217 protein-coding genes, 11 tRNA genes, 2 pseudogenes and 2 riboswitches (2 of these 232 cut by a window edge) are annotated in these 230,686 nt (G+C 54.5%); of the genes and pseudogenes, 109 read left to right on the top strand and 121 right to left on the bottom strand.

Going from position 1 to position 230,686, the window contains the following annotated elements; all coding sequences use genetic code 11:
* The 5 genes from AC6HVW_RS08015 to AC6HVW_RS07995 form a co-directional block, all read left to right on the top strand.
* A protein-coding gene (locus tag AC6HVW_RS08015; protein WP_021180425.1) for a MetQ/NlpA family lipoprotein crosses the window boundary here: on the top strand, positions 1-585 show its 3' portion. Its footprint begins 228 nt before the window's first position; only the last 585 of its 813 coding nucleotides appear in the window; its start codon lies off the left edge, out of view; it ends in the stop codon at positions 583-585.
* 287 nt (positions 586-872) lie between these two features.
* Positions 873-1,421: a GNAT family N-acetyltransferase gene (locus AC6HVW_RS08010; RefSeq protein ID WP_071683206.1), complete on the top strand. Its 549-nt coding sequence runs from the start codon at positions 873-875 to the stop codon at positions 1,419-1,421.
* 109 nt (positions 1,422-1,530) lie between these two features.
* Complete coding sequence (locus tag AC6HVW_RS08005; RefSeq protein ID WP_023654377.1) at positions 1,531-1,614, top strand: small membrane protein YohP; 84 nt, start codon at positions 1,531-1,533, stop codon at positions 1,612-1,614.
* Positions 1,615-1,774: 160 nt separating this feature from the next.
* On the top strand, positions 1,775-2,314 hold the full coding sequence (locus tag AC6HVW_RS08000; RefSeq protein ID WP_037375109.1) for a hypothetical protein: 540 nt from the start codon (positions 1,775-1,777) through the stop codon (positions 2,312-2,314).
* Positions 2,298-2,489: a hypothetical protein gene (locus tag AC6HVW_RS07995; RefSeq protein ID WP_021805206.1), complete on the top strand. Its 192-nt coding sequence runs from the start codon at positions 2,298-2,300 to the stop codon at positions 2,487-2,489. Before AC6HVW_RS08000 ends, AC6HVW_RS07995 begins: the two co-directional genes overlap by 17 nt.
* Positions 2,490-2,610: 121 nt before the next feature.
* On the opposite strand, the gene AC6HVW_RS07990 is transcribed toward AC6HVW_RS07995, so the two are convergent.
* The 6 genes from AC6HVW_RS07990 to AC6HVW_RS07965 form a co-directional block, all read right to left on the bottom strand.
* Positions 2,611-3,531 (bottom strand): DUF808 domain-containing protein, encoded by a 921-nt coding sequence (locus AC6HVW_RS07990; protein ID WP_071683205.1) that lies wholly within the window; start codon positions 3,529-3,531, stop codon positions 2,611-2,613.
* Between the two features lie 176 nt (positions 3,532-3,707).
* Positions 3,708-4,637 (bottom strand): D-alanyl-D-alanine endopeptidase, encoded by a 930-nt coding sequence (pbpG, locus tag AC6HVW_RS07985; protein WP_024485772.1) that lies wholly within the window; start codon positions 4,635-4,637, stop codon positions 3,708-3,710.
* A gap of 156 nt (positions 4,638-4,793) precedes the next feature.
* Positions 4,794-5,897, bottom strand: coding sequence for an adenosylhomocysteinase (locus AC6HVW_RS07980; protein WP_071683204.1), 1,104 nt, complete (start codon positions 5,895-5,897; stop codon positions 4,794-4,796).
* Between the two features lie 226 nt (positions 5,898-6,123).
* On the bottom strand, positions 6,124-6,807 hold the full coding sequence (locus tag AC6HVW_RS07975) for an outer membrane protein (protein WP_186486083.1): 684 nt from the start codon (positions 6,805-6,807) through the stop codon (positions 6,124-6,126).
* Between the two features lie 109 nt (positions 6,808-6,916).
* Positions 6,917-7,540 (bottom strand): response regulator transcription factor, encoded by a 624-nt coding sequence (locus AC6HVW_RS07970; RefSeq protein ID WP_071683201.1) that lies wholly within the window; start codon positions 7,538-7,540, stop codon positions 6,917-6,919.
* Positions 7,540-8,808 (bottom strand): sensor histidine kinase, encoded by a 1,269-nt coding sequence (locus AC6HVW_RS07965; RefSeq protein ID WP_254698893.1) that lies wholly within the window; start codon positions 8,806-8,808, stop codon positions 7,540-7,542. Before AC6HVW_RS07965 ends, AC6HVW_RS07970 begins: the two co-directional genes overlap by 1 nt.
* A 206-nt stretch (positions 8,809-9,014) precedes the next feature.
* Here AC6HVW_RS07965 and AC6HVW_RS07960 point away from each other — a divergent pair, with 206 nt between their 5' ends.
* Positions 9,015-9,578: a DedA family protein gene (locus AC6HVW_RS07960; protein ID WP_071683197.1), complete on the top strand. Its 564-nt coding sequence runs from the start codon at positions 9,015-9,017 to the stop codon at positions 9,576-9,578.
* A 2-nt stretch (positions 9,579-9,580) separates the two neighbouring features.
* Here the strand turns inward: AC6HVW_RS07960 and AC6HVW_RS07955 are convergent, their stop codons facing one another.
* Complete coding sequence (locus tag AC6HVW_RS07955; protein ID WP_029710842.1) at positions 9,581-10,207, bottom strand: LysE family translocator; 627 nt, start codon at positions 10,205-10,207, stop codon at positions 9,581-9,583.
* 107 nt (positions 10,208-10,314) lie between these two features.
* Positions 10,315-11,202 (bottom strand): LysR family transcriptional regulator, encoded by an 888-nt coding sequence (locus tag AC6HVW_RS07950; protein WP_059200198.1) that lies wholly within the window; start codon positions 11,200-11,202, stop codon positions 10,315-10,317.
* 119 nt (positions 11,203-11,321) lie between these two features.
* Here AC6HVW_RS07950 and AC6HVW_RS07945 point away from each other — a divergent pair, with 119 nt between their 5' ends.
* Together AC6HVW_RS07945 and ansP are read left to right on the top strand one after the other, a co-directional pair.
* Complete coding sequence (locus AC6HVW_RS07945) at positions 11,322-11,759, top strand: PACE efflux transporter (protein ID WP_071683194.1); 438 nt, start codon at positions 11,322-11,324, stop codon at positions 11,757-11,759.
* Positions 11,760-11,919: 160 nt separating this feature from the next.
* The gene (gene ansP / locus AC6HVW_RS07940) at positions 11,920-13,386 is read left to right on the top strand and encodes an L-asparagine permease (protein ID WP_071683193.1); all 1,467 of its coding nucleotides are present in this window, start codon (positions 11,920-11,922) and stop codon (positions 13,384-13,386) included.
* 57 nt (positions 13,387-13,443) lie between these two features.
* Here the strand turns inward: ansP and AC6HVW_RS07935 are convergent, their stop codons facing one another.
* The 3 genes from AC6HVW_RS07935 to AC6HVW_RS07925 all read right to left on the bottom strand — a co-directional run bounded on the left by AC6HVW_RS07935 (position 13,444) and on the right by AC6HVW_RS07925 (position 18,556).
* On the bottom strand, positions 13,444-16,545 hold the full coding sequence (locus AC6HVW_RS07935; RefSeq protein ID WP_186486082.1) for an efflux RND transporter permease subunit: 3,102 nt from the start codon (positions 16,543-16,545) through the stop codon (positions 13,444-13,446).
* A gap of 10 nt (positions 16,546-16,555) precedes the next feature.
* Positions 16,556-17,671, bottom strand: coding sequence for an efflux RND transporter periplasmic adaptor subunit (locus AC6HVW_RS07930; protein WP_071683288.1), 1,116 nt, complete (start codon positions 17,669-17,671; stop codon positions 16,556-16,558).
* A gap of 132 nt (positions 17,672-17,803) precedes the next feature.
* On the bottom strand, positions 17,804-18,556 hold the full coding sequence (locus AC6HVW_RS07925; protein ID WP_071683190.1) for an SDR family NAD(P)-dependent oxidoreductase: 753 nt from the start codon (positions 18,554-18,556) through the stop codon (positions 17,804-17,806).
* A 974-nt stretch (positions 18,557-19,530) separates the two neighbouring features.
* Here AC6HVW_RS07925 and AC6HVW_RS07920 point away from each other — a divergent pair.
* Positions 19,531-20,292, top strand: a complete 762-nt coding sequence (locus AC6HVW_RS07920) for an arylamine N-acetyltransferase family protein (protein ID WP_497569325.1) — start codon at positions 19,531-19,533, stop codon at positions 20,290-20,292.
* On the opposite strand, the gene dusC is transcribed toward AC6HVW_RS07920, so the two are convergent.
* The 3 genes from dusC to rhlE form a co-directional block, all read right to left on the bottom strand.
* The gene (gene dusC / locus AC6HVW_RS07915) at positions 20,289-21,218 is read right to left on the bottom strand and encodes a tRNA dihydrouridine(16) synthase DusC (protein ID WP_021180408.1); all 930 of its coding nucleotides are present in this window, start codon (positions 21,216-21,218) and stop codon (positions 20,289-20,291) included. The two genes, AC6HVW_RS07920 and dusC, sit on opposite strands and share 4 nt — an antisense overlap.
* Before the next feature lie 74 nt (positions 21,219-21,292).
* A complete protein-coding gene (locus AC6HVW_RS07910) occupies positions 21,293-22,252 on the bottom strand; it encodes a D-2-hydroxyacid dehydrogenase family protein (RefSeq protein ID WP_071683186.1) in 960 nt (319 codons plus the stop codon).
* A 71-nt stretch (positions 22,253-22,323) separates the two neighbouring features.
* Positions 22,324-23,697, bottom strand: a complete 1,374-nt coding sequence (gene rhlE, locus AC6HVW_RS07905; protein ID WP_024483101.1) for an ATP-dependent RNA helicase RhlE — start codon at positions 23,695-23,697, stop codon at positions 22,324-22,326.
* Between the two features lie 323 nt (positions 23,698-24,020).
* Between rhlE and AC6HVW_RS07900 the strand changes: the two genes are divergently transcribed.
* From AC6HVW_RS07900 to AC6HVW_RS07880, 5 genes are read left to right on the top strand one after another with little or no spacing between them, the layout of a single operon-like run.
* Positions 24,021-24,719, top strand: coding sequence for a transcriptional regulator (locus AC6HVW_RS07900; protein ID WP_071683184.1), 699 nt, complete (start codon positions 24,021-24,023; stop codon positions 24,717-24,719).
* 27 nt (positions 24,720-24,746) lie between these two features.
* Entirely contained in the window at positions 24,747-25,733 is a 987-nt protein-coding gene (hlyD, locus tag AC6HVW_RS07895; protein ID WP_071683182.1) for a secretion protein HlyD, read from the top strand.
* Positions 25,734-25,742: 9 nt separating this feature from the next.
* On the top strand, positions 25,743-27,479 hold the full coding sequence (locus AC6HVW_RS07890) for an ATP-binding cassette domain-containing protein (protein ID WP_497569324.1): 1,737 nt from the start codon (positions 25,743-25,745) through the stop codon (positions 27,477-27,479).
* Positions 27,476-28,612 carry an ABC transporter permease gene (locus tag AC6HVW_RS07885; RefSeq protein WP_021805222.1) on the top strand — a complete coding sequence of 379 codons (1,137 nt, stop codon included), beginning with the start codon at positions 27,476-27,478 and terminating at the stop codon, positions 28,610-28,612. Before AC6HVW_RS07890 ends, AC6HVW_RS07885 begins: the two co-directional genes overlap by 4 nt.
* Before the next feature lie 9 nt (positions 28,613-28,621).
* Complete coding sequence (locus AC6HVW_RS07880) at positions 28,622-29,728, top strand: ABC transporter permease (protein WP_021805223.1); 1,107 nt, start codon at positions 28,622-28,624, stop codon at positions 29,726-29,728.
* A 426-nt stretch (positions 29,729-30,154) separates the two neighbouring features.
* On the opposite strand, the gene AC6HVW_RS07875 is transcribed toward AC6HVW_RS07880, so the two are convergent.
* The 6 genes from AC6HVW_RS07875 to moaA all read right to left on the bottom strand — a co-directional run bounded on the left by AC6HVW_RS07875 (position 30,155) and on the right by moaA (position 33,801).
* A complete protein-coding gene (locus AC6HVW_RS07875) occupies positions 30,155-30,862 on the bottom strand; it encodes a Bax inhibitor-1/YccA family protein (protein WP_021180400.1) in 708 nt (235 codons plus the stop codon).
* 125 nt (positions 30,863-30,987) lie between these two features.
* A complete protein-coding gene (moaE, locus tag AC6HVW_RS07870; RefSeq protein WP_071683178.1) occupies positions 30,988-31,440 on the bottom strand; it encodes a molybdopterin synthase catalytic subunit MoaE in 453 nt (150 codons plus the stop codon).
* A gap of 2 nt (positions 31,441-31,442) precedes the next feature.
* Positions 31,443-31,688 carry a molybdopterin synthase sulfur carrier subunit gene (gene moaD / locus AC6HVW_RS07865; RefSeq protein ID WP_021180398.1) on the bottom strand — a complete coding sequence of 82 codons (246 nt, stop codon included), beginning with the start codon at positions 31,686-31,688 and terminating at the stop codon, positions 31,443-31,445.
* Positions 31,685-32,164: a cyclic pyranopterin monophosphate synthase MoaC gene (moaC, locus tag AC6HVW_RS07860; RefSeq protein WP_071683176.1), complete on the bottom strand. Its 480-nt coding sequence runs from the start codon at positions 32,162-32,164 to the stop codon at positions 31,685-31,687. The genes moaD and moaC overlap by 4 nt, the downstream gene beginning before the upstream one ends.
* Before the next feature lie 3 nt (positions 32,165-32,167).
* The gene (gene moaB / locus AC6HVW_RS07855; protein WP_071683174.1) at positions 32,168-32,680 is read right to left on the bottom strand and encodes a molybdenum cofactor biosynthesis protein B; all 513 of its coding nucleotides are present in this window, start codon (positions 32,678-32,680) and stop codon (positions 32,168-32,170) included.
* Between the two features lie 137 nt (positions 32,681-32,817).
* Positions 32,818-33,801, bottom strand: a complete 984-nt coding sequence (gene moaA / locus AC6HVW_RS07850) for a GTP 3',8-cyclase MoaA (protein ID WP_021180395.1) — start codon at positions 33,799-33,801, stop codon at positions 32,818-32,820.
* Positions 33,792-33,934, bottom strand: a riboswitch (molybdenum cofactor riboswitch). Its footprint overlaps the gene before it by 10 nt.
* A gap of 262 nt (positions 33,935-34,196) precedes the next feature.
* Here moaA and AC6HVW_RS07845 point away from each other — a divergent pair.
* A complete protein-coding gene (locus tag AC6HVW_RS07845; protein ID WP_024483111.1) occupies positions 34,197-35,114 on the top strand; it encodes a gluconeogenesis factor YvcK family protein in 918 nt (305 codons plus the stop codon).
* Here the strand turns inward: AC6HVW_RS07845 and AC6HVW_RS07840 are convergent.
* Both AC6HVW_RS07840 and uvrB read right to left on the bottom strand, forming a co-directional pair.
* Positions 35,111-35,356 (bottom strand): VF530 family protein, encoded by a 246-nt coding sequence (locus tag AC6HVW_RS07840; RefSeq protein WP_021180393.1) that lies wholly within the window; start codon positions 35,354-35,356, stop codon positions 35,111-35,113. The genes AC6HVW_RS07845 and AC6HVW_RS07840 overlap by 4 nt on opposite strands.
* A gap of 102 nt (positions 35,357-35,458) precedes the next feature.
* The gene (gene uvrB / locus AC6HVW_RS07835; protein WP_071683172.1) at positions 35,459-37,471 is read right to left on the bottom strand and encodes an excinuclease ABC subunit UvrB; all 2,013 of its coding nucleotides are present in this window, start codon (positions 37,469-37,471) and stop codon (positions 35,459-35,461) included.
* Positions 37,472-38,536: 1,065 nt separating this feature from the next.
* Between uvrB and AC6HVW_RS07830 the strand changes: the two genes are divergently transcribed.
* Positions 38,537-39,247 carry an ABC transporter ATP-binding protein gene (locus AC6HVW_RS07830; protein WP_071683167.1) on the top strand — a complete coding sequence of 237 codons (711 nt, stop codon included), beginning with the start codon at positions 38,537-38,539 and terminating at the stop codon, positions 39,245-39,247.
* Positions 39,248-39,272: 25 nt separating this feature from the next.
* On the opposite strand, the gene bioD is transcribed toward AC6HVW_RS07830, so the two are convergent.
* The 4 genes from bioD to bioB are packed head-to-tail and all read right to left on the bottom strand — an operon-like array spanning position 39,273 to position 42,885.
* On the bottom strand, positions 39,273-39,953 hold the full coding sequence (bioD, locus tag AC6HVW_RS07825) for a dethiobiotin synthase (RefSeq protein ID WP_071683166.1): 681 nt from the start codon (positions 39,951-39,953) through the stop codon (positions 39,273-39,275).
* Entirely contained in the window at positions 39,946-40,713 is a 768-nt protein-coding gene (bioC, locus tag AC6HVW_RS07820) for a malonyl-ACP O-methyltransferase BioC (RefSeq protein WP_071683164.1), read from the bottom strand. The genes bioD and bioC overlap by 8 nt, the downstream gene beginning before the upstream one ends.
* Positions 40,697-41,848 (bottom strand): 8-amino-7-oxononanoate synthase, encoded by a 1,152-nt coding sequence (gene bioF / locus AC6HVW_RS07815; protein ID WP_186486080.1) that lies wholly within the window; start codon positions 41,846-41,848, stop codon positions 40,697-40,699. The genes bioC and bioF overlap by 17 nt, the downstream gene beginning before the upstream one ends.
* The gene (gene bioB, locus AC6HVW_RS07810) at positions 41,848-42,885 is read right to left on the bottom strand and encodes a biotin synthase BioB (protein ID WP_021805237.1); all 1,038 of its coding nucleotides are present in this window, start codon (positions 42,883-42,885) and stop codon (positions 41,848-41,850) included. Before bioB ends, bioF begins: the two co-directional genes overlap by 1 nt.
* Positions 42,886-42,976: 91 nt before the next feature.
* Here bioB and bioA point away from each other — a divergent pair, with 91 nt between their 5' ends.
* Both bioA and AC6HVW_RS07800 read left to right on the top strand, forming a co-directional pair.
* Entirely contained in the window at positions 42,977-44,251 is a 1,275-nt protein-coding gene (gene bioA, locus AC6HVW_RS07805) for an adenosylmethionine--8-amino-7-oxononanoate transaminase (RefSeq protein ID WP_071683160.1), read from the top strand.
* A 75-nt stretch (positions 44,252-44,326) separates the two neighbouring features.
* Complete coding sequence (locus tag AC6HVW_RS07800) at positions 44,327-44,809, top strand: kinase inhibitor (protein ID WP_024530543.1); 483 nt, start codon at positions 44,327-44,329, stop codon at positions 44,807-44,809.
* A 43-nt stretch (positions 44,810-44,852) separates the two neighbouring features.
* Here the strand turns inward: AC6HVW_RS07800 and pgl are convergent, their stop codons facing one another.
* Positions 44,853-45,848 (bottom strand): 6-phosphogluconolactonase, encoded by a 996-nt coding sequence (pgl, locus tag AC6HVW_RS07795; protein ID WP_497569323.1) that lies wholly within the window; start codon positions 45,846-45,848, stop codon positions 44,853-44,855.
* A gap of 162 nt (positions 45,849-46,010) precedes the next feature.
* On the opposite strand from pgl, the gene AC6HVW_RS07790 reads away from it, so the two are divergent.
* A complete protein-coding gene (locus AC6HVW_RS07790; RefSeq protein WP_024530541.1) occupies positions 46,011-46,832 on the top strand; it encodes a pyridoxal phosphatase in 822 nt (273 codons plus the stop codon).
* A gap of 162 nt (positions 46,833-46,994) precedes the next feature.
* On the opposite strand, the gene modC is transcribed toward AC6HVW_RS07790, so the two are convergent.
* The 4 genes from modC to AC6HVW_RS07770 all read right to left on the bottom strand — a co-directional run bounded on the left by modC (position 46,995) and on the right by AC6HVW_RS07770 (position 49,851).
* Positions 46,995-48,098 carry a molybdenum ABC transporter ATP-binding protein ModC gene (modC, locus tag AC6HVW_RS07785; protein WP_021805242.1) on the bottom strand — a complete coding sequence of 368 codons (1,104 nt, stop codon included), beginning with the start codon at positions 48,096-48,098 and terminating at the stop codon, positions 46,995-46,997.
* Positions 48,099-48,788, bottom strand: a complete 690-nt coding sequence (modB, locus tag AC6HVW_RS07780; protein WP_021180337.1) for a molybdate ABC transporter permease subunit — start codon at positions 48,786-48,788, stop codon at positions 48,099-48,101. It lies immediately after the preceding gene.
* The gene (gene modA, locus AC6HVW_RS07775; RefSeq protein ID WP_071683153.1) at positions 48,785-49,558 is read right to left on the bottom strand and encodes a molybdate ABC transporter substrate-binding protein; all 774 of its coding nucleotides are present in this window, start codon (positions 49,556-49,558) and stop codon (positions 48,785-48,787) included. Before modA ends, modB begins: the two co-directional genes overlap by 4 nt.
* Before the next feature lie 149 nt (positions 49,559-49,707).
* Positions 49,708-49,851, bottom strand: coding sequence for an AcrZ family multidrug efflux pump-associated protein (locus AC6HVW_RS07770; RefSeq protein ID WP_021180335.1), 144 nt, complete (start codon positions 49,849-49,851; stop codon positions 49,708-49,710).
* A 179-nt stretch (positions 49,852-50,030) separates the two neighbouring features.
* Between AC6HVW_RS07770 and modE the strand changes: the two genes are divergently transcribed.
* From modE to gpmA, 9 genes are all read left to right on the top strand, one after another.
* The gene (gene modE, locus AC6HVW_RS07765) at positions 50,031-50,822 is read left to right on the top strand and encodes a molybdenum-dependent transcriptional regulator (protein WP_071683151.1); all 792 of its coding nucleotides are present in this window, start codon (positions 50,031-50,033) and stop codon (positions 50,820-50,822) included.
* Between the two features lie 90 nt (positions 50,823-50,912).
* Complete coding sequence (gene modF, locus AC6HVW_RS07760; RefSeq protein WP_071683149.1) at positions 50,913-52,382, top strand: molybdate ABC transporter ATP-binding protein ModF; 1,470 nt, start codon at positions 50,913-50,915, stop codon at positions 52,380-52,382.
* Positions 52,383-52,503: 121 nt separating this feature from the next.
* Entirely contained in the window at positions 52,504-53,076 is a 573-nt protein-coding gene (locus AC6HVW_RS07755; protein WP_071683147.1) for a cysteine hydrolase family protein, read from the top strand.
* 146 nt (positions 53,077-53,222) lie between these two features.
* Positions 53,223-54,041: a CPBP family intramembrane glutamic endopeptidase gene (locus tag AC6HVW_RS07750; RefSeq protein WP_497569322.1), complete on the top strand. Its 819-nt coding sequence runs from the start codon at positions 53,223-53,225 to the stop codon at positions 54,039-54,041.
* A 264-nt stretch (positions 54,042-54,305) separates the two neighbouring features.
* Positions 54,306-55,355 (top strand): galactose-1-phosphate uridylyltransferase, encoded by a 1,050-nt coding sequence (galT, locus tag AC6HVW_RS07745; RefSeq protein WP_186486078.1) that lies wholly within the window; start codon positions 54,306-54,308, stop codon positions 55,353-55,355.
* A complete protein-coding gene (gene galK / locus AC6HVW_RS07740; RefSeq protein ID WP_021805248.1) occupies positions 55,355-56,506 on the top strand; it encodes a galactokinase in 1,152 nt (383 codons plus the stop codon). Before galT ends, galK begins: the two co-directional genes overlap by 1 nt.
* Positions 56,500-57,543: a galactose-1-epimerase gene (galM, locus tag AC6HVW_RS07735; protein ID WP_071683140.1), complete on the top strand. Its 1,044-nt coding sequence runs from the start codon at positions 56,500-56,502 to the stop codon at positions 57,541-57,543. Before galK ends, galM begins: the two co-directional genes overlap by 7 nt.
* Before the next feature lie 187 nt (positions 57,544-57,730).
* A complete protein-coding gene (locus tag AC6HVW_RS07730; protein WP_071683138.1) occupies positions 57,731-58,069 on the top strand; it encodes a PsiF family protein in 339 nt (112 codons plus the stop codon).
* A 283-nt stretch (positions 58,070-58,352) separates the two neighbouring features.
* Positions 58,353-59,105, top strand: coding sequence for a 2,3-diphosphoglycerate-dependent phosphoglycerate mutase (gene gpmA / locus AC6HVW_RS07725; RefSeq protein ID WP_024483132.1), 753 nt, complete (start codon positions 58,353-58,355; stop codon positions 59,103-59,105).
* Positions 59,106-59,158: 53 nt separating this feature from the next.
* On the opposite strand, the gene AC6HVW_RS07720 is transcribed toward gpmA, so the two are convergent.
* From AC6HVW_RS07720 to aroG, 3 genes are all read right to left on the bottom strand, one after another.
* On the bottom strand, positions 59,159-60,193 hold the full coding sequence (locus AC6HVW_RS07720; protein ID WP_497569321.1) for a M48 family metallopeptidase: 1,035 nt from the start codon (positions 60,191-60,193) through the stop codon (positions 59,159-59,161).
* Between the two features lie 10 nt (positions 60,194-60,203).
* Positions 60,204-61,382, bottom strand: a complete 1,179-nt coding sequence (locus AC6HVW_RS07715) for a YjgN family protein (RefSeq protein ID WP_447889393.1) — start codon at positions 61,380-61,382, stop codon at positions 60,204-60,206.
* Positions 61,383-61,749: 367 nt separating this feature from the next.
* Positions 61,750-62,805 (bottom strand): 3-deoxy-7-phosphoheptulonate synthase AroG, encoded by a 1,056-nt coding sequence (gene aroG / locus AC6HVW_RS07710; protein ID WP_071683132.1) that lies wholly within the window; start codon positions 62,803-62,805, stop codon positions 61,750-61,752.
* Positions 62,806-63,013: 208 nt separating this feature from the next.
* Between aroG and zitB the strand changes: the two genes are divergently transcribed.
* Positions 63,014-63,952: a CDF family zinc transporter ZitB gene (gene zitB, locus AC6HVW_RS07705; RefSeq protein ID WP_065686446.1), complete on the top strand. Its 939-nt coding sequence runs from the start codon at positions 63,014-63,016 to the stop codon at positions 63,950-63,952.
* A 31-nt stretch (positions 63,953-63,983) separates the two neighbouring features.
* On the opposite strand, the gene pnuC (AC6HVW_RS07700) is transcribed toward zitB, so the two are convergent.
* The 26 genes from pnuC (AC6HVW_RS07700) to sdhC form a co-directional block, all read right to left on the bottom strand.
* Positions 63,984-64,709 carry a nicotinamide riboside transporter PnuC gene (gene pnuC, locus AC6HVW_RS07700; protein ID WP_071683122.1) on the bottom strand — a complete coding sequence of 242 codons (726 nt, stop codon included), beginning with the start codon at positions 64,707-64,709 and terminating at the stop codon, positions 63,984-63,986.
* Positions 64,710-64,740: 31 nt separating this feature from the next.
* The gene (gene nadA / locus AC6HVW_RS07695; protein WP_037375120.1) at positions 64,741-65,802 is read right to left on the bottom strand and encodes a quinolinate synthase NadA; all 1,062 of its coding nucleotides are present in this window, start codon (positions 65,800-65,802) and stop codon (positions 64,741-64,743) included.
* A gap of 494 nt (positions 65,803-66,296) precedes the next feature.
* Positions 66,297-66,372, bottom strand: a tRNA-Lys gene (locus AC6HVW_RS07690).
* A 30-nt stretch (positions 66,373-66,402) separates the two neighbouring features.
* Positions 66,403-66,478, bottom strand: a tRNA-Lys gene (locus AC6HVW_RS07685).
* Positions 66,479-66,606: 128 nt separating this feature from the next.
* Positions 66,607-66,682, bottom strand: a tRNA-Lys gene (locus AC6HVW_RS07680).
* A gap of 7 nt (positions 66,683-66,689) precedes the next feature.
* Positions 66,690-66,765: transfer RNA gene (locus AC6HVW_RS07675), tRNA-Val, on the bottom strand.
* A gap of 43 nt (positions 66,766-66,808) precedes the next feature.
* Positions 66,809-66,884, bottom strand: a tRNA-Lys gene (locus tag AC6HVW_RS07670).
* Positions 66,885-67,077: 193 nt separating this feature from the next.
* Positions 67,078-67,881, bottom strand: coding sequence for a cell division protein CpoB (gene cpoB / locus AC6HVW_RS07665; RefSeq protein WP_021805256.1), 804 nt, complete (start codon positions 67,879-67,881; stop codon positions 67,078-67,080).
* A gap of 9 nt (positions 67,882-67,890) precedes the next feature.
* Positions 67,891-68,400 carry a peptidoglycan-associated lipoprotein Pal gene (gene pal, locus AC6HVW_RS07660; protein WP_065686444.1) on the bottom strand — a complete coding sequence of 170 codons (510 nt, stop codon included), beginning with the start codon at positions 68,398-68,400 and terminating at the stop codon, positions 67,891-67,893.
* Positions 68,401-68,447: 47 nt separating this feature from the next.
* Entirely contained in the window at positions 68,448-69,740 is a 1,293-nt protein-coding gene (tolB, locus tag AC6HVW_RS07655) for a Tol-Pal system beta propeller repeat protein TolB (RefSeq protein ID WP_071683117.1), read from the bottom strand.
* Positions 69,741-69,873: 133 nt separating this feature from the next.
* Positions 69,874-71,058, bottom strand: a complete 1,185-nt coding sequence (gene tolA, locus AC6HVW_RS07650; RefSeq protein WP_497569320.1) for a cell envelope integrity protein TolA — start codon at positions 71,056-71,058, stop codon at positions 69,874-69,876.
* 78 nt (positions 71,059-71,136) lie between these two features.
* The gene (gene tolR / locus AC6HVW_RS07645; protein WP_021805261.1) at positions 71,137-71,565 is read right to left on the bottom strand and encodes a colicin uptake protein TolR; all 429 of its coding nucleotides are present in this window, start codon (positions 71,563-71,565) and stop codon (positions 71,137-71,139) included.
* 16 nt (positions 71,566-71,581) lie between these two features.
* Entirely contained in the window at positions 71,582-72,265 is a 684-nt protein-coding gene (gene tolQ, locus AC6HVW_RS07640) for a Tol-Pal system protein TolQ (protein ID WP_024483139.1), read from the bottom strand.
* Complete coding sequence (gene ybgC, locus AC6HVW_RS07635; RefSeq protein ID WP_021805263.1) at positions 72,262-72,669, bottom strand: tol-pal system-associated acyl-CoA thioesterase; 408 nt, start codon at positions 72,667-72,669, stop codon at positions 72,262-72,264. The genes tolQ and ybgC overlap by 4 nt, the downstream gene beginning before the upstream one ends.
* A 133-nt stretch (positions 72,670-72,802) precedes the next feature.
* The gene (gene ybgE, locus AC6HVW_RS07630) at positions 72,803-73,099 is read right to left on the bottom strand and encodes a cyd operon protein YbgE (protein WP_021805264.1); all 297 of its coding nucleotides are present in this window, start codon (positions 73,097-73,099) and stop codon (positions 72,803-72,805) included.
* A complete protein-coding gene (gene cydX / locus AC6HVW_RS07625) occupies positions 73,099-73,212 on the bottom strand; it encodes a cytochrome bd-I oxidase subunit CydX (protein WP_021805265.1) in 114 nt (37 codons plus the stop codon). Before cydX ends, ybgE begins: the two co-directional genes overlap by 1 nt.
* Before the next feature lie 17 nt (positions 73,213-73,229).
* Positions 73,230-74,369: a cytochrome d ubiquinol oxidase subunit II gene (gene cydB, locus AC6HVW_RS07620; protein WP_021805266.1), complete on the bottom strand. Its 1,140-nt coding sequence runs from the start codon at positions 74,367-74,369 to the stop codon at positions 73,230-73,232.
* A 15-nt stretch (positions 74,370-74,384) separates the two neighbouring features.
* On the bottom strand, positions 74,385-75,953 hold the full coding sequence (gene cydA, locus AC6HVW_RS07615) for a cytochrome ubiquinol oxidase subunit I (protein ID WP_021805267.1): 1,569 nt from the start codon (positions 75,951-75,953) through the stop codon (positions 74,385-74,387).
* A 754-nt stretch (positions 75,954-76,707) separates the two neighbouring features.
* Complete coding sequence (sucD, locus tag AC6HVW_RS07610) at positions 76,708-77,580, bottom strand: succinate--CoA ligase subunit alpha (protein WP_021805268.1); 873 nt, start codon at positions 77,578-77,580, stop codon at positions 76,708-76,710.
* Entirely contained in the window at positions 77,580-78,746 is a 1,167-nt protein-coding gene (gene sucC / locus AC6HVW_RS07605; RefSeq protein ID WP_071683115.1) for an ADP-forming succinate--CoA ligase subunit beta, read from the bottom strand. The genes sucD and sucC overlap by 1 nt, the downstream gene beginning before the upstream one ends.
* 119 nt (positions 78,747-78,865) lie before the next feature.
* Entirely contained in the window at positions 78,866-80,083 is a 1,218-nt protein-coding gene (gene odhB, locus AC6HVW_RS07600; RefSeq protein WP_071683114.1) for a 2-oxoglutarate dehydrogenase complex dihydrolipoyllysine-residue succinyltransferase, read from the bottom strand.
* A gap of 10 nt (positions 80,084-80,093) precedes the next feature.
* Entirely contained in the window at positions 80,094-82,910 is a 2,817-nt protein-coding gene (gene sucA, locus AC6HVW_RS07595; protein WP_021805270.1) for a 2-oxoglutarate dehydrogenase E1 component, read from the bottom strand.
* A gap of 254 nt (positions 82,911-83,164) precedes the next feature.
* On the bottom strand, positions 83,165-83,881 hold the full coding sequence (locus tag AC6HVW_RS07590; protein WP_021805271.1) for a succinate dehydrogenase iron-sulfur subunit: 717 nt from the start codon (positions 83,879-83,881) through the stop codon (positions 83,165-83,167).
* 16 nt (positions 83,882-83,897) lie between these two features.
* A complete protein-coding gene (gene sdhA, locus AC6HVW_RS07585) occupies positions 83,898-85,664 on the bottom strand; it encodes a succinate dehydrogenase flavoprotein subunit (RefSeq protein WP_059200169.1) in 1,767 nt (588 codons plus the stop codon).
* The gene (gene sdhD / locus AC6HVW_RS07580; protein WP_021805273.1) at positions 85,665-86,012 is read right to left on the bottom strand and encodes a succinate dehydrogenase membrane anchor subunit; all 348 of its coding nucleotides are present in this window, start codon (positions 86,010-86,012) and stop codon (positions 85,665-85,667) included.
* Positions 86,006-86,395 (bottom strand): succinate dehydrogenase cytochrome b556 subunit, encoded by a 390-nt coding sequence (gene sdhC / locus AC6HVW_RS07575; RefSeq protein WP_024483149.1) that lies wholly within the window; start codon positions 86,393-86,395, stop codon positions 86,006-86,008. Before sdhC ends, sdhD begins: the two co-directional genes overlap by 7 nt.
* A 646-nt stretch (positions 86,396-87,041) precedes the next feature.
* Here sdhC and AC6HVW_RS07570 point away from each other — a divergent pair.
* The 3 genes from AC6HVW_RS07570 to AC6HVW_RS07560 all read left to right on the top strand — a co-directional run bounded on the left by AC6HVW_RS07570 (position 87,042) and on the right by AC6HVW_RS07560 (position 89,410).
* The gene (locus tag AC6HVW_RS07570) at positions 87,042-88,331 is read left to right on the top strand and encodes a citrate synthase (protein WP_021805275.1); all 1,290 of its coding nucleotides are present in this window, start codon (positions 87,042-87,044) and stop codon (positions 88,329-88,331) included.
* A gap of 321 nt (positions 88,332-88,652) precedes the next feature.
* The gene (locus AC6HVW_RS07565; protein WP_071683113.1) at positions 88,653-88,937 is read left to right on the top strand and encodes a type II toxin-antitoxin system TacA family antitoxin; all 285 of its coding nucleotides are present in this window, start codon (positions 88,653-88,655) and stop codon (positions 88,935-88,937) included.
* Positions 88,928-89,410: a GNAT family N-acetyltransferase gene (locus AC6HVW_RS07560; RefSeq protein WP_179252390.1), complete on the top strand. Its 483-nt coding sequence runs from the start codon at positions 88,928-88,930 to the stop codon at positions 89,408-89,410. Before AC6HVW_RS07565 ends, AC6HVW_RS07560 begins: the two co-directional genes overlap by 10 nt.
* Before the next feature lie 23 nt (positions 89,411-89,433).
* Here AC6HVW_RS07560 and nei read toward each other — a convergent pair whose 3' ends face one another.
* From nei to AC6HVW_RS07500, 12 genes and pseudogenes are all read right to left on the bottom strand, one after another.
* Positions 89,434-90,225, bottom strand: coding sequence for an endonuclease VIII (nei, locus tag AC6HVW_RS07555; RefSeq protein ID WP_071683111.1), 792 nt, complete (start codon positions 90,223-90,225; stop codon positions 89,434-89,436).
* 72 nt (positions 90,226-90,297) lie between these two features.
* Positions 90,298-90,942: a pyroglutamyl-peptidase I gene (gene pcp, locus AC6HVW_RS07550; protein ID WP_021805277.1), complete on the bottom strand. Its 645-nt coding sequence runs from the start codon at positions 90,940-90,942 to the stop codon at positions 90,298-90,300.
* An 8-nt stretch (positions 90,943-90,950) separates the two neighbouring features.
* Positions 90,951-91,958, bottom strand: a complete 1,008-nt coding sequence (locus AC6HVW_RS07545) for a DUF979 domain-containing protein (RefSeq protein ID WP_021805278.1) — start codon at positions 91,956-91,958, stop codon at positions 90,951-90,953.
* A complete protein-coding gene (locus AC6HVW_RS07540; protein ID WP_021805279.1) occupies positions 91,955-92,686 on the bottom strand; it encodes a DUF969 domain-containing protein in 732 nt (243 codons plus the stop codon). Before AC6HVW_RS07540 ends, AC6HVW_RS07545 begins: the two co-directional genes overlap by 4 nt.
* 66 nt (positions 92,687-92,752) lie before the next feature.
* Positions 92,753-93,490 carry a 5-oxoprolinase subunit PxpA gene (pxpA, locus tag AC6HVW_RS07535; RefSeq protein ID WP_059200166.1) on the bottom strand — a complete coding sequence of 246 codons (738 nt, stop codon included), beginning with the start codon at positions 93,488-93,490 and terminating at the stop codon, positions 92,753-92,755.
* Positions 93,487-94,413 carry a 5-oxoprolinase subunit PxpC gene (pxpC, locus tag AC6HVW_RS07530; RefSeq protein ID WP_024483154.1) on the bottom strand — a complete coding sequence of 309 codons (927 nt, stop codon included), beginning with the start codon at positions 94,411-94,413 and terminating at the stop codon, positions 93,487-93,489. Before pxpC ends, pxpA begins: the two co-directional genes overlap by 4 nt.
* Positions 94,407-95,063 (bottom strand): 5-oxoprolinase subunit PxpB, encoded by a 657-nt coding sequence (pxpB, locus tag AC6HVW_RS07525; protein ID WP_024483155.1) that lies wholly within the window; start codon positions 95,061-95,063, stop codon positions 94,407-94,409. Before pxpB ends, pxpC begins: the two co-directional genes overlap by 7 nt.
* A gap of 224 nt (positions 95,064-95,287) precedes the next feature.
* Positions 95,288-96,031, bottom strand: coding sequence for a type 2 GTP cyclohydrolase I (locus AC6HVW_RS07520; protein WP_024529338.1), 744 nt, complete (start codon positions 96,029-96,031; stop codon positions 95,288-95,290).
* 17 nt (positions 96,032-96,048) lie between these two features.
* Positions 96,049-97,029, bottom strand: a complete 981-nt coding sequence (locus AC6HVW_RS07515; RefSeq protein WP_059200164.1) for an MBL fold metallo-hydrolase — start codon at positions 97,027-97,029, stop codon at positions 96,049-96,051.
* 22 nt (positions 97,030-97,051) lie between these two features.
* A complete protein-coding gene (gene phrB, locus AC6HVW_RS07510; protein WP_209530140.1) occupies positions 97,052-98,476 on the bottom strand; it encodes a deoxyribodipyrimidine photo-lyase in 1,425 nt (474 codons plus the stop codon).
* A gap of 15 nt (positions 98,477-98,491) precedes the next feature.
* Positions 98,492-98,658, bottom strand: a pseudogene (locus tag AC6HVW_RS07505) (DUF1722 domain-containing protein); the annotation flags it as partial.
* Positions 98,659-98,786: 128 nt separating this feature from the next.
* Positions 98,787-98,993 carry a YbfA family protein gene (locus AC6HVW_RS07500; RefSeq protein ID WP_024529334.1) on the bottom strand — a complete coding sequence of 69 codons (207 nt, stop codon included), beginning with the start codon at positions 98,991-98,993 and terminating at the stop codon, positions 98,787-98,789.
* Between the two features lie 523 nt (positions 98,994-99,516).
* On the opposite strand from AC6HVW_RS07500, the gene AC6HVW_RS07495 reads away from it, so the two are divergent.
* From AC6HVW_RS07495 to kdpE, 6 genes are all read left to right on the top strand, one after another.
* Entirely contained in the window at positions 99,517-99,606 is a 90-nt protein-coding gene (locus AC6HVW_RS07495; RefSeq protein WP_037375124.1) for a K(+)-transporting ATPase subunit F, read from the top strand.
* Positions 99,606-101,294, top strand: coding sequence for a potassium-transporting ATPase subunit KdpA (gene kdpA, locus AC6HVW_RS07490; RefSeq protein WP_024483161.1), 1,689 nt, complete (start codon positions 99,606-99,608; stop codon positions 101,292-101,294). Before AC6HVW_RS07495 ends, kdpA begins: the two co-directional genes overlap by 1 nt.
* Positions 101,295-101,319: 25 nt before the next feature.
* Positions 101,320-103,389 (top strand): potassium-transporting ATPase subunit KdpB, encoded by a 2,070-nt coding sequence (gene kdpB, locus AC6HVW_RS07485; protein ID WP_071683107.1) that lies wholly within the window; start codon positions 101,320-101,322, stop codon positions 103,387-103,389.
* Between the two features lie 18 nt (positions 103,390-103,407).
* Positions 103,408-103,977 carry a potassium-transporting ATPase subunit KdpC gene (gene kdpC / locus AC6HVW_RS07480; RefSeq protein ID WP_071683105.1) on the top strand — a complete coding sequence of 190 codons (570 nt, stop codon included), beginning with the start codon at positions 103,408-103,410 and terminating at the stop codon, positions 103,975-103,977.
* Between the two features lie 76 nt (positions 103,978-104,053).
* Complete coding sequence (gene kdpD / locus AC6HVW_RS07475) at positions 104,054-106,747, top strand: two-component system sensor histidine kinase KdpD (protein WP_071683103.1); 2,694 nt, start codon at positions 104,054-104,056, stop codon at positions 106,745-106,747.
* A gap of 18 nt (positions 106,748-106,765) precedes the next feature.
* The gene (kdpE, locus tag AC6HVW_RS07470; RefSeq protein WP_071683101.1) at positions 106,766-107,455 is read left to right on the top strand and encodes a two-component system response regulator KdpE; all 690 of its coding nucleotides are present in this window, start codon (positions 106,766-106,768) and stop codon (positions 107,453-107,455) included.
* On the opposite strand, the gene AC6HVW_RS07465 is transcribed toward kdpE, so the two are convergent.
* The 4 genes from AC6HVW_RS07465 to seqA all read right to left on the bottom strand — a co-directional run bounded on the left by AC6HVW_RS07465 (position 107,452) and on the right by seqA (position 110,852).
* Complete coding sequence (locus tag AC6HVW_RS07465; protein ID WP_071683100.1) at positions 107,452-107,760, bottom strand: DUF3861 domain-containing protein; 309 nt, start codon at positions 107,758-107,760, stop codon at positions 107,452-107,454. The genes kdpE and AC6HVW_RS07465 overlap by 4 nt on opposite strands.
* Positions 107,760-108,398 carry a PadR family transcriptional regulator gene (locus tag AC6HVW_RS07460; protein ID WP_071683284.1) on the bottom strand — a complete coding sequence of 213 codons (639 nt, stop codon included), beginning with the start codon at positions 108,396-108,398 and terminating at the stop codon, positions 107,760-107,762. The genes AC6HVW_RS07465 and AC6HVW_RS07460 overlap by 1 nt, the downstream gene beginning before the upstream one ends.
* Positions 108,399-108,588: 190 nt before the next feature.
* Positions 108,589-110,232: a phosphoglucomutase (alpha-D-glucose-1,6-bisphosphate-dependent) gene (pgm, locus tag AC6HVW_RS07455; protein ID WP_071682262.1), complete on the bottom strand. Its 1,644-nt coding sequence runs from the start codon at positions 110,230-110,232 to the stop codon at positions 108,589-108,591.
* Positions 110,233-110,309: 77 nt separating this feature from the next.
* Positions 110,310-110,852 carry a replication initiation negative regulator SeqA gene (gene seqA / locus AC6HVW_RS07450; RefSeq protein WP_021805296.1) on the bottom strand — a complete coding sequence of 181 codons (543 nt, stop codon included), beginning with the start codon at positions 110,850-110,852 and terminating at the stop codon, positions 110,310-110,312.
* A 240-nt stretch (positions 110,853-111,092) separates the two neighbouring features.
* Here seqA and ybfF point away from each other — a divergent pair, with 240 nt between their 5' ends.
* From ybfF to fur, 4 genes are all read left to right on the top strand, one after another.
* A complete protein-coding gene (gene ybfF, locus AC6HVW_RS07445) occupies positions 111,093-111,875 on the top strand; it encodes an esterase (RefSeq protein WP_175415609.1) in 783 nt (260 codons plus the stop codon).
* Positions 111,876-112,122: 247 nt separating this feature from the next.
* Positions 112,123-112,410, top strand: coding sequence for a LexA regulated protein (ybfE, locus tag AC6HVW_RS07440; protein WP_021805298.1), 288 nt, complete (start codon positions 112,123-112,125; stop codon positions 112,408-112,410).
* A gap of 203 nt (positions 112,411-112,613) precedes the next feature.
* Complete coding sequence (fldA, locus tag AC6HVW_RS07435; protein ID WP_021805299.1) at positions 112,614-113,153, top strand: flavodoxin FldA; 540 nt, start codon at positions 112,614-112,616, stop codon at positions 113,151-113,153.
* Positions 113,154-113,478: 325 nt separating this feature from the next.
* Complete coding sequence (gene fur / locus AC6HVW_RS07430) at positions 113,479-113,925, top strand: ferric iron uptake transcriptional regulator (RefSeq protein WP_021805300.1); 447 nt, start codon at positions 113,479-113,481, stop codon at positions 113,923-113,925.
* A gap of 182 nt (positions 113,926-114,107) precedes the next feature.
* On the opposite strand, the gene AC6HVW_RS07425 is transcribed toward fur, so the two are convergent.
* The 16 genes from AC6HVW_RS07425 to nagE form a co-directional block, all read right to left on the bottom strand.
* Entirely contained in the window at positions 114,108-116,771 is a 2,664-nt protein-coding gene (locus AC6HVW_RS07425; protein ID WP_071682263.1) for a beta-N-acetylhexosaminidase, read from the bottom strand.
* Between the two features lie 18 nt (positions 116,772-116,789).
* Positions 116,790-117,116, bottom strand: coding sequence for a ChiQ/YbfN family lipoprotein (chiQ, locus tag AC6HVW_RS07420; protein WP_071682264.1), 327 nt, complete (start codon positions 117,114-117,116; stop codon positions 116,790-116,792).
* Between the two features lie 50 nt (positions 117,117-117,166).
* The gene (gene chiP / locus AC6HVW_RS07415; RefSeq protein WP_071682265.1) at positions 117,167-118,555 is read right to left on the bottom strand and encodes a chitoporin ChiP; all 1,389 of its coding nucleotides are present in this window, start codon (positions 118,553-118,555) and stop codon (positions 117,167-117,169) included.
* A 596-nt stretch (positions 118,556-119,151) separates the two neighbouring features.
* A complete protein-coding gene (locus AC6HVW_RS07410; RefSeq protein ID WP_071682266.1) occupies positions 119,152-119,886 on the bottom strand; it encodes an SDR family oxidoreductase in 735 nt (244 codons plus the stop codon).
* A gap of 4 nt (positions 119,887-119,890) precedes the next feature.
* Positions 119,891-120,139, bottom strand: a complete 249-nt coding sequence (locus AC6HVW_RS07405) for an acyl carrier protein (protein WP_021805305.1) — start codon at positions 120,137-120,139, stop codon at positions 119,891-119,893.
* Between the two features lie 17 nt (positions 120,140-120,156).
* Entirely contained in the window at positions 120,157-120,957 is an 801-nt protein-coding gene (locus AC6HVW_RS07400) for a MaoC/PaaZ C-terminal domain-containing protein (protein WP_081367047.1), read from the bottom strand.
* Between the two features lie 2 nt (positions 120,958-120,959).
* On the bottom strand, positions 120,960-122,210 hold the full coding sequence (locus AC6HVW_RS07395) for a beta-ketoacyl-[acyl-carrier-protein] synthase family protein (RefSeq protein ID WP_071682268.1): 1,251 nt from the start codon (positions 122,208-122,210) through the stop codon (positions 120,960-120,962).
* On the bottom strand, positions 122,207-123,607 hold the full coding sequence (locus tag AC6HVW_RS07390; protein ID WP_497569374.1) for an efflux transporter outer membrane subunit: 1,401 nt from the start codon (positions 123,605-123,607) through the stop codon (positions 122,207-122,209). The genes AC6HVW_RS07395 and AC6HVW_RS07390 overlap by 4 nt, the downstream gene beginning before the upstream one ends.
* On the bottom strand, positions 123,607-125,562 hold the full coding sequence (locus AC6HVW_RS07385; protein WP_071682269.1) for an ABC transporter permease: 1,956 nt from the start codon (positions 125,560-125,562) through the stop codon (positions 123,607-123,609). The genes AC6HVW_RS07390 and AC6HVW_RS07385 overlap by 1 nt, the downstream gene beginning before the upstream one ends.
* Positions 125,555-126,718, bottom strand: coding sequence for an efflux RND transporter periplasmic adaptor subunit (locus AC6HVW_RS07380; RefSeq protein WP_497569319.1), 1,164 nt, complete (start codon positions 126,716-126,718; stop codon positions 125,555-125,557). Before AC6HVW_RS07380 ends, AC6HVW_RS07385 begins: the two co-directional genes overlap by 8 nt.
* Positions 126,715-128,853 (bottom strand): peptidase domain-containing ABC transporter, encoded by a 2,139-nt coding sequence (locus tag AC6HVW_RS07375; protein ID WP_497569318.1) that lies wholly within the window; start codon positions 128,851-128,853, stop codon positions 126,715-126,717. The genes AC6HVW_RS07380 and AC6HVW_RS07375 overlap by 4 nt, the downstream gene beginning before the upstream one ends.
* A 24-nt stretch (positions 128,854-128,877) precedes the next feature.
* The gene (locus AC6HVW_RS07370; RefSeq protein ID WP_497569317.1) at positions 128,878-129,825 is read right to left on the bottom strand and encodes an ABC transporter; all 948 of its coding nucleotides are present in this window, start codon (positions 129,823-129,825) and stop codon (positions 128,878-128,880) included.
* A complete protein-coding gene (locus AC6HVW_RS07365; protein ID WP_497569316.1) occupies positions 129,825-130,493 on the bottom strand; it encodes a thioredoxin domain-containing protein in 669 nt (222 codons plus the stop codon). Before AC6HVW_RS07365 ends, AC6HVW_RS07370 begins: the two co-directional genes overlap by 1 nt.
* A 208-nt stretch (positions 130,494-130,701) precedes the next feature.
* Positions 130,702-130,890 (bottom strand): DUF4762 family protein, encoded by a 189-nt coding sequence (locus AC6HVW_RS07360; protein ID WP_071682274.1) that lies wholly within the window; start codon positions 130,888-130,890, stop codon positions 130,702-130,704.
* 516 nt (positions 130,891-131,406) lie between these two features.
* Positions 131,407-133,071, bottom strand: a complete 1,665-nt coding sequence (glnS, locus tag AC6HVW_RS07355) for a glutamine--tRNA ligase (protein WP_071682275.1) — start codon at positions 133,069-133,071, stop codon at positions 131,407-131,409.
* A 192-nt stretch (positions 133,072-133,263) separates the two neighbouring features.
* Positions 133,264-135,297 carry an N-acetylglucosamine-specific PTS transporter subunit IIBC gene (gene nagE, locus AC6HVW_RS07350; RefSeq protein WP_071682276.1) on the bottom strand — a complete coding sequence of 678 codons (2,034 nt, stop codon included), beginning with the start codon at positions 135,295-135,297 and terminating at the stop codon, positions 133,264-133,266.
* A gap of 336 nt (positions 135,298-135,633) precedes the next feature.
* Between nagE and nagB the strand changes: the two genes are divergently transcribed.
* The 11 genes from nagB to AC6HVW_RS07295 all read left to right on the top strand — a co-directional run bounded on the left by nagB (position 135,634) and on the right by AC6HVW_RS07295 (position 142,614).
* Complete coding sequence (gene nagB, locus AC6HVW_RS07345) at positions 135,634-136,434, top strand: glucosamine-6-phosphate deaminase (RefSeq protein WP_021805317.1); 801 nt, start codon at positions 135,634-135,636, stop codon at positions 136,432-136,434.
* 18 nt (positions 136,435-136,452) lie between these two features.
* Positions 136,453-137,592 (top strand): N-acetylglucosamine-6-phosphate deacetylase, encoded by a 1,140-nt coding sequence (gene nagA / locus AC6HVW_RS07340; protein WP_021805318.1) that lies wholly within the window; start codon positions 136,453-136,455, stop codon positions 137,590-137,592.
* A 26-nt stretch (positions 137,593-137,618) separates the two neighbouring features.
* Positions 137,619-138,839 carry a DNA-binding transcriptional regulator NagC gene (nagC, locus tag AC6HVW_RS07335; protein WP_021805319.1) on the top strand — a complete coding sequence of 407 codons (1,221 nt, stop codon included), beginning with the start codon at positions 137,619-137,621 and terminating at the stop codon, positions 138,837-138,839.
* Between the two features lie 67 nt (positions 138,840-138,906).
* On the top strand, positions 138,907-139,659 hold the full coding sequence (locus AC6HVW_RS07330) for an HAD-IIA family hydrolase (RefSeq protein ID WP_021805320.1): 753 nt from the start codon (positions 138,907-138,909) through the stop codon (positions 139,657-139,659).
* A gap of 476 nt (positions 139,660-140,135) precedes the next feature.
* Positions 140,136-141,800, top strand: a complete 1,665-nt coding sequence (gene asnB, locus AC6HVW_RS07325; protein WP_021805321.1) for an asparagine synthase B — start codon at positions 140,136-140,138, stop codon at positions 141,798-141,800.
* 217 nt (positions 141,801-142,017) lie between these two features.
* Positions 142,018-142,094 (top strand) — tRNA-Met (locus AC6HVW_RS07320).
* A gap of 9 nt (positions 142,095-142,103) precedes the next feature.
* Positions 142,104-142,188, top strand: a tRNA-Leu gene (locus AC6HVW_RS07315).
* A gap of 29 nt (positions 142,189-142,217) precedes the next feature.
* A tRNA-Gln gene (locus AC6HVW_RS07310) sits at positions 142,218-142,292 on the top strand.
* Between the two features lie 42 nt (positions 142,293-142,334).
* Positions 142,335-142,409 (top strand) — tRNA-Gln (locus AC6HVW_RS07305).
* Between the two features lie 35 nt (positions 142,410-142,444).
* Positions 142,445-142,521, top strand: a tRNA-Met gene (locus tag AC6HVW_RS07300).
* 18 nt (positions 142,522-142,539) lie between these two features.
* A tRNA-Gln gene (locus tag AC6HVW_RS07295) sits at positions 142,540-142,614 on the top strand.
* A gap of 89 nt (positions 142,615-142,703) precedes the next feature.
* Here the strand turns inward: AC6HVW_RS07295 and ubiF are convergent.
* Positions 142,704-143,885 carry a 3-demethoxyubiquinol 3-hydroxylase gene (gene ubiF / locus AC6HVW_RS07290; protein WP_071682277.1) on the bottom strand — a complete coding sequence of 394 codons (1,182 nt, stop codon included), beginning with the start codon at positions 143,883-143,885 and terminating at the stop codon, positions 142,704-142,706.
* Between the two features lie 176 nt (positions 143,886-144,061).
* Between ubiF and miaB the strand changes: the two genes are divergently transcribed.
* From miaB to rihA, 11 genes are all read left to right on the top strand, one after another.
* Positions 144,062-145,486, top strand: coding sequence for a tRNA (N6-isopentenyl adenosine(37)-C2)-methylthiotransferase MiaB (gene miaB / locus AC6HVW_RS07285; protein ID WP_071682278.1), 1,425 nt, complete (start codon positions 144,062-144,064; stop codon positions 145,484-145,486).
* Between the two features lie 93 nt (positions 145,487-145,579).
* Positions 145,580-145,915, top strand: a complete 336-nt coding sequence (locus AC6HVW_RS07280; RefSeq protein ID WP_021179990.1) for a zinc ribbon domain-containing protein YjdM — start codon at positions 145,580-145,582, stop codon at positions 145,913-145,915.
* 224 nt (positions 145,916-146,139) lie between these two features.
* Positions 146,140-147,195 carry a PhoH family protein gene (locus AC6HVW_RS07275; protein ID WP_024483192.1) on the top strand — a complete coding sequence of 352 codons (1,056 nt, stop codon included), beginning with the start codon at positions 146,140-146,142 and terminating at the stop codon, positions 147,193-147,195.
* Positions 147,192-147,665: an rRNA maturation RNase YbeY gene (gene ybeY, locus AC6HVW_RS07270; RefSeq protein ID WP_024483193.1), complete on the top strand. Its 474-nt coding sequence runs from the start codon at positions 147,192-147,194 to the stop codon at positions 147,663-147,665. The genes AC6HVW_RS07275 and ybeY overlap by 4 nt, the downstream gene beginning before the upstream one ends.
* 81 nt (positions 147,666-147,746) lie before the next feature.
* Positions 147,747-148,625 carry a CNNM family magnesium/cobalt transport protein CorC gene (corC, locus tag AC6HVW_RS07265; RefSeq protein ID WP_021179993.1) on the top strand — a complete coding sequence of 293 codons (879 nt, stop codon included), beginning with the start codon at positions 147,747-147,749 and terminating at the stop codon, positions 148,623-148,625.
* A 7-nt stretch (positions 148,626-148,632) separates the two neighbouring features.
* Positions 148,633-150,162, top strand: a complete 1,530-nt coding sequence (lnt, locus tag AC6HVW_RS07260; protein WP_071682279.1) for an apolipoprotein N-acyltransferase — start codon at positions 148,633-148,635, stop codon at positions 150,160-150,162.
* A gap of 363 nt (positions 150,163-150,525) precedes the next feature.
* Positions 150,526-151,422, top strand: a complete 897-nt coding sequence (locus tag AC6HVW_RS07255; protein ID WP_071682280.1) for an amino acid ABC transporter substrate-binding protein — start codon at positions 150,526-150,528, stop codon at positions 151,420-151,422.
* 201 nt (positions 151,423-151,623) lie between these two features.
* Positions 151,624-152,364 carry an amino acid ABC transporter permease gene (locus AC6HVW_RS07250; protein WP_021805326.1) on the top strand — a complete coding sequence of 247 codons (741 nt, stop codon included), beginning with the start codon at positions 151,624-151,626 and terminating at the stop codon, positions 152,362-152,364.
* Positions 152,364-153,038: a glutamate/aspartate ABC transporter permease GltK gene (gene gltK, locus AC6HVW_RS07245; protein WP_021805327.1), complete on the top strand. Its 675-nt coding sequence runs from the start codon at positions 152,364-152,366 to the stop codon at positions 153,036-153,038. Before AC6HVW_RS07250 ends, gltK begins: the two co-directional genes overlap by 1 nt.
* Positions 153,038-153,763, top strand: coding sequence for an amino acid ABC transporter ATP-binding protein (locus AC6HVW_RS07240; RefSeq protein WP_021179998.1), 726 nt, complete (start codon positions 153,038-153,040; stop codon positions 153,761-153,763). The genes gltK and AC6HVW_RS07240 overlap by 1 nt, the downstream gene beginning before the upstream one ends.
* A 271-nt stretch (positions 153,764-154,034) precedes the next feature.
* Positions 154,035-154,967, top strand: coding sequence for a pyrimidine-specific ribonucleoside hydrolase RihA (rihA, locus tag AC6HVW_RS07235; protein WP_071682281.1), 933 nt, complete (start codon positions 154,035-154,037; stop codon positions 154,965-154,967).
* Positions 154,968-155,434: 467 nt separating this feature from the next.
* On the opposite strand, the gene AC6HVW_RS07230 is transcribed toward rihA, so the two are convergent.
* On the bottom strand, positions 155,435-155,917 hold the full coding sequence (locus AC6HVW_RS07230) for a zinc ribbon-containing protein (protein ID WP_021180000.1): 483 nt from the start codon (positions 155,915-155,917) through the stop codon (positions 155,435-155,437).
* A 268-nt stretch (positions 155,918-156,185) separates the two neighbouring features.
* On the opposite strand from AC6HVW_RS07230, the gene leuS reads away from it, so the two are divergent.
* The 13 genes from leuS (at position 156,186) to lipA (ending at position 169,676) form a co-directional block, all read left to right on the top strand.
* Positions 156,186-158,768, top strand: a complete 2,583-nt coding sequence (leuS, locus tag AC6HVW_RS07225; RefSeq protein ID WP_065686404.1) for a leucine--tRNA ligase — start codon at positions 156,186-156,188, stop codon at positions 158,766-158,768.
* Positions 158,769-158,782: 14 nt separating this feature from the next.
* Positions 158,783-159,346: an LPS assembly lipoprotein LptE gene (gene lptE / locus AC6HVW_RS07220; RefSeq protein ID WP_071682282.1), complete on the top strand. Its 564-nt coding sequence runs from the start codon at positions 158,783-158,785 to the stop codon at positions 159,344-159,346.
* Positions 159,343-160,377, top strand: coding sequence for a DNA polymerase III subunit delta (gene holA / locus AC6HVW_RS07215; RefSeq protein WP_071682283.1), 1,035 nt, complete (start codon positions 159,343-159,345; stop codon positions 160,375-160,377). The genes lptE and holA overlap by 4 nt, the downstream gene beginning before the upstream one ends.
* Positions 160,367-161,029 carry a nicotinate-nucleotide adenylyltransferase gene (nadD, locus tag AC6HVW_RS07210; RefSeq protein ID WP_021805332.1) on the top strand — a complete coding sequence of 221 codons (663 nt, stop codon included), beginning with the start codon at positions 160,367-160,369 and terminating at the stop codon, positions 161,027-161,029. Before holA ends, nadD begins: the two co-directional genes overlap by 11 nt.
* A 183-nt stretch (positions 161,030-161,212) precedes the next feature.
* Positions 161,213-161,530 carry a ribosome silencing factor gene (gene rsfS / locus AC6HVW_RS07205; protein WP_021180005.1) on the top strand — a complete coding sequence of 106 codons (318 nt, stop codon included), beginning with the start codon at positions 161,213-161,215 and terminating at the stop codon, positions 161,528-161,530.
* Between the two features lie 3 nt (positions 161,531-161,533).
* Entirely contained in the window at positions 161,534-162,004 is a 471-nt protein-coding gene (gene rlmH / locus AC6HVW_RS07200; protein ID WP_004949595.1) for a 23S rRNA (pseudouridine(1915)-N(3))-methyltransferase RlmH, read from the top strand.
* 38 nt (positions 162,005-162,042) lie between these two features.
* Positions 162,043-163,938: a peptidoglycan DD-transpeptidase MrdA gene (gene mrdA / locus AC6HVW_RS07195; protein WP_037375141.1), complete on the top strand. Its 1,896-nt coding sequence runs from the start codon at positions 162,043-162,045 to the stop codon at positions 163,936-163,938.
* An 8-nt stretch (positions 163,939-163,946) separates the two neighbouring features.
* Positions 163,947-165,059: a peptidoglycan glycosyltransferase MrdB gene (mrdB, locus tag AC6HVW_RS07190; RefSeq protein WP_021805334.1), complete on the top strand. Its 1,113-nt coding sequence runs from the start codon at positions 163,947-163,949 to the stop codon at positions 165,057-165,059.
* Positions 165,060-165,069: 10 nt separating this feature from the next.
* On the top strand, positions 165,070-166,149 hold the full coding sequence (gene rlpA, locus AC6HVW_RS07185; protein ID WP_497569315.1) for an endolytic peptidoglycan transglycosylase RlpA: 1,080 nt from the start codon (positions 165,070-165,072) through the stop codon (positions 166,147-166,149).
* 184 nt (positions 166,150-166,333) lie between these two features.
* Positions 166,334-167,545, top strand: coding sequence for a D-alanyl-D-alanine carboxypeptidase DacA (gene dacA, locus AC6HVW_RS07180; RefSeq protein ID WP_021180009.1), 1,212 nt, complete (start codon positions 166,334-166,336; stop codon positions 167,543-167,545).
* Between the two features lie 102 nt (positions 167,546-167,647).
* Positions 167,648-167,914, top strand: a complete 267-nt coding sequence (gene ybeD / locus AC6HVW_RS07175) for a DUF493 family protein YbeD (protein WP_021180010.1) — start codon at positions 167,648-167,650, stop codon at positions 167,912-167,914.
* A 135-nt stretch (positions 167,915-168,049) separates the two neighbouring features.
* On the top strand, positions 168,050-168,718 hold the full coding sequence (lipB, locus tag AC6HVW_RS07170; RefSeq protein WP_037375143.1) for a lipoyl(octanoyl) transferase LipB: 669 nt from the start codon (positions 168,050-168,052) through the stop codon (positions 168,716-168,718).
* On the top strand, positions 168,711-169,676 hold the full coding sequence (gene lipA, locus AC6HVW_RS07165; RefSeq protein ID WP_021805338.1) for a lipoyl synthase: 966 nt from the start codon (positions 168,711-168,713) through the stop codon (positions 169,674-169,676). The genes lipB and lipA overlap by 8 nt, the downstream gene beginning before the upstream one ends.
* Before the next feature lie 96 nt (positions 169,677-169,772).
* Here the strand turns inward: lipA and tatA are convergent, their stop codons facing one another.
* Complete coding sequence (gene tatA, locus AC6HVW_RS07160) at positions 169,773-169,979, bottom strand: Sec-independent protein translocase subunit TatA (protein ID WP_021180013.1); 207 nt, start codon at positions 169,977-169,979, stop codon at positions 169,773-169,775.
* Positions 169,980-170,197: 218 nt separating this feature from the next.
* On the opposite strand from tatA, the gene adrA reads away from it, so the two are divergent.
* Positions 170,198-171,262 (top strand): diguanylate cyclase AdrA, encoded by a 1,065-nt coding sequence (gene adrA / locus AC6HVW_RS07155; RefSeq protein WP_071682286.1) that lies wholly within the window; start codon positions 170,198-170,200, stop codon positions 171,260-171,262.
* A gap of 187 nt (positions 171,263-171,449) precedes the next feature.
* Positions 171,450-171,513: riboswitch (Fluoride riboswitch) on the top strand.
* A gap of 72 nt (positions 171,514-171,585) precedes the next feature.
* Positions 171,586-171,969: a fluoride efflux transporter CrcB gene (crcB, locus tag AC6HVW_RS07150; RefSeq protein ID WP_071682287.1), complete on the top strand. Its 384-nt coding sequence runs from the start codon at positions 171,586-171,588 to the stop codon at positions 171,967-171,969.
* Positions 171,970-172,217: 248 nt separating this feature from the next.
* Here crcB and cspE read toward each other — a convergent pair whose 3' ends face one another.
* The gene (gene cspE, locus AC6HVW_RS07145; protein ID WP_002210315.1) at positions 172,218-172,427 is read right to left on the bottom strand and encodes a transcription antiterminator/RNA stability regulator CspE; all 210 of its coding nucleotides are present in this window, start codon (positions 172,425-172,427) and stop codon (positions 172,218-172,220) included.
* Positions 172,428-172,773: 346 nt separating this feature from the next.
* On the opposite strand from cspE, the gene AC6HVW_RS07140 reads away from it, so the two are divergent.
* Both AC6HVW_RS07140 and AC6HVW_RS07135 read left to right on the top strand, forming a co-directional pair.
* Positions 172,774-173,256, top strand: a complete 483-nt coding sequence (locus AC6HVW_RS07140; protein WP_071682288.1) for a cold-shock protein — start codon at positions 172,774-172,776, stop codon at positions 173,254-173,256.
* Between the two features lie 73 nt (positions 173,257-173,329).
* Positions 173,330-173,491, top strand: a complete 162-nt coding sequence (locus AC6HVW_RS07135) for a YnfU family zinc-binding protein (protein WP_021180016.1) — start codon at positions 173,330-173,332, stop codon at positions 173,489-173,491.
* Positions 173,492-173,495: 4 nt separating this feature from the next.
* Here AC6HVW_RS07135 and AC6HVW_RS07130 read toward each other — a convergent pair whose 3' ends face one another.
* A complete protein-coding gene (locus AC6HVW_RS07130) occupies positions 173,496-174,935 on the bottom strand; it encodes a GGDEF domain-containing protein (RefSeq protein WP_071682289.1) in 1,440 nt (479 codons plus the stop codon).
* Positions 174,936-176,042: 1,107 nt separating this feature from the next.
* Here AC6HVW_RS07130 and AC6HVW_RS07125 point away from each other — a divergent pair.
* From AC6HVW_RS07125 to dcuC, 10 genes are all read left to right on the top strand, one after another.
* Positions 176,043-176,711 (top strand): DUF3313 domain-containing protein, encoded by a 669-nt coding sequence (locus AC6HVW_RS07125; RefSeq protein WP_059200128.1) that lies wholly within the window; start codon positions 176,043-176,045, stop codon positions 176,709-176,711.
* Positions 176,712-176,944: 233 nt separating this feature from the next.
* Positions 176,945-177,646, top strand: coding sequence for a Crp/Fnr family transcriptional regulator (locus AC6HVW_RS07120; RefSeq protein ID WP_059200127.1), 702 nt, complete (start codon positions 176,945-176,947; stop codon positions 177,644-177,646).
* A 44-nt stretch (positions 177,647-177,690) separates the two neighbouring features.
* Positions 177,691-178,443: a nucleoside phosphorylase gene (locus tag AC6HVW_RS07115; RefSeq protein ID WP_021805343.1), complete on the top strand. Its 753-nt coding sequence runs from the start codon at positions 177,691-177,693 to the stop codon at positions 178,441-178,443.
* Entirely contained in the window at positions 178,443-179,186 is a 744-nt protein-coding gene (gene pnuC / locus AC6HVW_RS07110) for a nicotinamide riboside transporter PnuC (protein WP_021805344.1), read from the top strand. Before AC6HVW_RS07115 ends, pnuC (AC6HVW_RS07110) begins: the two co-directional genes overlap by 1 nt.
* 72 nt (positions 179,187-179,258) lie before the next feature.
* Entirely contained in the window at positions 179,259-179,465 is a 207-nt protein-coding gene (locus AC6HVW_RS07105) for a hypothetical protein (protein ID WP_021180021.1), read from the top strand.
* A gap of 445 nt (positions 179,466-179,910) precedes the next feature.
* Entirely contained in the window at positions 179,911-180,957 is a 1,047-nt protein-coding gene (locus tag AC6HVW_RS07100) for a porin (protein WP_071682290.1), read from the top strand.
* Positions 180,958-180,979: 22 nt separating this feature from the next.
* Entirely contained in the window at positions 180,980-181,885 is a 906-nt protein-coding gene (locus tag AC6HVW_RS07095; RefSeq protein WP_021805346.1) for an alpha/beta hydrolase family protein, read from the top strand.
* Between the two features lie 160 nt (positions 181,886-182,045).
* Entirely contained in the window at positions 182,046-182,903 is an 858-nt protein-coding gene (locus tag AC6HVW_RS07090) for a MurR/RpiR family transcriptional regulator (RefSeq protein ID WP_021805347.1), read from the top strand.
* A gap of 133 nt (positions 182,904-183,036) precedes the next feature.
* Complete coding sequence (locus AC6HVW_RS07085) at positions 183,037-183,864, top strand: alpha/beta fold hydrolase (protein ID WP_071682291.1); 828 nt, start codon at positions 183,037-183,039, stop codon at positions 183,862-183,864.
* A 9-nt stretch (positions 183,865-183,873) separates the two neighbouring features.
* A complete protein-coding gene (dcuC, locus tag AC6HVW_RS07080; protein WP_021805349.1) occupies positions 183,874-185,244 on the top strand; it encodes a C4-dicarboxylate transporter DcuC in 1,371 nt (456 codons plus the stop codon).
* A 637-nt stretch (positions 185,245-185,881) separates the two neighbouring features.
* Here dcuC and mhpE read toward each other — a convergent pair.
* From mhpE to hcaE, 10 genes are all read right to left on the bottom strand, one after another.
* The gene (gene mhpE / locus AC6HVW_RS07075; RefSeq protein ID WP_071682292.1) at positions 185,882-186,892 is read right to left on the bottom strand and encodes a 4-hydroxy-2-oxovalerate aldolase; all 1,011 of its coding nucleotides are present in this window, start codon (positions 186,890-186,892) and stop codon (positions 185,882-185,884) included.
* Positions 186,889-187,839 (bottom strand): acetaldehyde dehydrogenase, encoded by a 951-nt coding sequence (mhpF, locus tag AC6HVW_RS07070; RefSeq protein WP_071682360.1) that lies wholly within the window; start codon positions 187,837-187,839, stop codon positions 186,889-186,891. The genes mhpE and mhpF overlap by 4 nt, the downstream gene beginning before the upstream one ends.
* Complete coding sequence (mhpD, locus tag AC6HVW_RS07065; RefSeq protein ID WP_059200119.1) at positions 187,839-188,633, bottom strand: 2-keto-4-pentenoate hydratase; 795 nt, start codon at positions 188,631-188,633, stop codon at positions 187,839-187,841. Before mhpD ends, mhpF begins: the two co-directional genes overlap by 1 nt.
* A 14-nt stretch (positions 188,634-188,647) precedes the next feature.
* Complete coding sequence (locus AC6HVW_RS07060) at positions 188,648-189,517, bottom strand: alpha/beta fold hydrolase (protein ID WP_071682293.1); 870 nt, start codon at positions 189,515-189,517, stop codon at positions 188,648-188,650.
* Between the two features lie 21 nt (positions 189,518-189,538).
* The gene (gene mhpB / locus AC6HVW_RS07055; protein WP_071682294.1) at positions 189,539-190,483 is read right to left on the bottom strand and encodes a 3-carboxyethylcatechol 2,3-dioxygenase; all 945 of its coding nucleotides are present in this window, start codon (positions 190,481-190,483) and stop codon (positions 189,539-189,541) included.
* Between the two features lie 172 nt (positions 190,484-190,655).
* Positions 190,656-191,855 carry a 3-phenylpropionate/cinnamic acid dioxygenase ferredoxin--NAD(+) reductase subunit gene (gene hcaD / locus AC6HVW_RS07050; RefSeq protein WP_071682295.1) on the bottom strand — a complete coding sequence of 400 codons (1,200 nt, stop codon included), beginning with the start codon at positions 191,853-191,855 and terminating at the stop codon, positions 190,656-190,658.
* Positions 191,856-191,863: 8 nt separating this feature from the next.
* Positions 191,864-192,676, bottom strand: coding sequence for a 3-phenylpropionate-dihydrodiol/cinnamic acid-dihydrodiol dehydrogenase (gene hcaB / locus AC6HVW_RS07045; RefSeq protein WP_071682296.1), 813 nt, complete (start codon positions 192,674-192,676; stop codon positions 191,864-191,866).
* Positions 192,676-192,993 (bottom strand): 3-phenylpropionate/cinnamic acid dioxygenase ferredoxin subunit, encoded by a 318-nt coding sequence (gene hcaC, locus AC6HVW_RS07040; RefSeq protein ID WP_071682297.1) that lies wholly within the window; start codon positions 192,991-192,993, stop codon positions 192,676-192,678. The genes hcaB and hcaC overlap by 1 nt, the downstream gene beginning before the upstream one ends.
* The gene (gene hcaF / locus AC6HVW_RS07035; RefSeq protein ID WP_071682298.1) at positions 192,993-193,514 is read right to left on the bottom strand and encodes a 3-phenylpropionate/cinnamic acid dioxygenase subunit beta; all 522 of its coding nucleotides are present in this window, start codon (positions 193,512-193,514) and stop codon (positions 192,993-192,995) included. The genes hcaC and hcaF overlap by 1 nt, the downstream gene beginning before the upstream one ends.
* Positions 193,511-194,872, bottom strand: coding sequence for a 3-phenylpropionate/cinnamic acid dioxygenase subunit alpha (hcaE, locus tag AC6HVW_RS07030; protein WP_071682299.1), 1,362 nt, complete (start codon positions 194,870-194,872; stop codon positions 193,511-193,513). The genes hcaF and hcaE overlap by 4 nt, the downstream gene beginning before the upstream one ends.
* A 136-nt stretch (positions 194,873-195,008) precedes the next feature.
* On the opposite strand from hcaE, the gene hcaR reads away from it, so the two are divergent.
* Positions 195,009-195,890 carry a DNA-binding transcriptional regulator HcaR gene (gene hcaR, locus AC6HVW_RS07025; protein WP_497569314.1) on the top strand — a complete coding sequence of 294 codons (882 nt, stop codon included), beginning with the start codon at positions 195,009-195,011 and terminating at the stop codon, positions 195,888-195,890.
* A gap of 62 nt (positions 195,891-195,952) precedes the next feature.
* On the opposite strand, the gene AC6HVW_RS07020 is transcribed toward hcaR, so the two are convergent.
* Positions 195,953-196,897, bottom strand: a complete 945-nt coding sequence (locus tag AC6HVW_RS07020; protein WP_497569313.1) for a DMT family transporter — start codon at positions 196,895-196,897, stop codon at positions 195,953-195,955.
* 160 nt (positions 196,898-197,057) lie between these two features.
* On the opposite strand from AC6HVW_RS07020, the gene AC6HVW_RS07015 reads away from it, so the two are divergent.
* On the top strand, positions 197,058-197,546 hold the full coding sequence (locus AC6HVW_RS07015) for a YbaK/prolyl-tRNA synthetase associated domain-containing protein (RefSeq protein WP_059200112.1): 489 nt from the start codon (positions 197,058-197,060) through the stop codon (positions 197,544-197,546).
* A gap of 1 nt (position 197,547) precedes the next feature.
* Here AC6HVW_RS07015 and AC6HVW_RS07010 read toward each other — a convergent pair whose 3' ends face one another.
* Genes AC6HVW_RS07010 through nrfA form a run of 7 tightly spaced genes read right to left on the bottom strand, consistent with a single transcriptional unit; the run spans position 197,548 to position 203,844 of the window.
* Entirely contained in the window at positions 197,548-198,129 is a 582-nt protein-coding gene (locus AC6HVW_RS07010; RefSeq protein WP_137751131.1) for a TPR domain-containing protein, read from the bottom strand.
* The gene (locus AC6HVW_RS07005; protein ID WP_071682303.1) at positions 198,126-198,512 is read right to left on the bottom strand and encodes a heme lyase NrfEFG subunit NrfF; all 387 of its coding nucleotides are present in this window, start codon (positions 198,510-198,512) and stop codon (positions 198,126-198,128) included. Before AC6HVW_RS07005 ends, AC6HVW_RS07010 begins: the two co-directional genes overlap by 4 nt.
* Entirely contained in the window at positions 198,500-200,197 is a 1,698-nt protein-coding gene (gene nrfE, locus AC6HVW_RS07000; RefSeq protein ID WP_071682304.1) for a heme lyase NrfEFG subunit NrfE, read from the bottom strand. Before nrfE ends, AC6HVW_RS07005 begins: the two co-directional genes overlap by 13 nt.
* 31 nt (positions 200,198-200,228) lie before the next feature.
* Positions 200,229-201,176, bottom strand: a complete 948-nt coding sequence (gene nrfD, locus AC6HVW_RS06995; RefSeq protein ID WP_497569312.1) for a cytochrome c nitrite reductase subunit NrfD — start codon at positions 201,174-201,176, stop codon at positions 200,229-200,231.
* Positions 201,173-201,844: a cytochrome c nitrite reductase Fe-S protein gene (nrfC, locus tag AC6HVW_RS06990; RefSeq protein WP_071682306.1), complete on the bottom strand. Its 672-nt coding sequence runs from the start codon at positions 201,842-201,844 to the stop codon at positions 201,173-201,175. Before nrfC ends, nrfD begins: the two co-directional genes overlap by 4 nt.
* Positions 201,841-202,410, bottom strand: a complete 570-nt coding sequence (nrfB, locus tag AC6HVW_RS06985; protein ID WP_081367049.1) for a cytochrome c nitrite reductase pentaheme subunit — start codon at positions 202,408-202,410, stop codon at positions 201,841-201,843. Before nrfB ends, nrfC begins: the two co-directional genes overlap by 4 nt.
* Positions 202,411-202,452: 42 nt before the next feature.
* The gene (gene nrfA, locus AC6HVW_RS06980) at positions 202,453-203,844 is read right to left on the bottom strand and encodes an ammonia-forming nitrite reductase cytochrome c552 subunit (protein ID WP_256221162.1); all 1,392 of its coding nucleotides are present in this window, start codon (positions 203,842-203,844) and stop codon (positions 202,453-202,455) included.
* Positions 203,845-204,322: 478 nt separating this feature from the next.
* On the opposite strand from nrfA, the gene AC6HVW_RS06975 reads away from it, so the two are divergent.
* From AC6HVW_RS06975 to AC6HVW_RS06965, 3 genes are all read left to right on the top strand, one after another.
* Complete coding sequence (locus tag AC6HVW_RS06975; protein WP_071682307.1) at positions 204,323-204,961, top strand: TetR/AcrR family transcriptional regulator; 639 nt, start codon at positions 204,323-204,325, stop codon at positions 204,959-204,961.
* 3 nt (positions 204,962-204,964) lie between these two features.
* On the top strand, positions 204,965-205,759 hold the full coding sequence (locus tag AC6HVW_RS06970) for a CPBP family intramembrane glutamic endopeptidase (RefSeq protein ID WP_071682308.1): 795 nt from the start codon (positions 204,965-204,967) through the stop codon (positions 205,757-205,759).
* A 100-nt stretch (positions 205,760-205,859) separates the two neighbouring features.
* The gene (locus AC6HVW_RS06965; RefSeq protein WP_497569311.1) at positions 205,860-206,633 is read left to right on the top strand and encodes a MipA/OmpV family protein; all 774 of its coding nucleotides are present in this window, start codon (positions 205,860-205,862) and stop codon (positions 206,631-206,633) included.
* 166 nt (positions 206,634-206,799) lie between these two features.
* Here AC6HVW_RS06965 and AC6HVW_RS06960 read toward each other — a convergent pair whose 3' ends face one another.
* Positions 206,800-207,729 (bottom strand): LysR substrate-binding domain-containing protein, encoded by a 930-nt coding sequence (locus AC6HVW_RS06960; RefSeq protein ID WP_021180041.1) that lies wholly within the window; start codon positions 207,727-207,729, stop codon positions 206,800-206,802.
* Positions 207,730-208,105: 376 nt separating this feature from the next.
* On the opposite strand from AC6HVW_RS06960, the gene AC6HVW_RS06955 reads away from it, so the two are divergent.
* The 7 genes from AC6HVW_RS06955 to AC6HVW_RS06925 all read left to right on the top strand — a co-directional run bounded on the left by AC6HVW_RS06955 (position 208,106) and on the right by AC6HVW_RS06925 (position 216,999).
* Positions 208,106-208,711: an ankyrin repeat domain-containing protein gene (locus AC6HVW_RS06955; RefSeq protein ID WP_071682309.1), complete on the top strand. Its 606-nt coding sequence runs from the start codon at positions 208,106-208,108 to the stop codon at positions 208,709-208,711.
* 39 nt (positions 208,712-208,750) lie between these two features.
* A complete protein-coding gene (locus AC6HVW_RS06950) occupies positions 208,751-209,644 on the top strand; it encodes an oxamate carbamoyltransferase subunit AllH family protein (RefSeq protein ID WP_497569373.1) in 894 nt (297 codons plus the stop codon).
* Positions 209,604-211,151 (top strand): acyl-CoA synthetase FdrA, encoded by a 1,548-nt coding sequence (gene fdrA / locus AC6HVW_RS06945; RefSeq protein WP_497569310.1) that lies wholly within the window; start codon positions 209,604-209,606, stop codon positions 211,149-211,151. The genes AC6HVW_RS06950 and fdrA overlap by 41 nt, the downstream gene beginning before the upstream one ends.
* Positions 211,151-212,569 (top strand): YlbE family protein, encoded by a 1,419-nt coding sequence (locus tag AC6HVW_RS06940; RefSeq protein ID WP_024486348.1) that lies wholly within the window; start codon positions 211,151-211,153, stop codon positions 212,567-212,569. Before fdrA ends, AC6HVW_RS06940 begins: the two co-directional genes overlap by 1 nt.
* A 121-nt stretch (positions 212,570-212,690) precedes the next feature.
* The gene (locus AC6HVW_RS06935) at positions 212,691-214,241 is read left to right on the top strand and encodes a permease family protein (RefSeq protein ID WP_071682313.1); all 1,551 of its coding nucleotides are present in this window, start codon (positions 212,691-212,693) and stop codon (positions 214,239-214,241) included.
* 399 nt (positions 214,242-214,640) lie between these two features.
* A complete protein-coding gene (locus tag AC6HVW_RS06930) occupies positions 214,641-215,591 on the top strand; it encodes a carbamate kinase family protein (protein WP_071682314.1) in 951 nt (316 codons plus the stop codon).
* Positions 215,592-215,604: 13 nt separating this feature from the next.
* Positions 215,605-216,999: an amidohydrolase family protein gene (locus AC6HVW_RS06925; protein WP_071682315.1), complete on the top strand. Its 1,395-nt coding sequence runs from the start codon at positions 215,605-215,607 to the stop codon at positions 216,997-216,999.
* A 185-nt stretch (positions 217,000-217,184) separates the two neighbouring features.
* Here AC6HVW_RS06925 and AC6HVW_RS06920 read toward each other — a convergent pair whose 3' ends face one another.
* From AC6HVW_RS06920 to murQ, 3 genes are all read right to left on the bottom strand, one after another.
* Positions 217,185-218,744: a PglL family O-oligosaccharyltransferase gene (locus AC6HVW_RS06920; RefSeq protein WP_497569309.1), complete on the bottom strand. Its 1,560-nt coding sequence runs from the start codon at positions 218,742-218,744 to the stop codon at positions 217,185-217,187.
* Between the two features lie 551 nt (positions 218,745-219,295).
* Complete coding sequence (murP, locus tag AC6HVW_RS06915) at positions 219,296-220,747, bottom strand: PTS N-acetylmuramic acid transporter subunit IIBC (RefSeq protein WP_071682317.1); 1,452 nt, start codon at positions 220,745-220,747, stop codon at positions 219,296-219,298.
* Between the two features lie 2 nt (positions 220,748-220,749).
* On the bottom strand, positions 220,750-221,658 hold the full coding sequence (murQ, locus tag AC6HVW_RS06910; protein ID WP_021805385.1) for an N-acetylmuramic acid 6-phosphate etherase: 909 nt from the start codon (positions 221,656-221,658) through the stop codon (positions 220,750-220,752).
* 228 nt (positions 221,659-221,886) lie between these two features.
* Between murQ and AC6HVW_RS06905 the strand changes: the two genes are divergently transcribed.
* From AC6HVW_RS06905 to AC6HVW_RS06890, 4 genes are all read left to right on the top strand, one after another.
* Positions 221,887-222,747, top strand: a complete 861-nt coding sequence (locus AC6HVW_RS06905; protein WP_071682318.1) for an SIS domain-containing protein — start codon at positions 221,887-221,889, stop codon at positions 222,745-222,747.
* A 279-nt stretch (positions 222,748-223,026) separates the two neighbouring features.
* The gene (locus AC6HVW_RS06900) at positions 223,027-224,892 is read left to right on the top strand and encodes a glycoside hydrolase family 3 protein (RefSeq protein ID WP_071682319.1); all 1,866 of its coding nucleotides are present in this window, start codon (positions 223,027-223,029) and stop codon (positions 224,890-224,892) included.
* A gap of 18 nt (positions 224,893-224,910) precedes the next feature.
* Entirely contained in the window at positions 224,911-225,996 is a 1,086-nt protein-coding gene (locus AC6HVW_RS06895; RefSeq protein WP_071682320.1) for a hypothetical protein, read from the top strand.
* A gap of 36 nt (positions 225,997-226,032) precedes the next feature.
* Positions 226,033-227,364, top strand: a complete 1,332-nt coding sequence (locus AC6HVW_RS06890) for an exo-beta-N-acetylmuramidase NamZ family protein (RefSeq protein WP_071682321.1) — start codon at positions 226,033-226,035, stop codon at positions 227,362-227,364.
* Between the two features lie 216 nt (positions 227,365-227,580).
* On the opposite strand, the gene AC6HVW_RS06885 is transcribed toward AC6HVW_RS06890, so the two are convergent.
* Complete coding sequence (locus AC6HVW_RS06885; RefSeq protein WP_071682322.1) at positions 227,581-227,820, bottom strand: DUF1127 domain-containing protein; 240 nt, start codon at positions 227,818-227,820, stop codon at positions 227,581-227,583.
* 165 nt (positions 227,821-227,985) lie between these two features.
* On the opposite strand from AC6HVW_RS06885, the gene AC6HVW_RS06880 reads away from it, so the two are divergent.
* Positions 227,986-229,410: an aminotransferase-like domain-containing protein gene (locus AC6HVW_RS06880; RefSeq protein ID WP_071682323.1), complete on the top strand. Its 1,425-nt coding sequence runs from the start codon at positions 227,986-227,988 to the stop codon at positions 229,408-229,410.
* An 85-nt stretch (positions 229,411-229,495) separates the two neighbouring features.
* Here the strand turns inward: AC6HVW_RS06880 and AC6HVW_RS06875 are convergent.
* Positions 229,496-229,585: pseudogene (locus AC6HVW_RS06875) on the bottom strand (hypothetical protein); the annotation flags it as partial.
* Between the two features lie 178 nt (positions 229,586-229,763).
* On the opposite strand from AC6HVW_RS06875, the gene AC6HVW_RS06870 reads away from it, so the two are divergent.
* Positions 229,764-230,686 carry the 5' portion of a GGDEF domain-containing protein gene (locus AC6HVW_RS06870; protein WP_179252193.1) on the top strand. It continues 10 nt past the right edge of the window, so only the first 923 of its 933 coding nucleotides appear in the window; the start codon lies at positions 229,764-229,766; the stop codon falls past the right edge of the window.

Below are 230,686 nucleotides of genomic sequence, written 5' to 3'. Positions count from 1 at the left end.
AAAGGGGAACTGGATGCCAACGTATTCCAGCACCGCCCCTTCCTGGAACAGCAAAATAAAGATCACGGCTACAAACTGGTGGTGGTAGGCAATACCTTTGTGTTCCCAATGGCTGGCTATTCGAAAAAGATCAAATCACTGTCAGAGTTGCAGGACGGTGCAGTAATTGCCATCCCGAACGATCCCACCAACCTGGGCCGTGCGCTGTTGCTGCTGCAAAAGGTTGGGCTGATCGAGCTTAAGCAAGGCAAAGGCCTGCTGCCAACCTCGCTGGATATCAGTGCCAACCCGCACAACTACCAGATTATGGAGCTGGAAGGTGCACAGCTGCCCCAGGTATTGGACGATCCGAAAGTCGCGGTAGCGGTGATCAGCACCACCTACATCAACCAGATTGGCCTGACGCCGACCAAAGACGGGATTTTTATCGAGGATAAAGATTCGCCGTACACCAATATCGTGGTGGCGCGCGAAGATAATAAAGATGCACAGAACGTACAAAACTTCGTGAAAGCCTACGAGTCCGATGAAGTCGCCAAAGCGGCAGAGAAGATCTTCAACGGCGGTGCCGTCAAAGGCTGGTAACTCCCCCGCGATCTGTTGCAGGTGCTGGTTGTTGGTGCCTGCAACGCGTCACAAAAACTCCCCACCTCCCTGCTTGACCCTCACGTAACGTCAGGCTGGCTCGCCAGCTAGGATGAGGGGTTAACACCTAACGCAATGGCATACCTTTCTTCACCTAACACATTTGTCAGCATGAAAATGCCATCATTTTTTCTTATCCCCACCAGACAAAAAGCCAATTTATCTTGTCGCCAGGCGCGGAGCATAATGCCTTGGTACTCTGATTTATCATCATAAAAGGGAGCTCTATGTCACTTGCACCCCCACCGCGGGCAACGCTAAGCGTCTTCGATGCCGGTACTGAGGATATGGCCGCCATTCAACAGATATATGCCCATCACGTGCTTTACGGGCCCGCCTCGTTTGAAGAAACGCCTCCGATGCTGGATGAGATGCAACAGCGCCGCCAAAACGTCTTGGCTGCGGGGTTGCCATGGCTGGTGGCGAAGATGGAAGACCGCGTCGTGGGCTATTGCTATGCCACGCCGTATCGGCCGCGACCCGCTTATCGTTATACCATCGAGAATTCGGTCTATGTCGCCGAAGGCCTGCAAGGGCAAGGTATTGGCAAGGCGTTACTCGGCGCATTGATTGCCCGCTGTGAACAAGGCCCGTGGCGGCAGATGCTGGCAACGATTGGCGATGCTGCTGGCAATGCTGGCTCCCTTGCCCTGCACCGCAAGCTGGGCTTCACCAGCATCGGCACTCTAAGCGGCGTCGGGTTTAAATTTGGCGGTTGGCTGGATACTCATATTATGCAGCGGCCACTGAATGGCGGCAGCCATACGCTGCCTTAGGCCTTTCCGGGCAAGCTGCTGATTTTCATCTATAGTTAATCTTGTCGTGGCTTAGCGATCTCAGCGTGCATTCACGCATTCACTAAACATAAACAGTCGGGAGAGACGGATGAAAATTTTTCTGTGGATTATTGCGATTATCTTTATTGTTGGCCTACTGACCATTACCGGTGTGTTCAAACTGATCTTCTAGTTCTCCCGCATCAATGCGCCCTGCATCGCTCTGCAGTGATGTAAGCATATCAATGAGCTCAGATTCTTTTCGAGCCGCTTCCCAACTCTCTTATATTATTGTCAAAATCCGCTAAAAATCGTGTTGAATGCCTTCATTGCTACGTTAAAGAGAGCACAGGATGGCCTCAATTCATCACCTAACTCTTCCGTATCCTTTGGAAATCAACCGAGACTACGGAAAGCCCTACGTCACTGGTACCTTTGAAGTTGGAGGCAAGCTATTCCTTGTTGTGTTCAACAAAATAGCCACAGCGACAGAGGCTCGAGCCAAAGGCTACGCTATCAACATGCCTGACATACCTTTTCCGCCCAATGGCATGGTAGAAATCTTTTTCGACGCTCTAAGCGTACCTGAAGAATACGGCCAATTTAGACACGTGCCGTTGCCGGGTGAAAACGGATCCAGGGTCTTGTTCAACGTTGCCAAGCTGGTGAGACTTCATTATAGTGTTTGCAAACCTGGTGGATATTTGTTCTATGCGGCGCCTGATGTTCACAGTGAACGCAAAGTTGATCTGGTCATCATCTATAATAGCCTGCTAGGGTTACGGAACCCGCAAAGAACCCAAAGTGATACCAGACTCTGTCGATTGCCAGCTGGTTGGCACGCTTATAACGGATTGTGTGCAGATGGGAGGGGTTATGTCATTACTTGCTGAAAAACCTGTTGGTAACAAAATATTGGCCCGTCAGCGCCTAATGATGCAGATGGCTGCTACCCAGGTTGTGAACCAGAAATTACTGACCGGGGAGTTTGAGTTGCGTGATGGGAAAATCGCCAAAGGGAAAAACTTCCCTGAGCCCCACCATCCGCAACTTCACCACGAAGGTTAAGCCCACAGGCAAAACGCCGTGTTGCCGACAGCGCCAACGTTAAAAAAGCCCAATCTTTATGAGTTCGCGCTGTCAACACCCGAAAAAACACATTTCGGGTGTTTTTCACTAATCCGCAGTATCACGCCTTAAAACGAGCCCGCACCGAACCAATCCCAGAGACCACCAGCATCACAACGCCACCGGCGATCAAGCCGAACACTGCATTCAGCAGCGTTGGGGTCAGGCCCCCAAGAATGGCACCAACGCCAGGCACTACCGTAGAATAACTCGCCCAGTCGGTGAACAGGTGATGCACCGGCGGTAAGCCGTGGGTCAAAATCCCGCCACCCACCATAAACATGGCCAGGGTACCCACCACCGACAGGGTTTTCATCAGATAAGGTGCCGCACTGACGATACCGCGCCCTAACGATTGTGCTAACGCGCTACTCTTACGGGCCAGGTAGAACCCCAGATCGTCCAGCTTGACGATGCCTGCCACGATGCCGTACACCCCAACCGTCATCACAATGGCGATGCCACACAGCACAATCACCTGCTGACTAAAGGTGGCTCCGGCTACGGTCCCCAGCGTGATGGCAATAATCTCGGCGGAGAGTACAAAGTCGGTACGAATGGCGCCTTTGATTTTGCGCTGTTCATAGACCGCAACGTCCTCACTGGTATCCAGTTCCGCTTTCTCTTCTGCCTCTGCGCCCTTGCGGTGCGTCAGGCTGTGGTAAACCTTTTCAAACCCTTCATAGCAAAGGTAAGCCCCACCGACCATCAGCAGCGGTGTAATCGCCCAAGGGGCAAAAGCGCTGATCAGCAATGCCAGCGGTACCAGGATCGTCTTGTTGATAAACGAGCCCTTGGCCACCTTCCACACCACAGGGATTTCACGATCGGCCTTAACACCGCTGACCTGTTGGGCATTGAGCGCCAGATCGTCTCCCAGTACCCCGGCGGTCTTTTTGGCCGCCATTTTCGTCATCAATGAAACATCATCCAGTAACGAAGCGATGTCGTCGATCAGGGTTAATAAGCTACTGCCTGCCAAAATGCACTTTCCTTATCAAAGGGTGGGATAGCCATACCGGTTTAGCATAGCGGGTTGAAAACATGAAGAGGGAAAATCTTAATGATTTTACTGTAGGTGCGGGCTTAAGTCGTGAATTTTGCACAATGGGAAAGTGATAGCCTGCCGTAACAGACGGCAGACTAATAAGTCACGTTTTATTCCGTGTCGTTCTTCGCCAGGGCGGCATCTTTCTGGCGGCGATAATCCCGCGCCGCCGCGGGGATCGGCGTTACTTTGCCGGTTTCAATCCAGGTACGCAGGCGGCTAGCATCCGCAAAATGGGTATATTTGCCAAAGGCGTCCAACACCACCAGCGAAACGGAGCGATTGCCGATCACGGTACGCATCGCCAGGCAGTGTCCGGCCTGATTGGTAAAACCGGTTTTGGTCAGTTGGATATTCCATTTCTGGTTGTAGACCAGATGGTTGGTATTGCGAAACGGCAACGTATAGTTGGGATCCTTGAAGGTCGCCATCCGTTCGGTAGTGGTGCTCAACTGGCCGATCAGCGGGTACTGCTTGGTCGCCAACATCAGTTTGGTCAGGTCACGCGCGGTAGATACGTTATGAATCGATAGCCCGGTCGGTTCAACGTAACGGGTATTAGTCATGCCTAGCGCTTTGGCCTTGGCATTCATCGCCTTGATAAAGGCGTTATAGCCCCCTGGATAATGATGCGCCAAACTGGCCGCGGCCCGGTTTTCCGACGACATCAACGCCAACAGCAGCATATCCTTGCGGCTGATTTCGCTGTTCAACCGCACCCGGGAGTAAACCCCTTTCATTTCTGGCGTCTGGCTGATATCGACCGACAGCATTTCGTCCAGCGGCAGGCGGGCATCCAGCGTCACCATCGCCGTCATCAGCTTGGTGATCGAGGCAATAGGCACCACTTCATCGGGGTTACGTGAATAAATCACCCGATGCGTTTGCATATCCAGCACCATGGCACTGCCAGAAGCCAACTCAGGCTGGGAGGCCTGCACTGCGGCGGTTTTATTGCTGGCTAATGCACTCGGCACCAGTCCAGTACCGGCTTGCAACGCGAGCAGGGTTAGAACCAAAACACGGATTTTCACATGTATTACTCTGTAACGGAGGAGAGAACCGACTGCGTTGAATTATAAGTGAGGGGTATAGAATTGCACTGTGATTGTGAGTAGCTATTTGTGACAAAATCTATCGGCGCAAAATTTATGCAACCCGCGAGCGTACTGGGTTGTACGCCCGCGAGGTAAAAGTTACAGCGCTGGCTGCCAGGCAGATTGTGGCAACAGGTACAATCCGGCAGCATGCTGCTCACCGGCACCGACAATATGTCCGATCCCGGCGGCCATCACGGCCAGGGTCACATCGAAGGCATTCAGGCTGTCGCCGTAGCCTGCCGTCAGGTTGAACATCGACCCGTTGGCCAGCAGATACAGCGTTTTGTCTGCCAGTTGGTAAGCGTTCACAAATGGCATTGGCTCGCTGTGTGGCAGGCCTTGCAGGAAACCGACGTCGATCTCTTCCGCCACATGCCCAACGTTGAGGATAAACACCCCATCCTTGGCCCGCTCCAGATGCCGTGCAGACAGCACGTTTTTGGCTCCGGTGGCCGTGGCAATCACGTCGGCCTGCTCTACGGCAGTGGCTAAATCGACTACCGCCCAACCATCGTAGCGCGCTTGCAAAGCACGGGCCGGATCGATTTCCGCCACGATAACTTGCCCGCCATAAGCCTTGGCAGAAGCGGCTACGCCCTGGCCTACCAGCCCATAACCGATCACCACCACACATTTTTCATGCAGCGTCAGATGAGTGGTCTGGAAGAAGGTATGCCAGGCAGTCAGCCCAACCATGTGGCGATTATGCAGCCCTTCTTTGACCGGCAGGTCATCCCAGTTAAAGATCGGGTAACGCGGTGCAATGCCCCCCAAGCGGCTGATGCCTGAACCGGTCGCTTCCAGCCCAGCTTTGATCTGCGGGCCATTGGCAGATTGATGCAGGCGAGTGGTCAGATCGGCTCCCATTTCACACAGGTGAGTCGGCCCCCAGGCCAGCGCGCGGTCGAAAGATTCAGACCAGTCGGCATCGCTCATATCACGCCAGGCGTGCGCTTGGGCACCGTGACGTTCCAGCCAGGCCACTACGTCATCCTGTACCGTCGTCGGGTTACAGGTGGTGAGATAAATGGCAGTTCCCTTATCCAACAGCCCGGCTACCAGCGGGGCCATTTTCAGATCCAGGTGCATGTTACACGCCAGGCGCACGCCGTGCAGATCCGGTAAAGCCGCTACTGCCGCGCGGGTACGTGGCATATGGCGCATGGCCCACTTCAACTCACTGTCAAAATCCTGATACATCGGTTACTCCTCTACTACGCCACGCCGCCAGGGCATGGCAGAATGATTAATCTGCATCGCATGGCGGCTATTATCACTTATCTCGCAGCAAAAAACCGAGGTGACTATCATGGCAACAGCATGAGTGATGGTTTTTCCGATCTATCAGGGGGGGGGACCTCCGAACGGATTGTTCAGCGGTACAGGCCGCGATGGCGCAACTCACGGCCCGATATCAATGATAAGACTAGAACAGGTAACGCACGCCTAAAGCAAACTCACTGGAAACCAGACGTGCTTTCATTTGCTCATCTTTTAACCCACGGGCATTGGTAAAGTTATTGTAACCACTTTCAATCTTGCCCATATCCACGTAGCGGTAGCCCAAATCAAAATTGAGCCGCTCCATGGCCGCATAGCTAATCCCTGCGCCAATGGAGTAAGCCAGATTATTTTGCGTACTTGCCGCGTATTGGCGCGAGGTATTCCCCTGCCAGCCGTCGGATTTTACTTTGGCGATACCCAGGCCAACCGTGCCATAAACCGAGAAGTCATACCCTAGCGCGTAGTCACGATAGGCATTGAGCATCAGGCGCTGAGCGTCCACTTTGTGGTGATTGTAGCTGCTGGCAAAGGTGGTTGAGCCGCTGGTGTATTCGCTTTTCTTTTTGAACACATACTCTGCCTCACTGCGCCAGCCATTGCCGAATTGATAGCCTGCGGCGATAGCCCCGTTATAGAAATTATGTTTTTCGTCACCGCTGACAAAATCACCCACGCCTGGGCGGCTGCTGGTATCCATATCTTCTGCCGACTGTCTGGCGTGCAATAGTTTTATCGCCCCATAGTATCCCTCTAAATAATCATCGGCTAAAACATTACCGGAAACAACGGAGAGGGAAACCAGCAGTACCAGAGGTTTAATATTCATGCGATCCTCGCTTGAAAGGTTATTTATGAAGAACAATGAAGGTTCAGCTAAAATAACCAGCGCGCAGCGGTGTCGCAATTCGGTTGAATACCTAAGGCTCTAGGTATTTTTACTTAACTCTTGTTGCAGAAAACAGCTCACCATAGACTTTCATTAACTTCACCGACGAGTTGATCGCCAGCTTGGCAAATAAATTGGCGCGATGGGCCTCTACCGTGCGCGGTGAAAGCTCCAGCTCCTGAGCAATTTCCTTACTGGATTTCCCTTGCATAATCAGCCCAGTGACCTCCAGTTCCCGCGCTGACAGCGCATTGAGCCTCTCTTGCAACTCGGCAGTTGCTTGCCGCTGTTGTTGCAACATTCGCTGATGTTCCAATGCTCCAGCGACAGTTTCGATCAACAGTTCGGCATCAATGGGCTTGGTCAAGAATTCAAAAGCCCCGTTTTTGAAGGCCCGCCGACATAAATCAATATTTCCGTGGCCGGTCATGATGATAACGGGGATATCCAGCCCCTGTTGTTGCCACTCTTCAAGTAGCGTGATGCCGCTTTTGCCCGGCATACGAATATCCAGCAGCAAGCAACCGCACAGCGCCTGTGGTTCCCCCATCCGCTGTTGAAAATCCAGACTATTTTCATAAGCTAGCGTTTGCCAGCCCATGGTTGCCAATAGTGAAGTTAGCGAACTACGGATAGCCCGATCGTCATCAATCAGATAAATAAACTGTTCCATCACTCCTCCTGAGTGTTAAACGGAAACCACAGGGTAAAACGCGCTCCCTGACCGGCCATATTTTCCACCGTAATAGTGCCGTTCAGGCGCTGAACCAGAGTTTCTGTCAACGCCATGCCCAGCCCCAATCCCTCTTGGCGAGTCGTGAAGAAGGGAATAAAGACCTGTTGTAATGCGGGTTCAGAAAGCCCTGGCCCACCATCGGTAATCATCAGTTGGATCCATTGCTTCGAGTATTCAGCATCGATTGCCACCCAACCCGGCTCCGGCTGATTGGGCTGTTGTGCCTGAATCGCGTTGGTCACTATGTTATGGAAGATTTGTTCAACCCAGAGAGGATCGGCTCGTAGAGTGGGTAACGCATCGGGCATCCGGTTAACGATCCTGACCTTGCCCTTGTTGATCTCATCTTCCAGCAGCATAGTGACGCGCAACCAGACCTTATGCAGATCGACCTCTTGCAATACTACCTGCTCATGAGCCAACTTTTGCCGAAATTGCAGCAGCAAGGTGCTGATGCGTTTGATTTGTATCACTGCCGCATCAAGCAGCGGCACGGCTTTATCCTGCTGCTGTTGGCCTAACAGGCGCAGAGCGGCCTGGTTATAACTTAACACCGCAGTCAGCGGCTGGTTGAGTTCGTGAACCATACTGGCCGTGATTTCCCCCATGGCGTTAAGCCGCGTCAATTGCGAGAAGTGTTCACGCAAAACGGCAATATTGCGTTGGCGTTTTTGAATACGGAATTGGTCGATAAAATAGACGACAGCAGCCCAGAAAACCGGCAGCAGCAATAACAGCAACCAAGGCAAACGCGCCCAATCAGGGTCGTTTCGGGCGGATAATTCAAAAGGCTGAGAGGCACTGCTGATCCCCTTGTCCCATTGCCAATACGCTGGTTGAGCATGATCCCCCTGCTCAAATAACGGTTTGTTGTGCCAACTCAGGCCGATCTGCTGGAAATCATGACGCTGGGGAATGTCAGCAAATAACAGCGCAGGATCGATCAACAGCGCAAAATGTTGGTGTGCCAGCCAGTAAGTTCCCTCTCCCGTTGGCGTCAAGGTCGGGATTGGCTGTGCCTGTGGCATGCGTTTCCATGCCACAATCTGCGGGAATTTTTGCTGGACGATGGCAGGATCGCTGGATACCGACAGTAAGGAAAGCACCGTCTCAAGTTGGGATAATTTAACCGTCACCTCACGATATAAAATACGATAGGTGACTGATTGCTCTTCATATTGCTGTTGCAAAGCATAAATTATCACCCCGCTCCCTGAAAACAGAGATAGAACCAACCAGAGAGCAACCTTGAGCATAATATCTCCATGTCATTGGCAGACGAGTTTATTAATAACGGATTAAACACTATGCGAATGCAAGAATCTATTATTAACATCAGGCTATTTCAATTTACCTCCCGCTGCGGGGACAGGGTGTTATAATCCTATTTCATCGCAATGAAGGAACAACAATGACGGATTTAGCCCACTACATTACCCAATATGGCTACTGGGCACTGCTGATTGGCTGCCTGCTCGAAGGGGAAACCATCACCCTGCTGGGAGGAATTGCGGCACACAACGGATTGCTGCGCCTGCCGCTGGTGATTGCGGTGGTCGCTATTGGCGGCGCCTTGGGCGATCAGCTGCTCTATTTTGCCGGGCGCCATTTTGGTGGCCGGGTGCTTGCCCGTATCGAGAGCCAACAAGCACGCATTGAACGCGCCCAAAAGCTGATTGCCAGCCACCCGATTTTATTTGTGATTGGCGTACGTTTTATGTACGGGTTCCGGCTTATCGGCCCGGTGCTGATCGGTGCCAGCAAGCTGCCCCCCTCGCGCTTTATCCCGCTGAATATTCTGGGGGCTATCCTGTGGGCCACGCTATTTGTACTGCTCGGCTATTTTGGTGGCCAGGCCATTAGCAGTTTTGTCAGCGGTAGTGACAAAAAGCTGTATAGCCTGCTGTTCTGCGTGGTGGTGATCGCCGCTATTCTGCTGCTTCGTTACTGGTGGCGGCGGCGTCACGCACAATAAGACTATTTGTTGAGCATCAGCTTCAGGCCCAGTAAGGCCAGCACGCTGCCGCCCAGGCGATCAAACCAGGCTTTGAAACGCAGGTAGACGCGGCGCGGGCGCGGTGACGACAGCACAAACGCCACAAAGGCATACCACAGCAGATCGACGGCCAGAGCAATCAGCGGCAACACGATATACAGCACCATGGGGATCTTATGGCTAAGCAACGCTGCAAATACGCTGCCGAATACGATAGCGGTGTTCGGATTACCCAACTGAGTTAACAGCCCGGTGGTGAACGCCCGGCGAAAGCCTAGCTGCTGGCCGCCAACCGCTTCGATCATCAACGGCTGATTAGCTCCGCGCAGCATTTTGAACGCCAGATAGATCAGATAGGCCCCCCCCAGCATTTTCAGCGTGGTATACAGCCAAGGCAGCGCCAGCAGCAGCGACTGCAGCCCCAACAAGGCGATTAGTGCGAAGATAAAACAGCCGATCCCCATCCCCAATGCCACCGCCATCCCATCGCGCCGTGACGAAGCCACCGCCGTTCTCGCTACCAGAATAAAGCTTTGCCCTGGGCTCATGGCGCCAAGCGTAATAGCCCCGGTAATGCTGAGTACCGATAATAGCGTTTCGTTGATCATGCTCTTTTCCCTTGCCTAATTCCATTACTCAAATTAACGCGCTGGATAAAATAAAAGCAATAGAAACGTATGGATACGGGAGAAAACTGCGCCACGTTCCCCCCCGGTCAAGCATTGCCCTGCATCATCAACGCCAGCAACTCCCTGGCCGCCTTCTGTTGCGGCTGGTGCTTCAACCAAATCAGGTGCACCGGCAGACGCAGTTCGTTTTTGGTATTTTTAAATTTCAGGCGGATCAACCGGCCCTGCTCAAGCAATGGTGCAGTTAACGACAGCGGAAAGTTGCCCCACCCCAGTCCAGCTTCCACCATGCTTAGCGCCATCGGCAAACTGTCAGTACGCCAGAAGGATTCCGCTACCTGTGGGCGTTTATCAGCCATAGGCAAATCCCGGCTGGCCACCATGATCTGCCGCACGTTGACCAGTTCCTCCAGAAACAACTCGGCACCGCCAGCGCTCAGGGCTGAATGCTGCGCCGCAATGGTTGCTACCAACGACTCGCTACCCACATAGTGAAAGTGTTCCTGGCTGTTCACGTCCAACCCGCCGAATGCCAGACACAGGCTGACCCGCTGTTGATGCAGCATATGCAAAACATCATCTTGTGGGGCGGTCAGCACCTCGATATCCAACAACGGGTAGCGCTCCGCCAACGCTTTCACCGCCGCCAATAGACCGCTGCTGTTGATATCAGATGCCACACCGATCGACAGCCTGCTTTCCAACCCCTGAGAAAGCTCAATGGCGTGGATCTGCAGCTGCTTGAGCTGTTCGGCGATCAAGCGTGCGTGGGGAGCCAGTGCCAATGCCAGCGCGGTGGGCACCGGTTCGCGGTGCGAGCGGTCGAACAGCTGAAAACCCAGCTCCGCCTCCATATTGGCGATCCCCATGCTGACCGCCGAAGGCACGCGCCGCAATGCTCTGGCTGCCGCCGAGAATGAGCCGCGATCCAACACGGCCAAAAACAGTTCGATATTGTCACTGGAAAAATTCATCACCTCACCTATCAGTAAAACTGACAGCTCCTGACTTTTTCTATCAATAGCATTGACGTTATCTTACGCATCGGGTTGCCGGACGTCATCAGGCACGAAAAATAAAGCAGGAGAAAAACATGCAAGGCGTGAAACGCAAACTGGTCTATGTGACCGCTTATGAAGTTATCGGTATGGTCATTTCGGCCCTTGGTTTGGCACTACTCTCTGGCTCCGCCCCGAGCAGCACCGGGCCGTTGGCGGTGATCATCACCACCATCGCCGTCAGTTGGAACCTGATTTACAACTACTTGTACGAATTCTGGGAAATCCGCCAGGCATCACGCACACGCACGCTGAAGCGCCGCATTCTTCATGCGGTGGGCTTCCAACTGACGCTGGTGGTTTACCTGATCCCGCTGATCGCCTGGTGGATGGAGATTTCCCTGCTGCAAGCCTTGCTGCTGGATATGGCGCTGATCGTGATTATTCCCTGCTATACCTTTGTATTTAACTGGGCATTCGACAAAATATTCGGGCTGCCGACCTCAGCTCTGCCTGCCGCCGAATCGGCCTGAGTGACACCCTCTTCCTCTGAACCGCAGTTTTTTTGCCTCAATTCCTTAGAACGGGTAGCATGCCTCGCCGTTATTTAACGGCGCTGGTATCAACCATAAACTGCGGAATGTTGCCATGACCTCATTCCCATGATGCAAACAGACAGGAACAGGACGAATAATGCACTCAGAGAAAACGACTGCACATGACAAGCAGGCGGCTAGAAAACGTTGGTTGGACTCGCACGAGTCCGGTTACCACAAAAGCATGGGTAAACGGCAGATACAGATGATCGCCATTGGGGGCTCAATCGGCACTGGCCTATTCCTTGGCACCGGCGCACGTCTACAGATGGCGGGTCCGGCACTGGCGCTGGTATATCTGGTATGTGGCGTGTTTTCTTTTTTCATCCTACGAGCCTTGGGCGAGCTGGTATTACACCGCCCATCCAGCGGCAGTTTCGTTTCCTATGCACGCGAATTTCTCGGTGAAAAGGCCTCCTACGTTGCAGGATGGATGTACTTTCTTAATTGGGCGATGACCGGCATTGTCGATATCACCGCCGTAGCGCTGTATATGCATTATTGGGGTACCTTCGCTGAGGTTCCCCAGTGGCTGTTTGCCCTGGGGGCGCTTGGGATTGTGGCTACCATGAATATGATCGGCGTGAAGTGGTTCGCCGAAATGGAGTTCTGGTTTGCGTTGATCAAGGTTGCCGCAATCTCTCTGTTCCTGGTCGTGGGGGTCATCTTCCTTGGCGTCGGCACACCGGTAGCGGGTAATACAACCGGTATCCACCTGATCACCGATAATGGCGGCATGTTCCCACACGGTCTGTTACCTGCTTTGGTATTGGTACAAGGGGTGATCTTCGCCTTTGCCGGTATCGAACTGATAGGCACCGCCGCTGGCGAGTGTAAAGATCCGGAAAAAATGATGCCAAAAGCGATCAACAGCGTGATCTGGCGTATCGGTTTGTTCTATGTCGGCTCTGTGGTGCTGCTGGTTCTGCTGCTACCCTGGAACGCCTATCAGGCTGGGCAAAGCCCGTTTGTCACCTTCTTTTCCAAGCTTGGCGTACCCTACATCGGTACCATCATGAATATCGTGGTGCTGACCGCCGCCCTTTCCAGCCTGAACTCTGGTCTGTACTCAACAGGCCGTATCCTGCGCTCACTTTCCATGGGGGGCTCAGCACCAAAGCTGATGGCTAAAATGAGCAGCCAGCAGGTACCTTACGCCGGTATTCTGGTGACCTGCGGTATCTATGTGATTGGCGTGGTGCTGAATTATCTGGTGCCATCGCAGGTGTTCGAAATCGTGCTGAATATCGCTTCACTGGGCATCATCTGCTCTTGGGCATTTATTATCGTTTGTCAGATGCAACTGCGTAAGGCAATCAAGGCGGGGAAAGCCAAACCGGTGGCGTTTAAAATGCCAGGAGCACCCGTTACCTCGTGGCTGACGCTGTTGTTCCTGTTAGCGGTGGTGGTCATGATGGCCTTTGATTACCCGAACGGCACCTGGACTATTGCCACCATCCCCGTGCTGGCCGTGTTACTGCTACTTGGCTGGTTTGGCCTGCGCAAGCGTGCCGCACAGGTGAAGCTGGAACAACAGGCTCACGAACAGCATAGCGAGGCTTAACAGCTTCCATTTGCAGGTCTACCCGGCCCCAGCGCCGAGTAGACCTGGTCAGCGACTCTAGGCAAACCGTGATTTAACCCATTCGCGCAGCCGTTGAATATGCAGGTACAGCGCAGGAATAAAGAAGATCCCGACCAGGGTTGCCAGTAACATCCCGCCAAACACGGTAATACCGATAATTTGGCGGCTCATCGCCCCGGCACCGGTAGCAAACACCAGCGGCATCACCCCGAGAATAAAGGAAATGGCCGTCATCATCACCGCCCGGAAACGTTGCCGGGCGCCGTCCTGCGCGGCTTCGCGAATGCTGGCCCCCTCTTCACGCCGCGCCTTGGAGAACTCAACGATCAGGATGGCATTCTTGGCCGCCAGGCCGATCAGCAGGACTAGCCCGATTTGGGCGTAAACGTCGTTGGCGAACCCCATCATGCGTAACCCCGCGACCGCTCCTGCCACCGCGAAAATCACCGACAGCATCACCACCAGCGGGATACTCCAGCTTTCATACTGAGCCACCAGGAACAGATAGGCGAACACCAGCGCCGCCAGATAGATCAGCAGGGCTTGGTCACCGGTTTGTTGTTCCTGCCAAGACAGGCCGCTCCAACTATAGCCGTAACCCTTTGGCAACTGCTCGGCCAATAAAGACTCCATGGTTTTCATCGCCTGCCCGGAGCTAACCCCCTCGGCCGCAGAACCGTTCACCGATACCGACGGAAACTGGTTGAACTGGCTGATAAAAGGCGCGCCGATGGAAGGCGTGAGCCGTACCAGATTAGCCAGGCTCACCAGAGCACCGGTGTCGCTGCGCACGTTCAGGCGATTAATTTGTTCGGTGCGTTGCCGGAAATCCATATCGTTTTGCAACTGCACCCGAAACATACGGTTATTGACCGAAAAATCCCCCACGTTCAGGCCGCCAAGCGAAACTTGCAGCGTATTGAAAATCCGGCTGACCGGCACCTGCAATAGTGCAGCACGTTCACGATCGACCGCTAGATCGATATCCGGCACCACGGCGCTGAAGGTGGTAAATACCCGGCTCAGCTCTGGCCGCTGGTTGGCCGCAAAAATAATCCCCTGGGCCACCTGAGCCATCTGCTGCGGCGTTTGCCCCTCCAGCGCCAGCAGGCGTAAATCAAAACCGGCGGCGTTGCCTAGCCCGGCGATGGCCGGTGGATTAACCACCATGATCATCGCCGAGGGGATTGCTGCCAGCCGGCCCTGAAGATCGGCTAACACCCGGTCAACATGTTCGCGTTGGCCCCAAGGTTTGAGCATCACGATGGCGAAGCCCGCATTGGGCGAATTGCCCCCGCTCAGCAGGCTGAAACCGGTAATTTTGATCACATCTTCCACCGCCGGGTTTTGTATCACCTGCTGATGCATCTGATCCATTACCGCCTGGGTACGTTCAAGGGAAGCTCCATCTGGCAACTGTACGTTGACGAAGAAGTAGCCCTGATCCTCCTCCGGCAGGAAAGAGGTTGGCAGACGGCTATAGCCATACCAGGTGGCCAAGCCAACGACAAAGAGTGCAATCACCGTGGTTAAAGCTCGCTTGCTAGCCAATGCGGTCATGCGAACATAGCCATCGCGCATCCGGTTCATACCCCGGTTGAAACCACCAAAAAAGCCGGTTTGCGCCAGCTCACGCCGCCGGATCAGCGTGGCACAAAGCGCCGGGGACAGCGTCAACGCGTTGATGCTCGACAGGATCACCGCCGCCGACAGGGTCACGGCAAACTGACGATACAGCTCACCGGTAATGCCCGGCAGCACCGCAATCGGCACAAACACCGCCATCAGCACTAACGTCGTAGCGACGATCGGCCCGGCAATCTGGCTAATCGCCTTGCGGGTTGCTTCTGCCGGGCTAAGAGCGGGATCTTGGGCCAGCAGACGCTCCACGTTTTCCACCACCACGATGGCGTCGTCTACCACGATAGTCAGCGCCAGGATAATGGCGAACAGGCTCAGGGTGTTGGCGGAGTAGCCGAAAACATACAGCACGGCGAAAGTACCGAGCAATGAAACTGGAATGGTGAGCGCCACGATAAAGGTGGCCCGCAGGCTCTGTAAGAAAAGATAAACCACCAGCAACACCACCGCCAGGGTTAACGCCAGCGAAATGGCAATCTCGTGCAGCGTTGCCGTTACCGGGCGGGTAGAGTCATATTTGATGTCATAGCTCATATCGCTGGGGAAGGACTGCGACAAGCGTGCCATCTCCTCGCGTACCGCATTGGCAACATTCAGCGCGTTAGCTCCCGGCGTGGGGTAAACCACCAAAAATGCCGATTCCTGTTGGTTCATCGAAGCATTGACCTGGTAGTTTTGTGCTCCCAACTCGACCCGTGCCACGTCACCCACCCGCACCGTGCCGCCATTGGCTCCGCTGCGGATAATCACTCTGGCGAATTCCTGCGGATCGGTTAAACGCCCCTGCCCGCTGATGGTCAAGGTTTGCTGCTGCCGGGAAGGCGAAGGCGCGGAACCGATCTGGCCTGCGGCGGCCTGCACGTTCTGCTGCTGCAACGCTTGCACGATGTCCTGCACGCTGATATTCAGCGACTCCATACGCTGCGGATCGAGCCAGACGCGCATGCTGTAATCCCGGGCGCCAAACACCTGCACATCTCCCACACCGCTGATGCGGGCCAAGGCATCGCGCAGTTGGATACTGGTGTAATTGCTCAGAAACAGCGTGTCACGGCTGCCCTTGGGAGAGAACACGCTAACGCCCAACAACAGATTCGAGGCCCGCTTGCGCACCGAAACCCCGTTGTTATTCACCTCTGCCGGTAGCTGCGCGCTAACCTGTGAAATACGGTTTTGCACCTCCACGGCGGCCATATCCGGATCGGTGCCACTGGCAAAGGTAATGCTCAGTTGATAACCGCCGTTGTTGGCGCTGGTCGATTCCATGTACAGCATGTTGCTGACGCCGTTTACCTGAGCTTCGATGGGCGATGCCACCGCCTGAGCCACGTCACGGGCGCTGGCTCCAGGATAGAGCGCGCTGACGGAAACCACCGGTGGCGTGATGTCGGGGTACTGTTCCACCGGGATCACCTTGAGAGAAACGATCCCCACCAGGGTGATCACCAGCGCAATCACGATGGCGAATTTTGGCCGCCGGATAAAGAAATGCAGCATCAACGTCCCCTTATGGTTGCGCGTTGGCGCTGGAGAGAATGGCGTTCACCTGCATTCCGGGCCTGACGTGCTGAACCCCGGAGATAATCACCCTTTCGCCAGCACTGAGCCCGGCATTCACCTGATAATATTGTTGATGTTGTTCACCCAGCGTCACCGCTCGGACTTCCACAATATTCTCAGGCGTGACCACCAACACAAAGTGGCCCTGCTGGTTTTGCTGTAGCGCAGCAATTGGCACCAGCGTAACCGTCTGCGGTTGCTCGGCGGTCAGGATCACGTTCACCACGCCCCCGGGCAGCAGCAGATGATTAGGATTGGCAAAACGGGTGCGCAACGTGACGGTGCCAGTGTGGGCATCGATCTGGTTATCTATTGATTCAAAAGTGCCCGGCTCCGGGTAGGATTTGCCGTTGGCCAGTTCAAGACGGGCAGAAAACTGCCCTTCGGCAAGCTTGCCCTCCCCATGCTGACGCTGATAGGCGGCGGTAATATAGTCGCGTTCATTGATGGAGATCGCCACGCGGATCGGATCGAGCTGAATAATGTTGACCAGTGTGCCACTCGCCGCGTTGACCAGGCTGCCCACATGAAAACGGCTGTGGCCGATGCGCCCGGCAATCGGCGCATAAATTCGGGTATAGCTGAGTTGTAACTGCTGCGTATTAAGCAGTGCCCGCGCCTGGGCGACCGCCGCCCTGCTGGTATCACGCTCGGCTGCCGCGGCATCAATATCTGCTCTGCTAACCGCGCGGTTATTGCCTAACTGCTGCAAGCGCGTCAGGTTTACCTGAGCCAGGTTGGCTGTGGCCGTCGCGCTATCTAACTGAGCCTGAGCCTGTGCCACGGCAGAATGGTGTAATGCAGGCTCGATCTCGTACAGTAAATCCCCGGCCTTGACCATCTGCCCTTCGGTAAACGGCCGCTTGGCGATAAACCCTTCGGTGCGGGTCTTCACCTCCACGGTTTGTATCGCCTCGACGCGGCCAAGATAGTGCAATGCGCGTTCGGGTTGGCTTTGTTCAATCAGCGCCACGGTCACCGCAGGCAGCGGTGCAGCAACGATCGGAGTGGCTATGGCCAGCAGCCACAGTGCCATAAAACGGGAGAACAGAGATTTTGTCATCGGCAGCAAGATCGCTCATCAATTAATCTAACTTGATGAAAATTATAGTTCACCCATAGCAAGTCAGAATGAGCTCTGCTGACGATTTCTTGCAAAGACGCAAGCTCGCTTACGCCTTAGCCTACCAACGGTTTACTGTGCCGTATAACCACCATCAATGCTGTAAAAGGCCCCGGTGGTGAAACTGCTGTCTGTAGAAAGCAAAAAAACCACCGTTTTCGCTACCTCTTCACGCGTAGCCATTCGCCCCATTGGATGAGAGGCCGCCATTTTCTCCCGCACCAAGGCGGGTAATTTGGCCATCGATGGCGTATCGACATAGCCAGGCCCGACGGCGTTGATGCGTATCCCCCGATCGGCAAACTCCAGAGCGGCGGCCCGTGTCAAACCGATAATGCCATGCTTGGCCGCGGTATAAGGTGCAATGCCCGCAATACCGACCATGCCATTGACGGCTGAGAGATTCACTACCGCGCCACCGCCTGCCGCTGCGATAGCGGGTAATCCGTACTTCATCCCATAGAAGGTGCCACTGAGATCGGTTTCAATCACCGCGTGCCAATCTTCGATGGGGTATTCATTCAGCGGCACATCATGCGGCCCGGTGATACCGGCATTATTGACCAGCAGATGCAATTGCCCACCAAGGGCTAGCGTTTGCGCTACCGCACTGCGCACCGATTCAGGATCGCGAGCATCCATAACCAACGGAAATACCGATTTGCCTGTCGGATCTATACGTTGCGCCGTTGCTGCCAGTCTTTCGCTATTTCTGGCGGTGATCGCTACCTTCGCACCGCGATCGACCAACTCTTGAGCAATAGCTTCACCAATCCCGGTGGAAGCACCGGTCACCAGTGCCACTTTACCCGTAAAATCTTGCATAACGCCTCCCGATCGCTTTGAGTTAGGCGTTCAGGCTAAGGCTTGGGGATGACAGTTTCTGGCAGTGGCGTTCCTCCAAAAATGCTGAAGCATCACCCCATTGGCAAAAGGATAAAACGAAAAAGCCCTGACAATATTTGCCAGGGCTTTTAGGTTACTGCATATTTAAAATTCAACATTAATCAACTTACTAACTGGGTACTACTTTCGATACTATTTAAAATGTACTTGTTTATCACAGATAATATTGGGTATTAAAAAGCTAACTACATCCTCCCCTATACTGACTGATTTACAAATTCCGACTCACCTACCTCATAATAATTAGCTAAGGTAAAGCAAGCTAAACTGGTACATTCCCCCTCGCGATATAAACTATTGACGCATGGCTTTACTTTCATTGCAACAAACTTACAGGATAAAATTAACAAGTTGCAACATTAACACTTGAGAAACAGAGCCTTACATCATCGCGTATGGTACACACCCTGCGATCGTCGGTACTGACTACGTGGCCTTAAAGCATTGTCCTTGAGTCCGAACTGGCTACTCAACGACGACTTCCCCATACAACAGAACTTCGTGGCCTTTATCGCAATATCACTAAACAACTTATTAAAAATAATCTTTCAATCTGTTATTTAGCTAAGCAGCTAACTATCAATTTCCTGCTGCTGGATACTAATCTACGACTTTTTCAAACTATGTCAATACTGTTTTTAACAACATACGTTTATTGGCTAAATCGCTAATTTTAAACGGACTGAAATCGATACGCATTTGTCTTTCTGGTTAATTACAGACGGCTTTCACATGCTCGCAAGCTAGGTGGCCACGACCTGTCAGGAAGACGAGTGTATTGCATTGGCACAAGCGGCTTTACGCCAGCGATTTTCAGCACCGCACATATTGCTTCCCCGACTGCCGCAATTCCCGCTAATTTATGCAAAATTTCCCGTATAGCGAGAATTCTGGTGGACATACCACGCTATCTGCAACACATCGGCTTCACAGGCATACCACAGGCCGATCTGCAAACTCTGCAACAGCTGCATCACTGCCATATGCTGGCGGTGCCCTTCGAGAATTTGAGCATTATCTATCATCAGGGAATCGATCTCAGCGAGGCCGGGCTGTTCAGCAAAATCGTCGAACATAACCGCGGGGGGTTTTGCTATGAATTGAACCGGATATTCGCCCTGCTGTTGCAGCAGATCGGCTTTAAGGTGACGTTTATATCAGGGGAAATCCACGCCAGAGACGGCTCTTTTGGTCCGCCATTTGGCCATATGGCGCTGGTGGTGACCCTGGATCAGCCGTATCTGGTCGATGTAGGGTTTGGTGATTCTTTCCTCGGCCCACTGAAAATCACCACCACCGAACAACAACCACAGGCCAGCGGTACCTTTCATCTTGAGCAGGACGGCGAGTGGTATCATCTGGAGCGTCGCAACGGCGATCGGACCTCCCACGCCAAGACGCTTTATCGCTTTACCCTGCAACCCCGGCAGCCGGAAGAGTTTAACAACATGTGCCACTATCACAGCACTTCGCCACAGTCGCATTTTACCCAAAAGCTGGTGTGCTCCCGCCCCACAGAGGATGGCCGTATCACCCTCAGCGAGTTAAAGCTGATCGTGACCCAAAACCATCACCGTAAGGAGTCTACGCTGCATTCGGAGGAAGAACGGTTGGAGGCGCTGCGGCACTATTTCGCCATTGAAATAAGGAGTTAGCGGCAAATCACCCGTGCAATATCTTTGGAGTTGTTTAACGTGCGGATCTCGGTAAACAGCTCCGTGGCTTCCTGATACTCTTTGCGCAGGTAGCTGAGCCACTGTTTGATTCGGGCGACGTGATATAAACCGGTATCGCCCTGCTTTTCCAGATGCACGTACTTTTGCAATAGCTGCACCACCTGCGGCCAAGGCATACGCGGTTCGTTATATTTCACCACCCGGCTCAGGTTGGGGATGTTCAACGCTCCACGCCCCAACATTACCGCGTCGCAGCCGGTGGCCTGCATACAGGCCTGCGCACTTTGATAGTCCCAGATTTCCCCGTTGGCAATCACTGGAATGGTCAAACGCTGGCGGATCTCACCGATCGCCTGCCAGTTGATGCGATCGGCTTTATAACCGTCCTCTTTGGTACGGCCATGAATGGTGATTTCGGTCGCCCCCGCTTGCTGCACCGCATCGGCAATTTCAAAGCTGCGGGAATCCGAATCCCAACCCAAGCGCACTTTTACCGTCACCGGCAGATGCGCTGGCACCGCGGCGCGCATCGCTTTGGCACCCTGATAAATCAGTTCGGGATCTTTGAGCAAGGTGGCCCCGCCGCCGCTGCCGTTGACATGTTTGGACGGGCAACCGCAGTTCAGATCAACACCGTAAGAACCCAGTTCAACCGCCTGAGCGGCATTTTCCGCCAGCCATTCGGGATACTGGCCCAGCAGTTGCACCCGCACCTGGGTGCCGGATGGCGTTCTGCTGGCATGGTGCAGTTCCGGGCATAGCCGGTAGAAGGATTTGGCCGGCAGCCGCTGATCGATCACCCGCAGGAATTCGGTGATGCAGAGATCGTAATCGTTCACCTCGGTGAGCAATTCCCGCACCAGAGAGTCGAGTACCCCCTCCATTGGAGCCAATAATACGCGCATGCCTACCCCTGCAATCAAAGAGGGCGCAATGATACGGGCGAAAGGCGGTGCCAACAAGCCTCCCGCCGATAAAATTAGCCTAGCTTGCGCAGCGGCTCACCGGTAATAAACGCCTGGATATCGGCAATCGCTTCTCGGAAATAGGTGCGGTAGTTATCATCCGCGACATAACCCACATGCGGCGTAGCCAACACGTTGGGCAAGCGGCGCAATGGGTGATCGGCTGGCAGTGGCTCTACTTCAAACACGTCCAGCCCGGCACCGGCGATCTGCCCGGTTTGCAGCGCCTCAACCAACGCTTGTTGATCGACAATTGCCGCGCGTGAGGTGTTGATCAGGAATGCACTGGTTTTCATCTGCGCCAGCGCCTGGCGGTCGATCAGCCCACGGCTGCGATCGCTTAACACCAGATGCACCGAAACAAAGTCACTCGCTGCCAACAGCGCCTGTTTTGACTCGGCAAGTTGCACACCGAATTCCTGTGCCCTTTCAGCCGTCAGATTTTGGCTCCAGGCCACGACGTTCATGCCAAACGCTTGTGCTACCTTCGCCATCTGGCCGCCAATCTTGCCCAGCCCCAGTAAGCCTAACGTTTTGCCATGCAAGGTGATGCCAACATGTTGCTGCCAAGGCCCGTTGGCACGCAATCCGCTGCTTTCAGCCACCAGATGCTTGGCCAAACCGAGGATGAGCGCCCAGGTCAGTTCCATCGGTGCTTCAGAACCGCTGGCGGTGCCACAAACGGTAATCCCTTGCCGGGTTGCCGCTGGCAGATCGATCGAAGCGTTGCGCATGCCTGAGGTGATCAGCAATTGCAGTTTTGGCAAACGGGCAAGCAATGCGGCGGTGAACGGCGTACGTTCTCGCATAATCACCACGATCTCGCAGTCGTTGATGCGGCTCACCAGTTGGTCTTCATCGTCAATATGCTCGCGCAGGGAGAAGACCTCAACCTGCTCGCCAAGGACGGACCAATCCGCCATCGTCAGCGCTACACCTTGGTAATCATCAAGAATTGCACACTTCAATTTCATCTGGACCTCCGGAAACAGGCGAAAAAAAACCGCCAATCAATGGCGGTTCAGTATAGATCATCAATCGAGGATCACTCAGACGGTTTACGGCTATGCGGACGGCGCGATGGAGCACCTGAACGTGGTTTGCCGTCACCCTGCGGGCGAGCACTGCCGCCGCCGCGATTTTCACGCTGACCGCCGCCATTGCCACTACGCTGGCCGCCACCGTTACCGGTACGCGGAGCGCCGCCGCCGTTGCCACGTGGAGCACCACGGCCACCACCAGCCTGACGGCCATTGATGATCGGTTCGGCTTTGATGCTTGGGTCCGGCTCATAGCCTGGCAGCGCAATACGTGGAATTTCACGCTTGAGCAGGCGCTCAATATCACGCAACAGTTTGTGTTCATCCACGCAGACCAACGAGATCGCCTCACCGGTACGTTCGGCACGGCCAGTACGGCCAATGCGGTGGACGTAATCTTCCGGTACGTTTGGCAGTTCGTAGTTCACCACGTGTGGCAACTGATCGATATCCAGGCCGCGCGCAGCGATGTCGGTAGCTACCAGCACACGGATTTTGCCGTCTTTAAAGTCGGCAAGTGCGCGGGTACGTGCGCCCTGGCTTTTATTGCCGTGGATAGCCGCAGCGGTGATGCCATCTTTATTCAGTTGTTCAGCCAAATGGTTGGCACCGTGCTTGGTACGGTTAAATACCAGCACCTGCTTCCAGTCACCTTCGCCGATCATCTGGGAAAGCAGTTCACGCTTACGCTTCTTATCGACAAAGTGAACGCTCTGTTCAATTTGCTCAGATGCGGTGTTGCGGCGAGCCACTTCTACCGAGGCCGGGTTGGTCAGCAGTTTACTGGCCAGCCCTTTGATCTCATCGGAGAAGGTCGCGGAGAACAGCAGGTTCTGACGCTTGGCAGGCAGCTTGGACAGCACGCGGCGGATATCATGGATAAAGCCCATATCCAGCATGCGGTCGGCTTCGTCCAGCACCAGAATTTCAATTTTGGACAGATCAACCGCGTTCTGATGTTCCAGATCCAGCAGGCGACCCGGCGTTGCCACCAGGATGTCAACGCCGCCGCGCAGCTTCATCATCTGCGGGTTGATGCTCACACCACCAAACACCACCAGCGAACGCAGGCGCAGGTGTTTGCTGTAAGCCTCAACGTTTTCACCGATTTGTGCAGCCAGTTCACGGGTTGGCGTCAGGATCAACGCGCGCACCGGACGACGGCCTTTGATTGGGTGATCGTGTTTGCTCAGCAGCTGTAATAGCGGCAAGGTAAAACCAGCTGTTTTACCGGTGCCGGTCTGGGCGCTGGCCATCAGGTCACGGCCTGCCAATACCACCGGGATTGCCTGGCGTTGAATTGGCGTAGGTTCGCGATAGCCCTGTTCTTCAACAGCGCGCAGAATTTCAGCACTTAAGCCGAGGGTTTCAAATGACATAGTAGAGAAAAACTCCAGATCCCCCCTAACCTAAACAAATGTTCGGTGCAGTTTCCGGGAGGATTATCAGACGGGGCATAAGGAGGTACTCGCACTTTTTTGCGGCACATCCTCGGCATGACCTCGAGGGATTGGCACAAACTGCAGTGCACCAAGCGCGAGAGTGTAGCAGAAATCGAACAAGAAAAGGCAATTTTACGTGTTCACAGCACTTTTCGCCGAGCAAGCTCACGGAAAAGTAAAATGTTCTGGCCTGTGGTTTACATTTTAGCCCGCTCGGCCTAAAGTTAATCATATGATTGATTAACTTTTTGGGTCAACCTATGTCCTCTGCAGAAAACCCGCCGCTAAGCCCTCTCAAACGGGGTGAACAAGCGCGCCAACAACTGCTCACCGCCGCGATTGAAGTGTTCGGCGAATATGGCCTTTCGGGTGCCACCACGCGGCAAATCGCCCAGCGTGCCGGGCAGAACATCGCCGCTATCACCTATTATTTCAACTCGAAAGAGGGGTTATACCTGGCGGTAGCCCAGTGGATTGCCGACTTTATCCAGCAAAGTTTCCGCCCACTGAGCGAAGAAATCGAACGTTTCTATCAACTGCCCGCGGAGCAACGCCAGCCGGAACACTACCTGTGCCATCTCAAAAGCGGGTTGCTGGCCTTCAGCCAACTGATGACCGAACCCCACACGCTCAACCTGAGCAAGATTATGTCTCGCGAACAGCTTTCGCCAACCGATGCTTATCCACTGATCCACCAGCAAGTGATAGCCCCGTTGCATCACTTACTGTGTCGCCTGTTAGCGGGCTACACCGGCATCGATGAGCGTTCCACCAAAATCGTCTTGCATACCCATGCGCTGATCGGTGAGGTTCTGGCATTCCGCGTTGGCCGGGAAACTTTGCTACGCCAGGCAGGCTGGCATCAGATCGCGGCAGAAGAAGCCGAGCAAATTAGCGAGGTGCTGGCCGAACATATCGACATTCTGGTTAACGGGCTACGCCAGCGTTACGCCGTCTAACTTTCCGTCTTGCGAGTAAGGAACATTATGAACAAGAAAAGAGTTGCCATTGTGGGTATAGCGATCGTGCTGATCGCCGCTGCGGCCTACGGTTTCTGGTCTTACCAACGCCAGCAGGACAAGCCTTTGACGCTGTATGGCAATGTGGATATCCGTACGGTCAACCTGGGTTTCCGCGTTAATGGCCGGTTGGCCTCACTGGCGGTAGACGAAGGGGACAGCGTGCAACAGGGGCAACTGCTAGGCAAACTGGACGATGCCCCTTACCAGAACGCGTTGCTACAGGCACAGGCCAACGTTGCCAGCGCCAAAGCCAAACTGGATTTATTGCAGGCAGGCTACCGCAACGAGGAGATTGCTCAGGTACGATCCGAAGTGGCGCAACGGCAGTCGGCCTTCAGTTATGCCGACAGCTTCTTCCAACGTCAGCAGGGGCTATGGGCGAAAAAGGCCACCTCTGCCAACGCCCTGGAAGATGCCCGAACCGCGCGTAATCAGGCGCAGGCAAATTTGCAGGCGTCGAAAGACAAACTGTCGCAATACCTGACCGGTAACCGCCCACAGGAAATCGAACAGGCCAACGCCAATCTGGCACTAGCCGAGGCAGCACTGGCGCAGGCCCAGTTGGATCTGCATGACACCACCCTGCTCTCTCCGTCCGTTGGTATGGTAATGACGCGAGCCGTGGAGCCAGGCACCATGCTAAGCGCTGGCAGCACGGTGTTTACCCTATCGTTGACCCGGCCTGTATGGGTTCGTGCCTATATTAATGAAACCAGCCTGGGTAACGCCACACCCGGTACCGAAGTCTTGATCGAGACCGACAGCCGCCCTGGCAAGCCTTATCACGGCAAGATCGGCTTTGTTTCCCCCACCGCGGAGTTCACTCCCAAAAGCGTAGAAACGCCAGATCTGCGTACCGATCTGGTCTACCGCCTGCGGATCATTGTCAACGATGCCGATGACGCCTTGCGTCAGGGGATGCCGGTAACCGTCCATTTCACACAACCGTAAGGAACCGTGATGGCACAGGCACATACGATTGAACTGGTGGCGTTGGAAAAACGCTTTCCATCACTCGATAAACCGGCGGTAGCCAGCCTGACGACCACGTTGCGCAGTGGCGCGGTGACCGGGCTGGTTGGCCCCGATGGCGCGGGAAAAACTACCCTGCTGCGCATGTTGGCAGGTTTGCTGCTCCCCAGCAGCGGCAAGCTGACCGTCGCCGGGTTGGATCCGATCGCACAGGATCGCCAGTTGCACGCCATTCTCGGTTACATGCCGCAAAAGTTCGGGCTGTATGAAGATCTGACGGTGATGGAAAATCTCACGCTGTATGCCGATCTGCGCGGAGTCACCGGCGATCTGCGTAAGCAAACCTTTGAGCGGTTGCTGACGTTTACCGATCTGACCCGCTTTACCGAACGGCTGGCGGGCAAGCTTTCCGGCGGGATGAAGCAAAAGCTCGGGCTGGCCTGTACGCTGCTTGGCCAACCTCAGGTGTTGCTGCTGGATGAGCCCGGCGTCGGCGTCGATCCCATTTCACGTCGTGAACTGTGGCGAATGGTGCATGAGCTGGCCAACGACGGCATGCTGATCCTGTGGAGCACCTCCTATCTTGACGAAGCCGAGCAGTGCCGCGAAGTGCTGCTGATGAACGAAGGCGAACTGCTGTTCAGCGGCGCGCCACAGGATCTTACCCAGCGTATGGCTGGCCGTACAATACTGATCGATACCCCAGCCGGTAGCCATCGGGCCCTGTTGCAACGGGCGATCTGCCTGCCTGCGGTTAGCGACGGAGTGATCCAGGGGAAATATCTGCGGCTGATCCTCAAGCCGGGTGAAGATCACCAGCAGGTATTGCGGGATCTGGATCTGCCACAAGCAGAATTAACCGAGGCCGATCCGCGTTTTGAGGATGCGTTTATCGATCTGCTGGGCGGCGGGCCGAACAGCAAATCCGCCCTGGCCGAGATCATGCCCACGGTAACGAGCGACAGCTCGGAAACGGTGATCGAAGCACAGGGGTTGACCAAAAAATTCGGCGACTTTGCGGCCACCGACCATGTGGATTTCAAGGTGCAGCGCGGCGAGATTTTTGGCCTGCTTGGCCCCAACGGCGCGGGCAAATCCACCACCTTCAAGATGATGTGTGGCCTGCTGGTGCCTAGTGATGGCAAAGCGCTGGTGCTCGGTATGGATCTAAAAACCAGCTCCGGCAAAGCGCGCCAGCATCTGGGCTATATGGCGCAGAAATTTTCGCTGTATGGCAACCTGACGGTGGCCCAGAACCTGAAGTTTTTCTCTGGCGTTTATGGGCTGAGCGGCAAGAGCCAGCGCGATAAAATCGACGAGATGTCTCGCGCCTTCAACTTCGCCCCGATCCTCAACCAAACGCCGGATTCGCTACCGCTCGGTTTCAAACAGCGGCTGGCGCTGGCCTGCGCGCTGATGCATGAGCCAGATATTCTGTTTCTTGATGAGCCCACCTCGGGCGTCGATCCCCTGACCCGGCGCGAGTTCTGGCTGCACATCAACGGCATGGTGGATAAAGGCGTGACGGTGATGGTCACCACCCACTTTATGGATGAAGCGGAATACTGCGATCGTATCGGCCTGGTGTATCGCGGCAAAATCATCGCCGCCGGTACGCCGGACGATCTCAAACAGCAGATAGCCAGCGAGCAAAACCCCAACCCTTCGATGGAAGAGGCGTTTATCGAACTGGTGCAGGGTTACGATCGGGAGGAGACAGCATGAGCAGCGACAACGGTTTTTCCTGGCGGCGACTGCGGGCATTGTGCCTGAAAGAAACCCGGCAGATATTGCGCGATCCCAGCAGCGGACTGATTGCCTTCGTCATTCCGTTGATGCTGCTGTTTATCTTTGGCTACGGCATCAATCTGGATTCCAGCAAGCTACGGCTGGGGATCCTGATGGAGCAGCAAAGCGAAGAGGCCCGCGATCTGGCCAATGCTTTTATCGGCTCACCCTATATTGAACCGACCGTCAGCGATAACCGCCAGCAGCTGATACAGATGATGCAGGCTGGCAGCATCCGCGGCCTGGTAGTGATCCCCAGCGATTTTGCCGAGCATTTGGCTAGGCCCAACGACCGCGCTCCGTTGCAGGTCATTACCGACGGTAGCGAGCCCAATACCGCCAACTTTGTGCAAGGCTATACCCAAGGGATCTGGCAAATCTGGCAGCAACAGCGCGCCACCGATCTGGGGCGTGATGACAAGCCACTGATTGAAGTCCAGATGCGCTACTGGTTTAACCCGGCGGCCATCAGCCAGCACTTTATTATTCCGGGGGCCATTACCATTATCATGACGGTGATCGGTGCCATTCTGACCTCGTTGGTGATCGCACGCGAATGGGAGCGTGGCACCATGGAGGCACTGCTTTCCACCCAGGTCACACGCAGCGAGCTGCTGCTGTCCAAGCTGGTGCCGTACTATTTCCTGGGCATGATCGCCATGGTGCTGTGTATGGTGGTTTCGGTATTTGTACTCGGCGTGCCCTACCGTGGCTCACTGCTGCTGCTGTTCGTGATCAGCAGCCTGTTCCTGGCCAGTACGCTCGGCATGGGGCTGTTAATCTCGACCATCACCCGTAACCAGTTTAACGCGGCAATGGTGGCCCTGAATGCTGCCTTTTTACCTTCAATTATGCTGTCTGGATTTATCTTCCAGATCGACAGCATGCCCGCCGTGGTGCGTGCGGTGACCTATATCATTCCGGCGCGCTACTTTGTCAGCACGCTGCAAACACTGTTCCTGGCGGGCAACATCGGCACCGTGCTGGTGATTAACCTGCTGTTTTTGATCGCCTCGGCGGTGGTGTTTATCGGCCTGACGGCCTGGAAAACCCAGCGGCGGCTGGATTAAGGGGAAGCCATGTTTCACCGTCTATGGACGTTGATCGTAAAAGAAATGCAGTCGCTGCTGCGCGATCCGCAGACCCGCGCGATCCTGATTATGCCGGTGTTGTTGCAGGTAGTGTTGTTCCCGTTCGCCGCCACGCTGGAAGTCACCAACGCCACTATCGCGGTGTACAGTGAGGACAGCGGCCAGCACTCCATTGAGCTGACTCAGCGCCTCGCCAAAGCCAAAGCCTTTTCTCACGTGCTGTTGTTGCGTAGCCCGCAGGAGATAAGAACCACCATTGATAATCAGAAGGCGCTGCTGCTGGTCCGCTTCCCGGCCAACTTCTCACGGGATATCGCCAGCGGTAATACCGCGCCGTTGCAGTTGATCCTCGATGGCCGTAACTCCAACAGCGCACAGATCGCCGCCAACTATGTGCAGCAGATAGTGCAAGACTACCAGAATGAGCTGATTGGGCAGCGTACCAAGCCCAACAACAGCGAACTGGTGGTGCGTAACTGGTATAACCCGAATCTGGATTACAAATGGTTCGTGGTGCCTTCGCTGATCGCGATGATCACTACCATCGGCGTATTGATCGTTACCTCACTTTCCGTCGCACGTGAACGTGAGCAAGGCACGTTAGAGCAGTTATTGGTTTCGCCTTTAACCACCTGGCAGATCTTTATCGGCAAGGCGGTACCGGCCCTGATCATTGCCACCTTCCAGGCTTCGATCGTGTTGTTTATCGGTATCTTTGCCTATCAGATCCCGTTTGCTGGTTCGCTGCTGCTGTTCTATGGCACCATGCTGGTTTACGGGCTGTCTTTGGTGGGCTTCGGGCTGCTGATTTCTTCGCTGTGCGCGACGCAGCAGCAGGCGTTTATCGGGGTGTTTGTGTTTATGATGCCGGCGATACTGCTTTCCGGTTATGTCTCGCCAGTGGAGAACATGCCGGTTTGGCTACAGCATCTTACCTGGGCCAACCCTATCCGCCACTTCACCGATATCACCAAGCAGATCTACCTCAAGGATGCCGGTTTCGGCATTATCTGGCACAGCCTGTGGCCATTACTGGTGATCACCGCCACCACCGGCAGCGCGGCCTATGCCATGTTCCGGCGCAAGATTGCCTGAATTTCGGGCGTAAAAAAACCGACGGGTGAGGTCGGTTTTTTTACTTTCCGGCACTGAGTTGGTGGCTCTAGCCGGAGTGAGGCAGTCCACATCTAACGTAATCAGTATACACAGTATTTGATTGATTTTTAAACTACCGCATAGAAGACATAATCAGCTGGTTGCGCTGTTGGAACTGATCCGCCAGTTCATCGATTGATGATGGTGGAAACGTAGCTAAGGCCGGGGAGTTAACCACTCTCCGGCTTTTAATATTTGCGTCTGGGGGATAATGTTTTAGCCCGTTTTATCCCCTCACCCCAACCCTCTCCCACAGGGCGAGGGAGCTAGTACGGCGCTAAGGTTAACTACAGGAGTAAAACTGAGGCACCTTCGGTTCCCTCTCCTGGGGGAGAGGGTTAGGGTGAGGGCGCCTACTTTCCGCTTTTAGCGGCGGTTGCCGAAGATACGCAGGAGCATCAGGAACAGGTTGATAAAGTCGAGATACAGCGTCAATGCGCCAACGATAGCGTATTTGCGGAAGCTGTCTTTATCATCGGCATTCAGCTGTTCACCCATCGCTTTCAGTTTCTGGGTGTCATACGCCGTCAGGCCAACAAATACCAGCACGCCGATATAGGTGATTGCCCACATCAGCGCCGGGCTTTTCAGCCAGATGTTCACCAGTGAAGCCAGCACAATACCAATCAGCCCCATAAACAGCATACTACCGAAACCGCTCAAATCGCGTTTGGTGGTGTAGCCGTACAGGCTCATCGCGCCGAACATACCCGCAGTGACCACGAAGGTGCTGGCGATCGAGCTATAAGTGTAGGCAATGAAGATGCTCGATAGCGTTAACCCGGTCAGCGCCGAGTAGAGCATAAATAGCCCTGTGGCCATGGTGCCGCTCAGGCGGTTAACCATGCCGGAAATCACAAACACCAGGCCCAACTGCAGGATAATCAGCCCAAAGAAGGTGATCTGGCTAGAGAAAATAAAGTTGATGATCGCAGGCGTATGCGCTGCATACCAGGAAACAAATGCGGTCAACAGCAAGCCACAGGTCATCCAGCCATACACCTGCGCCATATAAGCCTGAATGCCGCTGTTGGCACGTTCAACGATCGAACCATTACGTGGATATCGGTCCATGACGGTTACCTTTTACATGTGAGCCAAGTTTCGGGGAACTTCCCCTGCCAATAATAAGCGTACCACAGAAAACACCGCGCGAAACGGACAAAGGTATTGATTTATTTCCGCTGTTGAGGCGCGATTTACCAACGCTTGGCGGCTTGTTTATCCGTATCGCGAGCCTCTACCCAGCGGTCTCCCTGCCCGGTCGCCTCACGTTTCCAGAAGGGGGCTCGGGTTTTCAGGTAATCCATAATAAATTGTGCCGCCTCGAACGCCATACTGCGGTGGGCGCTGGTCACGCCGACAAACACAATTTCATCACCAGGAAAGAGATCACCGATACGGTGGATCACCGTTACCCGTTGCAATGGCCAACGGGTTCTTGCCTCTGCAACGATCTCTTCAAGGGCTTTTTCAGTCATGCCAGGGTAATGCTCCAACGACAGCGCGCTGACGTTATCCCCCAGATTGTGATTGCGTACCTTGCCGGTAAAGGTCACCACCGCGCCGTCATCATCACACTGTGCCAGCCACTGGTATTCTTCACCTACGCTAAAAGTTGCCTGGCCAACGCGGATACGAGTATTTTCCACTGTTAACCTCCGGTTACCGGTGGAAAGAAAGCCACTTCATCACCGGCTTGCAGCGGATGCTCTGCGGCCACCAGCGATTGGTTGACCGCCGTCAGCAATTTACCGGGCTCCAGCGCCAGCGCCCAACGATCGCCACGCTCGCACAGCGATTTACGCAGCTCTTCAACCGTAAGGTACTGCGCTGGCAGGCTCAGCGTGCTGGTGCCGACCAGTTCACGCACCTGGGCGAAAAACAGAATAGTGATCATGATCCCACCTTAAAATCACCGGACTTGCCGCCGCTTTTTGCCAGCAGCCGCACCGGGCCAATGACCATATCTTTCTGCACCGCTTTGCACATGTCGTAGATGGTGAGCGCGGCCACCGAAGCGGCGGTCAACGCCTCCATTTCAACCCCGGTTTTACCGGTCAAACGGCAGCAGGTTTCAATACGCACGCGGTTAAATTCCGGCTGCGCTTCGAGCTGTACTTCCACCTTGCTCAGCATCAACGGATGGCAAAGAGGGATCAGTTCCCAGGTGCGCTTCGCGGCCTGAATACCGGCAATACGCGCCGTGGCGAATACGTCGCCTTTATGGTGGCTGCCGTCGATAATCATCGCCAGCGTTGCCGCCTGCATTTCAACAAAAGCCTCGGCACGGGCTTCACGTACCGTCTCCGCTTTGGCAGAGACATCGACCATATGGGCCTCGCCAGCGGCGTTAATGTGGGTTAGCTGCGTCATGGATTATTTCTTCAAATGGGGTAAGAAGTTGCACGGGCGATGGCGCGCGTCCAACTGTTCTTCAATAATACGTTCCCAGGCGGTACGACAGGCGCGGGTGGAACCCGGCATGGCGAAGATCACCGTCTGGTTGGCAATACCGGCCACGGCGCGGGACTGGAGGGTCGCGGTGCCGATCTCTTCGTATGACACCATGCGGAACAGTTCGCCGAACCCTTCCACTTCACGGTCAAACAGCGGCAATAGCGCTTCTGGCGTATTATCCCCAGAGGTAAAGCCGGTGCCACCGTTAATCAACACGGCCTGCACGTCATCGCTGGCAATCCATGCGGAAACCTGCGCACGGATCTGATAAATATTGTCTTTGACCAAGGCACGTGCCACTACCTGATGGCCAGTTTCCTGCGCGGCTTCCTGTAGATATTGCCCGGAGGTATCGTCCGCTTCAGTGCGGCGATCCGAAACTGTCAGAATGGCAATCTTTGCCGCGATAAATTCACTGCTGATTTGGCTCATTGTGTGTTCTGCTCCTGCTCATTGGATGCTCGGTTAGACTTGGCGTTGCCCCCTCACCCTAACCCTCTCCCACGGGAGAGGGGACCGATCGAGCTCATATTAATCATCTGGCGTTCCCCGAGGCTATAGGGGACGAGTTAACCGCCGATAAACGATAAGTTCTGCGTGAGACCGCTATTGCCCTGATGCAGGAAGTGGGTCTGCTTTTTGGTTTGCAGCCCGCTTTGAATGCGCATTTTCAGCTGTTCCAACTGGCCGTCATCCGCCAGCAGATCGCGTAGGGTAATCCCTTGCTCACCAAACAGGCACAGATGCAGATTACCAATGGCGGAAACCCGCAGGCGGTTGCAACTGGCACAGAAATCTTTTTCGTACGGCATGATCAGCCCAATCTCGCCCTGATAATCCGGGTGGCTGAATACCTGCGCCGGGCCATCGCTGCGGCCACGGACTTGGCGCTGCCAGCCCTGCTGCTCCAACTGCAGGCGGATCACTTCGCCAGACACATGGTGCTTGCGGAACAGATCGCTGCCATCGCCGGTTTCCATCAGTTCGATAAACCGCAGTTGGATTGGCCGATCCTTGATCCAGTTAAGGAAGCTGCCCAGTTGCTGGTGATTGACATCACGCATCAGCACCGCATTCACCTTCACCTTGCTGTAACCGGCGGTAAAGGCGGCATCGATGCCCTCCATCACCTGGCGGAACTTATCCTGGCCGGTGATGGCATGAAACTGGCGTGCATCAAGACTGTCTACGCTAACGTTAATCGCCGTGAGGCCCGCATCACGCCAACTGGCCACATCACGCGCCAGGCGGTAGCCATTGGTAGTCACGGCCAGGGTACGGATCGCCGGGTTCTCGCGCACGGCGGCAATGATGTCGGTAAAATCGCGGCGTAAAGAAGGCTCACCGCCGGTCAGGCGTACCTTTTCGGTACCCAGTTCGGCGAATGCACGGCTGACGCGCCGAATTTCATCCAGAGAGAGGAAGGTCTTGGGGCTGCCGCTCGGTTTATAGCCATCCGGCAGACAATAGGTGCAACGAAAGTTACACACGTCGGTGATCGACAGGCGCAAATAGTAGAATTTGCGCTCAAAAGCATCAATAAGTTGCGGCACCTGTAACACCTTCCAAATACGGGAGATGCGAGCGTTTCCACTCTGCACCCTGGTGGCTGACTTCGCCACGGCCAGGATACCCTATCGCTCCAAAGAACAACGTAGGTACCAAGGCTAGGAGTTTTGATCCCATCCCCGCTACCTCAAGTAGCCGGAACGAAACCGTGGTTTTCCAGAGAATTCTAGCGCTAAACAGCCGCGATAGCCAATGTGGATTAACGTTATATACTTGTGTATACAGCGTTTTTCACCCTCTCAAGTCTGGATAACCATAATAAACAACCGTTATGCCAGCGAATTGACCAGAATCACGCAAATCGCACTCTTTATCGCGTTTTTGTGTCAAATCCGCTACTTTATGCAGGCAGTCTACCTACCCTGAGTTAAGGAATTTTATGCGCAACCGTACCCTGGCCGATCTTGATCGCGTCGTGGCATTAGGTGGTGGTCACGGTCTTGGCCGTGTGATGTCTTCGCTGTCGTCGTTGGGCTCTCGCCTGACCGGCATTGTCACCACGACCGATAACGGTGGTTCTACCGGCCGTATCCGCCGTTCTGAAGGCGGCATTGCCTGGGGTGACACCCGTAATTGCCTCAATCAGCTGATTACCGAGCCTAGCGTCGCCTCGGCGATGTTTGAATACCGTTTTAGCGGCAACGGGGAGTTGGCGGGGCATAACCTGGGGAATCTGATGCTGAAAGCCTTGGATCACCTGAGCGTGCGCCCACTGGAGGCGATCAATCTGGTGCGTAGCCTGCTGAAGATCGACGCGGCGCTGATCCCGATGTCGGAACAACCGGTCGATCTGATGGCCCACGATCATGAGGGGCACCAGGTCTACGGTGAAGTCAATATCGATCAACTGAGGATCATGCCGCAAGAGCTGATGCTCTCCCCGCCGGTACACGCCACCCGTGAAGCGGTTGAGGCAATCGCACAGGCCGATCTGATCCTGATCGGGCCAGGCAGTTTTCTTACCAGCCTGATGCCACTGTTGCTGCTAGAAGATCTGACTCAGGCCCTACGACGCAGCAGCGCCAATATGGTGTATATCGGTAACCTGGGCCGCGAGCTGAGCGTCGCCGCAGCCGCACTGACGCTGCAAGACAAACTTGCGCTGATGGAAGAGAAGATCGGCCGTAAAATGATTGACGCGGTGATCGTTGGCCCGGCGGTGGATACCAGCGCCATGCAGGATCGCATTGTGGTGCAACAACCGCTGGAAGCCAGCGATATCCCTTATCGCCACGATCGCCAACTATTACGCCAGGCGCTGGATACCGCGTTGGTGCAGCTAGCTAGCCGCGGTTAATCTTGACCACGGAGCCAAGGATTGTCGCTAACGCTGTCGATGTAGAGATCTTCCACCTGCTTGCGTGCCCACGGGGTGCGGCGCAAGAACTTGAGGCTGGATTTGATGCTCGGATCGCTGCTGAAGCAGTTGATGCGAATACGCTCTGCCAGCCCGTTCCAGCCATATTGGGCTACCAGCTTATTCAGCAGTTGCTCCAGGGTAATGCCGTGTAATGGGTCTTTGGATGGGGTTGCGGTCATGGCGGCTACTCGTCTCAATACTTGGGGCGCACACCTTAATCAGCAAACGGGCGTACGGCAAGAAAATTTACCGGGGCGCGCATAGCACGCCCCTTAAGTTCACTATGATAGCGCGATAAACTGCTCGCGCAGCTGGTGGATTTCATCACGCACCGCAGCGGCTTGTTCGAACTCCAGATTCTGCGCATGAGAATACATCTGCGCCTCCAACTCCTGGATTTTTTGCTCCAGCGCTTTGGGGGTGAGCAGTTGGTATTTCGCCGCGCTCTCTGCCGCTTTGCCCTTCCCTTTGTGCTTGCCACGGCTGCTTGGTTGCCCAAGCTGTAGAATATCCGCAACCTTCTTGTTCAGGCCCTGAGGTACGATACCGTTGGCTTCGTTATGCGCCTGCTGCTTGGCGCGGCGGCGTTCCGTTTCACCGATCGCCTTGGCCATGGAATCGGTGATCCTGTCGCCATACAGGATCGCTTTACCGTTGAGGTTACGCGCCGCTCGGCCAATGGTCTGGATCAGTGAACGCTCGGAACGCAGGAACCCTTCCTTGTCTGCGTCCAGGATCGCCACCAGCGACACCTCTGGCATGTCCAGGCCTTCCCTTAACAGGTTGATGCCCACCAGCACGTCAAACTCGCCCAGACGCAAATCACGGATGATTTCGACACGTTCTACCGTATCGATGTCCGAGTGCAGATAACGCACCCGCTCCCCGTGCTCTTCCAGGTATTCCGTCAGATCTTCTGCCATGCGTTTGGTCAACGTGGTGACCAGTACGCGCTCGTTGATAGCCACGCGCTTGCGGATCTCGGAAAGCAGATCGTCCACCTGAGTGGTCACCGGGCGCACTTCCACGATCGGATCCAGCAGGCCGGTTGGGCGAACAACCTGATCGATAATATCGCCGCCGGATTTCTCCAGCTCATATTTGCCCGGCGTGGCGGACACGTAGATGGTCTGCGGTGCCGCAGCGGCAAACTCTTCAAAACGCATCGGCCGGTTATCCAGCGCCGAAGGCAGGCGGAAGCCGTATTCCACCAGCGTCTCTTTACGCGAGCGGTCGCCTTTGAACATGCCGCCGATCTGCGGGATGGTGACGTGGGATTCATCCACCACCAGCAACCCGTCTGCCGGCAGGTAGTCGAACAGGGTTGGCGGTGGCTCGCCCTCACCGCGCCCGGAAAGATAGCGCGAGTAGTTTTCGATACCGGAGCAGTAGCCCAGCTCGTTCATCATTTCCAGATCGAACTGGGTACGCTGCGTCAAGCGCTGTTCTTCCAACAGCTTGTTATTTTCCAGCAGCACTTTGCGCCGCTGAGCCAACTCCACCTTGATCTCTTCCATCGCCTGCACGATACGTTCACGCGGCGTGACGTAGTGAGATTTAGGGTAGATGGTAAAGCGTGGCACCACCTGCTCAATCTGGCCGGTTAGCGGATCGAACAGCGACAGGCGCTCGACCTCTTCGTCGAACAGCTCAACGCGCAGCGCCAGCTCATCCGATTCCGCCGGGAAAATGTCGATCACTTCGCCACGTACGCGGAAGGTGGCGCGCTGGAAGGCCTGATCGTTGCGGGTATATTGCAGCTCGGCCAGACGGCGCAGGATCGAACGCTGATCGATGATCATGCCCTTGGTCAGGTGCAGCATCATTTTCAGGTACAGATCCGGGTCGCCCAGGCCGTAGATCGCGGAAACCGAAGCCACCACTACCACGTCACGCCGTTCTAGCAGCGCTTTGGTGGCCGACAGGCGCATCTGCTCAATATGTTCGTTGACCGAGGCGTCTTTCTCGATAAAGGTATCGGAGCTAGGCACATAGGCTTCTGGCTGGTAGTAATCGTAGTAGGAGACAAAATATTCCACCGCATTCTCGGGAAAGAACTCTTTCATCTCGCCATACAGCTGCGCCGCCAGGGTCTTGTTGGGCGCCAGCACCATGGTAGGCCGGTTGAGATCGGCGATCACATTGGCGATGGTAAAGGTTTTACCCGAGCCGGTAACCCCCAGCAGCGTTTGGTGCGCCAGGCCGTCTTCCAGGCCCTCTTCCAGCTTTTGGATGGCTTGCGGCTGATCGCCGGCCGGTTTGAATTCGGAATGCAGTTTGAAATGTTTGCTCATATCCCCATCATCTTTCAGGTTTGCGGCCAGACGGTAGCGGCCTAATTATGGAAAGACCGGAAGATTTCCGCCAGTGCCCATGATACTGGATATAAAACCAGCTTCAAGCGGATTTACGCTATTACGGCCGTTAACGGGGCGCGAACGTACCGGCAAGGTGACAATACCATGACATTTTTATTGTCAATCACCCTGTTATCCCCAGAATGCGTTACAAATTAACTTTTGGCCCGGATTGCGCTGAAAAAACACCCATCGGCACGTTATCAATATCCGTTGGCTTGATTTTAATTAACCTATTGATATTAAATATATTTAATAAAAAGACGAGAATGCGGACAACCTGCGCACAACCCGCGCCCGCTCTCTGTTCACACCGCTTTTCTAAGTATAATGCACAAGGTTATCCACAGGAATAGTGGATAACTCTCACTACCCCATGGGGGGCGGGAGTTGTGGAAAGAACGCTTTTCCCAATGAAACGTCAACTGAGTCGGTTTTTTAGTTATTTTTTTACAATAATTCTGCTTTGGTTATGCCGATTAATGCTAAAAGCCGTAATAACGAAAACGCTCTTTTCGCTATTTTGCTTTTCAGGGGTTGCAAGTTGCGGCAACAATCTTTAGGGCTTGCACCAACAGCTTGCCATGCCGCACGGTAACGGTGCAAAAAACGCCCAAGTTAACTTTTATTGCCCTGACAGCCCCCCTGCGTACCGGGCTTAAATCAGTTAACAAAACAATAACAAACCACCTTTTTTGTTGCGCAACACCTGATGGCCTAGGAATTGCATTTCCTGGTTCAGGGGCGTTACCTTGCAGAAGAACCGGCAAATTCTGGCTAAAACCGGCCGCAGCCAGCTCGGTTATCTTCGCCGAAAAAGTGCATAGCATGCCCAAAAGCCCCATAGAGCCACAAAACGACCGGTAGCGGCCATTTTCTCACTTTTTTAGCCTGAGCCTCGATTAAGGTAATCAGCACAGCATTTGCCACACCCGGGAGAGACACCGCTTGCTGCGGTCAACGTTATCCATACGTGAATATCGGTCTTGGAGGAGATGCCAAATGTTAAGCTTAAGGGCGGTAAACCAATATTATGGGCAACAGCATACGCTGTGGGATGTCAGCCTTGAGTTGCCTCGTGGGCAATGCACCCTATTGCTTGGCCGCAATGGAGTGGGTAAAACTACGCTGATCAATTGCATCATGGGACACCTGCCGATCGTCAGCGGCAGTATGACCTGGCAGTTGGCGGATGAGCCACCGCAAAACCTGTTGCCGCAGCCGGTAGAAAACCGGGCGTTACTCGGCATTGGTTACGTGCCACAAGGGCGGCAAATCTTTTCCCAACTGAGCGTAGAAGAGAACCTGCAGGTGGCGTTGATGGCCGGGCGTGACAAGGCCCGTCGTATGCCTCCCATCATTTACAATCTATTCCCCCGGCTCCAGGCGATGCGTATGCGCCGTGCGGGTGACCTGTGCCAAAGTGAACAACAGCAGTTGGCATTAGGCCGCGCTCTGATGCTGGAGCCGGAACTGCTGATCCTGGATGAGCCCACCGCCGGTATGTCACCTTCCCTGGCGACGGAGATCGGCCAGGTACTCCGTAAGCTGAATCAGGAACTGGGCATGACCATTTTGCTGGTTGAGCACCAACTCCCCTTTGCCCGCCATCTGGCCGACCGCTTCTGCTTGATGGATAAAGGCCGTAACGTGGCCAATGGCACGCTGGGGCAGTTGGATGAGGGGCTGATTGATGCCTATCTGACGGAGTGATTTGGCCCCTCCGTGGGCCATCATGTTAAGGGTTCAACCTGGTTAAATCGAGATACTGTCCCAATGCCTGCTGTTCTACCTGCGGTAAATGTGGGATCTCGCCCAACAGGGGGGCGGGCAATAGGCGGCAAAGAGTGGCAAGGTATTCTTGATGGCGTTTTCCAGGCAGGGTGACGTCATTGGCGATCCAGCCTGCCAGGGTCAGACCTGACTGTTGGATCGCCAGCGCAGTCAATAGAGCATGATTGATGCAGCCAAGCTTGATGCCCACCACCAGGATCACCGGCAATTGCTCTTGCTGCACCCAGTCGGCAAAGGTCTCATGCTCAGAAAGTGGAGTGAACCAACCGCCGGCACCCTCTACCAACAGCCAGTCCGCACGTTGTTCAAGATGACGTAAACCGGCGGAAAGCCGTGCCAGCGAGATAGGCCGCCCTTCGGCCTGGCTGACAATATGCGGCGAAGTCGGTTCGGCAAAGGTGTAAGGGTTCACTACGGCGTAATCCAGCGCTACGCTGCTGTTTCTCTGCAGCGACAGCGCATCGCCGTTGCGTAACCCTTCATCGGTCATCTCACTGCCTGACGCCACCGGTTTATAGCCAGCACAGCGCCATCCCGCCGCGCTGGCGGCCTGTAGCAAGGCGCTGCTGGCCACGGTTTTTCCCACTTCGGTGTCGGTTCCGGTAACGAACCAGCGCTTAATCACGATAAATCACTCCATAAACCAAATGATAACTGAGAGGAAACTGCCCGTCCCGGCAAGGATAGGCAGCCTGCAATGCGGCAAGCCGCTGGCGGGAAAGCAGGCCAGCCTCGCGTCCTTGATGCAGATGAGTCGCACCGATGCCCTTTAGCGATCGCATCAACGTCATCACGTCGGGATAACTGAGCGTTTGCCAATTTGCCGTAAGCTGGTGCCGGTAGGGATGACAGGCGGCGGCAATCTGAGTTGGCGGCAGGAAGTCATTAACATGACGCTCGCCATCGACTTGCTGCCAAGCGTCACCTAACTCGTGCAAAGCCCCTTGCGCCAAAGTAGAGAACAGGATCAGCCCACCGGGCCGCGTCACCCGATACAACTCAGCCAAGGCCAGAGGCAAGTCGCTGCACCACTGCACCACCAGGCTGCTAAAACAGATATCCACCGAGGCGCTTGGCAAAGGGATGTGCTCGATATCTCCCAACAGATAACGATCCGCCGCTTGCTGCTGGCGGGCAAAAGCCAGCATGCCCGGAGCCAGATCCAGCGCGCTGACCTGCTTGCCCAGCTCGCGCCAGCGACGGCTGAAATAGCCCGTGCCGCAACCGGCATCCAACACCTGTTGGCCTGGATGAGACAGCCCCATCCCCAGTAAGCGTTCACCAACCTCCCGTTGCAGCACCGCTGCGGTATCGTAGCTCGCCGCTGCCCGGCTGAAGGCCGCCGCCACCGCCTGCTTGTTCACCGCATCAATGGCAGACGTCATGCAATACCTCCAACAAGCGATCGATATCCTGTGGCTGGTGTGCCGCAGTGAGCGTAATGCGTAACCGCGCGCCCCCCGGTGGTACCGTTGGTGGACGGATGGCGCTGCCCCACAATCCCTGCTCTCGCAGGCGCTGCGCCAGATCCAGCGCCTGTTGGTTATCCCCCACCAGCAACGGTTGGATAGCGGTATCCGACGCGGTTAGCGTTAACGGCAGACCTGCCACTCCGGCACGAAAATGCTGGATGTGTTTTTGCAGCCGACTACGTAGTTCATCCCCTTGCTGAATACAGCTTAACGCGGCCTGCAAGGCACAGGCTTGAGCGGGCGGCATCGCGGTGCTGTAAATCAGATGGCGGGCGAATTGCAGCAGATATTCCGCCAACGGCTCATCGCAGAGGATCGCCGCGCCGCTGACGCCAAATGCCTTGCCAAAGGTGACGACCAGCACTTCCGGGTGCACACCTTGCTGCCAGCAACTGCCTCGCCCCTGCTCGCCACGTACGCCAATCCCGTGCGCATCATCCACCATCAGCCAGGCACCTGCCTGCTGCGTCAACCGATGTAGTTCGACCAACGGTGCGCTATCCCCGTCCATGCTGAACACCCCTTCGGTGATCGCCAACTGTTGGCCTGCACAGGTTTTTTGCAGCAAGGTGGCCAATGCCTGGGGCTGGTTATGCCGAAAACGCCGCAGTTGCGCCGGTGAGTGAGTGGCCGCTTCCAATATAGAGGCGTGGCTGAGCTTATCTGCCAAAATGCGATCGTCGGCCTGCATCAGGGCAGCCAGCAATGCCTGATTGGCCGCGTAGCCGGAAATAAACAGCAGCGCACGCGGGTAGCCGAGCCACTCCGCCAGTTGCTGCTCCAGATCATGATGAGCATGGCAAAAACCGGTGACGTGGCCGGAACCGCCGCTGCCAACGCCGTAACGCTGCGCCCCCTGCTGCCAGGCGGCGATCACCTCAGGATGTTGGCTCAGGCCCAGATAGTCGTTGCCGGAAAAATTCACATAGCGCTGGCCGTCGAGTTGCAAATAGCGGCCATTACCGCCTTGATTCACCTGACGTTGCCGATAAGCAGCGGCTCCTCGCCGCGCTTCCAGCGCCTGTTCGATCCGTTGCTGCCAGCTCATTACAGCGCCGCGTTGTAGAATTCGGCGGTATCGGCGTGCAGCAACTGCTCGGTCAGCACCTGCTGCTGCTGATTGTCACCCTGTTCGGTGGCGGTTTGCTGCGGATTCAGGCCCAGCTTGCGGAACAGTTGCAGATCCTTGTCCTCTTCCGGGTTGGGCGTGGTCAGCAGTTTGCAGCCATAGAAGATGGAGTTGGCCCCGGCCATAAAGCACATCGCCTGAGTCTGCTCGCTCATCTGTTCACGGCCTGCCGACAGGCGGACGTAGGACGTCGGCATCATGATGCGGGCAATGGCAATGGTGCGAATAAAGTCGAACGGATCGACATCGTCATTATCGGCCAATGGCGTGCCTTTCACCTTCACCAGCATATTGATCGGCACGCTTTCCGGCGGTTTGGGCAGATTGGCCAATTGTACCAACAACCCGGCGCGGTCACGCACCGTTTCGCCCAGCCCGACAATCCCACCGGAGCAGACTTTGATCCCGGCGTTACGCACCTTATCCAAGGTATCCAGACGTTCCTGATAGCTGCGGGTGGTGATGATGTTGCCGTAGAATTCCGGCGAGGTGTCCAGGTTATGGTTGTAGTAATCCAACCCCGCTTCGGCCAGCCGTTCGGCCTGCGCGCCATCCAGCGTGCCCAGCGTCATGCAGGTTTCCATCCCCATCGCCTTGACGCCCTGCACCATCTGTTGCAGATAAGGCATATCGCGCTCGTGCGGGTTTTTCCAGGCAGCCCCCATACAGAAACGGCTCGAACCGGCCGCTTTGGCCTTGCGCGCCGATTCCAGCACCTGTTCCACCTGCATCAGCCGCTCGGATTCCAGGCCGGTTTTATAACGCGAACTTTGCGGGCAGTACTTACAGTCTTCCGGGCAGGCACCGGTTTTGATCGACAGCAGCGTACTGACCTGCACCTGTTGCGGATCGAAATGTTGGCGATGAATAGTCTGTGCTTCGAACAGCAGTTCGAGTAAGGGTTTATCAAACAGGGCCTGGGCTTGCCCCACTGTCCAGCGAATGCGGTCGGCCATTTACGGCGTCTCCAAAAGGGAAAAAAGTGTCGTCAGTGTAGAGTTTGCGATTATACTGTCAACCATTCTATTAAAATTTGGTTTACGGCTAATGTCTGTTTCTCCCTGCGATATTGAATTCGATCGACGCCACATCTGGCACCCTTACACCTCCATGACCCAGCCCTTGCCTTGCTATCCGGTGGTGTCCGCCAGCGGCGTCGAGCTGCAACTGGACGATGGCCGCCTACTGGTGGATGGCATGTCTTCCTGGTGGGCAGCGATCCACGGTTACAATCATCCACAGTTGAATCAGGCAGCCGTACAGCAGTTGGAAAAAATGTCGCATGTGATGTTCGGTGGCATCACTCATCCTGCCGCTATTGAACTGTGCCGCAAACTGGTAGCGATGACGCCGGAAGCGTTGCAGTGCGTATTCCTGGCAGATTCCGGATCGGTGGCGGTCGAAGTGGCGCTAAAGATGGCGCTGCAATATTGGCAGGCCCGTGGTGAAGGGCGGCAGCGCATTCTGACCTTACGCCATGGCTATCATGGTGATACCTTTGGCGCGATGTCGGTCTGCGATCCGGACAACTCCATGCACAGTCTGTATCAGGGCTATTTGGCCACCCACCTGTTTGCCACCGCACCGCAGTGCCGTTTTGACCAGCCTTGGGACGAACAGGACATTGCCCCGTTTGCCGAATTACTGGATCGGCACGCCGGGGAAATAGCCGCTGTGATCCTGGAGCCAGTGGTGCAAGGTGCCGGTGGAATGCGCATCTATCATCCAAGCTATCTGCAACGCGTGCGGGAGCTGTGCGATCGCCACCAAATCCTGCTGATTGCCGACGAGATCGCCACCGGTTTTGGCCGCACAGGCAAACTGTTTGCCTGTGAACATGCCGGCGTAGTGCCGGATATTCTTTGCCTGGGCAAAGCGCTGACCGGTGGCTATATGACCCTTTCCGCCACCCTGACCACGCGCCACATAGCAGAAACGATCAGTAACGGAGCCGCAGGCTGCTTTATGCATGGGCCAACCTTTATGGGCAACCCGCTAGCCTGTGCCGTAGCCTGCGCCAGCCTGTCCTTGCTCGAGGAAAATCACTGGCAACATCAGGTCGCCGCCATTGAAACACAGCTTAAACAGCAGCTCTTACCGCTGGTGGCATCACCCAATGTGGCCGACGTGCGGGTGCTTGGGGCGATTGGCGTGGTGGAAATGCATCAGCCGGTGGATGTGGCGTTGCTACAGCGTGGCTTTGTCGAACGCGGCGTGTGGATCCGGCCCTTCGGTAAACTGCTCTACCTGATGCCGCCTTATGTCATTACGCCAGAACAGCTCACCCGGCTGACGGCAGCAATCGCGGCTGCGGTGGAGTAACGGTTTTAAGGTTGTATTGTGGCGGCAAACCGATCTAGCTTAGGGGTTCGGTATTTTAGACAACTGGGAGTCATTATGGCTTTTCGTTTGTACAGCAACGATCTGCAAGACGGCGCAAAAATGCCTGAACGGCAGGTATTTAACGGCATGGGCTACCATGGGGATAACCTCTCCCCTCATCTGGCCTGGGAAGATGCACCGGCGGGCACCAAGAGCTTTGCCATCACGGTTTACGATCCCGATGCCCCTACCGGCTCCGGCTGGTGGCACTGGGTAGTCGCCAATATCCCGGCAAACGTGCATGAACTGCCGCAAGGTGCGGGTTCCGGCAAACCGGGGCTACCCGCTGGCGCAGTGCAAACCCGTACCGATTTCGGTAAGGCCGGTTACGGTGGCGCGGCTCCGCCGCAGGGTGAAAGCCATCGTTATCAGTTCACCGTGCATGCGTTGGACGTGGAAAGCATTCCAGTGGACGCAGAGGCGAGTGGCGCGATGGTCGGTTTTAACATCCACTTCCATAGCCTTGGCAAAGCGACGTTGACGGTAAAATACAGCTGAGAAACGTTGAGGGGCGAAGCGCTTCGCCCCGATTTTTAACCCACTATTTTGCCAGCACGCTCACCCACATTGGGCCTTTGCCCACCGGGTAACGCGCCAGATCCGTCAGCTCACCGCTGTTTTGGTCAATCTGATACACGCCGATATGACCAGATTTCTGCCCTGCCGCAATCACGAAGCGACCGCTGTGATCGATATTGAAACCGCGTGGCTGCTCTTCTGTGGCATGGTGGCCAACCACCGCAATCTTGCTGCCGTCTTCCGAGACACTGAACACGGTTAAAATGCTGGCTGTGCGATCGCTGGTATAAAGGAAACGGCCGTTTGGCGTGAGGTGGATATCCGCCGCCCAACGGGTGCCGGTGAAATCGGCAGGCATCATGTCCAGACTCTGCACCAGCGTATATTTGCCACCGTTGGCTTCGATAGCGAACACATCTACCGTGCCATCCAGTTCATTGACGCAGTAAGCGAATTTATCGTTACCATGGAATGCCATATGGCGCGGGCCTGCACCGCTTGCCGTCGCTACGGCTTCTTGGCCGTGTGGCGTCAGTTGGCCCTGTTGGCTCAGATTAAACAGGCGGATGCGGTCCTCTTTCAAGCACGGCACCAGCAGCAATTGATTGGTAGGGTCAATATTGGCTGAATGCGGCGCGGTCAGGCCATCGATCTGCTGGGTAGGCGCCAGCACTACGCCATCATGGCCAATCGGGCTGATGCTGGCACAGTTGCCGCTGTAAGACGCCGAGAACAGATAACGCCCCTGCAAATCGGTGGAAATATGGGTTGGGCTGCCTGGCAAAGGTGCCATCCCTGCCTCATGCAACGTGCCATCTTCCGCGATACGGTAGCTGACAATGCCAAACGCCGGGCGTACCCCAACATACAGATGGGTGTTATCCGGATGGATCGCCATCGGCTGTACCTGCCCCGCCACCTCGACCGTTTGCAGCAGTGTCAGTGCGCCCTTGTCGTCTAACTGCCATACGTGGATCTGCTGGCTCTCCGGGCTGGCGACATAAACGATTTGCTTCATTTGCTCTCCTTAATGAGAAAGGGTAACCGGTTTCAGTTTGTTCTAGCTTACGCGACATTTGTGACATGGCAACCCTAGGCTGCGTCCCTCAACGCGGTTTTATCGAATGGTTATCCGGTGTACCATCGAGGTAATTTTGTTGCTAACTATAATGAGACCGCTATGAGCTACCGTGTTATTGCCCTCGATTTAGACGGCACTTTGCTAGACAACCAGAAACGTATCTTACCGCAGTCGCTAGCCGCGCTGGAGGAAGCCCGTGCCGCCGGAGTGAAAGTCGTGGTGGTCACCGGCCGCCATCACGTGGCTATCCACCCGTTCTATCAGGCGCTGCAAATCGATACGCCAGCCATTTGTTGTAACGGCACCTATCTGTATGACTTCCAGCAGAAAAAGGTACTGGCCTCCGATCCGCTGGCAAAAGAGCAGGCCAAGCAGGTACTGCAACTGCTCAAGCAAAACGATATTCACGGCCTGATGTATGTGGACGACGCCATGCTGTATCAGGAGACAAGCGGTCATGTGATCCGTTCTCTAGCCTGGTCAGAGACTTTGCCGGTAGCCCAGCGCCCAACATTGTTGCAGGTCAACAGCCTGATGCAGGCGGCGGATGAGGCGCAGGCCATCTGGAAGTTTGCCACTTCACATAGCGATCTCCCGGCGCTACGCAGCTTTGCAGAAATGGTAGAAAAAGAGCTGGGCCTGGCCTGTGAATGGTCCTGGCACGATCAGGTGGACATTGCCAAAGGCGGCAACAGCAAGGGTAAACGCCTGCAGCAGTGGGTGGAGTCACAGGGGTTGAGCATGGATCAGGTGGTCGCCTTTGGTGACAACTACAACGACCTGAGCATGCTTGAAGCCGTTGGGCTGGGCGTTGCCATGGGTAATGCCGATAATGCCATCAAGGAACGTGCTGATCTGGTGATTGCCGATCACCTGCAGCCGGGGATTGCCGAGGTTATCCGTTCTCGCGTGCTGAATTAACAAAAACGACCCCTCACCCTAACCCTCTCCCACAGGGAGAGGGGACCGATCGAGTTAGGCTGAAAGTATCGTGATTCTTCATCAGCACCTGCTGATTCACCTTGGTTGCAGGAGCGATCTCCATTGCTAAGATCATCTCTTTACTTTCCAAAAGAGCAGGGGCTAATAGCTCCCTCTCCCTGTGGGAGAGGGTTGGGGTGAGGGCCCATCGCGGCTGATCGACACGCTCTTGACCTGTGCATACAGCCACTGACCGGGCCTGATAGCCAGATCGTCACGTGCCCATGGGGTGATGCGCGCCCAGAGGATGTTTTCCCCGACCATCAGCTTCACTTCAACCTGCCCTGCCACATCCAGACACTCCGCCACCTTGGCGGGCAAAATATTACGAATGCTGCTGTTGGCTGGCGGTTGCAGCACTAAAGAAACGTCGGCGGCGTTGATACGAATACGCATCTGGCTGCCCACCGGCGCTTCAATACCGCCGACCCATAGCCGCTGATCGCCCAGTGCCAGCGCGGTCATGGCATAGCGCGGGTGATGTTCAATCACGCTCACGCTCAACACGCTGCTCTGATCTTCTCGCTGTAGCCAAGGCCGCAGCGCGCTGCTGGCCCAAACCTCCTCCAACCCGCCGTACGCACGCACCTGGCCGTGATCCAACACCATCACCTGCTCTGCCAGGCGCAAGATCTCGTCCATGCTGTGGCTGACATAGAGAATGGGGATATTGACGTCCTGCGCCAGCCGCTCCAGATATGGCAGCAGCTCACGCTTGCGTGGCATATCGAGCGAGGCCAGCGGTTCATCCATCAGCAACAGTTCTGGCGCGGTCAACAGCGCCCGACCAATCGCGACACGCTGTTTCTCTCCGCCGGACAGGGTCAAAGGCAAACGGTTCAGCAACGGCGCAATCCCCAACAGCTCGACAATGCTGTCAAACTGGCCGCGCATACTGGCCGCCATGCCGTATTGCAGGTTGCCGCGCACGCGATAATGCGGGAACAGGCGCGCATCCTGGAAAACATAGCCAACGCGGCGTTTTTCCGGTGGTAAACAGACACCGCTGGCGGTATCCACCAGCGTGCGGCCATTAAGCACAATACGCCCCTGTTGTACCAGCGTCAGGCCGCCGATAGCATTGATCAAGGAGGTTTTACCAGCCCCGGAAAGCCCGAAAATTGCAGTGATCCCCTGAGCCGGCAGATTAGCCTGCACGTTGAGATTGAGATCGCCAAGCTGCTGGGAGAAATCCAGTTCTAACATCTATAAGCCCATACGCTTGCGGCCCCAGCGGGCCAGCCATTCGGAAACCATCAGGGCAGCCAGGGCCAGCACGATGGCAATCACGCACAAACGCGCTGCCGCCGCCTCGGCCCCTGGCGTTTCGATCAGGGTGTACATTGCCAGCGGGATGGTACGGGTTTCACCAGGGATATTGGAAACAAAGGTGATGGTGGCGCCAAACTCGCCCAAAGAGCGGGCAAAGGCCAGCACCACGCCAACGATCACGCCGGGCAGCGAAAGCGGTAAGGTGATGGTGAAAAACACCCGCCACGGGTTGGCGCCCAAGGTGCGGGCTGCCTGTTCCAAGCGGATATCTACCGCTTCCAGCGACATGCGGATAGCACGTACCATCAGCGGGAATGCCACCACCGCAGAAGCCAGGGCGGCACCGCGCCAGCTGAAACTGAAGCTGAAACCAAACCAGTTATATAACCATTCGCCGATAAAGCCGCGCCGCCCCATGGCAATCAGCAGCAGATAGCCCACCACCACCGGTGGCAAGACTAACGGCAGATGAACAATGCTATCCAACAACGATTTACCGGGGAAATTGCAGCGAACCAGGATCCAGGCCATTAAAATACCCAGCGGCAAACTGCAGATCACCGCCAGGCTGGAGACTTTCAGGCTCAGTTCGACCGCCTGCCATTCATACTCACTTAATATCATTTACGCGGGGTGAATCCATAACGTTCGAAGATAGCCGCAGCGGCCGGAGTCTTCAGGTAATCGTAGAAAGCCGTCACGGCTGGCGTCTGGTGATCTTTAACGATGGCCATTGGATACTCAACCGGCTTGTGGCTGTCTTCCGGGAAGATGGCAATCACTTTAACCTTGTCGCTGGCCACGGCGTCGGAGCCGTAAACGATACCCAGCGGGGCTTCTTCGCGCTCAACCATGGCCATAGCGCTGCGCACGTTATTGGCCCGCGCCAGCTGAGGTTCCAGCGTGCTCCATGCCCCCAGGTTCTGCAGCGCTTCTTTGGCGTAGATGCCCGCAGGAACATGATCCGGATCGCCTACGGACAGGCGGCCACCGTTGAGCAATTTGGCCCAGTCGGTTTGCTTGTTGATAGTGATTTTATCTTGTTTGGCCGATTTGGCGGCGATCAGCACCAGTTCGTTGCCTAGCAGGGTATAACGAGTGTCTTTCACTATCTGCTGCTTATCAATGGCATAATCCATCCATTGCTGATCGGCAGAGATAAACATATCCGCAGGCGCCCCTTGCTCAATCTGGCGTGCCAGCGTTGAGGAGGAAGCAAAAGAGGAGACGACTTCGACGTCTTTGCCTTTCTGGTATTCGGTGGCGATATCTTGTAAGGCATTGGTCAGCGAGGCTGCGGCAAACACGGTGATTTTCTCCGCCGCAGAAACCTGTGCCACCAGCCCGCAAGCCAATGCCACACCGCCAACCCAGTTAATCCATTGCTGTTTCATTGTTTTCTCCGCAAGTTAACCATCATCACATCGCTATGTAAAAAATAATATAACGCAGCGAGAACGATTGTCATGCGGTTTATCGGCAAAGCGAGAGATAACTTGAGAAATACCCGCCAAGAGAGCTCAGCGGGCATTTGGGAGGGGGATTAGCTGCGGTTTTCTTTAGGATGGCCAACTTTGGAGAAGATGTTGAACACCTCGCCCAAGCCATAAATCAAGCCTAAAATAATGGCCATCACTACCGGCACCATGACCACGGCAAACAACAGACTTTTCAATAATTCTAACATCGTAGCCTCACTTGACTGCTTTAAACCGCTGCGTAGGCTTCACTGTAAACCAAAACGCAGGCGAAAACGCGGTTATTTTACCGACTGCGGGAAATTTGTAACCGGCTAAACGTGCTCAGTTGGCGCTTTGCGGCAAATCGGCGACAATAGCCTGACTTACTGCCTTATAAGGACCCATCATGCAGGCCGAGATCCTCCTTACCTTGAAGCTGCAGCAGAAACTGTTCGCTGACCCACGCCGCATCGCGCTGCTTAAGCAAGTGGTGCATACCGGCTCGATCAGCCAGGGAGCCAAACTGGCGGGGATCAGCTACAAAAGCGCCTGGGATGCCATCAATGAGATGAATCAGCTGGCCGAGCAGACGGTGGTCGAACGCGCTACCGGCGGCAAAGGCGGCGGCGGCGCGCAGGTGACCCGTTATGGCCTGCGGCTGATCCAACTTTACGATCTGCTGGGCCAAATCCAGCAGAAGGCCTTTGACGTGTTGCAGCAGGACTCTCTGCCGTTGGACAGCCTGTTGGCCGCCATCGCCCGTTTTTCGCTGCAGACCAGCGCCCGCAACCAGTTTTTCGGCACCGTGATTGAACGCGACCATCAGCAGGTCCAACAGCATATCAGCCTGCTGCTGGCCGACGGCAACACCCGCCTGACCGCTGCCGTGACTCAGCAAAGCGCTGACCGGCTACAGTTGACGCCGGGCAAAGAGGTGTTAGCCCTGATTAAAGCGCCTTGGGTGAAACTCAGTACCGATCCGGCTTCGACCGGCCTGGCCGATAATGCACTGCCGGGAAGCGTAGCCAGCATTCAGCCTGGTAGCGATCACAGTGAGGTTCTGGTCACGCTCAACGGCGGAGAAACGCTATGCGCCACCGTCAGCAACCAGGAACTGGCACAGTTGAAACTGAGCGTCAGCACGCCGGTACACGCCTTGTTCAATGCCGATCGGGTGATTGTCGCGACGTTGTGTTAAACGCAACGTCACGTTGCAGTATTGCCGATTGACATCTTTTCCGCTTGCGCCTATTTCTAAGGAAATTAATTGCAGAATAGGGAACATAGGATGTCGTCGTTGCACATTTCGCAAGGTTCATTTCGTCTAAGCGATACCCGCACGCTGGAGCTGGATCGGCTTGATATTCAGTCCGGCGATAGCTGGGCATTCGTCGGGGCTAACGGCAGCGGGAAATCCGCGCTGGCCCGTGCGCTGTCCGGTGAGCTGACGTTGCTGAAAGGCGAACGCCACAGTGATTTTCGCCACGTAGTGCGGCTCTCTTTTGAGCAGTTGCAAAAGCTGGTCAGCGACGAATGGCAACGCAACAATACCGACCTGCTCAGCCAGGACGAAGACGACACCGGGCGCACCACGGCGGAAATCATTCAGGAAGAGCTTAACGATCCCGCTCGCTGCGCACAGTTGGCCGAGCAGTTTGGCATCACGCCGCTGCTTACGCGCCGTTTCAAATATCTCTCTACCGGTGAGACCCGCAAAACCCTGCTGTGTCGTGCCCTGATGGCCCAGCCCGATTTGTTGATCCTCGATGAGCCGTTCGACGGGCTGGACGTCAATTCGCGCGCTCAGCTCGCCACTCTGCTTGGCGAACTTTCACAGCAAGGTTATACCGTGGTCCTGGTGCTCAACCGGTTTGATGAAATCCCAGACTTCATTGAGCAGGTCGGCGTACTGGCCGATTGCACCCTCACCAGCCAGGGGCCACGGCAACAGGTGATGGCCGATGCGCTAGTCGCCCAACTGGCGCACAGTGAAAATCTCAACGGCTTGACGCTGCCAGAAACCGAAGATCCCACACAGGTCATCAGGCTGCCGGACGATCGGCCACTGATCGTTCTGCGTGATGGCGTAGTAAGCTACAACGATCGCCCCATCCTCAACCAACTCAGTTGGCAGGTTAACCCCGGTGAACACTGGCAGATCGTCGGCCCGAACGGGGCGGGAAAATCCACCCTACTCAGCCTGATCACCGGCGATCATCCGCAAGGCTACAGCAACGATCTGACGCTGTTTGGCCGCCGACGCGGTAGTGGAGAAACCATCTGGGATATCAAACGCCATATCGGCTACGTCAGCAGCAGCCTGCACCTGGACTATCGGGTCAGCTCCAGCGTGCGTAACGTGATCCTGTCCGGTTTCTTTGATTCGATCGGTATTTATCAGGCAGTTTCCGATCGTCAGCATCAGTTGACCTCACAATGGCTGGCGCTGCTCGGGCTTGGCGCTATGGGCGATGCCTCCTTCCATAGCCTGTCCTGGGGCCAGCAACGCCTGGCGCTGATCGCCCGGGCATTAGTCAAACATCCGGCGCTGCTGATCCTCGATGAGCCACTGCAAGGCCTGGATCCGCTAAACCGCCAATTGGTAAGGCGCTTCGTAGATGTGTTGATCCAACAGGGCTCAACCCAGTTGCTGTTTGTTTCTCACCACGCAGAAGACGCGCCGCAATGTATCACCCACCGTTTCTCCTTCATCCCTGAAGGCGATGGCTACCGCTATCAGCAAGACGTCCTGGCTTAACATACTCGGGGTGAGTGCTACAGCGCTCATCCTGAGGACATATCCGGCAACACTTCCTCCACTACGCATCACATTTGGCCTTTTATCCTTATAAGGGTACAGAAACGTTTTTGGAGAAGGTATGTCCGCCGCGCTGATTATGATTGACCTGATTGAAGATCTGGCTGGCCCTAAAGGGCGGGCGAATCACTGCCACGAACAGATCGTAACGCGTGATGTGATCGCGCACGTCAATGCTGCTGCGGCCTACGCGCGGGTGCGTAAAATCCCGGTGATTTGGTTGCGCACCGGTTTTGCCGACAATTACCACGATATTCCCCGACACTCGCCGCTGTTCAATCAGCTCAAACATATCGGCGCACTGCGTTTAAGTAACGGGGGATGCCATTGGCTGGCCGGTCTGGAGGTAAAAACCGAGGATCTGTGCCTGGAAAAGAAAGGGCTCAGCGCGTTTGCCGGTAACAATTTGTTAGCTTGGTTACAGCAGCACCGCTGCCATCACCTGTTATTGGGCGGTATCAGCACCCCGTTAGCCATTGAGAGCACCGCCCGACAGGCGCACGATGCAGGCTTACAGGTCACGGTGCTACAAGATCTGTGCGCCGCCCCAACGGATGAGATCCACCAGCAAAGCCTGGAAACCTTACAGAACCTTGGGGAGGTTATGCGTTCGCAAGCCTGGATGAAGGGTTAAAACCGTTTCCGCACGATTAACTACTGTCCCGACCTTTAAATTCACCCTGTTGTGCTACTATCCCAATTAGTGCTCGTTTAACCAGACATTAACACGCCGGATTTCCGGCATTGAGCGCCGTGTATCTATTTAAAGGGATAGCTATTATGTGGGGCGTACTTTCGGCTTCGTTGTTTTTTTTGCCATTTAACCGGCTGATTGCCTCGGTAGTATTGGCTGCGGCCGCCGCAATGGGGGTTTACCATCATGTCCTGACGCCCATTGGGCTAGGTTATCTGGCGGTTATCGCCATTGCTATCTGGCTTCATCAGCACTATCACCAGCAGCGCAGCATCGCGCTAGCGCTGGAAGTGTTTTTAGTCGCCTGCTCAATCGCGCTGTTTTATCACCTGATACCGGGCTTCAATAACCAATTGATGGTCGATCAGGACAAAGTGGGCCCGATGAGCTCGCTGTATTCCATGTATTACAACTTCGATAAGGCACTGGTGCCCTTTCTGTTGTTAGCCTGCCTGCCAACGCTGTTTAACGCTGGCAAGCCTGACAAGCAAGTCGGCGTCAGCGCCTGGCTGATCCTGGTGCTCTGCATCCCTGCGGTGCTGCTGTTGGCGGTGGCGCTCGGTGGGCTGAAAGTTGAGCTGCACCTGCCCTCCTGGATCCTGGCTTTCATTATGGCCAACCTGTTTTTTGTTTCGATGGCCGAAGAAGCGCTGTTCCGTGGCTATTTGCAGCAGCGCCTGCGCCAGTGGCTGGGTGCCTATCCGGCACTGATTATCACCGCCCTGCTGTTTGGTGCCGCCCACTTTGCCGGTGGCACGTTGATGATGGCATTTGCCACGCTGGCGGGGGTGATTTATGGCCTGGCCTGGATGTGGAGCGGCCGCCTGTGGGTGCCCATTCTCTTCCACTTTGGGCTAAATCTGGTCCATTTGCTGTTCTTTACCTACCCGACTTACCAATATTAGTCCCCCTCCAGGCCGGTAGATTGCTCTGCCGGCCTGCTTGGTGTAACCGCTACCACTTAACACACCCCATTGCCTTCCCTATCTCAACCGGATTATAGCCTCAATCGATGTAAGCGATTCCATTTTTCGCGCTAGATCACCTTTTTCTCGCCGCGACCATGCTATCTTCTAGCCATTATTTTCCAAAATGCACTCGGCTATAGTCGGTCACGCAGCAAGTGAAAGCGATTACAATTAGCCCCGTTGCGAGATAAAGGAAGCGCAATGCCTGATTTCAATCCTATCGATCATCCACATCGCCGTTTTAATCCCCTTACCGGGCAATGGGTGCTGGTATCTCCGCACCGAGCCAAACGCCCGTGGCAAGGCCAGCAGGAATCCCGCGCTCAGGAAACACTGCCAGCCCACGATCCCGACTGCTTCCTTTGCCCTGGCAACACGCGCGTGACCGGTGATAAAAACCCTGATTTTCCGGGCACCTACGTGTTCACCAATGATTTTGCCGCCCTGATGCAAGATACCCCGCAGGCACCGGAAAGTGACGATCCACTGATGCGTTGCCAAAGCGCCCGTGGCACCAGCCGGGTGATCTGCTTCTCCCCCGACCACAGTAAAACGCTACCGCAGCTGACACTACCCGCGCTGGAACAGGTGATCGCCACCTGGCAGGAACAGACCGCCGATCTGGGGCGCAGCTACCCCTGGGTGCAGGTGTTTGAAAATAAAGGGGCCGCGATGGGCTGTTCCAATCCTCACCCACACGGTCAGGTATGGGCCAACAGCTTCCTACCGAATGAAGCCGAACGAGAAGATCGCCTGCAACAGGAGTATTTCAGCCAGCATCAGTCCGCCATGCTGGTGGACTATGCTCAGCGCGAGCAGGCCGACGGCAGCCGTACGGTGGTGGAAACCGAGCACTGGTTGGCGGTTGTCCCTTACTGGGCAGCCTGGCCGTTTGAAACGCTGTTGCTGCCAAAAGCGCCGGTACAGCGCCTGACCGACCTTAGTGCAGCACAAAGCCGCGATCTGGCCATTGCGCTGAAGAAACTCACCAGCCGCTATGACAACCTGTTCCAATGCTCTTTCCCTTACTCCATGGGCTGGCACGGCGCGCCCTTCAACCAGGCCGATAACCGCCACTGGCAACTGCATGCCCACTTCTACCCGCCGTTACTGCGCAGCGCCACGGTGCGTAAATTTATGGTGGGCTATGAAATGCTGGCGGAAACCCAACGCGACCTCACCGCAGAACAAGCCGCTGAACGCCTGCGTGCGGTCAGTGATATCCATTACCGCGAAGCCGGAGTGAAATAATGAGTCTGAAGCAACTTACCCAAGCCCTGTTTACCGAACACTTTGGCTACGCACCCACCCTGACGATCCAGGCTCCGGGCCGAGTCAATCTGATCGGCGAGCACACCGATTACAACGACGGCTTCGTCCTGCCCTGCGCCATTGATTATCAAACCGTGATCAGCGGGGCTCCACGTAACGATCGCCAGATCCGCGTATTGGCCGCCGATTACGAGAACCAGCAGGATCAATTTTCGCTGGATGAGCCGATCGTCAGCCACGCCAATCTGCGCTGGGCCGACTATGTGCGCGGCGTGGTGAAACACCTGCAGACCCGCGATGCCAATTTTGGCGGTGCCGATCTGGTGATCAGCGGCAACGTCCCGCAGGGCGCCGGGCTTAGCTCTTCCGCCTCACTGGAAGTGGCCGTCGGGCAGGTGTTGCAGGCGCTCTATCAATTGCCGCTGGACGGCGTAGCGCTGGCGCTGAATGGCCAGGAAGCGGAAAACCAGTTTGTCGGCTGCAACTGCGGCATTATGGATCAGCTGATTTCTGCGTTGGGCAAGAAAGATCACGCCCTGCTGATCGACTGCCGCTCTTTGGAAACTCGGGCGGTGCCAATGCCAGCCGATGTCGCAGTAGTGATCATCAACTCCAACGTCAAACGCGGCCTGGTCGACAGCGAATACAACACCCGCCGGCAACAGTGCGAAGCTGCGGCTCGCTTCTTCGGCGTCAAGGCGCTGCGCGACGTCAGCCCGGATCTGTTTTTCCCGATCCTGCACGAACTGGATCCGATCGTGGCCAAACGGGCGCGCCATGTGATCACCGAAAACGATCGCACCCTGGCCGCTGCCGATGCCTTGGCCGCTGGCAACCTGAAGCTGATGGGCAAACTGATGGCTGAATCACACGCGTCGATGCGTGATGATTTTGAAATTACCGTGCCCCCTATCGATACGCTGGTCGAGATTGTGAAAGAGGTCATTGGCGATCGTGGCGGTGTGCGCATGACCGGAGGGGGCTTTGGGGGTTGCATCGTGGCCCTGATGCCGCAGGATCTGGTAGAGTCTGTACGTACGGCGGTTGCTCGCGAGTATCCACTGCGGACCAACGGCCTGCAAGAAACCTTCTACGTCTGCAAAGCTTCACAAGGATCCGGTCTATGCTGAGCGATAACTCCACCGTTGCCCCAGACGGCCAGCCCTTTATTCTCACCACCCTGCGAAATGCCGCGGGAATGACGGTCACGTTTATGGATTGGGGCGCAACCTGGCTTTCCGCCGTGCTGCCCTTGAAATCAGGGGAACAACGTGAGCTGCTGCTGGGGTGCCAAACTCCGCAGGACTATCTGCACCAAGGGGCCTATTTGGGGGCCACGGTCGGGCGCTATGCCAACCGTATTGCACATGCCAGCCTGAACATCGCTGGCAAGCCACACCCGCTGATCGCCAATCAAGGGGAGCATCAACTGCACGGCGGGCCAAACGGCTTCCACGCTCGCCGCTGGCAGATTGTGAAGCAGGATGAGCAGCAGGTGATTTATCAGCTCCATTCGCCAGATGGCGACCAGGGCTTCCCTGGCAACCTCGACGTGACGCTGAGCTACCGGCTAACCGCCGATCACCGGCTGGAGATTGAGTATCAGGCACAGACCGATCGCGCCTGCCCGGTCAATCTGACCAACCATGCTTATTTCAATCTGGATGGCGCAGGCCACGACGCCCGACAACAGCGCTTGCAGCTGTTCGCCGACCGTTATCTGCCCGTGGACGGCGATGGCATTCCCAGTGCCGATCTGACGGCGGTTGCCGGTACCGGGATGGATTTCCGCCAGCCGAAAACCCTGCAGCAAGATTTATTGCGCGATCGCGATCAGCAACGGGTTAAAGGTTACGACCATGCCTACCTGTTGCACGATACCTGCCACGGATTGGCAAGCCCGGCAGCTCACCTGTGGTCTGCCGATGGCAAGGTCGCGATGACGGTGTTCACCACCGCGCCAGCACTCCAGCTTTACAGCGGTAATTATCTGGGTGGCACACCGGCACGCGACGGCGGTAGTTACCAAAATTATGCAGGCGTGGCGCTGGAAAGCGAGTTCCTGCCGGACAGCCCGAACCACCCCGAATGGCCACAGCCGGATTGTTGGCTACAGCCTGGTCAGCGTTATCAGAGCGCAACGCACTATCAGCTTATTCCTATCTGAGCCGCCACGCCCCTTGTCATGCGGTAAGGGGCGTGATTGTTATAATTGCTTACATTGCACCCCCAGGCCGTTACCTTTCCTTATTGCCAACCCCGCACTAGAATCAGGCTACCGTGGTATGCACAAGCCCGTGAGTGATATCACAATTTTCGGCCTGCTGGCCGTTCAATAGCTGAAGGAACACCTAATGCGTCTGATCACTGCACTTCCATTACTGGCAGGTTTACTGCTGAGCACCAACCTGATGGCTGCCGACACCGCAGCAAAAACGCCTTCTCCGGCGCAGGCTGCCCAGCAAAAACGCATGACCGATTGTAATCAACAGGCTACCACCCAATCGCTGAAAGGTTCTGACCGCACCACCTTCATGAGCACCTGTCTGAAGGCCGAAGGCCACCATACCGAGAAGACCCTGACGCCACAGCAGCAGAAGATGAAAGACTGTAATGCCGACGCTGCTAAAAAGAGCCTGAAAGGTGACGAGCGCAAAACCTTTATGAGTAGCTGCCTGAAAAAAACCGCCTGATCGCCTTAACGCTGTGGCGCGAGTGAATAGCTCTCATTCGCGCCCTTCGACCAGCCTGAACGATTCAGCTTTTTCCTTAGCGCCCCTCTTACCTTGCAGCCAAAAATTGGCTATGGTTAACACTATGCCCAGTGGCAGTAAGGGTTAGACAATGTCGCGCGTCGTACGAAACCCTCGACTTTTAGTGGATATATTCACGGGTATATCGATTGCCGAGTGAGTAGCAGCGGAATATAATGATATTCGTTATCATTAAACCTTCAGATTATTAAGGAGTTAAGCTATGGCTGTAACTAAGCTGGTTCTGGTGCGCCACGGCGAAAGCCAGTGGAACAACGAAAACCGCTTCACCGGTTGGTATGATGTCGATCTGTCCGACAAAGGCCGTACCGAAGCAAAAGCAGCGGGCAAGCTGTTGAAAGACGAAGGGTTCTCTTTCGATTTCGCTTACACCTCCGTACTGAAGCGTGCTATCCACACTCTGTGGAACATTCTGGACGAGTTGGACCAGGCCTGGCTGCCTACCGAAAAGTCCTGGAAGCTGAACGAACGCCATTATGGCGCGCTGCAGGGTCTGAACAAGGCTGAAACCGCAGAAAAATATGGTGACGAGCAGGTCAAACAATGGCGCCGCGGCTTCGCAGTCACTCCACCAGAGCTGACCAAAGAAGATGAGCGCTACCCGGGCCACGATCCACGTTATTCAGCGCTGAGCGATAAAGAGTTGCCGCTGACCGAAAGCCTGGCGTTGACCATCGATCGCGTTATCCCTTACTGGGACGAAGAGATCCTGCCACGCATCAAGAGCGGCGAACGCGTGATCGTCGCGGCTCACGGTAACTCCCTGCGTGCGCTGGTGAAATATCTGGATAACCTGAGCGAAGACGAGATCCTCGAGCTGAATATCCCAACCGGCGTGCCGTTGGTGTATGAGTTCGATGAGAACTTCAAGCCAATCAAACGTTACTACCTGGGTAATGCCGATGAGATCGCAGCCAAAGCTGCGGCCGTCGCCAACCAGGGTAAAGCGAAGTAAGATTTCGCCTCTGAAAAACAAACAAGCCCCCGGTGCTGAGCCGGGGGCTTTTTTTATTGCTCTTTGATCCTGGCTGCTTCGATAACCTGCAAACGCGCCTGCATCTCTGGATGGGTGCTTAACCACTCCGGCACCTCTAGTGCCACGCTTGACGTGCTTGCCGCCTGTTGCAATGCGCGGTAAAGATCTTCCATCGCCAATAACGAACGCCCCTGGCGCTGCATTTCCGCGATTGCCCAGTCGTCTGCCTCACGCTCCACGCTGCGGGAGAACTGCATTTCATGCATAAATGAGGCCGATTGCAGCAAGGTATCGCCGATGCCGCTGACATCGCCGGTCATCCACATAAACGTCAGTGCCACCAGGGATGAACGCACCACCATGCGCATAGGATGACGATACGCATGATGTCCCATTTCATGGAGCATCACCGCGGCCAGGCCGTCGTCATTGGTTGCCAACTTGGCAAGATCGTCGGTGATCACCAATGTCCCGTCAGGTAACATGAACGCATTGGCAACCTCTGGCACCGCCAGTAATTTCAATTTGAGCGGAGTGCGCTCGTGCCGCATCTGCTCCGGCATCACCTGCAAGAATAGCTTCTGTATCGCCTGCTGTTTCTCGGCAGGCAATTGCGACGGCTTGAAGCCACTGGTTTGCAGGAAATCGAGCGTATGTTTACCCAGCTTCTGTTCGGCCGCGGTAGGAATGCGCATGGCGATTTCACTGCTCGCCCAAGGGAGAACCAGGAAAACATAGGCCAGGGTCAACAGGACGGTTAGCAACAACGTCAGCAACACGCCACGCTTATAACGCTCTAAGCGGTGCACCAACCCCGGTGAACGGCGTTGATAAAACCACTGGCGGAATGACGCATCATTGGCGGGTACAAACCGGCCACCGTCTGGAAAGGTCAGCGTCAGAGGAATGCGTCCCAATGACTCGGAAACGGTAATTTGCGCTAAAGAAAAATAGCGATGTTCGCCATCATATTGCAGCGTTACTCCATCGCCCATATCGTTTAACAGCAGCCGGGCCGCCTGTTGGGCGGCCCGGCCAGGGCACTGATAGTGTCCTTCAAGGATCATCAGTCTTTACTCAAAAACTGGTGCCCAGATCGAGCGCCTGTACGGCTTCTTCAGCGATAGCGGTATTAGCCGTATCGTGATGAGCCTGTACCGACAACAGCGACAGATCGCCTTCAACCTGAGTTGACTCAGCAATATAGCGAGCATGACGTACGTGGGCCACCGGAGCTGCAAGGCCCAATGAGAACACGGTGATCAGGCTGTTGGTGATCAACAGTCCCATATACGGCAGAGTCTGCATGGAAGAACGCAGTTTAACCTCACCTTGCAAGGTGGTTTGGTTAAACACGTAGTTACGCTGAGCGACAACCATATAACTGCTGGAAACCATCACACCTAGCAACAGCACCAACATCATCATGAACAGGCTACCAATATTATTTGCCATCTGGGCTTGCAGCATGGCATCGGACATACCGCCAAACAGCGCCATTTGGAATAAGCTGACAAAGAACGAGCCAACCAGGACCAAGGCGATGACCAGGAATGGCAAGAAGATCAGCAGGCTGAACAGTGCAATCTTAATGAACTCTGCTTTCTTGAATTCGGCCACAAAAGGTGAAGTACCAAAACGCAGGTTGTTCACATACAGATCATGTTGCAGGGTAGCCAGGATACCATTGATAGCGGCCAGCATCGGTACAAACAGGATGACCGTAATAGCTGCCAGCACAATGATCGCAGTCGGGCTGCCCAGACTGCTGCCAATCAAACCTAATACGATCATAACCGCATACAGGCCAATCACTAGCAGTATCGGGCAGAACAGTAATACCCAGTAGGCGCGCCCGGTCTGGCATAAGTAATTGAAGCGAACACCACGATAGCTAGACATAATAGCGTTATAACGCCAGCTACGGATGATAATCCAAGGGATCAACGCAAGGAGTGCCAGCATGGCAATCATGCCAAGCAATGGGCTGATAAATAAAAGAATATAGAACAGGATCACGGCGCCGATCACCAGCAGACGGCCCTTGAGGATTTGCATTGGCTGCGCGTGGTAATCAAAGCGGTCGCCATTCAATTCGGTATTGCCATAAAAATAACGACGACGACGCACCGTTGCCCAAGCTGAGTATATTCCCAACGTAATAGCCGTCAGTAATATGTTAACCAACCAGATTGCGAAATACTCCCCACCCGTACCACGAAAATAAATTTGATGCCGAGAACTATTGTTTTCCATCAGCTATTCATCCTGAAATTAAAGTCATTCACCATCATGCCCTTATTTTTAGATTGGGTATTTTGGTTGTAAAAAACGCATCATCATAATCATACCGTGCGGCAAGAGCAAATTGTGTTTGACTAGTAACAGTTACGCGAGATGAAAAACAGCGGCGGACAAATAAGATGTTTCCTGGAAATAAAAATTATGGGCGGTAATACCAACTTATTATCATCAAAAAAGGCCCAGCGGAACGAGGAAAGCTCTACGAAATTAGTATAATGTCAGATTTTATTCTGGCGTTATTGTTGCAGGAGTCAATTCTTATAATCACCCTAAGGGTTGGGCCCCACAGCAATGCTGCAGGGCCACAAACACGGGTAGCTTATCGGCTACGGCGCGCCTTCACCGCTGCGGCCAGATCGCGCAGTACGGTTTCGGTATCTTCCCAGCCAATGCAGGCATCGGTCACGCTTTTGCCGTAAACCAGCGGCTCGCCGCTTTCCAGGCTTTGATTTCCTTCCACCAGGTGGCTTTCGATCATCACCCCGATAATGGCTTTTTCACCACCACGCAGCTGCTGGCAAACGTCCGCGTTCACCTCCAGCTGTTTTTTAAACTGCTTGCTGCTGTTGGCGTGGCTGAAGTCGATCATCACCTGTGCAGGTAAGCCCGCTTTGGCCAGCCCCTCTTTCACTTCTTTCACATGGGCCGCGCTGTAGTTTGGCTCTTTGCCGCCACGCAGAATAATGTGGCAGTCGCCATTGCCGCTGGTGTTAACAATCGCGGAATGACCCCATTTGGTGACGGACAGGAAACAGTGCGGTGCGCCAGCGGCATTGATAGCATCGATCGCCACCTTGATGGTACCGTCGGTGCCGTTTTTGAAGCCCACCGGGCAAGACAGGCCAGAGGCCAGTTCACGATGCACCTGGGATTCCGTGGTGCGTGCGCCGATCGCTCCCCAGCTCATCAAATCTGCCAGGTATTGCGGAGTGATCATATCAAGGAACTCGCCCGCAGCAGGCAACCCGCCGTCATTGATATCCAACAGCAGCTTACGCGCCAGGCGCAGGCCTTCGTTAATCTGGAAGCTGTTATCCATCTGCGGATCGTTGATCAGCCCTTTCCAGCCAACGGTGGTACGTGGCTTTTCGAAATAGACCCGCATCACCACTTCCAGCTCACCGTTGAGCTCCTGGCGCAGGGTCATCAGGCGCGCAGCATACTCTTTCGCCGCTTTGGTATCGTGAATGGAACAAGGCCCAATCACCACCAACAGGCGATCGTCATTGCCACGCAGGATGTTGTGGATCGATTGGCGAGCCTGTGACACCGTCTCTGCTGCCTGAGCCGAAGCCGGAAACTTTTCCAACAGGGCCACCGGCGGCAGGAGTTCCTTGATTTCTTTAATACGTAAGTCGTCGTTTTGGTAATTCATCACTTTTCCATTCGGTATCGGGTGTATCGCACAGCGCGTAGAGTAGATTTTACCAATCTAGCCTGTGAGGCTGGCGCTGTAAATCACCTTTAGATCCCATAATCACCATCGGCAAATATTCAGCTCTCTAGCAAGGCCGCCTATAATGAGCTAAGTAACGGCCAAACTTAGACTTTGGCACCCGACAAATTTTGCAAAAGGATAAGTAATGTCTGGAGCTTCTCATGTCCATCAGCCTAAAGACGGCAACAGTAAGCGCCTACTAGCCGCATTTTTAGTCACTACCCTCTTCATGGTTGTCGAGGCCGTGGGCGGATTACTTTCTGGCTCACTGGCGCTGCTGGCAGACGCCGGGCATATGCTGACGGATTCCGCCGCCCTGCTCGTCGCGCTGATGGCGGTGCACTTCTCGCAGCGAAAACCCAACGCCCGCCATACTTTTGGCTATCTGCGCCTGACCACGTTGGCCGCCTTTATCAATGCTGCCGCATTACTGCTGATTGTCGTATTCATCCTGTGGGAGGCCGTACGGCGTTTCTTCGAACCACAGCCAGTGATGGGTACCCCAATGCTGGTGATCGCCGTAGCGGGTCTGCTGGCTAACCTGTTCGCCTTCTGGCTGCTGCACCGTGGCAATGAAGAGAAAAATATCAACGTACGTGCCGCCGCCCTACATGTTCTTGGCGACCTACTCGGCTCAGTCGGTGCGATCGCAGCAGCCATCATCATTCTCACTACCGGCTGGACCCCCATCGATCCGATACTCTCGGTCCTGGTTTCCTGCCTGGTGTTGCGCAGCGCCTGGCGCCTGCTGAAGGAGAGTTTCCATGAACTGCTGGAGGGAACGCCACAGGAGGTAGATATCACTAAACTGCAAAAGGATCTGTGCCTGAATATTCCGGAAGTGCGTAACATCCATCATGTGCATGTCTGGCAGATTGGCGAACAAAGGCTGATGACGCTCCACGCCCAGGTGATCCCACCCCACGATCATGACGGGCTATTACGCCGCATCCAGGCCTATTTGCTGGAGCATTACCAGATTGGCCATGCGACGATCCAGATGGAGTACCAGCATTGTGATACCCCTGACTGCGGCATTGCGAGTGACCACTCACACTCCAATCATCTGGGGCATCATCATTAACATCCAGGGGCGCTTGTTACGCCCCTGGGTACTAAGGTGCTGAAGAAAGCGGTTGGGAGTGATTCTTCGAGGCACTGCGTATCCATAGCCAAGAGCCATTGAGAGCAATCAGCGTCAAGATGACGTACTCCAGCGCCATGGCATATACGCCCTGGTAAGCAAAGATCGCCACGCTGATCACATCAATCACTACCCATAGCAGCCAGTTTTCAACGTACTTGCGCGTCATCAGGATCATGGCGACGATAGACAGCACCATCATGGCGGAATCCCAGAACGGGAAAGCGTCCGGTTGCAGTTCTGGCATCTGTACGTTAAGACCCAGCCCCTGCATGACCGCCACCGCAATTTGTGTCAGGTAGGCAAATACCCGGTCGATATTAAACGTCATCAACGCGATACCAACCACGCACACCGCCCCCCATGCCAATGCTTTAGGCAGTGGCAACCAACGGATCTGCAATTCGGCCTGATTATCCTGCGTCTGGCGGCTCCAGGCATACCAGCCGTAAATATTGGCCACGAAGAAAAACAGTTGCAGCAACAGGCTGGCGTAGAGTTGGATCTGAAAGAAGATCACCGCAAACAGCGTGACGTTGATCAGGCCAAACAGGTAGTTGATGATTTTCTCTTTGCTGGCATACCAGATACAGAGTAAACCAAACAGCGTACCGATGGCCTCAATCCACGACAGGTCATAACCCCCTGCACCAATCGGAATGTGGACCAGAATGTTGCCGGTGCTGAAAAAGCTCATATGTCTTCCTTATAAAAACGTCAGCCTGGATTCAGGCGTTGCCTTTAACCTGCATTTTCAACTGCGCTGCAAAGTCCAGCATGCGGTTGAGCGGAATAAGCGCCTGGTCACGCAGTGCGCCATCAACAAAAATCTCATGCTGTGATCCCCCTTGTTCCAGCCCTTCGGCAATAGCCTTCAGGCCGTTCATCGCCATCCATGGGCAGTGGGCGCAGCTACGACAGGTGGCACCCTCACCGGCAGTAGGAGCTTCAAACAATTCTTTATCCGGACAAGCTTGCTGCATCTTGTAGAAGATACCGCGATCGGTGGCCACGATCAGTTGCCGATTGGGCAAGGTTACCGCTGCCTGGATCAGTTGGCTGGTCGAACCGACGGCATCAGCCAGATCGACGATCGCCTGCGGTGACTCTGGATGCACCAGTATCGCGGCCTCCGGATATAGGGCTTTCATACGTATCAGCGCCTGGGTTTTAAACTCGTCATGGACGATGCAGGCCCCTTGCCAGCACAGCACGTCTGCGCCGGTCTGTTTCTGCACATAGTTACCCAGATGGCGATCCGGCGCCCAGATGATTTTCTCCCCCAGGCTATCGAGATGTTCAATCAGCTCAACGGCAATGCTGGAAGTGACCACCCAATCGGCACGCGCTTTGACGGCTGCTGAGGTGTTGGCGTAAACCACCACTGTCCGATCAGGATGGCTGTCGCAGAATGCGGCAAACTCCGCCTCAGGACAACCGAGGTCCAGAGAGCACTCGGCATGCAGCGTTGGCATCAACACCTGTTTTTCTGGGCTAAGGATTTTGGCCGTCTCCCCCATAAAACGCACGCCAGCAACCAGCAGTGTCGACGCAGGATGTTGGCTACCGAAACGTGCCATCTCCAGTGAATCGGCGACGCAACCGCCCGTCTCTTCGGCCAGTGCCTGGATCTCCGGATCGGTGTAGTAATGGGCCACCAGGACCGCATCACGTTGCTTGAGCAAGGTTTTGATCTTCTGCCGATAAAAAGCCTTCTCTGCGACGTCTAACGGCACCGGTTTCGGCGGGAATGGATATATCGCCGCATTGACATCAAACATTTCACTCATCGCTGTTATCTCTATGCTAGGCTGTGGGTCTGCTTTTTAGGCTGCTTGCCGCTTGCTCAACCACCTCGTTTTATATACTAAACAAAATACCTAATTTCTAGCCAAAAGTCGCTGAACATTTCTTGTCATGGGCAGATTTGTTTAATGGGCTGAAATTTTGCTTGAAATGAGAAGCTTTGAGCTCAAAAGATAACGGCTGGGAGCAGTGATTTGTGGGAGAGTAGGTCTGGCAGGATAACCGGCCGCCGCCGTTGTCTCGCAAGCGAGACTCGAACCTGAGCGCATGATCTCACCCGCACGACTGGTGCGATATGACGTGCTGGAGTTTAGAGTTTAGTACTTTGGAATTTTTAAGATGGTGGGTCTGGCAGGATGACCGGCCGCCGCCGTTGTCTCGCAAGCGAGACTCGAACCTGAACGCAGGATCTCACCCGCACGACTGGTGCGATATGCGATTTTATTGCTGGGATTTTATTATTGAGAATTCTTGAAGATGGTGGGTCGTGCAGGATTCGAACCTGCGACCAATTGATTAAAAGTCAACTGCTCTACCAACTGAGCTAACGACCCGCTGATGTGGTTTACTGCTAAATCTTAAAATGGTGGGTCGTGCAGGATTCGAACCTGCGACCAATTGATTAAAAGTCAACTGCTCTACCAACTGAGCTAACGACCCACTGACGTGGTTTACTTCTGAACTATGAATACAGAATGAAGGACTGTATTGTCGAAACAGATGATTTACGTGGAACTAATTCCACTAAACATCCTTCACGATTCCAGTTTTACCAACCCATTAAGAATTGGTGGGTCGTGCAGGATTCGAACCTGCGACCAATTGATTAAAAGTCAACTGCTCTACCAACTGAGCTAACGACCCACTGCAGTGGTGGGTGATGACGGGCTCGAACCGCCGACCCCCTCCGTGTAAAGGAGATGCTCTACCAACTGAGCTAATCACCCACTGTCGTGGTACTACTCCACTCTTTACCAACTCATTAAGAGTTGGTGGGTCGTGCAGGATTCGAACCTGCGACCAATTGATTAAAAGTCAACTGCTCTACCAACTGAGCTAACGACCCACTGACGTGGTTTACTACTAATTTCCTTGCTGCTTTAACATCTTGCAAGTTGTCTTGGCAACGGCGGCATATATTACTAATTTATCTCAGCAGCGCAACCTAAATTTTGGCGCAATAGGTTCAACTGCTTGTTCTTCACGCGAATGAGCCCAGAATTCGGTCAAATCGACTAACTTCTGGGCTCGGTTTTTACTTACAAACTCGCTTCGCGTTTCTTGGCCTGCTTGGCCGCATCGCTGGTCGGGTAAGATTTGATCACCTGCTGGTAAACGGCTTTGGCTTTATCAGCCTGCCCTTTTTCCTGCATGATCACCCCAACTTTATACATTGCGTCCGGCGCCTTGGGTGATTTTGGGTAACTCTTAACCACCACTGCATAATAGTATGCCGCGTCCTCCTTCTTACCCTTGTTGTAGTACAACTGGCCCAGCCAATAGTTGGCATTAGGCAGGTAAGTGGATTTCGGATACTGCTTTATGAAAGCCTGAAAAGCGGAGATCGCCTGGTCATACTGCTTTTTTTCCAGCGCCAGTGAAACAGCGGCGTTGTAGTCGCTGTTTTCATCGCCCGTACTAGCCGCAGCGGCTGTCGCACCCGCAGGAGCGCTGCCAGCGCCATCAGAGGACGCCGCGGCGGCTGTACCACCTGCGGCCCCTGCTGCTGCACCAGCGGAATTCTGTGCGCCACCCTGGCTAAGGCTATCCATCTGTTGATAGATCTGTTTCTGGCGTTCAACTACCTGATTCAACTGATACTGACTTTCCTGGATCTGCCCACGGAGCGTATCGATATCGCGTTGGTTATCAGAGAGTTGTTGCTGGAGTTGGTTCAAAAGCTGGCCCTGAGCATTACTGATACGCTCAAGTGATGTGACACGGTCTTCGACCGAGCCGGACCCGACATTACTGATTGGCGCTTGGGCAGTAGCGGCCCATGGGACCGCTACGCCAACCAGTAACGCCAGACTCAACAGGTGACGTCTGAAGTTACTGTTCATGCGATTCTCTTAGTAAACCAGAACGGCACGACGGTTTTTAGCATAGGCTGCTTCGTCGTGGCCCAGTACTGCTGGTTTTTCTTTACCGTAAGAAACGATAGAGATTTGGTCAGCAGAAACGCCTTTGCCTTGCAGGTACATTTTAACTGCGTTAGCACGACGCTCACCCAGAGCGATGTTGTATTCTGGCGTGCCACGCTCATCCGTATGACCTTCAACAGTCACTTTGTAGGATGGGTTGTTACGCAGGAAAGCAGCATGCGCATCCAGCATCTGAGCGAACTCAGAGCTGACGTCATATTTGTCCAGGCCGAAGTAAACAATGTTGTTACGTTGCAGTTCTTGCATCTGCAGACGTGCTTGTTCTTCAGAAGACAGGTTGCTGCTGCCGTTTTCTGTACCAGTGCCAGCGCCCATACCGGATTGATCGTTATTAGCGCTTTTGTTAGAACTACAAGCTGCTACAGCCAGAACTGGCAGTGCCAGCAGAAGCCCTTTCAGCACTTTGTTCAGTTGCATTTCTTTGATCCTTTTATAGTTTTTGCCATACATATTTTAAACATGCATCACAGATACGGCGACCAGGAAGGGGATTTTACCTGTCCATCAGTTGCCGGAAGACGCGCTTTGAAGCGCCCATCAGTCGATACCAACTGCAGCACGGAGCCCATACCTTGCGTGGAGCTATAGATCACCATGGTGCCGTTTGGTGCGATACTAGGCGATTCATCCAGGAACGTGTCCGTTAATACTTGAACGGCTCCCGATCCGAGATCTTGTTTGGCGATATGCTGAGCCCCATTATTGGAGCTTACCATCACCAAGAATTTACCATCAGAACTCACAGTGGCGTTCTGATTCTGGGCACCTTCCCAGGTCAGACGTTGTGATGCACCACCATTGGCACTGATTTTATAAATTTGAGGACGCCCCCCCTGGTCAGAGGTAAAGGCCAGAGACTGGCTGTCCGGGAACCAGGAAGGTTCGGTATTATTGTTGCGGCCATCGGTAATCTGAGAGATCTGGCCAGAAGCCAAATTCATCACATACAGGTTCATGCTACCGCTTTTAGACAAGGCGAAAGCCAAACGAGTACCGTCTGGAGAGAAGGAAGGTGCACCGTTGTGACGTGGGAATGAAGCGACCTGACGGATAGCACCATCAGACAGGTTCTGGATCACCAGCGCAGATTTGCCGCTCTCAAAGGTCACGTAGGCCAGTTTGCTGCCGTCCGGCGACCAGGCCGGTGACATCAGTGGCTCTGGTGAACGATGCACTGGAACCTGGTTATAGCCGTCGTAATCCGATACGCGCAGCTCGTACGGGAATTTCCCGCCGTTGGTCTGCACCACGTAGGCGATGCGGGTACGGAATGCGCCCTTGATACCGGTCAGCTTCTCAAACACGCCATCGCTGGCGGTATGAGCCGCATAACGCAGCCACTGTTTGGTCACTTTAAACTGGTTTTGTGCCAATACGGTGCCAGGCGAACCTGAAGTATCGACCAGCTGGTAGGAAACCAGATAGCTGCCGTCGGCACCAGGCTGAACCTGGCCAACCACTACGGCATCGATGCCCAGCGCAGTCCAGGCCGCCGGCGTCACTTCAGACGCGGTGGTTGGCTGCTGCGGCATACGTGCCACATCAATCGGGTTGAATTTGCCACTGTTACGGAGATCTGCGCCAACGATTTGGCCAACATCTTCCGGAGGCGTGCCTGGACCCGCCCATTTAAATGGCACCACGCCAATCGGGCGAGCGGAGTCGACTCCTTGGGTGATTTCAATGCGAACTTCCGCGTGCAGCACGGATGCCCACAGAACAATAAGACCTAACGCTACTCGAAATGCCTGCTTCATCTCATCTCCCTTATCCAGGCGGTATGCCTGCGATAATTTAGCAGAATTTTAACAAACCAACGCCAACAACACTACATATTCCCTGTTGGTTACCTTGGTACATCCATGCGTTTAACTCGGTTTAAGACAATCATTATTGAGGCTTAAATACTAGGGTAGCATTCTTAAAGTGCTCATAGACTGCCTGGCTCGGTGGCTTCGGTATACGAGCCAATTTGGCAGCGGCTAAAGCAGCCTGACACAAAGCAGGATCGCCACCAACAGCCTTGACACTAATCAGCAGCCCATCTGGTGCCAATTTGATACTCAAATCACAGGTTTTACCTACAAACGAGCTTGGATCATAGAATTTGCTCTGGATCGCCGCCTGAATCTGCCCCTCATAGCCAGCAATATCGGCACCGCTTGCCCCCGCAGTTTTAGCATTACCCTGCCCTGCCGGTTTACCGTCACCTTTAGCCTTGGCACCGCCACCTTTCGGCGCGTTTTTACCATCCGCCAAATCACCAAACAGATTGTCTACATCAGCAGATTGCTTAGCAGCTTCAGCGGCCTTCTTCTTGGCGGCAGCAGCCTTCTCGGCAGCGGCGGCTTTTTTCGCTTCTTCTGCGGCCGCTTTCTTCTCGGCGTCAGCAGCGGCTTTCTTCTCTGCGGCTTCAGCAGCCTTCTGTTCTGCGGCAGCGGCGGCTTCTTTCTTCGCCTCTTCCGCCTGCTTTTTAGCAGCGGCGGCAGCGGCAGCTTCTTTCTTGGCTTCCGCTTCAGCTTTCTTCTGTGCGTCTGCCTGCGCCTTGGCTATTTTATCCGCCTCGGCTTTAGCTTTCGCTGCAGCTTGCTCGGCTGCCTTCTGTTGTTCTTTGGCCTTCGCCGCAGCGGCTTCTGCTGCTTTCTGCTGCTCAGCGGCCTGTTGTTGCTGCTCGGCAGCTTTCTTCTGCTGTTCGGCCTGTGCCTTGGCGTCCTGCGCGGCTTTTTCCTGCGCGGCCAAACGCTCTTGTTCCAGTTCTTTCAGGCGCTGCTGTTCCGCCGCCTGCTTCTGCTGCAGCTCTTCAGCCTGCTGCTCCGCCTTCTTCTGGCGCTGCTTTTCTGCACGCTGTGCATCGCTGCTCTGTTGCTGCTGGCGGTTGTACTGCTCTACCACCGCCCCTGGGTCGACCATCACGGCCCCGACCACGGAACCATCACCGCCGCCGCCTGCACTACTCATTTCAGTATTTTCGTACAGCGAACCCCAAATCAACAGGGCAATCAATAGAATGTGCAGAACCACCGAAACAATCACGGAGCGGTTCAGCTTATCATTTTGCTCAGTTGCCTTTACCAAAATAGAATCCCAAAAACTGCTGCTTAAACGGGGTTCCTGCGCCACAGGGCAGGAACCGGGTTGCCACTGACCTTAAGGTTAGATTGGCTGGGTCATCAACCCTACGGAAGCGACACCCGCCTGATGCAGAATATTCAATGCCTTGATAATCTCATCGTACGGTACTTCCTTGGCCCCACCGATCAAAAACACCGTCTTCGGATTAGCTGCCAGACGCGACTTGGCTTCGGCCGCCACCTGCTCAGGCGGCAACAGCTCCATACGGTTGTGATCCACCACCAGGGTGTACTGACCTACGCCGGAAACTTCCAGGATCACCGGTGGATTATCATCGCTGGACACCGTCTTGGAATCGGTGGCATCAGGCAAATCAACTTCAACGCTTTGGGTGATGATTGGCGCGGTTGCCATAAAGATCAGCAACAGCACCAACAAGACATCCAGCAGCGGAACAATGTTGATTTCCGACTTCAGCTCACGCTTGTTACGACCACGAACTCTCGCCATGCTACCCTCCTACTTCTTATTTGCTGTCGCTGGAGAAGGCCTGGCGATGCAGAATAGCGGTGAACTCTTCCATAAAGTTGTCGTAATTCTGCTCAAGCTTGTTAACGCGCTGGTTTAGGCGGTTATAGGCCATAACGGCAGGGATCGCGGCAAACAGACCGATGGCCGTGGCGATCAACGCTTCGGCGATACCCGGTGCTACCATCTGCAAGGTGGCTTGTTTTACCGCGCCCAAGGCGATAAAGGCGTGCATGATCCCCCACACGGTACCAAACAGGCCGATATACGGACTGATGGAACCCACGGTGCCGAGGAAAGGAATATGGTTTTCCAGCGTTTCCAGCTCACGATTCATCGAAATACGCATCGCACGCGTTGCCCCTTCGATCACCGACTCTGGCGCATGGCTGTTGGCACGGTGTAAACGGGCAAACTCTTTGAAACCGGAGTGGAAAATCTGCTCTGAGCCAGTCAGGCTATCGCGACGTGCCTGGCTTTCCTGATACAGACGGGAAAGCTCGATACCAGACCAGAATTTGTCTTCGAAGGCTTCGGCGTCGCGAGTGGCCGCATTGAGGATGCGGGTACGCTGGATGATAATCGCCCAAGAGGCAACTGAAAAGCATATCAAAATCAGCATGATAAACTTGACCAGCAGGCTCGCCTTCAAGAATAGATCTAGGATGTTCATGTCAGTCACTGCTTAAACTCCGCGACAATAGACTTAGGAAGCGCTATCGGCTTCATTTGGTGTGGATCAATGCATGCAATCAATACATCGGCCTGACTCAAGAGAGTACCGTCAGAATTAACAATGCGTTGAGCAAACGTAAGAGAAGCCCCGCGTATTGAGGTGATTTTGCTCTGCACTTCCAGCAGGTCATCAAGACGAGCTGGTGACAGATAATCCACCGTCATACGCCGGACAGCGAAAGCGACATGTTCTTCACTGAGCAGCTGCTGTTGATGAAAGTTATGTTGACGCAGCATCTCGGTGCGCGCTCTTTCATAAAAAGCGACGTAACGGGCATGGTAGACCACACCACCGGCATCAGTGTCTTCAAAGTAAACACGAACCGGCCATCGAAACAACTTATTACTCACGAGACTTCCAAACCAAGGCAATTGAACGATTGCTACTATACGCAAGACGGATCGGGTTGGGAATGGGTTACTGAATGGGAATGAAAATAATTATGGGCCTGAACGGCCCATAACATGGGGGATGCGTAATAGATTATAAAGAAACGTAAAGTAATCCTGCGGCCAGGATCACAATTGCAGGTAATGGCGCGAAAAATGCACGCCAAAACGTGCTCTGTGATCGGAAGCCGACACCGTGAACGATGCCCGCACATACCGCCCAGATCAGCAAGATGCCCTGCCAGATCTCTAACGAGCTGGTACGTGCTGCAAAACGGCTAGGATCCCAAAAGATACATCCCGCCAAAATCACCGCCAGCACCAATGAAAGGGCCCGAACCGGGCCCTTGTCGGTGATAGCGTACAGCTTATCCACCAGTGATGAACTCATCACTTACCGTCTTGCTGCGCTTTTGAATCTTCACTGTGCTCAAGCGCCAGCGCCGTGATGATACCGAAGGCACAGGCAAGAAGCGTTCCGAGGATCCAGGCAAAATACCACATGGTTTAGCTCCTTTTGCTTAGTACAGCGAATGCTTATTTTTTTCGATGAAGTTCTTATCCAGGCGACCAAACATTTTGTAGTACGCCCAAGCGGTGTACGCCAGAACGATTGGCACGAAGATAATGGCAACAACGGTCATCACCTGCAGTGTGAACAGGCTGGAAGTCGCATCCCACATGGTCAGGCTGACGTTAGGCACGGTGCTTGATGGCATAACGAACGGGAACATGGTTACCCCAGCCGTCAGGATCACACAGGCAATCGTCAGTGATGAACTCAGGAACGCCATCGCAGCTTTGTCCAAACGGGCAAACAGGATAGTGAACAGTGGCAGAACCACGCCCAACGCCGGCAGTGCCCACAGGGATGGATACTTGTTGAAGTTGATCAACCAGGCACCCGCCTGATGAGCCACTTCTTTACGCAGTGGGTTGGATTCCGCTGCCGTATCCAGTGCTGAGGTGATCACGAAACCGTCGATACCTTTCACCAGCCAGATACCCGCCAACAGGAAGCATACGCCCATCACCAGCGCAGAAATCTGCGCCGCAGCGCGTGAGCGCAGGTGAATCTCGGCAGTGGTACGCATCTGCAGGTAGGTTGCCCCCTGGGTCACCAGCATGGTCAGGCTGACAATACCGGCCAGCAAACCAAACGGGTTCAACAGTTGGAAGAAGTTGCCGGTATAGAACAGACGCAGATATTCATCGATATGGAACGGTACGCCCTGTAACAGGTTACCGAACGCCACGCCGAACACCACTGCAGGCACGAAGCTACCGACAAAGATGCCCCAGTCCCACATGTTACGCCAGGTGCTGTTCTCCAGCTTCGAGCGGTAGTCAAAACCGACCGGGCGGAAGAACAAGGCAGCCAGCACCAGGATCATGGCCACATAGAAACCAGAGAACGCGGCAGCATAAACCATTGGCCAGGCGGCAAACAATGCGCCACCGGCGGTGATCAGCCACACCTGGTTACCGTCCCAGTGCGGGGCAATGGCGTTGATCATGACCCGGCGCTCGGTATCGGTTTTACCGATAATGCGCATCAGTATACCGACACCCATATCGAAACCATCGGTGACGGCGAAACCGATCAGCAGGATGCCAACCAGGAGCCACCAGATAAATCGCAGTACTTCGTAATCAAACATATCTTGGACTCCTGTTTAGCGCGCTTCCTGCACGGCGGCAGTCGGTTGTTCAAAGTGGTAGCGGCCAGTTTTCAGGCTGCTTGGACCCAGACGTGCAAACTTGAACATCAGGTACATTTCAGCCACCAGGAACAGGGTATACAAGCCGCATATCAGCCCCATCGAGAACAGAATGTCGCCTGCGGTCAGCGAAGAGGTGGCGACTGCGGTTGGCAGCACCTCACCTATCGCCCACGGCTGACGGCCATACTCCGCCACGAACCAGCCCGCTTCAACGGCAATCCATGGTAATGGCAGGCCGAACAACGCAGCGCGAAGCAGCCATTTCTTCTGACCGATACGACCACGTACTACGCTCAAGAATGACAGGCCGATAATAAACAGCATCAGCACACCACAGGCCACCATGATACGGAAGGCGAAGTACAGTGGAGCTACGCGCGGGATAGAATCTTTGGTTGCCTGCTGGATCTGTGCTTCCGTCGCGTCGGTGACGTTTTCGGTATAGCGCTTGAGCAGCATGCCGTAGCCAAGATCCTGTTTGGTATCGTTGAATGCGGTACGCACTGCCGGATCGGTATTACCGCCACGCAGCTCTTCCAGCAGCTGGTAAGCCTTCATACCGTTACGGATACGCACCTGGTGCTGTGCCATCAGTTCGCGCAAGCCGATAACCGGGGTGTCGATAGAACGGGTGGCAATCAGGCCGAGCGCCCAAGGAATTTGAATCGCGAAGGAGTTCTCCATTTTCTCCTGGTTCGGGATGCCGAACAGGGTAAATGCGGCCGGAGCCGGTTGAGTTTCCCATTCGGCTTCAATGGCAGCCAGTTTGGTTTTCTGCACGTCCCCCATTTCGTAACCGGATTCATCACCCAGTACGATAACAGAAAGGATCGCAGCCATACCGAAGCTGGCAGCAATGGCGAACGAACGCTTGGCAAAAGCAACGTCACGCCCTTTCAGCAGATAGTAAGAGCTGATACCCAGCACGAACATCGCACCGGTGGTATAGCCCGAGGCTACGGTGTGAACAAACTTCACCTGAGCGACCGGGTTCAAAACCAGCTCGGAGAAGCTGAGCATCTCCATACGCATGGTTTCAAAGTTGAAGTCGGAGGCGATTGGGTTTTGCATCCAGCCGTTGGCGACCAGGATCCACAACGCAGACAGGTTTGAGCCGAGGGCAACAAACCAGGTGACCGTCATGTGCTGGATCTTGCTCAGGCGATCCCACCCGAAGAAGAACAGACCGACCAGCGTCGATTCCAGGAAGAACGCCATCAGACCTTCGATAGCCAGCGGGGCCCCGAAGATGTCACCGACGTAATGAGAGAAGTACGACCAGTTGGTCCCGAACTGGAACTCCATGGTCAACCCGGTGGCCACACCCAGAGCAAAGTTGATTGCAAATAACTTGCCCCAGAATTTGGTCATATCTTTATAAATTTGTTTGCCGGACAGCACATATACCGTTTCCATAATTGCCAGCAAAAACGCCATACCCAGCGTTAATGGGACAAATAGGAAGTGGTACATCGCCGTTAAAGCAAACTGTAAGCGCGACAGTTCGACAATATCAAACATCTTGACTCCTTGCTCCTCGCAGGAAGACTCCGACTTGCGGTTATCGGTATTACTCCCGAAAGAGTAGCCGGTAACGCCCCGCAGTGAATGCCCTTAAACACAACAAAATTTGATCCAGCCTCTCCGCTTTCAACCGCACGTTCAGAGCCAGACCACGAGGGACGGGAGCAAAACGCACCAATGAAAACCGACAGCGGGTAACAAATGCAACAAGATCAACCATCCGTAATTACACAATGGCATGATACTCGCCAAAGCCCATACAATAAATAGGTATTTGCGTGACACAGGTTGGACTTTTGGCTACAGGTCAAAAATCAGCCTAAATAGGTAGCCAGGCCAATATTGATCTAAAACAATTTAAGCCTATCTGCATATTATTGCTAGGCTCATTACGCATTTTGCTGTAATTTCCCAGCGCCCATGTTAAGCAATGGTTTAATTGTTTTTTATTGATATCTTTGTGTTAAATAAATGTAATTTAAAATACCCCCAATTGTATTACTTCAGCATTACAGTTCGATAGAAATTAACTTTTTATTTTCAATGATAATTGCAGTGAGTTAACTCACAAATCTGCCTTTTGCTAAGTAATCATAGACCATGTTGCGAGGTTGATCTCAGAACTTGCAAATACTACGTTTTGAACCAGCAACGCCTTGCAAAACTTGGCGGTATGTCAGTTGCTTACATAAAAAAAGGCCGCCCAAAGGGCGGCCAAGCATGTCGAGATATTATTATTTGCTATACGGTATTAACGATTCAGGATCGCCTTCACTGCATCACCGATATCAGCCAGGCTGCGTACGGTTTTCACCCCTGCCGCTTCCAGAGCCGCGAACTTCTCATCCGCAGTCCCTTTGCCGCCGGCAATGATGGCACCAGCATGGCCCATACGCTTGCCTTTAGGTGCAGTAACACCGGCGATATAACCCACCACCGGCTTGGTGACGTGCTCTTTGATATAGGCTGCCGCTTCTTCTTCCGCGCTGCCGCCAATCTCACCGATCATGACGATAGCTTCGGTCTGCGGATCTTCCTGGAACAACTTCAGAATATCGATAAAGTTGGAACCCGGGATCGGGTCACCGCCGATACCTACGCAGGTAGACTGCCCCAGACCGGCGTCAGTGGTTTGTTTTACCGCTTCATAGGTCAGAGTACCTGAACGGGAAACGATGCCCACCTTGCCTGGCAGGTGAATATGGCCAGGCATGATACCAATCTTGCATTCGCCCGGGGTGATCACACCAGGGCAGTTCGGGCCGATCATGCGCACGCCGGCTTCATCCAGCTTCACTTTCACGGTCAGCATATCCAGCGTTGGGATGCCTTCGGTGATGGTGATGATCAGTTTGATGCCTGCATCGATGGCTTCCAGAATGGAATCTTTGCAGAATGGCGCTGGCACGTAGATGACAGACGCGGTAGCGCCGGTCGCTTCAACAGCTTCACGCACGGTGTTGAACACTGGCAGACCCAGGTGCTCAGTACCGCCTTTGCCCGGGGTCACGCCACCCACCATTTTGGTGCCGTAAGCGATAGCTTGTTCGGAGTGGAAGGTACCCTGGCTACCGGTGAAACCCTGGCAGATTACTTTGGTGTTCTTATCGATTAAAATGGACATTATTTACCCTCCACTGCCGCAACAACTTGCTGAGCCGCATCAGTCAGGCTGGTCGCAGCAATGATATTCAAACCGCTGTCCGCCAGTTTCTTGGCGCCCAGTTCGGCGTTGTTCCCTTCTAGGCGCACTACCACCGGGACGTTAACGCCCACTTCGGCTACCGCGCCAATGATACCGTCAGCGATCAGATCGCAACGCACGATGCCACCGAAGATGTTCACCAACACCGCTTTCACCTTGTCGTCAGACAGGATGATTTTAAAGGCTTCGGTCACGCGCTCTTTGGTTGCACCACCGCCCACATCCAGGAAGTTGGCTGGTTCGCCACCGTGCAGTTTCACGATGTCCATGGTGCCCATCGCCAGACCGGCACCGTTCACCATGCAACCAATGTTGCCGTCGAGGGCGACATAGTTCAGTTCCCACTGGGCAGCACGCGATTCACGCTCGTCTTCCTGAGAAAGGTCACGCATTTCACGCAGTTCAGGCTGACGGAACAGGGCGTTGCCATCGGCACCCAGCTTACCATCCAGGCAGATCAGATCGCCCTGCTTGGTCACTACCAGCGGGTTGATCTCAACCATCGCCAGATCGCGCTCCAGGAACAGCGTTGCCAGGCCCATAAAGATTTTGGCAAACTGGCCGACTTGCTTACCGGTCAGGCCCAGTTTGAACGCCAGCTCACGCCCCTGGTAAGGCTGTGGGCCTGCCAGTGGGTCGATGGTCATTTTGTGGATCAGTTCCGGGGTCTCTTCCGCAACTTTCTCAATTTCAACGCCGCCTTCGGTGGAAGCCATAAACACTACGCGACGGCTGGCACGGTCAACTACCGCCCCCAGATACAGCTCTTTATCGATATCGGTGGCCGCTTCTACCAGGATCTGGTGAACCGGTTGGCCCAGCGCATCGGTCTGGTAGGTCACCAGGCGTTTACCCAGCCAGGCTTCGGCAAAAGTACGGATATCTTCTTTGCTGTTAACGACTTTAACGCCACCAGCTTTACCACGGCCGCCAGCATGAACCTGACATTTTACCACCCACGGGCCGGAGCCGATTTTAGATGCGGCTTCTTCTGCTTCACGCGGAGTGGTACAGGCGTAACCGGTTGGTGCTGGCATGCCATACCGAGCAAACAGCTGTTTTGCCTGATATTCGTGTAAATTCATGATGTTCTATCCATTCAGGTCAGAAAGTTTTAGCCGGGTCACTTTCGCGGGATTCCGCATGACTTATCGGCCACATAGCACAGGGTGTGGGCGCGGTAAAAACCGCGCCCTTGCAGGGATTAAACGTCCAGCAGCAGACGAGCCGGATCTTCCAGCATGTCTTTCACCGTCACCAGATAACTCACCGACTCTTTGCCATCGATCAGACGATGATCGTAAGACAGAGCCAGATACATCATCGGTTGGATCACGACCTGACCATTGACCGCCATCGGGCGATCCTTGATGGCGTGCATACCCAGGATGGCGCTCTGCGGTGGGTTGATGATCGGGGTGGACATCAATGAACCGAAGACGCCGCCGTTGGTAATGGTGAAGTTACCGCCAGTCAGTTCTTCCACGGTCAATTTACCGTCACGGCCTTTGATCGCCAGCTCTTTGATTTTCTTCTCGATGTCCGCCATGCTCATGGAGTCGACGTCGCGCAGTACCGGCGTTACCAGGCCGCGTGGAGTCGATACCGCAATGCTGATATCGAAGTAGTTGTGGTAAACCACGTCGCTGCCGTCGATAGAGGCGTTCACTTCCGGGAAGCGTTTCAGCGCTTCGACCACCGCTTTGATGTAGAAGGACATAAAGCCCAGACGTACACCGTGGCGTTTTTCGAAGGCTTCACCGTACTGCTTGCGCAGATCCATGATCGGCTGCATGTTGATTTCGTTGAAGGTGGTCAGCATCGCGGTGCTGTTCTTCGCTTCCAACAGGCGCTCGGCCACGCGTTTGCGCAGGCGGGTCATAGGAACACGTTTTTCGCTACGGCCGCCCAAGGCTGGCTGAGGAGCCGCCGCTGGGGCTACTGCAGCCGGGGCCGCTTTCTTGCTGGCAGCCAGGTGCGCTTCTACGTCTTCACGCGTGATACGGCCACCTACGCCGCTGCCTTTGATGGCGGCAGCATCGAGATCGTGTTCAGCAATCAGGCGGCGGATCGCCGGGCTGAGTGCGTCGTTGCTCTCTTCTTCCAGGCTGGCGGTTGCACGCTGTGCCGGAGTTGATTCAACGCTCTGAGCTTTCGCTTCGGTCGGCTTGCCAGAACTGTCACCCTGACGGATACGCCCGAGAAGCTGACGTGAAGTCACGGTTGCGCCTTCGTCTTCCAGGATCGCTTCCAGTACGCCGGCTTCACTGGCTGGCACTTCCAATACAACTTTGTCGGTTTCAATTTCAACCAGCACTTCGTCACGCTGAACGGTGTCACCCGGTTTTTTATGCCAGGTGGCGACGGTCGCATCGGCAACGGATTCAGGGAGGTCAGGAACCAGAATATCTACGCTACTCATTAGCTTTCCTTTAAATTTTTTCTTCAATATTCAGCGCGTCATTCACCAGAGCCTGCTGCTGCTTCTGGTGTACGGACATATAACCCACCGCCGGAGAGGCAGAGGCTGGACGTCCTGCGTAACGTAAAGAGGCCCCAAACGGGATCACTTCACGGAAATTGTGTTGGCTGCAATACCAGGCACCCTGGTTCAACGGCTCTTCCTGACACCAGACGAAATCATGCACGTGGGCATACTGTTCCAATACCGCTTGAACGGCCTGATGCGGGAACGGATACAGCTGCTCGATACGTACGATGGCCACGTCTTTCTGGTCGTTCTTGCGGCGTTGCTCCAGCAGATCGTAATAAACCTTACCAGAACACAGCACCACGCGTTTTACCGCTTTGGCATCCAGCTCGTCAATTTCGCCGATGGCCGGTTGGAAGGTGCCGTTTGCCAGCTCTTCCAGGGAAGAGACTGCCAGCGGATGACGCAGCAAGGACTTCGGTGACATCACCACCAGCGGACGGCGCATACCGCGCAACGCCTGACGGCGCAGCATATGGTAGACCTGTGCCGGAGTGGACGGGATGCACACCTGCATGTTCTGTTCTGCACACAGCTGCAGGTAACGTTCCAGACGCGCAGAGGAGTGCTCTGGGCCCTGGCCTTCGTAACCATGCGGCAGCAGCATCACCAGGCCACACATACGGCCCCATTTCTGCTCACCGGAGCTGATGAACTGGTCGATCACTACCTGAGCACCGTTGGCAAAGTCACCAAACTGCGCTTCCCAGATGGTCAGGGTGCGCGGCTCTGCGGTTGCGTAGCCATATTCGAATGCCAGAACGGCTTCTTCAGACAGCACCGAGTCCCAGACTTTGAATTCGCCCTGGCCGCTGTGGATATTCGCCAGCGGGACATAGACAGAACCATTTTTCTGGTTGTGCACCACCGCATGACGGTGGAAGAAGGTGCCACGGCCAGCATCTTCACCGGAAATACGGATCGGGATGCCTTCATCAGCCATGGTGGCGTAAGCCAGTGTTTCCGCTGCGCCCCAGTCGAACGGTTTGTTGCCTGCGGCCATCTCGGCACGATCGCCGTAGATTTTCGCCACACGCGACTGCATTTCGATCGCTTCCGGTACGCTGCTGATGCGGCGAGCCAGTTCCTGCAGGCGCTTCATCTCAACCTTGCTTGGGTACTCTTCGTCCCACTCATGGTTCAGGTATGGCGACCAGGTAAAGGAGTGCAGGTTCATCGGACGCCACTCTTCAACCACGCAGTCACCGCGATCGAGAGCATCGCGATACAGGTTGACCATTTCCGTGGCATCTTCCAGGCTGGCAACCTTCTGTTCGGTCAGTACGTCAGCGTAGATTTTGCGCGGCGTTGGGTGTTTCTTGATCTTCTGGTACATCACCGGCTGGGTTGCACTTGGCTCATCGGCCTCGTTATGCCCATGGCGACGGTAGCAGACCAGGTCGATCATCACGTCACGTTTAAAGGTGTTACGGAAATCCAACGCCAGACGGGTGACAAAGGCCACCGCTTCCGGATCATCGGCATTCACGTGGAAGATAGGAGCCTGCACCATCTTGGCAATATCGGTACAGTATTGGGTGGAACGCGCATCCAACGGGTTGGAGGTAGTGAAGCCAACCTGGTTGTTGATGACGATACGCACCGTGCCGCCCACTTCATAACCGCGGGCCTGCGACATGTTCAGGGTTTCCTGAACTACGCCCTGCCCGGTGATTGCCGCGTCACCATGAATGGTGATTGGCAGCACCATGTTGCTGCGCGCTTCGTCCAGACGGTCGCGGCGGGCGCGTACAGACCCCATGACGACCGGGCTGACGATTTCCAGGTGCGACGGGTTAAACGCCAGCGCCAGGTGAACCATGCCGCCTTCGGTTTCCACGTCGGAAGAGAAGCCCTGGTGATATTTCACGTCACCGGTGCCCAGGTGTTCTTTATGCTTGCCGGCAAACTCGTCGAACAGGTCCGCCGGTTTTTTACCCAGCACGTTGATCAACACGTTCAGACGGCCACGGTGGGCCATACCCAGCACCACTTCACGCGTGCCGTTTTTGCCTGCGTGACGCACCATTTCTTTCAGCATCGGCACCAACGCGTCGCCACCTTCCAGCGAGAAGCGTTTGGCCCCAGGGAATTTGGCACCCAGGTAACGTTCCAGCCCTTCGGCTGCTGTCAGTTCGCTCAGGAAACGGCGTTTCTCATCGGTGGTGAAGCTAGCACGCCCCGCTACCGATTCAATGCGCTGCTGGATCCAGCGTTTCTCTTCGGTGTTGGTGATGTGCATATACTCGGCACCGATCGAACCGCAGTAGGTCTGCTTCAGCGCCGCGTACAGATCGCTCAGCTTCATGGTTTCTTTGCCGATGGCAAAAGAACCCACGTTGAAGGTTTCCTGGAAGTCGGCTTCGGTCAGGTTGTGGTACGCCGGATCGAGATCGGGAACGCGCTCCTGTTTCCACAGGTCTAACGGGTCGAGGTTAGCGTGCTGATGCCCACGGAAGCGGAAGGCGTTGATCAGCTGCAATACCTTGACCTGCTTGGCATCGGTTTCAGGATCGTTGATGGTGGTGTTATAACGAGCAGAATCTTTCGCCAGGCGGCGGAAGTAATCTCGCGTTTGGGAGTGGAGCTGATCGGGTTTGACACCCGCAGTTGGTAGTTGCTGGAAAATCGAACGCCAACTATCTTCAACGGAACTCGGATCGGTTAAAAAGTCTTCATAGAGCTGCTCTATGTAGGACTGGTTCGCGCCCGCCAGATAGGAGGAATCCAGCCAGGCCTTCATTGCGCCGTTCTGCATTTTGATCCCTTAAGCTTTAAAGCTTCAGTTTTCGCCGTGGTTAACATAATTACCGTAATGGTACGCTTAACGGTTCACTAGACGTGCTTATACAAGTGCACGTTCTGTTTTGGACCTTGCGGCCCCATACAAGGAACCTCTAAAAACCGGCGGGACAAACCTGATTGCCTTTAACTACAATCACGGGTCAGTTTTTAGAGATGCCCTCTTGGGATGTGCGCCGGTAAAGCCCCCGGCGCAGCATCTCGTTCTGTTTATGCGCCGCGTTGCAGCAGCATAGACTTGATATGACCAATTGCACGGGTCGGATTCAAGCCCTTAGGACATACACTGACACAATTCATAATGCTATGGCAGCGGAAAACACTGAAAGCGTCGTTCAGATCGTCCAATCGTGCTTCAGTTTCCGTATCACGGCTGTCGATCAGGAAGCGGTACGCCGCCAACAGACCGGCCGGGCCAACAAACTTGTCAGGGTTCCACCAGAACGATGGGCAAGAGGTGGAGCAACAGGCACAGAGAATACATTCGTACAATCCATCCAGTTTTTCCCGCTGATCCGGCGTTTGCAGGTGCTCACGCGCCGGAGGATTCTTGCCATCATTAATCAAGAACGGCTTGATCTTTTCATACTGGGTATAGAATTGCCCCATATCCACCACCAGATCGCGCACCACCGGTAACCCCGGTAGCGGGCGGATCACAATCTTGTTGTTGCCTTTACGCAACGACGAGACCGGGGTAATACAGGCCAGGCCATTCTTACCGTTCATATTGATGCCGTCTGAACCGCACACGCCTTCACGGCAAGAGCGGCGGAAAGATAAGGTCGGGTCCTTTTCTTTCAGCTGGATCAACGCATCCAGCAGCATCATGTCACGGCCTTCTTCCGCTTCCAGGCTGTAGTCCTGCATATGCGGGGCGCTATCAACATCCGGATTGTAGCGATAGATAGAGAATTCAAGTTTCATCAATCGAGCTCCGCAATTAGTAAGAACGCACTTTCGGCGGGAATGCCGCGCGCAGCTTCGGTTGCATGTTCACTTCACGACGCGTCATGCTTTCCGATTGCGGCAGATACAGCGAATGGCACAGCCAGTTGGCATCGTCACGCTCCGGGAAGTCGAAGCGACTATGCGCGCCACGGCTCTCGGTACGGAAGTTGGCCGATACGGCAGTGGAATACGCGGTCTCCATCAGGTTATCCAACTCCAGGCATTCGATGCGCTGGGTGTTGAATTCGCTGGAGGTATCATCCAGGCGTGCGTTCTTCAGACGTTCACGGATCACTTTCAGCTCTTCCAACCCTTTCGCCATCGCATCACCTTCGCGGAACACCGAGAAGTTATGCTGCATACAGGATTGCAGTGCCTTACGAATTTCCACCGGATCTTCACCAGAACGGGTGTTGTTCCAACGGTTCAGACGATCCAGTGAAGCCTCGACGTCCGATTCGCTAGCATCGCGGCTATCGCCCTGCTCTGCCAACGACTCTTGCAGGTGCATACCGGCAGAGCGACCAAATACCACCAGATCCAGCAGCGAGTTGCCGCCCAGACGGTTGGCACCGTGTACCGATACGCAGGCAATTTCACCTACCGCGAACAGGCCCGGGATCACCACGTCTTCGCCTTTCTCGTTCACGGTCAGCGCCTGGCCGGTCACTTTGGTCGGAATACCGCCCATCATATAGTGGCAGGTAGGAATGACCGGGATCGGCTCTTTCACCGGATCGACGTGGGCGAAGGTACGGGACAGCTCCAGAATACCCGGCAGGCGGGACTCCAGCACTTCTTTACCCAGGTGATCCAGTTTCAGCTTGGCATGTGGGCCCCAAGGACCGTCACAGCCGCGGCCTTCACGGATCTCAATCATGATCGAACGTGCCACTACGTCACGGCCCGCCAGATCTTTGGCATTTGGCGCATAACGTTCCATGAAACGTTCGCCATGTTTGTTCAGCAGGTAACCACCTTCACCGCGACAGCCTTCGGTGACCAGTACGCCAGCCCCGGCAATGCCGGTTGGGTGGAACTGCCACATTTCCATATCCTGCACCGGTACACCGGCACGCAGCGCCATACCGACACCGTCACCGGTATTGATGTGGGCGTTGGTGGTGGATTGGTAAATACGGCCTGCCCCACCGGTAGCCAGAATGGTTGCCTTGGCCTTGAAGTACACGACTTCACCGGTTTCGATACAGATAGCGGTGGTACCGACTACCGCACCATCCTGGTTTTTCACCAGATCCAGCGCATACCACTCGGAGAAGATGGTGGTGTGGTTTTTCAGGTTCTGCTGATAAAGGGTGTGCAACAACGCGTGACCGGTACGGTCCGCCGCCGCAGCGGTACGGGCCGCCTGCTCGCCACCAAAGTTCAGTGACTGGCCGCCAAACGGGCGTTGATAAATACGGCCATCGTCCAGACGGGAGAACGGCAGGCCCATGTGTTCCAACTCCAGAATCGCTTCCGGGCCGGTTTTACACATATATTCAATGGCGTCCTGGTCACCGATATAGTCGGAACCCTTCACCGTGTCGTACATATGCCATTCCCAGTTGTCTTCGTGGTTATTGCCCAAGGCTACGGTAATGCCGCCTTGTGCAGACACGGTATGGGAACGGGTCGGGAATACTTTGGAAAGCAGGGCACAGGTTGAGCCCGCCTGGGAAATCTGCAGCGCCGCGCGCATACCTGCGCCGCCAGCACCGATAACAACTGCATCAAACTCTCTGATTGGCAGTTTCATTTAAGCACCCCACACGACGATTGTTCCGTACAGTAAATAGACCAGCAACGTGACGACAATCGCCAGTTGCAGCACCAGGCGTAACGCCAGTGGCTTGATATAGTCCGTCAGCACCTGCCACATTCCCACCCAGGCGTGAACCAGGATCGACAGCAATGTCAGCAAGGTGAATACTTTCGTAATGGAGGTGGCGAAGAAGCCGCGCCAGATTTCATAGGTGATGTCCGGAGCCGTAACGACGAAGCCCAGGATATAGAGAACATACAGGGTGATGACGATGGCGGAAGCACGCAGTAACAACCAGTCGTGTACGCCGTTACGTCCTAATGCAGAAACGTTGCTTACCATACGAGGACTCCAGCCAGAATTGACAGCACGACGGTCAGACCGAACGCCACCTGGGCAGAACGGGTACCTGCGGCTAAACTCTCTTCGATATAGCCAAAATCCATTAACAAGTGACGAATGCCACCGCAAATGTGATAGGCCAACGCGGTGAGGATCCCCCAGAAAATGAATTTCACGAAGAAGCTATTCATGATGGCGGCAGCGTGCAGGAAGCCCTCTTGAGAAGAGAGAGAGATACCCAGCAGCCAGAGGAGAATGCCCACGGCAACGAAAGTAATTACGCCAGAGACTCGGTGTAAGATGGACGCTATCGCAGTTACAGGAAACCGGATCGTTTGCAGATCCAGATTGACAGGTCTTTGTTTTTTCACGGTTTTGCCCACACAGCTCTTATTATTTTCCTTCCTCCGGGCCTGGGTGGGGATCAGACAGCGTCCAAGAGCTTTCACTCTTACACCTCACGCGCTCAAACATCGACATCCTAGTGCTTAAACGGCGCGTAGTGATAACGCTGGGTGCTCCTACTTCAGGGTAATCCGGAGACCTGGCGGCAGTATAGGAGGTTCACATTCTTATTACAATTCCCATACAATCCCTTTGGTCACATTTCCCCAGAACAGTGATTTAGATCACGATTATTACATTTAGCACGAAATTAATTATCTGATTTGACAAGAGATCAACATTTCCATTACAAATAGGGCAGCAATCAACCCTATGATGCACTAGCGGTCACCGGATACACTTCCCCCTAAGCACAAGTTATGCAACAGTGTAGCGATAGTGTATGTGGTTAACATTCCAAACAGATCGTAGGTAATGATTAAAAGAAAATAACGAATCCCGATGAATCGTTAACGGCTGCTAACCCGTCTTGTTCGCCTGGTGCAAACTCTGTCCCCTACCGGCGCAAATGCGCTGTCGCTCACAGAGTTAGCGTTCGCTCGACTTTAATGCGGGCAACCTGCGGAGATTTAAGGTATTTCAGTTGTTAGAGGTTTTTAAAATAAGGCGTTAAGGAGACTGTAAATGACTGATAAGAAAGCGACGCTAAGCATCAACAACGGCGAAGCTCCGATCGAACTGGGCGTGCTCACCCCTTCACTGGGCCCTGATGTTATTGACGTACGCGCCCTGGGCTCCAAAGGTTATTTCACATTTGATCCCGGCTTTACTTCTACCGCTTCCTGTGAATCCAAAATCACGTTCATCGACGGTGACAAAGGTATCCTGCTGCACCGTGGCTTCCCGATTGAGCAGTTGGCAAAAGAGTCCTCCTACCTGGAGGTGTGCTACATCCTGCTGTACGGCGAAACCCCGAGTGCTGAAGAGTTCGAAACCTTCAAAACCACGGTAACCCGTCACACCATGATCCACGACCAGATCACCCATCTGTTCCGTGGTTTCCGCCGTGACTCGCACCCAATGGCGGTGCTGTGCGGGGTGACAGGTGCCCTGGCCGCGTTCTATCACGATGCGCTGGACGTCAACAATGAACGTCACCGTGAGATCACCGCGTTCCGTCTGCTGTCCAAAATGCCTACCGTGGCAGCAATGTGTTACAAGTATTCCCTCGGCCAACCGTTTGTTTACCCACGCAACGACCTATCCTACGCCGGTAACTTCCTGCGCATGATGTTTGCTACACCTTGCGAAGAGTACGTGGTGAACCCGGTGCTGGAACGCGCCATGGATCGTATTCTGATCCTGCATGCCGACCATGAGCAGAACGCGTCCACCTCCACCGTGCGTACCGCCGGTTCATCCGGTGCCAACCCGTTTGCCTGTATCGCGGCAGGTATCGCTTCCCTGTGGGGGCCAGCGCACGGCGGTGCCAACGAAGCGGCACTGAAGATGCTCGAAGAGATCAAAACCGTCGAGCACATCCCTGAGTTCATCAAACGTGCCAAAGACAAGAACGACTCGTTCCGTCTGATGGGCTTTGGCCACCGCGTGTACAAAAACTACGATCCGCGCGCCACCGTGATGCGTGAAACCTGTCACGAAGTGCTGAAAGAACTGAACAAGAAAGACGATAACCTGCTGCAGGTCGCGATGGAACTGGAACATATCGCGTTGAACGACCCGTACTTCATCGAGAAGAAACTGTACCCGAACGTCGATTTCTATTCAGGTATCATCCTGAAAGCGATGGGTATCCCTTCTTCCATGTTTACGGTGATCTTCGCGATTGCCCGTACCATTGGCTGGATTGCCCACTGGAACGAAATGCATGACGAAGGCATCAAGATCGCTCGTCCACGTCAGCTATATACCGGCTATGCTGAGCGTGAGTTCAAGTCTCAGGTTAAAAAGTAAGCTTTAGCAGGGGCGTCATATGGCCCCTCACCCTAACCCTCTCCCACAGGGAGAGGGGATCTACCGTGCACAAATTAACTCCCGCGCCAGACCGCAATACCTTACAACTTCTTCTCAATTTGACGTGCTGAAAATGGACACCTATACATGAAAACGACTCCGCATCAGCTCCCTCTCCCTGTGGGAGAGGGTTGGGGTGAGGGGCGTACAGCACGTTACTTCTACGAGCGTCATTGTCACCACCGCGCTTAACGTATAGCAATTCGTTACCTTTATAGCTATTATCAACGTATAGCATTTTGTTACCATAAGGTGGATACCATGCAGAAAACCGTTCGTAAACCGACTCGTGACAAACAGATTAACGTCCGGGCGACCGAAGAAGAGCGTGCAGTCATCGACTATGCTGCGAGTCTGGTCAATAAGAACCGGACCGACTTCATCATTGAGAAGGCGGTTCATGAAGCACAGAACATCATCCTGGATCAGCGGGTATTCGTGCTTGATGATGCACGCTATCAGGCATTCATTGAACAGCTTGAAGCTCCTGTGCAAAACGTCGAAGGGCGCAAGCGCTTAATGGATGTGAAGCCTGAATGGAAATAATCATTACCGCGCCGGAACTGCTGACAGAAGAGCATATTCTCCAACCATTCGACTGCGGAAATGAGGTGTTGAGCGACTGGTTACGCCGTCGAGCCATGAGAAACCAACTCCTGAATGCCTCCCGCACTTTCGTTATTTGTCTGGAAGGCACCAAGCGTGTTGTGGGTTATTACTCCATTGCAACCGGTTCCGTCAGTCACGCCGATTTAGGCCGTAGCCTTCGCCAAAACATGCCAGATCCTGTTCCCATCGTCCTGCTGGGACGTCTGGCCGTTGATGTATGTACCCAAGGGCATCGCTTTGGCAAGTGGCTGCTTAATGATGCTGTAAGGCGTGTTGCCAATCTGGCAGACCAAGTGGGTATTAAAGCCATCATGGTGCACGCGATAGATGATCAAGCGAGAGCATTCTATGAGTACTTCGGCTTCGTCCAGTCTCCCATCGCTGCAAACACACTCTTCTACAAGATTTGAGCTCAGTTAATCGGTAAGTTCTATCACCGCTGGCAAACCGGGCACCAATAGAACGGCCGCGAAGATAGCGCCGTTTTCTCGATCATTGCCCCACAGCGGGGACAAGGCTCACCGCTGCGATGAAACACCTTGAAGCTGAACAGCGTACCGTGATGGCGATTTTCATCTACCTGACCACGGGTCTGATATGAAATGCGTGGAATATCCAACAGCGCCTGCGCCAACTGATGCAGCGCATCAGGGGTGAGATCCTGCGGCTTATGCTTGGGTGCCAGTTCTGCCTGCCACAAAATCTCGGCTCGCAGGTAATTGCCCAGGCCAGCCAGAAAAGACTGATCAAGCAGCATTCCGCCCAACTGGCGCTTACAAAACGTCGGCGATAACAGCCGCTGTTCCACCTGCTCTACGGTCAAAGCCATATCCAGCACGTCAGGACCAATACGTTTTAAGAACGGGTGTTGCTCGATCTCACCGCGCGGCGCAATGGTGATATCCGAAGCGCTATACAACAAAATCGCCCACTCGGCCGTCTCCAGTCGCACGCGCAGATCGCGCTTGGTTTCTGGCGTTTCGCCCGCTCGCACCACCTTCCACACGCCGTAAAGCTGGTTGTGGCTGTACATGGTCAAACCGTTGGAGAAATCAGTTAACAAGGCTTTACCGCGCGGTTCGATGGCAGTGATACGTTCACCGACCAGCTCGGCCTGATAGTGTTTCAGTTGCGGGAAAGCAAACCAGACTTCGGTCAGTGGTTGCTCGATCATCACCGCCGCCAGCTTATCTGCCGCCCGGCGGATCTCCGGCCCTTCTGGCATGGACAACTCCTTGATTGAAAAGGGTTCGGCAAGCCGAACCCTAGGGTTAACATGGAGGTAGCTTAAACGACCTCAGTGCGTGGCGCCACCCACCACTTTCAAGTCATGCTCCACCTGCAAGGCGATCGAAATCGCCATTTCCAAAGCAAACAACACCGTCTGTGCTGCCATACTCGGTGCACCAGGATGCTGTGCCGCCTGCTCTGGCAGGTAAGGGATATGGATAAAGCCGCCCTTCACCGCCTGCTGCCCGCTTAAGCGGTGCAACAGACCGTACATCACATGGTTGCAGACATAAGTCCCGGCAGTTTGTGATACCGAGGCCGGAATGCCAGCCTCACGCATCGCATTCACCACCGCCTTGATCGGCAAGGTGCTGAAATAGGCCGCAGGACCATCTGCCACAATGGCCTGATCGATCGGCTGCTGTCCCTGATTGTCGGGAATACGCGCGTCATCGACGTTAATAGCGACGCGTTCCAGTGTGATGTCAGTGCGCCCGCCCGCCTGGCCGATCGCCAGTACCATCGCTGGCTGAACTTCATCAATGGCCGCGTTCAGCACAGTTAATGCCTCACCGAAGACGCAAGGTAGCTGGCGCGCGATAATGTGCGCCCCGCCAAGCTCCAGATCGTTAAGCTGCTTCACCACCTCCCAGGATGGGTTGACACGCTCGCCGCCAAACGGCTCAAAGCCGGTAATCAATACTTTCTGCATGCGTTCTCCTAGAGGAACATCAGGAAATAAAGCAGGAATACGTTAACCAGCAGCAACGTGACCCCGGTCGGTATCTGCGCCTTGATGACCGCATTCTTGTCCGGCAACTCCAGTAACGCCGCCGGTACAATATTAAAGTTAGCAGCCATTGGCGTCATCAACGTGCCGCAATAGCCGGAGAACATGCCGATAGCCGCCATCACTGCGGGGTTACCGCCGTGTTGCAGTACCAGGATCGGGATACCGATACCCGCAGTGACAATCGGGAAGGCCGCAAACGCGTTCCCCATGATCATGGTTAATACGGCCATGCCGATGGCATACACCGCTACGGCGATAAAGCGGTTATCTACCGCCAGGTATTCCTGCGTTAAATGGGAGATGGCTGTGCCAACGCCCGCAACGGTGAACAGCAGGCCAAGAGTAGCCAGGATTTGCGGCAGGATGAAGGCCCAGCCGATGGAGTCCAATAGACGACGAGCTTCCTGCACTGGCTGCGACATTTTCTCACGGGTCATCTTCACCGCAATAACCAGGCCAAGCAAGCAGCCGAGGGTCATGGAGAACAACGTGATCAAGGTGGAGTGGTTACCGCTGCCAAACACCGCCTGTTGCAAGGCCGGGATATTATTGAACAGCAGCACGCCAATCACCGTGACGACAGGGATCGCCAGCGCCGGGATAAACAGACGGTTGCCCAAGCGTTTGGCACTGGTTTCGCGCTCTTGCTGGCTGCGCTGATGATAGCTACCAAGACGCACACCGCCAAAACCGGCGATCAGAGCCATCACCACCACCAGCACGCCCACGGTGATATGCAGTTGACGCTTGGCTTCGGCCCCTGAGCCAAATAGCCCATAGGTCCAATCCCCCACCAGGAAGATCAATCCATACAAGGCCCAGAACAGACCGGTAGAGATACGACGTGGGTTGGCCTTATCGCGAAACGACATTGCGGCGACGATCAGTAATACCGCACCCGCCAGCCAATAGAGATATTGTTGTTGGAATATCATTGGCCTTCTCCCTTGGCCTGCAACGCAGCCTGGTTAAGTTTGCTCAGTTCAGCGTTGAGTTGTTTGTCCATGCGGTACAAACGGAACGAATGGATCAGGAAGGCAAAGATCGCCGTTGGGATCCCCCACAGCGCAATGTGCAGCGGTTCGGTCTGAATGCCGCCAGACTCCAGCATAAAGTTATGCATAAAGATGATCGCGCCAAAGGCGACAAAAATATCTTCGCCAAAGAACAGCCCGACGTTATCGGTCGCGGCAGACATTGCCCGCAGACGATAGCGCACACGTTCCGGCAGTTCCCCATAGCGGTTTTCCGTGGCCCCCTCCGCCATCGGTGCCAACAGCGGACGTACCATCTGAGGTTGGCCGCCCAGGCTGGTCAGCCCCATTGCCGCCGTTACTTCACGCACAAACAGGTAGACGATCAGTAAACGCCCGGCGGTGGCGCTTTTGATTTTGGCAATCCACGCCTGCGCACGTTCTTTCAAACCGTGGCGCTCTAACAGCCCGATAATAGGCAGCGGCAACAGCAGGATCAGCGGCAGGTTACGGGTATTGAGGAAGCCCTCGCCGAGCTTTTCCAAAATGACATCCAGCGGCATCAACGCCGCCAGCCCGGTGATAATACCGGCGGCGATCACCACCAGCACCGGGTTAAAACGTAATACAAATCCAACCACGATGGCAGCGATGCCTATCAGTGGCCAGAGGTTTACCGCTTGTTCCATATTCACTTCCCTCTTGTCGCCCTCAGTTTTGCGGGCAATGTTGTGTTTGCTGTAGTCATTATTTTTTTATGCGGCGCTGACGCCAATCTGCTGCTGAGCAAAGCTCTCTCTCAGCTTCCTGGCATAGGCCAGTGCATGTTCCCCGTCGCCGTGCAGGCAAACTGTTTCAGCCTTGACGGAGGCCCAGCCCCCCTCAACGGTTCGTACACGCTGGTGGCGAACCATTTCCAGCGTCTGTTGCAATGCCAGTTCATCACTGGCAATCAGTGCTCCTGGTTGCCCACGCGGCACCAATGTTCCATCGGCCTGATAGCCGCGATCGGCAAACACTTCCTGCCGCGTCGCCAACCCCAGTTTTTCACCTGCACGGATCAGCTCACTGCCAGCCAACCCCACCAGACGCAACGAAGGATCTATCGCCAATACCGCACGGGCAATGGCTTCGGCCAGTTCAGGCTCCACCGCCGCCTGGTTGTAGAGCATGCCGTGCGGTTTCACATGGACCATCACGCCGCCTTCAGCACGGGTAATGGCAGCCAACGCACCCAACTGATAAACCACTTGGGCATACACCGTTTCTACCGGTAACTGCATCCGGGTGCGGCCGAAGTTTTCCCGATCCGGGAAACTGGGATGGGCACCAATCGCCACACCGTATTGCAACGCCCAGCGCACCGATTGGCGCATGGTCTGGGCATCCCCGGCATGGAAGCCGCAGGCAATATTGGCCGAGCTGACCAACTGCAACAACGCTTCATCATTGGCGCAGCCTTCACCGAGATCGGCATTTAAATCGACGATCATTGAACCCCCCAGGCAATCTGTTGAATAAAGTGATCCTGCTCGGCCTTGGCGCGCTGCGCCTCTGCCAGGGTGCAGGGGATAAAGTGAAGCGCATCCCCCAGACGGATCTGCGCCAAGTGGAACAGATCGGCCTCGATCACGCAGGCAATCCGCGGATAACCCCCGGTAGTCTGGGCATCAGCCATCAAGACGATCGGCTGGCCGTTGTGTGGGACCTGGATGACGCCGGGTATCAGGCCGTGGGAGAGCATTTCCCGTTCAGTGGTGCGCGTCAGAGCGCTGCCACCGTGCAGGCGATAACCCATGCGGTTACTCTGCGGGCTGAGCTGCCAGGCGGTACGCCAGAAGTCATCCTGTGCCTGTTGGCTGAACTCGTCATATTCCGGCCCGGTCAACACCCTGATCCGGTTGCTGAACAGCGGCTGTTTCACGCCGATAACCGTAGTCGGCAGCGCCTGCGGCTTACCCGCTGGCAGCAGGTCGCCTTCCTTCAACTGTCGGCCTTCCAGTCCACCAAAGCCCGCTTTCAGATCGGTGCTACGTGAGCCCAGCATCTCCGGGACATTAATGCCGCCAGACACCGCCAGATAGCTGCGCATCCCGCGTTTAGGCATCTTCAGCGTCAGTTGCTGGCCTTTTTTTACCGGATAGCGCCAGCCCGTCCACAAAGATTTTCCGTCCAGTTGAGCATCGCAGCCCGCACCGGTCAGCGCAATCCATCCATTATGGGTAAATTCGGCACTGAATTGCCCCAGCGTGATCTCCAACCCGGCCGCTTCGGGCGAGTTGCCCACCAGCAGGTTGGCTATTTTCAGCGCGGGGATATCCAGAGCGCCGCCCTGGCTGATGCCCAAACGCCGGAAACCGTTACGCCCCAGGTCCTGAACGGTGGTGTAAATACCGGCTCGCAAGATCTTCAGCATACGCCCCCCTTTTGCGGTACAAAGCGCACGTTGTCGCCTGGGCGCAGCAGCGTCGGCGGCATTTCATTCGGATTAAACAGCGCCAGTGGCGTGCGACCAATCAGTTGCCAACCACCTGGTGTAACCAGCGGATAGATCCCCGTCTGGCCGCCACCGATCCCCACAGAACCCGCAGCAACAGACAGGCGCGGTTCCGCTCGGCGAGGAGTGGCCAGACGCTCCGGCATCCCCCCCAGATAGGTAAAACCAGGTTGAAAGCCCAGGAAATAAACCACATACGCGGTGGACGAATGGCATTCCACCACCTGTTGCGGCGTCATGCCGGTATGGCGCGCCACCTCATCCAGGTCGGGGCCATATTCGCCGCCATAGATCACCGGGATATCGACATCGCGGGACTCTGGCACCAGGCTTTCGTTGCCCTCCCATCCTTGACGCAGCAGTTCCAGCATCGCCTCGGCATCGGCCTGCGGCGTATACAGCAACAGCGTCAGGTTATTCATTCCCGGCACCACTTCCCGTACGTCAGTGTGGTGATTCAACTTTTCTGCCAATGCCCAGATACGCTGCTGACTTTGCAGCGTCACCGGGGGTGCCAATTCAAGCACTACAGCGCGTTCCCCTAGCAGGTAATATTGTGCTCGTTGCACCCCTATCTCCTTATACTCGTCGTGTTTCAAGCCGCAGCATGACTGAACGCTCACGAACGAATGAGCGGGTCACTGGGTAGCAACTTGAAGTTCACAGGGTATTTTATTATTTGAAAAGCGTATCAGTTATGCGGGACGTAACGTCGGCTGTCAAGAGAGCAACCTTAGGGAAAATAAGGGATTAGCAGCGCTAAAGGGTTCGTTTTACCGAACCCATAGGCAAATCAGGCCGGATTGGGGATATCGATAAAGGTGACGTCAAAGCCGTGATGTTGCGCCAACCACTCGCCTAACGCCTTGATCCCACCACGTTCCGTCGCGTGATGGCCGGCGGCAAAAAAGTGCACGCCCATCTCCCGCGCAGTATGGATAGTTTGCTCAGAAACCTCTCCGCTGATAAACGCATCAACGCCAAATCGCGCCGCGCTGTCGATAAATCCCTGGCCGCCACCGGTACACCAGGCCACCCGACGGATTGCCTGCGGGGCATTATCGCCACAGTGCAACACCGCTCGGCCAAGACGGCTCTCGATACGCTGTTGCAATTCACCCGCACTGAGCGGTTGCTCAAATTCTCCGTGCGGCACCAAAGGTTCGATCTCACCGATCACGCGGATGCCCAACGCCTTTGCCAACTGCGCGTTATTCCCCAGTTCCGGGTGCGCATCCAGCGGTAAGTGGTAGCCATACAGGTTGATATCGTTGCTCAGCAGAGTTTTCAGCCGGTTACGCTTCATACCGCGCACCGCGGGTGCTTCGTTTTTCCAGAAGTAACCATGATGCACCACTATGGCATCCGCCTGATGTTCCACCGCCGCATCCAGCAACGCCTGGCAGGCCGTCACTCCCGTCACGATACGCTGCACATGTGCCCGCCCTTCCACCTGTAGGCCATTTGGCGCGTAGTCCTGGAAGGCCGCACAGTTGAGTTCGCTGTTGATCAGATGTTCCAGATCGAGGTTATGCATAGTCATCTCACTCTCATTCAAAATTGTTGCCGATCGCCCTGTTCCATCAGGATAAATTTCACCCCCAGATCGTTGCCCTGATCCAGCTGTTGCTTGATGGTAGCACGCACATCTTCCCCCTGTTTCAGGCTGGGCTTGATGTGGCTGATGATCACCGGCAGATCTTTTAACGATCCCTCTCCACCGCTGTACTGCTGGAGGTTTTTTAGCTCCTTCAGTAGCCAGGCCGGGGTCAGATGACCATACAGATGCTTGTCATCCACCTCGTTCGGGTAAGAGGTTTCGATAATCATGCCCTTCAGCTTCTTCTGCTCAATCAGCGGCCCCAGTGCGCGCCAGGCACCATCCAGATTGCGTGACTGTTCCAGCGCATCCGGCCCGGTATCGCCAAAGTAGGCAAATGACCCTTCACGGTCGGCCACCAGCAACATCGAAGAGGGGTAGCGATCGTGGCTAAGTGGGTACATCACCCCGCTCAAACCGGTCAGGCCCAGGGTCACACGCTGCAGCGGGCGCACCGTTTGCAAGCGGTAAGTGCCTAGCCGCGAGCCATTACCGGCATCGGTAAAATTGGGCCAGGCTTTCCAGTTAAAATAATGATTGCGCAACGTCAATACGGTATCGGCCTGCGCATAAACGGTTTTCTTACTGTCTTCCGGTGAACCGAGGATCAGCCCAGCCACGTGATCCAGATGGCCATGGCTAATGAAGTAACCGCCAATCAGCTGACGGAAAATATAGCCCTGAGGGGTGTAGGGAGCGGCCAGCTCGGGCGTGACCTGCGGAAAACTGCCCTTTTCCAGCCCTTTGGCAATTCCGGGCAGCAACGTCCCGGCATCCAGTGCCAGATACTGCGTCTGGCTATCACTGCGGATCAGATAAGAAGTCAGATTGCCGTCGCTGACGCCACCGTCGACGCCTAGCGCCACTACGTCAAAACCGGCCACGGCCAACGCGGAATAGCCGCCCAGGCACAGGGCCAGTAGTTTCTTCATCATCAGGAAGCTCCTTGCTGTTACTTTAAAGTCCCCCTCGCTTGGCCGCTTCAAAAGCCGCCAACGTCTCCAGCCGAGCCTGCTGGTGTTGGACTATCGGCGGCGGATAATTCAGAACCTGCTGCTGCTTTTCCGCCCAGCGATGGGGTTGATGGAGCTCATTGTCCGGTACATCCGCCAGTTCAGGCAACCATTTACGGATAAAAGTGCCTTTTGGATCAAAACGTTCGCCTTGAGTGGTCGGGTTAAAGATGCGGAAATAAGGTGCGGCATCGGTGCCGGTAGAGGCGGCCCACTGCCAGCCACCGTTGTTGGCGGCCAGATCGCCATCCAGCAATTGGGACATGAAATACTGTTCACCGGCGCGCCAGTCGATCAGCAAATCCTTGACCAGGAAACTGGCCACGATCATCCGCAGGCGATTATGCATCCAGCCGGTTTGATTGAGCTGACGCATGGCTGCATCGACAATCGGGTAACCGGTATTACCCTGTTGCCAGGCCAGTAACGCCGCGTCGTTGCGTTGCCAGCATACCTTATCCGTCCAGGCGATAAAGGGACGGTGCTTGCATAACGCAGGATGCGCCACCATCAGATGACGATAAAACTCTCGCCAGATCAGCTCATTAAGCCAACAGAAAGCACCGCTTTGCGGATTTTCCAGCACATCGGGGCACTCGACGCGCAGACGGTTGACGCACTGGCGGGGAGAGATAACGCCAATAGCCAGGTAGGGTGACAGATTGCTGGTGCCGGCAATGGCGGGCAAATCGCGCTGCGTCGCATAGTCTTGCACCTGCTCGCGGCAGAAAGCACGCAGCCTGTGCAATGCAGCTTCTTCGCCTGCGGGATAGCCCTCTCCCACCTCAGCCAAAGGATAATCGAATGCCACCGCTGCGGTAAAACCAACGGCTTCCCCACGCGGGCGTGGTGCTGGCAGAGAGCTCACGTCGAACTCGGCCAACCGCTGGAGAAAGGCTTTGCGAAAAGGCGTATACACCTTGTACATCTCACCGTTGCCGGTTTGCACGCTGCCGGGGGGCAACAGCAGGCTATCATCAAAGCTGTGGCACCTCACCTGCCCAGCCAACGCCTGCTCAAGGCTGGCGTCACGTTGGCGCTCATTGATTTCATACTGACGGTTATAAAACAGGGCCGTGACCTGCTGGCGCTGGCAGAACTCCACCAGCCAGTTAACCGAACCGGCAAAATCGTCGCCCTGATGGCAAATCAGTTCAATGCCCCGAGCCGCCAGCGCCGCTTGCACCTGCAACAGATTGGCGTGGATAAACGCCGCCTGACGTGGTGCCATATGGTGCTGGCGCCATTGCGCAGGGGTGGCGATAAATACCGCCAGCACCTTGGCTTGCGGATCGCTACAGGCGGCAGAGAGGGCTTTATTGTCAGTAATGCGTAGATCGTTACGCAACCAGACCAGATGCGTGGTCATAACACTCCTTGCAGGTTAATGGCCGTAGCGCAGGCACAACGCCTCCGGATAGGGCTCAAAATAGCGCGGTTGCGCCAGATAGCTATCAGGATATTCGGCCATGTCATGTTTTAACAGCGTAATCGGTGCAGTAGCGGTTGCATCCCCTGGCGATAGTGGTCGATCAGCCGGGCAAGTTCTTGCTCTATATCTTGTCTCCCACCAACGGGTTAATGCTAGAAGTGTAGAGGAGTTAATGCGTTACTGCGGCTTAAAACGCAAAAACCCCCGCCAGAGGGGCGAGGGTTCGTAGTCGTGCAACGGGCCAGGATTAATAAAAATCGCAGGACGCCGTTTCTGCCTGTTGCAGCCAGACCGGTTTATTGCTGGTTTTTGACCAGACGCGGTGTAAATAGCTGTAAAAACGTGCGCGATCGGCACGGAACAGCATCACCGGCAAGGCAAGAACACCGACCAGAATCACTGCGCTACGGCGCAGGAGGACCCGATGCAACGGATAGGCTTGGTAGTTAGACATACGAACCTCCTTAAAAACATCCGCGCCAGGTTGTCAGGACCCGACGCAATGCAAAACGATAAATGATGGTCAATTGGAAACTGAGCAAAATATTACCGCATAGGTTGTAATTTTACAACTCATCCGACCACCAAAATGGATAAAAATAACGCAAAAAAGCCGGTATAACGTAATTTTGTTACATCAAGGTTAATAAATAACTTAACATTAGTTACGCTGTGGTTACTCCCCTCACCCTAACCCTCTCCCACAGGAGAGGGAACCGATCGTGCTACAAATTGACATCTGCGCCTGACTGCTGCTCGGGCTTGCCCCCTCTCCCTATTGCAGTGCTCATTTGATCTCTGGAATTTATATTGGGAGAGGGCTGGGGTGAGGGGCAGCACTGTCAGCCTTGCGTTTTCTGCCGAAATTTCAATCATTTTTATACTTTTTTTACACCCGGCCCCGCTATTTTTTCATCTTCTTTCTACTGCCCTCCCTACACTCAGGCTATCAAAAACAACACCTCTGGAGGTGTCCCGTGAGTTTCAGCGTTATTGGTGGTGCGCTGTTGGTTCTGCTGCTGTTGGGCTATCTGGTTTATGCCCTGTTTAATGCGGAGGACTTCTGATGGCAGCTTCAGCCTTCTTATTGATCGCCAGCTTTGTGCTGGTGCTTCTGGTGCTGGCTCGTCCCCTGGGCAGCTTTATAGCTCGCCTGATCGAGGGAGAGCCACTACCGGTGCTGCGCCATGTGGAAGCAGCCGTCTGGCGTTGCTGCGGTAATGACACCGCAGAGATGACCTGGTGGCAATACGCACTGGCGATCCTGTGGTTCAATATCCTCGGTTTAGTGCTGCTGTTGGTGCTGCTGATGGCACAGGGTTCCTTACCGCTCAACCCACAAGGGTTCCCCGGTTTATCTTGGGATCTGGCGTTCAATACCGCCGTCAGCTTCGTCACCAATACCAACTGGCAGGCCTACAGCGGGGAAAACACCCTCAGCTATCTCAGCCAGATGGCCGGGTTGACGGTACAGAACTTCCTGTCTGCCGCCACCGGTATCGCCGTTGCCTTTGCCCTGATCCGGGCCTTTGCACGCCGTTCCAGTGCCACCATAGGTAACGCCTGGATCGATATCCTGCGCATTACCCTGTATGTGCTGTTGCCGCTGTCTCTGCTGATCGCGCTGTTCTTCGTCAGCCAGGGGACGTTGCAGAACTTCCTGCCTTACCTGCATGTGACCACGCTGGAAGGGGCACAGCAGACCTTGCCGATGGGACCCGTAGCCTCGCAGGAAGCGATCAAGATGCTCGGCACCAACGGTGGCGGCTTCTTCGGTGCCAACTCAGCGCATCCGTTTGAAAACCCAACCGTATTGACCAACTTTGTGCAGATGCTGGCGATCTTCCTGATCCCTTGCGCCCTGTGCTTCGCCTTTGGTCAGGTCGCCGGTGAAAACCGTCAGGGTCACGCGCTGATCTGGGCCATGGCGCTGATCTTTATCGTTGCGGTGATCGTGGTGATGAACGCTGAGCTGGCTGGCAACCCGCATCTGAGCGCGCTTGGCAGTAGCAGCAACATCAATATGGAAGGTAAAGAGTCCCGCTTTGGCATTCTCGCCAGCAGCATGTTCTCGGTGGTGACCACGGCGGCCTCCTGCGGTGCGGTCAACGCCATGCATGACTCCTTTACCGCGCTGGGTGGCATGGTGCCGATGTGGCTGATGCAGATTGGCGAGGTCGTGTTCGGCGGTGTCGGTTCCGGCCTGTACGGCATGCTGCTGTTCGTACTGCTGACGGTATTTATCGCCGGGCTGATGATTGGCCGCACGCCGGAATATCTCGGTAAGAAGATCGATGTTTATGACATGAAGATGACCGCGCTGGCGATCCTGGTGACGCCGACCTTGGTACTGCTGGGCACTGCGTTGGCGATTGCTACCGACGCCGGCCGTGCTGGCATCCTCAACCCAGGAGCGCATGGCTTCAGTGAAGTGCTGTATGCCTTCTCTTCGGCAGCCAACAACAACGGTAGCGCCTTTGCTGGCCTGAGCGTCAACACGCCGTTCTACAACCTGCTGCTGGCCTTGGCGATGTTCGTTGGCCGCTTCGGGGTGATCCTGCCGGTGCTGGCCATTGCGGGTTCGCTGTGTGTCAAAAAACGCCAACCGGCGGGCAACGGCACGCTGCCCACCTACGGGCCACTGTTTATCGGCCTGTTGGTCGGCACCATCCTGCTGGTGGGTGCCTTGACCTTCGTTCCTGCACTGGCGCTAGGCCCGGTAGCCGAACATTTACAACTGTGGTTGGCCAATTAACAGTCATAACAGAGAGAAGAACAAGATGACTCGCAAACAACGCGCACTGTTTGAACCGGCACTGATGCGTACCGCGCTGATCGATGCGGTGAAAAAGCTGGACCCACGCGTTCAGTGGCGTAACCCGGTGATGTTCGTGGTGTACCTCGGCAGTATCCTGACTTCGGTCATTTGGCTGGTGGTGCTTTCAGGCAACGCCGAAGGTAGCGCGACCTTTACCGGCAGCATCGCCATGTGGCTGTGGTTTACCGTGCTGTTCGCCAACTTCGCCGAGGCGCTGGCGGAAGGACGCAGCAAGGCTCAGGCAGAAAGCCTGAAGGGCACCAAGAAAACCAGTTGGGCGAAGAAACTCGCCACGCCTAAGCGTGATGGTGCCATCGAGAAAGTCTCGGCCGAGAGCCTGCGTAAAGGGGATATCGTGCTGGTGGAAGCCGGTGACACCATTCCTTGCGATGGCGAAGTGCTGGAAGGTGGCGCCTCAGTCGATGAAAGCGCCATCACCGGTGAATCTGCACCGGTGATCCGTGAATCCGGCGGTGACTTCTCCTCCGTGACCGGCGGGACGCGTATTCTGTCCGACTGGCTGGTGGTGCAGTGTAGCGTCAACCCGGGGGAAACCTTCCTCGATCGCATGATCGCGATGGTCGAAGGTGCCAAACGCCGTAAAACCCCAAACGAAGTGGCACTGACCATTTTGCTGGTGGCGTTGACTATCGTGTTCGTATTGGCGACCGCAACCCTGTTCCCTTACTCGCAATACAGCGTGGAAGCCGCAGGCAGCGGCAGCATAGTGTCGATCACCGTGTTGGTGGCCTTACTGGTCTGCCTGATCCCGACCACCATCGGTGGGCTGCTGTCCGCTATCGGCGTCGCCGGGATGAGCCGTATGCTGGGTGCCAACGTGATCGCCACCAGCGGGCGAGCCGTTGAGGCCGCCGGTGACGTTGACGTATTGCTGTTGGATAAGACCGGTACCATCACCCTAGGTAACCGTCAGGCGTCCGAATTCCTGCCGGCACCTGGGGTAAAAGAGCAAGAGCTGGCCGATGCCGCCCAACTCTCTTCGCTAGCCGATGAAACGCCGGAAGGCCGCAGTATCGTGGTGCTGGCCAAGCAGCGCTTCAACCTGCGCGAACGTGATTTGCAGGCGTTGAACGCCACCTTCGTGCCTTTCTCTGCGCAAACCCGCATGAGCGGCGTCAACGTGCAGGACCGGATGATCCGTAAAGGAGCTGTGGACGCCATTCGCCGCCACGTGGAATCCAACAATGGTCACTTCCCACGTGCGGTAGATGAGTTGGTGGAAAGCGTCGCTCGTACCGGCGGTACGCCGTTGGTGGTCGCCGAAGGGCCACGCGTATTAGGGGTGGTGGCGCTGAAAGACATCGTCAAAGGCGGGATTAAAGAACGCTTTGCCGAACTGCGCAAGATGGGCATCAAGACGGTGATGATCACCGGAGATAACCGCCTGACCGCCGCCGCCATCGCAGCCGAAGCCGGTGTGGATGACTTCCTGTCAGAAGCCACACCAGAGGCCAAACTGGCGCTGATCCGTCAGTATCAGGCGGAAGGACGCCTGGTTGCGATGACCGGCGACGGCACCAACGACGCCCCTGCACTGGCGCAGGCCGACGTGGCGGTTGCCATGAACTCGGGGACGCAGGCGGCCAAGGAAGCGGGCAACATGGTCGATCTGGACTCCAATCCGACCAAGCTGATCGAAGTGGTGCATATCGGTAAGCAGATGCTGATGACGCGCGGTTCACTGACCACCTTCAGTATCGCCAACGACGTAGCGAAGTACTTTGCCATTATTCCGGCGGCCTTCGCGGCAACCTATCCGCAGTTGAATGCGCTGAACGTGATGCAACTGCACTCCCCCGCCTCAGCGATTATGTCGGCGGTGATCTTCAACGCTCTGGTGATCGTCTTCCTGATCCCACTGGCACTGAAAGGGGTGAGCTATAAGGCAATGAGCGCCGCTGCACTGCTGCGCCGTAACCTGTGGCTGTATGGTGTGGGTGGCCTGCTGGTGCCGTTCGTGGGCATCAAGCTGATCGACCTGCTGCTGACCGCGCTGAATATGGCCGGCTAAGATAACGAGGTATTTATGATGTCTTATTTACGTCCTTCTTTGGTTATGCTGATCCTGCTGACGGTGATCACCGGTATCGCTTACCCTTTGCTCACCACCGGTCTGTCGCAACTGCTGTTCAGCGGGGCGGCCAACGGCTCGTTGATCTATCAAGGGGATAAAGCAGTCGGCTCGGCATTGATTGGCCAGAACTTCACCCAACCGGGGTATTTCTGGGGTCGCCCTTCTGCCACCAGCGATTCGGCCTATAATACGCTGGCATCCGGCGGCAGCAATCTGGCCGCCACCAACCCGGCGCTGGATAAAGCGATCGGTGAGCGGGCAACGCAGCTGCGCCAGGCTAACCCGGCCATGAGCGGGCCGATCCCGGTCGACCTGCTGACCGCTTCCGGCAGTGGCCTGGATCCACAGATTTCACTGGCGGCCGCCAAGTACCAGTTAGCACGTGTCGCCAACGCTCGTCAGTTGCCGCAGGAACAGATTGCCAAACTGATTGATGAAAACACCGATCGCGCCACGCCTAATTTTATGGGGGAATCGGTGGTCAACGTGCTGAAGCTGAATATGGCGCTGGATGCGTTGAAATAACGGCAAACGAGATAAAACGTCGCTAAAGGGTTCGGCATTGCCGAACCCGCTTTGCATGGGTAAACAAGGAACTTTGATGGTGGATGACGAACTGCAACGCCCCGATCCAGACAGCCTGCTGGCGTTAGCCAATGAAAAGCCACGCGGCAAACTGAAGGTCTTCTTCGGGGCCTGCGCCGGGGTAGGTAAAACCTACGCCATGCTGCAGGAGGCTCAGCGGCAACGGGCACAGGGGCTAGACGTGCTCATTGGCGTGGTGGAAACCCACGGCCGCCAGGAAACGGCAGCGTTGCTACAAGGGCTGTCGATCCTGCCAGCAAAACGCATCCAACATCGTGGCCGCCAGGTGCAGGAATTCGACCTCGATGCCGCTTTGGCACGCAATCCGGCCCTGATCCTGATGGATGAGCTGGCACACAGCAATGCCCAGGGTTCACGCCATCCCAAACGCTGGCAGGATGTGGACGAACTGCTGGATGCCGGTATCGATGTGCTGACCACGGTGAACGTCCAGCATCTGGAAAGCCTGAACGACGTCGTCGGCGGCATCACCGGAGTACGCGTCAGGGAAACCGTGCCTGACCACGTGTTTGATGAAGCGACCGAAGTGGTGTTGGTTGACCTGCCCCCAGACGATCTGCGCCAGCGGCTCAACGAAGGCAAGGTCTATATCCCCGGCCAGGCCGAACGCGCCATCGAGCATTTTTTCCGTAAAGGTAACCTGATCGCCCTGCGTGAGCTGGCACTACGCCGCACCGCCGACCGCGTTGACGACCAAATGCGGGCCTTTCGCGATAACCAGGGGCGTGAAAAGGTGTGGCACACCCGGGACAGCATTCTTCTGTGCGTTGGCCATAACAGCGGTAGCGAAAAGCTGGTGCGTATCGCTGCAAGGCTCGCGGCACGCCTCGGTTGCCACTGGCATGCCGTGTATGTCGAAACCCCCAAACTGCACCGCCTGCCGGAGAACCAACGGCGAGCCATCCTGCGAGCCTTGCGGCTGGCACAAGAATTAGGGGCTGAAACCGCCACCCTTTCCGATCCTTCTGAAGAACGCGCGGTACTGCGCTATGCCCGGGAACATAACCTGGGCAAAATCATTATTGGCCGCCGTAGCGAACAGCGCTGGAAGCTGCGCGGCAGCTTTGCCGAACGCCTTGGCCAGCTTGGGCCGGATCTCGATCTGGTGATTGTTGCGCTGGAAAACGATACGCCGCTGCCGCAGGCCAAAGAGCATGATAACCGCGCCTTTAGCGAAAAATGGCGATTCCAGCTGCGGGGCTGCGCCGTTGCCGTGGTTTTATGCGCCATCATTACGCTGCTGTCGCAATGGCTGCTGCCGGGCATTGATTCGGCCAACCTGGTGATGGTTTACCTGCTGGGCGTGGCTCTTGTCGCCCTGTTCTTTGGCCGCTGGCCTTCGGTGCTGGCCGCGGTGATCAACGTCGCCAGCTTCGATTTGTTCTTCGTGCAGCCTGAATGGTCGTTCGCCGTCAGTGATATGCAATACCTGCTGACCTTTGCCGTGATGCTGATCGTCGGTATAACCATTGGTAATCTGACCGCCGGGGTGCGTTATCAGGCCCGGGTGGCACGTTATCGCGAACAACGGGCGCGCCATTTATATGAGATGTCCCGTGGGCTCAGCCAGGCGTTAAGCAGAGAAGATATTGCCAAAACCAGCCGTCACTTTATCTCCAGCAGCTTCCAGGCCAAAACCGTGCTGCTGCTGCCGCAGGAGGATGGATCCCTGCAACAGATGGTGGGTGAAGAAGGTGGCTTGCTGTCGGTCGATGAAGCCATCGCCCGCTGGAGCTATGGCAAAGGCTTACCCGCCGGGGCCGGTACCGACACCCTGCCCGGCGTGCCGTACCAACTGCTGCCGCTCAGCACCTCCAAACAGACCTTTGGCCTGCTGGCGATTGAACCGAACAACCTGCGTCAGTTGATGGTGCCGGAGCAACAGCGGCTGTTACAGACCTTTGCGGTGCTGATCGCCAGCGCGCTGGAGCGCCTGCATCTGGCCCGCAGCGCCGAAGAGGCCAAGCTGGATGCCGAACGCGAACAGCTACGTAACTCGCTGCTGGCTGCCCTTTCTCACGATCTGCGTACTCCGCTTACCGTGCTGTTTGGTCAGGCAGAGATCCTGACGCTGGATCTGGCCACCGAGGGCTCCAGCCACGCCCCACAGGCCAGCCAAATCCGCCAGCAGGTGCTCAGTACCACCCGCTTGGTAAACAATCTGCTGGATATGGCGCGCATTCAGTCCGGCGGTTTTAACCTGCGCAAAGAGTGGCAATCGCTGGAAGAGATCGTCGGCGCCTCGCTGCATATGCTGGAACCGCTGCTGGTATTGCACGAGATCAAGGTGGAATTGCCGCAAGAGATGGTGTTGATCAACTGCGATGGCAGCCTGTTAGAGCGGGTGTTCACCAACCTGGTGGAAAATGCCAATAAATATGCCGGTGCCGATGCTATCATCGGGATCCGCGCCCACGCAGTTAAGGACTGGCTGGAAGTGGAGGTTTGGGATAATGGCCCCGGTATCCCGGAGGAACAGACCCAACTGATATTCGACAAGTTCTCCCGTGGTAATAAAGAGTCGGCGATCCCCGGCGTCGGTTTGGGGTTAGCGATTTGTCGTGCCATTATTGAAGTACATGGCGGCCGCATCTGGGCGGAGAACCGCGCCGAAGGCGGAGCCAGTTTCCACTTTATGCTGCCGTTGGAAAAGCCACCCGAACTGGATGGAGCAGATTTTGACTTGTAACCCAAGAGTAGAGGCCCCGTGACCACATCGCCGACTAACATTCTGATTGTGGAAGACGAGAAAGAGATCCGTCGCTTCGTGCGCACCGCGCTGGAGAGCGAAGGGTTACGGGTGTTTGAAAGTGAAACCTTGCAGCGTGGGCTGATAGAGGCCGGCACGCGCAAGCCGGATCTGATCATTCTTGATTTGGGGTTACCCGATGGCGACGGGCTGGACTACATTCGCGATCTGCGCCAATGGAGCGCGGTGCCGGTGATTGTCCTTTCCGCACGCCATGCCGAAGAGGACAAGATTGCCGCGCTGGATGCAGGTGCCGATGACTATCTCAGCAAGCCGTTCGGCATTGGTGAACTGCTGGCTCGGGTGCGGGTTGCGCTACGCCGCCACGCCAATAGCCAACAGGAAAGCCCACTGTTCAGCTTCTCCGATATCACAGTCGATCTGATCAACCGTAGCGTCTTGCGTAACGGTGAAGATCTGCATCTGACGCCCATAGAATTCCGTTTACTGTCCGAGTTGCTGGCCAACTCCGGTAAGGTGATCACCCAGCGGCAGCTACTCAGCCACGTCTGGGGACCCAATTACGTCGAACACAGCCATTACCTGCGCATTTATATGGGCCATCTGCGGCAAAAGCTGGAAACCGATCCGGCGCGGCCCAGGCATCTGCTCACTGAGACCGGCGTCGGCTATCGGTTTATGCCTTAATCCTGCGACGATGTGGGCCCTTTCTTCAGACCGATCATAAATTCTTTAAACGAGTCACGCAGGGGCTCAAACAGCGGATGCTTGCGGTTTTCTATCATCACTTCAGAGAACAGCTTGAGCCCGACGGCAAAGGCCGCGCTGTTCTGTGCGCCAAAGTTCAGATCCTCTCGCCCTTGAATGCGCTCAACAATGGCCAGAATATCGTCGTGATTTTCTACCTCAAACACCAACTCCGGCTTGTCGACGGGTTCGCCTTTACGGTCTGTCAGGGCTTCTACGGTAATGCGGAAACGGTGGCCTGGCATCAGTTATCCTCCTGTGGCTGTTTTGGCGATACCATTTCGGCTTCGATAGCCTCCACGGCGGTCAGCAGTGCCTGATTGATACGCCCGACCTGCTCCTGAGACAAATCCGCACGCATCATGTTGCCGCGCAGCAGATAGCGCAGGCGATTCATCACTTCGGAGATCCCTTCGGCCAGATTGCCCTCATGGCGATGGTCACGCCCAGCGCCAGCCAGGCGAGCAAAAATCACTTCGATGGCCGCCTGATGCTTTTGCAGCTCCTGCTTGCCAAGTTCGGTAATTTGGTAGCTCTTACGACCATTGCCAGCCACCGCGGGTTCCAGGAAGTCTTGCTCTTCCAACAGCGTAAGGGTTGGGTAAATCACGCCAGGGCTTGGCACATACAGGCCGGAAGAAGCCTCTTCGATCGCCTTGATCAGTTCGTAGCCGTGGCTAGGTTTACGCTCTACCAGCGCCAGCAGCACCAAACGCAGATCGCCGTGCTCAAACAGGCGATGACGCCCGCGCCCGCCCCGGCCATGTTCTTCACCACCACGGCCGTGTTCCCCGCGGCCAGCAAAATGATGACGGCCTCCACGGCGGTGGTGGCAATGCCCCTCTTCCCGCTGGTCGTGGTGATGTGTAAATCGATTAAACATCATGGTTGTTACCTCTTGATTGATGATATGAGCATCGATGCATTTAGATATATCTAAAATACGTCGATGGCTCTAATCTAGATCGATATATCTAAATGCGCAAGAGGTAACCTGCAATTTAGATATATCTAAATTGCAGGCATAAAAAAAGCGCTGTAAAAACAGCGCCTTTTCATTATCGAAAGAGAGATTACTTGGCTGAAGCTAACACTTCGCTGACGATCTCGACCGCTTCATGCTCGATCTTTTCACGGTGCTCGGCACCCAGGAAGCTTTCGCAGTAGATCTTGTAAGCCTCTTCGGTACCCGAAGGACGAGCGGCAAACCAGCCGTTGTCGGTCATCACTTTCAGGCCGCCGATGGAAGCGCCGTTACCCGGAGCTGCCGTCAGGCGCGCAGTAATAGGATCGCCCGCCAGGGTGCTGGCCTTGACCATTTCCGGTGACAGCTTGGACAACGCCGCTTTCTGTGCGGAGGTTGCCGGAGCCTGGATACGGTTGTAGCTTGGCGCACCGAAGCGTTTGGCCAGATCGTTATAATGATGCTGCGGGTTTTCACCGGTGACCGCGGTGATCTCGGCCGCCAGCAGGCACATGATGATGCCGTCTTTATCGGTAGACCAAGGCGTGCCGTCGAAGCGCAGGAATGAAGCCCCGGCGCTCTCTTCGCCGCCGAAGCCGAAGCTACCGTCGAACAGACCGTCAACAAACCATTTGAAACCGACCGGCACTTCCACCAGCTTGCGGCCCAGATCGGCCACAACGCGGTCAATCATCGCGCTGGAAACCAGCGTTTTACCCACGGCAACGTTGGCCCCCCATTGCGGGCGATGTTGGAACAGATAATTGATGGCAACGGCCAGGTAGTGGTTCGGGTTCATCAGGCCCGCAGGCGTGACGATACCGTGGCGGTCATAATCAGGATCGTTGGCAAACGCCAGATCGAACTTGTCGCGCAGGGCCAGCAGGCCAGCCATTGCCGATTCGGACGAACAGTCCATGCGGATGATGCCGTCATGGTCGAGGTGCATAAAGCGGAAGGTCTGATCGATGGAGTCATTCACCAACGTCAGATCCAGCTTATAGTGCTCGGCAATGCGCTGCCAGTAGGCAATGCCGGAACCGCCAAGCGGGTCGACGCCCAGCTTCAGGCCCGCACGCTGAATGGCTGGCATATCGACAATGTCCACCAGCCCTGCCACGTAAGGCTGCACCAGATCCTGCGCATGCAGATGGCCGCCAGTCCAGGCTTTATCCAGCGATTGACGCTGCACGCCCTGCAGCTTGAGGCTCAGCAGTTCGTTGGCACGCTTTTCAATCACGGAAGTCAGGTTGGTATCGGCTGGGCCACCGTTTGGCGGGTTATATTTGATGCCGCCGTCTTCAGGTGGGTTATGCGAAGGCGTAATCACGATGCCGTCTGCCTGCGCGCCCCCTTTACGGTTGAAGCACAAGATGGCGTGTGACACGGCAGGGGTTGGCGTAAAGCCGTTGTTTTCCTGCACCACCACGTCAACGCCGTTGGCGGTCAGCACTTCCAGCACGGAAATAAAGGCGGGTTCGGACAGCGCATGGGTGTCTTTACCCACGTAGCAAGGGCCAGTGGTGCCCTGTTGACGACGCACTTCGGCAATGGCCTGAGCGATCGCCAGGATATGTGCTTCGTTAAAGCTCTGACGAAGCGCGCTGCCGCGATGCCCTGAGGTGCCGAATTTCACCGCGTGTGCAGCATTACCGGCCTCTGGTTGCAGTACATAATACTGCGACGTCAGCTGGGCTACGTTGATCAAATCACTTTGCTGAGCGGGTTGCCCGGCACGTGGGTCATTAGCCATCGACTACTCCCTAAAATGCCAGTACTGTGGCCGGGCAATGAGTCGCTTACGGCCACCGTGACGGGCTGTTCGCTAAATTAGACGGTGCCGCAAACTTTCTCGATCAGTTCCGCAGGGAACTGCATGGCCTGCATGATGTGTTCGATCATGCTGCGTTTGCGGCCGGTGTTGGTATTGGTGATCACCCAGTAAGGCGTACCTGGCACATGCTTGGGCTTGGTATGCGTTCCGTTGGCCAGCAGCGTTTGCTGATCGCCAGCAAAATAGGTACGGGTACGGCCATGCAACGAATCCGTTGCCGCGGCAAAGCCCGCCGCATCGAGGGTGTACAAGGTGGAAAGTACCAGCATAAAACGATTTACAGCTTTGCTCTGTTCGGCATATTCGTCCGACAGCAGCAGCTCGCGCACCGCACGCACGCGATCGCGTGGACGCTGTGCTGCAACGGCAGCCGCTGACGGCTCTGCCTGACCACTGGCAACCACAGGGGCCGTGCGCACAGGCTGGCCTGCGGTAAACTTCAACATACGCCGTAAAATATCAGACGCGCTTTCACCGATATGTTGCGTGTGGCTGGCAATATAGCGGTAAAGTTCTTCGTCGACTTCAATAGTTTTCATCTTTATCCAGTACGTTTTTTCTACTTATGAACCTGAAGCCAATTGGTGCATTCAAGCCATGGGATTATAAGGTTAAAAGCGCGGGTGCGAACACTACAATGTTCTCCCAAACGGCAAAAGCAGACTTTAGCCAACCGCCTTGGCCGCCAACCCCTCACCATACCATGAAATATCGGCAAAATTCTGCGAACAAACCAATATCTCTGCAATCATGATAACCTAACTAAATGTTATCAAGTCATGAACTTCACCATGAAATTACATTATCAATTACTGGCCTCTGAGGCCGCCACACCTGCCAGCTTACCGATCGTGCTGATCCACGGTCTGTTCGGTAATCTGGATAACCTGGGCGTGCTGGCGCGCGACCTGAACCAACAGCATACGGTGATCAAGGTCGATCTGCGCAATCACGGGCTGTCACCGCGCGCAGCGGAGATGACCTACCCAGCCATGGCGCAGGATCTGTTGACGCTGTTGGACGATTTGCAAATCGAGCGAGCCATCGTGATCGGCCACTCAATGGGCGGCAAAGCAGCGATGGCATTGACCGCGCTAGCCCCGGAGCGGATTGAACGGCTGGTGGCGATCGATATCGCCCCGGTGGATTACGCCACCCGCCGCCATGACCAGATCTTTACCGCACTGCAAGCCGTCACCGATGCGGGTATCACCCAGCGTCAGCAGGCTGCGCAGCTCATGCGAGCCACGCTGGATGAAGAAGGCGTGATCCAGTTTCTGTTGAAATCTTTCCATGCTGGCAGTTGGCGGTTCAATCTGCCGGTGCTGATCGAGCAATATGAGAACATTATCGGCTGGCAAGAGGTTCCACCCTGGCCGCACCCGACGCTGTTTATCCGTGGCGGCCTCTCGCCTTACGTGCAGGATAGCTACCGCGATGACATCGCCCGCCAGTTCCCGCAGGCACGCGCCTATGTGGTTGCAGGCACCGGCCACTGGGTCCATGCAGAGAAACCGGACGCTGTATTAAGGGCAATCCACCGCTTTATTGACCAGCCGTGAGCTCAAGTGGCGAAAAAACGCGCTAGAGAGAATAGCTTAGCGCGTTTGTAGCTAAGTTAGGCATTGTCGTCGCTCCATCTGCTGGGGTAATATGGCGCGCTATAATTTTGCCACCCTGTCCAGGTGTGAAGCTGCGCTTGGCTGGGGGTGAATTTGGGTTAGGGTTTATTGGCCCGAATTGTGTAAATCGAACCGTCTGGAAGCGTAAACCGCTTTTTGATGCAAACTCCCTTGCAGTAGCGCAACAATGGCAAAAGAACAAACGGATCGCACGACGCTGGATCTGTTCGCAGATGAACGCCGTCCAGGGCGCCCGAAAACCAACCCGCTTTCCCGAGATGAACAGCTTAGAATTAATAAGCGCAATCAGCTACGACGGGACAAAGTGCGTGGATTACGGCGTGTGGAGCTGAAAATCAACGCAGACGCGGTAGATGCTCTCAACAAACTGGCCGACCAGCGCAATATCAGCCGCAGCGAATTGATCGAACAAATGCTGTTGGCCCAACTGGCAGAAGAACAGCCAGAACACTGATCTCTGCTGCCGCAAACGCGGCACGGCGTTAAGGATGACGCCAGATCGGTTCCACCTCCGCAGAGGCATCGCATAAACGCGATAAAACCTCAGGGCAAATTTCTGGCATGATACGCATTTACGGCTGAGCAAACCTGCCCTTGGCAGCGCCTCAGGCCGCGTTTACGCAACACATTCATTTGAATTAAAAGGTTATCTTTACTATGGCTCATGTAGGCATTTTCTTTGGCAGCGACACTGGCAATACCGAAAACATTGCCAAGATGATCCAAAAGACGCTTCAGCAAAAATTCGGCAACGACGTGGCAGAAATCCACGACATCGCCAAAAGCAGCAAAGAAGATCTGGCAGCGTTTGATATCCTGCTGCTCGGTATCCCAACCTGGTACTATGGTGAAGCCCAGTGCGACTGGGATGATTTCTTCCCGACGCTGGAAGACATCGACTTTAACGGCAAGCTGGTGGCGCTGTTTGGCTGTGGCGATCAGGAAGACTACGCGGAATATTTCTGCGATGCGATGGGCACCATCCGCGACATCATTGAACCACGCGGTGCGGCCATCGTCGGCCACTGGCCAACCAAAGGCTACCATTTTGAAGCCTCCAAGGGTCTGGCAGACGATGATCACTTTGTCGGGCTGGCCATTGACGAAGATCGTCAACCTGAGCTGACCAACGAACGTGTAGACGCTTGGGTCAAGCAAATCAGTGAAGAGCTGAGCCTGGCCGAGATCGTCGGCTAAGCCTCTGCCCCGGCGGATACGTAACACATGGTAGGGGCGCCGTATAGCGCGCCCTTCTGTTATCGGCATCACGGATTAGAGCAATAGAAGCTACAAGTTTGTAACTTCCTACCTCGCCACGGTAGACTGAGACATCGGTTTATCCCATCCATCAAAGCTTTGCATGGTTACCCTGGTAAAGTGCAAAGATATGTTTGTTAACAACCGGCGGTTTCTATTTGCAGCAACCGGTTCTATAATGAGACGCAATTAACGCTTTGTGCCAACCGATGCCATAGGCGAGAACGCCTCAACTTGATTAGCATAGTAACAGGACTGAATCCGCATGACTGATAACAACTCCGCATTGAAGAAGGCTGGCTTAAAAGTCACTCTTCCGCGACTCAAAATCCTGGAAGTCTTGCAGGATCCGGCATGCCATCACGTCAGTGCGGAAGATCTGTACAAAAAACTGATAGATATGGGCGAAGAAATTGGCCTGGCCACGGTATACCGTGTGCTGAACCAGTTTGACGACGCAGGTATTGTGACCCGCCACAATTTTGAAGGTGGCAAGTCGGTTTTCGAACTGACTCAGCAACACCACCACGATCACCTGATTTGCCTGGACTGCGGCAAAGTGATCGAGTTCAGCGACGAATCCATCGAAGTGCGTCAGCGCGATATCGCCAAGCAACACGGTATCAAGCTCACCAACCACAGCCTGTATCTGTACGGCCACTGTGAAACCGGTGATTGCCGCGAGAACGAAACGCTGCACAATAAGAACTGATCCTGGCCCGCCAGAACGCGAAAACCGCCTACACGGCGGTTTTTTTATGCCTAAATGACAGATAAAAAAATCCCCGGACAGGCCCGGGGAAAAATATCCACTCAATTATCACAATTGCAGTTAGCTCTCACCTCGCACTCTCTCCGCCCATCTACCGACACGTAGGCGGGCGGAGTTCTCACTTACGCTTTCACTGGCTCGGCACGGCTAAAGCGTTTGCCATCCGGGCTAATCGCACGGATTTGCACATCACCCGCCACCGCTGGGCGAGCTTTGTCGTCATAACGCTGCCACTGTTTGCCGCCGTCGGTGGAATATTCAATTCCCAGGCCCGGCAGAGCAATATTCGCCTCCAACTTGCCACCGATGATGCGTGCCCCTGGGACCGGAAGGCGATAGCTCACGCCCGCTTTATCCATCTTGGCCAGCTCACGTTGGCCAATCAGGTTGGCAAAGCGCAGCCAGTCCTTATCAAGGGTTTTGGTATCGACCTGATGGGTTTCGCCGCCTTTGTACTCACGGCCAGCTTTGTAATCCTGCTCCCAGCTGGCACGGTGCCATGCACGTTCTGCAAGCGACACGGCACGTGGGTAAATCATGTATTCCATCTGCTGGTCGGTACGCACCACTTCGCTCCACAGCTGGGCGGAAAGACCATATGCACCCGGCCATGGTTTGTCGCTCTTGGCGGTGAAGTGGTTACCGTCACGGTCAACCGAGGTTTCGGCGTTCTGCGGCAGGTTGTTCGGCGCAAAGCTGAAGATCTTCTGCTCGTCGCTGAAACGGGTGCCCCAATAGTAACCGTGCTCGTCCGGGCTGACTTCATACGGGAAGTCCATATAGACGTAGTCCGGGTTAGAAATCACCACGTCATAACCCTTGTTCGCCCAGTCGTTAGCCGAGTCGAAACCACCCCAGTACAGGGTATCCCAGAAGTTCACCGCCACATGGTTGGTCGCGAAGGCCTTCGAGTCTTTGGCATCTTTCAGGCCGTCCTGCCACGCCTGCATTCTGTCAATGCCGTGTGCTTTCACCAACTGGCTGACTTCCAGACCGAAGTAGCTCGGCAAGTGTTCCATATCTTCCACTTTGCCGTCTTTGATGATGGCCTGGCAAACCTGCGACTTGGCCCACGGCTTGTCTTCTTTGCTCAGGTCGAGGATACCCTTGCCCGCTTCCGGATTTTTCACGTCGGTATAGCCAGCGCCCAGACGGATGTTCTTCGCTTCGTCCCCACCAAAGTGCCAGGTTTTCAGCGGTTGGCCGGCCTCTTTGTGCATCTGGGCCACTTCGCCAATCACTTTGTCCACGAAGTTTTTGGACGAATCCAGGCATGGGTTCAGGTAGCTCTGGCGGTTGAAGTACTGCACCGAGGTGGTATTGGAGGTATCGGTCGGATCCACCAGGCGGAACTCGTTGGCTTCTTTCTCTTTCCCTTCGGCAAGCAGTTTCTTGTAGCGAGCTTCCATAGAAGTAATCGCCGCACGGGCGTGCGCCGGCATGTCGATCTCAGGGATCACTTCAATCTGGCGTGCCTGAGCATATTTAACGATATCGATATAGTCCTGACGGGAGAAGAAGCCACCGTGTGGTGCCGGGCCAGAGCCGTATTGTGGCATCAGGCAGGTGGTTTCGCTCAGGTCATGACAACGCTGGCCGCCCACTTCGGTCAACTCTGGCAGGCCAGGGATCTCAATGCGCCAACCTTCGTCATCCGTCAGGTGGAAGTGGAATTTGTTCAGCTTGTAGGCTGCCATTTGATCCAGCAGGCGCAATACGGCGTCTTTTTGGTGGAAGTTACGCGCCACGTCCAGGAAGATGCCGCGGTATTGGAAGCGCGGTGCATCTTTGGCATCCAGCGTCGCGATCTTCTTGCTGCCATCCGAAGGGATTAACGACAGGATGGATTGCAGACCATAGAACACCCCAGTCTGATCGAAACCGACGATCTCGGCACCTTTCTCGCCGATCTTCAGCTGGTAGGCACCAGGCACGGCCTGATCGCCTTTGAATGCAGCTGGCTTGATATCCGTCTTGATTGGATAACCGCTCGCCTGGCTCTCAATGCCCAGCAGTGCAAAGCGCTCGGCTGCTGCATCTGCCGCTGGCTTGGTCAAGGCGCTCAGTTCCAGCGCCACGCCTTTGCTCAGGTCAATATCCTTCGCATGGACTTTAACTTCCATCGGGGTTGGGATGATTTGCCCACGCAGCGATGCCATCGGCAACACTTTCAGATCCTGGTTCTTGGTGAAGCGGCTTTCCGGCACCATCAGAATGTTGTTGTCATCCTTGGTACGCTTCCACTGGTCACCGGTGAACGGGGCAACAAACTGGTGAACATCTTCGGTATCGGTATTCGACAGGATCTTCGGCTGAGCATCGCCGGAAGTGGCATACCAGCGCGGCAGGAAGTCGGTGCGGAACAGTTGCCAGTATTCAGCGATAATCGGGATTTCCACCGCCTGATTGGCCGGGAAGCTGGTGAATTTGTCCGTCGGTTCCAGCTTATACAGATCGCCGGTGATGTGGGTGATTTTGAACTGGTCGTTATCGACCTTCAGCGTCTGGCGCGGGCTGTGGAAATAGATCGCCCAGTCTTTATCTTTGATTTCCTGATTGCCGTTGGTCAAGGTGATCAGCACCTTGTGGCAGGACGCCCAGTCTGCACCCAGCTTGGCACAGTCCACGCCGTTCTCGGCAGCACGGTTGTCCAACATTTTCAGATTGACCTGCAACTGGCTGAGTTGATCAACCACCTGCTGATTGGCCATGGCAGAACCTACGCTGCCCAATAGTCCAACGGTAGCCGTCAGGGCGGCGAGAGCACTCATCTTAAACTTGTTCATCTGCAACCTCTTGCGTAATCAGTTGTTGTTAGCGCGAATTTCTTTCCAAATCTTGCCGCATTTGGCGTCATACGCCTGGCCATTGCCGGTATGGGCGGCCTGGATGCAGCTTTGGTAATCCAGCACCCGCACGGTTTCCTGCTCAGCGAACTGTTGGTGCTGTTTCTCTTGCTTCAACACGTTCAGCACCGCCTGGCAGGCCTGCAATTTCTCTGGTGAACCTTCCGCGGTATTGATACAGGCGCTGTAGGCCTGGCGCAGCTTGACATCTTCCGGTGGCGCGACGGATTGCGAGCAGGCGCTAAGCCCGGCAACCGCAGCGATAATCAGCATCAGTTTTTTCATGGTTAAAGTCCTGTGGCATTTCCCCGGCAGCCTGGCCACCGGGGAGCGCATTAGAAGATGGTGAACGGTGCGATAACGATGAATTTGACGTCTTTCTCATCCTGGAAGATGTTGCCGTAACCGCCGCCCCAGCTTGGGATATCGGAATGGTTGTCATACTGCGTGAAGTGCAGTTTGAACAGGGTGCCTTTGGCGCGTCCGTCCTGCATGGTGTACATCGCATCCAGGCTGTAAGCGCTCTCTCTCAGGCGCTGGCTCTGATCGTAAATCGGGTTGGTGCTTGGCTTGGCGTCCCAGGCGTAAACGTAGGAAGCGCCGACGGCCATGCCAGGCAGGTTCCAGTTGCTCAGGTCATACATCACGCCACCGAACACGGCTTTTTCGCCGTTGGCGTTAAAGTCGGAGCGGTTATCCCACCAGATATCGAGGCGGCCGTTTGAGGAGGCGTAGGTCGGGGTCATACGCTGCAGGAAGAAGCCTTGGTTACCTTCCGCCTTGACCATGGTGCCTTCCAGACGCCAGTTGAACTGGCCGGTGGTATAACCGAAGGTCAGCGCCTGCAACCATGCCAGACCATCATAGATGCTGTTCGGATCGCGATTATCACCGATGCGGTCTTCTGCGCCGTAGAACTGGTAGCTGGTGGTCATTGGGTTGCCGGCCAGGTCAAACTTGTAAGACGCCTTGGTGAAATACTGATTCACGTAGCCTTGCGCCTGGCCAAACGCGGCTTCCAGCACCAGGTCGTTTTTGAAATCATATTTGGCACCCAGCGAGTGCAGGTAGGAAACGTCGGTCTTGCGATCGTTCTGACGGAAGTCGTCCATCTCGATGTGCCAAGGCGCTTTGTACTTGTTGGTCCACATGTAGGAGAAACTCAACGCACCTGAATCGCCATAGTCAAAGTTGGCACCGGCTTCAGCCCCCTGGTAGGTACCCGGCATAAAGCTCCAGTGCGGGGCCAGCAACGTTTGCCCGGTTGGCTGGATATAACCGGCACGCGCCCAGACCGGGCCATACTTGAACTTACCGGCCGCTTTATACAGGCTGATACCGCTTTTATCGCCGGAGTAATCTTCATCATAGGTACGGTTACGGCTGGAGAACGCGATTTCGTTCGGGTGGCCACTCTCGCTGGACTCTGCCATTTCGATGGCGGTGAACGCCGCCACATCTATACCAAACATGTCCGCCGCATAGCCGGAGGTGAAATCCAGGTTGGCGTTCCAGGTAGAGTGAGAGAGGTTGGTTTTAAAATCACCGGTTTCAACGTCTTTACGATCGCGTTGACGTTGCCAGTAATAGACCCCACCGGTCAGCGTAGAATCGTCGATAAACCCTTCCGCTTGCGCTTCTGGGGCCATAACGAATCCGCTTCCTAATATTGCACCCGCGACTGCGAGCGCCAGCGTTTTACGCTGAGCACCGTGCGTACCCATAAGAAAATTCCTCTTTGACTTTGACTTTAAAGTGCGCCCGCCTGCGTTCACCACTGCCCTGCACGGTCGCTAATATAAAAACCCTAATCGGGTAAAATTGTGCCGGGTGATAAAATTCACCTCGGCCTTGATACTGTAGCTAGACTATTTTTCGCGACGCGAATTATCAAATGAAAAGTGAGAGAGATTTGTCAAAGTATGACAAGGTGCACACATTGATGATAATTCGTTACAATAATGAGCAAGGTCACTATTTATAAATAATTTCGTATAAAATCAGATAATAAAAGCTTAAAAAAGCTAATCCCCTGTGGATTGAAAGGTTTCAGCAAGCGAAAAACGCCGATTGGTGCTTAAAATGAGAGCGCTCTACAAATGATATTAATTCGCATCGCGAATATATAAGTCGAGATGATGAAAAATGATACGCAGTGATAACCAAGTTAATTCTTAGAAAAAAACAAGCGTGATCACCGCTAACAACAGCGCAAGGGAGGGTTGGTTTTAGGGATAAAAAAGCCGAAAAGGACGCAGCCTGTGTGCACGGGGCTAGGTGCGGAAATTTGTAGGGGACGAACATGTTCGTCCCAAGTGGGTCAGACGGTTAACCCTCCGTCGAGGATCAGGCTCTGTCCTGTCATATAACGACTGTCATCACCGATCAGAAATACCGCGGCCCTGGCGACTTCGCTGGCCTTGCCCAAACGCCGCAGCGGGATTTGTTTGCGCAGCGCCTTCAGCGCCTCCGGTGGGATCACGTCTGTCATCTCGCTGTGAATTATCCCAGGCAGCAGGCAATTCACCCGGATGTTAAAGCGCGCCACCTCCAACGCCAGCGACTTGGCCAGGCCTATCATCGCCGATTTACTGGCAGCGTATGCCGTCTGCCCCACATTGCCCTTGATGCCCGTTACCGAAGACATCAGTACGATAGCTCCTTCCCCCTGCCCCATCATGGCTGGCAGCAGGTGCCGGTTCCAGTAGAATACGGCATTGAGGTTAGTGTCGATCACCTGCCGCCAGCGCTCGCTCGTTTGTTGGATATGCAAACTGTCTTGGGCGATCCCCGCATTATGGATCACAGCCACAGGCGCTCCGAGGCGGGTCAACAGTTCTGGTGCTACAAGGTTCACCGCCTGCTCATCACTACCATCGCAAACAACGCTTTCCACCCAGCCAGGCAAACCGGCACAGGCCTCAATCACCTCGGCTGAGGGCGATTGATCGCTACGGCAAGTCAACACCACGTTCCACCGTTTGGCCAACTCTTCCACCAGCGCGCGGCCAATCCCCCGGCTACCACCGGTCACTAATACCCATTGTCTGGTCATAGGCTTATTTATGCTGTTCGGCCAGAGATTGGCACAGTTCACCCAATGTCATATTGGGTTTATCGATAAACATTTCGGCACTCAACGTGGCACCAAATTCACGCTTGGCCAGCACCATCAGTTCGACGTAATCCAGGCTATCGAGTTTTAGCTGATGCAAGGGCATCTCTGGCGAGAGGTCATCCATCTCGAGATCTTTGGCGTCACAGATCATTTCGCTGACGGTGAGGTAAATTTGTTGGTACTTTTCCATGGTATATCCTTATGTTTTTAACTGGCCAACGGCCAGGTTTTCAAGGTGACTGCCGTTGTTATCAGCGGTTGCGACAGCGTGTTAGCCTGGATCTCCGCCCGTAACACCCAGCCGCTGTGTTTATCCCCCATGATCAACATTGGCGAAATCTGGTAGTACAGCCGCTCGGCAAGGTGAAAATGGGGAGCGGGGGTAAAAAGCTGGGCGCTAAAGTGGGTTTCATGGTGTGTCTGCACCACCGGGATCTGCGCGAACACGTCGAGCAGCGTCTCGGCAGCCAGTTCGGGAAACGCTGCGCTCAGCGTCGCCAGCGTTGCCGGCGATTGCACCAACAGCTGAAATAACAGCGCATCAAAGAACCCCCAAGTCTGAGTGATATCTGAGACCTCTCCGGGAAATCGGCGGGCTAGTGCCATCACGTCAGCCATCGTCATCGAGTGTTCCTTCACGCCAACACTCGATGGCAAGAGTGGGGCTGAAGTCAGCGTGCTGCTAAAACAGCGTTCCTGCGTGGTACTGTCCAGCAGCGTACCGGTCACCGAGCTTCCCTTGCAGGCTATCTGCAACTGATAGGACGTCTGGCACAACACTGGCTGGCGCAAACGTGCGCGGAAGGTACAGCCATCCTGATCCGGCGCTGCAGCCAGCAGGGCTGTGCTCAGGTGGCGTTTCATATCCAGCATCGCACGCATCCCATGCACACTTAGCTGCGCCACACCGATCTTGCGCGCCTGTTGCAGGTCAAAATGGATCGGATTGTAATCGCCAGAAAATGCGGCCCAGGCTTCAGCATCTTGCACGGTATAAGTAAGATCCATACTCATGCCTGCCCGATTACCAAGGCCGCATTGGCACCGCCAAAACCAAAGCTCAGATTCAGCGTATTTTGTAACGCTGCAGAGCGATGCCCCTCACCGATGTAATCCAGATCGCATTGTGGATCGGCATTCATCAGGTGACAGGTCGCAGGCATCATCTGATGTTGTATGGCTTGCAGGCAAATAATGGATTCAAAACTGCCCGCCGCCGCAATCAGATGCCCGGAATAAGATTTGGTGCTGGAAAGCGGTGTGCTAAAAGCGGCTTCACCGAAGGCCAGTTTGATGGCCTGTGTTTCGTTCAGATCGTTGAGCGGCGTCGAGGTGCCATGCGCATTGATGTAGTCGATATCAGCCGCCGCCAATCCCGCCTGATCCAATGCTCGCGCGATAGTCTTGACCCGCGCAAGCTTGTCTTCGGCCGGGGCAGTAAAATCGACGGCATCGGAATAATTACCATAGCCTTTGATCTCGCCAAGGATAGTTGCCCCGCGAGCCAGCGCGGCTTCCCGTTCTTCCAGGCACAAAACGGCCGCCCCTTCTGACAGCACAAAGCCGTTGCGATCCAGGCTGAACGGGCAGCAGGCCTTGCGGATATCTTCCTGCTCGCTCGCCAACGCTCGAAGGATATCGATGTTCCACACTGCGGCATCGGTACGCAGCGACTCCCCGGCCCCGGCAAGCATCATGGAGGCGCGACCACTGCGGATCACCTCAAAAGCATCACCGATGGCGATCGTCCCGGTCGCACAGGCCGCGATCGGGCTGTTTTGATAACCGCGCAGGCCCCAGAACAGGCTGCACGCCGCCGTAGCCGCATTCGGCATCGACAGGAAACAGCCAAATGGTGACCCCAGCCCCGTGCGCAGATAGCCTTCATAATTCATATGGGTTTCATCCTGCCCTGCCCAGCCACTGCCCATAATCGTGCCGCACTCCAGCAGATCGTAATAGGCCGCCGGGCTGTCGCCCTGAAACGCCATGCCCATCGCCTCACGGGCCGCGGCCAACACCAGCCGGGCAAAACGCGGCAGGCGACGACGGATCGCCGCAGGAACCCCTTTCAAGCTTGGCTCCTCGTCGATCAGCCCCAGAAAACGCGACTGGATCCCCACGCTGGATTTATCGTAATAACGGTAACCTAGCTGATAATCCATGATCGCCGCCCAGCTTTGCGTTGCATTCATTCCCAGCGGCGTCACCGCCCCGTAACCGGTGACCACCACTCGGCGCGGCATTAAACCTTTATTCATGATTTCCCCCTTTCCCTGTCATTTTCTTTTGCCACACCGCCGCCCAGTGCCTGCCAGAGTTTCATGGTGGCATTGAGGTAGCTGTACTGCAGATCCGCCAGATTATTTTCAATGGTCAGCAGGGCATCTTCCGCATCCAGCAGAGTCTGGAAAGAAACGGCTCCCGCCTGGTATTGGCTAGTCGCCAGCGCTAAACGCTGCTGGCCTAGCTGCAGATTCTGCTGCTGGTTTTTCCTTTGCTGCTGATAGCCAAGCCGCTGCGTCATGGCGTTATCCACATCGGACAAGGCACTGTAGACCGTGCTGTGAAACACAATCGCCGCCTGCCTGACAGCCAGATCCGACTTTTCGATGGTAAGTTGTACGGTGTTCCATTCCACAAACGGTAAGGCAGCGTTAGCGCCCAGTGTTCTGGCCGGGTTACTGAACCACTGCTGGAAAACATGACTGGCAGCCCCGAGTGAGGCACTCAGCGAAAGCGTCGGATAAAAGCCCAGGCGGGCCACATCCGAACCTGCCAACGCCGCGCGCAGCTGGCTTTCCGCCGCTTTCACATCCGGGCGGCGGGCGATAACCTCAACCGGCAGCATCTTGGCTATCGGTACATCCTGGTGGGTGTCCAGAGAAGATCGCTCTACCTGACGATCGGTGGGAGAACGGTTGAACAGGATGGCCAGCGCGTTGCGGGCCTCCTCGCGCTGTTGTTGCAACAGGCGCAGCCGGTTTTCACGCTCGATCACCGATTGCTGCGCCTGCAATACATCAAGTTGCCCAACCGCGCCCGCTGCGTAGCGGGACTGCACCATGTCGAGCGTCTGCTTACTGATTTGCAGCCCGGTCTGCTGTTGCGTGATCTGCTGATTGAGGCTGGCGATCTGCCAGTAATAGCGCGCGGTATCACCAATCAATATCAACGCGGTGTTTTCCCGATCCTGCTCCGAGGCCTCAACCTGCCACTGTGCCTGCTCTCTGGCCCGCGCCAGCTTGCCCCACAGATCCAATTCATAGCTCAAATCCAGCGAGGTACGGTAAGACTCCGTCGGGGTGGTATTGCTGCGCAGGTTTTTTTCATTGCTTGCGCCGCCGCTAATCGCCACGTCCGGTGTCAGGTTGGTATTGGTTAACCCTGCCGCCAATCGCGCCTGCTGTAGCTGCAATCCGGCAATCGCCAAATCGTTGTTACTGGTCAGCACCCGACCAATCAGTGTCGAGAGCTGTGGATCGTCAAAGCTGTCCCACCAGCGTTGGCTGTGCTGTAAATAACCCGCCCCGCTCTCCTGCTGCCGCCATTCGGAGGGCACAGAAAGCATGGGTTGCTGATAGTCGCTTTTGACTAATGAGCCACACCCCGTCAGCAATAAGGGGAATAGCAGTGTGCAGGAAAATTTACCCATCATCATTCGCGTGCCAGCGCCTCCGTAGGGTGAAGGCGCGCTGCATTACGCGCTGGGAAAAAGCCAAATCCCAGGCCGATCAGCGCCGAAAATCCGCAGGCCAGCACCATCGGTGGCCAGGTAAAGATCATGGAAAACTCCTGCGTTACCCAGGAGAAAATCACCCCGGCCAGCCCGGCACCGATAATGCCAATCAGCCCACCCAGCGAGCAGATCACCATCGCTTCGATCAGAAACTGGCGCATAATATCCGCAGGACGCGCCCCAACCGACAGGCGGATGCCGATCTCATGGGTTCGTTCGGTCACGGATACCAGCATGATATTCATCACGCCAACGCCCCCCACCAGCAGGGAAATTCCGGCGATGGCGGTGATTAGCAGCGTCATGGAGTCCGACGCCTTGCGAATAGCCTGCGTCATCTGATCATTGGTCTGGGTGAAAAAGTCACGCTGGCCATGCGCCTGCTCCAGTAATGCTTCTACCCGGCCTTGCACCTCACGTAATGAAATGCCGTCATTGACCCGCAGGGTTATTGATTCGATCGGCATATTGCCGGACATTCGCTCCAGCAACGCGGTGTATGGCATCCACGCCCCAAGCATCATGCCGCTGAACTTGCCGCCCTTACGCTCGGCAATACCGATAACCCGGTAAGGCGTACCCGCCAACTGGATGATCTCCCCCTCGGGCTCCTCATCCGGTTCAAACAGCGTGGCGCGCAGTTCTGGATCGATGATCACCACCGGTTCACGCTCGTCCAGATCGCGCCCGGTAAAGCCGTTGCCGGAGAGGAAATGTAGGCCCTGTACGCGAAAATACGCGTTGCTGATGCCGGAAATCGACACCATGGCCTGCTTGCCTCCACGTACCGCTTTTACCGTATTGCTGACCAACGGCGACACGCTATCGACATAAGGTTGCTCCGCCAGCAGTTCGACATCGGACACCGTGAGCGCCCGCGCAAAGTCGGGGCGGAGATTATCCCAGCCCAGCCCCGGCCGGATCTCCAGCGTACTGGTGCCCAGCTGGCTGATTTCATTCAGAATACTTTGCCTAGCCCCTTCCCCGACCGCCATGGATGACACCACCGAAGAGATACCGATGATGATGCCCAGCATCGACAGAAAGGCCCGGGCGCGGTGCCCCAACAGGGCCCGCCAGGCCATCTTGACGGCCTCTTTTACGCTTTGCCAAAACCTTGTGCGGCCAGTAGCCACAGCAACCGGCAGCGCTGGCGGGGTCTCCAACGGCGCGACGGCATAGTTGGCCTTGTCGGAAATAATCTCACCGTCGCTGATTTCAATGATGCGCTGTGCCTGATTGGCGATATCACGATCATGGGTCACGATAATCAGAGTGTGTCCTGCCTGATGCAGCGCGTGCAGGATCCCCATTAACTCTTGGCCGCTGGCACGATCGAGCGCCCCCGTCGGTTCGTCAGCCAGAATGATTTCCGCCCCGTTCATCAGTGCCCGGGCGATACTGACCCGCTGTTGCTGGCCACCGGAAAGCTGGGCCGGTTTGTAATGGATACGCTGCTGCAACCCAAGCCGGGTCAGTAAATACTCGGCCCGTTGCTGACGTTCAGCCGTCGGCATCGCCGTATACAGAGCCGGGATGGCGACGTTTTCAGCGGCACTGAGGTACGGCATCAGATGATAGCGCTGGAAAATAAATCCTATGTACTGGCTGCGTAATTGAGCCAACTGTTCGCTACTGGCCTGGGGGGTGGAAATACCCTTGATGGACATTTCCCCCTGCGTCGGCTTATCCAGGCAGCCGATAATATTCATCAGCGTGGATTTCCCCGAGCCGGAAGCGCCAATGATCGCCACCATTTCACCCCGCTGAATGGTGAGTGAGATAGATTTCAACACCGCCACCGTCTGCAATCCGGACACAAAGTGGCGGGATACGCCGCGCAGGGCGATCACAGGCTCATTATGTTCAGCCATGATGATCGCTTCCCGTCACCGAGGAGCTCAGCACCACGCGATCTCCCTCGTTGAGCCCTTCTTTGACTTCGGCAAACTGCCGGTCATTAAGCCCAATACGGACCCAACGTAGCTCAAGCTGCTTGCCATTCATCACCTGCACCTGATAGCGGTCTGCATCCCGCTGTGCGCCAAAGGCGGCAACCGGTACTCGCAGGATATTCCTGGCCTGTTCGGTGATGATAAACACCTGGGCAGTCATTGAGGTTCGTAGCAAACGCTGGGCGTTGGCGATCACAAATACGCCGTTGTAATACACCGCAGAGGCTTGTTGGCTGGAGGAAGTCGCAAGGCTGTCGTCCAGCAAGGCCTCGCCAGGCGCTTCCTGGATCGATCCCATCACACTCTCATAGCGCTTTTTCGGATCGGCAACCACGTAAAACCACAGTGGCTGCCCAACGCGAACCTTGAGGATGTCCGTTTCTGAAATGCGGGTATGCACTGACATGGTATCGACATCCGCCAACACCAAAATGGTGGGTACGGTTTGAGAAGAGACAATGGTTTGCCCCTCTTTGGTGACAATCCCCAACACTTCACCGTCAATCGGCGCGACAATGCGGGTAAAACCCAGATTGGCGCGGGCCGTTTCCAGCTCCATCTGCGCCTGAACGATTTGGGCATCATTCACCTTTAGCTGGGCGACCTGCGTCTGGAGCTGGGCCTGGGCTTTCTGCAACTCACTTTTTATGCCGGAGCCTTCGCGATCCATTCTGCGCTGCCGGGTCAGTTCCTGCTGATACTGCTTGAGCATCGCCTGAGTGACCTGTTTCTGCGCCTGCGCGCTTTGTAATGCCGCTTCTGATTTACGCAGCGCATTCTGCTGCAACGTAGGATCAATCTCCGCCAACAGTTGCCCGCGAGTGACGCGATCCCCCTGTTTCACATACAGCTTTTGCAGTTGCCCGTTGACCTGCGCACCGACGCTGACTTGCAGCAACGGTTTAAGTACCCCGGTAGCCAGCACCGTTTTCTCAATGTCACCGCGGGTAATTTCGGCAGTATTGAGGGTGCCATCTGATGTTGGCGTCATGGCATACCAGACAACCGCACCGCTCAATGCGGCCAATGCCAGCACCACCATCGGCAGCTTCGTTCCTGTCATTTTAATCTTCATGAGTATGCTGCCGCTGTCAGGTCTGGTTGCGGTGCGAACAGGGTATCAACCTGCGCCATACTCCCATTGTCCATGCGATAAACCCGATCAAACATCGACAGCACGCTTTCGCTGTGTGTCACGGTGATCAGCGTTTTTTGATGTTCACGGCAATGGGCAAGCAAGGTCGTCATCACCTGATGCGCCGTATTTTCATCCAGGTTGGCCGTGGGTTCATCCAGCACCAGCACCGGGCAATTGCTGTACATTGCCCGTGCCAATAACAGGCGTTGGCGCTGCCCCAGGGACAACCCGGCATGGCTTTCACGGATCAGGGCGTTGAGGCCACCCGGCAGTTTTTCAACGACCGAGTGCAGATTCAGCCCCTCAAGGGAACGTTTAATCCGCTGGTGTTGATGCTCATCCACGTTCTCATCAAACAGCGTGATGTTCTCTAGCACCGAGGCATTGAACAAAATATCTTCCTGACTTTGCAGGAAGAACAAGGTGTGTAGCTGCCGATAATCGACCGGTTGACCATCGACCACCACCTCACCTTGCTGCGGAGCCATCAGGCCGGTCATCACTTTCAGCAGCGTGCTTTTGCCCGTCCCCGACTCACCGACAATGGCAATCCGTTGGCCGGGTTGCAGCGATATCGACAAATCATGCAGCACCGGCAACTGGGCATCGTAGGCAAAGACAATATGGCGAAAACTCAACCGAGAGCTGAACTGCGGGAGCGTTTTAGGTGCCGCTTCATGCTCTGAACTGGAAGGAAACAGATCCCGCGCACGGGTATCAATGACGTGCAGCTGGTTCTTTTGCAAAATGGCGTAGAATATTTTGGTGATATACGAGGTGAAAATCTCCCGCACAAAACTGTAGGCAAAAAACTCCCCCAGCGTCAGGCCCCCCTTTTTCAACAATGGCAACGCCAGCAGCATGAAAAACACCATCTCCAGGCTACCGATCAGCTGATACAGGCTGCTTTTTACCTGCTCATAGATCCTCTGCTGCTGCTGGCAGGTAAACAGAGACAGCGCGTAGCGGGCAAACACGCTTTTGCGCTGGCTGTCCAGCCCAGCGGATTTGATGGTGGAAAAACCCTGAATGCTTTCCAGAATAAAGTCGCTTTGCTCCGCCGTTTTTACCTGCAACTGCTGGGTGTAATAGCGATCGCGATAGATGGCCCAGATGCTGATCAATCCCATTAGCGTAACGCCAACGCCAGAGACCATCGCCAACAACGGGCTCATGTAACACATGACGCCTAACGCGATAGCGCCGATAATCCAATCGGTACGCAGGCCGTTATCCAGCTCGATCTTGATTCCGGACGCCAGCTGCCAGTTGGAAAAGCGGCTGAACACCTCGCCTGGTGCGCGTTTGGCAAAGAAGTTAAGTGAGTTACTAAGTAACCGCGAGAAACCGGCAACGCTGTTGACCACCACAAAGCGTTTGATAAACCGCTCCGTAACCCAACGCACGGCGAAGGCCAGCAGGGTTGAAACAAAAAACGCCAGCAGGAAATAAAAATACGGAAAGTCGGCGTCACCCGCCGAGGAGTAAACCTGATTGATGGCGCTGCCCACCATCGTCGGCATGATGAACAGGGTTAAGGAAATCAGAAAGGCCAGCACCATCAGCCGATAGATACCCGGCATCCTGGCGGTCTCTTTCAGGCTCATGCACTCCAGGGCTTTGAAACCCGTACTGCGCTTTTTATCAGCCTGTGCCTTTGGGTCGGGTTGTCTTTCACTGTCCAGCACCAGCGCGTAGCCGCTGATTTCCAGTTTTAATGCATCGATGGGCAACAGCTGCTGGCCTATCGCCGGGTTCATCACGCAGACATAGTTGCCTTGGCGGTACGCCAGCAGCACATAGTGGCTGGCACCATAGTGTAAAATGGCAGGCAGGGGCAGCTCCGCCAGCTCCCCATGGTCGAAAATCACCGGGTAAGCGGGTATGGCCAGCTCAGAGAGAATGGTACATAACGTGGTCAACGAGGTGCCATGCTGCGACGCAGGATAGCGTTCACGCAAGTTCTCCAGCGGGGCATCGATGCCCTGCGTCTGCGCCAGCATGGCGATGCAGGCCAACCCACACTCATTGGTTTCACCTTGAAAAACCTGCGTCGGGATTATCTTTTCCATGATCTGACTTCTTCAATTTCCAGATTATTCATTGATAAAAAATAACGAATGCGAGTGCCATAACAGCCAGTCTTCAGGATGCCGAGCTATCGATGCTTCAATGATTTCCGGCAGCCTGGCCTTCAGGCTGCGAGCCTGCATCGGTGGCTCAATATGGATTTTGAGTTCCTGGTCGTAATACAGGTAATAAAAAACCACCTGCGCCGATAACGCCCGGGCAATACGTATCACTCCGCTGTGCAGATTGGCAGGGCGATCAAAAAGCCGACAAGGTAGTTTTGCCGTTGCTGCCGTATTGGCATTGACGGTGTAATCGGGGGTGATATCAGGGAAGATCATGATGTTCCGCTGATGATCCGCTGCCTCCATGATCGCCGCCATCAGGTTGCCGGCAATTTCCCGGCTATCGTCATGGATCGAACAATAAGCAAGATTGACCTTCCCTAGCTGACGGACTTGTTCCTGATAGATTTCCACACTACTGGAAACGATCACCGTTGCCTGACCAGGGAAAGCCGCGCCCCCAACCATCCCGGCCAACACATCGGAAACCATATGCAACGGAGCTAGCACCACCGGCGAACCGGCTTGATGCAAAGGCTCCACCACGGCATTCAACTGTGCTTTACAACGCTCCATCTGAGCCTGTATCTGTGGGCTTTGCCCATAGGTAGCGGCCAGATCCAATAGCCGCCGACGATAGCTCATCCCGGCAAAATCCAATTTACGGCCATCGCCAAGCAAGCACTGCTTATTGGCAGCGGCCACGAAAGCACGCCTACGCTCCCCTCGGTCTCCCAGCCGCAACCTTCTGCCCCACGCCGCCAGCACAAGAAACCAACGATAATCACCGTGCTGCAATAACCAACAGGAGGCGCTTCTCTGTGCTTTGCGCAAGGGCGCCAGACTACGCATCAGCGTTGCCAGGCTATTTCGCCATGCCAGATAGGCCCACACAGCAAAGAAACGCATTAGGGCTCCAGCGGTTTGTCATGCTGTAACAACGACAACAAGTGGTCAGCAAATTCGGGGAACTCACGATCCTGCAGTGCCAACCATTTCCTGTTGACGATAAAGCTCGGCGTTGCATCTATGTTGTAATAGCGGGAGACCTCGGTCATATAGCTCAGCAAGGCTTTCACCTGCGGGATCTGGCTAACACGGGCGTACTCCGCGGGATCGATGTTTTGCTCCTGAAGCCAGATATCACGATTTTTAGGGTTACTCAGATCGACCTTGTCCCGGATAATTGCGTCATAGGCGCTTTGACGGTGCTGCGGTTCAATGCCCATTATCGTTAACGTCGCAAACAACGAGGAAAAACTGGCCAAACCATTCATCTGCTCGTTATTGATATGCAAACGGACCAACTTGCTCCCGGCAGGCATCCGCGCTTCCAGCTTATCCAGGTTTTCTTCATTCAGGGCGCAGTAGTGGCAGCCATAAGAGAAGAGTTCGATAAGGGTATTGCCTTCTTTGATCGGACTATTATTAGCATTATTATTATCGAAAGCGATCAGGCTTTGCTGATCGTCATTAGTATTCAATACAAAATAGTGAAAATAGGCTGTCGTCATAAGTGATGAAACAATAATAACCACTAACGTATACAGGGTAATAAATAGAGGGGTTCTGAACATAAAAACTCGTCCTAAAAAGGCCTGCTAATTAGCTTTATCGTTGCGAAACAGGCTGACACGAAAAAGTCGCATCAGCACTGAAATAAACGCTGAATAAGGGTCCACGTTACCCGCCCTTACTGGACACAGGCTTGAGCGTAACTCGGACTCAATAACCCTCTATTCAAGGGTAGTAAGGACGGTGGCAGCAGGAAACCTTTACTCAGTATTACTGCTCAATAATACCGCAATGGGCCAGCGCAGTAGGCTTAGAGTCCTGGCTGATGACTTTACCGGTTTTGTCGGTACAGGTTGTTACCATATTGCACTTGAAACCAGAGGCGACATATTTGGTAGTACAGGTTTTACAGGTACCGCCGACGATTGAGTTGGCTTGAGAAACAGTAAGCTTTTTCACAACATAATCCTTATATAGTGAGTATAAATCAGCCTTGGCATTATCTATCTTGATAGAAAATAACCATGCTTAGTATAAAGACACAATGAAATATGCCTTTATTAAAGCATGCTGATTATTATTTACCACCCTGTATTTCGGGCAAGAATAGCCGATCAACAAACGCAGATCAATAAATTTATGGCTAATACGCAGAGCGCCAAAATATAAGTATAAGTGGTCGCAACTTTTCGTTATTTCGATATTTAGTAATAGGAATAAGCCAAGGGGAGCGACTCAAAATTTACACAAAATAAAATGCAGGCTAGATAAATTCCGCGAGTTTATTACCCTGATTTTATTATGGGCGTAGAATGACAGTTAACGGAACGCAGGCCAAATGACCAAAATCAGGGACAGTAAGCGGAGGGAAACGGACATGAGGGTAGCATTCAAAGCAAAACAGAAGATGTCTCTTGACCAGAAGATCCGATCAAGAGACAAACAGGCAAGGGAACACGCTAGGCTTGGCTAAGCTTAAGCGCCAATCTTGGCCCAGGTATCACGCAGGCCTACGGTGCGGTTAAACACCAAACGATCGGCCGTAGAATAGCGGCTGTCGGCGCAGAAGTAGCCTTCACGCTCGAACTGGTAGGCTTTTTCCGGCTGGGCAGCTGCCAGGCTTGGCTCAACAAAGCCTTGCTTGATAATCAGCGATTCCGGGTTGATGGTGGCGAGGAAGTCCTCTGCCGCCGCCGGGTTAGCCACGCTGAACAGACGATCGTACAGGCGAATTTCTGCCGGTAAGGCGTGTGCAGCAGACACCCAGTGGATCACGCCTTTCACCTTGCGACCATCGGCAGGATCTTTGCTCAGCGTATCGGGATCGTAGGTGCAGAAAATGGTGGTGATTTCACCCTCTGCATCCTTCTCTACGCGTTCAGCCTTGATCACATACGCATTGCGCAGGCGCACTTCTTTGCCCAGCACCAGACGTTTGTACTGCTTGTTGGCTTCTTCACGGAAGTCTGCACGATCGATATACACTTCGCGGCTGAACGGCACTTCACGGCTGCCCATTTCCGGCTGGTTCGGGTGGTTAGGCATGGTCACCATTTCCACGTCTTGCGACATGTTCTCGATGATCACCTTCACCGGATCCAGCACGGCCATGGCGCGCGGTGCGTGCTCATTCAGATCGTCACGAATACAGGACTCCAGCGCCATCATCTCGACGTTATTGTCCTGTTTGGTGACGCCGATACGCTGGCAGAACTCGCGAATAGAGGCGGCCGTATAGCCACGACGACGCAGGCCGGACACGGTTGGCATACGTGGGTCATCCCAGCCTTCAACGATCTTCTCGGTCACCAGCTGGCTCAGCTTACGCTTGGACATGATGGCGTATTCGAGATTCAGGCGTGAGAACTCGTACTGACGCGGATGGCAAGGGATGGTGATGTTATCCAGCACCCAGTCGTACAGACGGCGGTTATCCTGGAACTCCAGGGTACACAGCGAATGGGTGATCCCTTCCAGCGCATCGGAAATGCAGTGGGTGAAATCGTACATCGGGTAGATGCACCATTTGTTCCCGGTCTGGTGGTGTTCCGCAAACTTGATGCGGTAGATCACCGGATCGCGCATCACGATAAACGGCGAGGCCATATCGATCTTGGCGCGCAGGCAAGCGGTGCCCTCGGCAAACTCGCCGTTACGCATCTTCTCAAACAGCGCCAGGTTCTCTTCAACCGTGCGGGTACGGTACGGGCTGTCTTTGCCCGGAGCCGTCAGCGAGCCACGGTATTCACGGATTTGCTCGGGAGAAAGCTCGTCAACATAGGCCAGGCCTTTGTTGATCAGCTCAACCGCATACTGGTGCAGTTGATCGAAATAGTCCGAGGAATAACGAACGTCGCCGCTCCAGGTAAAGCCTAACCACTCCACATCGTGCTTGATGGAGTCGACAAATTCGATGTCTTCTTTTACCGGGTTGGTGTCATCGAAACGCAGGTTACATTGGCCCTGATAATCCTTGGCGATGCCAAAGTTCAGGCAAATGGACTTGGCATGGCCGATATGCAGATAGCCATTAGGCTCCGGTGGGAAACGTGTATGAACCGACGTATGCTTCCCTGATGCCAGATCTTCATCAATGATCTGACGGATAAAATTGGTTGGGCGGGCTTCTGCCTCACTCATGTCACTATTCCTCAAATGCAAAGCGCTACACATATAACCTTCTATGTTCCAATAAGCCGCGCCCAGAAACAACCGTTATTCGTCAAGTTCCCGTGCTGCAAAAACAAAAAAAGCGGGAAAAGATCGCTCTTTTCCCGCTGATACTGCTTACCGCCCGTTTAACGCCCGGGCGGAGCCAGGGTTAAACCCAACTTATTTCTGGATCTCAAACAACTTGGTTTGACCAGCAACCACATTGCCGGTTGCCAGCGCCGTCAGGCCAGCATAGTCGTCAGCATTGCTGACCACTACCGGGCTGATCATCGAGCGCGCGTTGGCGTTCAGGTATTCCAGATCCATTTCCAGGATAGGTTGGCCTGCTTTCACCTCAGCACCCTCTTCCACCAGGCGTTTGAAGCCCTGACCGTTCAGCGCCACGGTGTCGATACCCATGTGCACGACGATCTCCGCGCCCTTGTCTGTTTCCAGGCAGAAAGCGTGGTTGGTGTTGAAGATTTTCACCACGGTGCCATCAGCTGGCGCCACGACGGTTTTATCGGTTGGGCGAATAGCCACACCGTCACCGACCGCTTTGCTGGCGAAGGCTTCGTCCGGCACCTGATCCAGAGCCACCACTTCACCGGTTACCGGCGCCACCAGCGCTTCCAACACGGTTTTAGCAACGTTAGGAACAGCCTGCGGTTTAACTTCTGCCGCAGCGGCTGCGGCGGCTGGAGCAGAGGCTGCCGCTACCGGGCCTGCTGCAATCACTTTGCTCATCGCACTGGCAATCAGTTCGGCACGAGTCCCGACAATTACCTGCACGCTTTGCTTGTTCAGACGGATCACGCCAGAAGCACCCAGGCGTTTAGCCAGAGCATCGTTCACCAACGCAGAATCTTTGACGTTCAAACGTAGACGGGTGATACAGGCATCGATCCCGGTCAGGTTGTCAGAACCCCCGATGGCGCTCACATAGCGACGAGCCAGGGTAGTGGTTTCATCTTCGTTTTTACCCGCAGCGGTATCCACGTCATAACCGTCGGTTTCGTCACCGGCAACCGCCAGTTCACGGCCTGGGGTCATCAGGTTGAATTTTTTGATGGTGAAGCGGAAGACCACGTAGTAAATAGCGAAGAACACCAGGCCTTGCGGGATCAGCATGTACCAGTGGGTCGCCAGTGGGTTACGCGTTGACAACGCCATATCCACCAGACCGGCACTGAAGCCAAAACCGGCAATCCACTGCATGCTGGCCGCGATGAACACGGAGATACCGGTCAGAATGGCGTGGATCACATACAGCACAGGCGCAACGAACATGAAGGAGAATTCCAGCGGCTCGGTGATCCCGGTGAAGAAGGCAGCGAACGCCCCCGCCATCATGATACCCAACACTTTCGCTTTGTTCTCAGGACGCGCGCAGTGGTAGATGGCCAGTGCTGCACCTGGCAGACCGAACATCATGATTGGGAAGAAGCCTGCCTGGTAACGGCCGGTGATACCGACAGTGGCTTTACCCGCTTCGATAGACTGCGAGCCACCCAGGAAGTTAGGAATATCGTTAATACCGGCAACGTCAAACCAGAATACCGAGTTCAGCGCATGGTGCAGACCGACCGGAATTAACAGACGGTTGAAGAAGGCGTAGATACCGGCACCGGCAGAGCCGAGCTTTTGGATCTGCTCACCGAAGCTGACCAGACCGTTGAACACCACCGGCCAGATGTACATCAGGATGAAGGCAACCAGGATCATCAGGAAGGAGATCAGGATTGGCACCAGACGGCGGCCGCTGAAGAATGACAGCGCTTTCGGCAGTTCAACACCGCTGAAACGGTTGTAGACTTCGGCAGAAATGATACCCACCAGGATACCCACGAACTGGTTCTCAATTTTGCCAAAGGCGGCTGGAACCTGATCGAGAGGGATCTTCTGAATCATTGACACCGCGGCAGGTGAACACAGCGTGGTCACTACCAGGAAGCCGACAAAACCGGTCAGTGCAGCAGCACCGTCTTTGTCTTTGGACATACCGTAAGCCACACCAATGGCGAACAGGACCGACATATGATCGATAATGGCCGAACCAGATTTGATGAACAAGGCTGCCAGAGCATTGTCCCCACCCCAGCTAACCGGGTCAATCCAGTAGCCGACACCCATCAGGATGGCTGCGGCAGGCAGTGTGGCTACCGGAACCATCAAGGCCCGACCCACCTTTTGTAAATAACTAAGAATGTTCACCTTTTCCCCCTATTCGTCCGATGCCGGACCCTATTGGCAGTTTATTGAGATAACTCACTACCTTTTTAGAAATAACGCTTGGCACGTATCACTCATGCGGAGTGTAAAAAAATTATTTCGTATCGCAAATTAAAACCTCCTTTTTTGTGACAAATGTCACCAAAAAGTAGTGTTAAACTGCCACATTGCTAGCCATCGCACAAAACTTATTTTATCATTCAAAAAATCAACGGACAGTAATCCCTAATACCCGCTTCACAAAGCTGAGTTACGCTTTAAGCTACGGTTGTTGCCCGTACCAGTATAGACACAGTTTATTCTACCTAGAGGTGTACGATGAGACTTATCCCACTACAAGACACTACTCAAGTCGGCAAATGGGCCGCACGCCATATCGTTCAGCGTATCAACGCCTTCAAACCGACCGCAGATCGCCCGTTCGTCCTTGGCCTGCCAACCGGTGGCACCCCGCTGGAAGCCTACAAACACCTGATCGCGATGCACAAAGCCGGTGAAGTCAGCTTCAAGCACGTCGTGACCTTCAACATGGACGAGTATGTTGGCCTGCCGCAGGAACACCCGGAAAGCTACCACACCTTCATGTACCGTAACTTCTTCGACCACGTTGATATCCCACGTGAAAATATCAACCTGCTGAACGGCAACGCACCAGACGTTGACGAAGAGTGCCGTCAGTACGAAGCCAAGATGAAATCCTACGGTAAAGTTAACCTGTTCATGGGCGGCGTGGGCTTCGATGGCCACATTGCGTTCAACGAACCAGCGTCTTCTCTGGCTTCACGCACCCGTATCAAAACGCTGACCGAAGAAACCCGCATCGCCAACTCCCGCTTCTTCGACGGTGACGTAAGCCAGGTGCCAAAATATGCCCTGACCGTCGGCGTGGGTACCCTGCTGGATGCGGAAGAAGTGATGATCCTGGTCACCGGCCGTGGCAAGGCACAGGCGCTGGAAGCCGCAGTGGAAGGCAGCATCAACCACCTGTGGACCATCAGTTGCCTGCAGCTGCATGCCAAAGCCGTGGTGGTTTGTGACGAACCGTCCACCATGGAACTGAAGGTGAAAACCGTTAAGTATTTCCGCGAGTTGGAAGCGGAAAGCGTTAATAGTCTTTAATTTTTTGCAGGGGGCTACATGTTCGCTTTAACCCAATGCCGGATTTTTACCGGCCACGACGTGCTTGATGACCATGCGGTAGTGATTGCTGATGGCCTGATTGAACGAGTCTGCCCACTGGCCGAGCTGCCAGCAGGCATCGAAACGCGCGATCTGGGTGGTGCCATCCTAGCCCCCGGTTTTATCGACGTGCAGCTTAACGGCTGCGGCGGCGTGCAATTTAACGACTCACTGGAAGCCATCTCGGAAACCACGCTGGAAATCATGCAGCGCGCCAACGAGAAATCCGGCTGTACCAGCTATCTGCCAACGCTGATCACCTGCAGCGACGATTATATGAAGCACGGCATCAACGTGATGCGCGCTTATCTGAAGAACCATCCTAATCAGGCCCTTGGCCTGCATCTGGAAGGCCCGTACCTGAGCCTGGAGAAGAAAGGCACCCACAACCCGGCGTTTATCCGCAAGCCTACCAGCGAGATGATCGACTATCTGTGTGCCAATGCCGACGTGATCAGCAAAGTGACCCTGGCGCCAGAAATGGTGGAACCACACTTTATCAAACAGCTGAGCGACGCCGGTATCGTGGTGTCCGCAGGCCACTCCAACGCCACTTACGATCAGGCACGCGTTGGTTTCGCCGCAGGCATTACCTTCGCCACCCATCTGTACAATGCCATGCCGTACATCAGTGGCCGCGAGCCGGGCCTGATGGGCGCGATCTTCGACACGCCAGAAGTGTATACCGGCATCATTGCCGATGGGCACCACGTGGCCTGGGCGAGTATCCGTAACGCCAAGCGGGTAAAAGGTGATAAATTGGTGCTGGTTACCGATGCTACTGCACCAGCAGGCGCGGATATCGATCAGTTTATTTTCGCGGGTAAAACCATTTATTATCGTGACGGCCTGTGCGTTGACGAAAACGGCACGCTGAGCGGCTCCGCACTGACCATGATCGAAGCGGTGCAAAACAGCGTAGAGCATGTCGGTATCGCACTGGACGAAGCGCTGCGTATGGCAACGCTCTACCCGGCTCGCGCTATCGGTGTCGAACAACGTTTAGGCACCATCGAAGCTGGCAAGGTCGCCAACCTGACCGCCTTTACCCGTGATTACCAAATCACCAAGACCCTCGTTAACGGCAACGAGGTTTAATCCATGAACAGCGAGTAGAATTATTGATGAGCACTGGCGGACAAGCACAAATAGGGAATGTTGACTTAGTTAAGCAACTTAATGGCGCAGCAGTGTATCGCCTGATCGACCAGCAAGGCCCGATCTCGCGCATTCAGATTGCCGAACTCAGCCAGCTAGCCCCCGCCAGCGTCACTAAAATTACTCGCCAACTGTTGGAGCGCGGGCTGATCAAAGAGGTCGATCAGCAAGCCTCCACCGGTGGCCGCCGTGCCATTTCCATTGTCAGCGAAACCCGCAATTTCCACACCGTTGCCGTCCGCCTGGGGCGCCATGATGCCACTATCACCCTGTACGATATGGGCGGTAAGTCGCTCGGAGAGGAGCACTACCCTCTGCCGGAACGCACCCAGGAGACACTGGAAAACGCACTGCTCAACGCCATTGCGCAGTTTATCGAAAGCTACCAGCGCAAACTGCGCGAACTGATCGCCATTGCCGTGATCCTGCCTGGCCTGGTCGATCCGGCTTTAGGTGTAGTGCGCTATATGCCGCACATCAGCGTCGATAACTGGGCGTTGGTCGAAAGTCTGCAGCAACGCTTCAACGTCACCAGTTTTGTCGGCCACGATATCCGCAGCCTGGCCTTGGCGGAGCACTACTTCGGGGCTACCCGGGATTGTGAAGACTCCATTCTGGTGCGCCTGCACCGGGGCACCGGGGCCGGGATCATCGTCAACGGCAAAATCTTCCTCGGCAATAACGGCAACGTGGGGGAGATTGGTCATATTCAAATCGATCCCCTCGGCGAGCGCTGCCACTGCGGTAACTTCGGCTGCCTGGAAACCGTGGCAGCCAACGCTGCTATCGAACAACGCGTACGCCACCTGCTGAGTCAGGGCTACCCAAGCAAAATGACGCTGGACGACTGTAGCATTGCCGCCATCTGCAAAGCCGCCAATCGCGGAGATTTGCTGGCCAGCGAAGTGATCGAACACGTTGGCCGCTATCTGGGCAAGGCGGTAGCCATCGCCATCAACCTGTTCAACCCGCAAAAAGTGGTGATCGCCGGTGAAATCACCGAAGCGGACAAAGTGCTGTTACCCGCCATCCAAAGCTGCATCAACACCCAGGTGCTGAAGGATTTCCGCAGAAACCTGCCGGTGGTCACTTCCGAACTCAATCATCGTTCAGCGATCGGCGCTTTTGCCCTGGCAAAACGGGCAATGCTCAACGGTGTACTTCTCCAACGGCTGTTAGAAAGTTAAACTGCCTGTTTGGCAGGGATGCACTTCTGGCTTTTTTGCCCTGCCGTTTATCATGAGACCAGCAACAATGACTATCAAAAACGTGATATGTGACATCGACGGCGTGCTGCTGCATGACAATACCCCGATCCCTGGAGCCGATCTGTTCCTGGCTCGTATTCAGGAGCAGGGAATGCCGCTGGTGGTGCTAACCAACTACCCTTCGCAAACCGCCCAGGACCTGGCCAACCGCTTTGCCGCCGCTGGCCTGGACGTGCCAGAAAGCGCGTTTTACACCTCAGCGATGGCAACGGCCGATTTCCTGCGCCGCCAGGAAGGTAAAAAAGCCTATGTGGTGGGCGAAGGCGCACTGATCCACGAACTCTACAAAGCCGGCTTTACCATCACCGATATCAACCCGGATTTCGTGATCGTGGGTGAGACCCGTTCCTACAACTGGGACATGATGCATAAAGCGGCCTTCTTCGTGAACAACGGGGCACGCTTTATCGCCACCAACCCGGATACCCATGGCCATGGTTTCACTCCCGCCTGTGGGGCTTTATGTGCGCCGATCGAGAAGATCACCGGCCGTAAGCCGTTTTATGTCGGCAAGCCTAGCCCGTGGATTATCCGCGCCGCGCTGAACAAGATGCAGGCACATTCGGAAGAGACGGTGATTGTCGGGGACAACCTGCGCACCGATATCCTGGCAGGCTTCCAGGCCGGGCTGGAAACCGTGCTGGTGCTGTCTGGCGTCTCAAACCTGGACGATGTTGAATCCATGCCGTTCCGCCCGAGCCATATCTTCCCTTCCGTGGCGGATATCACCATTTTTTAAGCCGCAAGCAATGGCCCCTCACCCTAACCCTCTCCCACAGGGAGAGGGGACCGATCCAGTTCGCTGATGTTTTGGCGTTCTTCCCTCAGTAGCAAAGGTTCGCCTTAAACATCCCCCTTATTGCAGATCAAACTTCTGCACGCGACAACGACTCTGCGCTGGCTCCCTCTCCCTGTGGGAGAGGGTTGGGGTGAGGGGAAACATCGATCATCAAAATGTCTGAAAATTTATCTCGCCCTCGCCTCATTCGGTAATAAATTAGATATTCGTCAATTTTTACCGCTAAAAAATGAATATCCACTAATTTTAGCACCCCACCCCAAGACTATTTTTCAGCGTAACGTTAAATCGCTTGCATCTACCTCAGCTTTTGACGCATTTTCATTATCAGAAGGCAGCAAAGCCGCACCGTTACTGAACATGCAGGCACGCTGTACATCACATCACCGCCATAAAATGTCGTTAGGAGAGTTTGTATGTGTTCTATTTTCGGTGTGCTCGATCTGAAGTCCGATCCGGTTGAATTGCGTAAAAGAGCGTTGGAACTGTCGCGCCTGATGCGCCATCGCGGCCCAGACTGGTCCGGCGTTTTCGCCAGCGATAAAGCCATTCTGGTTCACGAGCGCCTGTCGATTGTTGATGTGAATAACGGTGCTCAACCGCTTTACAACGCCGCGCACACCCACGTATTGGCGGTTAACGGTGAAATTTATAACCATCAGGCCCTGCGTCAGCAACTGGGTGAACATTATCAGTTCCAGACCGGCTCCGACTGCGAAGTGATCCTGGCGCTGTATCAGGAAAAAGGCCCGAACTTCCTGGACGATCTGCAAGGTATGTTCGCCTTTGCCCTATACGACACTGAAAAAGACGCCTACCTGATTGGCCGCGACCATCTCGGCATCATCCCGCTGTATATGGGGCATGATGAGCACGGCAACCTGTATGTCGCTTCTGAGATGAAGGCGCTGGTGCCGGTCTGCCGCAGCATTAAAGAGTTCCCGGCGGGCAGCTACCTGTGGAGCCAAGACGGTGAAATTCGCGAATACTACCAGCGTGACTGGTTCGACTATGACAACGTCAAAGACAACGTCACCGATGCCAACGCACTGCGCAACGCGCTGGAAGAGTCGGTCAAAAGCCATCTGATGTCCGACGTGCCTTATGGCGTGCTGCTCTCCGGCGGGCTAGATTCCTCGGTGATCTCTGCAATCACCAAAAAATATGCCGCACGCCGGGTAGAAGATGATGAGCGCAGTGAAGCCTGGTGGCCACAGCTGCACTCCTTCGCCGTCGGGCTGGAAGGTTCCCCGGATCTGCGTGCGGCTCAAGAGGTCGCTAACCACCTTGGTACCGTCCACCATGAAATCCACTTCACGGTACAGGAAGGTCTGGATGCCATTCGCGATGTGATCTACCACATCGAAACTTACGACGTCACCACCATCCGCGCCTCCACGCCGATGTACCTGATGTCACGCAAGATTAAAGCGATGGGCATCAAGATGGTGCTGTCCGGCGAAGGGGCTGATGAGGTGTTCGGCGGCTACCTGTACTTCCATAAGGCGCCAAATGCCAAAGAATTCCACGAGGAAACCGTGCGTAAGCTGCTGGCGCTGCATATGTACGACTGCGCTCGCGCCAACAAAGCGATGTCTGCCTGGGGTGTAGAAGCCCGCGTGCCATTCCTGGATAAAAACTTCCTGGACGTGGCGATGCGCATCAACCCACAGGATAAAATGTGCGGCAACGGCAAGATGGAGAAGCACATTATTCGCCAATGCTTCGAGTCTTACCTGCCAGCTAGCGTGGCCTGGCGCCAGAAAGAGCAGTTCTCCGACGGTGTCGGTTACAGCTGGATCGATACGCTAAAAGAAGTCGCTGCCAAGCAGATTAGCGATCAACAGCTTGAAACAGCACGTTTCCGCTTCCCGTACAACACGCCAAACAGCAAAGAAGGCTACCTGTACCGCGAGATTTTCGAAGAGCTGTTCCCACTGCCGAGCGCGGCGGAATGTGTCCCTGGCGGCCCTTCCGTAGCCTGCTCATCGGCAAAAGCCATTGAATGGGACGAATCCTTCAAAAAGATGGACGACCCATCAGGCCGTGCAGTAGGCGTACACCAATCAGCCTATAAGTAAACCGTCACCGTTTTACCTTCGGCGGGCCTGATGGCCCGCTTTTTTGTGGATGTTTTCAACCGTTAATGGCCTAATCTGCCGAATTTATCACCATAATGTTCACAACCCAGTCAAACAACCCGTTCAGTCGCTTTTTCGGGAAAAAACTTGTTGACGCAAATCGGCCATATACGCATAATGCGCCCCGCAACGCCGATGAAGGTTGAGCGAAAAAGATGGCTACGTAGCTCAGTTGGTTAGAGCACATCACTCATAATGATGGGGTCACAGGTTCGAATCCCGTCGTAGCCACCAATCTTTTTTGCGGGAGTGGCGAAATTGGTAGACGCACTAGATTTAGGTTCTAGCGCCGCAAGGTGTGCGAGTTCAAGTCTCGCCTCCCGCACCATTTTCTTTCATCGTCGTGCATGCAGCAGGTGGGGTATCGCCAAGCGGTAAGGCACCGGTTTTTGATACCGGCATTCCCTGGTTCGAATCCAGGTACCCCAGCCATCTTTTTCAGGATGGGGCGCTGTAACAATTTGATTGTGTTATTGGGGTATCGCCAAGCGGTAAGGCACTGGTTTTTGATACCAGCATTCCCTGGTTCGAATCCAGGTACCCCAGCCATGCAACGCAATTGAAAGTCACAAAGATTAGTGAATGGCTACGTAGCTCAGCTGGTTAGAGCACATCACTCATAATGATGGGGTCACAGGTTCAAATCCCGTCGTAGCCACCATGCTGTCTGTTTTACATTTGGGGTGTCGCCAAGCGGTAAGGCTCTGGTTTCTGATACCAGCATACCCAGGTTCGAATCCTGGCACCCCAGCCAAATTTAGAAAAGCTCGCTTCGGCGGGCTTTTTGCTTTTCTGCGTTTCTACGTTTGGATAAATGGGCGCAACATTCGGCGCCCCATGTCATCACAGACCTAATGCATACTTCAGCGCCCGCTCTTTCAACTTGCCCGCCCTTTCCGCCACCATCAACGCCAGATTGCGCGCCACGCCCAGCGGAGCCAGGTTATTGCTGAACGCGGTATAAAACAGATCCATGCCGCTTTGCATCAGCAGGTTATCGGTACGACGACGGCGCTGATAGCGCATCAGCACCTCTTCACTCGCCCAATCCTCTCCCTGCTCACGGGCGTCGGCCACGATCTCTAGTAACGCATCCACATCGCGATAGCCAAGGTTCACCCCCTGCCCGGCCAGCGGGTTGATGGTATGCGCAGCATCGCCGAGCAGCACCAGCCCGGATTGCACATAGCGTTGCGCGTGACGGCGCACCAGCGGGAATGATCCGGCGGCATGAGCCTTCACCGTGCCCAAGCGGGAGGGGAAAGCCGCCGCAATCTCTTGTTCGAGTTGCGCCATAGGTAACGCCTGCAACTGGCGAATACGCTGCGGACTGTCATACCACACCAGCGTTGCCCACTGGTCGTACAACGGCAGAAACGCGCGTGGGCCAGTGGGGAGGAATTGCTGCCAGGTCACATCCTGCTGCGGTTGATCGGTTTCCACGGTGATCAACATGCAAGACTGACGGTATTGCCAACCGCTGGTGCCAATCGCCGCCAACTTGCGCACCTGTGAGTGAGCACCGTCGGCACCCACCACCAAATGCGCCTGTATGGCCTCTGACGAGCTTAATGTCACCTGCCATTGGTCATCGGCTCGATGCATCGCCTGCAGCCTGGCAGGGCAGTACAGCGTTAAATTCTCGCACTGTACCAACTGCTGCCATAGCGCGAGCTGCAAAATACGGTTCTCGACCATAAAACCCAGTTCTGGCAGTCCCAGCGTTGCAGCATCAAACGCCACCCGTGAGGACTCCCATTCCCAGGTTTCCAGCCCGCGGTAGGGTGCCGATCTCATCTGCAACACCGCAGGCCAGGCATCAAGCTGCTTCAACAAGCCAACGGAGGTGCAGCCAATAGCGGAGATCCGCAGGTCCGGCGGGCTTTGGGGATCGAACGTATCTGGAGCCTCATGCTCTAACAAAGCGACCGATAACCCGGCGCGAGCCAGCCCCAGTGCGGCAGCGGCTCCCACCATCCCACCGCCAACCACCACGGCATCAAAGCATTTTTGTGAAGTGTTCATTTTGGCTATACTTTTGGTTAAAAGGGCATCTTGGTTCAGTGTACCGGATTTTTAATCTGGCTTCAGGTCGCATGCTACTGCCACTTCGCTGGTCACCAGCGCGCCAAATGATTACAATGGCCTTCCTGCATGGCGCGTAACGCAATTTTCTCTCCGCACTGAGTAATGGCAAGTCAATGACGAAAAAACTACATATCAAAACCTGGGGCTGCCAGATGAACGAGTACGACTCATCGAAAATGGCAGATTTACTGGGAAGCACACACGGCTTCGAGTGGACTGAAAACGCTGAAGAAGCGGATGTGTTGCTGCTCAATACCTGCTCGATCCGCGAGAAGGCGCAGGAAAAGGTTTTCGCGTTGTTGGGCCGTTGGAAGCAACTGAAAAAGAACAACCCCGATCTGATTATTGGCGTCGGCGGCTGCGTTGCTTCACAGGAAGGGGAACATCTGCGCCAGCGCGCGCCCTGCGTTGACATCGTTTTTGGCCCGCAGACATTGCACCGCCTGCCGGAGATGATCAACCACGTGCGCGGTTCGCATAGCCCGATCGTGGACATCAGCTTCCCGGAAATCGAAAAGTTCGACCGCCTGCCGGAACCCCGTGCCGACGGGCCAACCGCCTTTGTCTCGATCATGGAAGGCTGCAACAAATACTGTACTTTCTGCGTGGTGCCTTACACCCGCGGTGAGGAAGTCAGCCGCCCAAGCGATGATGTGCTGTTTGAAGTTGCCCAGCTTGCCGCCCAAGGCGTACGCGAAGTGAACCTGCTGGGCCAGAACGTCAACGCCTATCGTGGCGCAACCTTTGACGGTGGCATCTGCTCATTTGCCGAACTGCTGCGCCTGGTGGCCTCCATCGACGGGATCGATCGCATCCGCTTTACCACCAGCCACCCGATTGAGTTCAGCGATGACATTATCGCAGTGTATGAAGATACGCCCGAGCTGGTCAGCTTCCTGCATCTGCCGGTACAAAGCGGTTCAGATCGCATTCTGACCATGATGAAACGCGCCCACACGGCGCTGGAATACAAAGCGATTATCCGCAAGCTGCGTCAGGCTCGGCCCAATATCCAGTTCAGCTCCGATTTCATTGTCGGTTTCCCAGGGGAAACCCAGGCCGATTTTGAACAGACCATGAACCTGATTGCCCAGGTGAATTTCGACACCAGCTTCAGCTTTATCTACTCTTCGCGCCCCGGCACTCCGGCAGCAGACATGGTTGACGACGTCAGTGAGGAAGAGAAAAAACAGCGACTGTATCTGCTGCAAGAACGGATCAACCAGCAGGTGATGCAATTCAGCCGCCGTATGCTGGGCACCGTGCAACGTATTCTGGTCGAGGGCACCTCACGCAAGAGCGTGATGGAACTCTCTGGCCGCACCGAATGCAACCGGACGGTCAACTTTGAGGGCACCCCAGATTTGATCGGCCAGTTCGTCGACGTCGAAATTACTGAAGTGTTAACCAACTCTCTGCGCGGTACCCTGGTCCGCACCGAACAGCAGATGGAACTGCGCGTGCACCAATCCCCTCAAGTGGTGATTGCACGTACCCGTAAGGAAGATGAGCTGGGCGTCGGTAGCTACCAACCCTGATCGCCCCGCCACCTTGGCATTTTCCTTTTTCTCTGCCGGGCAGTCATTGTCCGGTAATTTTGTTTTTTATTTTGATTATGAGGCGACACAATAATGCAACTCCCACACTGCCCGAAGTGCAATTCCGAATACACCTACCAGGATAACGCCCTGTTCATCTGCCCTGAGTGCGCCCATGAGTGGAGCGACAGCGCGGCCGTTGAAGATGCCGATACCCTGATTGTCAAAGATGCCAACGGTAACCTGCTGGCCGATGGCGATGCGGTGACCGTGGTCAAGGATCTGAAGGTCAAAGGCAGCTCTTCCATGTTGAAGATCGGCACCAAGGTGAAGAACATCCGCCTGGTCGAAGGCGATCACAACATCGATTGCAAAATCGACGGCTTTGGCCCGATGAAGCTGAAATCCGAATTTGTGAAGAAGAGCTGATTTCCGCTGTTAACCTGCTGTTGGGCCAAACTATTTGGCCCAATTCTGCCCCCTCCCCCCTTGAATTCCCTTCGCTGCGCACAGATAGATCAGAGGTAAACTTGCGCCAGTGCGGTACACCATGAATAATTCAGGGTAGAGCTGTTCGGGGGTTGCCCTGAATGCCCGCGCTGAAATCGCGTTACGTGACATCAACCAGGCCCTGTTGAGCCTTGAGGAATCGTTTGAACGTCGCAACACAAGAAATCCTGTTGGAGCCCGCAGACAACCAACGCTTGTTGAGCCTGTGCGGCCCGTTTGATGACAACATCAAACAACTCGAACGTCGGCTGGGGATTGAAATCAACCGCCGTGACAACCGTTTCAAGCTGGTCGGTAAAAACCTGTGCGTGGTTGCCGCCGCCGATATTCTGCGCCATCTGTATGTGGATACCGCGCCGATCCGTGGCGTGACCCCAGATATCGATCCGGAACAGATCCACCTAGCCATCAAAGAGAGCCGGGTGCTGGAGCAGGTGGCAGACAGCGTGCCGGATTACGGCAAATCGGTCACCATCAAGACCAAGCGCGGCATGGTGAAGCCCCGCACGCCGAACCAGGCGCAATATATCGCCAATATTTTCGCCCATGACATCACCTTTGGCGTTGGCCCGGCGGGTACCGGTAAAACCTATCTGGCGGTTGCGGCTGCGGTAGATGCGCTGGAGCGCCAGGAAATCCGGCGTATCCTGCTGACCCGCCCGGCGGTTGAAGCTGGCGAGAAGCTGGGCTTCCTGCCGGGGGATCTGAGCCAGAAAGTCGATCCGTATCTGCGCCCGCTGTATGACGCCCTGTTTGAAATGCTGGGCTTCGAGCGCGTGGAAAAGCTGATCGAGCGTAACGTGATCGAAGTTGCGCCGCTGGCCTACATGCGTGGCCGTACGCTGAATGACGCCTTTATCATTCTCGATGAAAGCCAGAACACCACCATCGAACAGATGAAGATGTTCCTGACGCGTATCGGTTTCAACTCGAAAGCGGTGATCACCGGCGACGTGACCCAGATCGACCTGCCACGTAATCAGAAATCCGGCCTGCGCCATGCGGTGGAAGTGCTGTCTGAGGTGGAAGAGATCAGCTTTAACTTCTTCCACAGCGAAGACGTGGTGCGCCACCCGGTAGTGGCCCGTGTGGTGGTCGCCTATGAAGCCTGGGAAGCCGCCGAACAAAAACGCAAAGACGCCATCGCCGAACAACGTAGACGTGAGGCACCGGTTGCCTCCGAACAGGAAACACCATGAGCCAGGTTATTCTGGATTTACAAATTGCCTGCGCCAGCAGTGAAGGATTACCGGATGAAGCCACCTTCCAGCGCTGGCTGGAAGGGGTATTGCCACAGTTTCAGGAAGAGGCCGAAGTCACTATCCGCCTGGTGGATGAGGCGGAAAGCAATGAGCTGAATCTGACCTATCGTGGTAAAGACAAGCCCACCAACGTGTTATCATTCCCGTTCGAGGCACCGCCGGAAGTCGAACTGCCGCTGTTGGGTGATTTGATTATTTGCCGTCAAGTGGTTGAACAGGAAGCGGTTGAGCAACAGAAAGCGCTGGAAGCACACTGGGCGCATATGGTTGTTCACGGTAGCCTTCATCTGCTAGGGTATGACCACATCGAAGACGATGAAGCCGAAGAAATGGAATCTTTGGAAACCGAGATAATGCAGGAGATGGGTTACCCAGACCCTTACCTCGCGGAAAAAGATCCCATCTGATGTTAGCTGAGCACCCCGCAGCCCCGATTGGGGCTGTCGCTAATTTTGATAACTCAATAGAGTGATATTAACTAAAACGCCATGAGCGACGACCATTCACAAAGCAATGACAGCCCCAGTCCCAAGAAGGGGTTCTTTACTCTTATCCTTAACCAGCTGTTCCACGGTGAACCCAAAAACCGTGGCGATCTGGTAGAGCTGATCCGTGATTCCGAGCAAAACGACCTGATCGATCCCGATACCCGTGACATGCTGGAAGGCGTGATGGATATCGCCGAGCAGCGCGTGCGCGACATCATGATCCCACGCTCCCAGATGGTGACGCTCAAGCGTAACCAAACGCTGGAAGAGTGCCTGGACGTGATTATCGAATCCGCCCACTCGCGCTTCCCGGTGATCAGCGAAGATAAAGATCACATCGAAGGTATTCTGATGGCCAAGGACCTGCTGCCGTTTATGCGCGCGGACTCTGAGCCGTTCAGCATCGACAAGGTGCTGCGTACCGCCGTGGTGGTACCGGAAAGCAAGCGGGTTGACCGGATGCTCAAGGAGTTCCGCTCCCAGCGTTATCACATGGCGATTGTCATTGATGAATTCGGCGGCGTCTCTGGCCTGGTGACCATCGAAGATATTCTGGAGCTGATTGTCGGGGAAATTGAGGACGAATATGACGATGAGGAAGATCGTGACGTTCGCCAACTGAGCCGCCACATGTTCACCGTGCGGGCGCTGGCGCCGATCGAAGACTTCAACGACACCTTCGGCACCCATTTCAGCGACGATGAGGTGGACACCATCGGCGGTCTGGTGATGCAAGCCTTCGGCCACCTGCCTGCGCGCGGGGAAACCATTGAAATCGAAGGTTACCTATTTAAAGTTGCGATGGCCGACAGTCGACGTATTATCCAGGTTCATGTCAAAATTCCGGACGACGCCCCGCAACCGAAACTGGAAGAATAACTTATCCATGGCTAAAGCCTCATTACTTGATCGCCAGCGGGTTCGCGCCCTGCTGGCGCTGTTGACCGGTGCCTGTGGCACGCTGGCCTTCTCCCCTTACGATATCTGGCCTGCGGCCATTGTTTCGCTGTTCGGCCTGCTGGCCGTAACCCTCAACCGCACGACCAAACAATCCGCCCTGCTCGGTTTCTGCTGGGGCATGGGGCTGTTCGGTAGCGGCGTGAACTGGGTTTACGTCAGCATTGCCGACTTCGGCGGTATGCCGTTTGCCATCAATATCTTCCTGGTCGTGCTGCTGGCCGCCTATCTTTCGCTGTATACCGGGTTGTTCGCCGGTTTACTGACGCGGATCTGGCCACGTACCACCTGGTGGCGGCTGGCCATTGCCGCTCCGGCTCTATGGCAACTGACCGAGTTCCTGCGCGGTTGGGTGCTGACCGGTTTCCCCTGGTTGCAATTTGGTTATACCCAGATCGACGGTCCGCTGAAAGGCATTGCACCATTGCTCGGCGTGGATGCGATCACGCTGATCCTGATGTCCCTCAGCGGCCTGCTGGTCTTTGCCCTCAATCAGCGGCGCATCACCCCGGCGGTCATTGCTATCGCCATGTTGTTGATGCCGTGGCCGCTGCGCCAGATCCACTGGTTTACGCCGCAGCCGGATAAAGCGGTGAACGTCGCCATGGTGCAGGGCAATATCGAGCAGTCGATGAAATGGGATCCGAAGGCGTTGCTCAGTACGCTGCAAACCTATCTGGATGAGAGCCGTCCGTTGATGGGCAAAGTGCCAATCATCATCTGGCCAGAGTCGGCTATTCCCGATGTAGAGAGCAATCAGAACGGTTTCCTGACCATGATGGACGATCTGATGCGCGCCAAGAACAGCAGCCTGATCACCGGCATTGTGGATGCTCGCGCTACCCAGCAAGGCACGCAGTTCTTCAACAGCGTGATCGTGCTTGGCGAGGAACAGCCTTACAGCTACCCGGCAGCCAATCGCTATGACAAACATCACCTGGTGCCCTTTGGTGAGTTTGTGCCGTTGGAAACGCTGCTGCGCCCGTTGGCTCCGTTATTCGACCTGCCGATGTCCTCGTTCAGCCGTGGTAACTATGTGCAGCCGCAGCTCAGCGTACGCGGTTATAACCTGACGGCAGCCATCTGCTATGAAATCGTGCTGGGCCAGCAGGTGCGCGATAACTTCCGCCCGGATACCAACTTCCTGCTGACCGTGTCCAACGATGCCTGGTTCGGCCATTCCATCGGCCCATGGCAGCACTTCCAAATGGCGCGTATGCGTTCATTGGAACTGGGCAGGCCGTTGCTGCGTAGCACCAATAACGGCGTCACCGCCGTCGTTGGCCCAACCGGCGAAGTGTTGGCATCCATCCCACAGTTCACCCGCAAAGTGCTGGAAGTGAAGGTGACACCCACTACCGGCATCACGCCATATGCCCGCTTTGGCTCTGCGCCAGTGTGGATCATCACCGTGCTGCTGGGTGGCATCGCGCTGCTCATTAGCTGGCGCCGCAGATAAGTTCTCCTTGGGCACGGTGCCTTACCGTGCCCTCTTCATTTCTTGTTGCCCCCTCCCTTCTGATGTTTCTGGCATGCTCCTTGCTTTAATTACCCTGTAGAACGTTGCTGATTTACTTTAACTGACATCTTGTCGCATCCGTGCACAACTCCAGCGCAAGTCTCGCACCTCGGTGGTGCATCAGGGGTTTATTGCATTCATTTGGTGCGCGTGATGTCGCAAAAAATGAAACAACTTAGTTTCATCTTGTTCACAATCGGTTATTTTCTATCGTAAATCGGCATTAGGACTATCTTTATAGCTCAGCCGTATTAACCCGCCCTCCCTGAGTGCGGGCAATCACAACAGCACAGGAGTTGGACCATGCAAATGCGCAAATTGGCGTTATCGTTACTGCTGATCGGGATGGCGAGTAGCGTAGCCCATGCGGAAGAACTGACCGGTACGCTGAAGAAAATCAAAGATAACGGCGTGATTGTTGTTGGCCACCGTGAATCCTCAGTTCCGTTCTCCTACTACGATAATCAGCAGAAAGTTGTGGGTTACTCCCAGGACTATTCCAACCAAATCGTTGATGCCATCAAGAAGAAATTGAACGAGCCCAATCTGCAGGTGAAAATGCTGCCGATCACCTCGCAAAACCGCATTCCGTTGTTGCAAAACGGCACCTTCGATTTTGAGTGTGGCTCGACCACCAACAACCTCGAGCGCCAGAAACAGGCTGCCTTCTCTGACACCATCTTCGTCGTCGGTACCCGTCTGCTGGTCAAGAAAGGCTCCGACATCAAAGACTTTAAAGATCTGGCCGGTAAAGCCGTGGTCGTCACTTCAGGCACCACTTCCGAAGTGTTGCTCAACAAGCTGAACGACAAAGATCAGATGAAAATGCGCATCATCAGTGCCAAAGACCACGGTGATTCCTTCCGCACCCTGGAAAGTGGCCGTGCGGTGGCGTTTATGATGGATGATGCCCTGCTGGCAGGCGAACGCGCCAAGGCCAAACAGCCGGATCAGTGGGAAATCATTGCCACTCCGCAGTCCAAAGAAGCCTATGGCTGCATGATGCGTAAAGACGATCCACAGTTCAAAAAACTGGTGGATGACACTATCGCTCAAGCTCAGACTTCTGGCCAGGCAGCCAAATGGTTTGAGGTCTGGTTCAAACAGCCAATCCCACCGAAAAACCTCAACATGAACTTCGATCTGTCCGACGACATGAAGCAGTTGTTTAAAGAGCCGAACGACAAAGCACTGAACTAATCTAAAAAGATCAAGCCAGCCAAGCTGGCTGTTGTAGATGACCGTAACAGGACAGACAGGTATGCGGGGGGCCGTTCCCCTCCCGCATTCTTTCCTAGACACGATTCAAGGCACACCAAAAAGCCAGCCTGACTGGCGTGCGCCACGATTACACGGTCATCAAGTTGTAAGGTGTTCTGCACCTGTTTAACGGAGTTCGTTATGTCAATAGATTGGAACTGGGGTATCTTTCTGCAGCAGGCCCCGTTTGGGAATACCACCTACCTGGGCTGGATCTGGTCCGGCTTTCAGGTTACGGTCGCCCTCTCCGTCTGTGCATGGATTATTGCCTTCTTTGTCGGTTCACTGTTCGGTATCTTGCGTACCGTGCCCAACCGTTTTCTCTCCTCACTAGGTACCTGTTACGTCGAACTGTTCCGTAACGTGCCACTCATCGTCCAATTCTTTACCTGGTATCTGGTGATGCCGGAGCTGCTGCCAGCCGATATCGGCATGTGGTTCAAGAGCGAGCTCGATCCCAACGTGCAATTTTTTGTTTCTTCCATGCTGTGCCTTGGGTTGTTTACCGCTGCGCGCGTTTGCGAGCAGGTGCGTGCCGCAATCCAATCCCTGCCCCGCGGCCAGCAGGCTGCCGGGCTGGCAATGGGCCTGACGCTGCCACAAACCTATCGCTACGTGCTGCTGCCCAACGCCTATCGGGTGATCGTGCCGCCGATGACCTCGGAAATGCTCAACCTGGTCAAAAACTCCGCCATTGCCTCAACCATCGGGCTGGTGGATATGGCCGCTCAGGCCGGGAAGCTGCTGGATTACTCCGCACACGCCTATGAATCCTTTACTGCCATCACCCTCGCCTATATCGCTATCAACGCGGTCATCATGCTGTTTATGCGTATTGTCGAGAAGAAAGTGCAGTTACCTGGCCATATGGGGAGTAAATAATGTACCAATTTGATTGGGGATCGATTGTCCCAAGCTTCCCGTATCTGCTGCAAGGGCTGGTCGTCACGCTGAAAATCACCGTGACGGCTATTGTGTTCGGTATCCTCTGGGGCACCGTTCTCGCAGTGATGCGCCTGTCGCCGATCAAGCCGATCAGTTGGTTTGCGGCGCTGTACGTCAACCTGTTCCGGTCCGTACCGTTGGTGATGGTGCTGCTCTGGTTCTATCTGGTGGTTCCAAGCTTATTACAACAAGTTCTTGGGCTGTCACCGAAAACCGATATTCGCCTTATCTCGGCTATGGTAGCCTTTTCGCTGTTTGAAGCCGCTTACTACTCGGAAATTATCCGGGCAGGCATTGAAAGCGTCTCGCGCGGTCAGTCCTCTGCCTCACTGGCGTTGGGCATGACCCAGTGGCAATCGATGCGGCTGGTGATCTTGCCGCAGGCGTTCCGCGCCATGGTGCCGCTGCTGCTGACCCAAGGGATCGTGTTGTTCCAGGATACCTCGCTGGTATACGTTCTTAGCCTGGCCGACTTCTTCCGCACCGCGTCAACCATTGGTGAGCGTGACGGTACACAGGTGGAAATGATCCTGTTCGCCGGTTTGGTCTATTTTGTTATCAGTCTCGCCGCCTCGGCGCTGGTAAGCTATTTGAAGAAAAGGACTGTTTGATGATATCCCTGAAAAATGTTTCTAAGTGGTACGGTCACTTTCAGGTTCTGACCGACTGCACCACCGAAGTCAAAAAAGGCGAAGTGGTGGTGGTCTGCGGTCCTTCCGGCTCAGGTAAATCGACCCTGATTAAAACCGTCAACGGGCTGGAGCCGATCCAGAAAGGCGATATCGAGGTTAACGGTATTCAGGTCAACAACAAGAGCACCAACCTAGCGCAACTACGCTCCAAAGTGGGGATGGTGTTCCAACATTTTGAACTGTTCCCTCACCTGTCGATCATTGAAAACCTGACGCTGGCGCAGGTTAAAGTCCTCAAGCGCGACAAGGCCGCCTCACGCGATAAAGCCTTGAAGCTGCTGGAGCGCGTGGGCCTGTCGGCACATGCCGAAAAGTTCCCAGGGCAGCTCTCTGGTGGCCAGCAGCAGCGCGTGGCGATTGCCCGTGCGCTGTGTATGGATCCGATCGCCATGCTGTTTGATGAACCCACCTCGGCGCTCGATCCGGAAATGATCAACGAAGTGTTGGACGTGATGGTCAAGCTGGCGCAGGAAGGGATGACCATGATGGTGGTGACCCACGAAATGGGCTTTGCCCGTAAGGTAGCCCATCGGGTGATCTTTATGGATGAAGGGAAGATTGTGGAAGACACCAATAAGGATGACTTCTTCAACAACCCGCAGTCAGAACGTGCCAAAGACTTTTTGGCCAAAATCCTGCATTGATGTACCAGATGCGCCCTGCCCCCCAGGGCGCATCAATAGTGCTTGTTTGTTTCGCACTTTCCCCCGATCCTCATAGACCCCGATGAACTTAAAGCTGCCGCTAGCAAGACGACACGTAAATACCCTATAGATTTCAAGTTGCAGCTAGGCGACAAGCTATCTCATCCCCAGGAGCTTACGTTTTTGTAAGTGGCTGGAGTGAGATAGCGCAGGTAACAACGCCGCAGCTTGAAAGATGACGGGTATAACGATAACGCTGAAGGAGAAAGTGATGCCCCGCCCTATTATTATCGATTGTGATCCAGGTCTTGATGACGCTATTGCCCTTGCCATGGCGCTACGCGCCCCTACGTTAGATGTTAAAGCCGTCACCACTTCCGCCGGTAACCAGACACCGCAAAAAACCCTGCATAACGCACTCGGCCTGCTGACGCTGATGCAACGACAAGATGTCCTGGTCGCTGGCGGTGCCGCCAAGCCCTTGATGCGCGATCTGGTGATTGCCGACTACGTGCACGGTGATACCGGTATGGGCAACACCCATTTGCCAGCACCGGATTTTCAGCCAGTCAAGCAAACTGCGGTCGAGTTAATTGCCGATCTGCTACGTACCAGCCCAGAGCCGATTACGCTGGTGGTAACCGGCCCGATGACCAATATTGCCTTGCTGCTGTCACAGCACGCAGAGTTGAAAAGCAAGATTGAACGCATCGTGTTTATGGGCGGTGGGCTGAATGCTGGCAACACCACGCCGGTGGCCGAATTCAATATCTACGTCGATCCGGAAGCGGCCGAAATTGTGCTGCAATCCGGCGTGCCTCTAACCATGGCCGGGTTGAACGTCACCCATCAGGCATTGGTGTTACCGCAGGATATCGAACGCATCCGTAGCATTAATAATCCGGTGGCGGCAGCGGTAGCCAGCATGCTCGATTTCTACCTGCCGTTGTATCTCAGCCACCCGCGCGGCCTGCCGGGTGCCGCCATGCACGATCCTTGCACCATCGCCTGGCTGCTGGCCCCGGAGCTGTTTGAAAGCCGTGAGCTGTGGGTGGGTGTGGAGACCCAAGGCCAATACACCGTGGGCATGACGGTAGTGGATGAGTTTGGCCAAAACGGTAAACCGGCCAACGTCGAGGTGTTGACCCATATCAACCGCCAGGGCTTTATCGATCTGATGGTCGAGTGTGTTTCACGTTACTAAATGACCCCTCACCCTAACCCTCTCCCACAGGGAGAGGGAACCGATCGAGCGGGCCTGAAAATACGGTGATACACCTTGGATGAGAGGACTTGTTGATTTTTCTGCGTAATTCCTTTACTCCCTACTTCCCGAAGCAGCACAAACCAACCAAGTGCTCCAGACAGTTCCCTCGCCCTTTGGGAAAGGGTTGGGATGAGGGAACCGAATGTGCCACAACTTTACGACACTCTCTGCATCAGCCCCGTGACGGCTCCCCCCTGCACCTGAACACAACTCCGAACCCGCTTTTTACCGCTACGCCGAGGCCTCTGGCAGGTGGGGATTATGCAGGTTAGCCGACCGTTGAGCGCAGGGATGCGCGATTGCGAGCCCCCATGGACGGGTTTACGGCGTGTCGGCGTTCTACATAATCCCCAGCTGTAACATCCATCGTCACAGCTATTTAACCTAACATCTCTGCCAATATATCAAGGTTCAAACGGCCGGCGTTGGAACTGATCGTGGCCGCACTTCGGGCACAAAGGCAGCACTTCCGGGGTATAGAAAGCCAGATGGTGATGGCATTTCTCACACACCAGATTGCCCAGCCCGACCACCTCGCCGCTGTGGTAGACGCCGTGATGGCTGACATCCTTAAACACCTCTCGCCACTCTAACTGGGTTTTATCGGTGATATCCGCCAATTCCTGCCACAGGCTTTCTTTAATCACGCGCATAAACACGCTGTCGGTGAATTCCTCCCGGCTCTCTTGATAGCTGCGGGCGAACTCTTCCAAATCGCGGCGCACCGCCCGGGTCAACTGCTCCACTTCCGTACGGCTGAGTTCCTCCACCTCGTTCAAACGTTTCTCGGCGCTGGCGACCAATTGGTCAATGTCACGCTCACCGTTCTTTAAACGTTCCGTCAGTGATGTCACCAACTCGCGGTAATACTGAGCAACCTTGTTCATAGCTTCTCCTCGATGAACTACTGCGACAGGACTTCTCCCCTAAAACTACTCGTTATTATTTTAGTCGTAAATCACTGATGTGGCTTGGCAAGGTGAGGTTTTGGCAGATTGTGAGTCACATCATGGCACAGATATTCTTTTAATACGTCGAGTCAGACCGCTTGGTGTTGTTGCTGGCAGGTCTTATCAGCTATGCTATGCAGATCTATAGATACTCACAGAATGCTACGGATGTAGCTGTTACACACCTACAGGACCATCGGCCGCCATGCAAGAGCAATACCGCCCCGAAGAGATAGAATCGAACGTACAGCTTCACTGGCAAGAGAAGCAAACTTTCAAGGTTACCGAAGACGCCAGCAAGGAAAAGTATTACTGCCTATCCATGCTGCCATACCCTTCTGGTCGTCTGCACATGGGTCATGTTCGGAACTACACCATTGGCGACGTGATCTCCCGCTACCAGCGTATGCTGGGCAAAAACGTGCTACAGCCAATTGGCTGGGATGCGTTTGGCCTGCCAGCCGAAGGCGCGGCGGTAAAAAACAAAACCGCACCGGCCCCTTGGACCTACGACAACATCGAATATATGAAGAACCAGCTGAAACTGCTGGGCTTCGGCTATGACTGGGATCGCGAGATCGCCACCTGCGATCCTGACTACTACCGTTGGGAGCAGTGGTTCTTCACCAAGCTGTACGAAAAAGGCATGGTCTACAAGAAGACTTCGGCGGTGAACTGGTGCCCACACGATCTGACCGTACTGGCCAACGAACAGGTTATCGACGGCTGCTGTTGGCGCTGTGATACCAAAGTTGAGCGTAAAGAGATCCCACAGTGGTTTATCAAAATCACCGATTACGCCGATCAACTGCTCAACGACCTGGACACGCTGGAAAGCTGGCCAGAGCAGGTGAAAACCATGCAGCGCAACTGGATTGGCCGTTCCGAAGGGGTAGAAATCACCTTCGACGTTGCCGACAGCGCTGAGAAAGTCACCGTTTACACCACCCGCCCAGACACCTTTATGGGTGCTACCTATGTCGCCGTTGCCGCAGGTCACCCGCTGGCACAGCAGGGCGCGGTCAACAACCCGGCGCTGACAGACTTCATCGACGAATGCCGCAACACCAAGGTTGCCGAAGCCGAAATGGCCACCATGGAGAAGAAAGGCATGGCCACCGGCCTGTTTGCCATCCATCCGTTGAGCGGTGAGAAGCTGCCAATCTGGGTAGCCAACTTCGTCCTGATGGAATACGGCACTGGCGCGGTAATGGCCGTCCCTGGCCACGATCAGCGTGACTGGGAATTCGCCACCAAATACGATCTGCAGATCAAACCGGTCATTTTGAACCTGGATGGCAGCAAGCCAGACGTCAGCGCCGAAGCGATGACTGAAAAAGGCACCCTGTTCAACTCCGGTGAATTCGACGGCCTGGATCACCTGGCAGGCTTTAACGCCATCGCCGACAAGCTGGTGGCCAAAGGCGTCGGCCAGCGCAAGGTGAACTACCGTCTGCGCGATTGGGGCGTGTCCCGTCAGCGCTACTGGGGTGCTCCAATCCCAATGGTCACCCTGGAAGACGGCACCGTAATGCCAACGCCAGAAGACCAGCTGCCGGTCATCTTGCCGGAAGATGTCGTGATGGACGGCATCACCAGCCCGATCAAAGCCGATCCCGAGTGGGCAAAAACCACCGTTAACGGCCAGCCGGCGCTGCGTGAAACCGACACCTTCGACACCTTTATGGAATCTTCCTGGTACTACGCGCGCTACACCTGCCCGCAGTACGATAAAGGCATGCTGGATCCGGCTGCGGCCAACTACTGGCTGCCGGTCGATCAATATGTTGGCGGGATCGAACACGCCATCATGCACCTGATGTATTTCCGCTTCTTCCACAAGCTGATGCGCGACGCTGGCCTGGTCGATTCAGACGAGCCAGCCAAACGCCTGCTGTGCCAAGGCATGGTGTTGGCCGATGCCTTTTACTACACCGGCACCAGCGGCGAACGCGTCTGGGTATCTCCGGTTGATGCCACCGTCGAACGCGACGAGAAAGGCCGCATTGTCAAAGCAACCGATCCTGAAGGCCGCGAACTGGTCTATGCTGGCATGAGCAAAATGTCGAAGTCGAAGAACAACGGCATCGACCCGCAAGTGATGGTTGAAAAATACGGCGCAGATACCGTGCGTCTGTTTATGATGTTTGCTTCCCCAGCCGAAATGACGCTGGAATGGCAAGAGTCTGGCGTTGAAGGGGCTAACCGCTTCCTCAAGCGCGTCTGGAAACTGGCTTACGACCACGTTGAGCAAGGGGCGGTTCAGCCACTGAACGTCAGCGAGCTCAATGAAGATCAGAAAGCCCTGCGCCGCGACGTGCATAAAACCATCGCCAAAGTAACCGACGATATCGGCCGCCGCCAGACCTTCAACACCGCCATCGCCGCCGTGATGGAACTGATGAACAAGCTGGGCCGTGCGCCGCAGGAAAGTGAACAGGATCGCGCGCTGCTGCAAGAGGCCTTGCTGGCCGTGGTACGTATGCTGTATCCGTTCACGCCACACGTCTGCTTCACCCTGTGGCAGGCGTTGAACGCCGAAGGCGACGTAGACACGGCACCATGGCCGGTAGCAGACGAAGCCGCCATGGTGGAAGATTCCAAACTGGTGGTGGTACAGGTTAACGGCAAAGTGCGGGCAAAAGTCACCGTGCCAGCCGATGCTACCGAAGAACAAGTGCGTGAGCGCGCCGCCCAGGAACATCTGGTGGCCAAATATCTGGAAGGGGTCACGGTACGTAAAGTGATCTATGTTCCAGGCAAATTGCTTAACCTGGTTGTGGGTTAACTCAAGGAGGCTTTGTGCGACATCGTATTCTGACGTTGTTGCTGGGGTTGGCGGTGCTTGTCACCGCCGGCTGCGGTTTTCATCTGCGCGGCACCGCGCAGGTGCCCACAGAATTGCATACGCTGATCCTGGACAGCTATGATCCCTTTGGCCCACTGACCCGTGCCGTGCGCGAGCAATTGCGTCTAAGCGGGGCTACCGTGGTCAAATACGATCCGGCCCACAAGGAAGTCCCGTCACTGCGCATCGTCAATTCGACGCAAAGCCAGGATACGGTTTCGATCTTCCAGGACGGTAAAACGGCCGAATTTCAATTGGTGATGACGGTTCAGGCCCAGGTATTGATCCCAGGGCATGATATCTACCCGATCAACGTCAAAGTCTTCCGCTCTTTCTTTGATAACCCGTTAACCGCCTTGGCCAAAGACGCCGAGCAGGACATCATTATGCAGGAAATGCGTGAGCAGGCTGCCCAGCAAATTCTGCGTAAGATGCTGGCGGTGCACGCAGCGGTGCAAGAAACACAAAAAAAAGCCGCTATCGCTGGTGAAAAAGCGGCCAGTACCCCAGCACAATGATCCGTCTTTATCCTGAACAACTTGCCGCGCAGCTCCGAGAGGGGCTGCGCGCTTGTTATTTATTGAGCGGTAATGAACCCTTGTTGCTGCAGGAAAGCCAGGATCTGATCCGCCAGGCCGCCCAACAGCAGCAGTTCACCGAGCATTACAGCATTTCCCTGGATGTCCATACCGACTGGGATGCCATCTTCAGTATCTGCCAAGCCATGAGCCTGTTTGCCAGCCGGCAAACCCTGTTGCTGATTTTCCCCGAGAACGGCCCAACGGCCCCGATCGGCGAGCAACTGCTCAAGCTGGCCGCTTTGCTGCATGACGATATCCTGTTGGTACTGCGCGGCCCACGCCTGACCAAAGCCCAGGAGAACAGCGCCTGGTTCAAGGCTCTCAGCGCCAATGGCGTCATGGTCAGTTGCCAAACGCCGGAACAGGCACAGCTGCCGCGTTGGGTTGCCCAGCGAGCCAAATCCATGCAGCTGGATCTCGATGACGCAGCCAATCAACTGCTGTGTTACTGCTATGAAGGCAACCTGCTGGCTCTTTCGCAGGCGTTGGAACGACTTTCGCTGCTGCACCCCGATGGTAAACTGACGTTGCCCCGCGTAGAGCAGGCGGTAAACGATGCAGCCCACTTCAGCCCGTTCCACTGGCTGGATGCCCTGCTGGCAGGCAAGAGCAAACGTGCCTGGCATATCCTGCGGCAACTCCAGCAAGAGGATGTCGAGCCGGTGATCTTGCTGCGTACCCTGCAACGGGAACTGCTGATGCTGCTGAACCTTCAACGCCGCATGGCGCACACCCCACTGCGTACGCTATTCGATCAGCTCAAGGTCTGGCAGAACCGCCGTAGCCTGATTACTCAGGCTCTACAACGCCTTTCGGGTGAACAATTGCGGCAGGCAGTACACCTGTTGGCGCAAATTGAGCTCACCCTCAAGAAAGACTACGGCCAGTCGGTTTGGCCGGAGCTGGAAACCCTGTCGATGCTGCTCTGCGGCAAACCTCTGGCCACGAGTGTCACCGATGCCTACTAGCCCGCAACAGCCACATACCCTGCACGCCTTTTTCGGTGGCACCTTTGACCCAATCCACTACGGCCATCTGCGCCCGGTGGCGGCCTTGGCTGAAGAAGTCGGCCTTGATAAGGTCACGTTGTTGCCCAACCATGTGCCTCCTCATCGGCCACAGCCGGAGGCCAACGCGCAGCAGCGGCTAACCATGGTTGAGCTGGCCATCGCAGGTACCCCGTTATTTGCCGTGGACGATCGTGAATTGCACCGCACCACCGCGTCCTACACCATCGAGACTTTCGAAACGATTCGTAAAGAACGTGGCGCCGCAGCGCCTCTGGCGTTTATTATTGGCCAGGACTCGCTGCTGAGCCTGCACAAATGGCATCGCTGGCAAGACCTGTTGCACTTCTGCCACCTGTTGGTGCTGGCGCGCCCGGGTTATAACCAGCAGATGGATACGCCAGAACTGCAACGCTGGCTGGAACAGCACCAAATCACCGATGCCGCCCTGCTCAGCCGCCAGCCGCACGGGTTTATCTACCTGGCAGATACCCCTTTACTGGAGATATCCGCCACCGAGATACGCCAGCGCCGTCACCAAGGCATCAGCTGTGACGATTTACTGCCGCGCCCGGTGCAGCGTTATATCGAGTTACAGGGTTTATATCGATAGGCCGCATGCTATACTGCGCCGCTATTTTTCAGGTATCCGCTGAAAACCCCAAGGATCTTGGCTAGCTGGGCAAAACCAGCAGGCTTTCAGCGGCATCCTGCCGAAACCATCACGATTCAGGCCAGTGACTTTGGGCAGTTGCCCTCAGCTTCCTGATGAACAGAACAACCCGAGGGGGAACCTTTGCAAGGTAAAGCGCTCCAAGATTTCGTTATCGATAAAATTGATGACATGAAAGGCCAGGATATTGTCGCTCTAGATGTTCAGGGCAAATCCAGCATCACCGACTGCATGATCATCTGTACCGGCACTTCAAGCCGCCATGTGATGTCGATTGCCGAACACGTCGTGCAAGAAGCCCGCGATGCCGGTATGGAACTGTATGGCATGAAAGGCCAGGCCGTTTCCGATTGGGTAGTGGTCGATCTGGGCGAAGTGATTGTGCACGTGATGCAGGAAGAAAGTCGCCAATTGTACGAACTGGAAAAGCTCTGGGGTTAAGCGGTGAAACTGCAATTGGTTGCAGTCGGCACCAAAATGCCCGACTGGGTGCAGACCGGCTTTATGGATTACCTGCATCGCTTTCCGAAAGATATGCCGTTTGAACTGACCGAGATCCCGGCGGGCAAACGCGGCAAGAATGCGGATATCAAACGCATTCTGGAAAAAGAAGGCGAGCAGATGCTGGCAGCGGTGGGCAAAGGTAACCGCATCGTTACGTTGGATATCCCAGGCACCCCGTGGGAAACGCCCCAGTTGGCACAACAGCTCGAGCGCTGGAAACAGGATGGCCGCAACGTCAGCCTGTTGATTGGCGGCCCTGAGGGGCTGGCTCCGGCCTGTAAAGCCGCCGCGGAGCAAAGCTGGTCGCTTTCCCCGTTAACGTTACCGCATCCTTTAGTGCGTGTTTTGGTGGCAGAGAGCCTCTACCGCGCCTGGAGTATTACTACAAATCATCCTTACCACCGGGAGTAACCGGTGGTGACAGTAACAGAGTGAAAAAAAGCAGCGGGATGAAAATAGAACGTAACCCTTTTCGCGACTATACGGCCGAGTCCGCCCTGTTTGTACGCCGCGCCGTGGTGGCGTTTTTTATCATTCTGGTGCTGACAGGCATCCTGATTGCCAATCTGTATAATCTGCAAATCGTGCGTTTTGAAGATTACCGCACCCGCTCCAATGAAAACCGCATCAAGCTGCTGCCTATCGCCCCCAGCCGCGGCATAATTTACGATCGTAACGGAACCCCGCTGGCGCTTAACCGCACCATTTACCAGTTGGAACTGATGCCGGAGAAGGTGGACGATCTAAAAGCCACGCTGGAGGCCTTACGCCCGGTGGTCGATCTCACCGACGACGATATCGCCAACTTTGAAAAAGAACGCAAGCGCTCGCGCCGTTTCGTCTCGATCCCGGTGAAAACCCCACTGACCGAAGTGCAGGTGGCCCGTTTTGCCGTCAATCAATTCCGCTTCCCCGGCGCGGAAGTCAAAGGCTATCAACGCCGCTATTATCCTTATGGGTCTGCCCTCACCCACGTGATCGGTTACGTGTCGAAAATTAATGACCGCGACCTCGAGCGCCTGGACAAAGACGGCCAGCTACGCAACTATGCCGCCACCCATGATATCGGCAAGCTGGGTATCGAACGCTATTATGAAGATGTCCTGCATGGCAAAACCGGCTATGAGGAGGTTGAAGTCAACAACCGTGGCCGGGTGATCCGCCAATTGCATGAGCAACCCCCTTCCGCCGGTAAAGACGTTTATCTTACGCTGGATCTCAACCTGCAACGCTATATCGAGCAGTTGCTGGTGGGTAGCCGTGCAGCCGTCGTGGTCAGCGATCCGCGCACCGGGGGAATTTTGGCGATGGTTTCCAACCCTAGCTACGATCCCAACCTGTTTGTTGATGGTATCTCCAACAAGGATTATCAGGGGCTGCTCAACGATCCGAACCGCCCGCTGATCAACCGTGCCACCCAAGGGGTGTACCCTCCGGCCTCCACGGTTAAACCCTATATTGCCGTTTCCGCCCTAAGTGCCGGGGTGATCACCAAAAATACCGTCGTGTTCGATCCGGGCTGGTGGCAATTGCCAGGGTCAGAGAAACGCTTCCGCGACTGGAAAAAATGGGGCCATGGCCGCCTCAACGTCACCAAAGCGCTGGAGGAATCTGCGGATACCTACTTCTATCAGGTAGCGTACGACATGGGGATCGATCGCCTGTCCACCTGGCTGACCAAATTCGGCTACGGGGAATATACCGGTATCGATCTTTCCGAAGAGCGTTCCGGCCTGATGCCAACCCGCGACTGGAAATTCAAACGTTACAAGAAACCGTGGTATCAGGGCGACACCATTCCGGTGGGCATCGGCCAGGGCTACTGGACCGCTACGCCAATCCAGATGGCCAAGGCGCTGAACACCCTGATTAACGACGGCAACGTCAAAGATCCGCATCTGCTGCAAAGTACCAAGATCAACGGCGTATTGGTGCCGTTCAAGCAAAAAGAGAGCAAGCAGATCGGCGATATCCATTCAGGCTTCTGGGAAATAGCCAAAGACGGCATGTACGGCGTTGCCAACCGGCCTAACGGCACGGCGCGCAAGTTCTTTGACAAGACACCGTATAAAGCCGCGGCAAAATCGGGTACCGCGCAGGTATTCGGCTATGAAACCTATAACGCCCACAAACTCGCTGAACACCTGCGGGACCATAAATTGATGACCGCCTTTGCGCCCTACGATAACCCAACGGTTTCGGTGGCCATCATTTTGGAGAACGGCGGTTCAGGCCCGGCGGTAGGTACCATTACCCGCCAAATCCTCGACCACATCCTGTTGGGCGACAACAATACGCAATTACCGGATGCAGTACCGCTGCCGCCAGGTATAGAAGGTGATTAAGGTAGAACATGACTGAAAGCCAACAAAAGGGCTCTATCTGGACCAAAATCCATATTGACCCGACATTCCTGCTGTTTATTCTGGCCTTGCTGATCTACAGCGCCGTGGTGATGTGGAGTGCCAGCGGCCAGGATATGGGCATGATGGAGCGCAAAATCGGCCAGATCCTGATGGGGCTGATCGTGATGGGCGTGATGGCGCAAATCCCGCCGCGGGTTTATGAAAGCTGGGCACCCTACCTGTATATTTTCTGCGTGATATTGCTGATCCTGGTGGATGCCTTTGGCCAAATCAGTAAAGGGGCGCAGCGCTGGCTGGATCTGGGCTTTGTGCGCTTCCAGCCTTCGGAAATCGCCAAGATCGCCGTGCCGCTGATGGTGGCACGCTTTATGAACCGTGACGTGTGCCCGCCTTCGCTGAAGAATACCGGCATCGCGCTAGTGCTGATCTTCCTGCCCACTTTGCTGGTTGCCGCACAGCCCGATCTGGGCACCTCGATCCTGATCGCCGCCTCTGGCCTGTTTGTGCTGTTCCTGTCGGGAATGAGCTGGAAGCTGATCGCTGTGGCTGCCGTAGCGCTGGCCGCCTTTATCCCGGTGTTGTGGTTCTTCCTGATGCACGGCTATCAGCGTGACCGCGTGATGATGCTGCTCGATCCGGAAAGCGATCCGTTAGGGGCTGGTTACCATATTATTCAGTCGAAAATCGCCATCGGCTCTGGCGGTCTATCGGGTAAAGGCTGGCTGCACGGCACTCAGTCTCAGCTGGAATTCCTGCCGGAACGCCATACCGACTTTATCTTCGCGGTGTTGGCGGAAGAACTTGGCCTGATCGGCGTACTGGTGCTGCTGGTGCTGTATCTGCTGGTGATTATCCGCGGGTTGATGATCGCCGCCCGGGCACAGACCACCTTTGGCCGCGTAATGGTAGGTGGGCTGATGCTGATCCTGTTTGTCTATGTGTTTGTTAACATTGGTATGGTCAGTGGCATTTTACCGGTAGTTGGCGTACCTTTGCCTTTGGTCAGTTACGGGGGGTCGGCGCTGATCGTTCTCATGGCTGGGTTCGGCATCGTGATGTCGATCCACACGCATCGGAAAATGTTGTCTAAAAATCTATAAGAGGTGTGCAATGCGTAAGGAATGGCTTTGGGTCGGCGCGGTTGCTGCTGCGGTATTACTTTCCGCCTGTACCACGACGGAAGAAATACAGGCTCCGGTGCAACAAGCCTACAACGGGCCGGTGACCGAAATCGGCGGCGTGGAGCCTCACTATGAACCCTATAACCCTGGCACCCTGCAGGATTATAAGGTTAATGGCGACACTTATCGCATCGTGCAAGATCCGCAGAATTTCTCGCAAACCGGCCTGGCGGCCTGGTACGGCGAAGAGGCCAACGGCAACACTACCGCCATTGGTGAGCAGTTCGATCCCAATGCGCTGACCGCTGCTCATCCCACCTTGCCTATCCCGAGCTATGTACGCGTCACCAACCTGGCCAATGGCCGTCAACTGGTGGTACGCGTGAACGATCGCGGCCCTTATACTTCTGGCCGGATTATCGATCTGTCCAAAGCTGCCGCCGATCGCCTCAACCTGTCCAGCAACACCAAGGTGCAGGTCGACTTTATCAAGGTTGCTCCAGACGGCACGTTGAGCGGCCCTGGTACCGTGGGTACCGTCGTCGCCAAACAGAGTTACGCCCTGCCTCCACGCCCGGATCTCAGTTCCGGCAGCGGTATGGATGCACCGATGCAGCAATCAGCACCGATTGCCGCCCCTGCCGCTCAAACGATTGACAACGGCAGCATGAACTACAACGACAGCAGCACTACCCCTGCCGCCTCCACTGGTCGTAGCGGTGGTTTCCTTGGTGCGCCGCAGCCGTTAGCCCCTGGCGTATTGGAAGGGACAGAACCCCAACCGGTCATCAGCGCGCCAACTGCAGCCCCGGTTGTGGCCACCGCAGCCGCAGCCAGTACCAGCGGTAGCTATGTCGTACAAGTAGGTGCCCTGAGTAATGCCGAGCGTGCGCAAAGCTGGCAACAACAGCTGAGCCAGCAGTTTGGCGTTCCTGGTAAGGTCGCCGCCAACGGCGCCGTCTACCGCGTGCAGCTTGGCCCGTTCAGCAATCGTCAACAGGCCGCACAGCTGCAACAGCGTCTGGCCAGTGAGGCACAACAACAGTCCTTTATCACTGCCGCACCCTAGTCGTGAAACTCGGCAGGCCGATACCGCCGACAGCAGGTCGTTGACTTATCTGAAACATTTTCTTTCAGGTAAATCTGTGTAAACCCCCTACTGTCGGCCGAATGGCTAATGCCTGCCGGAGCCCCGTCTGCTATAGTGTGACTCGTTTTTTAACTTAACTTTTACGGATGTTGTAGTCCCGATCATGAAACAGGTAACCTCTTTTCGCTTAATCAAAAGCCTCACGCTTGGCACTGCCATCGCGCTCAGCGCAGCGTCAGTTGCCCACGCAGACGACGTTAATATTAAAACCATGATCCCAGGTGTGCCGCAGATTGATGCCGAGGCCTACATCCTGATTGATTACAATTCCGGCAAAGTGTTGGCGGAATCGAACGCCGACGCACGCCGCGACCCTGCCAGCCTGACCAAAATGATGACCAGCTACGTCATCGGCCAAGCGCTGAAATCCGGCAAGATTGGCCAGGACGATCTGGTCACCGTGGGTCAGGACGCCTGGGCTACCGGCAACCCGGTGTTCAAAGGTTCTTCACTGATGTTCCTCAAGCCGGGGGACCGCGTGCCGGTTTCCAAGCTGACTCGTGGTATCAACCTGCAATCCGGTAACGATGCCTGTGTCGCCATGGCGGACTATGTCGCGGGTAGCCAGGACGCGTTCGTTAACCTGATGAATACCTACGTCAAACAGCTCGGCCTGCAAAACACCCACTTCCAAACCGTGCACGGCCTGGATGCGGAAGGTCAGTTCAGCTCGGCGCGTGATATGGCGTTGATCGGCCAGGCGCTGATCCGCGATGTGCCAGACGAATACGCTATCTATAAAGAAAAAGAGTTCACCTTCAACAATATCCGTCAGCTGAACCGTAACGGTCTGCTGTGGGATACCAGCCTGAACGTCGATGGGATTAAAACCGGCCACACTAATTCGGCGGGTTATAACCTGGTAGCTTCAGCGACGGAAGGCCAGATGCGTCTGATCTCCGCCGTGCTGGGTGGCCGTACCTATAAAGGCCGCGAAACCGAGAGCAAAAAACTGCTGACCTGGGGCTTCCGCTTCTTTGAAACCGTCGCGCCACTGAAAGCAGGTAAAGAGTTCGCTTCTGAACCCGTTTGGTTCGGCGATGCCGATCGCGTCGAACTGGGCGTAGACAAAGATGCCTACCTGACCATCCCACGCGGCCGGATGAAAGATTTGAAAGCCAGCTACGTGCTGAACACTCCGGAAATTCATGCTCCGCTGGCCAAAAACCAGGTGGTTGGCACCATCAATTTCCAGCTGGATGGCAAAACCATCGATCAGCGTCCGCTGGTGGTACTGAACGAAGTGAAAGAAGGTGGCTTCTTTGGCCGCATCGTGGATTATATCCGCCTGATGTTCCATCACTGGTTCGGTTAACCCTTGAATCGGCTGAGTTCGGCCCCATATAACAATTAACACTAACTCCCGCCCCGGCGGGAGTTATAATTTAGAGATCCGCCACAGCTGGAGCGCACCTACATGCAAAAGACTAAACTGAACGAACTGCTCGAATTCCCTTGTACCTTTACCTACAAGGTAATGGGTCTGGCACACCCCGAGTTGGTAGACCAGGTGGTTGAAGTGGTGCAACGCCATGCTCCAGGGGATTACAACCCGCAGGTCAAACCGAGCAGCAAAGGCAACTACCACTCCGTTTCCATCACCATCACCGCCACCCATATCGATCAGGTGGAAACGTTATATGAAGAGTTGGGCAATATTGAAATTGTCCGTATGGTGCTGTAATTACAGCATAACTCCCTGCCAGCCAACCTGGTTCAGCGCCACCGCTGTCCGGGTTGCTCTGGTTCGCCAGGGATAAATGCTGGTCGCGGGCCAGAGCGCCCGGTATAATGTTTTTACCACTTCTGTAACCTGACGATGCCCCGCTTGCAACACAATAAGATCATTCTCCGTCAGCTAGGGTTGCAGCCCTATGAGCCTGTATCCCAAGCAATGCACAGCTTCACCAATCACCGCGACGAATCCACGCTCGATGAATTGTGGCTGGTGCAGCATCAAGCCGTGTTCACCCAAGGGCAGGCCGGTAAGGCAGAACATCTGCTGATGCCAGGCGATATCCCGGTGATCCAGAGCGATCGCGGCGGCCAGGTCACCTATCATGGCCCCGGCCAGCAGGTGATGTACGTGATGGTGGATCTGAAGCGCAACAAGGTGGGTGTTCGCCAACTCGTCACGGCCTTGGAAGAGACCGTTATCAATACCCTCGCCCATTTCAAGATCGAATCACGCGCGCGCCCGGATGCGCCCGGCGTGTACGTGGGTGAACAAAAGATTTGTTCATTAGGCTTGCGGATCCGCAAAGGTAGCTCATTTCATGGCCTGGCCCTGAATGTCGCTATGGATCTCACCCCTTTCCAACGCATCAACCCCTGCGGTTATGCCGGAATGCAGATGACACAAGTCAGCGCGCTGGCACCAGGTGTCGGGATCGCCGATGTGCATCCCATTCTGGTACAGGAATTTGTACATTTACTCGGCTACCAGACGGTCGAGCTTCGTAACTGGAACCTGCACGATTATGAGTAAACCGATTCAGATGGAACGCGGCGTCAAATACCGCGATGCAGACAAAATGGCGTTGATCCCGGTAAAAACGGTCATCACCGAGCGCCAGGAATTGTTACGCAAACCCGAGTGGATGAAGATCAAACTCCCTGCCGATTCTACGCGCATTCAAGGCATCAAGGCCGCGATGCGCAAAAATGGCCTGCATTCGGTCTGCGAAGAGGCATCATGCCCCAACCTGTCTGAGTGCTTTAACCACGGTACCGCCACCTTCATGATCCTGGGGGCCATCTGTACCCGTCGTTGCCCATTCTGCGACGTGGCCCATGGCCGCCCGGTGGCTCCCGATGCCAACGAGCCGGAAAAGCTGGGGCAAACCATCGCCGACATGGCACTGCGCTATGTGGTGATCACCTCGGTTGACCGTGACGATTTACGTGACGGTGGCGCGCAGCACTTTGCCGACTGCATTACCGCCATCAGAGCCAAAAGCCCGAACATCAAGATCGAAACCCTGGTGCCAGACTTCCGTGGCCGTATGGATCGTGCGCTGGAAATCCTTACCGCCACGCCACCAGACGTGTTTAACCACAACCTGGAAAACGTGCCGCGTGTTTATCGCCAGGTACGTCCCGGGGCTAATTACGAGTGGTCATTGAAGTTGCTGGAGCGCTTTAAGGAAGCGCACCCCTCGATCCCGACCAAATCCGGCCTGATGGTGGGTTTGGGTGAAACCAACGCGGAAATCGTGGAAGTGATGCGCGATCTGCGCCGTCATGGCGTAACCATGCTGACGCTGGGGCAGTATCTGCAACCAAGCCGTCACCATCTGCCAGTGCAGCGCTATGTCAGCCCGGCGGAGTTTGACGAAATGAAAGAAGAAGCGATGGCAATGGGATTTACCCATGCTGCTTGCGGCCCGTTTGTGCGCTCGTCCTATCATGCGGACTTGCAGGCCAAAGGGCTGGAAGTGAAGTAACCGCGGTAATCTTTTGTTACGCTTCACCTGCGATTAACACCAAAAAACGGATGTCCTTGCGGGCATCCGTTTTTTATGGCTCAACAGCAGGGGCGCTTAAACGTCTTTCTTTTCGACGCTCTGCTGCGCGGTAGGCGTTTCAGCCGTATTCTGTGCGGGAGGGGTGTCATCGCCCACCGCTTTTTTAAAGCCTTTCAGCGCCGCCCCCAAATCCGCGCCCAGAGTACGCAGTTTGCTGGTGCCGAACAGCAAGACGATCAACACCGCAATTACCAGCAGCTTGGTAATACTGATACCTTCCATTTTCACCTTCTTTATTCATTTATGGCTGCAGGACGCAGCGCGGGAACAAACTATGTCTATAGGTATTTAGCGACTTTCTTTCGGCTATAACAACAACCAGTTGTAACAAGGTGAGATCTACCCGAGATGTTCTATGCTTAGATTATAGGGCATATTCTTAGCTATTCGCTTTTTCCGGCTCCTGGCTGGCTGCATAATTCATCACAGGGAAACATGGGATGCCTACAGCTCCATCGGCTTTTAACACCCGGCGTGCAGGTCTCAACTTCGCCAGGCGCCTCTACCTGCCACGTATTGTCGGCCTGGGGATTGGTTTCTGGTGCGTACTTACGGCGCTCTATCCAGAGCACCAGCCGGTTGGCGTGTGGATCTTGCTGGCAGTGAATGGCTTTATCTGGCCACATATCGCTTATCAGTGGTCTATCCGCAGCGAAGCCCCCTACACTACCGAGATCCGCAATCTGCTCATCGATGCGCTGCTAGGTGGGATGTGGGTCGCCATCATGGGTTTCAATGCGCTCCCCGCCGTGGTGATCCTGTCGATGATGGGGATGAACAATATCGCCTCCGGTGGGCCGTCTCTGTATTTCAAAGGGCTGATGGCGCAAATTATCGGGGCGGTGGTTACCAGTGCGATACTGGGCTTCCCCTTTACGCCACAATCCACACCGCTGCAGGTTTATCTGTGTCTGCCGATGATCTTCATCTACCCAGTCTTCCTGGGTTATGTGACCTACCAAACCGCCAAGCGGCTGGCAGAAAAGCAACAGGAGTTATTGCGCATCAGCACGCGTGATGGCTTGACCGGCGTGTTTAACCGCCGCCATTGGGAACATCTGCTGCACAATGAGTTTGATAGCTGCCGGCGCTATAATCATCCGGCTACGCTGATCCTGATGGATATTGACCATTTCAAAGCCATCAACGACACCTTCGGCCATGGGCTGGGGGATGAGGCGCTGATCGTTCTGGCGGAAGAATTGGTGCTAGGGCTGCGGGCGATGGATATCGTGGGGCGCTACGGCGGTGATGAGTTTGGCGCGGTGTTGCCAAATACCAGTGCCGAACAGGCCAGCCAGGCGCTCCACCGCATTCAGGAGCGCCTAAACGAGGTTGTCTTCCGTGAAGCGCCTGGGTTGAAGCTGAATATCAGCGCCGGGGTCGCCGATTACCAGCCCGAGATGCTTGACTACCAGGAATGGTTGAAGGCCGCCGATATCGCATTGTATCGGGCAAAAAATAATGGCCGCAACCGGCAGGAGCTCGCCGTACATCAATGCTAATTCACTAGTTTATTAAGTTAATGGCTTAATGATTTGATAAATTGGTTGGATAAATGGCGTCGAGAAATAGCGTAACAGGTGTGCGGTGTTAACTGCGGTTATTGAAGTGAGTAATTCCTGTCTGGCTGAAGCTACTACAAAACCACAGCGACAAGGTGTAAAATCTGCCCCGCGCGATTGTTTCGCGCCAACAAACGGAGATGACATTCCTCCATAACCGCCTTTCACAGGCTGATGATGTCTACGTAACCTCTCAGAGAGGTGCGTAGGCGCTTGCCTGAACCTTTCTGAGCATCTTCCATCTTTAGATAGGGTTTATCACCATGTGGAGTTCTTTACTGGCTGTATTTATTGGCGGTGGTTTGGGTAGCGTATTGCGCTGGGCAGTGAGCCTTAAGCTCAACCCTCTACATCCGCACATTCCATTAGGCACTTTGACCGTAAACCTGGTGGGGGGGTTTATCATCGGGCTAGCCCTGGCGCTGTTTATCCGTATGACACACATTGACCCAGTTTGGAAGCTGCTGATCACAACCGGCTTTTGCGGCGGGTTGACTACCTTCTCTACCTTCTCGCTCGAAGTGGTTTATCTGTTGCAGGACGGGCGCCTTGTCTGGGCCATCACCAATATGCTACTCAACCTGGCGGGTTCGCTGGCGATGACGCTGTTGGCTTTTATGCTGGTCAAAGCATTTTACGGCCAATAAAATCCCGGGGCTTAATGTTTTCTTAATCTGCCATCGGGATAATCCTCGCTCAGTAACCTGTGCTGAGTGAGGAATTGAATGTTTAACCTGCCAAAAACCACTACTGAATGGATTGTCACCCTGACGTGCGTGCTGATCGCCCTGGCCTTCATCAAGGTTTACCTGTTCCCTTAACCGCTCCCGGCCTGAAAAAAAAGCATAAAAAACCCGCTCATAGAGCGGGTTTTAACAATTTTGGCTACTGTAGCTTAGATAGCGATAACGTTAGCAGCAGATGGCCCTTTGGCACCGTTCGTGATCTCAAATTCTACACGCTGGCCTTCAGCAAGAGTTTTGAAACCATTGCTAGCGATGGCAGAGAAGTGAACGAAAACGTCCTTGCTACCATCTTCTGGAGTAATGAAACCGAAACCTTTAGATTCATTAAACCACTTAACGCTACCTTTAATCTTAGACATCAAACTTACCTTTAACGTGAATGTAAGACACAAAATGTGTGTCCAGTACAGTACAGCAATTAGACAGGATTTTGTCCACAACACAGATCACATAAAATCGATAAAAAGTGAAAAAGTTGGTTATTTACCCTGTAAATTGATGTCCACGGTTACCAGGGACGGCCAAGGCAGCCCAATCCGCCAAAAAACCGTTGAGCGACCGATTAAACACCTATGTGGCCCATTATTGCCCCTCAATCCGCAGTTTTTAGGTTTTCGTCTTGCTGATGAAACACCGCCCCCCTGTCACTACACGGCATTACGCGTTATCATTAGCGCTGTTACGAACGACCTGATGAGAATGACCATGAACGGCAAGATAACGACTTTTTTTGAAGACAAAGGCTTCGGTTTTATCACCGACGAGAACGGGGAAAATCGTTATTTTCACGTGATTAAAGTGCAAAACCCAGAGCTGATTAAGAAAAATGCGCTGGTAACCTTTGAGCCAACCAACAATACCAAAGGGCCATCGGCCTATGCGGTAAAGGTACAGGCACCAAGCAAGTACATCACCATCGCCAATGAGAGAATCAAAATCTCCAGCATCAAGTCCTTCGATACCTTCACCAAAGAAGTGCCGGTCAAGGTGGAGGTCGATAAAGAGAACACCGTGTTGTCCGTTGGGTTGCTGATGAACCGTATCCGTCCGCAAGTCGCCGTTGCGCCACAAACCGCCACGGAAACGCTGCGTATGCTGTCAATCACCACCTTCCAGAACGCGACTCACGTCTTCTCTGAGCATGAAATCGATATCGATGAAACCGTGCAGGCGTTGAAGACCCTATAGCCCCTGAAAACATTCAAAGCTATTTAATGGCACCTGTGTTAGCGTGGGTTTTCACCTGACACAGGTACGCGATATGTCTGAATCCACCAGCGTTAAAGGTTACAATAACCGCACCACTCAAATTGCCTGCCCAAAGTGTGCTTATGTTACCGAACAGCAATGTTCAAAACTGCGTAAACTCAGCACCTTGATTTGCCCTAACTGCGGCACGCAATTCGCACCAAAACAGGGCTGAAACGCTATTTGAATATGACATGGTTGAGGCTGTTGCCGCTGACCATGTTAAACGATTCGACGCAGTTACGGCCTTGAGACTTGGCACGATAAAGCGCAATGTCCGCCATATTCATCAGCTGTTCCAGTGATTTATCCTCATTCATTGCCAAACTCGCCACGCCCACGCTAATCGTGATCCGCAATGGTGCCTTGCCGTTGGGGTTCAGCTCGGCGCTTTCTATCCGCTGGCGCAAATGTTCCCCCAAGGCCACGGCCTGCGTCCCCAGCGCCCGCGGCAGCATAATGGCAAACTCTTCGCCCCCCAGACGGCCAAATAACTGGTCGTGGCGCAGTTCACGCCGCAAAATATGAGCGAATGCCGCCAGGACGTGGTCACCGATGGCATGACCATGGGTATCATTGATCAATTTAAAGTGATCGATATCGATTAACAGCAACGACACCGCCTCTTTCGTACGCTGCTTCTGTTCCAGCATTTCCTTGCCTTTGCGCGTTAAAGCACTACGCGCCAGAGTCCCGGTAAGGAAGTCGTGATTCGCACTGTGTTCCAGCCGGCGCAGCAGTTTACGGCTAACGGCAATCGAGCTGGACAAAATCAGCGGCCCCATCACCAGCATGGCGATGCCCAAACGGGCTGACATCAGGCTGTCCATCACCGCCCCTCGCGCTCCCGGCGTTTCATACAGCATCAGATTGGCAGAAATGCTGACAATCTCCGTCACGCCGGTAAGAAACGTCAGCAAGGTGACGGTAAATAAATGATAACGCACGGCGCACCATAACAGTGCAGGGATGGGGAAGGCTATGGCGCCCGGTCCACCGATATACACGCTAAGCGCCAATGAAAGCAACAACGCCAGCAAAGGCAGGCTGGAGCGCAATTGCCAACCAAATTGCAGGCTCAGCAATTGTTTTAAGCGTGGGGCGGCAAGCACGACCGGCAGGATTAACAGGTTGGTCGAGAACTGTTCGCTAAACCAGGACATCCAGGCAATGATCAGCGTATTGTTGTATTGACTGTCAGTGCGTAACACCGACAGCGTTGCCGACAGCGCGGCCCCAAGCAGACAGGCAGTAAACATATACAAAATCGCCTGGGGCTTGCCCATACGCCGTTGAGACTTGGGCAGCATCGACATCACGGCATAGCCGGTGGCAATCAGCGCCATATTGCAGGCATTTAGCCAAAGTGCCAATGGCCAGTTTTCGCCGGTGCTGAGATCGGCGGCGATCATGCCAAGATAGGTACCTATCCACCCCAACATCGTCGCATAGCCAGGCTTACGCAGCATCAAGCCAAGCAAAATAGCATTCACCGGCCAAAACAGGGAGAGCGACCCTAACGGACGGGTGAAAATGCCAAACAAGGAAAGCAGGTAGGCCAATAAAAATACATTGACCAACAAAACCGTCGCTGGCAAACGCTGTCTTTCTACGCTCATGAAATAACCTGCGAGGCAATAATAACAACACTGACTATAAGCATGGTTTCTTTCCCCAAAAAAGTCGCAACGAACCACAACGCCCATTAAAATGGTCAATTAAATCAATCAAAAACCTTATCTTGTCTTATTAGTTTAATTCGCCGCTGACAATGTAAAAGCCTGTTCGCGGGACTCATCCCTTTAACGAACATGGTTGTTAACAGCATAGTCTAAATTGTTAACGCTATTGAAATAACAAACTATGAGAAATTATAAGGGCATAAGGTTAAGACTCTTCTTACTTATGGGTTATTTTCCTGCAACGCCAGCAGAAGCGCAATGAGAAAAGCCCGTAAAGAGCTGCGGGCTGGCTAGAGGTCGACAACTAAATTGACAGTTAAGGCGCAGGCCCACAGGCCAGCGCGGGGAGTGAAGGTAAAGCAGCAAGCTTAAGCAGACCCTAGGCGTAAAAAAGCCCGGCTAGGAACCGGGCATAAAGTTACGAAATGCAGTGTTAACCCAAACGGGCTAAAAACCGGCTTATCTTAACCCTCAATTGTGCAGAAAAAGTGGATCACGCTGAGGTATCCCCCTTCTTTAACCGGCAAGTCACCACGCTTTCTAACGGCTGCCAGATGGGCTAATGCATTGAGCACTATGGACGCGCAAAAAAAATCCCGCACAAGGCGGGATAAAATCAAAGGGATGGTAATACACTACAGGACTAACACAACATCATCGGGCTGGAATAACCTTACCAGCGCGAGTGTATAGAAATGTCATGCTTGGGTAAGGATGATGTGCCAGATGTAACGCCTGATAGAAGGCACTGACAAACAAGTAGTTTTACTCTGACAGGACATTAATTGTAACCAATGGCAACATGGCTTTTTATGGTGTGTGCAGCATACCGATTGCCGCTTACCGGGTGAATTGCAGGCCTTGCATTACAAACCCTTTGGCGACGCCATTGCACCGGGGTTTATTAATGAGCTATCCCTGCTGTAATAAAAACCAATCTGTAACAACGCTATTTTTCTGTAAGAGCTCTCCCATGTCTTATTTTGCAGGTTAGTGCTATATTTTTTAGGCACAACCCCCCCCCTACTTCATGATGAGAAGTATATGAAAAAAAATCGTTTTGGCGTTGCCGCGGCCGCTTTGGCTGCGGGTATGTTGCTGGCGGGATGTACCTCCAAGGTTGCAGAAACTACGCAGTATTCCGGGTTCCTGCAGGACTATAGCAAGCTGCAAAAAACGGAAACCGCCAGCGGGCATCAGGTATTGCGCTGGGTAGCTCCCGGTTTTAAAGAGTCTGACTATCGTGGCATCTATATTACCCCGTTGGTCTTCTACCCACCGGCAAAACCCACTGCTCGGGTGAGTCAGCAAACGCTGGATCAGATCAGAGAATACGCCAGCACCTCACTAAGAAATGCCGTTGCACAACGCACAACATTGTTGCCTACCCCATCAGGCTCACGCGTACTGGTCGCTAAAGTCGCCATTACTGCGGTAACGGCTGAAAACGAAGGGGTGCAATTCTATGAAGTTGTTCCTATTGGAGCCGTCATTGCCACCACCATGGCCGCCAGCGGACACAGAACGCAAGACACCGCGTTATTCATGGAAATCAAACTGATCGATCAAGATACCGGTAAAACGGTTCTGGCCGTAGTCCGTAAAGGCTTAGGTAAAACGGTCAGTAATGAAAATGCCCCAATCACCTTGGCCGACGTGAAGAAAGCCATTGATGATATGGTGACGGATGTTGTGAACTTTCCGAAACTATAATTAGTGCTGCAAAAGATGGGGAAATAGTTTTCCCCATCTTTTCCCCTGCTCCCTCTTTCCCCATTTAATATGTGAGCACCATCACATCCCCCCGTTGTCGATAAACAAGCTGGGACAAATGTCCCGAGCAATATTCTAATATCAGAGCCAGCTTCCAGTTTTACGCCCTTTTTGACATTGCCGTCGGACCGGCGTCCTGTCCTTACCTGCCGAGGAACTTTATAGTTAATGCTATGCAGAACGACAAAAAAAACAGTGAATGGTTGAGCGTTGTCGAGTTAGTTACCGGTGATGCCATACTTTACGACCTGCTGAAATATTGCCCGTTGGCTATTTTACGCCGTTGGCAGTTGCAGCAAGTCAGGCCAGGTACGCTGATATGTCAACAACATGAAATTTGTCATGAATTTCACCTGATAGCGCAGGGTAATGTGGACGTATTTATTCACGCCGACGATGGGCGTAAATATTTACAGGCACGCTACCACGCCGGAGACATGCTGGGTGAGCTCGAGATCTTTGAGCAAAGGCCGTATATCTGCTCGGTAGAAGCGACCAGTGAAGTGACGTTACTGACGCTTTCACGCAGCGATTTTTGCCACTGGCTGACGGTCGACAATTACTTCAACCAGAAAATCATTCAGTCGTTCAGCAGCCAGTACTATCAGTTGTCGAAAAAAGCGGGCGAAGACAGTCTCTATTCATTGCACCAGCGCGTCTGCCATGCGCTGTGGCAAAGCTACCAACACCAGGGAGCCCAAAATGAAGGAGAAATTACCATTAATAAACAACAGCTCAGCGAACAGTTTGCCGTTGCCCCACGCAGTATCAACCGCATCCTGTTTGAACTGCGCGAGCAGCAAATTATTACGGTCAACGGTGAACGGATTGCGGTAATCGATCCAGTCCGGTTACACCAACAGGCCGAGTTTTAATTTTTGGCCTTAGTGCCAACCAGTATAAAACGCAGGTAAGTTCCATGACTCAACTACAACCGCATATCCGGCTTAGCCGGCAGATGACACACGCCCATTACGCGCTGTTACCGGGCGATCCACAACGCGTCGAACACGTTGCCCGCTTTCTGGATCAGGTGGAGGATTTTGGCCAAAATCGCGAATACCGGGCGCTGCGCGGTTGGTTTCGTGGTGTGGAAGTCCTGGTGATTTCCACCGGCATGGGTGGCCCTTCTACCGCCATCGCCGCCGAAGAACTACATCAGATCGGCGTAGACTGCCTGGTGCGTATTGGCAGCTGCGGCGCGATGCAAAGTTCAATGAAGCTGGGCGATCTGGTGATTGCCAGCGCGGCAGTGCGCGATGAAGGCACCGGCAATGCCTATATCCCCGCAGCCTACCCGGCCAGTGCCGACTGCGGCCTGGTTTATCTGCTGCGCCAACAGGCACAAAAACTGGGATACAGTACGCACTGTGGCTATGTGCGTAGCCATGACAGTTTCTACACCGACCGCGAACAGGAGATCACCGATTTTTGGTCGGCCAAAGGTATTCTCGCCGCCGATATGGAAACCGCCCCGCTGATGGTCGTTGGCGCACTGCGTAATATGCGCATTGCCTCTATCCTGAACGTGGTGGTGGAACACCAGGGCTGCCTGGAACAGAGCATCAACGACTATCAACAGCAGGAGCATTCCTGCCAACGTGGCGAGGAACGCGAAATCGTGCTCGCGCTCGAAACGCTGTATCAGGATCATCTTGAGAGGACGCAATAATGGATTTTTTCAGCATCAATAACGTCATGGTCAACATTCCTCTGGGCGAAGGTGGCTATGCGCTGTCATGGATCGAAGCCATAGGTACGGTTTTTGGCCTGCTGTGCATCTGGTTTGCCAGCAAAGAGAAGATTATCAACTATCTGTTTGGTTTGATTAACGTCACGCTGTTTGCCGCTATCTTCTTCCAGATCCAGCTGTACGCCAGCTTGCTGCTACAGGTGTTTTTCTTCGCCGCCAACCTGTACGGCTGGTATGCCTGGAGCCGTCAAAACGAAAATAACGAAGCCGCGCTGAAAATCCGCTGGTTGCCACGGCAAAAGGCTCTCACGCTGCTGGTGGTTTGCGTGGTGGCTATCGCCTTGATGTCGCTGTTTATCGATCCGGTATTCGCCGTGCTGACGCGCATTGCCATCGGCATTATGCAGGGAATGGGGCTTTCGGTGGTGATGCCTGAACTGCAACCAGACGCCTTCCCACTGTGGGATTCCACCATGCTGGTGCTGTCGATCGCCGCCATGGTACTGATGACGCGCAAATACGTCGAGAACTGGCTGCTATGGGTGCTGATTGACGTGATCAGCGTAGTGATTTACGCCATCCAGGGGGTTTATGCCATGTCGTTGGAGTATATTTTACTGACGGTGATTGCGCTGATGGGGTCGTTTGCCTGGATCAACAGTGCGCGCCAACATGGCTCAAAGCCGTTGCAACAAGAGACAGCACTCAAGGCAATGCCTTGAAAATGGCGGATATCCCCCCCATGTAACCTGTGTTGTCTGCCATTTCGGTAGGTCTAGCGAAAGGAAATGAACATGTTAGAGAATTATTTTGGCTCTGGGATCGCTCCAACGGAAGAGCAAAAACGCAGATTACTGGCGGTGCAGGCAGCACTGGAACTGTTGAAAGCAACGCTGTCTGACACCAACGACGGCAACGGTGTCGAATACCAGTTGAAAACGGCAGAAAAGCACGTCAGCTCTCTGGCAGATGCCATCCAGGCAGCCGTAGAGAAGAAGTAACGTCCTTGCCTTGCCGAAACCCCTGCACAATCCACGTTGTGCGGGGGTTTTTATTGTCTGCTCTCCTCAAAAAAACTGCTTACCTCCCCCCGATGTCTTTATCCGTAATATATATTTGTGCCAGCACTCACATATTTAACCAGGGAATTTTTGATTCCCATTCACAACATATCCCCTCTTCCTATAGTGTAAAAATCAATCACCAAGAGGGCGATAACTAAAAAATCAAACCTGGACTTTCTTATCAGCATTAAATCATGTGCGGCGTAGGTTGCTCATTGGCTCGCTATTTTCTGTTTATTATTAAATAAATTACCTCAAGCACAAGTCGTTAGAGAGATTAATGCATCCAGCTCAACTCATTATTTTTTAGTGAGTCGCTTTAGTTCGCCTCATATTAATAAAAAAACAAGAAAAATGACTTACCTTACACAGGATCATAATAATGAAAACAATACCTCTGGCATTACTCCTTCCTGCCCTGCTAGCCACCAGCGCCGCCGAGGCGGTGACGGTCTATAACAGTAAAGGAACACAACTCGATATTTATGGCCGTATCGAGGCACAAACCGGCAATGAATGGACAGATGAACACACCAATGCCACCAACCTGACCGGCCGTCTTGGCTTTGAAGCCAAACAAAAGCTCGATGAGCAATTCGGCCTGTTTGGCAAGTTGGAATGGCAGGTTAATACTCAGAAGAACGATACCGAAGTCGCCGAAGATAACTGGGATATTCGTTATGGCTATATCGGGATTGACGGTAAGGATCTGGGGAAACTGATGGTTGGCCGTACGCGCAACCCGATGTACCAGTGGATGGGCATCACCGATCGTTACATGAACTACACGGCTAACGTTTACTCCAACTGGGTCGGCACGCGTATCGACTCCTCCTATCAATGGAACCGTCAGGACGGCACATTACAATATGAATACACCTATGGCGGGCTGGACGTTCGCACCGCCTACGTGATGGGTAACGGTGCAAGCGACAGCACCGTTGACGATGGTTATATGGCCAGCCTCGGCTACGCTTTTGAATTCCCGGTGATGGGTACGCCACTAAAAATCAAACCGGTGATTGCCTGGCAGAAAATGACCAAAGACCCCAAAAATACCAGCCTAAGCGGCAACTACACCGATTACTCCCAAAAAGGGATTGGCATACGCCTCAGCTACGACAAGGCTTATCTTGGTATCAACGTTGGTCGACAAACCTACGAGCAAACCGGCAAGCCAGACAAAGATTATGATGCCTTCGACTCGCTGGCCGAATACTGGTTTACCAGCAAAGTCGCGCTACGTGGTGGTTACTCGCAGTTGATCGAGTCTGAAAATGATTACGCCCACCGCAAACAGTGGATCTCTGAACTGGAATATCGCCTGAAAAAAGATGTACATCTTTCTGCCACCTACATTTATGACGATCGGCAAAGCTACGATTCGGCAGAAAACCTGTGGGTACTTGGGTTACGTTACGAATTTTAATCACTGCGCAAGGATGGAAAACATGAACAATTTTCTCAGTTTATTCGCCGTGTTAGCGTTGAGCGCCAGCGTCAGCCACGCAGCCGCGCTGCCAAAAGAGAGCGGTAGTTTCGATTTTACCGTGCCACAAACCGGCAAGAAGATGGAGGTCTTCAGCTACCAGCCTCCTGGTGCCAATGCCAACACCCCAGTAGTGTTTGTCCTGACCGGGCTGAACCGTAATGCCGATGAGTACCGCGACTCTTGGGTAGAAAATGCCAAGAAAAACAAACTTATCGTCATCGCCCCGCTGTTCTCCGAAGCCGATTATCCCGGTAACGACGGCTATAACCTGGGGAATATCGAGAATACCAAAACCCACCAGGTCAACCCTAAAGGGGAATGGGCTTTCACGGTCATTGACGATCTGTTTGCCGATATGCAAAAACAGGGGATCACCAAACAACAAGACTATTATTTATTTGGTAACAGCGCTGGCTGCCAGTTTGTTCACCGAATGCTGACCTTTGTCCCTGAGGCGAATGTCAAAGCCGCCATTTGTGCGGCAGCCGGATGGTGGACCATGCCAGATGTGGAAAACCCCTGGCCCTATGGCCTGGACAATGCCCCGGTGAAAGTGACGCAAAAACAGTTGGCCGACTACTTTGCCAAACCCGTGCTGATCACCGTCGGTGAAAAAGATAACGATCCGTATCACCCTTTGCTGCGCCGCTCTTATGAAGCCATGGCACAGGGGGATAGCCGGTTAACCCGTGCACAAAGCTATTTCCTGACGGCGCAGCAGAAAGCCAAACGCTATAAGGTCGACTTCAACTGGCGCTTTACGACCTTGCCCGACGTTGGGCATAGCGGCTCGAAGATGTCTGCCTATGGCGCAGAGCAATTTGCCTGGTTTGAACAGCATGGCGAGTTCAAGGTACAACCGTAACTTGAGGAGAACGCGCTACTGCCAAAGCAAGCGGTAGCGCGGGTCAGAAGGGAATGAGAGATGACACACACTTCTGACAAGGGAATTTTTGATTCCCCTTTTTTCTCCCTTGGGTTTTGTTATTAATGAAGGAAGAAATGACGTAGAGGGGAAAACTGACATGAACAGAGCGGAATTCACTCAACGTATTGCCAGCATTGATAATCTGACAGAAACGGATCGGCGTATCATCGACTATTTTGACAAACACTTTGAGTCCATCCCCTACAGCAAAGTGATCGATGTTTGCCATGAGATCAACATCGCCAAGTCAACCTTGGGGCGATTTATGATGAAGCTCGGCTTCACCGGCTTTCGTGACTTCAAAGAGTCCACCATCGAGCCAGAGCAGCGCAGAAACATCTCCCCCATAGAACGCTTCGACAACAGCAAAAACAGAAAAAACGGCATCGAATTCATAGAAAAACACTGCGGCGAGATCACCGATAATATCAACAATACGTTGAAAAACATCAATCGCCAGCATTTGGAGAAAACCATCGCGCTGATTTGCGATCCGGAAAAAAGGCTGTATGTGATTGGCAGCGCAACGGCACATGCCTTGGCCGAGTATTTTTATCTGCTTGGCCGCTATATCAAAAAAGACATTGTGCTACTGGATGCCAATATTGCCAATTTACCGCATAAGCTAATCGACTCGAGAAAAGGTGATGTGCTACTGGCGATTTCTTATTATCGTTTTTCCAGCGTGACGACAAGGCTGATAAAATGGTTTTATCAACATCGTGGCGATACCATCGTTATCACCGATAATGCCGTCAATCCGTTCAGCCACTTCGCCACGGCGATGTTGCTGATGGAGAGCCAGCATAGCGGGCTGTTCAGCAGCCGCAGCGCGGGCTTCGTATTAATCGAGGCGCTGGTCAATTATATGGGCGAAGTGAAAAGCAACGAATTAAACGAGAACTTCAACGTCATGGAGTCGTTATTCGAGGCATTTAACGTTTTCAATAAATAATACCAACACCAGGCAGTATTAATATTCACCAACCATCTTTATAGCCCTGTTGCTTCAGGGCTAAGCATTGGCTTACCAGAATGCCATGTAGCAATCCATCTGTGGCGTTTATTTAATGAAAAGAGGCTTTATCATGAGCAGTGAAAACAGCGCAATCCCTGTTTGCCCTGAGCAGCAAATTCTACGTACCTCACAGGGGAATTTATCTTTCCGCGCCTGCGGTGAGGGCGAAACCCTGATCTTTTTACACGGTATTCTGGGCAGTTCGAAAGCCTGGCCATTCCAGTTTGCCGCCTTTTCTCCCCACTACCGCGTCATGGCCTGGGATGCGCCCGGTTATGCCGACTCTGCGCTGGTGCCGGCCGATATCGACGCTTTTGTGCAGATGCTGCATGAGTGGGTGCAACACTGCGGGGCAGAGAAAGTCTCCCTCGTCGGGCATTCAATGGGCGGCACCGTTGCCAGCCGCTACGCCGCACGCTATCCAGAGCGGGTAAAAAACCTGGTGTTGTCCTGCACCCATCCCGGCTATGGCGCGCCAAAGTCGGCCCCAAGTTCGGAAAAGCTGGAAAAACGGCTGCAAGAGCTCGCCGAAATCGGCCGCGAAGCCTACGGTAGAAACCGCGCCCGAGATCTGCTTCCCTTCCCAGATGTGCCCACAGCGGTGCTGGACTATGCGGCAGACATTGCGGCAGGCACCAATCTGGAAGGCCTGAGGCGTGCCACTCGCATGTTGCAACTCGCCGACAACCGCCCGCTACTGCCCCAGCTCAAGATGCCAACGCTGATCCTCACCGGTGAAAAAGACGCCGTGGTGCAACCACAGCTCAAAGCCGATCTGCTGGCGCTGGTGCCTTATACCCAACATATCGAGATGCCCGGTATGGGCCATGCGCCTTATTTCCAGGCTCCGGATTATTACAACACGCTATTGCATGAGTTTTTTGCCAAACACTCATAAGGGGAAATGATGACTGGATTTATCATCGGGATGATCGTTACCGTATTGGCGGCCTGGTTTATTATCAAAAACTACCAGCCGCAAACCGTGTTACTGCTGGCGGGGCTGAGCCTGCTGCTGATCACGGCGGTGTTCTTTCCCGAGCAATCGATATTGTACGGCAAGGCCAAATCCATCGGCTGGGTTGGCGGGGATATTTTCGCGTTCGTGAAAGAGTCTTTGACCACCCAGGTGGCGGGCATCGGTTTGATCATTATGGCGGCGGGCGGTTTTGCCGACTATATGGATCACATCAAAGCGTCGAACTCGATGGTAAATCTGTGCATCAAACCCTTGCAGATGATCAAGGCTCCTTACCTGATCCTGGCGATCGGCTACATCTTATCCCAGTTGCTGCACGTGGCGATTTCCAGCGCGGCCGGTCTGGCGATGCTGCTGTTGGTCACCTTCTTCCCGGTGTTGGTGCGGCTTGGAGTCAGTAAAGCCGCCGCCGCCTCGATGATCGGCATGTCGGCGTTTATGGATCTCGGCCCGGCGGTGGGCACCGCCAACCTGGCAGCTAAACATGCCGGTATGGAAACCGCCGTCTACTTTGCTCACTACCAACTGCCGGTCGCCACCGGCGTGATGCTGGCGGTAGCGGTACTGATCTTCTTCACCGCACGCTACTTTGACGCCAAAGACGGGCATATCGTCACCCAACAGCAGGTGGAACAGCCAACCAGCGAAGACACAGCCAAGGTACCGGCATTCTACGCTTTCCTGCCGGTGTTCCCGGTGATACTGGTGATCGTCTTCAGCCCACTGGTGATCAGCAGCATCAAGATTGACGTGGTGACAGCGATGATCATCGGCACTCTGTTGGCATTTTTCTGCGAGTTGCTGGTACGGAGAGATTTCAAAACCGCCTGCAAAGGCATCCAGGTGTTCTTCAAAGGCATGGGCACCATGTTTACCAGCATCGTTTCCCTGCTGGTGTGTGCCGACGTTTTCGCCCAGGGCTTACAGATCATCGGGGCCGTTGACTTCATTATTCACACCGTTCAGGCCGCGGGCTTCGGTTTTGGCAATATGACGATCGTGATGGCCCTGCTGGTCTGCGTGACCGCGGCGCTGACCGGCTCCGGCGTGGCGGCGTTCTTCTCCTTCTCTGGGCTGGCTCCAGGCATTGCCGCCAAGTTTGGCGAAAGCGCCGTCAGCATGATCCTGCCAATGCAACTGATGGCCGGTATGGGAAGATCGATTTCCCCGGTGGCCGGGGTGATCATTGCCGTCAGCAAGGCCGGTGAATGCTCGCCGTTTATGATTGTCCGCCGTACGCTGATCCCCGCTGTAGGCGGGATGATCACCATGCTGGTGCTAAACGGCATCCTGAATTAACACCCTGTTAAAACTCGGGGCAGGGAAATCTCTGCCCTATCATCAAATCCTCGCCAACTGCCCATTTCCTGACCATAAACCTGGTCTTTTCTGAAATGTTTCACCGCCTCTATATCGCCTGGTTTTCCCTCTGTACACTGCCTGAAATTACCCCTCACCCCAACCCTCTCCCACAGGGAGAGGGAGCTGTCCGGAGTCTGCGGTTAGCCCGCACAGCTTCGGAAAGTTGAGAGCAAGAACAAGAAAGGGGAGCTGTCTGGAGTCTGCGGTTAGCCCGCGCAGCTTCGGTAAGTTGGGTGTAAGAACAAGAAAGGCAAGGTATTACGCAAGGCAATCAACGAACTCGATCGGTCCCCTCGCCCTTTGGGAGAGGGTTAGGGTTAGGGTGAGGGGAACCAAAAACACCAAACCAAAACGTCGAATTTATTAACAAGGAGTGTTGATATCATGTTCTCAAAGATCATGTTTATTCTGTTTTCCGCCACCGTGGTATTGGTGCTGATTAACTGGGAACGCCTGTGGGACTATATCCGCCCAATGGTGTAATTCAGCATAACCCTGCCCCTGCAAAAAGGGGCAGGTAATTCACTGAGCTCTAACGATGGCACAGTCCCATTGCTGGTTTACCTCGCTCTGATTAGCGGGAACGCAGATCTAGCGCCACGTCGACGATCATATCTTCCTGGCCGCCCACCATGCGGCGTTTACCCAGCTCGACCAGAATATCCACCGCGTTGATACCGTATTTCGCCGCGGCCACCTCACAGTGGCGCAGAAAACTGGAGTAAACCCCGGCGTAGCCCAGCGCCAACGTTTCACGATCGACACGAACGGGCCGATCCTGCAATGGGCGCACCAGATCGTCAGCCGCATCCATCAAGGCATACAGATCCGTGCCATGGTGCCAGCCAAGTTTATCCGCCGCCGCAATAAACACCTCAAGCGGCGCGTTACCGGCTCCTGCCCCCATCCCTGCCAAGCTGGCATCCACGCGATCGCACCCTTCTTCCACCGCCACCATCGAGTTGGCGACCCCAAGGCTGAGGTTATGGTGCGCATGGATACCGGTATGCGTTTCTGGTTGCAACACCGCTTTCAAGGCTCGGAAACGGGCACGGATATCGTTCATATTCATCGTGCCGCCAGAATCCACCACGTAGATGCAGGTTGCCCCGTAGCTTTCCATCAGCTTGGCCTGGCTGGCCAGATTTTCCGGCGTCGTCATATGGCTCATCATCAGGAAACCCACGGTATCCATGCCCAGCTCACGGGCATAGGCGATATGCTGTTTGGAGACATCAGCTTCGGTACAGTGAGTGGCGACACGCACTACCCGCGCCCCGGCGTTATAGGCATCCTTCAAATCGTGAATGGTGCCAATGCCCGGCAGCAGCAAGGTGGCGATTTTAGCGTGGGTGGTGACGTCTGCCGCCGCCGCAATCCACTCCAGATCGGTATGTGCGCCAAAGCCGTAGTTGAAGCTGGAGCCCCGCAGACCATCACCATGCGCCACTTCTATCGAATCCACCTTCGCCGCATCCAGTGCCTTGGCAATGTCCTGCACATTTTGCAGCGTATATTGGTGACGGATCGCGTGCATCCCGTCACGCAGGGTCACATCCGAGATAGTGATTTTTTTCTCGTTCATAGCCGTTCTCCAGCAACGTGCGCCATGGCCTGAGCCATACGCTCGGCGGTCGCCAGCGCAGCGGAAGTCATGATATCAAGGTTGCCTGCATAGGCAGGTAAGTAGTGCGCCGCGCCTTCAACCTCCAGAAACACCGAGGTTTTCAGGCCAGAAAAACGGCCAATCCCCGGTAAGTTAAGCGGTGCATCGGCAGGGATGACATCGAACTGTACTTTCTGCTTCAGCCGATAGCCGGGCACATAGGCCTGCACGGCCGCCGCCATTTCATTGATTGAAGCTTCAACCTTGTCTTGATCGACGGCTTCACTCAACACATAGACGGTATCGCGCATCATTAAGGACGGTTCCGCCGGGTTCAACACGATAATCGCTTTGCCCCTCTCTGCCCCGCCAACTACCTCGATCGCCTTGCTGGTGGTTTCAGTAAACTCATCGATATTGGCGCGGGTGCCCGGCCCGGCAGACTTACTGGCAATGGAGGCGATAATTTCGGCGTAATGAACTCTGGCCACCCTAGCTACCGCTGCCACCATCGGAATGGTCGCCTGCCCGCCGCAGGTCACCATATTGACGTTGACCTGGCTCAGATTTTCCTCCAGGTTCACTACCGGCACGCAATAAGGGCCAATCGCCGCAGGTGTCAGATCGATCAGCCGGATCCCCGGTTTGGCCGCCCGCAGGATGGCATCATTTTTAACATGAGCACTCGCGCTGGTGGCATCAAAGACAAAATCAATGTCGGCGAACTCAGGCATCAGGATCAGCCCGTTAACGCCGGTATGACAGGTTGCAACCCCCATCCGGCGAGCACGAGCCAGGCCGTCCGATTCAGGATCGATCCCCACCATCGCCCCCATCTCCAGATGCTTGGCGTTACGCAGGATTTTAATCATCAAATCGGTACCGATATTACCGGAACCGATGATCGCCACTTTTCTCTTGCTCATCATTGGCTGTCCTCATAGAAGTGGGCAGAAACCGTGCCGACGCCTTCAATTGTTGCCGTAAAACTGTCACCTGCTTGCACCGGCACCATCGGGCCCAGTGCTCCAGTCAGCACAACATCACCCGCTCGTAACGGCGTGCCGAGGCTGGCCATTTTGCGTGCCAACCAGACGGCAGCATTAATCGGATGCCCAAGACATTCACTACCACGCCCGCTAGACACCACCTCGTTATTGCGCGTCATGCTCATGCCGCAATGTTGCAGATCCACCTCATCGATGCGACGCACCGGGCCACCCAGCACATACACGCCACAGGAAGCGTTATCCGCCACGGTATCGACAAACGCGATCGACCAGTCCTTGATGCGGCTGCCCACCACTTCCAGCGCTGGCAATACCCACTCCACTGCGCTACATAACTCATCGAACGTGGTATCGGCATGCGGTAAATCACGATCCAGCACCAACGCAATCTCCGCTTCGATACGCGGCTGCATCACCCGCGAAAATGGAATGTCCTGGTTGGTGCCGTAGCACATGTCGGCAAACAGGGTGCCGAAGTCCGGCTGGTCAACTCCCAGCTGTTGCTGAACCTTGGGATGGGTGAGCCCTACTTTGCGCCCCACCACTCGGCGGCCAGCAGCCTGCCAATGCTGTACGTTCAACTGCTGGATGGCATAGGCCGCCTCGCCGTTGTCGAGGCCGAGGCGATCGCGCAAGGGCTCAATCACCTTGCCGCTGAACTCGGACTGCCGTAGCGCCGCAGCCAATTGCTCCAAATTGTCATCACTCATCATTTGTTCCCTGATTAATGCTTGAGGAAATCCACGACCATGCGGTTAAAGCTGTCGGCATGTTCCCATTGCGCCCAATGGCCGCAGTTGCTGAACACATGCAGTTGTGACCCGGCAATGCCTGCCAGCAGGCGCAGCCCGGTATCCATCGGCACAAAACGATCGTTACGCCCCCAGACGATCAGCGTCTGGGCTTTGATTTCACCCAGGCGCGGGCTGAAATCCGGGAACTGGTTCGGATTGACCGACAAGCTCTTGACGAAGTTCTCCAGGTGGTCACGGTGCGCCAGAATATTGTCGAGGCGGGTTTTGAACAGCGCTTCAGTCAGATCGCTGGGATCGTAAACAAAAATGTTCATCATTTTGCGCAGGTTCTCGATGTTTGGCTCACGGTAGAGCCCCTGCAGCAGCTTGATCCCTTCCGTTGGCATCGGCACAAACGGGCTAGCACCACCGGTACCGCCCCCCATCAACACCAGTTTGCCAACGCGCTCAGGCCAGGTCAGGGTAAACGCCACGGCGCTGTGGCCGCCCATCGAGTTCCCCAGCAGATGCACCTGCTCCAGATCCAGCGCGTCCACCAGCCCTTTCAAAATGCGGGCATTGAGGTCCGAACGGGAACCGGTACTGACGATCGAATCGCTCTTGCTCCAGCCAGGGAAATCCAGCAGGATCACGCGATAACCCGCCGTCACCAGCGGTTGAATATTACGGCTGAAGTTCGCCCAGCCGCTGGCTCCGGGGCCGGAACCGTGCAGCATTACCACGGTTTGCGCGCCGCTGCCGCAGTCGTTGTAATGGATACGCAGGCTGGCTTCACCCTCTTGGATCTGCACGAAGCGGCTGGTATTTTCTTCAGTAAGGTCAAAAGATTGCGATGTCATGATGGTGTTCCTTTATCGTTATTATTTCCGCGGAGCGGCGCTAATTGAGCCGAACCCGGTGATCCACTCGGGAAGCTCGCGGTAATAGCGCCCCTCGGTCTGATAAGGACCAAACGCCGATAGTGCAGCAAAGGCGGCCATCCAGGCTTTAACCTCATGGGTTGAGCGGCCAGCGATCGCCGACAGTTCGTCATTACCCAGCCCATCCAGTTCCGCCAACTGTCCGCCGGAAAGAATGTCCATAAACTGGTTGTCCCAGACCGGGTTGAGAGGATGTAAGGTGCTCTGATCCTGCACAAAAGCACGGGCAGCAGAGATAACGCGGTGCTGGCGTAATTGGCGTTCGTCTGCCGGTAATTGGCGGCCACTGCCCAACAGGCGATCACGCATATGAGCATCGGCCCCGGCCAACTGAGGTACCGGCGGCTGGTGCGAAAGCCCGCCGGAGCCCAGGATCAACACTCGTTTATCCAGGCCACGGGCAAAACGCCCGATAGCTTCACCCAGCAGGCGCGTTCGCTTGAAACCAGGCAAGGGTGGCGCGACCCCATTGATAAATACCGGCAGCACCGGGCAGTTCGCCAGGCCACCGAGCAAATACTCCAGCGGCTGGGCAAAACCATGATCCACCTGCATGCAGTAGGAAACCGCAACGTCGACCCCCGCATCCAACACCGATTGAGCGCAGGCCTCGGCCAGCTTCGCAGGCACCGGCAGCTCGCCAGCGGCACTGTTGAAATCACCAATCGCCGTAGCAGCCATACCAATGCAGAACGGCGGCATGATGTCGTAGAAAAAGCCGTTGTAATGATCTGGCGCGAACAGGATCACCAGTTCAGGATCAAATGCCTGGATCCGCTGCCGTGCGTCGGCAATAGTTTTTTCCACTTCGGCCAGCACCGCTGGGGCCGGATCAACGTAGCCCACTAACGGGGAATGAGAGAGACAATGAAGATAAGCGTTCATATCAAGCCACCTTGTTTTTAATCATTAGCGTGTTTAGCGCGGAACGGCTATTCCAGACGGTCCGGGTTCCGGGCATAAAAGCCCCCCCTCACCTGCTCGCGACACCAGATCAACTCCCTCTGCTGCGTAAGAGAGTGGAGTGAGGAGGGGAAACCGGTTAGCCATGGCAGGGCTAAATCAAGCTCTTTAGTGCAACCTGTGGATCAACCAATAGCCTTTCATCTATCTGGCTACCTTGCTGGATCAGCCTGCGAAGATGGCGCATTTCCCGCCCCTGGTTCAGCGTGATGGCCCCCATCAGCCGACCCTCTTGCAACCCAAACCAGATGGCGCTGTGCGCCTCAACGCTGCCGCGCACCAACCAATATTCGCTCTGCATGGCCCCGATAAACTGAATATTGCTGTCGAACTGATCGGTCCAGAACCACACCGGCACCGTGGGCGGTAACGGCTGATCCAACATGGCACAGGCCGCCACCAGTGCCTGCTGGTTGGCGTTATCCCAGGTTTCCAGGCGGACAAGTTGCTCATCCTGACGGCGTAAGGTGACATCTCCAGCCGCATAAATATTGGCAACCGAAGTACGGCAATGGTCGTCGACAATGATGCCGTTGGCAGTCGCTAACCCTGCCTGGATAGCCAGACGATCGTTGGCTTCAATGCCGATGCCATAAATCACCGCGTCACCCATCAGCCGTTCACCGTCCTGCAACGTCAGCACTACGTTTCCCTGTTCCAGAGCGGCGTGCTCAATCTGGGCATTAAGGCAAAGACGCACCTGATGCTGTTGATGCAGGCTCATCAGATAATCGCGCACCGGCGGTGGAGCATTGCGCCCCATCACCATCGCCGCCTGCTCAATCACCGTCACCTCACAGCCACTCTGCTTCGCACTGGCTGCCAACTCGAGGCCAATGGTGCCGGCACCGACAATCAGGATCCGTTGGTTGGCAGTCAGTGCTTCACGTAACCGCCTGGCATCTGCCGCAGTACGCAAGGTATGCGATTTATCACCCAACGCATCCAGCGATATGAGCCGTCGAGCCTTGGCCCCGGTCGCCAACAGCAACCGGTCCCACTCCAGTTCTTCACCATCAGCCAGCAGCACCGTGTGCTGTAAGGTATCGATCGCGACAACCTGCGTATTGCGGCGCAGGACAATGGCATTCTCCTCATAGAAGGAAGCAGGCAGAATGTCTTGCAACTGCGGGGTGGGCGACAGCAACATGGCTTTCGACAAAGGGGGACGTTCGTATGGAATTTCCGCTTCTTCGCCGATCAAGGTGATGCCACCGGTAAACCGTTGTGCACGTAGGGCTGCGGCCGCCATAGCTCCGGCCTGACCACCGCCGATAATCACTATCTGTTTCATGTTGGCTCCTATAGCTGCAATCCACCCGCCACGTGGCGAATACCCCGAATGGCCAGGCCCGCATCGGCATTGATCATCACGCCGCTCAACGTCCGGTTGTTACGGCGCGAGGCCAGCATCAGGTAAGGGCCGGTAAAATCTTCCGGCGCAGGGGAAAATTGCAACGGCAAAATGGCGGCAATCTTTTCCGGCGTCAGCGATTGCATAATCGAGGTGTCCTGCTGCCCAAGCGCCTGTGGACCACGCAAGTCACTGGCCATGCCACAAGGCCCGACGCCATTGACCCGAACCTTGGGGGCCAGTTCATAAGCCAACTGACGGATCAGCCCTACGTCAGCATGCTTGCTGGCGGTATACAGCGGGCCGCCGCCGCCGGGATACCAGGCCGCATTGGAAAGCGTGAAGATCATACTGCCGCAGGAGTGGATCAATGCCGGAGCGCTGGCTTTGGCGCCCAACAGATAGCCTTTGACGTTAACGGCAAACAGCTCGTTAAAGCCGGACTCTAGCTGCTCCGCCGGTGTCGCCAGCAACGAGGCATTATGATCCCAGATACCGGCATTGCCGATAAAACAGTCCAGACGCCCAAAGCGGGACAGCGCCATTGCCACCGCACGCTGATTATCGGCAAAGGAAGTCACGTCACCCTGCACAGCCACAACCTGCTCGCCAAACTGCTGCTGTAACCGGCTGACCTTTTCCGCTGAACGCTCCAGGATCGCCACCCTGGCACCTTCCTCAATAAAACGCGCCACCAGAGCCAGCCCCAAGCCTGAGCCGCCACCGGTTATCAGCACTACGTCATCTTTAAGATCGGACATCAGACGCCCTCCGGTAAATCGATAAACACGGCCCCCTCTAACACGGTGACCTGATAGGTTTGCAGCGGTTCGGTGGCGGGCATGCATAACGCTTTACCGGTCTTCAGGCAAAAGCTGGCCGAATGCAGCGGGCATTCCACGGTCGCGTCATCGTCGAGATAGCCCTCAGACATCGAAGCATTGCCGTGGCTGCAACGATCGTTGATCGCGAAATATTCACCGCCCACGTGAAACAACGCGATCGTCGGCTCAGTATCGAGCCGGAGAGTCTCCCCCTCCGGCAACGCCCCAACAGCACAAGCATGGATTCGTTTCATCAGAACAGGATGCTCATGTTGTGGGAGGTGATAACCGCCTGATCGAGAATGATTTCACGCCCACACAGCCCCCAGCCCTCCTCGGTTGAACGGCGGCGCAGCAGATCGGTACGGGTGCCAACGTAGATGGTTTCGTCACGCTCTTTTTGCGACCGGTAAAGCAGGTAGTTCACTCGCACGGAGAACACATCGGCCTGTGCCGTTTCGCTGATAATGCAGTTGTTGACCATATGGCGAGTCCGGGACGGCGGCTCTTCAGCCCAGGCCATCCCGGTTTCCAGGCGGGCGATCCGGCGTTCAAGCTGTGATTTGGTGTCGTTGAAAATCCAGGTGGTCGGTGGTTGAACGCCTTTGCGCCGATCGCGAGTCTGGGCATTAACCCTAGTGCGCATGGTGTAGCTCAAATCATCGTCAAGCAGTTCCAGCCAGGCACGGAACGCCCAATCATCTAACAGGGCGGCTTCGCGGTAGAGAAACTGGGTAATCTGATGCTGGAGTTCCATAGAGATCGGATGGCTCATTTCATCACCTCCTGCTGGTAGGCTGCGGTTTTCTCTTGGACTTCCTGCCAAGTATCGCTGCTCAGCAAATCCGCCCAACGTTGGTACATGCCGCGCGCGGCGGTTTCAGAAAAGATGTAGTTGGTAATACCGGGGATACCGTCTTCACGGCGTTTTTCCTGATTCAGCCCCATCTCCAGGCATAATGGATTGTGACGGGCCTGGTGGCCTTTGAGCAGTTTCTGGATCTCAGCCCAGTTTTCCGAGTCATCCTGCTCAAGGAAACCGGCAGGGCCAAAGGCTCGAGTGGCGCTATTTTCAAACGCCGCTTTGGTTTCCGGCGAGGCGGCCTTGTCGGCAATGCAGAACGCCCAAACCTCAACCTGATCTGGCCCACGGGGATGCCAGACACGCATAGTGGCGGTGCCATTGAGCCAGGAAAGCGTAGGGAAAATATTGTTATGCCCCGCCAGGCGCAAGGCGCGGATTTGGCCGAGGCGCTGCTCGGCTTCGGGGTAGCTTTCCCGGTAGTAGCGCGAGACTTCACCATCAACCCACACGTTGGCGTCCGGCTTTTCGGTAAAGAAGAAGCCGCAGCCGTGGCCATCCTGGCCGAATTGCACCGCGTCTTTGGCGGTTTCCCACACCGGGCGTGCGGTCTGGTCATTACCCAGTTTTTTATCGCTGCCATCCTGCATGCCGCCCAGTACCTGTACCGCCGAGACATGGCTGAACAGGGCATGATACTGATCGCTGGCGAACTGCTCGGCCGGGAACTTCCAGTTGCAGTTAATCACCCACTTCTGCACGCCACCGACAATTTCGGTGCCGCCTTCCCGCCGATCCAGCAAACCATCCAGATACCAGGCCATATCACCCAGATACTCTTTGAGTGGCGGAGCACTGGTATCCCAGTTGCCAAATATCAGGCCTTTATAGCTTTCGACACCAGGCACTTCCTTCAGCCCCCAATGCGATTTGCACAAGCCTTGTGGATAGGCGCGCGGCTCCAATGGCACCTCAGTCAATTCGCCATCGATGCCATAAGACCAGCCGTGATAAGGGCAGGTAAAAGCACGGGTATTGCCACTGTCCGCGTAGCTGACACGCATCGCGCGATGGCGACATTGGTTGAGAAACGCTTTGATGGAGCCATCTTTCTGACGGATAACGACTACCGCGTCTTCACCCATGTAGGTGTTAAAGAAATCGCCTGGTTTTGGTATTTGGCTTTCATGGGCCAGAAACAGCCAGCAGCGGCCAAATATGCGCTCCAGCTCTAATTGATAAATATCCGGATCGGTATAGATCCGTGGCAGAACTTGCCCATTCAGGGTGTCGATCAGGCTATAGACATCTAATTTTGCGTTGGTGGTCATATTATTTGATCCTCATCCAAGAGATGTATTGACCTTCGTAGGGGTTACGCAAAGGATGTTGCTTTCCAGTTACTATTTTGTGAAATAGTAAAAAACGACCGTACCAGACATTTTTTCTATGATGGGAGCAAAAGGCATGGAGCTAAGACACTTACGTTATTTTGTCGCGGTAGCCGAAGAACTCAATTTCACCCGGGCCGCCGAGAGGCTACATACATCGCAGCCCTCATTGAGCAGCCAGATAAAAGATCTTGAGGGCTGTATCGGCGCGCCATTATTAATAAGAAATAATCGTCAGGTTTCGCTAACCCGCGCCGGAGAGGTGTTTTTACATCAGGCGATCAATATTCTTGAATTGTCAGAGCAGGCAAAACAGCTGGCGCGTAAGGCCATGGAGCAACAGGTTCGGCTGATCATTGGCTTTGTACCCTGTGCGGAAGTGAATATCCTGCCCGACGTTCTGCCCCAGTTACGCCAGCGGCTACCGGCGTCCAGCATCGAACTGGTGAGTATCATTACCACTCAGCAAGAAGATAAGTTATTGAAAGGAGAGATTGACGTTGGTTTTATGCGCCGCCCGATTATCAGTAATCAACTGAACTACCGGGTGGTATATCGTGAGCCCTTGGTAGTGGTGATGCCCATCGATCACCCACTGAGTAAAGAATCGCAGCTAGAACCGCATCATCTTGATGGCGAAAATTTTATCAGCACCGATCCGGCCCACTCCGGCGCGTTGTACCAGATGGTGACAGCCTATCTCGCCGAGACCCGGTGCAATCCCAAGATCGTGCAGGCAGCAACCAATATTCTGGTCACCATGAATCTGGTGGGAATGGGACTGGGCCTGTCCATTGTGCCGCGCTATGTCAGCCATTTTCAGTCATCGAACGTGGTCTTCCGCCCGCTACCGGCCAGTGCACCACAGATTGAATTATTGATGGCCTGGCACAGAGAGAACAGCAGCCCGGCGCTGGCACAGATGATTGACCTGGTGGAAGAACAACCAGAGGGTTAGCCGCATCCAGACCTTTTTTGCAGTCTCAGAACCCACCACTTGGGCGGGTCTTTGAGAGATTGCTAGGCGACAGCTTCGCGCTTTTCCTTACGCACCACGTTGACCCGCCAGATGCCAAAGCACACCAGCACCAGCGCCACGGCATAACGCCATTCCATGATGCTTTCCTGTAAGAAAATGGCCGACAGCACCGCGCCGGAAACCGGGATCAGGAAGTTGAACGGCGCAATCATGCCCACGCGGTTATATTTCAGCAGCAGGCTCCAGAGCGCAAAAGCGACCGAGGACAGCAGCGCCAGGTAGCTCAGGATCGCCACCGATGCCCAACCGTGGAACTCTAACCGCCCCCCCGCCAGATATCCCCCTACCGTCAGCATCACGCCGCCGATGGCCAGTTGCCAGCCGGTCATAATAGTCGGATCGACGGTCTGCGAAATGCGTTTGCCATACAGCGTAGCGGCCGAAAGGATAAACGCAGCGATCACCACAAAACCGTCCCCCAGCCAGCTAAAGCTGAAGTCCATCAGTTGACTGTTGAAGTTCACCACCATCACCCCGGCAAAACCCACCACGCAGCCGACGATTTTATTCATGCTAAGACGATCGTTTTTATAAATGAAATGCGCCAGCAACACGCTAAAGAAGGTGCCGGTCGCGTTCATGATCGATCCTTTTACCCCAGAGGTGTAGGCCAGACCGATATAGAAGAAAACGTATTGCAGCGCCGTTTGCGTGCTCCCTAACACCACCAACTGTGAATACTGGTGCCATGACAAACGGCCGATGGGTTTACCCTGCAAGATGGCAAACAGCAACAATAAGGCCCCGGCAATCACAAAGCGGTAACCGGCAAAAACGATCTTGCCGGAGAGATCGTCGGTGGCGATCTGGAAAATTTCATAACCGTTTTTAATCGCCGGGTAGGCACTGCCCCACAGCAAACAGCAAAAAGCCGCACATAGCCAGACGAACTTCGGCTGGGTAAACAACGACAGGTTAGTCTTCACGCCCCTTTCCTTTCAAAAAATTAAAATCCCGTTTCATAATTGCGTATTATCCGTCAAAACAAAAAAATAGCCCGCTGTTTAATCAATAATTTGGCTGATCTCTTCGCCGTCACAACGCGTTATGATAGGGCAGGATAATCAACACTCAGGAGAACATGGCGTGTCTACCGCAACCTTTAGCCGTTTAACATCCCTTCTTGACCAACACCAAGCCCGCTATCGCGTGGTTGAGCATCCCACGGCAGGGAAATCCGAAGAAGTCGCCAAGATACGCGGCACCCAGTTGGGGCAAGGGGCGAAAGCGTTGGTGTGCCACGTCAAGGGCAACGGCATCAAGCAGCACGTGCTGGCCATCCTGCCCGCCGACCAACAGGCCGATCTCGGCGCGTTGGCACAGGGGGTTGGCGGAACTCGCGCCTCTCTGGCCAGCCCGGTGGAAGTCGACCAACTGACCGACTGCGTCTTTGGCGCGATCCCGCCGTTCAGCTTCCACCCGGATTTGCTGCTGGTGGCCGATCCGCTGCTGTTTGAGCGCTTTGACGAGTTGGCCTTTAATGCTGGCACGCTGGAGCGTTCGCTGATCCTCAACACTGGGGATTATCAGCGCATTGCTGAGCCTAGACTGGTGAATTTCGTCCGCATGGCGTGATTTATTGTTGGCGCAGTAGCAGCTTGGCCATATTGATGGCCTCAATCAGCTGTGGCCGATTAACCCGTGGTGATTGGCTGTCCAACAGGCGTTGCCACAAGTTTATCGCCTTGGCATATTCCGTATGCAAAAAGGCATCGGCAGCCAGCAGCATCAGCGCCGAGACCTCATCCTTATCCAGTGCCAAGGCCTTTGCTATATTGCTCTCCACCTGCGGGGTAATACGCTGCCCCGCCTGGTAATAAAGCACCGTTGCCAACGCCGAGTACAGTTCGGCATTCGCCCCCCGCAGAGCCAAAGCCCGCTGATAGGCAGCCTGCGCATCGGCAAAATTATCGTTAAACAGATAATATTCTGCCAGCTGAGCCCACAACACGCTGTCTTGCGGTGACTGCTCGATCTGTTGTTGTAACTGCTGTAACTCGCTTTCGGCCTGCTGCTGAGGCGTGAGCGGTTGGACAGGCAAGCTGCGCTTATGCTGTTCGGCCAACACGGTGGCCGGGCGGCCGCTGGCCACATACCAACCCGCGGTAAGGCCAAGCACCAGCACGATAAACAGCAGAGTGTAAGAGCGCGATTTCATTCCGCTTTCCTCCGCCGCCATAACACCAGCCCGATCGCCCCCAACATCAGCGGTGGCAGCCCCCAAAGTAACAACGTAGAGGACTCAAAAGCCGGTTGATAACGGACAAAGTTGCCGTAGCGTGCCGTCATAAAACTCATGATTTCCGCCTGCGTTTTGCCTTGTTCGGTCATGGCGAACACCTCATGGCGCATGGCGACCGCCGCAGGGGCATTGGACTCCAGCAGGCTCTGATTCTGGCATTGCGGGCAACGGATCTGGCCTGCCACTGCCAGCGCCCGCTCCTGCATTTCCGGCGAGGTGAATGCCCAGGTATCGACGATCTGGGCCGCCAGCGGCAACGTGATGCTACCCCACAACATCAAAGCGATTAACCAGCGCATGCTTGCCTCCTTTGCCAACCGGTAGCCAACACGCCAATCACCATCAACGCCCCTCCCCACCAGATCCAACGGATGCCGGTCTGCACATAAAAACGCATGGCGTAACGCTGCTCGCCGCTTTTTTCACCCATCACCACGTACCAGTCATGGAAAGCGTTCCAATCGATGCCTGGCTCAAACATCTGTTGGCGGCGGGCGGTGTAAAACCGCCTTTCAGGCGTCAACTGAGCCACGGGCTTGCCTTGCTGGGTAACCTCAATCACCGCCTGTTCACTGGTGAAATTAGCCTGAGCCAGTAGATCTACCGAACGCAGCGTAAATTGGTATCCCGCCAGGCTGACCGTCTCACCCACGGTGACGTTCAGGCTGATTTCATGGCGTTGCAGCGCCGAACTGGCGATGCCTAACGCCGTCAGCAGCACTCCAGCGTGAGCGATCCACTGGGCATAGCGCCGCCGCCTAAATCCGCCGTAACACATCAACACCAATCCCAGCAGCCCAAACGGCAGCAGAACCAGATTGAAATAAGGCGCGCCGACCGAGATCTGCCCCCATCCCATCATCCGATAGAGCATCGGGTACAAAGTGCCCACCAGCACGATCAGGGCGGCGGAGCTGAGAAGCAACAGCGCGCCGAGCAACGCAGGTTTCACCGGGAACGTAACGGCTTTCCCGCGGTTGGCGCGTAACGCATAGATCAAAAACGACGACCCGCTAAGAAACGCAAACAGGATAAACAGCGGCAATGCGCGCTGCTCATCCAGCGCAAAGGCGTGCACTGAAACCAGGATGCCAGAACGCACAATCAGGGTGCCCAACAGGCTGAGAACAAAAGTGCCCAGCGTCAGCAATAGCGACCAATGCCGCAATCCTCCGGTACGCTGGCCGACCGCCAAACTGTGTAACAAAGCGGTCGCGGTCAGCCAAGGGAGCAATGAAGCATTCTCCACCGGATCCCAGAACCACCAGCCGCCCCAGCCCAGTTCGCTGTAAGCCCACCAGGACCCCAAAATGATGCCGGCAGTGAGGAAACACCAGGCCGGTTTGGCCCAGCGCAGGCACTGTCCGGCAATCTCGGCGCTAAACTCCCCTTGCAGCAAAGCTGCCAGCATCAGAGCACTGCAGGTCGCAAATCCTGCATAACCCAAATAGAGCAGCGGAGGATGCAGGATCAGGCCGATATGTTGCAGCATCGGGTTCAGATCGCGCCCTTGAAGCGCGGCGGGAAAGAGCCGAACGAAAGGATCGGAAAAGAACAGGATGAAAAGCAGAAAACAGCCGACGATCAACGCCAGAATGGCCAACGTGAGCGGCTGTAGTGAGCGCACCGATTTAGGGCTGAACAAGGCAAAGCAGGCAGACCAACCGGCCAGGCACAGCAGCCAGAGCAGCAGCGAACCTTCGTGCCCGCCCCACAGCGCCCCGGCCTTCATCAACGGTGGCAACTGGCTGTGACCATGTTGGGCTACGTACATGACCGAGAAGTCATTACTCAAAAACAGCTGTAGCAGAATGGCGAAAGACAGTGCGATTAACACAAAAATGCTCAGGCTCCAGCTACGCACTGGCAACAACCCACCCCAACGGCGATCCATCAACGACAACAGCGTAATGCTAGCCAGCAGCAGCGACGCCGTGCAGGCCAGCAATAACGCAATAAATCCCAGCTCGGGTAACCACAACACATCTACCGCCTTATTCTGCTACAACATGCCCTCAGGCAACCGTCATCTGCCCGGCATACAGAATGAAATAACGCAGCAACAGCACACCACACAGGCTGGCGCCGCTGATCAACAGGATATGGAAATGCTCTTTCCCCCAGCCCAGAGCTTTCAGCAGCAATGGCATAATCAATCCGCAACCAACGACGCCCAACCAGAACCACCAGGACCAGAATCCACCGCCAAGCGCGCCCGACAAGGCACGGAGCTTGCCGTCATCCCCCAGCCACAGGCCGATGAAGAACGCCGCCAGCAGGAAGATCTCCAGCCATACCACTGGCGTCTCCAGGCGATGCAGGAAATGCACTTCCCGGCTGTGCAGATGGCCTTTGGGTCCGAAGGCCGCCACCAGCAGAGCCACCGCGATCCCGGACGAAATGCCCGAGAACAGGAACAGCACCGGTAACAACGGGTTATTCAGCATCGGGTACGACTTCAGCGCCGAAAGCAGGAAGCCGGTATAAGCCCCCAACAGCACCGCCAACACCAGCATCACCGTTTCTATTGGCCGCAACAACGGCAGCAAGCGCTGCAGCAGGCGCGGGATCACCGCCAACTTTGGCAACCAACGCTGTTGTAGCGCCGCCACCTCGTCACGGAAAATCAGCGCCAGCCAGACCACCAGCACCACCATGTAGACCTGGAACAGCATCACCCCCATCGACATCACCGAGGTGAAGCTATAGTGGAACATCAGTTTCCAGAAGGTCCACGGACGGGTCAGGTGGAAAATCAGGATCACCAGCCCAAGCATGACCGAGGTTGGCGCGACAAACAGCGTGGTCAACATTACCCGGCTGTTAGAGGCCCCCTCCTCTGGATGATAGCGGCGCAACAGGATAGCCAGGGTGACCAGACCGGCAGAAATGCCGATCAGGAACAGGTAAATCGCAATGGGCCAGTCCCAGACCAGAGAGTCAAAATGAAAGGCAGAAGTCATTGACTTGTCTCCCCATATTTAAACGGCACGCGATACATTTTTGGCCGTGTCCCTAACGCTATCTTGTAGCGATAAGTGGTCTTTTGCTGCAACATACGCGAAATATCACTGTGCGGATCGTCGAGATTGCCAAAGGTTAATGCCTTGGTGGGGCACGACAATACACAGGCAGGTTGCTTGCCCTGACGCAGGTTGGTCTTGCGGCAAAAATCGCATTTATCCGCCGTTTTGCTCACCGGATGAATAAAGCGCACCCGGTAAGGGCACGCAGCGATGCAGTATTGGCAACCGACACAGAGATCCGGGTTCACGTCGACAATGCCGCTGGCGGCATCGATAAACGAGGCCCCGGTTGGGCAGACATGCACGCAGGGAGCGTCATCGCAATGCTGGCAAGAATGGCGGAAAAACCGGTACTTCACGTCCGGAAATTGGCCTATCGGTTCACTACGAACGATCTCCAGGCGTGAAACGCCCACCGGCACCTGATTGACTTCGCGGCAGGCATCGATACAGGCGGTACAGCCGATGCAACGCGACTCATCGTGGATCATGCCGTAACGGATGCCATTGACGTTCATGGTGCGCGCCAGCAGCTTTTCCGTCAGGGTCGAGCCAGCCGCCAACACGCCAATGCCTACGATAAAACGGCGCCGTGAGCAGCTCATGGCTGCCCCTTATCCAGCCTTACGGACGCTGGATTAAACGCGGGATCATCCTGTTGTTGACGGTGGCAGTCCACGCAGAGCTTGATGCGCCCCTTGTCGTTCAGCCCTTGTACCTTATCTTGCTGCGGGTGCAACGTATGGCAGCTGGCGCAGCTCACCTTGGCCAAATGTACATCATGTGGCCAGAAGGCTTTTTGCAACGTCTCCGGCAAGTGGCAAGACATGCAAACGCTGTTTTGCTGTTCCACGCCGAACATGGGCTCGTTGAAACGCATCACATCCTTCACGCCCTCACGGTGATGCAGCGAAGGTGAGCCGTGACAGTTGGTGCAGGTCAGCGGCAATTTGTTATTCGGGTTAATGGCTCCCGCATGTTTACCGTGCATCGCATTCTGTTGCGGCTTATGGCAGCGCAGGCAGGCCTCATCCGGATTACGTTGCAAGGTGACTTCCGCCGATTTCTGTTGAACCGCGGGGCTGTCGGTCTGGGCCGATACCGGTAATACTGTCAGCCAAAGGCTACAGGCAAGCACCCCGGTAGTTAATAACGAACGCAGTACGCTCATATTGACTCCATTTGTTTACGCCCCACACACGGGGCGGAGGGGTTATTTGCCTAACAGCCCGGTTTTACGTGCCTGTTCTTCCCACTGCGGTACCACCGTCTTGAGGAATTCCTGCTTTTCGGCGTTCAGCTGCGGCATGTCCATACCCAGCGCCAACTGTGCCTTTTCCTTGGTGGAGATGTCCGGCAGCTTGACTTCGGTGGTGATGCCCTTGGTCGCTAACAGACGGATCAACTGAGTACGAGCCTGTGCTGCCTGATCGAGCGCGGTGCCCAAAATGCGCAATGCAACTTCTGGCGCATGCATTTGAATACCGTGGGAAGCGATGGCAAAGTCCCAACGCCACTGTGCATGACGGATATGGGTCAAGATAGGCTTCATCTCGGCTTCGGTCGCTCCGGCATCCCAGGCCGCTTTCGCTTCAAAGTGCGCGTGAACCAGTTGGTCTTCTACCTTCAGCTTGATCTCGTTGATATCCTGCTTACGTTTTTCGACCACCGCCTGCATGCTGGCTTTATCCTGGGTGTGGCAGTTCTTACAGGTTTGTTCGAAGTTATCGAACGGGTTGCCAATTTTGTGATCGGTATAGATCTTGCCTTGGGCGTTTTGCACTTTCGGCATATGGCAGTCGATACAGGTGACGTTGTTCTTGCCATGAATACCCGCGCTCCAGGTTTCATATTCTGGATGTTGGGCTTTTAGCATTGGCGTCTTGGACAGCGGGTTGGTCCAGTCGGAGAATTCGATGTTGTCGTAATACACTTCCATGTCATCGACCGTGGTGCCCTTGTCCCAAGGGAATTTCACCGCTTTGTCTTTACCATCAAAGTAATACTCAACGTGGCACTGCCCACACACCATCGATTGCTGATCGAAGCGGCCTGCCTTGTCAAACGGCTTACCTATCGTTTCCATGGCACGAGCCGCGTAAGGGCGGGACAGGTGTAGCGCAGGTTTACCAGCGGCAAAATCAGCGGAAGCGGTATTGTGGCAATCCGCACAGCCGAGGTTATTGACGATTTCCGGCCCGCCACGCGCCCATTTACCGTGGAAGTAGGCCGCTTCGCCCTGCTCGGCGATCACCCTGGCAACGTCCGGGCTTTTGCAGCTCCAGCAGGCCATTGGCAACGGCCCATCTTCTGCCGTTTTCGGTGCACCGGTACGCAAGGATTCACGAATATCCGTGATGGCATAGGCGTGACCACGCGGTTTGTTGTAATCCTTGGCAAACGGGTACCCGGCCCAGAGAATGACCAGGCGCGGGTCGCCGGCCAAAGCATCTACCCGATCGGACTGCTCGGAGGTCGCCTGCCAGGACTTATATTGGTCAGGGTGAGGTGCAGAGAAGGTTTCATTCTTGGCTTCAACCTTCTGCGGCGTGGCGGCAGGTGTCGTATCTGCCTGTGCCGAGAAAGAGAGAAAAACCGCGTACATCCCTGCCAGAAATAGCATCAATAACTTGCTTACCTTATTCATAAGCATCCCATCCATTTTGCCTGCTTGAGAGCAGTGCTTTTATTAGTCGTTAAGTTCTTGTTAGAACAGATTTTCACCATTACACCGTGCGTAGGGATACCATAGACCACACAAAAAATGTTGTCTTTGGTCAAGTTCCGGCAGGTTGTTCAGTTGTTGATTGAATTTTGCGAGGCAGCGCAAACCCCAACTAACTCTAATGAGTTATTGAAAGATAAGGAGTTGGATGGGGAAACAAAATGATGACACGTACTCGATGTTCCCCCTCCCCCCAAAAAGGAGAGGTGGCTAGTTCGGAGCGGTAGTCAGATACGGAAGGTATTCTGCGGAATATCCACCCCGGCCATTGCGTGCAAAAAATCTGCATTTCTTTGTTGACTGACCGTCAGTCAATTACTACCGTAGCGCTACTCCATACGAAAAAGAGGGATTTAATATGGTACGTACTGTGAAAACGCCAGAGGTGCGCCGGGCTGAAATTTTGCAGGCGGCAAGCGAGCTGTTTCAGGAAATCGGTTATGAGTCGACCTCTGTTGATTCCATCGTCCGCAGCGCAGGCATCGCCAAGGGGACGTTTTATTACTACTTCAAATCTAAAGATGAAGTCCTGGCAGCACTGGCACAGCAACTGTGTGCCGAGATGGTTGCCCGTTCACAAATCATTGCTGACGATCCGCAACTGGGGGCGATTGAAAAGTTCTGCGCCATCATCGCCGCGCAGAATCAAACCGTAGAAGCCGGGCAGGCTTTGGTTGAGGACTTACACCGCCCAGAGAACCGCGCATTGCATGAGCGCAGCAATATTGAAACGGTGTTGGCCTTTGGGCCAATTCTTGCGGCAGTGGTCGAGCAGGGAAACCAGGAAGGTGTTTTTCAGGTTGATGATCCGCTATCAACGGTGCAGTTCATTCTCGCCGGTTCGCTGTTCCTGTTCGGCCACCAGATGTTTAGCTGGACGCCTGAAGAGCAAGCCGCACGTATGCAGGCCATGCTGTTGCTGATTGAGCGCGCCTTCGGTGCCGTTGCCGGGTCTTTTGCCGCCGTATTAGGAGCCAGTATCCAAGGAGAGGAATAAGCTATGATCCCGGTGATCCGTTATTCTCCGCTACGCTTTTTTGGTCTGGTTTTTGCGTTTTCATGGTTACCGTGGGCCATAGCAGCCTATCTGAGCCATTCGCCGGATAGGCTGCAGTCGACGCTCTTCGTGGCTCTGCTGGGATTACTTGGCCCAGCCCTGGCAACAGGGGTGATGATATGGACGGCCCAAGACCGGCGGTTGTGGAGGGATATTCGCAGCAGAGTATTTTCTTTGGCAGGGATAACGCTGGGCCGCACGCTAACCCTATTGGGATTGATTCTGCTGCCGTTACTGACGGCCATTTGGCTGTCAGTGCGGCTAGGTTTGGATACCACCCAGTTTGCTTTTTCCAGCGGTTTTCTGCCCATGCTACCGCTGGCACTGATCGCCTCAATACTGGAGGAACTAGGCTGGCGCGGTTATGGCGTCGACAGCCTGAGGAGCCGTTGGCCAATGCTGCTGCCCACCTCGTTGATATTTTTTGGGCTATGGGCACTCTGGCATTTACCCTTATTCTTTATTGCAGACACCTATCAGCATCAACTATGGCAGGCCGGGAGAATATACGTTACCAACTTTTTTATCAGCATGTTTCCTGCCGCCGTGCTGGCCAATTGGTTCTACTATCATTGTCAGCGTAGCATTCCGGCAGCCATTTTATTTCACTTTACCCTGGTGATGGCGGCAGAGCTTATGCAGGTTGCACCGCTGACCAAATGTATCTGGACGGCCCTATTATTGTTGATAGCCACTTTACTTATTGCCATTGAACAGGAGCTATTTTTCAAAGAGTAAGTAACATTACGTCATTAATACCTTAATAAGAATTAAATTTCAGTTGTCAGCTTATTATCGGCTGATGGCAATCTTTTGACTTAAATCTGGGATATCTATCATGATGGAATATAATTTTATATCTGTTCGTAAGCCACGCCTCTCAGTTGATGCTCTTTCGCTGACGGCCATATTATTAACGGGCAATGCCTATGCTGGCGATTGGTCGGTAGGGGCTGGCGTTCTGGCAGAACAGTTACCCTATCGCGACTATAATGCACAATATATGCCGCTACCCATTGTGACTTATCAAGGGGAGCAGTTTTTTATTAATAGCCAAGGGATCGGCATTAATCTTCTGAGTTCCGAGAAGCATAGTCTGCATTTGGCGGTTAACTACTCCCCGCTAAGCTTTAAGCCTGCGGATAGCGACGATCCGACGATGAAGACGCTGGACAAGCGGCGAGCGACCGCCATGGCAGGCATCGGTTATCAGTATCATGCCGATTGGGGGAGCCTTAACGCTGATATTGCAACCGATGTGTTGGGTTATAGCGACGGCGTAATTGCCGATGTCGGCTATCAGTACCGCTTCCAGTTTGGCAAATTGCAGCTGGTACCCGGTTTCGGCATGCGCTGGCAAAACCGCGCCTTCAATAATTACTATTTTGGTATCAGCGAACGGGAGTCACAGCGTAGCGGAATGCAACAATACCGGGCGACAAGTGGCGTCACATCTTACATTTCTCTCGCCAGCTATTATGCCATTAACAACGACTGGCAGCTGTTCCTGATGGGATTTAATGAGCAGATGAGCGACACGGTGAAAGATAGCCCGATGACCAACCGTGATTATAGTATCAATGCCGTGGCCGGCGTTTTATATAGTTTCTGATCGACATATTATTTGATAATAACCAGCGATGACTCCCAATACGCATTTATGGGAAGGGACTGTTTTCGCCATAACCCACTGCACCTTAATTTGTAACTAGCCAGCTTTTAAGGTGCAGTTTACTTTCTGCCAGGGTAAGGGGATTTTACGCATCAAGATACTCACCTCACTCCCGATAGAGCAAATCCCCATAAATCCCAGTCAGCACCCCACCCGGAGCGAACTGCTTTTTGATCCACTGGGTCACCTGCCCGGTTGCCGCATGCTGTGTCGCCAGCAGCATGCTGGAATCCTGCCGTGGGTTATGAATGGCGCGGGTAGCCAATAGCCCTTCCGCTACCGGCTCACGCGCCATATATTCCGGCAGGAATCCAATCCCTTCACCCAAAATCTGGCATTGGCACTTGGTGTTAAAGTCCGGCACCAGGATTGCTTCCTGCCCGTGCAGCAACCACCCTACCTTCTTGTTGATAGTATGCGCGGTGTCTTCCACCATGATGTTGGGATAAAGCCGTAGCTGGCTCTCAGAGATCGGCTCTGGCATAAACGCCAAGGGATGATCGGGCGCAATGGCGAATACCCAACGGATGGCGCCGATTTCGGTGTAATCAATGCCGCCGCCGTCCAGTAACGTATCCGGTGCGCCAATGGCGATATTGGCCTGGTTGTTGATGATGGAATCCCAGACGCCGTTGTATACCTCGGTGGTCACCGTGATATGGCAGGTGGGGAATTGCTTCTTCAGCACCTGTAACAACCGAGCGGTATGCCGTGGGGTATAGAGCAACTGATTGATACAGATGCGCACACGCGCCTCTATGCCCTGCGAGATAGTATCAATACCGCGCTTGATGGCATGGAAGTCGTTGAGTAGATCGGTCGCTTTACGGTAGAAGTAAAAACCGGACTCGGTGAGTTCGATGCTGCGCGTACTGCGGTTAAACAGCACGACGTCCAGCCCGGTTTCCATCCGTTTGATGGTATAGCTGATGGCCGAGGTCGTCAGATCCAGCTCTTTGGCCGCCTTGCTGAAGCTGCCAAACCGCGCCGTGGTGGTAAATGCCAACAGGTTTTCTTCGGTAAAAATAGAATTCATGACTCCTCCTCCCCCCATGGACGCATTGTTGAATGTATTTGTAAATCCTATGACACGCAACCAGTATTGAACAAAATTTAACACTGCCATTACAACTGATTTGAAGACAATCACACTTCTGATTATTAGTTTGGAGCCTGATGTGGCGGGAGGTGACAGCCCATTGTCCGCAGAGACGTTTGCCAAGGCAAAAGGCGCAAAACATAAGAGAAAGATTGCGCCGACGCACAGTTTGCCTTTATTGTTGAATTACTTTCAATAATTATACCCTTTGCGATGAATGATTCTTAAGCGGATGTTTTTATCCAGCATCTGTTGCTATTCTCAGTAGCAATGAAAGCATCCAAAGCCCACTGGAAAAATAGGGAGCTAGAATATGTCTGATAAAGCGCTAATCACAGAATTTCTTTTTGCGGCGGAACAGGGCGACAGCGACGCGCTGAAAAGCTGCCTGAGTAAAGGAGCGGATATCAATGCCACCAACCGCCAAGGCCGCACCGCAATTACGCTTGCCAGCCTGAATAAACATTACGACTGCGTGGCATTATTAATCGCTGCCGGTGCCGATATTGATAAGCAAGATCAGACCTGTTTTAACCCCTTCCTGCTGAGCTGCCTGAATAACGACTTAACGCTGCTACGCTTGGTATTGCCAGCCAACCCGGATTTGGATCGCTTAACACGCTTTGGCGGCGTGGGTATTACCCCGGCCAGTGAAAAAGGCCACGTCGACATTGTGCGTGAATTGTTAACGCGTACCGAAATTAACGTCAACCACACCAATTTTGTTGGTTGGACGCCGCTGCTGGAAGCCATTGTATTGAATGATGGCGGCGCGAAACAGCAAGAGATTGTCAAATTACTGCTCGATCACGGTGCGAATCCTCATATGACCGACAAATATGGTAAATCGCCCCTGACGCTGGCCCGTGAAAAAGGCTATCACGAAATTGCTGAACTGCTGGTTGCCGCCGGCGCTTAACAGAGGAGAAATGCCATCGCACAGCCGCAACGGCAGTGCATTACAGCGTTATCGGCGGAGGTGGCGTTCCCCCGCCAGCGGCTAAGTGGGCAGGTCGAACAGGTTTTTTCCCGCGCGGTAAACCTGTTCGTTCCCGAGCAGAACATGCTCTACACGTTATTAAGCGACGAGTACGATAACGCCCCCAATAGTTGCCGCATAGCGCTCAGGCACTGTGACCAGATATTTAGCCCAGGAGATCGCGTCGAGTTTTCTCAGGGTGGCATTGAAATAGGTCAGCATAGTTGGATTGATTTTTCCCACTGCCAGACATGGCAACAGCCTGACCTGTATTTAACCGAAGCAAGCAGAGCATCTATTGCTTGGCACCAATGGGGGACATGCATTAACCAACAGGCTTCATCCGGTAATTCGCTGTTTAATTACCGTGGCGAGAATATATTTTATCGGGAAATGGCCAGATTATTACAACTGCATCGTGATGCGTTATTTCTGGCGATATGGCGCAATGAAGATCCCGACGAAGCCTTACATTCTCTCATTGGTTTGGGAATTGGCCTGACGCCTTCTGGTGATGATTATCTGGTTGGGCTTTGCTCTATATTACTGCTGCCCGGTCATCCAGCGCAAAAGTATCGCGAGGTTTTTCTGGCGGTGCTGGAAAAAGCACAACATAAAACCACGCTGCTAAGCGCTATTACCTTAGAGGCGGCAATCAATCAGCGTTACCGACAGGTGATAAGTCACCTGTTAGAAAAATTAATACACGACGATCGTCACCTTATTATCGATACCATTAACAAGATTAAACAGATTGGTTCAAGTTCGGGCTGCGACATGCTGTATGGCATGGCCGATGCCTGCCTCTTGACCTCATATTTTGGAGAAAAATATGCCCATCAGGATCGTGGTAAAAAACAACACCTGGTTTGACTCTGTTTCGCTGATGTCTATTTCCACCAAAGCGAACAAACTTGAAGGCGTTGAACAAGCGTTTGTGGCCATGGCCACGGAGATGAACAAAGGGGTGCTGGAGAACCTGGGCTTGTTAACCCCAGAGCTGGAAGCCGCCAAAAACGGCGATCTGATGATCGTGATTAAGGGGGCCAGCGATGAAGCTAACGAGGCAACCCTACAGGCGATCGAAGCCTTGTTCACCCACAAGGATAAAGGTGGCCGCCACGAAGCGCGCTACGCTACCCTCGCCAGTGCGAAAACTCATATCCCGGAGAGCAACCTCGCGGTGATCTCGGTCAACGGGTTGTACGCGGCACGTGAGGCTCGTCAAGCGCTGGAAAACGATCTCAACGTGATGCTGTTCTCCGATAACGTCTCCATCGAGGACGAATTGGCGCTGAAACAGTTGGCACATGAAAAAGGCCTGTTGATGATGGGGCCTGACTGCGGCACCGCCATCATTAATGGCACCGCTCTGTGTTTTGGTAACGCGGTTCGCCGTGGCAACATCGGTATTATCGGCGCATCCGGCACCGGTAGCCAGGAGCTGAGCGTGCGTATCCATGAGTTTGGCGGCGGCATTTCGCAACTGATTGGCACCGGCGGGCGCGATCTGAGTGAAAAGATCGGCGGCCGGATGATGCTGGATGCGATAGCGATGCTAGAGAACGACAACGGTACAGAAGTGATTGTACTGGTCTCCAAGCCCCCTGCCCCAGCCGTGGCACACACCGTGCTCGAACGGGCCCGTGCCTGCCGTAAACCCGTAGTGGTTTGCTTCCTTGGGCGCAATGAGCCACCAGCCGATGAGCCAGGATTGCAGTTTGCGCGTGCAACCAAGCAGGCAGCGTTAAAGGCCGTGCTGCTTACCGGCATCAAAGAAGAGTCTCTCGACCTGCATCCACTGAACTGGCCGCTGATTGAAGAAGTGCGTGCCAAACTGACACCGCAGCAAAAATACATTCGCGGTCTGTTCTGTGGCGGCACCCTGTGCGACGAAGCGATGTTTGCCGCACTGGAAAAATACGACGACGTCTACAGCAATATTCAACCTGACCCGGCCATGCGCCTGCAAGACCTCAATCGCAGCGTGGCACACACCTTCCTCGACTTTGGCGATGACGACTTCACCAATGGCAAACCGCACCCGATGATCGACCCGACCAACCGCATCCAACGTCTGTTACAGGAAGCGCGCGATCCCGAAGTTGGCGTGATCGTGATGGACTTCGTGCTGGGCTTTGGCTCTCACGAAGATCCGGTGGGCGTAATGATCGAGGCGATCAAAGAGGCCAAGGCCATTGCGGCCAGCGAGAGCCGACCGTTGGAGATCCTCGGCTATGTGCTGGGCACCGATCTCGATACGCCGTCGCTACAGCAGCAGTGCCAGATGCTCACCGATGCGGGCGTGATCTGGGCGAGTAGCAGCACCAATACCGGATTGCTGGCGCGCGAATTTGTCTGTAAAGGAGGGAAAGCCTGATGAGCCACTCATTATTTAACCAACCGCTGAACGTCATTAACGTCGGTATCGCCATGTTCAGTGATGACCTGAAAAAACAGCATGTGCCAGTAACCCAGCTCGATTGGACTCCGCCGGGCCAGGGCAATATGGCGGTGGTTGAGGCGCTCGATCAGATTGCCTCCCCAGCGCTTGCCGAGAAAGTGGCTGCCGCCAACAAACTGGCGCTGGAACGCATTATTCAGTCGCATCCGGTGCTGGTAGGTTATGACCAGGCGATCAACGTCGTCCCTGGTATGACGCGCAACACCATTTTACATGCAGGCCCGCCGATCACCTGGCAGAAGATGTGTGGTGGGATGAAAGGCGCGGTCACCGGTGCGCTGGTGTTTGAAGGACTCGCAGCCAACCTCGACGAAGCAGCAGAATTGGCAGCTTCTGGCGAAATCATCTTCTCGCCGTGCCATGAGCATGACTGTGTCGGTTCGATGGCGGGTGTGACGTCTGCATCGATGTTCATGCATATCGTAGAAAACAAAACCTACGGCAACCGCGCTTATACCAATATGAGCGAGCAGATGGCGAAGATCCTGCGCATGGGGGCCAATGACCAGAGCGTGATCGACCGCCTGAACTGGATGCGCGATGTGCAAGGCCCGATGCTGCGCGATGCCATGAAGCTGGCCGGTGAGATCGACCTGCGGCTGATGCTGGCACAGGCGCTGCATATGGGCGATGAGTGTCACAACCGCAACAATGCGGGCACTACGCTGCTGATCCAGGCGCTGACGCCGTGGATTATCCAGGCGGGCTACCCGGTAGAGCAGCAGCGCGAGGTCTTCGACTTTGTCGCCAGCAGCGATTACTTCTCCGGCCCAACCTGGATGGCAATGTGTAAAGCGGCGATGGATGCGGCACACGGCATTGAATACAGCACCGTGGTTACCACCATGGCACGTAACGGCGTTGAGTTTGGTCTGCGCATCAGCGGGCTACCAGGCCAGTGGTTTACCGGCCCGGCGCAGCAGGTTATCGGCCCGATGTTTGCAGGCTATAAACCTGAAGACTCCGGGTTGGATATCGGCGACAGCGCCATTACCGAAACCTACGGCATTGGCGGTTTTGCTATGGCGACAGCTCCGGCCATCGTTGCACTGGTAGGGGGCACGGTGGATGAAGCGATCGATTTCTCGCGCCAGATGCGTGAAATCACCCTGGGCGAAAACCCCAACGTCACCATTCCCCTGCTGTCGTTTATGGGGATCCCAACGGCGATCGATATTACCAAGGTCGGCAGCAGTGGCATCCTGCCGGTGATCAACACCGCCATCGCCCATAAGGATGCAGGGATCGGCATGATCGGTGCCGGGATTGTGCACCCGCCGTTCACCTGTTTTGAGAAAGCAATACTGAGTTATCGCGACCACTACTGCCAATAAAAAAATAACGGGGCTAACCCAGCGTTAGCCCCACCTGACACCAGAGAGTTGTTCACCTGCAGGACCAATGGCGATCTCGTGGATCGTCGAGAGTTGTTAAACGACCTGTGAAGGATTTTCCATGAACAAAATGAAATTAGAGTGGAAACGCGGTGACTGGGCAGCCTACTTCGGGCTGATGACCAATAACCTGACCAACCTGCTCACCATGATGGGGCTGCTCATCTTCGTAGTGGGTATCCCAAAAGAGATCGTCTACGGGCGCATAGCCCCGGCCTTTGGACTGGCCGTGATGATGGCCAGCATCTGTTACACCTGGTTTGGGCTGCAAATGGCTCGCCAGACCGGGCGGAGCGATGTGACCGCGCTGCCGTCTGGCCCGAGCGCACCGTCTATTTTTACCGTAACCTTCCTGGTGCTGATGCCGGTTTATCAGTCGACCGGCGATGCGGACTTTGCCATTGCGATCGGCCTGGTGTGGTGCTTTGTTGAAGCACTGATCCTGGTGGGCGGTTCTTTCCTCGGCGAAACCATCCGCAAGATGATCCCGCGCACCGTGCTGCTCTCCTGCCTTTCCGGCCTGGGGCTGTTGCTGCTGGCGATGAACCCGATGCTGCAAGCGTTTGAAGCGCCAACCGTTTCGTTCATCGTGCTGCTGCTGATCTTTATCAACTGGTTTGGTAAAAAGCCCATATTCGCCCGCATTCCGACCGGTTTGCTGCTGCTGATCGCCGGTACCGCGCTGGCATGGATCTCCGGCCTGCAAAGCCCAGATGCGATTAAAGCCTCGATGTCTTCCTTTGGCTTTAACCCGCCGGGGTTCCATGTCGACAGCTTTATGCAGGGCCTGCCACACGCGCTGCCGTATCTGGCCTCTGCCGTCCCGCTGGGATTGGCGAACTACATCTTTGACCTGGAAAACATCGAGAGTGCCCACGCCGCCGGGGATGAATACAACACCCGCAAAGTGATGATGGCCAACGGCCTCTCCTCCATGTTCGGCTGCCTGCTGGGCAACCCGTTCCCGGTGACCGTATATGTTGGCCACGCCGGTTGGAAAGCCATGGGGGCCAGCATTGGTTACACCTTGGCTTCCGGCTTGACGATGTTCCTGGTACCGCTGTTCGGGCTGGGTGCCTTTATGTTGGCGGTGATCCCGATGACGGCGATCGTGCCTATCCTGGTGTTTATCGGCGTGGTTACCGCCAACCAGGTGGTGAGGGAAACCCCGAAAATCGAAGTCCCGGTGATCTTCATCTGTCTGTTCCCGTGGATCGCCAACTGGGGATTAACCGTGGTCAACAGCGTGCTGGGTGCGGCGGGCACCTCGGGAGCCAAGCTGGGCGCAGAGTTGCTGCACAGTAAAGGCGTGTATTACCAGGGGCTGGTGCATTTGGGTAGCGGTGCTCCGCTGGCCAGTATGCTTTGGGGATGTGTCGCGATTTTCGCCATCATCAACAAACCGCTGCGTGGTGCGGTAGCGGCGGCAACCGGTGCGCTGCTGGCGCTGTTCGGCGTGATCCATGCGCCAGCCGTGGGCTTTGCCGAGGGAAGCTCGTTGCTGTTCACGCTGGCTTACCTGATGATGTCGGCCATGTTTGTACTGAAGCATTTCCTCGATAGCCGTGAAACGGTGGCTGCCGCAGTGCAAGAGCCAACCAAGACCGCCTGACCCCTCACCCCACCCCTCTCCCACAGGGAGAGGGAGCTGCCCCGAGAGCACAACTAGTCCGTACAGCTTCGGAAAGTAGGGAGTAATAAAAGCCAGGTATTACACGGGAAAATCAACGAACTCGATCGGTTCCCTCACCCCAACCCTCTCCCACAGGGAGAGGGAGCTGCCCCGAGAGCACAACTAGTCCGTACAGCTTCGGAAAGTAAGGAGTAATAAAAGGAGGGTATCACACGGAAAAATCAACGGACTCAGTTGGGTGAAAAAAGTGGTTGGGTTATTACGCAGAAAAATCAACGAACTCGATCGGTTCCCTCTCCCTGTGGGAGAGGGTTAGGGTGAGGGGCAATCACCAGCTCCCGCCCCTATTTAAACGGCCTTTTTAATCGGAAAACCCAGATGAAAGAACTCGTCGTCGTCGCCATTGGTGGCAACAGCATTATCAAAGACAACGCCAGTCAGACCGTAGAACATCAGGCCGAAGCGGTGAAAAAGGTCGCAGACTCGGTGCTGGAGATGCTGGCATCGGATTACCACATCGTACTCACCCACGGCAACGGCCCGCAGGTTGGTCTGGAATTGCGCCGTGCCGAAGTGGCCCACGAACATGAAGGCCTGCCGCTGACCCCGCTGGCCAACTGCGTGGCGGATACCCAAGGCGGTATCGGCTACCTCATTCAGCAGGCACTCAATAACCGCCTGGCGCAGCATGGCGGGCAGAAAGCGGTAACCGTCATCACGCAGGTTGAAGTGGATAAACAGGATCCCGGCTTCACTAATCCCACCAAACCGATCGGCGCTTTCTTTAGCGAACAACAGCGCGATGCGTTATTGCAGCAATACCCCACCTGGCGTTTTGTCGAAGACTCCGGGCGCGGCTATCGCCGGGTAGTCGCCTCACCGGAACCCATCAGGATCGTGGAAGCCGACGCAATCAAGGCACTCACGCAGCAAGGGTTTGTGGTGATCGGTGCGGGTGGCGGTGGCATCCCTGTCGCGCGTGATCCACAAGGGGATTACCAAAGCGTCGATGCGGTGATCGATAAAGATCTCTCCACTGCCCTGCTCGCCAGGGAAATCCGCGCCGACGTGCTGGTGATCACCACTGGCGTAGAGAAAGTGTGCATTCACTTTGGCAAACCGAATCAGCAGGCGTTAGGCCAGGTGAACGTGGCCGAAATGACCCGCTATATGGCAGAGGGGCACTTCCCTGCTGGCAGCATGCTGCCGAAGATCGTCGCTAGCCTGGCGTTCTTGCGCGATGGCGGCAAACGCGTCGTCATCACCTCGCCGGATTGCCTCCCCGCCGCACTGCGCGGTGAAACGGGCACCCATATCGTTAACCTCTGAGAGGGAAGAACAGATGAATGAGAACAGAAGCCGCCGTGAGTTTTTGAGCCATAGCGGCAAAGTAGCTGCGGCATGCGCGCTATTGGGCGCAACCTCCTCCGTCGGTTATGCTGCTAACCCGGCAACCGCGAACTGTGAGGCAGACCAGCGCATGAAAATTACCGACCCGCACTATTATCTGGATAACGTGCTGCTAGAGGCGGGTTTTGAGTTTGACGGGGCAACCCCAGTCAGCACCCGCACCGAACTGAAAACGCTGGAGATCAACCAGGGTAAGATCGTTGCGTTGCGCGATAACCGCCAGCATGCGGACAGTACGCTGCCGGTCTACGACGCTGGCGGCAAACTGATGCTGCCCGCCATGCGTGATATGCACATCCATCTGGACAAAACGTTTTACGGCGGCCCATGGCGTTCGTTGAATCGCCCGGCAGGCACCACCATCAAGGATATGATTCGGCTGGAGCAGAAACTGCTGCCGGAGCTGCAACCTTACACCCAAGAACGGGCCGAAAAGCTGATCGATCTGATTCAGTCCTACGGTTCCACTACCGCTCGCAGCCATTGCAACGTTGAGCCAACCTCCGGTCTGAAAAACCTGGAGAATCTGCAAGAAGTGCTGGCACGTCGCAAGTCTGGCTTTGACTGCGAAATTGTCGCGTTCCCACAGCATGGCCTACTGTATTCGAAATCAGAGCCGCTGATGCGTGAGGCGATGCAGGCAGGAGCACACTACGTCGGGGGACTGGATCCGACCAACGTCGATGGCGCAATGGAAAAGTCGCTCGATAGCATGTTCCAGATCGCGCTGGATTATAACAAAGGGGTGGACATCCACCTGCACGAAACCAGCCCGGCAGGCATTGCGGCGGTGAATTACATGGTGGCAACCGTCGAGAAAACGCCACAACTCAAGGGCAAACTGACCATTAGCCATGCCTTTGCGCTGGCAATGATGAATGAACAGCAGGTGGATGAGATTGCTACCCGTATGGCAGCACAGCAGATCACCATTGCCACCACGGTCCCTATCGGCACTATGCACATGCCGCTCAGCCAGTTGCGTGAGAAAGGCGTGTTTTTGATGACTGGCACCGACAGCGTGATCGACCACTGGTCGCCGTATGGTTTGGGCGACATGTTGGAGAAAGCCAACCTTTACGCTCAGCTTTACGTACGCCCGAACGAGGGAACCCTGTCACGTTCGTTGGCGCTTGCCACAGGTGACGTCTTGCCGCTGAATGATAAGGGTGAGCGCGTATGGCCGAAAGCTCAGGACGATGCCAGTTTTGTGCTGGTAGATGCTTCCTGCTCCGCCGAAGCGGTAGCGCGTATTTCCCCAAGAACCGCCACGTTCCATAAGGGCGAGATGGTTTGGGGCCGCGTTGGGCAAGGTAGTAAGGCCTGATAGATGTGGTGACGTGTATGGGCGCAGCACGCTGCGCCCATTTAAATCATCATTGACTTAACCCGCACTTACATTAACCATCCACCAGCAGAACAGACCGAGCAATGCCAAAAATACCAATACGGTGATTAACACCCGTGCTCGCACGGATCATAGTGTGCATGCCCGTATAAACTTATCGCACTTCACTCAGGCAAATCGGTTAAAAACCGTGGGTCGGTGGGAAATAATGCCTTTGCTTCCTGGTGTAAACGCCGGAAGGTGGCGGTATCCTGTTGATATTGCGCGATAGCCAACCATGAAGCATAAACATTTTTATCGATCCGCTGAGCAAGATAGCCCTGAGCCCATTGGGCATAGTTTTCAAGCAGGCGGGGATCGCGGGTCTGGTTATACATTAGCAACGCATGGGTCTGTTGATCGTATTGCCAGCGCTCGGTATTCACCCAAGGATCAAACGCCATTGCACGGCGAGCTGGCTGAATATCCGCAAAGTGATTACGTTCAAAGGTAGTTAAAGACAAATTGGCATATAGCCCAATACTGGCCACTATGCAGACGGCGGCTGAAGCCATGGGCACTACGGTTCTTAAAAAAGAGTTAGTTGCCAAGGATAAAGTGGCACGCTCTAAGGCCTTATCGGTTTGACGATCCCACTGTGCCAGCAGCAGTAAAAAAATCGCCCAATGTGCGCTAGACAGCATAAACGGGTATTCCGTTTGGCTGTGTAACAGCAAAGGGAGCAGCACGATGGCCAACGCCAGGCTTGCGCCTTTTTTTCGCCAGGATAGCCGGAGCAACCTGATACCGGCACACAGTAAGATCACCATGCCTGCCAAGGCAACCATGCCCCCTTCAACCCACCACAGCAAGATTTCATTATGCGGATGGCGCACCACACCAAGCCCCAATGTGGATAATCCGGCAGCCAGGCGATAGTGCTGAAAGCTATATTCGAATCCACCGTAACCCCAACCCAGCCAGGGCTTTTCGGCAATCATCTTCAGGCTGTCCAGTAACATCATCAGCCGGGCCTGGTTTGACGCGGCGTGTTCAACCGTTTCAATTCCTCCGCTCACACGAAAAATCAAGGCGATAGTGATACCCAAAAGCATTAGGCCTGTTGCGATACCCGTGAGCTTTTTTGCCTGCCGCCATCCCAAACAGAGCAACAACGCCCCGCTGATACCGCCGCCAAGCCAGCCTATCCGTGACTGTAACCACACCAATAATGCGGGGAACAGCACCAGCACCACCCCCAAGGCATAGCGTCTGTATCGTTCTGCTTTTGGCTGAGTTAAGGAAAAATCAGGCAACAACAACAGCATTAATGCCAGTGCTAATCCGCAAGCGATAAAGCTGGCCAGAACATTCACCTGCTGGAAGACCCCATAAGGCCGGCCGTCTTTCATTGGGTAGTCAAACCAGGCTGGTACGGCTCCCGGTAAGGTCAATTGCAACAGGGCAATCAACGCCTGTAATACAGCGGCCAGTAGAATGGCGTAAAATAGCCAGTGGCGGGCAAAGTGCGGTGGGCGATATTGCATCCATGAGACGTAAAAAACCCAACCGCCAGCCAACCCAAGCCAGCGTGCCAGCCCAGCACTCTGCCAATGGGGAGAGGTATATAATAGGGGAATTGCCAGGATCACCACGGCCAGCAGCAGCCAACGTGCCGTTACGCTAAGCGAGATGGAAGAGTTAGCCGATAGTGTCAGCCAGAGGGTGGCCGTGACGGCAGCCATCACAGCCCAAGTCAGGATACTATGCGGCAGTTTCAGGCCGCTTCCGCCCATGTTAGGTAAGGCGAACGGACTAAGAAATATCAACCAAATCAGTAGCAGTCCTAGAGGCAATAAGGCTAGCCCCACTGGGCAAGCCAATGGTAATGGACTTTGTGGATGTCGCATTTGTCACCTGATAAAAAATAATCTTCAGTGTTGAGAGCGGCGGTCTTACTTTTTATGCCTATCGCTCTTCAAATTACGGGGGAATAATAGATTGCACTTCAATGAGAGTCATTGATGTATCGGAGGCTACAACATCGTGATAAACCAATCAATTTAATGATTGATAATTAACAGAATAATATTTTTAATTTTTTATAATAAAAAATTAAATGCTGGGTTAACCGCAGAGATGGCAAACTCAATGGTAATACTGCTGAGTTCACAGAGGAATCAACGCACACCAAGACATAGATAATTTATTGATTTTTTCACAAAAAAAACAATCAAGTGGTGTATGGCCCGGTAAGCCGGGCCATCGTGCGATAGAGGATTAATTCAACTTAAAATCAGCTTAAATCAACATCTTTACTGCCAAACAGCCAGGTCAGAATAAATCCGGCAATATAGGAGATCAATATACCGGCGACATACACCAGCATGCCGGCGAAGATCCCCTTGGCTGAGGTCATTAATGGAATCGACACCAGACCCGAAGGACCAAACACCGTATTCAGCCCCACCGGCAACCCCATCCAGGCAACCAGACCGATAAAGAAACCACCGACCGCGCCACCGAGACAGGCGGTAACGAATGGCTTCAGGCGCGGTAAGGTGACACCGTAAATCAGCGGCTCACCAATCCCCAGCAGGCCGGGGAAAATGGCCCCCTTAATCTGGGTACGCAGCAGAGAGCCTTTAGGCGAGCGAGCAAACAGTGCCAGCGACGCCCCCACCTGCCCTGCACCGGCCATCGCCAGAATAGGGAACAGCGAGTTAAAGCCCTGCGCATCCATCAAGGCAAAGTAAACCGGCACAAAGCCCTGATGAATGCCAAACACGACGGCGATCAGGAACAACCCGGCCAGAATGGCGGTGCCGAACGGGTTGCCGTTCAGGTGCATAAACAGCCATGACATGCCCTTAAACAATTCACCGCCAACCGGCATAATCACCACAAAGGTAATGGCGCCAGTGATCAGCAGGGTAATTGACGAGGTCAGGATCATATCCAAATTATCGGGGATCATCCGGCGTACCTGCCTTTCGATCCATGCGCCCAAGATACAGGCCAGTAGAACCCCAATGATGTTACCGCGTGGGTCGATCGCCAGCCCAAAAAAGTCGCTCATCCCTGCGTAGTAGCCGGTAGTCCCTTCTGGCACATAGCGTAAAACAAACAGCGAAGCGATGATCGCACCGTTAACCCCAGTGCCACCAAAGGCCTTCTGAGTATTAAAGCCAATCAGGATACTGAGGAAGGTAAACAAACCGATGCTGAACACTTTCATGTAAGCGATCAGCCCTTTGAGCCATGCGGCCGGTGCTACGCCCTCCACGATCAGCGTTTGCTGCATCAGGGTAGCGATCCCCAACAACAACCCTGCGGCAATAAAACCTGGGATCAACGGCGTAAAAATCGTGGCAAACTTAGTCAGAAAATTATGCACCGCGCTATTTTGCTTGGCTTTCATCTGCTGCTTGTTTTCACTTGCCAAGGCCTGCAAGTCAGCTTGCTCGGCATTCCCCCGTTCCTGCTGCGGCTGCGCCGCTAACAACGCATTCATCATCTCGCTGGCAGTTTGCGCTTTGCCAGGGCCGAGGATAACCTGCAGTTGATCGTCGCCGTTAACTACCCCCATCACGCCAGGGATCTTCTTCAACTCATCGAGCCGTATCTGCTGACGATCTTTTAACGTCAGACGCAGCCTGGTCATGCAGTTACCGCAGATAATGATATTTTTACTGCCGCCGACCAGAAGTAAAATTTGCTCTATCATAGGAACGGTTATTTTCGCCATGGTTATGCCTGTATCCCTTGCAGTGCTTGACGGATAAATCCTTTGTTTTTACTCAAAACCGCGCTGGCCTCAGGGGCAGACAAGCCGCCGAGGATCATCACAATCGCGGTTTTGCAGTGACGCTGACATTGATTAAGTGCCTCTTCCGCCTCCTCTGGGCTGCACTCGGTGGCTTCGACCACGATATTAACCTGGCGCTGTATAAGCTTGGCGTTGGTGGCCTCCACATCGACCATCAGGTTGCTGTAAACCTTGCCGCTGCGGATCATCGCACCGGTGGTGATCATATTCAGAATTAACTTCTGCGCCGTTCCCGCTTTCATGCGCGACGACCCCGTCACCACTTCAGGGCCCACCACCGGTTCAATGGCGATATCCGCCGCCTGGCTCATTGCGCTATTTGGATTGCATGAGATGGCCACGGCAGTTGCCCCAACGCTACGAGCATACGCCATAGCCCCCAGTACATAAGGGGTGCGGCCACTCGCCGCGATACCAACCAGCACATCACGAGCATTGAAACCGAGATTACGCAGATCCTGTTCGCCCATTTGCGGATTATCTTCAGCATTTTCCACTGCCTGCAAAATCGCGGTATGACCCCCTGCGATCAGCCCAACCACCTGCTCACGCGGTGTACCGTATGTTGGTGGGCACTCACTGGCATCCAGGATACCCAACCGGCCAGAAGTACCCGCACCGCAATAAATCAATCGGCCACCGCAGGCAAAAGCGTCTACCACCAGATCCACTACCCTGGCGATTGCTGGCAAGGTAGCAGCTACCGCCAGCGGCACTTTTTGGTCTTCGCTGTTGATCACGGCGAGCATATCCAGAGTGGGCAACGTATCAATTTGCGAACTGGCCGGGTTGCGGCTTTCCGTCACCATCTGGCTTAAATTTATCTTCATAGGGGCTTCCAATGGGTTAAGATTTTCGACAATGTTAAGGAATTATTTATTCGGCAAATGTGATAATCGTCACGGTAAGTCGATTCCAGGCGCGAGGTAAAGCAGGAATAAAGCGCAAAAAAAACCGCCATTTAAATTTTAATTTTCAACAATTTCAAATAAATAAGTCAAAGAAATGAAAAGCCCCCGAACTGGAATAATCTATTACACACTGTGGAGATATTGTTGATGTCAGTCCTGAACGAAATCACCTGGTTGCTGCCAAGCCTGGCCGAAAACCAGCAAAAAATCGCTAAATATATCCTTGATAACCCGGAAGCCGTCCTGAGCATGTCTTCATCCCAGTTTGCTGAAGATGCTGGGGTCAGCCAGTCTGCCATCGTCAAGTTTAGCCAGAAAATCGGCATGAAAGGCTTCCCCGCACTGAAAATTGCCATCAGTGAGGAGCTGGGCAGAAATAACCTGTTCAAGTCCTCTCCGCATAAGGCCTTGCATAACGCCATCTCGTCGGAAGATTCTTTGATGGTGGTGGCACAAAAACTGGCTCATGAGAAAAATACCGCCATCGTAGAGACGACAAAAAGGATCGATTTCCCCCTTTTCCAACGGGTGGTTGATATCATCGATAACGCTCAACGCGTGCAGATCGTGGGTATTTGGGGCTCGGGTCTCACCGCCAAAGATTTGAGCTACAAATTACAAAAGATCGGAATCCTGAGCCTGGTGGAAGCCGACCTTCACGTCCAGATCGCCACCGCGCAGGCGCTAACCCCCAAAGACGTTCAAATCGTCATTTCTTTCAGTGGCCGTAGGAAAGATATGCATATCGCTGCCTCGATGGCAAAAGCACAGGGAGCGACGGTGGTCGCCATAACCGGCAGCAAGGACAATCCTTTAGCCAAAATAGCCGATTATGTACTGGAAAGTGTCTCTGATGAAAACGAGTGGCGGAGTTCTTCGATTTCGTCCAGAACCGCGCAAAATACCCTGACGGATTTGATTTTCCTGGCGTTAATGCAACGGCGCAAAGAGATAGCCAAACCTCTGGTGCTGAATGCGAGCATGACCATTAATAATCTGGACGACTGACCAGCAGAAAAAACCGAATACCATTAAAACAATGACAAGAATTATCTTAACTTTTTATGACGGGATTAAAATAATTAGCGCAAGATATTCTTGCCCTTAAAGGGTTATTCTTTGCTCGCCCCCTTTACCAATCAAGCTGGTCGATACAATGCTGGTATAAAAAACCGGCATTATTCCTTTCCACATCACAAACACGAATCGATCAACTGTGATAATTATCACTTTATTACCTGCTTTGGAATGTACAATCGCCGGAAATTGATACCTCGGAGTCATCCCATGAAAAAAATAATACCGGCCATCTTTTTATTTAGTGCCGGAAGCTACGCTGCCGCTATTCCAGAAGCCCAACTAAAAGAAATGTGGCTTTCCCCTAAAGACGCGGCTGAAAAGCTCAGTACCGACATGAGTTTTGCAGAAAAACTCGGGCAAATGTTGATGGTTGACATTCGTTCCTGGGATGAAAACAGTAGCGAAAGTAAAACGCCTTTTATTGAGATGAATACCCACGTCAGTAAAATGATGACTGACTATCATTTGGGCTCAGTGATCCTGTTCCGTGAAAATCTGATTAATACCCCACAAACGGTTGAGTTGATTAATAATTTCCAGCATGCACGGACTAATTTACCGCTGTTTATCAGTACCGATCAGGAAGGCGGATATGTTACTCGTCTACGTGTGGGCACCGAGATGCCGGGCAATATGGCCTTGGGGGCTACCGGTGTGGCCGATTTAGCCAAACAGGCTGGGAATATTCATGGTTATGAGTTAACCAGCCTTGGGTTTAACTTTAACTTTGGGCCGGTAGTGGATGTGAATAACAACCAGAATAATCCAGTCATCGGCGTTCGCTCTTATTCCGACGATCCGATTCTGGTTGGGCAATTAGCTCGCAGCTATATCGAAGGTATTCACCAATATCCGGTGCTCACCTCTCTGAAGCACTTCCCTGGGCATGGCAACGTCGCCTCGGATACCCATTTTGCCCTCCCCAGCGTCAACACGGATAAGGCTTCATGGCAACAGACCGAACTGAAACCCTTTGTCGACGTGATGCCCGATACCGATGCCATCATGACCGCCCATGTGGTGGTGCCAGCGCTTGATAGCACCCTCCTGACCAACATCAAGGGAGAGAAAATCGGTACCCCGGCCACCTTATCCAAAGCAATCTTGACCGATACCCTGCGTAATCAACTCAAGTTTGATGGGCTGATCCTGACGGATGCCATGGACATGGGGGCCATTACCGGCAATTTTGACCGTCATTGGTCCATCAAGCAGGCTATTTTAGCCGGTAATGATATTGTCTTGATGCCTATAGGGATTAAAGACAGCGCCAGTATTGAACAACTCGGCGAACTGTATGCTTATTTGCAGGCCGAAGCGGAAAAAGATCCGGTGCTGAAGCGACGCATTGAAGATTCTGCGCAGCGGGTGATTTATACCAAGCTCAGCAAACGCATCTCCCCTGCGCCTCATGATGCTGCCACGGCTGAAACCATTGTCGCCTCCAAGGCGCACAAGGATCTGGAAAACGCCATTTCGGAGCAGGCGATTACGCTGATCAAAAACGACCGGGTGCTGCCTTATGCGCTTAAAGCACAAAACAACATCATGGTCTTTTCAGACGAAGGCCCGCGCAATGAGTTAATCAACAAGCATTTAGCTCAGATTGCCAATGAGTTGAAAGTGGGCTTAAACGTCAAGGATCAGGTAGTTAAGCTGGATCAGGACACATTAACAACGGAAGAAATTGAGCAGCAACTGCAAGATCAACAGTTGGTTATCCTGGCCACCTACAACCTGAAACTCAACCCGGCCAACGCCCAACGCATCATCGACGTCGCCAATAAACAAAATATCCCTCTGGTCGTTATTGCAACGCGTAATCCCTATGACATCGCTTATTTATCGGGCGTAAAAGCCAATATTGCGATTTATGGTATTACCGGTTTTGATGTGACCAATAACGTCCGTAACAGCCTGGAAACCAACATTCGCAGCGGTTTAAGAACGCTATTCAAGGGGCCAACAGGGGAGAGCCTCGCAACGCCTCACGGTAAATTACCGGTTGATATTAAAACACCAGATAATAATAACGTGCTCTACCCACGCGGTTACGGATTAACAGCATTATAATATCTCTGAAGGTAAAACATGAAGATCTTAACAGGGCTAGTGATTTTCAGTGCCATTCTCATGGCACAACCGGTATTGGCTGATGAGTCTGAGACGGATTATGATCAGGAGATCATCAAACTCAATAAACGCATTCAACAAATAGAAAAAGAAAAGCAAGCCGCACAGGATAAGCTTAAACAGCAAACCTGGCGCTTCGATACCTATATTGGTACCGAGCAGGAGATAGACAGTGACGATCGCTGGAAATATATCCGTGGCAGCGTAGCAACCTCGCCTTATGTCGGTGCCTTTATTTACCAGAATGATTCATTATGGCTGTATGACGTTCAGTTTTTGAAAACCTATCTGGATAATACGCCAGAATATGACCGCACACGTTGGCAAGCAGGCGTCACCAGAACGTTTCCATTCACTCTGGCGGGGAAAAGTGGCAACACCAAATTGCGCCTCGGTTATCGTAACGACAACTGGCATTTTCCTTCTATCAGTAACCCAGCTCTGGCAGCACCGGAATACAAAGGGGATATCCGCAAGGGCGAGGAGCGGCACGAGATCTGGATCCGTCCACAAGCCTATTACAAGTACTCTGATAGCCTGAGCTTTAATGCCAGCCTCTCCTTCCGCCTGATTGACCGCAAGTTGGATTATGCGCGGGCAAAAGGAGATTATGGGGTTTACAAACGCGACTGGAGCCAGATCAATGAGCACTTCGCGGGAGCGAACCTGACGTTTAACCAGAAAAACTCCCTCTGGCTGAACTATCTGTATATCGATGAGCAACTGGTCAATACGCTGTATAACAAGGAGCATTTCTTGTGGGCGATTTACCGTTACAAGTTCGATAGTGGCGTGATGTTAATGCCTTATACCCGCCTGGCGCTGACCAAAGGGACACAAAGCTTCCGCGACTCCCGAAATCAGGAAACGGTGTATAAAGAGAAAGATCGTAGCCGTTACGGTTTCCAGGCAATCTATCCGTTTAACAAACAAACGTCGCTGTTTGTCGACAGTTACTACCGCCCGGAACAAACCTGGATGAACGGTGATAAAACCAGCAACAACTTCTGGTTCTGGGCGCTGGAACTGCGGCATAACTTCTGACGGGGATTTGACCCTATTAATGGAGGGAAACAAGGAATGAGACACCTGCTACTGACGGTATTATTCCTGTGCTCGTCGTTGGCTATCAGCGCTGGCTATGCCAGCGCTGTACCAGGCATAGTGCTCGGCGTCGATCAGGAACAAATCTACGGGCCGTTGCTGAAAAACCAGCGCGTCGGCCTGATGGTGAACCAAAGCTCAATCAATAAACAGGGCCGGCACACCATCGATAAATTGCTCGCCGAGCAGGAGAAATATCAATTTACCGTGACCACTCTTTTCTCGGTAGAACACGGTATCCGTGGTAATGCCGATGCCGGGCTGGGCGACGATAACCATATCGATAAGCACAGCGGCCTGCCTATCGTGTCTTTGTATGGCCGGGATGAGGATGGGCGGTCTCGCGCCCATCCCACCGAGGCACAGTTAGCCAATGTCGATATCGTTATTTACGATCTGCAGGATGTGGGCGTTCGTTTCTTTACCTACACCATTTCCCTGCACCACATGCTGGAAAGCCTGCAAAAATACCATAAGAAAATGATGGTATTCGACCGGCCCAACCCGCTCGGCAGCCATGTGTATGGCCCTATTCTGGAGGAAGCAAACATCTCGGGGATTGGTATGCATCCGATACCGATGGTGCACGGGCTCACCTCGGGCGAATTTGCCCGCATGATCACCGGCGAAGGTTGGCTGACGAATTTCAACGATACCAACTGGCAGGGCTTTGGCATCAAAGAGTATCAGTTCCCCGCTGAAGACCTGATGGTTATCAGCATGGCTAACTACCGGCATGACACCCCATATTCACTGCCAGTACGACCATCGCCGAACCTGCGCAGCGATCTGGCTATCCAACTTTACCCTTCTCTGGGCCTGTTTGAAGCCACCAGCGTCAATATGGGCAGAGGTTCAGACCATCCATTTGAACAACTGGGTTTTCCTACGCGTCAGTTTTACGTCAATACCTGCTATCAGGTGGATATCAACCAGCAGAAAACCGGTTGGCCACAGGCAGGCAAGGAAGTGTGCGGGGAGATTTTGACGGCTACCGACATCAGCCAGGTTAAGCCAACGATACGTTATCTGGTCGATTGGTGGTTCAAGTTTAAGAACCTAGGCTATGAGATGGTGATCCCAGCGGCAAAGGAAGCGCACTACCTGGATTATCAGGAGGAGTTCTTCTTAATACGCCCGACGTGGCTGGCAAAACTCACCGGCACCAGCAAACTGGTTGCGTTGCTCAATGACGCAAGCGAAAGAAAACTGTCCGTTGATGAAACGGTTAAATTCATCGAGGCCCAGTGGCAACCCGGGGTGGATAGCTATTTGCAGCTGCGAGAGAAATATCAGCTTTACCCTTAATGAGGCTGTGATGGCGCAAGGGCTGCATGTTGCAGCCCCCTACAAACTCAGCCATTGCCACGTTGGCAACAAGCTTTCCCTTTTCCTATGACTTTGACTTTTGGTGGCGGTAGTCTTTGCCACCTCTTTTTTTGTGAGTGCCAGTTATGGGCGCAGCATGCCGTTGAAATGAGATTTCTATGGCCCCCTCTCATGTTCTACTCTCCTTAACCCTGCTCAGCGCCAGAACGGGCGGCTATAGTCTCGCTTGATATCATCCCGGCTCATGCCGATATCCTTTAGCTGATCGCTATTCAGCCTTGCTAGCGTATTGGCAGCTTTGCGCCGCTCATTCCATCGATTTGCCCATCTGTATGCTTTTAACCCTAAACGGACAAAAATATTACGGCGTTTGTTTTTTGTTCCCTCAGCTGACAAGCAGCCGCCATCAATTTGATTTTCAATAACATTACTCATAATCAGCTCCCCGTCAGTCGATGAGCCTTTAGCATGATGCCTGGGTGAAAAACATTACAGATGCAAAATCTGTCTATTATTTCCATACAGATATGTGCTAAACAGTCTGAATGGTAAAAATCAGCGCCATCTGTACTGGTCCCCTCTCTTTATCCGGTGATATCCATGACTCGCTACCAACAATTAGCCGATATCCTTAGCCTACGCATCAAAGAAGGGCTGTATGTGCCCGGAGAGCGGCTGCCTTCCGTTCGAGTGTTGAGTGATGAGCACGGAGTCAGTATCAGCACCGTGCAGCAGGCCTATCGGCAACTTGAAGAGTGCCTGCTGATCGAGGCACGGCCAAAATCGGGCTACTTCGTGCGCTGTAGCTCAAATCTACCAGCGCTCCCCGCGCTATGCAGCCATACACAGAGGCCGGTCGAGATATCTCAGTGGGAAAATACGCTGGAGTTTTTGCAGGCCAGCGCGCAAGACAATGTGCTGCATCTGGGCGTTGGCACGCCGGACCTGTCTGGCCCAGGCCTGAAAATACTCAGCCGTTTGCTGGCCCGTATCAGCCTGCATCAAAGCGAGGAAGTGCTGGATTACGACAGTATTTACGGCACCACGGTGCTGCGTGAGCAGATTGCCCGCCTGATACTGGACAGTGGCAATCATCAGTCGGCAGACAATATCATCATCACCTCTGGCTGCCATGGCGCACTGGCGATTGCCTTAGGGGCCGTTTGCCAACCTGGCGATATTGTGGCGGTGGATTCCCCCAGCTTTCATGGCGCGATGCAGACGCTGAAAGGGATGGGGATGAAGGTGATTGAAATCCCCACCGATCCGGTGGTGGGGATCAGCCTGGAGGCGTTGGAAATGGCGCTGGATCAGTGGCCGATTAAAGCCATCCAGTTGACGCCAACCTGTAATAATCCGTTGGGTTACAACATGCCGAATGAGCGCAAGAAAGCGCTGTTAACGCTGGCGCAGCGCTATGACGTGGCGATTATTGAAGACGATGTGTATGGTGCGCTGGCTTATCAATACCCTCGCCCGCCGACCATTGCCTCCTTCGATGAGGATGGCCGCGTATTGCTGTGTAGTTCCTTCTCTAAAACCGTTGCGCCCGGCTTGCGGGTTGGCTGGATTTCGCCAGGGCGTTACTTGGAAAAAGCGTTACATATGAAGTACATTTCCGCCGGGCGGGTTCCCACCTTGCCGCAGTTGGCAATGGCTGAATTCATCAAGCAAGGGCATTACCTACAACATTTACGCCGTATGCGCCGCCAGTATCAACGTAATCGCGACATTATGACGGGTTGGATCATGAAGTATTTCCCGCCGAATACCTGCCTGAGCAGACCGCAAGGGAGCTTTATGTTATGGGTGGAGCTGCCTTACGGATTCGATAGCCTGCGTCTGAACCGCTGTTTATTGCCACAGGGCATACAGATTGCCGTCGGTTTTATTAGTTCTGCGGCAGGAAAATACCGCAATTGCCTACGGCTCAGCTACAGCAAGCCCATGACCCGCGAGATTGAGCATGCGATCCAAAAGGTGGGTAACACGATTTATGAATTGCTGGAAAATCTTAAAAAATGAATACCGAGAGTTTATGAGTTCCACTACAGCAATCTGAACCCGCAATTCACATTGCGGTTTTTTTTGTGTCTGCAGTACGATCCTAACCATCGCTTGGTGCTCGAATGGTCGTTTGTTCCAAATTGTAGGTCGCCTCTGCAATCTGTGATTTCAGGCTGGCGATGTGAGCGTCCTCAGCGTTGTAGTTGCCCGAAGATCCTCCCTCGTTTTTGACACTATCGCGAATGTCAAAAAACGGACATGCACCTTTCTCAACGACTACACTTGTAAAATTGGTTTGATCGCGTGTGTTCTCTTGATGTTGCGTTGCTTACGAACAACGTTCTCCCTACGATCCCACTAACGGACTTTGTATGAAGATTGAAATTCTTAAACAGGCGGTTATGGATTCGCGAGACGGCATCACCATCTCTGACAATGCCATAGACGACAATCCTTTGATTTTTGTAAACCCGGCTTTCGAGAGAATGACCGGCTACTCCTTCGAAGAAATTACCAACATCAACTGCCGATACCTACAAAATAACGATCGGGAACAGCCAGAGCTGGAGATTGTGCGCAACGCCGTTAAAAATGGCGAGTACTGCCTGGTAACCTTGCGAAACTACCGCAAGGATGGAACCATGTTTTGGAATGAGTTAAGCATATCGCCAATTCATGATGAGAGTGGGGCTGTAACCAATTTTATCGGGATCCAAAAAGACGTAACACCAAGAATGATAATCCAGCAACAGCTTCGTGATGAGCATCGGTCCCTCGAGGAAATGAAAATACACTTCGAGCAACTCTCCATAAAGGATGGACTCACCGGGATTTATAATCGTCGCTTTTTTGATACGCAGTTCGACATTCAATGCAAAATTGCCATCCGTAATGGTGACTCATTGATGCTCGCCATGATTGATGTCGATCACTTCAAATCATTCAATGATATTTATGGGCATCAGGCAGGCGATGCAGCGCTAATACGTGTCGCTGATTGCTTGAGTCAGTCTTTCAAGCGGGGGGCTGATTTTGTAGCCAGGTATGGTGGCGAAGAATTTGTCATTCTCTCCAATGGTATGACCAAAGACCAGGCAACGCTGTATGTGCAGACGCTATGCCAACTCGTACGGGATTTGAGAATACCGCACTCCGCATCCAGCACAGGATACTTGACTATAAGCATCGGTTTTTCAGTTCATACATTTGGCCAACTGCCCTCGCCTAACGTACTACTGACACATGCCGATAAAGCGCTTTACGTAGCTAAAGCACGGGGCAAAGATCAGTTTTT

This window comes from Serratia sp. NCCP-200 (assembly GCF_059697885.1).
This window is presented reverse-complemented; position numbering and strand designations above follow the sequence as displayed.

Bases quoted from the DNA above. Each gene is read 5' to 3' on its own strand.
- AC6HVW_RS07995 (WP_021805206.1), top strand. From the start codon at position 2,298: ATGTCATTACTTGCTGAAAAACCTGTTGGTAACAAAATATTGGCCCGT.
- bioF (WP_186486080.1), bottom strand. From the start codon at position 41,848: ATGAGCTGGCAGCAACGGATCGAACAGGCGCTGGAAGCGCGGCGAGGA.
- AC6HVW_RS07370 (WP_497569317.1), bottom strand. From the start codon at position 129,825: ATGCGTTTCTTTGCTGTGTGGGCCTATCTGGCATGGCGAAATAGCCTG.
- hcaC (WP_071682297.1), bottom strand. From the start codon at position 192,993: ATGAAACGAATCCATGCTTGTGCTGTTGGGGCGTTGCCGGAGGGGGAG.
- AC6HVW_RS07955 (WP_029710842.1), bottom strand. From the start codon at position 10,207: ATGATCAACGAAACGCTATTATCGGTACTCAGCATTACCGGGGCTATT.
- AC6HVW_RS07240 (WP_021179998.1), top strand. From the start codon at position 153,038: ATGATATCCCTGAAAAATGTTTCTAAGTGGTACGGTCACTTTCAGGTT.
- crcB (WP_071682287.1), top strand. From the start codon at position 171,586: ATGTGGAGTTCTTTACTGGCTGTATTTATTGGCGGTGGTTTGGGTAGC.
- AC6HVW_RS07405 (WP_021805305.1), bottom strand. From the start codon at position 120,139: ATGGAAAAGTACCAACAAATTTACCTCACCGTCAGCGAAATGATCTGT.
- bioC (WP_071683164.1), bottom strand. From the start codon at position 40,713: ATGACGTCTGCCATTGATGCGGTGAACAAGCAGGCGGTGGCGGCGGCC.
- pal (WP_065686444.1), bottom strand. From the start codon at position 68,400: ATGCAACTGAACAAAGTGCTGAAAGGGCTTCTGCTGGCACTGCCAGTT.
- zitB (WP_065686446.1), top strand. From the start codon at position 63,014: ATGTCTGGAGCTTCTCATGTCCATCAGCCTAAAGACGGCAACAGTAAG.
- AC6HVW_RS07010 (WP_137751131.1), bottom strand. From the start codon at position 198,129: ATGAAATCGCGCTCTTACACTCTGCTGTTTATCGTGCTGGTGCTTGGC.
- pxpC (WP_024483154.1), bottom strand. From the start codon at position 94,413: ATGCTGAAGATCTTGCGAGCCGGTATTTACACCACCGTTCAGGACCTG.
- nadA (WP_037375120.1), bottom strand. From the start codon at position 65,802: ATGAGTGAAATGTTTGATGTCAATGCGGCGATATATCCATTCCCGCCG.
- pcp (WP_021805277.1), bottom strand. From the start codon at position 90,942: ATGCAGAAAGTATTGATTACCGGCTTTGAGCCGTTTGGCGGCGAGCGT.
- AC6HVW_RS07255 (WP_071682280.1), top strand. From the start codon at position 150,526: ATGCAAATGCGCAAATTGGCGTTATCGTTACTGCTGATCGGGATGGCG.
- AC6HVW_RS06955 (WP_071682309.1), top strand. From the start codon at position 208,106: ATGTCTGATAAAGCGCTAATCACAGAATTTCTTTTTGCGGCGGAACAG.
- AC6HVW_RS07130 (WP_071682289.1), bottom strand. From the start codon at position 174,935: ATGAGCGTAGAAAGACAGCGTTTGCCAGCGACGGTTTTGTTGGTCAAT.
- AC6HVW_RS07960 (WP_071683197.1), top strand. From the start codon at position 9,015: ATGACGGATTTAGCCCACTACATTACCCAATATGGCTACTGGGCACTG.
- AC6HVW_RS07885 (WP_021805222.1), top strand. From the start codon at position 27,476: ATGAGCAGCGACAACGGTTTTTCCTGGCGGCGACTGCGGGCATTGTGC.
- AC6HVW_RS06900 (WP_071682319.1), top strand. From the start codon at position 223,027: ATGAAAAAAATAATACCGGCCATCTTTTTATTTAGTGCCGGAAGCTAC.
- AC6HVW_RS07465 (WP_071683100.1), bottom strand. From the start codon at position 107,760: ATGCCAGGCCACCGTTTCCGCATTACCGTAGAAGCCCTGACAGACCGT.
- fur (WP_021805300.1), top strand. From the start codon at position 113,479: ATGACTGATAACAACTCCGCATTGAAGAAGGCTGGCTTAAAAGTCACT.
- pnuC (WP_071683122.1), bottom strand. From the start codon at position 64,709: ATGAGCTTTTTCAGCACCGGCAACATTCTGGTCCACATTCCGATTGGT.
- AC6HVW_RS06965 (WP_497569311.1), top strand. From the start codon at position 205,860: ATGATGGAATATAATTTTATATCTGTTCGTAAGCCACGCCTCTCAGTT.
- dcuC (WP_021805349.1), top strand. From the start codon at position 183,874: ATGACTGGATTTATCATCGGGATGATCGTTACCGTATTGGCGGCCTGG.
- nrfC (WP_071682306.1), bottom strand. From the start codon at position 201,844: ATGAGCTGCTCACGGCGCCGTTTTATCGTAGGCATTGGCGTGTTGGCG.
- leuS (WP_065686404.1), top strand. From the start codon at position 156,186: ATGCAAGAGCAATACCGCCCCGAAGAGATAGAATCGAACGTACAGCTT.
- sucC (WP_071683115.1), bottom strand. From the start codon at position 78,746: ATGAATTTACACGAATATCAGGCAAAACAGCTGTTTGCTCGGTATGGC.
- AC6HVW_RS06905 (WP_071682318.1), top strand. From the start codon at position 221,887: ATGTCAGTCCTGAACGAAATCACCTGGTTGCTGCCAAGCCTGGCCGAA.
- glnS (WP_071682275.1), bottom strand. From the start codon at position 133,071: ATGAGTGAGGCAGAAGCCCGCCCAACCAATTTTATCCGTCAGATCATT.
- tolR (WP_021805261.1), bottom strand. From the start codon at position 71,565: ATGGCGAGAGTTCGTGGTCGTAACAAGCGTGAGCTGAAGTCGGAAATC.
- AC6HVW_RS07280 (WP_021179990.1), top strand. From the start codon at position 145,580: ATGCAACTCCCACACTGCCCGAAGTGCAATTCCGAATACACCTACCAG.
- modF (WP_071683149.1), top strand. From the start codon at position 50,913: ATGTCGTCGTTGCACATTTCGCAAGGTTCATTTCGTCTAAGCGATACC.
- mhpB (WP_071682294.1), bottom strand. From the start codon at position 190,483: ATGAACGCTTATCTTCATTGTCTCTCTCATTCCCCGTTAGTGGGCTAC.
- chiP (WP_071682265.1), bottom strand. From the start codon at position 118,555: ATGGGTACGCACGGTGCTCAGCGTAAAACGCTGGCGCTCGCAGTCGCG.
- AC6HVW_RS07520 (WP_024529338.1), bottom strand. From the start codon at position 96,031: ATGCATAACCTCGATCTGGAACATCTGATCAACAGCGAACTCAACTGT.
- ybfE (WP_021805298.1), top strand. From the start codon at position 112,123: ATGGCAAAAGAACAAACGGATCGCACGACGCTGGATCTGTTCGCAGAT.
- AC6HVW_RS07880 (WP_021805223.1), top strand. From the start codon at position 28,622: ATGTTTCACCGTCTATGGACGTTGATCGTAAAAGAAATGCAGTCGCTG.
- ybfF (WP_175415609.1), top strand. From the start codon at position 111,093: ATGAACTTCACCATGAAATTACATTATCAATTACTGGCCTCTGAGGCC.
- murP (WP_071682317.1), bottom strand. From the start codon at position 220,747: ATGGCGAAAATAACCGTTCCTATGATAGAGCAAATTTTACTTCTGGTC.
- nei (WP_071683111.1), bottom strand. From the start codon at position 90,225: ATGCCAGAAGGGCCGGAGATCCGCCGGGCGGCAGATAAGCTGGCGGCG.
- AC6HVW_RS06880 (WP_071682323.1), top strand. From the start codon at position 227,986: ATGACTCGCTACCAACAATTAGCCGATATCCTTAGCCTACGCATCAAA.
- phrB (WP_209530140.1), bottom strand. From the start codon at position 98,476: ATGACCACGCATCTGGTCTGGTTGCGTAACGATCTACGCATTACTGAC.
- galT (WP_186486078.1), top strand. From the start codon at position 54,306: ATGCCTGATTTCAATCCTATCGATCATCCACATCGCCGTTTTAATCCC.
- AC6HVW_RS07975 (WP_186486083.1), bottom strand. From the start codon at position 6,807: ATGAATATTAAACCTCTGGTACTGCTGGTTTCCCTCTCCGTTGTTTCC.
- nagC (WP_021805319.1), top strand. From the start codon at position 137,619: ATGAGCACTGGCGGACAAGCACAAATAGGGAATGTTGACTTAGTTAAG.
- AC6HVW_RS07800 (WP_024530543.1), top strand. From the start codon at position 44,327: ATGGCTTTTCGTTTGTACAGCAACGATCTGCAAGACGGCGCAAAAATG.
- AC6HVW_RS08010 (WP_071683206.1), top strand. From the start codon at position 873: ATGTCACTTGCACCCCCACCGCGGGCAACGCTAAGCGTCTTCGATGCC.
- mrdB (WP_021805334.1), top strand. From the start codon at position 163,947: ATGACTGAAAGCCAACAAAAGGGCTCTATCTGGACCAAAATCCATATT.
- AC6HVW_RS07565 (WP_071683113.1), top strand. From the start codon at position 88,653: ATGCAGAAAACCGTTCGTAAACCGACTCGTGACAAACAGATTAACGTC.
- AC6HVW_RS07945 (WP_071683194.1), top strand. From the start codon at position 11,322: ATGCAAGGCGTGAAACGCAAACTGGTCTATGTGACCGCTTATGAAGTT.
- AC6HVW_RS06925 (WP_071682315.1), top strand. From the start codon at position 215,605: ATGAATGAGAACAGAAGCCGCCGTGAGTTTTTGAGCCATAGCGGCAAA.
- uvrB (WP_071683172.1), bottom strand. From the start codon at position 37,471: ATGAGCAAACATTTCAAACTGCATTCCGAATTCAAACCGGCCGGCGAT.
- AC6HVW_RS07330 (WP_021805320.1), top strand. From the start codon at position 138,907: ATGACTATCAAAAACGTGATATGTGACATCGACGGCGTGCTGCTGCAT.
- pgl (WP_497569323.1), bottom strand. From the start codon at position 45,848: ATGAAGCAAATCGTTTATGTCGCCAGCCCGGAGAGCCAGCAGATCCAC.
- moaB (WP_071683174.1), bottom strand. From the start codon at position 32,680: ATGAGCCAAATCAGCAGTGAATTTATCGCGGCAAAGATTGCCATTCTG.
- AC6HVW_RS07930 (WP_071683288.1), bottom strand. From the start codon at position 17,671: ATGACAAAATCTCTGTTCTCCCGTTTTATGGCACTGTGGCTGCTGGCC.
- gltK (WP_021805327.1), top strand. From the start codon at position 152,364: ATGTACCAATTTGATTGGGGATCGATTGTCCCAAGCTTCCCGTATCTG.
- hcaF (WP_071682298.1), bottom strand. From the start codon at position 193,514: ATGAGCCATCCGATCTCTATGGAACTCCAGCATCAGATTACCCAGTTT.
- cpoB (WP_021805256.1), bottom strand. From the start codon at position 67,881: ATGAACAGTAACTTCAGACGTCACCTGTTGAGTCTGGCGTTACTGGTT.
- AC6HVW_RS07910 (WP_071683186.1), bottom strand. From the start codon at position 22,252: ATGAAATTGAAGTGTGCAATTCTTGATGATTACCAAGGTGTAGCGCTG.
- sdhA (WP_059200169.1), bottom strand. From the start codon at position 85,664: ATGAAACTGCCAATCAGAGAGTTTGATGCAGTTGTTATCGGTGCTGGC.
- AC6HVW_RS07720 (WP_497569321.1), bottom strand. From the start codon at position 60,193: ATGATCCTTGAAGGACACTATCAGTGCCCTGGCCGGGCCGCCCAACAG.
- AC6HVW_RS07365 (WP_497569316.1), bottom strand. From the start codon at position 130,493: ATGTTCAGAACCCCTCTATTTATTACCCTGTATACGTTAGTGGTTATT.
- nagB (WP_021805317.1), top strand. From the start codon at position 135,634: ATGAGACTTATCCCACTACAAGACACTACTCAAGTCGGCAAATGGGCC.
- dacA (WP_021180009.1), top strand. From the start codon at position 166,334: ATGAAACAGGTAACCTCTTTTCGCTTAATCAAAAGCCTCACGCTTGGC.
- hcaR (WP_497569314.1), top strand. From the start codon at position 195,009: ATGGAGCTAAGACACTTACGTTATTTTGTCGCGGTAGCCGAAGAACTC.
- kdpC (WP_071683105.1), top strand. From the start codon at position 103,408: ATGTCTTATTTACGTCCTTCTTTGGTTATGCTGATCCTGCTGACGGTG.
- AC6HVW_RS07980 (WP_071683204.1), bottom strand. From the start codon at position 5,897: ATGTATCAGGATTTTGACAGTGAGTTGAAGTGGGCCATGCGCCATATG.
- fdrA (WP_497569310.1), top strand. From the start codon at position 209,604: ATGCCCATCAGGATCGTGGTAAAAAACAACACCTGGTTTGACTCTGTT.
- seqA (WP_021805296.1), bottom strand. From the start codon at position 110,852: ATGAAAACTATTGAAGTCGACGAAGAACTTTACCGCTATATTGCCAGC.
- AC6HVW_RS07540 (WP_021805279.1), bottom strand. From the start codon at position 92,686: ATGGAACAAGCGGTAAACCTCTGGCCACTGATAGGCATCGCTGCCATC.
- AC6HVW_RS06930 (WP_071682314.1), top strand. From the start codon at position 214,641: ATGAAAGAACTCGTCGTCGTCGCCATTGGTGGCAACAGCATTATCAAA.
- cydB (WP_021805266.1), bottom strand. From the start codon at position 74,369: ATGTTTGATTACGAAGTACTGCGATTTATCTGGTGGCTCCTGGTTGGC.
- nrfD (WP_497569312.1), bottom strand. From the start codon at position 201,176: ATGACTTCTGCCTTTCATTTTGACTCTCTGGTCTGGGACTGGCCCATT.
- modE (WP_071683151.1), top strand. From the start codon at position 50,031: ATGCAGGCCGAGATCCTCCTTACCTTGAAGCTGCAGCAGAAACTGTTC.
- AC6HVW_RS07390 (WP_497569374.1), bottom strand. From the start codon at position 123,607: ATGATGGGTAAATTTTCCTGCACACTGCTATTCCCCTTATTGCTGACG.
- tatA (WP_021180013.1), bottom strand. From the start codon at position 169,979: ATGGAAGGTATCAGTATTACCAAGCTGCTGGTAATTGCGGTGTTGATC.
- chiQ (WP_071682264.1), bottom strand. From the start codon at position 117,116: ATGAAAAAACTGATGCTGATTATCGCTGCGGTTGCCGGGCTTAGCGCC.
- pnuC (WP_021805344.1), top strand. From the start codon at position 178,443: ATGGATTTTTTCAGCATCAATAACGTCATGGTCAACATTCCTCTGGGC.
- mhpF (WP_071682360.1), bottom strand. From the start codon at position 187,839: ATGAGCAAGAGAAAAGTGGCGATCATCGGTTCCGGTAATATCGGTACC.
- AC6HVW_RS07570 (WP_021805275.1), top strand. From the start codon at position 87,042: ATGACTGATAAGAAAGCGACGCTAAGCATCAACAACGGCGAAGCTCCG.
- kdpA (WP_024483161.1), top strand. From the start codon at position 99,606: ATGGCAGCTTCAGCCTTCTTATTGATCGCCAGCTTTGTGCTGGTGCTT.
- AC6HVW_RS07560 (WP_179252390.1), top strand. From the start codon at position 88,928: ATGGAAATAATCATTACCGCGCCGGAACTGCTGACAGAAGAGCATATT.
- lipB (WP_037375143.1), top strand. From the start codon at position 168,050: ATGCCCCGCTTGCAACACAATAAGATCATTCTCCGTCAGCTAGGGTTG.
- sucA (WP_021805270.1), bottom strand. From the start codon at position 82,910: ATGCAGAACGGCGCAATGAAGGCCTGGCTGGATTCCTCCTATCTGGCG.
- odhB (WP_071683114.1), bottom strand. From the start codon at position 80,083: ATGAGTAGCGTAGATATTCTGGTTCCTGACCTCCCTGAATCCGTTGCC.
- modA (WP_071683153.1), bottom strand. From the start codon at position 49,558: ATGAAACAGCAATGGATTAACTGGGTTGGCGGTGTGGCATTGGCTTGC.
- AC6HVW_RS07890 (WP_497569324.1), top strand. From the start codon at position 25,743: ATGGCACAGGCACATACGATTGAACTGGTGGCGTTGGAAAAACGCTTT.
- galK (WP_021805248.1), top strand. From the start codon at position 55,355: ATGAGTCTGAAGCAACTTACCCAAGCCCTGTTTACCGAACACTTTGGC.
- lnt (WP_071682279.1), top strand. From the start codon at position 148,633: ATGGCTAAAGCCTCATTACTTGATCGCCAGCGGGTTCGCGCCCTGCTG.
- bioB (WP_021805237.1), bottom strand. From the start codon at position 42,885: ATGGCCGACCGCATTCGCTGGACAGTGGGGCAAGCCCAGGCCCTGTTT.
- AC6HVW_RS07830 (WP_071683167.1), top strand. From the start codon at position 38,537: ATGTTAAGCTTAAGGGCGGTAAACCAATATTATGGGCAACAGCATACG.
- nagA (WP_021805318.1), top strand. From the start codon at position 136,453: ATGTTCGCTTTAACCCAATGCCGGATTTTTACCGGCCACGACGTGCTT.
- AC6HVW_RS07410 (WP_071682266.1), bottom strand. From the start codon at position 119,886: ATGACCAGACAATGGGTATTAGTGACCGGTGGTAGCCGGGGGATTGGC.
- fldA (WP_021805299.1), top strand. From the start codon at position 112,614: ATGGCTCATGTAGGCATTTTCTTTGGCAGCGACACTGGCAATACCGAA.
- ubiF (WP_071682277.1), bottom strand. From the start codon at position 143,885: ATGAACACTTCACAAAAATGCTTTGATGCCGTGGTGGTTGGCGGTGGG.
- AC6HVW_RS07140 (WP_071682288.1), top strand. From the start codon at position 172,774: ATGAACGGCAAGATAACGACTTTTTTTGAAGACAAAGGCTTCGGTTTT.
- kdpD (WP_071683103.1), top strand. From the start codon at position 104,054: ATGGTGGATGACGAACTGCAACGCCCCGATCCAGACAGCCTGCTGGCG.
- AC6HVW_RS06960 (WP_021180041.1), bottom strand. From the start codon at position 207,729: ATGAATTCTATTTTTACCGAAGAAAACCTGTTGGCATTTACCACCACG.
- sucD (WP_021805268.1), bottom strand. From the start codon at position 77,580: ATGTCCATTTTAATCGATAAGAACACCAAAGTAATCTGCCAGGGTTTC.
- nrfB (WP_081367049.1), bottom strand. From the start codon at position 202,410: ATGAGCGTACTGCGTTCGTTATTAACTACCGGGGTGCTTGCCTGTAGC.
- AC6HVW_RS08005 (WP_023654377.1), top strand. From the start codon at position 1,531: ATGAAAATTTTTCTGTGGATTATTGCGATTATCTTTATTGTTGGCCTA.
- AC6HVW_RS06890 (WP_071682321.1), top strand. From the start codon at position 226,033: ATGAGACACCTGCTACTGACGGTATTATTCCTGTGCTCGTCGTTGGCT.
- miaB (WP_071682278.1), top strand. From the start codon at position 144,062: ATGACGAAAAAACTACATATCAAAACCTGGGGCTGCCAGATGAACGAG.
- AC6HVW_RS07400 (WP_081367047.1), bottom strand. From the start codon at position 120,957: ATGGATCTTACTTATACCGTGCAAGATGCTGAAGCCTGGGCCGCATTT.
- aroG (WP_071683132.1), bottom strand. From the start codon at position 62,805: ATGAATTACCAAAACGACGACTTACGTATTAAAGAAATCAAGGAACTC.
- mhpD (WP_059200119.1), bottom strand. From the start codon at position 188,633: ATGAGTGATGACAATTTGGAGCAATTGGCTGCGGCGCTACGGCAGTCC.
- AC6HVW_RS07845 (WP_024483111.1), top strand. From the start codon at position 34,197: ATGCGCAACCGTACCCTGGCCGATCTTGATCGCGTCGTGGCATTAGGT.
- AC6HVW_RS07750 (WP_497569322.1), top strand. From the start codon at position 53,223: ATGTGGGGCGTACTTTCGGCTTCGTTGTTTTTTTTGCCATTTAACCGG.
- asnB (WP_021805321.1), top strand. From the start codon at position 140,136: ATGTGTTCTATTTTCGGTGTGCTCGATCTGAAGTCCGATCCGGTTGAA.
- hcaD (WP_071682295.1), bottom strand. From the start codon at position 191,855: ATGAAACAGATAGTGATTATCGGCGGTGGTCAGGCCGGAGCTATGGCG.
- bioA (WP_071683160.1), top strand. From the start codon at position 42,977: ATGTCTGTTTCTCCCTGCGATATTGAATTCGATCGACGCCACATCTGG.
- AC6HVW_RS07385 (WP_071682269.1), bottom strand. From the start codon at position 125,562: ATGGCTGAACATAATGAGCCTGTGATCGCCCTGCGCGGCGTATCCCGC.
- AC6HVW_RS07095 (WP_021805346.1), top strand. From the start codon at position 180,980: ATGAACAATTTTCTCAGTTTATTCGCCGTGTTAGCGTTGAGCGCCAGC.
- AC6HVW_RS06895 (WP_071682320.1), top strand. From the start codon at position 224,911: ATGAAGATCTTAACAGGGCTAGTGATTTTCAGTGCCATTCTCATGGCA.
- mrdA (WP_037375141.1), top strand. From the start codon at position 162,043: ATGAAAATAGAACGTAACCCTTTTCGCGACTATACGGCCGAGTCCGCC.
- nrfA (WP_256221162.1), bottom strand. From the start codon at position 203,844: ATGTACGCGGTTTTTCTCTCTTTCTCGGCACAGGCAGATACGACACCT.
- holA (WP_071682283.1), top strand. From the start codon at position 159,343: ATGATCCGTCTTTATCCTGAACAACTTGCCGCGCAGCTCCGAGAGGGG.
- moaC (WP_071683176.1), bottom strand. From the start codon at position 32,164: ATGACGCAGCTAACCCACATTAACGCCGCTGGCGAGGCCCATATGGTC.
- AC6HVW_RS07875 (WP_021180400.1), bottom strand. From the start codon at position 30,862: ATGGACCGATATCCACGTAATGGTTCGATCGTTGAACGTGCCAACAGC.
- AC6HVW_RS07840 (WP_021180393.1), bottom strand. From the start codon at position 35,356: ATGACCGCAACCCCATCCAAAGACCCATTACACGGCATTACCCTGGAG.
- AC6HVW_RS06970 (WP_071682308.1), top strand. From the start codon at position 204,965: ATGATCCCGGTGATCCGTTATTCTCCGCTACGCTTTTTTGGTCTGGTT.
- rhlE (WP_024483101.1), bottom strand. From the start codon at position 23,697: ATGTCATTTGAAACCCTCGGCTTAAGTGCTGAAATTCTGCGCGCTGTT.
- AC6HVW_RS06885 (WP_071682322.1), bottom strand. From the start codon at position 227,820: ATGAGTAATGTTATTGAAAATCAAATTGATGGCGGCTGCTTGTCAGCT.
- AC6HVW_RS07790 (WP_024530541.1), top strand. From the start codon at position 46,011: ATGAGCTACCGTGTTATTGCCCTCGATTTAGACGGCACTTTGCTAGAC.
- AC6HVW_RS07730 (WP_071683138.1), top strand. From the start codon at position 57,731: ATGCGTCTGATCACTGCACTTCCATTACTGGCAGGTTTACTGCTGAGC.
- galM (WP_071683140.1), top strand. From the start codon at position 56,500: ATGCTGAGCGATAACTCCACCGTTGCCCCAGACGGCCAGCCCTTTATT.
- AC6HVW_RS06920 (WP_497569309.1), bottom strand. From the start codon at position 218,744: ATGGCTGCCGTCACGGCCACCCTCTGGCTGACACTATCGGCTAACTCT.
- AC6HVW_RS07950 (WP_059200198.1), bottom strand. From the start codon at position 11,202: ATGAATTTTTCCAGTGACAATATCGAACTGTTTTTGGCCGTGTTGGAT.
- AC6HVW_RS06975 (WP_071682307.1), top strand. From the start codon at position 204,323: ATGGTACGTACTGTGAAAACGCCAGAGGTGCGCCGGGCTGAAATTTTG.
- AC6HVW_RS06935 (WP_071682313.1), top strand. From the start codon at position 212,691: ATGAACAAAATGAAATTAGAGTGGAAACGCGGTGACTGGGCAGCCTAC.
- AC6HVW_RS06940 (WP_024486348.1), top strand. From the start codon at position 211,151: ATGAGCCACTCATTATTTAACCAACCGCTGAACGTCATTAACGTCGGT.
- hlyD (WP_071683182.1), top strand. From the start codon at position 24,747: ATGAACAAGAAAAGAGTTGCCATTGTGGGTATAGCGATCGTGCTGATC.
- corC (WP_021179993.1), top strand. From the start codon at position 147,747: ATGAGCGACGACCATTCACAAAGCAATGACAGCCCCAGTCCCAAGAAG.
- gpmA (WP_024483132.1), top strand. From the start codon at position 58,353: ATGGCTGTAACTAAGCTGGTTCTGGTGCGCCACGGCGAAAGCCAGTGG.
- AC6HVW_RS07250 (WP_021805326.1), top strand. From the start codon at position 151,624: ATGTCAATAGATTGGAACTGGGGTATCTTTCTGCAGCAGGCCCCGTTT.
- modC (WP_021805242.1), bottom strand. From the start codon at position 48,098: ATGTTAGAACTGGATTTCTCCCAGCAGCTTGGCGATCTCAATCTCAAC.
- AC6HVW_RS07395 (WP_071682268.1), bottom strand. From the start codon at position 122,210: ATGAATAAAGGTTTAATGCCGCGCCGAGTGGTGGTCACCGGTTACGGG.
- AC6HVW_RS07460 (WP_071683284.1), bottom strand. From the start codon at position 108,398: ATGTTTAATCGATTTACACATCACCACGACCAGCGGGAAGAGGGGCAT.
- AC6HVW_RS07060 (WP_071682293.1), bottom strand. From the start codon at position 189,517: ATGACATCGCAATCTTTTGACCTTACTGAAGAAAATACCAGCCGCTTC.
- AC6HVW_RS07375 (WP_497569318.1), bottom strand. From the start codon at position 128,853: ATGGAAAAGATAATCCCGACGCAGGTTTTTCAAGGTGAAACCAATGAG.
- AC6HVW_RS07590 (WP_021805271.1), bottom strand. From the start codon at position 83,881: ATGAAACTTGAATTCTCTATCTATCGCTACAATCCGGATGTTGATAGC.
- AC6HVW_RS07120 (WP_059200127.1), top strand. From the start codon at position 176,945: ATGCAGAACGACAAAAAAAACAGTGAATGGTTGAGCGTTGTCGAGTTA.
- rlpA (WP_497569315.1), top strand. From the start codon at position 165,070: ATGCGTAAGGAATGGCTTTGGGTCGGCGCGGTTGCTGCTGCGGTATTA.
- kdpB (WP_071683107.1), top strand. From the start codon at position 101,320: ATGACTCGCAAACAACGCGCACTGTTTGAACCGGCACTGATGCGTACC.
- murQ (WP_021805385.1), bottom strand. From the start codon at position 221,658: ATGAAGATAAATTTAAGCCAGATGGTGACGGAAAGCCGCAACCCGGCC.
- ybeD (WP_021180010.1), top strand. From the start codon at position 167,648: ATGCAAAAGACTAAACTGAACGAACTGCTCGAATTCCCTTGTACCTTT.
- dusC (WP_021180408.1), bottom strand. From the start codon at position 21,218: ATGCGCGTATTATTGGCTCCAATGGAGGGGGTACTCGACTCTCTGGTG.
- lipA (WP_021805338.1), top strand. From the start codon at position 168,711: ATGAGTAAACCGATTCAGATGGAACGCGGCGTCAAATACCGCGATGCA.
- AC6HVW_RS07500 (WP_024529334.1), bottom strand. From the start codon at position 98,993: ATGTCTAACTACCAAGCCTATCCGTTGCATCGGGTCCTCCTGCGCCGT.
- AC6HVW_RS07715 (WP_447889393.1), bottom strand. From the start codon at position 61,382: ATGGAAAACAATAGTTCTCGGCATCAAATTTATTTTCGTGGTACGGGT.
- moaD (WP_021180398.1), bottom strand. From the start codon at position 31,688: ATGATCACTATTCTGTTTTTCGCCCAGGTGCGTGAACTGGTCGGCACC.
- AC6HVW_RS07545 (WP_021805278.1), bottom strand. From the start codon at position 91,958: ATGATATTCCAACAACAATATCTCTATTGGCTGGCGGGTGCGGTATTA.
- rihA (WP_071682281.1), top strand. From the start codon at position 154,035: ATGCCCCGCCCTATTATTATCGATTGTGATCCAGGTCTTGATGACGCT.
- ansP (WP_071683193.1), top strand. From the start codon at position 11,920: ATGCACTCAGAGAAAACGACTGCACATGACAAGCAGGCGGCTAGAAAA.
- AC6HVW_RS07925 (WP_071683190.1), bottom strand. From the start codon at position 18,556: ATGCAAGATTTTACGGGTAAAGTGGCACTGGTGACCGGTGCTTCCACC.
- AC6HVW_RS07425 (WP_071682263.1), bottom strand. From the start codon at position 116,771: ATGAACAAGTTTAAGATGAGTGCTCTCGCCGCCCTGACGGCTACCGTT.
- nadD (WP_021805332.1), top strand. From the start codon at position 160,367: ATGCCTACTAGCCCGCAACAGCCACATACCCTGCACGCCTTTTTCGGT.
- AC6HVW_RS07135 (WP_021180016.1), top strand. From the start codon at position 173,330: ATGTCTGAATCCACCAGCGTTAAAGGTTACAATAACCGCACCACTCAA.
- AC6HVW_RS07100 (WP_071682290.1), top strand. From the start codon at position 179,911: ATGAAAACAATACCTCTGGCATTACTCCTTCCTGCCCTGCTAGCCACC.
- cydX (WP_021805265.1), bottom strand. From the start codon at position 73,212: ATGTGGTATTTTGCCTGGATCCTCGGAACGCTTCTTGCCTGTGCCTTC.
- ybeY (WP_024483193.1), top strand. From the start codon at position 147,192: ATGAGCCAGGTTATTCTGGATTTACAAATTGCCTGCGCCAGCAGTGAA.
- sdhD (WP_021805273.1), bottom strand. From the start codon at position 86,012: ATGGTAAGCAACGTTTCTGCATTAGGACGTAACGGCGTACACGACTGG.
- AC6HVW_RS07085 (WP_071682291.1), top strand. From the start codon at position 183,037: ATGAGCAGTGAAAACAGCGCAATCCCTGTTTGCCCTGAGCAGCAAATT.
- mhpE (WP_071682292.1), bottom strand. From the start codon at position 186,892: ATGAACGAGAAAAAAATCACTATCTCGGATGTGACCCTGCGTGACGGG.
- AC6HVW_RS07515 (WP_059200164.1), bottom strand. From the start codon at position 97,029: ATGATGAAGAAACTACTGGCCCTGTGCCTGGGCGGCTATTCCGCGTTG.
- AC6HVW_RS07900 (WP_071683184.1), top strand. From the start codon at position 24,021: ATGTCCTCTGCAGAAAACCCGCCGCTAAGCCCTCTCAAACGGGGTGAA.
- tolB (WP_071683117.1), bottom strand. From the start codon at position 69,740: ATGAAGCAGGCATTTCGAGTAGCGTTAGGTCTTATTGTTCTGTGGGCA.
- AC6HVW_RS08000 (WP_037375109.1), top strand. From the start codon at position 1,775: ATGGCCTCAATTCATCACCTAACTCTTCCGTATCCTTTGGAAATCAAC.
- AC6HVW_RS07770 (WP_021180335.1), bottom strand. From the start codon at position 49,851: ATGTTAGAATTATTGAAAAGTCTGTTGTTTGCCGTGGTCATGGTGCCG.
- hcaB (WP_071682296.1), bottom strand. From the start codon at position 192,676: ATGTCCGATCTTAAAGATGACGTAGTGCTGATAACCGGTGGCGGCTCA.
- AC6HVW_RS07935 (WP_186486082.1), bottom strand. From the start codon at position 16,545: ATGCTGCATTTCTTTATCCGGCGGCCAAAATTCGCCATCGTGATTGCG.
- AC6HVW_RS07115 (WP_021805343.1), top strand. From the start codon at position 177,691: ATGACTCAACTACAACCGCATATCCGGCTTAGCCGGCAGATGACACAC.
- AC6HVW_RS07105 (WP_021180021.1), top strand. From the start codon at position 179,259: ATGTTAGAGAATTATTTTGGCTCTGGGATCGCTCCAACGGAAGAGCAA.
- ybgE (WP_021805264.1), bottom strand. From the start codon at position 73,099: ATGAGTTCATCACTGGTGGATAAGCTGTACGCTATCACCGACAAGGGC.
- pxpA (WP_059200166.1), bottom strand. From the start codon at position 93,490: ATGATCGTCGATTTAAATGCCGATCTCGGTGAAGGCTGCGCCAATGAT.
- adrA (WP_071682286.1), top strand. From the start codon at position 170,198: ATGCCTACAGCTCCATCGGCTTTTAACACCCGGCGTGCAGGTCTCAAC.
- AC6HVW_RS07380 (WP_497569319.1), bottom strand. From the start codon at position 126,718: ATGAAGATTAAAATGACAGGAACGAAGCTGCCGATGGTGGTGCTGGCA.
- modB (WP_021180337.1), bottom strand. From the start codon at position 48,788: ATGATATTAAGTGAGTATGAATGGCAGGCGGTCGAACTGAGCCTGAAA.
- cydA (WP_021805267.1), bottom strand. From the start codon at position 75,953: ATGTTTGATATTGTCGAACTGTCGCGCTTACAGTTTGCTTTAACGGCG.
- AC6HVW_RS07230 (WP_021180000.1), bottom strand. From the start codon at position 155,917: ATGAACAAGGTTGCTCAGTATTACCGCGAGTTGGTGACATCACTGACG.
- AC6HVW_RS07090 (WP_021805347.1), top strand. From the start codon at position 182,046: ATGAACAGAGCGGAATTCACTCAACGTATTGCCAGCATTGATAATCTG.
- pgm (WP_071682262.1), bottom strand. From the start codon at position 110,232: ATGGCTAATGACCCACGTGCCGGGCAACCCGCTCAGCAAAGTGATTTG.
- hcaE (WP_071682299.1), bottom strand. From the start codon at position 194,872: ATGACCACCAACGCAAAATTAGATGTCTATAGCCTGATCGACACCCTG.
- AC6HVW_RS07005 (WP_071682303.1), bottom strand. From the start codon at position 198,512: ATGCGCTGGTTAATCGCTTTGATGTTGTGGGGTAGCATCACGTTGCCG.
- cspE (WP_002210315.1), bottom strand. From the start codon at position 172,427: ATGTCTAAGATTAAAGGTAGCGTTAAGTGGTTTAATGAATCTAAAGGT.
- AC6HVW_RS07125 (WP_059200128.1), top strand. From the start codon at position 176,043: ATGAAAAAAAATCGTTTTGGCGTTGCCGCGGCCGCTTTGGCTGCGGGT.
- AC6HVW_RS07970 (WP_071683201.1), bottom strand. From the start codon at position 7,540: ATGGAACAGTTTATTTATCTGATTGATGACGATCGGGCTATCCGTAGT.
- AC6HVW_RS07755 (WP_071683147.1), top strand. From the start codon at position 52,504: ATGTCCGCCGCGCTGATTATGATTGACCTGATTGAAGATCTGGCTGGC.